Below are 183,780 nucleotides of genomic sequence, written 5' to 3'. Positions count from 1 at the left end.
CCTAGTTTACCCGGTCGATGGTGAGCAAAAATGACAGAGAAATAAAGGGTTACCCACCAGAAAAGGTGAAGAGCCTTTTTTATACAGTAGTAATGGTTGCGTGAAAGGCCGAAGTCAAGCGAATACGGATCAATCTGTGACGGAGGTAGCAATTCAATGATTTTTAAGGCTTTTCTTGGATGGTATGGCATCGTGCGAGCGGAGTTATATCGAGCACAATATTGTGTATTAGTACCGCGTGCGGTCTAATCACTGTTACATATGAGGTGTTAATTGAATTTTAAGTCATTTAATAGTGCATTCTTTATTGCAGCGGTTACCGCTTTTTTATATGCGTCAAGTACCGCGTACACTTATGGTTACTTTGGCGTGCTTGAGCTCGACGGAAATGTCTTAGATCGAAATTTTCATCAGATCATTTACCATGGGATGATTCTGAATATATTGTCTTTTATATTGGCTCCGTTAATAGTTGCGTTATTGGTTACTATACATGCTGCGTATAAAATAGAGATGAGTCAGTTTGTCTCAAAGAAATTTTCAAATGCGAGGCGACTGGTTAATTTAAAAAAGAAATTGCGCTTTGCAACGAAGAAGAAAAGCATCATGGCAAGAAAGTATGGCCGCAGAATGTGTATATGGTGGTCTGTCGCTTCTGGAGTTTTTCTAATATTTATGGCGCTAGTTATCTTCGAAAGGCAGGGTGTGAATGCCGCGAAGGAGCTACTGTCAGGTATTGAGGAGGGGCAGTTTAAGTCGGTGCGATTAAAAAATAACGTTGATGATAGCTCGCTGGCTTATCTTTTTTGTGGGGCCAGGAATTGTGCAGTTTATGATATTGAAATCGATCAGGTTTTTTATTTTATTCAAAATGAATTTTCTTATTTGCGGGAGAATAGGATGTAACAATCGGCTGTTGTCGCCCCTGTGGGGCTGGGACGGCCTTTTCGCCGCTGCGCGGCTACAAGTCCGCCCCAAAGCCGGGCGTTAAATTCTAGGAGAGCATATGGCACTTCCAAGCTACAAGGACATTACTGAACTAATAAAAAAAGGTGCCACGATAGAGGCACAAGAAAAAATCATGGAACTGCGCGAGTCTGCGCTGGAGCTTCAAGAAGAAAATATCAACCTGAAAAATCAGGTGCTCGAACTTCAGGAGAGAGTAAGAAGGCTGGAATCTTTCGAAGGCGAGCCTTGCCCGAAATGCCGCAAGCCAGCTTGGGTAGTTGAATCTAGCAAACCTGACCAGAAATTTGGCCGTTTGGGTGGTATTCGTAGAGAATATAAGTGCACCGAGTGCGGATTCTCGGAGTCTCAGTTGGTAACTCCTAAATGAAATTTAACAAAGCCATTAAATTCGCTCCCTTCGGTCGCCCGACGCTCGCAAGCTCGCGCGGTTTATGGCAGCGTTAGAGGATTATGTGCCATGGATCATTTGGATCAATTTTACGAAAGAATTGGCGGTGCTATTAGTGTTTTGGCTAAAGAACAATATATCGAAGCTGCATTAATGATTACTTTTGCAGGCATTGATCAAATGGCTTGGCTTTCGGTAAGCTCTCAAGAATCTTCAGGAGCTGACTTCAAAGTATGGGCTGAAAAATACATCAAGCCTTCCCAAAATCTTGGGTGCTCCGTAGATGATTTGTGGGCTGCTAGAAATGCTCTTCTTCACACTGCCACCGCCGAATCTAGAGACACAGCAAAAGGAAAAGCTAAAAAAGTCTATTACACTACTGGTTCCGCAGTATGTACAGAAAACAAATCTCCTGACGTTATTTTTATTAATGCTCATCACCTGATGGAGCATTTTTTTGCTTCATGGCTAACTTATAGACTTGATATAAAGGCTAATCCGGCGCTGTTGCAACAAGCAACGGAAAAAGCAAAGCAAATTCTAAACTATAAAAAAGGCCTCTAACAAAGCAATCAAACGGATGGTTTTTAAGTTGCACTTTTGCCATTCCGCTTCGCTTCATCTTATGGCAAAAGTGCAACTTAAAAACCACCGTTTATCGCGGCGTTATATTGAGTCTGGTTTCGCATGGAAAAATACACATTCATAGATCGTTACTTACATAGCCAGTACGAACTGCTGGATTTTAGATTTTCACAGAACAGAGATATCAACACGCTGTTCACATACCTGAATAACCTACACTCAACTGCCGACAAACTAAAAGAGCTCTTTGGCTGCAATATAAAAGATACGCCAGAGTTCAAAATATTAAGAACAGTAAGAAACTATTTTCATCACATTGGTGACGTGGATGAGATTCGTCTCTATGTATCAGCTGGTGAAAACACTATCGTTAGCCACTCGCAGCACCTGATAATTCCACTGGAAACCTTTGCTAAGAGCTTAAAGTCATTTATAGACAACAATACAGCTCCTGAGGGCCACAGGGATCATAAAAGAAAAAAAGCATTTATCGAGAGCGAGCTAGGCTCAATGTTTATCTGTTTTGACTACGGCCCTGAGCTTTTACAAAATCTAGAAAAATTCTGCAATAGACCAAGCCTAAAACTGGATGGCAAAATTTATGAGCTAGGGTTTGATATGTATAAATTTGTATATAACATCACCAACACCATAGCCGACAAGTGCCGAGAAATTGAAGAGCTCAAAGTCAAGCAGGCTGTAATTGATCTTGACTCATCATATACCTCCTCAAAAAATATCGAAAAACTCGACATCACGTGCAGTCCAGCTAATGCGCCGATTATGACAATTGAAGGGTTCATTTATCCAAATAAAATTGAGGCCGCAATATAACAACTGGTTCAAATCGCTCGCTTCGCTCACTGGGACGGGCTAAAGCCCGCCCCTTAACCAAACGTTAGGCAACACTAAGGAAGATCATGCCTTTAGAAGAAGAAACTAGAAATCTCATCCATGATTATTGTGTAAGAGATCTCCCTGGAGATATGACTTGGCACATAGATGAATTTTCATTTATTGACGATGCTGAGCTTAGGCTTCGCTTGGGTAGAGCTTTTTACTCTGCACGTTATGTCTACAAGCTAATGGAGGCTACATTCGTTCAAAATGATGAGCAGCATCCATTTGTGAAATTTCAAATTATGCAATACGCCTCAATATACGAGGCTGTGATAACCAACTTGTTGTGGGGGTTGCTTAAAGAGCATCCAGAAGTGATACAGCTTCAAACTCATAAGGCATATAAGCCAGTTAACGCCTTGGGCAGCTTAACCAAGGTTAAGTATGGAGACGAAGATATATTTACCTGCGTATATCGCGACGCAAAAACTCCAAAAAATTCAATACCATTTAAAGATAAAGTCGATTGTGCCGTACGCATTGGATTTCTCGAAGCGACTTACGCTGAGGATATTAAGCGTACCTATGAGCTGAGGAACCTAGCTCATATTGAAACAGAGGCATCGAAACAGCTTGATGTAGAAATAGCTCAATCAAAAACTGCATATTGGCGTCTCGGCCCGTTTCTTGATTATGCTGCATCGTTTGTAGGTAGCTACAATGCCTAACAAATCAATCAACTACGCGCCTGCGGCGCCGGACAGCCTACATTTCGCTTCGCTGCATTTCGGCTGCCGGTTATTGAGGCGTTAGATTCAAGAAAATAGGAGAGTAACTTGGCAGTTGAACCGTCTGATTTCGCCCACAATGAAGCCTGGCTGCTTTTCCAGTTGAACGAAGCACCGGTGATGACTGAGGCTGATGGTGATTTCAACGCTATGGCCATCATGGAGGTGGCAACGGGGATGATCTTTGGTATGGAGCTTGTTCAAGTAAGCATGCCTGGTTTGCCGGAATTTCTGTCAAGGAAATTGCTGGCCGACGCTGAAGGCCAATCTGGCTCAAGACCGCAAAAATTGTTCATAGCGTCTGAGTACGACGCGGATGATCTGGTCAAAGTTGCTAGGGCCATGGGGATTAAAGTTGAGCGAGTCCCGGCCAAAGATCTATCCGGCATTACACAGGAAGCAAGGGACGGTTTCGCAGCCCATGTTTCAGGCGGTAGGGTCCAATAAATCTAACCAAGTGTTCCAGTTCGTTCCGGGCCTGACGGCCCTCCACCGGATGCCCTTTTCGCTGCGCTACAAGGGCACCGCTGAACAACGGCGTTAGGCCACTGGAGAAATGGCATGAGTATACTTGAACTCAAAATTCCACCTTTGATGCTTGTCATATTATTCGCTCTTGCTATGTATGCGATTTCGCTTCTGGCTCCAGCCGTCACGCTTCACATTTCGGTGCGAGACATTGTTGCTGTAACTGTTGCGCTCTTTGGTGCTCTTATTGTTTTATCTGGTGTAGTGGCGTTCCGCAGCCATCACACAACAGTAAATCCGCTTGTGCCTGGCGATTCTTCGACCATTGTGCAAGATGGCATATATCGACTCTCTCGCAATCCAATGTATCTTGGATTCCTTCTTATCCTTATTGCTTGGGGGGTCTGGCTGTCTAACATGATTACCGTACTCTTGCTGCCGTGCTTTGTTATTTATATGAATACTTATCAAATCAAGCCGGAGGAGCGGGCCTTACAAGCCAAGTTCGGTAAGGAATTTGAGCAATACATGGCAACTGTTAGGCGCTGGCTTTAATGTGGTATAAATCGACATCTAAAGCGGCTCCGGATGAGCCTAACCAACGGCAGCAGGCGGACAGCCTACACTACGCAGTTTTGTGTTACTCACTGTCGCTCAAACATTAACACAAAACCACTCCGTTACGGCTGCCGCTGTGCCGGGCGTTATAAGCCTCAAGAGGCCGCGTACAAAATTAATTTAAGAAATTAGCCTCACTGTTAGTTAACAAGGATAATAATGATAATTGGAACATTTTTAAGATATTACAAAACTTATCAAGGAATTAACTATATTCCAATTACCGATGAAGATAAATTTTGTGGATTGGTCGGCAACAATGGGATAGGGAAAAGCTCAGTTTTGGAGTCGCTTGACACTTTTTTTAATGCCAAGCCTTGGAATTTAAATACTGTTACTAAAAAGAGCGGTAAATCTTCAACAAAACCGCAGATAGTTCCTGTTTTTCTCCTTAAACGGAGTTACTTTTCTGGCGATGAGCTTGAAAAAGCAGAATTATTAAATGCTGTCGCTATTAATATTAGTGAGAACGATGTATCACCTTCACTTAAAAGTCACGCTAAAGCTTTTGTCGAACATAGAGAGAGGTTAATTCAAAGAGTAGATTTGTCTGATTTACTAATTATCCCATTAGGGGTTGATTATAAAGGGGGGACGACAATATCGCTCTTTAACAACCGCATGGTAGTAGAGAGGCTCTTAGGTGAAGAAGTAGACCCAGGAAAGACTTCGCTATCTGATGATGAGCTTGAATCTTTTCTACCGTTGCTAAACAAAATAAAAGCAATCGTTGATTACATTTATATACCTAGAGAGATTGAGCCGGAGCTTTTTACAAAGCTAGAGACCGACGAAATTCAGGTTCTTATGGGAGAGACTTTAATACAAATATTGAGTGAGCGAGTACCACAGAAACAAATTAACGAAATCAACTCGAGCCTCAACTCTTTCATCGATAAACTTGCTCAAGAGCTGGAAATATACTCTTATAGAACGCCAACTGATAGACAGCAATATCTCAAGAAAAATGACGTATATAATCTAATAATTCAATCATTCTTTAGCACAAGAAAACTACACAAGAAGCAAGGTGAAAACTGGCTAGAAATTAGCTCATTAAGTTCAGGTGAGAAGCAAAAAGCCATAATTGATGTTGCACATAGCTTGCTTAACAAGCACCGAGATACAGGTGCAAATTTAATAATCGGAATCGATGAGCCAGAATCATCCTTGCATATGTCCGCATGCTTCGACCAATTTGATGCGCTATATGAGATTAGTCGGGATGCTATGCAAGTTATTTTTTCATCTCATTGGTATGGTTTTTTACCAACAATAGAAACAGGTAGTGCAACCGTAATATCCAAAAATGACTCGATGCATGTTTTCGACATGATTAACTTGGCTAATTACAGAGAGCAAATCAAGCAATTAACTGCCTCATCTAGAGGGCGCTTACCCTACGATATAAGGCTAAAGAGCATTAATGACTTCGTGCAGTCAGTGATTACTAGTGCAATCGGTGAAACTCCATTTAACTGGATTATATGTGAAGGGTCGTCTGAAAAAGTGTATTTGAGCTCTTACTTTAAAGATTTGATTGACTCAAAGAGATTAAGGATTGTCCCTGTTGGCGGGGCGAAAGAGATCAAGAGATTGTACAACCACTTGTCGACCTCGTATGAAGACTTTCAAGAAGAAATTTCGGGAAAAATTATTTTACTTTCAGATACTGACGCACAATTGGTTAATTATGATGTGAAGAATTACCCAAATCTTTTTTGTAAGAGAATGGTTAATTGTATGCAAACTCGGTCAACAAAGCTTGTCAATATTCAAGCTAACCCGGTTTCTCCATCAACAGAAATCGAAGATGCTTTGAATGGTAAGTTGTTCTTTGAAACTCTATGTACTTTTATCGAAAGTTATCCTGAACAACTTAGTTTCTTGAATGATATAACAGATGAAATTTCGCAAGAAAGTTCGAAAATAGCGTTAGATTTAAAGGCTAGCCAGTGGAACCAAATTGAGCAATTTTTTGATATGGGTAATAATAAATTCTGGTTCTCTCAAAGATATACTGAATCTATAGATGACAAGTATGATGTGCCTTCATGGATAGAGGAGATCCGAGGTTGGTTAAGCTAGCTTATAACAAGTTGCTGCAACGGATTCGTCAACCCGTCATTTGTTTTGCAAGGTCAGGCAAAACAAGTGCCAGCTTAACTCACCGCTGAGCAAGGCGTTATGAACAGCAGGTAGAACTGTGATCAACCCACTACTCTCAAGATCAGCCGAACTGGAGAGTGCGCTTTTACAATTTATCTCACTGCCGCCTTACGATAGATCTGAAAGAATCGTATCCAGCAGAGTGATGTGCAGCATCACTTTTGAACACGCAGAAAGTGCAAAATTGCTAATAGCAACTGGGAATTTTACATCCGCCACAGGGCTGGTTCGACTTCAATATGAAGCTCTCACAAGAGCAATGTGGCTGCTTTACTCCGCATCTGACCATGCAATCTCAAAGCTCATGTGCGAGCTCACCAGCGAGTCTGCAGATAAAGCCAATAAATTGCCCATGCTTAGCGAAATGCTCAAAAGCTTGGAAGGCAAGGCACCTCAAGAAGCATTAGAAATGCTTCTTGAATTCAAGGAGTATTCTTGGAAACCCTTGAGCTCTTTCATTCACAGCGGCATTCATGCAATCAATCGCCACAGTAAAGGCTATCCCGCACCACTTTTAGTTCAGATGCTGAAAATATCTAATGGCGTTTCGGTAATGGTAGGCATGCTGCTCGTAATACTCTCTGGCGACCCTCGGCAAAGAGGAAAAATCCCTGCAATTCAAAAACAATATGAAGATTGCTTGCCAGAATATAAGCGTGGCTGCTCATAACAAATGCTTCAAGCCGTTCGCTTCGCTCACTCGGGACCGGCTAAAGCCGGCCCCTTAACCAAACGTTAGAGAATAATGAACCTAGACCATAGGCAAGTAAAAATTATTGCATCTCTCGTTGCCTTTATTGTGTGTGCTATTCTCATTGCGCAGCAAGAGGTAGACCCGATTCGAATGTTTGAGGTCGAGAGCGAAGACATCCGAGAGTATATTGCCATTCCAAAATCACGCATGATTAATCTTGAACGAACGGGAGAGGCCGAATGGATAAAAGAGTAATCGCTAAACTTTCTATTGGTTCGGTTTTGGTGCTATTTGGTGTCCTTATGCTTCACAAAGGAGTCACGGTCATGGATTTGGATCTTGAGTTTTTTGCTGAAAGCTTGGGCACTTGGACAGAGTTTACTACATATTTACTGCTAGGCTTTGTTTCTGGGTTCTTTGGCTTTTCACTGTTCTTTTCATCATTGACGCGGCTGAACAGTGAAAATCTCTAACAAACGGCAGCAGGCGGACAGCCTACACTACGCGGTTTTGTGTTACTCGCTGTCGCTCAAACATTAACACAAAACCGCTCCGTTACGGCTGCCGCTGTGCCGGGCGTTATGTGGGCGCTTCGATGGAGAATCCGTATGGCATTCAGCGAGTTTGAAGCAAAGAAAATTGAGCGTGCTGCTTCGGAGTTTCTGGAAGTCCGGCGTCCACCGGTCGCGATCCGTCCCGAGCTTGATATAGAAGTTCGGGTTACTGGCCAGAGCATACAAATTGTGGAGGTTCGCCCGCATTTCCGTGAACCATCAAAGAGCATTGAGTCGCCGGTTGCAAAAGCTACCTACGTCCAGAAATCTCAACGCTGGAAAATCTACTGGATGCGCAGCGATTTAAAGTGGCATGCGTACACGCCAGAACCTGAATCACGCTCCATCGAGGAATTTTTTGCTATCGTGAATGCTGACGAGAATGGCTGTTTCTTCGGGTAGCACATAATATTGGCGTTACGTTTCAAGGAGTGTAAATGACCATTGTTGAATTATTTAAAGATTGGCTAGTGCCAATTTTGAGTATTGTTTTGTCATTTGTGAGTGTTGGTCTTGCAATTTGGTTTGCATCTTCTGCCAAAAATGATGCGCAAAAGGCACAATTGGTACTTGATAACGTCAATACTGCAATTGAAGGCTGGCAGAAACAAATCATGGCTTCGACAGTTGGAATCTTGGATTCAATGCCACAGGTAATTGAAGGTAAAGCGGCGCTCGCCAAAATCGAGGCTGCGCAGTCGTTGACTAAAGGGATTCAAGACGCGATTCATCAAATTGCAACCAATCCGCAGCCAGGCGCTGCTGGGCATACTCAAGAAGAAGCTCTTAAAACTTTAACAAATCAGCTCAATTCATTATTGGCATCAATGGTTGGTACAAGTGCAGGCAAAACGTAACAAGGCCAGTCAGCAACGCTCCCGTTGGTCGCTGGACCTCAAACCCGCTGCGCGGCTTTTCGGCCGCTGCTGGCAGCGTTAAATACCAAAAGGAGTCCAGATGTATACCGGGTTTTGGATTGATAATAACTACATCTGGGGTCCAGAAGAATCCGGAAGGTTCTGGATTGGTGGCGGGTATATTTGGGGGCCATATAACTCTGGCAAGTGGTGGATTGATGATGGCTGGATCTGGGGGCCTACCGACAGCGGGAAATTTTGGATTGATGATGGTCACATATATGGCCCATCAAAAACGTTGCCTTGGTTAAGGAAATAGGCAGACACATGACAGAGTGGATTAATGTTCGGTCAACGGCTATTCGGCGCATTGGCTACGATGCCAGCACCATGCGAATGTACATAGATTTTGAGGATAGCGACCCTGTGTACACTTTTTGTCGGGTCCCAGAGAGAGTCTTTTGTGATTTTGTTAGGGCCCGCTCTATTGGCCAGTACTACCATCAACACATAAAGGATCGGTACGACTGTTGAGAGCAAGGGCATTTAACAATCGGCTGTTGTCGCCCCTTCGGGGCTGGGACGGCCTTTCCGCCGCTGCGCGGCTACAAGTCCGCCCCAAAGCCGGGCGTTAGAAGGACATCACATGGATTCATTGGTGCTAGTGGTTGAGCTAGTAAAAGCGCTCGCATGGCCTGTCACGGCAGTGGTACTCGCGCTTTTGTTCCGTGACCAGGTCGCCATGCTCCTTCGGAACATCAAGCGAGGAAAGATTGGATCGGCTGAGTTCGAGTTCGAGCGTGAGATGCAGGCTATTGAAGCACGCGTTCCAGATCTACCTTCATTGCCGCCGCCAGCTTCTGCTGCGAAGGACGCCACCGCCAATCCTCGTGGCACTGTGCTTGAAGCGTGGCTCAAGCTAGAAGATAAAGTTATCGATCTTGCTATGGAGCGAGGGCTCACTAACGCAACGGCTAGACGGTATGCTCCCGCGTCTTTACAGGCGGTCCGAAAATCTGGATTGCTTCCAGAGGCTCATCTAAGCCTACTCTCCGAACTACAGGAACTCAGAAACCGCGCCGCTCACGATCCGGACTTTTCACCTGATCCCGATGCCGTACTTTCATATGTCAGGCTAGCGGCCGACCTAGAGCATCAGCTAAATCAGATTTCAGGCACTAAGGCATAGGTATGTTGCGGCTACCTTCTAACAATCGGCTGTTGTCGCCCCTTCGGGGCTGGGACGGTCTTTTCGCCGCTAAGCGGCTACAAGCCCGCCCCAAAGCCGGGCGTTAGCACCACAAAGTGAGAGATCTAGTATTGGGGAAAGAGCTGAGAGAAAAAGGGTATATGTCATTTTCAAGTGACACAGCAGTGTCGATGATTGAAGTGGCACAGAAGATCGGAAAGATATTCAGGGTTCCGACGATGCCGTTGGTGCAGACACTGACACCAAGGCAAAAAGAGAATGAACTGAAAAACACATATAGTGGCAACTTTGGGCTTGACGATTTTCCTTTTCATACTGACTTGGCTCATTGGTACGTTCCACCAAGGTACCTCTTTCTAAGATGCATTGTCCCTGGGCCTGATGTGGCGACGAAACTTATCGATAGCAGAGATATATGTGGCGATATTGACGCTGATATTTTCAGCAGGTCTCACTTTAAGCCTAGGAAAAGATTGGATAAGGCGGCGAACCTGTTGAAAGTCAAGCAGGGTGAGATATTTCGCTGGGATTCGATTTTTATAGAGCCCGCAAATAGTAATGCAGAAATGCTAAAGTTGAAAATTCAAGATGCTATAAGTAACGCAAAATATATAAGCCTGAATCTTGATAGGAGCGGTCAGTGCTTACTCATAGATAATTGGCGGATACTCCACGGCAGAAGCGCTGTCAGCAAAAAGTCAATGGGTAGAAGAATAGAAAGAGTTTATTTTGACGAGGTGATGATTTGAACGCTACAAGAACAGCGCACGAATGGTCTAAAGACGCATTGTTTTCAAAATCTCAGCGATACATCGAAACGATGATGGAAAAGGAGCATTCGGATTGGGAGTTTGGGTTTTGGTCTGCGCTAACACTCGAGATTTTGGTTCGGGCAGCTATATCCAATATATCGCCCGCCTTGATTGCTGATGGAAAAGATTGGAATAATATTCTATACGCAGTTGGCACCGACCCCAATCAGCAAAAATTTACTCCTAAATCAGCAGACATTTCTGATCTACTAAAACGAGCTGAGACCCTATTTCCGGATTTTACGAGAGAGATGTTGAATTTCAGCATCGCTCATATAAGCAAAAGAAATAGCGAATTGCATTCTGGGGCGTTACCTTTTGATGGTGTAGGCTCTTCCTCTTGGCTTCCGATGTTTTACTCTGTATGCAAAGTTCTGGTGACATCAATTGGGGAAACATTAGAGAATTTACTAGGCAAAGATGCAGCAGAGGAAGCCGAGCATCATATTTCTGCTTTGCAAGATGAAAGTGCCAAGTCGGTTAAGGGAACTATTAATGCGCATAGAACGATCTGGAATGATAAATCTGACGAAGAAAGGGCCAGACTTTCAGAGCAAGCTGAATTGCTCTCAACAAGGCATCATGGGCACAGAGTTCAATGCCCAGCATGTAATAGTGTCGCTTTGATACAGGGGCGCTCAGTTGGCGCACCGAAAACCACAGTTGATGAAGACGGAATTATTGAGAAACAAACAATGCTTCCTGCAAACTTTGCCTGTAGTGCTTGTGGTCTAAAAATATCTGGCTATTCAAAGCTCGTGGCATGCGACTTAGGAAATACATATGTATCAACTAATCATTATGATGCCGTTGAGTATTTTGAGATTGACCTCGAAGAAGAAATGCGCAACATCATGTATGAAGACAACAATGAGCCGTTCTAAAGTGCTAACAAACGCAAGCACTCGGACAAACTTACGCTGCGCTCCAGTTTGCCGGTGTTGCGGACGTTATGTTTAGCAAAGGACAGGTTCCACAGGACAACATGCAGACTACCGACGGTGAATTGATTCGCCGGGCGCGGGCGGGTGACCGCCAGGCGTTTGGGGAACTGGTGCAGCTGCACCAGGGTCGGGTGTTCTCCTTCGTCCGTCGTCTGTGCGGCAACCCTGACAACGCGCTGGATCTGACCCAGGAGACTTTTATCAAAGCCTGGCAAGCGTTGCCGGGCTGGCGCCCGGATGCGCGTTTCACCACTTGGCTGCTACGCATCGCGCGCAATACCGCTATTGACGCCCTGCGCCGCGCCAGGCATGAACCCGACCCGTTGCCCGAGGATTACCTGCTCACCGACCCGGGGCCGACGCCCTCACGCCAGCTGCAAAACAGCCGGGACATCGCACAACTGGAAGCATTGCTGGCCCGGCTGCCTTTGGCCCAGCGTGAAGTACTGCTGCTGCGTGAACTGGAGGGCTTTTCCTATCAGGAAATGGCCTCCGCGCTGGACATCAGTGAAGGTACAGTGAAATCGCGCCTGGCCCGCGCCCGCACAGCAGTGCTGCAGGCACGCCGTGACACCACAGGAGAATCAGATGACTGAACATCCAGACATCACTCAACTATCCGCCCATCTGGACAACGAGCTGAGCAGTGCAGATATGGCGCAGACCAGCAGCCATCTGCTCAGTTGCCCGATCTGTCAGCGACAGTACCGGGATCTGCGCGAGCTGAGCCAGGATATGCACCAGTTGCCAATGCTCGAGTCCGGGCTGGATTTACCCATGTTGTTGAGGCAGTTGCCAGAGCGCCAGCCGGTTGCCAGACGGCAGCGCGGGCGACGCGCCCTGTCGGGAACGGCCGCAGCGGCCTCGTTATTGCTGGGATTGTTTATTGGCACTGCTCTGCATTCGTCGGTCGACATCAGGGAGCCGAGCTTCGCTGCGCTGGCCATCCTCGACAATACACCGCCGGGCGCCCTCTGCCGGCAACCCGAACTCTGCTACCTCCAGAGGAGCCCACGATGAATACCTCCAGCTTACGCCTGGCGCTGCTTGTATCCGTACTGTTCAACCTTGGAGTACTGGGCGCTCTGGGCTGGCAGCAGCTCGCTGACCGGACTTCTGCATCTGATACGCCGCTACTGGTACGCGAGCTACAGCTCGATGACGAGCAGCAGCAGCAATGGCAGGATATCGAAACGCTTTTCCTCAAGGAGCTGGAGCACTCCACGCTGGCCATTCAACAACAGCGCAACCGGTTGATCGACAGCATCTTCGCCCAGCAGTTGGATGCTGAACGGATCAGCGCAGCACAGCGCGCTCTGGCCGAACAACAGAACCAACAACAACAACTGGTCATCGAGCAATTATTACGTGAGCGCGAGATCCTCAACACGGCCCAGCGCCAGCGTCTGGCACAGCTGCTGAGCCAGCAATCATTACTGCCAACCGACGTGGAAATGCTGCATAACGAATAAATTCAGCGATAAATGGAACAAAACATGGGCTGGTTCGTTAGTAGATATGAAGACGGTCATCATAGGTGACCCCCAACACTGAAAAGGGAGATTCATATGTCCATCAATATTCCCCGTATTGCGGTTCCTTTTGCTCTGGCGACTGCCCTGCTGTTCTCCGGCGCCAGCCTGGCTGCCGATAGCACTGTCATGCATGACCACGACCACGGCGAGGCGCCCTTCGAGATGCGACTGAACAATGGCGAGAAGTGGGCTGTTGACGCTCCGCTGCGCCAAGCCATGGGCGATATAAGCGAGGCCATGCGCCAATCACTGCCTGCCATCCATGAAGACCGGTTACCGGCAGAGGACTATATGCCTCTGGCCAATCAGGTCAATGACGGTGTCGCCCATATGATCGCCAACTGTGAACTGCCACCCGAGGCTGATGCTCAGTTGCATATGGTTATCGCCCAGCTCATGGCGGGTTCGGAAAAAATGGCGGCCGGCGCCACGCCACGGGAAGGTGCGGTGCAGGTGCTCGGCGCGCTGGATGCCTATGATCAGTATTTTGACGACCCGGACTTTGTGTCTGTCATCCACTAGTCACGCCAATTCCTATTGATTGCATCCGGCGCGCGAACACGCGCCGGATTTTTTGCCTGTTGCTGGAGAATCAGTCAATTCTGACTAACAACGAAGCATGCCATGACCCAATCAGCCCAGAGGAGCAATCATGACCACCAATGCTGCCACCGGCCAGACGCAGATCGACACGGCGACCGGTGCCACCGATCTGAGCGCGTTCGAGCGTCATAGTTACAGCGGCGATCAGGATGAACAAATGGCTTTTGAGCGTCTGGTCAGGCTGTGCAAGGGGGTAGCCAGCCACCTGCGTGCCGAAGGGCCGGGCGTTGTTGCAGTTATCGCGGATCATGTGTGCTGGGTCTCGCTGCTATTCACAGCAGCGGAACCACTGGTATCCGCGCTGGGCAAAGAACTGGCGCAGACCGAATTCACCTATGCGTTTTTCCCATCACATACTGATGTGAATCACACCGGGTTTCGAGGAGACCATTTCGTTTAAGTCAGGCTGCGATAGCCTGACCACTGTGCTGCTGGTAGAAGTTTGCCTCAGCTTCTGCCGGCGGTATATATCCAATCGATCCCGGCAAGCGGCGGTGGTTGTACCAGTGAACCCATTCCAGCGTGGCGATCTCAACGGCTTCGCGGTTCTTCCAGGATTGTCGGTGAATCAGCTCCGCCTTGTACAATCCGTTGATGGTTTCTGCTAAAGCATTATCGTAACTATCACCTTTGCTACCTACAGAGGGCTCTATTCCGGCGTCGGCGAGACGCTCCGTATACCGGATAGAGACGTATTGGCTGCCGCGGTCGCTATGGTGAATCAGACTCCCTTCACGCTCCGGCTGACGGGCATACAGAGCTTGCTCCAGCGCATCCAGAACAAACTCTGTTCTCATATTGTTGCTCACACGCCAGCCAACGATCCGGCGGGCGAAAACGTCAATGACAAACGCCACATACAGCCAGCCTTGCCATGTGGAAACGTAGGTGAAATCTGATACCCACAGCTGGTTTGGGCGGTCTGCATGGAATTGGCGATGGACTCTGTCCAGCGGGCATACCACTTTCCCATCAGGCACCGTTGTACGAATGACCTGGCCGCGTCGAACGCCCTGTAGCCCAAGTCGGCGCATCAACCGTTGTACAGTGCATCGTGCCGTATAAATGCCTTCCCGCCTGAGCTGCTTCCACACCTTCACGATACCGTAGCACTGCATGTTGTCATCCCAGACGCGCTGGATTTCATCACACAACAGCTCATCTCGCGTGGCACGGGCACTCCGGCGCTCTGGGTGTCGTGACTGGGCTGCACGATGGTAGTAACCAGACGGAGCAATCTGTATCACTCGACAGATCGACTCGACTCCGTAACGGTCACGGTACTCATCGACGAAGGCGTTCAGAACTTGTTGCGGCGGTCGAGCTCCGCCTGGGCAAAATACGCGCTGGCTAAACGAAGAATCTCATTCGCCTTGCGCAGCTCGTGATTCTCCCGTTCCAACGCTTTTATGCGCTCCCGCTCCTCCGTCGTATGGCCGGGACGGTGTCCGCTATCCGTCTGGTGCTTGCGTACCCAGCCGTGCAGCGTCTGTGGTACACAGCCGATCTTGGGCGCAATGGATTCGATCGCAGCCCATTCGGATGGGTAGTCTTTCAGGTTCTCCAGAACCATGCGTACGGCACGTTCACGGACTTCAGGGGAATAGCTGTTGGATTTTTTCATGCCTCATTCTCTCAAGAGTTGAGGTCTCCATGAAACCCGGTGTAATTCAGGGTCATTACATTGGCGCGTTGGACCAACCTTTCGGAAACCACCTTTCTCATGCGGCCGACGCACCCGGAGGCGGATTACTCGGTGCGTATCTTTACTCCGGGCGGCGAGTTGCCGTTTGCCGGGCATCCGACGTTGGGTTCTTGTCATGCCTGGGTTTCGGCAAGCGGGGTTCCCATCAACCCGGATCGTTTCGTGCAGCAATGTGGTGTGGGTCTGGTGAGTATCAGAAGAGACGAGGGGCGGCTTGAGTTTGCGGCGCCACCACTGATACGGTCAGGTCCCATCGATGATATTGCCCTTGCACAGATTGCCAGTGCGCTGGGTTTATCGGTGTCCGACATAGTGCATCATCAATGGGTCGACAATGGCCCGGGGTGGTGCGCTGTGATGCTCGATTCGGCTGAGAAAGTGCTTTCGATCAAGCCTAACTGGGTGGCGCTTTCCTCATTCAACCTTGGTGTTGTTGGCCCCTACCATGCCGGTTGCGAAACCGCGGTCGAGGTTCGGGCATTTGTAGGCAGTGAGGGCTGTGAGGACCCGGTAACCGGCAGTTTGAACGCGAGCCTGGCACAATGGCTCATAGCTGCTGGCCTGCTGCGCTCGCCCTATATTGCCTCCCAGGGCACGGCCCTGCAGCGTGCTGGGCGCGTGTATCTGCGCCAGTCAGCCGGCGACATCTGGGTAGGGGGCGAAGTTGTTGATGTTATCAAGGGCGAAATCAGTATCTGAATACTGCAGCCCGAACTTTCGTTATGCATCTGGGGAAAACAATGCTCGAACCCGTAGTACAGGAAGAAACCACTGGATGCGGGATCGCGGCGGTCGCCAATATTCTGGGCAAAACATACGCAGAGATGAAGGCCGTAGCCAACGCCATGGGTATCCATGCTGCGGACAAGTCGCTGTGGTCGGATACGCAATATGTCCGGCGCATGTTGTCGAGCGCGGGCGTCCAGACTTCCGCTGATGAGCTGCCTTTCGAGTCCTGGGATGCATTGCCTGATGTGGCGCTATTATCCATCAAGCACCATCAGGAAGAGGGCAGGAACTTCTGGCACTGGGTTGTCTTCAAGCGTATTGATGGTCGCCCCCTTGTTCTGGATTCGGCGAGCTATTTGCCTTCCAATATTCGTGAGGATTTTCACGCTATGCAGCCCAAGTGGTTCATTGAAGTCAAGAGTGCATAGCAAGGCGCGCGGCGTTAACACCACACTGCTTAATCGCACGGGAAACCCAGAATGAAGCTACTGTTGGTAGGGGCAAGCGGCCTGGTCGGTAGTCATGTGCTGCAACGGGCGCTGGCCGATGAGCGTATCAGTGAGGTAGTGGCACCTGTTCGTCGCGCGTTGGCGGAGCATCCGAAACTGTTCGCGCCCTTGGTTGATTTCGATCAGCTTCCGGCTGACGCCCCCTGGTGGCAGGCCGATGCGGTGATATGTACCCTCGGCACCACCATGAAGCTGGCCGGGTCCAGGGAGGCCTTCAGGCGGGTGGACCACGACTATCCGCTGGCGGTAGCAAAACCGGCCAGGCAGCATGGCACTCCGACCTATGTCCTCAACTCCGCAACAAGGGCCGATGCGGCATCGCGTTTTTTCTACAACCGGGTCAAAGGGGAGTTGGAGCGGGATCTGGCTGCTTGTGGGTTCTCCTCGCTCACCTTGGTGAGGCCGGGCTTGATCAGCGGCCCACGTCAGGCGTTTCGGCTGGGAGAGCGGGTGGCGGAAGGGATATTGAAAACCCTTGGTCCACTTCTGCCCCGGAGCTGGCGCATCAACCCGGCTGATAATATTGCCCAGGCCCTGTTGGAAGCAGCCATTGCCGCGCAGCCGGGTGTGCATGTCGTCAGATCAGATATGTTGGTTTGAGCTGGGCAGGGTAGATTGAAGACCTAGCATCATCACAGTGGAGCGCAGAAGTGACAGCACTCAGATACCTGAGCGGTTACAGCCAGGACCTGCGGAATCGGGTGCAGCAGTTGATCGACACGAACAAGCTTCGTCCCTGGCTTGAGCAGCGTTACCCGCCAAAAGCCCCGCACCTGATCCAGACCGACGCCGCACTGTACGACTACACCCAGCAGCTCAAGCAGCAGTACATGCGTAGCAGCGACCCGGTCAGCAAAGTGTATTTTGATACTCGCATGCACGTCATCGACAATGCCTTGGGCCAGCACCAGTTTGTCAGCCGCGTGCAGGGCAGCAAGCTCAAGCGCAAGAACGAAATCAAGGTCTCCGCCATCTTCAAAACCCTACCCGAACCTCTGTTGCGCATGGTCGTAGTGCATGAACTGGCACACCTGCGCGAGAAGGAGCACAACAAGGCTTTCTACCAGCTGTGCCAGCATATGGAGCCGGACTATCATCAGTTGGAGCTGGATTTGCGGTTGTTTCTGACCTTGGGAGGATAGATCGCCATGAATACCCAGGACCCCCGTAGTGCCAAACGGCCCGCACCTGACCGGGAACTGGTCGATATCGCCGAGTATGTCGTCAGGCATGCCATCGATAGCACAGAAGCGTATGAGACCGCGCGTTACTGTCTGTTGGACAGCCTGGCCTGTGGCATTCTGGCTTTGCGGTATCCGGCATGTACCAAGTTGCTCGGCCCGGTGGTCGAAGGCGCGGAGATGCCGAACGGGGTAAGGATTCCTGGTACCCATTACCAGCTCGAGCCGGTCCAGGCTGCCTGGAATATCGGCGCCATGATTCGCTGGTTGGATTTCAACGATACCTGGCTGGCCGCTGAGTGGGGGCATCCATCCGATAACCTGGGCGCAATCCTGGCGGTGGCGGATTACCTTTCCCGCAAGGCTGTGCTTCAGGGTAAAGCGCCGCTGAAGATGCGCGATGTTCTTACCGGCATGATCAAGGCCCATGAGATTCAGGGCGTTATTGCGCTGGAAAATGCCTTCAACCGGGTTGGCCTGGATCATGTGATGCTGGTGCGCATCGCTTCTGCCGCTGTATGCGCTGCTTTGCTCGGCGGGACTGAAGAAGAGGTTCTCGGCGCTGTTTCCCACGCCTGGATTGATGGCTCGGCGCTGCGAGTCTACCGTCATGCACCGCAGGCGGGACCTCGCAAGAGCTGGGCAGCCGGGGACGCATCCAGCCGGGGGCTGCGACTGGCCCTGATTTCCCTCAAGGGTGAGATCGGCTATCCGGCGGCGTTGTCGGCCCCGGTCTGGGGGTTCCAGGATGTGTTGTTCCAGGGCAACAAGCTGCGGTTCACGCAGGGCTACGGCAGTTACGTGATGGAGAACATCCTGTTCAAGATTGCCTTTCCAGCCGAATTTCATGCTCAAACCGCCGTTGAGTGTGCCTTGGCCTTGTATCCCGAGGTGCATGGCCGGCTCGATCTGGTTGACCGAATCAAGGTCGAAACCCAGGAAGCCGGCATGCGCATCATCAACAAGACCGGGCCGCTGGACAACCCGGCCGACCGGGATCACTGCCTGCAATACATGATTGCCATTCCGTTGATTTACGGAGACCTGACGGTGAAGCACTATGAGGACGCCGTGGCCGTCGATCCGCGCATCGATGCACTGCGCAGCAAGATGGAGGTGGTTGAGAACGTTGCCTTCAGCAGGGACTACCTTGATCCCGCCAAACGTTCCATCGGCAATGCCATCCAGGTCTTTTTCAAGGACGGCACCAGCACCGAGCGTGTCGCGGTGGAATATCCGATTGGCCACCGCCGCCGCCGGGCAGAGGGTATCCCGCTGTTACTGGAAAAGTTCGAGACGGCCGTGGCCGGCCATTTCGGGCCCAAGCAGGCGGCGGCGATCCTGGCCGCCTGTGATGGTCAGCAGGTGCTGGAAGATATGCCGGTGAACGAGTTCATGGATCTTTGGCATCTGTGACCAGGTTTGAGGGCGCTCAACTCCATACGCGTCAACCTGCAAAGCAACGAGTTCGGCAAACCCGCCATCGGCTACAGTGGTCGCGGGTTTTTGCTGTTCAGGGGAATGGATATGCAGGTGCCGTTTATCGGGTTGCGGGTGGTGGTTCCGCCGGAGTGGATTGATGTGAATGGGCATATGAATGCCACTCGCTATGGTCTGGCGGTGTATGACGCTCAGGTCAATCTGACCGAGGAAATCGGTATGGGTGAGTCCTATGTGCGCAAATATGCCTGCGGCAAGGCAGTATTGGAGAGCCACATGATCTATGAGCGGGAGGTGGCGCTGGGCGATGAGCTGGAGATTCGCTCGTGGCTGCTGGCAGTGGATGCCAAGCGCTTGCACTTCTGCCATGAGGTGTTCAATCTGTCGAGCAATGTGCGGGCGGCTATTTCCGAGCAGGTGGATATCCATATCGATCTGCAGAAACGCCGGTCGTCCGAACTTCCGCCTTGTCTGCTGGCGCAGTTGCAACAGCGGGTCAGGGCCAACCTGCAGTTGCCGTTGCCAGACAAGCTCGGCAGTACCCTCCGTCCGCCGAAAAATACCTGGTTGTAGTACCCGGGTACGTCGGGGCGGCTAAGCTGGCCCCTGGCCTGCAGCACTGGAGGAATGTCCATGAACACAGATCCGTTCCAGCTCTCGCGTTTCACCGAGGCGCAGGAAACCTCCTACGCCACCGCTCTGGCCGAACTCCGTGCTGGCAGGAAGAGAACGCACTGGATCTGGTTTGTATTTCCTCAGCTCAGGGGGCTTGGGAGCAGCGCTAATGCTGAACGGTATGGCCTGACCGGCTTGGCTGAGGCGCGTGCCTATCTTGGTCATCCGGTCCTGGGCCCCCGGCTTCGTGAAGTGACAGCAGCGATGCTGGTGCATCAGGCCGGGGATGCTGGCTCAGTGCTGGGCGAAATCGATGCCCTGAAGTTCCGCTCCTGCCTTACCCTGTTCTCGCTTGCAGATCCGTCCGAGCAGATTTTTCGTGCCGCACTTGACGCCTTCTTTGCTGGGGAGTGTGATAGGCGGACGCTCGCATTGCTGGAGAAACGAAGCAACCTGTGAGCCGTGACTCTGATGCCGTTGGATGACTACGGCTTCAGCCAGCGGTTCGGCTGGGTCAGCGACCGTTTTGGCGTATCGTGGCAGTTGAATCTGGCTGCGCCCCGCTAATGAACTTCCCCAGCTGCTGTTACACAGCGGGGGAAGCTCAGCACCTTTCTGAAGGCGTTCAGGGGGTGGAATAGTTCGCTGATTGGCCGAAGAAAGCCGGCAATGTGCCTACTTCCGTCGGCGTCAGACCCGCTGTGGTAAGTGCTGCGGCCCAGGCGGTATTGACCTGGACCAGGGTCAGCTCTTCGGCAGACAGACTGATATGCGCTTCCGTATTGCTGGCGTCAAAGATGATTATCTTGTTCTGCCCAGCAGTCGGTGTCCACTTGGCCCATTCGGGTTGCGCCTCGCTGTAGCTGCCGTTGGGGTCTCCGTCACGGGCGAAATCCGCCAGGTAGTTCATCATCGACTCCTGCAGGGCGACTCGGCCGGGTTCGTTCTGCTCGGTGAAGGGCAATTCGAACAGGCCCTCGCCTGCACCGAAGAAGAACGAGATATCCGCTGCGTGGCCCGCGCCATAGATGAAGTTGAAGGGCGATGGGCCGGACTGGGTGCCCCAACGGAAATCGTAGGCGTAGGTGGCTGGCTGATGTTCGCTGATCAGGCGGGCCAACTGATCCACGTATTTGGCTCGCCAGGCACGGCTGCCGTGGTAGCCGGTGAGTTCGTAGGTATCCTTGTCCTTCTCGGTGGGCAGGACATCGTCCAGGGTCTGGTTGCCTTCAAAGGCGACATCCAGCAGATCCAGCCAGGTCTTGTCCGGCGGTGAGGGTATGTCAGGCAGTGCGCCTTTCACCGCCGCACCGTATAGCGGCATGAATGACTTCTGTTCATACTCGTTGGCGCCCAGGATCAGTGGCACGTTGTTGAAATCACCACTGGTAAAGCTGGGAATCCAGCCACCGCTGGGAATTACCGTGCCATCCTCGATGGCGCCATAGGCGCTCAGCGAGCTGTAGTTGAAGACCGCCTGGTACAGGTCTCTGCCTTCGGCTGCACGCAGGTATTCGCCCAACGTGCCGGCCGCCTCCATGTCTTCACGCATCTGCGTGGCCTGGTCGGCTGTTATGGGGGAGTCTGGTGTTTTGCGGTCTTCCAGCAGACGGATCAGCCATTCGATATGGCTGTTGGTCGAGTTGCGTGCCGAGGCGGGGCTGCGGGTGTTCATCGAGCCACTCTGCGACATGGCGCGGTGGAAGAGCCCGCTCGCTTCCGGTGAGACCATCAGGTTGAGTACGTTGTGTGCGCCGGCGGATTCGCCGGTGATGGTGACGTTATTCGGATCACCACCGAAGTCGGCAATATTGGCCTGCACCCATTCCAGTGCACGAATGGTGTCCAGGGTGCCGAAGTTGCCGGAGTCGGAGAGCGGATCGGCGCCGCCGGTCTGCACATCCGGGTGGAAGAACCAGCCCAGCGGGCCCAGGCGGTACTGTACGACCACGACGATCACGTCCGAATGCGTGGCCAGGGCGCTGCCGTCATACTGTCTGGCAGTGCCGAAGTTGTTCGAACCACCGTGAATCCAGACGTACACGGGCAGGGCCTCATCCTGGAAACCGCTGCGGTTGGGGCGATAGATATCCACCGTCAGGCAGTCCTCGTCACCGACCATGTTCGAGGTGCGTTGCCATTGGGTAGTGGTTTCTGCCTGCACGCATTCGGGACCACGCTCGCGGGCATCCAGGGTGCCGCTCCAGTCCTGCGGCGGCAGCGGTGCGTGCCAGCGTAGTTCATCGACCGGCGGTTGGGCGTAGGGAATGCCATGCCAGACCAGCACATCCTCCGTGGCCAAGCCGACAATCTCGCCATTGCCGAGGGTCAATTGCGCGCGATCGCTGGGTTTGCTGGAGGAGCCTCCTCCACCGCCAAGACAGCCGGCCAGTAGCAATGAACCCGTTGCCAGGGCGACAGCGGTAACCAGAAGATGACGTTGCGGTGAAGTGGAGCGGGCCTTACTAGTTGCGCGACGATACATCGAGCTTCTCCTGAGTATTATTTTTATCAGAGGACAGAAGGCAAGACAGTCCTTTTGGCTTCGATAAGCCAAAAATCACCCTAGATGCGAATGATTGTTCATGTCGCAAAATAAGCCAGGGATATATAGCGACTGGTTGATCGGCTATTTTGACTTGCCGAACTCAGGAAGATGCCAGTGCAGTGCGACAGAAATCTGAGGGCTGCGAGCTATTACACGCCCCGCTCATTATTCCAGATCAGCACATGCAGCTGTGGCAGTATCCGGGGCCGATACCAGCGGTCGGTAGTTACCCGTTCCACCAGCCAGCGCAGTTGGCTATTGAGCGCCGCCAGGTCGGTTTCCCGTTCCGGCTGCTCGGGCGTGGCCGGGGCGGTATTGCAGGGCTGCAGGTACAGGGGCAGTTGCGGGTAGCCGTCCGCCAGGGCTTTTGCCCATTGATAATCCGTTTCGTCGGCTATCACCAGCTTGAGGCTGACCTGGGTAGCGACTCCGGCAGCGGCCAGGCAGGCGTCGAAACGCTCCCGGCGAAAAGGCATGCCCGAGGAGGGCGGCTTGGGACTGAGGGTAAGGTGGTCGAGCTGCCCGAACCAGGTCTGCGCCCGGCTGCCCTGGGTTTCCATGGCGAAGCTGTGGCCCTGCTGGTGGCCGAGCTGCAGCAACGGGTCGAGTGGCTGCAGCGCCGGATTGCCGCCGGAGAGTGTCACCAGTATCGGGGTGCCGCCGCTCAGCCGGTTTACCTCGGCCATGATCGCCGCGGCGGACATGCTCTGCCAGTCGGCCCGAAAGCGTGGTTCCACGGCGTACAGGGTGTCGCACCAGCTGCAGCGAAAGTCGCAGCCGCCGGTGCGTACGAACACCGTAGGCATGCCAATCAATGCACCCTCGCCCTGGATGGTGGGGCCGAAGATCTCGCTGATGGCGATCATGGGCGGTACTCTGCCCAGGTCTTAGGCGTCTCCGATACCGATACTGCGCTTACCTCGGGCCAGCGCTGCCGGGCCCATTCATACAGGTGCCTGGCCAGCCGTTCGGCGGTGGTGCATTCGTCGCCGAGTACCTCGTTGAGGTGGCGGTGATCCAGCTCGGCGTCGATGTATTCCTTGAATGCCTTGAGCTCCAGGTAGTCGCGGACGAAGCCGTACTGGTCCAGCTCCTCACTCTGCAATTCGATTTCCACCACGTAGTTGTGGCCGTGCAGGCGGGCGCAGGGGTGCCAGTCGGGCATCTGCTTGAGCTGGTGGGAGGCGGAAAAGTGAAACTCTTTCCTTATGGTGTACATGCGTTGACCCTCGCCACGGCTTCGCGCCAGTACTGTTGGTCCTGGTAGGGCGTGGGATCGGCCATGCCGGCCAGGGCCATGGCCTCGATGCGCTCGACGCAGGTGCCGCAACGACCGCAGTGGATCTCGCCGCCTTCGTAGCAGGACCAGGTGTCGGCCACCGGCACCGCGAAGCGCGCCGCATCGCGGGCGATCTCGGTCTTGTCGGCATCGACGTAGGGGGCCAGCAGGGCCACGTCAGCCACGCCCTCCAGCGCCCTGGCCTGCATCTGGCCGAACAGGCGGATGAAGTCGGGGCGGCAGTCGGGATAGATGAAGTGATCGCCACCATGTACCGCCAGCGCCACGCTGTCGAAACCACGGGCGGCGGCCACGCCGAAGGCAATGGTGAGCATGATGGCGTTGCGGTTGGGCACCACCGTCAGCTTCATGCTCTCTTCGCTGTAATGGCCGTGAGGCACGGCGATATCGTCGGTCAGGGCCGAGCCGGATAGCTGGCGACCGATGGTGCTGATGTCCATGACCAGGTGTGGCACGGCGAGCTGTTCGGCGCTGCGCTTGGCGGCGTCGATTTCCTTGCGGTGGCGCTGACCGTAGTCGAAGGTCAGCAGGGCGCCGAGGGAGTGCTCCGCCGCCAGCCGGTAGGCCAGGGTCACGGAGTCGAATCCGCCGGAGCAGATCAGTAAGGCATTCATGGGGTGTCCTTGTTTTGTCCGGGTAGGCTGCGACCGGGTGAAGCGGAGGCCATTGTAACGGGCGGATCGGTCCTGTCCAGCGCCATCCATCCATATTCTCATTCGCTGGATAGGGAGCTGTCCGCCTGGTGGGTATGCAGGGCCTTATCGGCCCTGCAGGTAGGCGGCTACCGCGCTGATGTCGCTGTCGCCCAGCATCCGCGCGACACCGATCATCGGCGAGTCGTTCTGTTGTGGGTCGGTTTGCTGGAATCGCTTCAGTGCCATCTCGATATACTGCGCGGGCTGGCCGGCCAGTCGCGGCATGTCCCTGACGCCCTGGGCCTCATTGCCGTGGCAGACGGAGCAGTGCCGTTCGTACAGGGGTTCGCCGGCGGCAGCCAGGGCAGGGGCGTGACCCTGGCGCGGGTTGGCGGTCTGCTGGCTGTAATAGACGGCGATATCGATGCGCTCGCTCAGTGACAGTGCCTTGGCCAGGGTCGACATGACGTGATCCTCACGCCGACCATCGCCAAACTTCTCGAATTGCTCGAACAGATACTGTGGATGCTGGGCGGCCAGATTGGGGATGTAGTCGCGCTTGCTGTTACCATCTTCACCATGGCAGTAACCGCAGAAGCGGATGCGTTCATGCCCGGCAGCATAGCTGGCCTGCCGCCTGCTCTCATCCGCCATGATGGCGTCGAGCTGCAGCATGGCGTCGTCCGTGGGACTGGCCTGTACGAGCGGGGCGGTGCCCAGGGCCAGGAGCAGCGCCAGGCTGTTGAAGAGGTTACTACGAGTCATGGGCTTCCTGCCGAGAGAAAAATGGCAAGTATAAGCGCAGCGCTCAGCCTAGACTTGAGCTGGATCAACAAAGCTACGGGTCGGGGTGTGACACTGGCGGCGCAGAGGCTATAGACACCAACGGGAGAGTCCGGTCATGCTCATCACCATCGCACGCTACAGCCTGCCCTACGAGGCGCATATCGCCAGATCCCGGCTGGATGCCGAAGGGATTCCGGCGTTCGTGGCCGATGAGCACACCATCAATATGCAATGGCTGTTGTCTGATGCGTTGGGGGGCGTGCGGTTACAGGTGCCGCAGGCGCATGTCGATAAGGCGCTGGCAGTCCTGGCCGAGGATCGCGAACAGGATCTGCTGGAGGAGCAGGGAGTGGACGCAGTGGTGTGTCCACATTGCGGCAGCGAGGATACGGAGTACCAGCAGATCGGGCGGCGCTGGGCATTTCTGGTATTCATCGGTCTGGACTTTCCGCTGTTCCCGGTGCGGGATGGGATCAGGTGCAGGCAGTGCGGGCAGGTTTCTGTGATGAAATGAAGGATTCTGATGTCGGTGGCAACTCTGCCGGGCTGATCAAGCAGCGCTTTGATCCGAAAACCATGGCCCGGCTGGAGTCGCTGGCAAGGTTACTCAAAACTTGAATCTGACACCGGTGGTTACAATGGTGATGTCATCGTATTTCAGATCATAGGAAGTACGACCGCTGTAGGTGGACCAGCTCTTGCGCTCGAAGCTGTGGATCTTCGCGCCGGCATAGACATCAAGCATTGGCTTCGGGCTCCAGACATAGCCTGCCCCCACCACAGTGCCCACATCGCCCACCTTGTTCCTGTCTTTGGTTACACCCCAGTGAATATCAAACGCATGTTGACGGCTGGGGCGATAGCCCAGTTTCACGTAACGGAACTTGGCCAGCTCCGAGCGGTTATGCGTAAGGTTGGCGGTCTTGGACGCTTCACTCTGCTTCTCTACGCGGTTTACCGCGGCGAAGGTGATGTTGATCCCGTTATCGGCAAGCCAGGAGATAGAACCACCATAGTTGCTTACATCGGGATCACGGGGCGCATTCGGACCTTCCATGTCTCTTTTCGCATGGGAATAGCCCACCCGAATCAGCGCCCTGCCACCCGGTGTGCGCAGGCCTGATCTGGCGCCGATTTCGTAGATGTCGTCGCTGCTCGCATCGTCAACACCTTTGCCGACGCTCGCTGACAGCGTGACTGGCCCAATACGAGGGCTGTCATACCGGATCCGGTCGTGACGGCCTTCGAAGTTGAAGTCGCGAATGCTGCCGATGATGGATACCTTGTTCGGATTGCTGTCCGGTTCCGGTGGCTCGATGCTGGTGATATCGCCGGCGCGGTTGGTGCTGGTGACCAGCGATTTTCTGGTTTCGTTGAAATACAGCCCGCCACCGATCAGCGCAGGATGGCGAAAGCTGATGACCCCGGTACCCGAGTAATCGGCCCTGCCGGCTCCGTAGGCGGCACCTTCTCCACGGCCGACGGTGATTTTGCCAAAGGGGGAGTCGACAAAGCCTTCGGTGACACGTTGCACCAGTTCACCGGAAATACTTTTGTCTCTGGGCGATACGTCTACCGAAGAGTCTTCGTAAAAGCCGCGTTCAACATTGGCGCCTGCGGTCCAGCCCTCAAGGAGTTTCTGCGTTGCTCTGAGGTGGATTTGGGTAGGACTGTTTCTGTTGTCGACGTGGTAATACTCTGAACGCGAACCGAGGCCACGGCTGTTTTCACTGTATCCGTCGTCAACATGCATGAACGCACGGTTTATTTGACCGCCGACCTTGATTTCGAGTGCCATCGCCGGCATGACCGACAATGCCGACAGGCAGGCGATGCTCGAGATGAGCCCCGTTTTCGACAGTTTCATATTCCCTCCGGTTTTTTATTTTTGGCGTTGCAGCTTCAGGCGAACGCATGGGGAAAGAGGCTTTCCTGGGGCAATTTATCGGCTAGTATAGGTGGTTATGTAAATTCGAAACATTGGATAGATATATGCGTTTTCTGCATGTATTTTGGAGAATTGTTTGAATATCAAGAAGTTGAAGTGCTTCAGGGCGGTGGTGGTGCATGGCTCGCTGGTCGCTGCGGCCTCGGTCATGAATCTGAGTCAGCCCGCCACCAGCCGATTGATCTCCACCCTGGAGGACGAGCTGAAACTGAAGCTGTTCAAGCGCGAGAAGCGGCGTTTGGTACTCACGCCCGAGGGTAAGGAGTTCTATCGAGAGACGGAAAAGATACTCTCCAACCTGGAGGACCTGCCACGCATTGTGCGTGAGATCAAGGAGGGCGGCACGCGCACCCTGCGCATCGTGGCGCTGGCCAGGTTGGCCAACAGTCTGGTGTCACCGGCGCTGGCGCGCTTTGTGAAGGAGCATCCCGACCAGCGCTTCAGTGTGGATGTCCGCGGGCACCGGGACATTGAACAATGGGTCGCCGGCCGGCACTACGATATCGCCGTGGCGCTGACCAAGCCCTGTAATCATCCCGCCGTCATCCAGCGGCCGTTTTTCGATACCGATGCGATGGCGATGATCCCCAGGGGCCATCCGCTGGAGGCGGCCGACGCAGTCTCTGCCCAACAGCTGGCAGAACACGACATCATCGCGCTGGCGTCGGGGTTGCGGCCCCGCCTGCAAATGGAGGAGATCTTTCAGGCGGCCGGTGTGGAGCTCAACTGCAAGATCGAAACGACCTCCAGCGTGCTGGCCTGCCAGATGGTCGCCGAAGGGTTGGGCGTGACCATCATCGACCGACTGACCGCACTGGCGGTCGACACGTCGCGGTTCTGCCTGCGGCCCCTGGCGCCGCGCTATCGCCTGCAGTTCGTCTTGCTGTTCCCGCCGGGGTTTGAAGAGACGCCAGCGACGACCAGTCTGGTGCGTTGCCTGCGGGATGAAGTGGTGGCTGCGCTGGGCGATCACGCGACGATGACCGGCGGCGCGTGAGGCGTCCTCATCAATTCATGCGTTAATTGCATATGACTATCGACTATATGCAATTTTAAAAATTATAACTCGTCCCTACACTTGGCTCATTGCTTGATCTTCCAATAATTACAACAGGAGGAGAAATGAGGATCATCCACCCACGCCGGGTTGGTATCGGCCTGACGAGTTTGCTCGCTGCCTGGGCGCTGTCGATGTCCGTTCATGCGGATGCCCGCAGCGATTCGCTGGTCGTGGCGCTGGCCATGCCGCTGACGACCGTCGACCGGCTCTATTCCGTACAGCGCGAAGGGCTGGTTCTGGCCCAGTTGACCGACGACGGTCTGTTTCATGTGGATCCCGATACCCTGGAATTCGTCCCGCTGGCTGCCGCCTCCTACGAGTGGGTTGGCGAAACACGTCTGGATGTCGTGCTGCGTGACGATGTGAAGTTTCACGACGGCAGCCCGCTGACCGCCGACGATGTGGTCTACACCTTTGATTGGGTGCTGGACCGCGACTCGGGTACCAGCCGCGGCCCGGTTATCCGTGGCTGGCTGGATCGGGTCGAGAAGATCGGCGAGCACCGCGTATCCTTCCATCTCAAGGTGCCTTACCCGATGGCGCTGCGCGACATGGCCGTGAGCGTGCCGTTGCGCAAGCAGGGTACCTATGCTCACACCGGCATCCGGGCAGTCGAGCAGCAGCTCAACGGCATCGGCCCTTACCGGGTCACCGGCTTTCGCGCTGGACGCGAGATCGAGCTGACCCGTTTCGAGGATTACTATCAGGCCAGCCCCAAGGCCAATCCGGCAATCAAGTACATGCGTTTCCGGGTCATTCCCGATCAGGGTACGCAGCAGGCGGAGCTGCTCAGCGGCGGTATCGATCTGATGCTGGACGTACCGCCGGATGTCGCGGATAACGTGCGTCATCTGCCGAACGTCGAGCGCCTGGAAGGGGATGATATTCGCATCGGCTACATCACCCTGGATGCTGCCGGCTACTCTGATCCCAATACGCCGTTCAAGGACGTGCGGGTGCGCCGCGCACTCAATCATGCGATCAACCGTCAGGCCATTACCCAGTATCTGGTGCGCGGCAGTGCCCAGGCTCTGGACTTCGCCTGCCATCCGCTGCAGTTCGGCTGCGAAGGTACTGGCCCGGTTTATGCCTACGACCCGGGCAAGGCCCGCGCGTTGTTGACGGAAGCCGGTTATCCGAATGGCTTCAGCTTCGATCTGTGGGCCTACCGTGACAAGGTCATGGGTGAGGCCATCGTCAACGATCTTCGGGTCGTGGGCATCAATGCGAACCTGCGCTACGTGAAGTTGAACGTGTTCTCCAAGGTCCGTAACGACCGCGACATGTCGGCCTTCTTCGCCTCCTATGGCGGCGGCGGCACCGCTGATGCGTCAGCGATCACCGGCGTGCACTTCGTGGCCAATACCCCACGTAACTATTCCGGCGACGAAGAGCTGGCCGCAACCGTGCTGGCCGCCGAGCGCACCATCGATCCCGAGCGACGTCTTGAACTCTACCGTCAGGCCCTGGATCGCATTGCTGATCAGGCCTACTGGGTACCGATGTTCTCCTACAGCCAGAATTTCCTGCTGGCGCCCGGCCTCGACCTGTCGGTCCCCAGAGACGGTGTTCCCCGTCTCTGGCAGGCCCGTTGGAGTAATTGATTATGGCGAGTTATATCCTTCGCAGGGGCCTGCTGGCTCTGCTGGTAGCGCTGGTGGTGTCCTTCGGTACCTTCGCGCTGTTCTATTTCGCTACCGATCCGGCACAGACGATCGCCGGTGAGGACGCCCCGCCGGAAATGGTGGAGGAAATCCGCCAGGAGTACGGCTTCGACCGTCCGGTGTCGGTGCAGTATGTGGCCTGGCTGGGTGGCGTGTTCCAGGGTGATTTCGGTGAAAGTTACTTCTGGAAGCAGCCGGTCGGCGAGCTGATCCGCGAGCATGCGGGGGTGACCATCATTCTGGCACTGTCCTCGCTGATGGTGACCATTCTGATCGCGCTGCCGCTGGGGATTGGTGCGGCGCTCAAGCCTAATAGCTGGGTGGACCGGTTCGCGCTCTCGACGGCGGTCTCGGCCCAGGCCATTCCCAATTTCTGGCTGGGCCTGATGGTCATCATCCTGCTCGCGGTGATGTTCCCCATCTTCCCAGTGTCGGGTGATGCGACCTGGCGCCATTACGTGTTGCCGGCCCTGGTGTTGGGCGCCAGCTCGGTGCCGGCGGTCATGCGCCTGACCCGTACCGGTCTGCTCGAAGTGCTGGGCGCAGACTACATCCGCACTGCCCGGGCCAAGGGCTTCATGGGCTATCAACTGATCTTCCGCCAGGCGCTGCGCAACGCGCTGTTGCCGGTGGTCAGCGTGCTCGCGGTACAGCTTGGCCATAAGCTGGGCGGGTCGGTGGTGACCGAGTCGGTGTTCAGTATGAATGGGCTCGGCCGCCTGGCCGTGGAATCGATTTTCAACTCGGATATTCCGACAGTGCAGTCGTTGATTCTGATCTTTGTACTGACTTTTGTACTGCTCACGCTGGCGGCTGATCTGATCAACGCCTGGCTTGACCCACGGATCCGGATGGGGTGAATGATGACGACTGACACAGTAAAGAATCCGCGTTTCGTGGCCGAGTCGCAGACCGACGGCGAACAGGTCGATACCGGTCTGGGCCTGAGCCCGGCAAAAGCGGCGTTAAAGCGCGCACGTGGCCACACCGGGCTGAAGATCGGTTTCGGCATCATTCTGTTGATGGTCTTCCTGGCGCTGTTCGCACCCTGGCTGGCGCCGCATGACCCCTATGTACAGAACCTGCCGATGCGCCTGCTGCCGCCGGCCTGGGTCGACGGCGGCGAGTGGCGTTACCTGCTCGGTACCGACCACCTGGGCCGCGACTACCTGAGCCGGATCATCTACGGCGCCCGTATTTCCCTGGCCATCGGCATCGGTGCGGCCACCGTGGGCGCCATCATCGGCGTGACACTCGGCCTGCTGGCCGGTTACTTCGGCGGCTGGCTGGATCAGGCGGTCAACTTTCTGGTGACCTGCCAGCTGGCTATTCCCAGCCTGCTGCTGATCATGGCGCTGGTATTTGTGATCGGCCAATCGATCACCGTGGTGATCTTCGTGATCGGCGCCACGCACTGGGTGTTCTATCTGGTGGTGACGCGCTCGGCGACGCTGCGGTTGCGCGAGATGGACTTCGTTGCTGCTGCGCGGTCGATGGGCTGCAGTCGCTTTCAGGTGGCGGTGCGCGAGGTGCTGCCGAATTTGTCCAACCAGATCATGGTGATCTTTACCCTGGAAGTGGCTATCGCGATTCTGAGCGAAGCGACCCTGTCCTTCCTCGGACTGGGCATTCCCTCGCCGATGCCGTCCTGGGGCCTGATGATCGCCGAGGGGAAGACCTCGATGTTCTTCCAGCCCTGGCTGGTGGTGCTGCCCGGCCTGGCGCTGTTCATGCTGGTGATTGCAGTCAATTTGCTCGGTGATGGCGTGCGCGACGTCACTGTCACGGACCGGAGAAGCTGATATGAACACGCAGCCACTGTTGGACATTCGCAATCTGTCGGTCGAGATTCCGACCGAATCGAGCACGCTCAAGGCGGTCCGGGGTGTCGATCTGGAGCTCAAGCGCGGCGAAACCCTTGGTATTGTCGGTGAGTCCGGTTCGGGAAAATCCATGACCGCGCTGGCCATGATGAGCCTGCTGCCACCGGCCGCCCGGCGCTCTGCGGCCTGCATTAATTTCGATGGTGCGGACCTGATGCAGGCCAGTGAGCATGACTTTGCCGTGCAGGTACGCGGGCAGCGCATCGGCATGATCTTCCAGGAGCCGATGACCAGCCTGAACCCGGTGTATACCATCGGCCGGCAACTGAAGGAAACCATGACGTTGCACCGCAAGGTCTCGGAGTCCGAGGCTGAGGTGCGGGCCATTCATCTGCTGGAAAAGGTCGGGCTGCCCGACCCGGCCAGCCGACTCAAACAGTATCCGCATGAACTTTCCGGTGGCCAGCGTCAGCGCGTGATGATCGCCATGGCGCTGATGAACGAGCCCGAACTGCTGATCGCCGACGAGCCGACCACAGCGCTGGACGTGACCATCCAGGCGCAGATCCTGCGCCTGCTCCGTGACCTGCAGCAGGAACTGGGCATGTCGATGATCCTCATCACCCATGATCTGGGTGTGGTGTCACGGGCAGCGGACAAGATCGCCGTGATGTACGCAGGTGATATCGTCGAGACCGGTACCACCGAAGAGGTGCTGCTGAACCCTCGCCACCCCTACACCCAAGGGCTGCTCGAGTGTGTGCCCGGCTACCGCAATGGTGCGTTGAAACGCCTCGGCTCCATCCCTGGTATCGTGCCCTCGATGACCGGCACCGTTCAGGGGTGCGCCTTTGCATCGCGCTGCCCACGTGCGGTGGACACCTGCAGGACGCAGACGCCGCCTAGCCAGGAAATCAGCCCACAGCGCATGTACGTCTGCCACGACCCGCAGGAAACCCGCGACTGGCAGCCCAGCCCGGCACCGGGCCTGAGCCAGGACATGCTGGTGTCGCCGAGCCAGGGTCAGACGCCGATCCTGTCGGTGAACTCGGTCAGTTGCACTTTCTCGGTACGCCGAGGGATGTTCGGCAAGCGCATACCGCTGCGCGCGATGAACGATATCAGCCTGCAGGTCAATAAGGGTGAGGTGCTGGCGCTGGTCGGTGAGTCCGGCTGCGGCAAGACCACCTTGACCCGTACCATCATGGGTTTGCAGCAGCCGGATACCGGGTCGGTTGTCCTTAATGGGCAGCGCATCGAGACACTGCCTGCGATGCAGCGGGCGCGGATGATCCAGCCGATTTTTCAGGACCCCTATTCGTCGCTGAATCCGCGCAAGACCATTGGCGAGATCATCGGCAAACCGTTGGCGGTGCACAAGCTTGGCAGCCGTCAGGAGCAATTGGCGAAGACCTACAGCATGATGGAGCTGGTCGGCCTGCCGCGTCGGGTGTTCAACAGCTATCCGAACCAGCTGTCCGGCGGCCAGCGGCAGCGTGCAGCAATTGGTCGGGCGCTGATCATGCGGCCTGAGGTGGTGATCTGCGATGAGCCGACTTCGGCGCTGGACGTGTCGGTGCAGGCGCAGATTCTCAATCTGCTCCTCGATCTGCGTGATGAGCTGGATCTGACCTATCTGTTCGTCACCCACAACCTCTCCGTGGTCCAGCACATGGCTGACCGGGTGGCGGTGATGTACCTGGGTGAAATCGTCGAGTGCGGCGATCGCGATGACGTGATGCTGAATCCGCGGCATCCCTACACCCGCGCCCTGATGGATTCGGCCCTGAGTATCGCACCGGGCGAGATAGTGCCCGACCTGGGCTTGTCCGGTGACTTTCCCAACCCGATGAATCGGCCTGCCGGCTGCGCCTTCAATCCGCGCTGCCCGATAGCCGAACAGGTGTGCCGCGAGCGTGCGCCGGCGCCGGAAATCATCGGTAGCAGCCTGGTCAGATGCTGGAAGGCGCAGCCCTCCAGCGACCGTCCCATAGCGTGATCAAACAATAATACAGAGGACCTTTTTCATGAAAATGCGTGTCTTGTTGTTCGTCGGTATCCTTTCTCTTCTTGCCGGTTGTTCGGCGGTCTCGGTAGATACACCTTATGTTCCGCTGAGTTTCGGCGATCGCGCCGGCTCCATCAACGTGGAGGCGGGTACACCGGACAAGCCGGTGACCATGCGTATCTTCTATTCACAGCCCCGGCAGATGCGCCCGGATACGCCGGTGGTGATCGTCATGCATGGCGGCCGTCGTGACGCAGAGGTATACCGCGATATCTGGGGCCGTTACGCGGCGCAATATGACGTGCTGGTGGTGGCGCCGGAAATATCGGAACAGAACTTCCCAACGGGCTGGGGCTACCAGGCCGGCAATTGGGTTACCCGCGACTCGTCATCGCTGGATGCCTCCAGGGGGCAGCGGATTCCACGCGAGCAGTCCTCCTTCGCTGCGCTGGAGCGCGCCTTCGATCAGGTGCGCCAGCAGTTCGGCCTGGAAGCTGAGCAGTACGATATCTATGGCCACGGTGGTGGTGCCCAGTTTGTTCACCGAATGGTGATGCTCTGGCCTGAGGCGCGTATCCGTACGGCGGTGGCCGCCAACGCCGGTAACTATACCTTCCCCGACGACAGCCTGCCGCTGCGCTATGGCCTGCAGAACACCGGTATCGACGATCAGAGTCTGGCGCGTTCCTACTCTCACCGTCTGGTGATCATGCTGGGCACAGCCGATGACGACCCCCATCACCGCATCCTCAATCGCACCGATGTCGCAATGGCCCAGGGACCGCATCGGTTGGCGCGTGGCAAGAACTTCTACGCCGCTTCCAGGGCCAAGGCCGAGGAACTTGGCGCCGCATTCAACTGGGAAGTCGAGACCGTCTACGACGTAGGTCACGATGCACGGCGCATGGCGCCGTCAGGGGCACGCCTGCTGTTGGCGGACAAACGGGAACGTGCCCTGTTCTCGGCCAACTAACGCAACGGTAAATCGGGGCGAAGTTGAATCGTTAACCGGCCTGGTGCCCAGGTCGGTAGCACACAGTCAGCAAGGAAGTCATACATGCATCAAGCGAACAAGATCGGCAGCCCGACGGCGCGCTCCAGCACCATGCTCAAGCATGGCCGCATCAGCTATCTCGAGCGTGGCGCAGGCGAACCCCTGGTGCTGTTGCACGGCATCAACGGCAATGCTAGCAGTTGGGAGCTGCAGCTGGACACTTTCTCGGCCACCAGGCGGGTGATCGCCTGGGACGCCCCCGGTTATGTCGATTCGGATGTCGCAGGCGACGACCTCACCGACCTGGCCCGCGTCGCTATTGCTTTCATCAGGCAGGTGACCGACGTGCCGGTCACCCTGGCCGGTCACTCCATGGGCGGGTTGGTGGCGATGAAGGTGGCGATTATGGAACCAGCGCTGGTTAAGCGTCTGGTGCTGTCCTGCACCCACCCAGGCCATGCCCTGGACCGTAACGGCGAGGCGGACGAGCGCTACAAGCGCCGTCTTGATGAGTTGCGTAACCAGCCGCCTGAAGTCTATGGCGAACGCAGGGCCAGGGGCATGTTGCCAGCCGGAACCGCGGCAGCGGTATTTCAGCGCATCGCCGACATTGCGGCCCAGTCACGACTGGAGGGTGTCGCTGCCGCGGCCTGGGCGATTCAGACTGCCGATCTAAAACCGGAGCTGGCGCGTATCCAGGCACCGACGCTGGTGATCACCTGTGACCAGGATACGGTGGCACCTTTGGCCAAGGCTCAGCCGCTGCTGGATCTGATTCCCGATGTGCGCCACGTTGCGTTGTCCGGGTTGGGGCACGCGCCCTATCTGGAGGATCCGCGCCGGTTCAACGCGGTCTTGGCGGACTTTCTGGCATCAGCCTGACGGGTAGGGGGCAGGAGATAGCAGCATGAGTTCAGGGCAACCGGCAAGCGAACTGTTCAGCATGGCCTCGAAGATCCAGGCCTGGCTGGATGTTGAGGTAGCGCTGGCCAACAGTCAGGCCGAGCTCGGCATGATCCCGGTAGAGGCGGCCAGGGAGATCGCCCGTAAGGGCAAGGTCGAATGTATCGATCAGGCAGCGCTGCAGCAGGACATACGACAGACAAGGGCGCCGATCGTTTCTTTGGTGCGCTTTCTGGCCCGCGCTTGCGAAGGTAACGCAGGTGATTATGTGCACTGGGGGGCGACCACACAGAACGTCATGCAGACCGCTGAAATCCTGCTCATTCGTCAAGCCCACCAGCAATTGCTGAACCGGCTGGCCGACTGCCTCGATGTCCTGGCAGTGTTGGCCGAAATCAGCGCGGACATGGTCATGGCCGGCAGAACCCAGCGCCGGCATGCATTGCCCATCACCTTCGGTTTCAAGGTGGCGGCCTGGATCGACGAACTGCTGCGCCATGAAGAACGCTTGCGCAGCGCCGAACCCCGCGTATTCACGCTCATCTTCGGAGGTGCCGTGGGTGCGATGCATTCCTTCGGCATGCAGGGTGAGGCTCTGAGTCAGCGTCTGGCGAGCCATCTTGCTCTGCACCGCTTTGAGGTGCCCAGCCGTTCGGCCAGCGACCATATTGTTGAATACGTTCTGCTGCTCGGTCTGCTCGCCGCAACCTGCAGCAAGATAGCGCAGGAGCTGTACGTGCTCATGTCCGAAGAAGTGGGCGAGGTCTATGAGGACCTGGGCGAGGCGGTGGTCGGCAGCAGCACCATGCCGCAGAAGGTCAATCCCAAGTTATCAGTCAATGTCATCGCGCTGGCGGCGCAGCTGCGTGCCCAGGTCGTTCTGGCTATGGATGCTTGCCAGAGTAGCCACGAGGGCGATGCAGTCTCAAGCAAGGTCCTCTATGCTGCAGTGGATACGGCCTGCCCGCTGGCCAACGACATGCTCTGTGAGCTGGAAGCCCTGCTGGGCAAATTGCGTTTGAATCCGGTGCGCATGCGCAGCAACCTGGAGCTGTCCGGCGGACTGATCAACTGCGAGAACGTGATGATGAAACTCGCCGGCGCCGGGCTGGGCCGACAGCTGGCGCATGACGTGGTGCACGAAGCGACCATCACCGCTGTCCGGACCCAGCGCCCGATAGGACAGGTGCTGACCGATAACCCGGTAGTCGACAGCATCATGCCCGCTGCCGAGATTCAGGCCGCACTCGACCCGGCAAGCCACTTGGGTGACAGCAGCCGGATAGCGTTGGCGCTCGCGCGGCGCGCTGGTGCTGAAGCGAAACGCATACGGCAGCATAGCCAAGGCTTGAGTGCTGGCCAGCCGATCTGAATAGCCTTAGCGGATTGAGCATGGAGCCTGAAAAGCGCGGGCAGGAGTAGTCTCGACTGGCTGTCATGGCGCCTACGTCGTTCAACGCGCCTCCTCCAGCACCTGCAGGATGGCGCGGATCAGCTCGGGGCTGGAGGCCACGTCGATCACGCCATTGACGATGAATTGCACGCCCACGCACAGGATCAGGAAGCCCATGATCTTGGTCATGGCGTGCAGGCCATTCACGCCCAGGATCTTCACCAGTCGGGTGGACAGGCGCAGGGTGAGGTAGACGATGGCCGCCACTGCCAGAATGCCGACGATGATGGAGACGAAGTCCAGCCAGCCGGTGGCCAGGGAGGTCAGGCCGATGGTCACCGAAATGGCTCCCGGGCCGGCCAGGCTGGGCATGGCCAGGGGCGTGAAGGAGACATCCCGCTTGCGTTTGGACTCCAGGTGCTCGGCCTTGGTCTGCAGGCCGTTGTCCTTGGGGTAGAGCATGCGCATGCCCACGCCTGCGACCAGGATGCCGCCGGCGATCCGCAGGCCCGGCAGCGACAGGCCGAAGAACTTCATGATGAAGGTACCGCCCACCAGAAACGCCACCAGGATGCACACCATGTAGATCACCGCCTTGCGGGCCTGCTCCTGGCGCTCGGCGTCGGTGTCGCCCTCGGTAATAGCGAGGAACATGGGGGCAGTGCTGAATGGATTGATGATCGGCAGCAGGGCGATGATGGCTGCTATGGCAAGTTGCATGGGTATTACCTTAACAAGTGAGTATCCGTTCGGGGACGGATTGTAGCCTCAGTTGCTGAAGGAAAGGGACACCTATGCAGGCATTGCCGATGCTCAGGGAATGAACAGCCGGTTGATGGTGACCGTCGGCGTGCCACATATGGCCGAACTGACGGAGCACTGCGCGATCTGGCTTCCAGTTGCGCTGTTGACCTCCACCGCTGCCACCAGGGCAATCAGCGAGCCCATGGCAAACACTGGCCAGAACGGCCATCTTTTCATTTTCATGGTTGGCCCCTTCTTGTCGGGTGTTATTTGGCACCATGCCGGATTTCTCCAATTGCTTCGAAGATTAGGCTCTCGATCCAGACCCGGCCTCGTCCATATGAGGTAGATGCGTTTATTACCGATGGGCGGTATCGACATGGCCCGTTGCCGCCCGCCTGGACGATGCCGGCACTGGCCCAGCCCCTAACGGGATAGCCAGCGTCGCTGCGCCAGCAACTGGGCGGGCCGGTGCCGGTGCACCCGGCGCGGGATGGCTGACATCAAGCCGACGGCTGGCTACAGCCCCTGCAATTGTCCCGTCGCCCAGCTGTGCGAGCGCAGGTAGATACGGTTGAGCTGCTCCAGCAGTTCGCTGGAGATATGTTCCAGCCGGCCCTGCTCATGGGCGATCACCAACCGCAGCAGGCGCCCCAGTTCGCCCTCGCCCTGAAGCACGGCCTGCTTGATCTGCTCGCTGAGGGGCAGGGTATCGAGCAGTTGTTCGCAGCTTTCCCCCAGCATCACGTGCATGAGTGAGAAGATGCCGACGGTGAAGGCTTCGTCCGGGGCGGCCTTGCTGAATTGCCGGGCCAGGGTTTCGCACATGGCGGCGCGGGTCAGCAGTTGCGGCAGCATCAACAGACTGGCCGGTCCGTTGCGGGCCAGCATCAGGGTGGTGACCAGTTGCTGCAGGCGCTGCATGCCGAGCATGACCAGTGCCTGGTGGATACTGGAGATCGCCCTGCTGCGCCGATAGGCGGCGGAGTTGGCCTGCCTGATCAGCGCTACGCACAGTTCCGGGTCCTGCACCAGCAGATAGGCCAGCCGCTGGAAGTCCGGGCTCTTGTTGTACAACGCATTGAGCAATTGCAACTGTGCGGCATGATTGCTGCCGCGCTGGCGTGCGGACAGTGCATGCACCTCCGGCCGGGCATAGAAGTAACCCTGGAACAGCGTGAAGCCGAGCGCCTGGCAGCGTTCGAAGGTGCCCATGTCCTCGACCTTCTCCGCCAGCAGCTGCAGGTCATGCTGGTGATACAGCTCGATACTGGCTTCATCCAGCGGCTGCAGCATGTCCACCTTGATGATGTCGGCCAGCTCCAGTAGCGGGCGGGTCTGCGGGGTCAGCACGAAATCGTCCAGCGCCAGCCGGTAGCCCTGTTCACGCAGCTGTCGCAGAGCCTGGATGATGGGTTGGTCGACGGTGACCGACTCCAGTACCTCGATAACGATCTGCTCGCTGCGGGGCGGGAGCAGCTCCGGGCTCATCAGCCAGTCACGGGGCGCGTTGAAGAACAGCGTACGCTGCCCGACCAGGGCTTCCAGGCCGATTTCATAGAAGGCGGTATTGCAGGCACGTACGGTGGCGGTCAGGCCACAGTGGATCTGTGCGTGGTCGCTCTGCTGGTTATTGCGGTAAAGCATCTCGTCGGCCACATGCTGCCATTGCGCATTGCAGATGGGCTGCAGGGCAATGCAGTAATTCTCAGCAGGGCTGGCTTTGCTGGACACACGGCGATCCTTTTGCAGTGGCTCTGGGGCTATGCTGTACCGTTGCTCATGCCCAAGTCTAATCTATTTTACTGCGCCGGGATGGGGGGAGAGGGAACACGCGTCTGATGGGCTGGTTGGAGAGGGGTAGGCGCCCGAAAGCGCCTATCGCTGTTTAAAACGACTTGGAGGCCGAGAAGGTGACATTGGAGTCACAGTAGCTACTCTTGCCATACCAGTCGGCACAGGTGCTGCCTTTCAGGTTGGTATCGGTGTAGGCCAGTGCCCAGTCGATATCCAGGAAGGTCTTGCCCAGGGTGACGGCCCAGTCGTTGTACTTTTCCTTGGTATCGGTGGGCTCATTCAGCGGGTCCTTGGTGTCGGTCCGGCCAAAGTGCAGGTCCAGGCTGAAATCGGCGGGCAGGGCGAAGCCGTAGCCGATATAGGTGTACAGGGCGCTGTCCGACTCGTAGGCATACTTGGCGCCCAGGGTCAGGCCGTACAGGTGGATGCTGGCCAGAATCTCATCGGTGGCGCGGACACCTTTGGGGTAGGTGTAGGTGGCCCATTGCAGGTCGTAGCTGATCTCGTCGGTGATATCCCCGGCAAAGCCGGCATAGTAATCGATCTCGATACTGCCCCCGTCGAAGGCATCCGAGTCCACGTTCGAGGCCCAGGCACCGATGTACAGCCCGCTCTCGTGGCCGATGTCCAGGCCGCCCTGGATGGCGCCGGCCCCGGCGGTCTGGGACTGGCCGCGCCAGATGTAGTCAGTGGCCAGCGTGACGTTCATGCTGGCATCCAGCGTGCCGATGGCGGTGTCGAACTCCTCGGTATGCGCCAGGTTGGCAAAACCCAGGGTACTGATGGTGGCGATTGTGCCTGCGAGTTTCTTCATCATCATTGCTACTCCATGTCTGTGTTGGCATGAAGTCCCATAGCATTTTGCTTGCCATATTTTGTTATTCCTTATTATTCAATGGCTTGTAAGTTTTCTGACATGCGGGAAGGGGGCCTGGGGCGCTATTGGCGAGGCGGCATGTACCGCAATGGTGCAGGGCACGAGATGGAATGGTGCAAGTCGCTGCTAGAGTGAGTGTCAGGTATAGCGAGAAATGCGGAGCAGCCGATGAGAGTCGTGATCAATATCGATGTCCCGGATCTGGCAAGCGCCATCGATTTCTACTGTCGGGCGCTCGGTCTGCGGCACAGCCGAACCCTGGACGGCGTTGTTGCCGAACTGCTCGGCGCCTCCAGCATCATCTATCTGCTGCAGAACGAGGCCGGTTCGCCCAGCTCGCCGGATGCAGTGGAGGGCCGGCGCTATACCCGGCACTGGACGCCGGTGCACATGGATTTCGTCGTGGAGGATCTGGCCACGGCGACAGAAAGGGTGCTGCGGGCCGGTGCCTTGCGCGAAAGTGGCTGTGTGCAATGGATGGGCTCGAAATGCATTACCTTTTCGGACCCGTTCGGCCATGGTTTCTGCCTGCTGGAGTTCGATGATGGCATCTACCGGGCTGAACCGTCGTTGCGATCTGGGGCATAAACTTCGCTGTGCGAAGAATAATCAGGCTATTTTTCAAGATTGATTCTCATTGACGTTTTCTTGGTAAAGATATATCTTACGATGCATCTTTAAATCATGAGGCCGTAATGGCGTGAAACAGGACGATGCGGGAGGCGCGGTGCAGCGCGGTAGTCAATTGACCCGCGGGCGCAAGTTCAATGCCGAGGAGCTGCAGCTCAAGCTGCTGTGGTGCCTGCGCGATGCGCCTGCCCATGGCTACCAGTTGATCAAGAGCCTGAGTGAATTGTCGCAGGGCTACTACAGCCCCAGTCCGGGCGTGTTGTACCCGGCATTGGCCCAGTTGCAGGCCCGGGGGCTGGCTGAGGTGGAGCAGAGCGGCAAGCGCAAGAGCTATCGCCTTACCGCGGCGGGGCGAGAATACCTGCAGGCGCACCACCAGCAGGCCGAACTGCTGATCGCGACCCTGCGCCACGCGGCGAAGAAGATGCAGTGGCTGAGCCTGGCCGGTGAAAGCGAGGCACAGGCGGCCGCCGCCACCGGCTGGCTGCCGGAGTTCATCCAGGCACGCAAGTCGCTGCGTGCCGCGCTGCTGGCCGGCAGCGATGCGGATCACGCCCAGCAGCGGCGCATCATCGAGATATTGCAACGCGCCGCTGCGGACATCCTGGCGGTATCGGACAACCCATAACCCTTTCGAGTCGAGGATAACCATGAGCAACGATCTTCTTGCGGTACAGAAAGTACGTCATCCGATCAAAGTGCGCCTGCTGGAGGTCAAGCGCGTCACCGAGCTGACGCCAGCCATGCGCCGCATCACCCTGACCGGCGAGGACCTGGCCGGTTTCCATTCCGGCTCCTTCGACGATCACCTGAAGCTGCTGGTACCGGAGCGGGCCGGGGCCCGGCCGAACATGCCGACCCTGGGTGAGCAGGGGCTGGTGTTCGCCGAGGACGGGCCCCGGCCGGCGATGCGTGACTACACACCGCGGCGCTACGATCCGTTGACCAACGAGCTGGATATCGACTTCGTTCTGCACCACGATGGCCCGGCGACCGACTGGGCCACGCATGCCGAACCGGGGCACCTGATCGGTATCGCCGGGCCGAGGGGTTCCTTCATCATTCCTACTGCGTTCGACTGGCACCTGCTGATCGGCGATGAGACCGCCATCCCGGCCATCGGCCGACGTCTGGAGGAGTTGCCCGCGGCGGCCCGGGCGATCGTCATCATCAAGACCGCAAACGAGCAGGCCAGGCTCGACTTTGCCAGCCAGTGCGCGCTGGATATACGTTGGGTCACCGAGGCTGCCACGCCCGCCGAGGGAGTCGGCGCGCTGGAGGCCGCGGTGCGTGAGCTGGTGCTGCCGGAAGGCGAGGGATATGTGTGGGCAGCGGGGGAGTACACCGATATCAAGGCGGTTCGTCAGTACCTGACCACCGGTCTGGGGGTGGACAAGGGGCGTATCCGCGCCGCCAGTTACTGGCGCCGGTCGCAGGCCAACTCCCATGAGCATTTCGACTGATCTGGCGGCATATTATTGAAGAACTTCACTGAAGGTCCTGTCGCCCGGCAACTGGGTGTGTTTGCGCTGCCCATCGTGTTGAGCAGTCTGCTGCAGGTAGGCATGCAACTGATCAACGGCCTGTGGGTGGGCAACCTGTTGGGCAGCGCGGCCTTTGCCGCGGTGACGGTCGGTATCATCCTGATGATGTTGGTGCTGGCCTTCATGATGGGCGTCAACCAGGCGACCCTGACGGTCTTCGCCCAGTTGCGCGGCAAGGGCGATAATGACGCGATCCGCTCCTACCTGAGCGCTTTCGTCATTCTCCTCGGGCTGCTGGCGCTGGGTATCAGCATTGCTGGCTATGTGTTCGCCGATGCCCTGCTGGCGTTGCTCAACACGCCGGCGTCGATCCTCGACGAGGCGCGGGTCTATCTGCGCATCAACTTCGTCGGCACCCTGCTGCTGGTCGGCTACAACTTCATCAGCACGGTGCTGCGAGCCTTCGGCGACAGCCGCACGCCGCTGTACTTCGGCCTGCTGGCGACCTTGCTGACCGCCGTGCTGTCGCCGCTGTTCATCGGAGTGCTGCAGTGGGGCATCGCCGGGGCGGCGCTGGCGCTGGTGCTGTCCCAGGCGGTGGTGTTTCTCTACAGCCTGTTCTATCTGGCCAGGAAGTTGCCGGGGCATGGTTTCCGCCTGCAACTGCCCAAGCGGGCGGAGGTGATGACCATCCTGCAGCTGGGGGTTCCCTCCGGCGTGCAGATGATCGTCATCCATGCGGGGACGACGGTCATCCTGTCGCTGGTCAACAGCCTGGGCGCTGACGCGGTGGCGGGTTTTGGCGCGGCCCAGCGGCTGGACAACATCATCCTGTTGCCGGCAGTGGCGCTGGGTACCGCGGTCACCGCGATGGCGGCGCAGAATATCGGCGTTCAGCAGTGGGCACGCGTGGGGCGGATTACCAGGGCGGGCATCTTCTACAACGTGACCATCATGCTATTGATGGCCAGCGTGCTGTATATCTGGGCCGAGCCGCTGGTCAGGCTGTTCATCGAGGACGCCGGCAGCGTGGCCTTCGGCACCTCATACCTGAAGACCATCGCCTTCTTCTATCCGTTCATCGGTCTGAACTTCATCTTCAATGGGGTGGTACGCGGCGCCGGGGCGATGTTCCAGGTGCTGGCGCTGAATATCATTTCCCTGTGGGTACTGCGTGTGCCGCTGGCCTACTGGGCCACTTCCGTTTACGGAGACAATGGCGTGGCGCTGGGGATTGGCATCAGCTTCCTGATCAGTTGCGGGTTTTCCTTCGCCTACTACCGCTGGGGTGGGTGGCGCGGTAAGCAGCTGTTCAAGTGATGCACTGGGGCGAAGTATTGCAGGCGTAGCGCCCGAACCGGGGCGCTACGCCTCTGGGCAGAGCGTCAGGCCTGCTTGGCCAGCTCCGCCTCGATCGCGGCAACCAGTCGTGGGTCATCTGCCGCCATATCCGGTGCGAAGCGGGCCACCACCTCGCCGTTGCGGCCGATCAGGAATTTCTCGAAGTTCCACAGCACATCCTTCGGCTCGCCGGGATTGATGCCGAAGCCCTGCAGGCGCTCGCGGAACGGACCGTCGCCGATGGCCTGGGGCTGTGCGGCGGTCAACTGGGCATACAGCGGGTGCTGGTCAGCGCCGACTACCGAGATCTTCGAAAACAGCGGGAACTGGACGTTGTACTCGGTGGAGCAGAAATCCTGGATCTGCGCATCGGTACCCGGTTCCTGGCCCTTGAAGTTGTTGGCCGGAAAACCGAGTACTTCCAGGCCCTGCGCGCGCTTGTCCTGGTACAAGGCTTCAAGCCCTGCGTACTGGGGTGTGAGCCCGCACTTGGAGGCGACGTTCACCACCAGCAATACCTTGCCTTTGTGGTTGGCGAGGGTATCCGGGGTGCCGTCGATACGGGTAAGCGGGATCTGCTGCAGGGCGGTCATGGCGTTTCCTTTGTTTTTCTGATGAATGAAGCTGCAGCTTAAACCAGATACAGGCACCGGTGGAGGGCTGGATATCTGCTGTTTTGTGTATAATCAGCGAGTCTGCTCCGGCAGGCACTACCAACGCCATGGAAGTGAGGACGACCTCACTTCGTCATTCGAGCGGGGACGGCCCCATTCAGAGGTAGATATGAATTGGGTCATTCTTGTTATCGCAGGTCTGTTCGAAATCGGTTGGGCCATCGGCCTGAAGTACACGGAGGGGTTCACCCGTCTGTGGCCGACGCTCGCCACCGCCTTGTCCATGCTGATCAGTGTCTGGCTGCTGGGTCTGGCCATGAAGACCCTGCCGGTGGGTACTGCTTATGCGGTCTGGGTCGGGATTGGCGCGGTGGGTACCGTGGTCCTGGGTATCCTGCTGTTCGATGATCCGGCCAGCCCGTTGCGCCTGATCAGCCTGGCGCTGATCGGTGCCGGGATCGTCGGCATCAAGTTGGCCAGCGTGTAGGCGTGTTATGCTCGGCGCCCACTGCAACGGGTGCCGAGCATGCCTGACAATCCCCTGGTCGAACTCTATCGCGATGACTGGCTGCTGGCCGTGCACAAGCCCGCCGGATTGCTGGTGCACCGCAGTCCGATAGATCGCCACGCCACCGAGTTCGCTCTGCAATATGCCCGCCAGCTCAATGGCGGCGAGCATGTCTATCCCTGCCACCGGCTGGATCGCCCGACCTCGGGCGTGCTGCTGTTTGCCAGGGATCCGGCTACCGCCAGTGCCTTCGGCAAGGCGCTGATGGCCGGTGAGGTAGGCAAGACCTACCTGGCGCTGGTGCGTGGCTGGCCGGCGGAGCAGGGTGTCATCGATCATCCGCTGCGCGAACACGCCACTGACCGGCGCCTGAAGGATGAGCCGCAACCGTTGCGCGATGCGCTGACGCATTTCCGGCGGCTGGCCAGTACCGAGATCCCGGTGCCGGTGGAAGGTTACCCGCAGACCCGCTACAGCCTGCTGGCGCTGAATCCGCAGACGGGGCGCAAGCACCAAATACGCCGGCACATGCAGCACATCAGCCATCCGATCGTTGGTGATACCAATTACGGACGCACCCGCCACAACCATTATTTTGCCGAACGCTTTGGTTACAGCCGGTTGATGCTGGCAGCCACCGAGCTGGCCTTCCGGCATCCGGTGACCGGGCAGCCGATGGTGGTGCAGGGTTTGCCGGAGCACAGCTTCATGCAGATGCTGTCGATTTTCGCTGAAGGCCTGCCGCCGCTCCTTTCGGCAGCGCCACCGGTCGGTTGAAAGCGGCAGGCCGGCAGTCAATCGAGAATCAGCACATGTCCATCATTGGGGTTGATGCGACCGTTGACCAGGGTGTCGACCAATGTCGGGGCGGCATCGAGTCCCTGATGATTCTGCAGTGTGATCCAAGGTGAACCGGGCTCACGCACACGCTCGATAAAGCTCAGTTGCGCGACATTGAAACGCCGCGTCACTTCCGCCGGGCCCCAGTCGGCATTGCGCTTGCGGATCTGGTTGGGCGCAAAGTAGGTCTGCGGCTTGGGGCCGGACAGTTTCAGTTGCTGTTCGCTGATATGGTCCTGGCTGTGCGCCGAACCGGCATAGCAGTCGTGCATCAGCGATGCACCGAAATGTGCGTGGATACGCTGGCGCAGCCCGGCGTTGCCGGAGAAGTCGACATACAGGGTGGGCACAGCGGCATCCAGCGACTCCAGTTCGTCATAGCTCAGGGTTTGCTGATAGCAGCCCAGGCCTTGCACATATTCGCGGTTGCCGGCAGAGGTGAGGCCCACCAGTTCCACTTCATCGTGACCTTGCAGGCAGAAGACCGTGCCGAACGCGGTCTTGCTTGATGCGCTGGAAACCACGATGCGCCTGGCATCGAAGAAGCGGTTGTCCTGCAGATAGTCGGCGAGCATGAACGAGGTGATGAACAGCGGCCGCAGCAGCATCTGGTAGTCCTCGTTCTCCGGGCGGTACGCCGCGTCGGTGCTGTTGCGCTGGTACTGGTTGTAGGCCGAGGTCAGCTCCAGACGATGTTCGCTGCCATCATAGAAACCCCGCTCGGTTACCCGCACCGGCTGCACCAGAAGATGGCTGGCTATCGGCCAATAACCATAGAAGCGCTCGCCGATGCTCAGGCCCTCCACCGTGCTGCTGACCACCTCGGCAAAGCCCCAGGCCGGCATGTGCCCCCAGCCTGCATCCGCAGTAGGGAAGAAGTCCCAGTAGCGCAGGTGCGGGGTATCGCCGAAGGCGGCATAGGTGATGTTGTTGGTGGTCAGTGCCAGGCGGCTGATCTTCAGTAGCGCCTGCCCGGCTTGCAGTGCGCCCAGGGTTTGGGTGACGATGCGGGTTCGCGCGAGATCGCGTTTGTCCGTTTGCAGGCTTTGGATCTGAGTCATGATGAGTTCCCATGGAAAGTATCTTGCGGTACCCAGACTGTACGGCAGCTCCCGCTTGAACGGGTTCGGATAAGCATGAGCGGAAAACTCACCCCTGCACCCCGCAGCAAACCGCTGAAGCGACCTACCCAGGCCCGCGCCCGCTTTACCGTGCAGGCGATATTCGACACCTATGTTCGGATTTGGCAGCGTGACGGCTGGGCCAGGCTCACCACCCGCGCGGTGGCACTGGAGGCGGGCGTGGCGGTGGGTACCCTGTACGACTATTTTCCCAGCAAGGAAGCGCTGCACTCGGCGTATGTGCGCCACTGTATTGAAACGCTGATCCAGGCGGTGCAAGAGCAGGTCGTCCAGCCAGCGGACCTGGCCTGGCCACAGCGAATCCATCTGCTTGTGCAATTGCTTGGCGGCATGCATGACCTATCATGGTTCCATCCGGACATGATGGAGCTGGAGCCGCTGGTTGCCGAGCACAAGCACCAGCAGCGCGCCTGCGCCGAGTTCCTGGCCATGTGGCGGCGCGTGTTCGATGCCTGCACCGATCTGCCGCAGCAGCCGGATGACAGCCTGATCGAAGCACTGCACCTGGCCGTATGGGGTGGCCGCCGCTATGCCATGCAACTGCACCTGGACGAGCGGCGCATGCAGCACTGGGCGCGGGAGATGGAGCTGCTCTGTGTGGCCCGTTTGCGAGGACTGGGAATATGATTGGTGCAGTGCCGCTGGTTCGGGTGCGCAATGTTCTTCAAGCAAAGGTCATCTTCATGCGACTCGTTCTTGTCTGTCTTGCGTTTCCCACGGTTCTGACGGCATGCGGGTCAGCAGAACCACCCTATGGGCTGTACGAGAAAAAGGTCCCGGTGTGTTTCCATACCCCCGAAGGGTTTGACTGTGAAGCAGAGGCGTCCAATACGCTGTTGATCACCCCTCTTGAGTCAGGGGAGGCCCGGGTCGACCTGGAGATGGTATTCACCAATGGCCACGCCTGTTCCGCAGCGGGTGCCGTGGGAACCTGGGCGGGTGAACGCCTGCTGGTCAGCGTAGGCACCGGTGCGGATGCCTGCCAGTTCACGGTTCGCTTCGCCGACCAGGAAGCGACCTTGTCAGACGATTCCGATGCACCCTGTCGCACCAGGATATGTGGAGCGAGAGGGGTGCTGGAGGGAATGGTGTTGCCGTTCAAGGAGCCTGCAAGATGAAGTCTCATATCACAGTGATTACCCTCGGCGTCGACGATCTGCAACGATCTCTGAGCTTCTACCGCGATGGCCTGGGTCTGGCGACCGAGGGCATCGTAGGCGAAGAGTTCGAATATGGGGCTGTGGTGTTCATCGATATGCAACCGGGTTTGCGTCTGGCATTGTGGCCGCGCCGGAGCATCGCGCATGACACCGGGTTGGTAATCGGTTCACCCAACCCCACGGACATGACCCTGGGGCATAACGTCAGCTCTGCCGCTGAAGTCGATGCTGTCATGGCTAGGGCGAGCAGCGCCGGTGCGGTGGTCGTCAAGCCGGCGCAGGATACCTTCTGGGGCGGTTATGCCGGCTACTTCCAGGACCCGGACGGGCATCTGTGGGAGGTTGTCTGGAATCCCCAGTGGCTTGAGTGACGGCGGGCTGGCGATATGGTCGGCATAGCCGCGGAACGAGGTATTGCGCCAGGCGATATTGGACGAGTCTGCTGCCGGTTGTCGGCGACCGCCCAGTTCGAATGCCCAACGGTCCAGATAGTGTCTGCCTGGGGCATGTTCAGTCTATCCTGGTCAGGGCCTCTTCCTTGTGCATGGCGATATGATCGGTCTTGTCGCTCTTGATCTCGTATTGTGGTGAGTCCTTGCTTGCCCGACGCGGGTGCCCCTTGTAGGTGGTATCTGCGGTATGCACCTTGATGATGGTGCCGCTGACGCGGCCCGCTTCGGAATTCCAGCTGACATGGTCGTGGACCTTGAACTTCATGGCTGTTGCCCTCGTTAGCTCGTTACTGTTGTGACCAGCGGCAGGCTGGAAGGTTTGCCCGCGGTTTGGCGCCGCTTGGCGCTACTGGCCGGGCAGGACTAGTCTGTCCGGGAGGCATACCCCTTCATACTACGAGGATACCGACATGGAGACGATGGAGTTGCACCGTGGGCGTTTGATCGATCATGTTCAACTGGTGGTGCGGGACCTGCCCGCTGCGAGGCAGTTCTATAGCGCGATCTTCGATGTATTGAAGATTCCTCTCGGTGGTGCTGGCGACGGGTTTTTCTGGGCGGATGAGCTGGTTGTCTCGACCGCGAACTCCGAGGCGGCCCGGGGCGAACTGACAGGTCGTCAGCACCTGGCATTCCAGGCGCGCGACCGGGCCATGGTTGAGGCCTTCCATCAGGCGGCCCTGGCCAATGGCGGCAAGGACAATGGTGCTCCGGGGTTGCGTCCATACCATCCCGATTACTACGCCGCCTTCGTTCTGGACCCGGAGGGCAACAATATCGAGGCGGTCTATCACGGCGAGGCATGGCGCAGCGCGCCGTCGGTGCATATCACCTTCGAGGCAGAAAATACTTGATTGTTATAATATAACGAATCATATTGCTTCCCTTGTCCGTGGCGTGGGGCTGCGGAACATCGATATTGCATCTGTGGGGAAGCATGAAAAGGTTACGTCATCCATTGGCTGCGGCAGTTGCCCTGGCCAGTCTTTCCGGGTTGCCTGCATTGGCGGCCGATTCCTTGAGCCTGCCGGATACCACTGTCAGCGCCTCGTCTCACGGCAGCAGCGCGGGGGAGCTGAGCTCCTCGGTCGAAGTGCTGCGTGGTGATGATCTGGTCACCGGCAGGTCGGCGACCCTGGGCGACACCCTGTCCGGTCTGCCGGGTGTGCATTCCAGCGGCTTTGGCCCCGGTGTCGGCCGGCCGGTCATCCGTGGCCTGGATGGTGCGCGGGTACGGGTATTGAGTGATGGGGTGGGCGTACTGGACGCCTCGACCAGCAGCCCGGATCACGCCGTTACCAGCGAGATGCAGTTGCTCGAGCAGGTGGAAGTCCTCAAGGGGCCGGCGACGTTGATGTATGGTGGCGGTGCCATCGGCGGGGTGGTCAACCTGATCGACCGGCGCGTGCCGACCTATGTTCCCGAGCGTGGCTTCGAGGCGGATGTGGAACTGCGTGGCAATACCGTGGCCGATGAGCGTGCCGGTGCCTTCGGGGTGACGGCTGGTAGCGGTCAGTTCGCGTTGCGGCTGGAAGGCAGCAAGCTGGAGGCTGATCCCTACGATATCCCGGGTAGCCCGTCACGCCAGGAAGGCGCGTTCAACGAGTCCGATTCGGCCGCCCTGGGCTTCAGCTGGATCGGTGAGCGCGGTTACCTCGGGCTGGCCTACAGCGAGCAGAACCGGGAGTACGGCCTGCTGGCGCACGAGCATGCCGATTGCCATACCCATGGCCCCACCTGGCATTGCGGTGGTCATGATCACGGACATGACGACGATGATGATCATCCCCACCACGATCATGACCACGCTGCGGCGTTCATCGATATGCGCCAGAAGCGCTGGGACCTGCGTGGCGAATACCGTGATCCTTTTGCCGGCTTCGAGAAGGTGCGGTTGCGCATGGCCCACACCGACTACCAGCACAAGGAAATCGAAGGCAGTCACGTCGGTACCCGTTTCGACAACCAGGGCAGTGAGGCGCGTGTGGAGCTGACCCACCGGCCGGTCGCCGGCTGGCGTGGAGTCATCGGCGGGCAGACTACGCGGCGGGACTTTTCCGCGCTGGGTGAGGAGGCCTACGTTCCGGCGACACTGACCAACAACCATGCAGTTTTTCTGGTCGAGGAGCTGCAAATGGGTGGCTGGCGCCACGAGATCGGCCTGCGTCATGAATGGCAGAACGTGGATGTGAAACGCACGGCGGCCGATGTGTCCCACCGCGGCACCTCGATTGCTGCCGGCACCACCTGGCGCTTCGTCGCGGACCACGCCCTGTTCGCTAACCTGTCCCGTTCCCAGCGCCTGCCGACTGCCGAGGAACTGTACGCCAATGGCCCGCATGCCGCGACCCGCACCGTGGAACTGGGCAATGCCAGTCTGAAGGAAGAAACCGGCTACAACCTGGAAGTCGGTCTGCGCAAGCTGGCCGGCACCCTGACCTACAGCCTCAGCGCCTTCCGTAACCAGGTGGATGATTTCATCTATGCCGCTGATGCCGGCTACGATCCGGGTGGTGGCTACCGTGTGGTGGAGTACCGCCAGGACGATGCGCTGCTGCGCGGCTTCGAGGCCAGTGTCGGGGTGCGTGCCACCGAGGCGTTGCAGATAACCCTGTTCGGCGACAGCGTGCGCGGCAAGTTGCGCAATGGCGGTGGCGACCTGCCACGGATCCCGGCGGACCGCTATGGTGTGCGTCTGGAGCAGCGCCTGACCAGCCAGTTGACCGGCGAACTGGAAAGCTATCGGGTGCGGCGCCAGGACAATACCGCGGCCCATGAAACCACGACCGGTGGCTACAGCATGCTCAATGCCGGGTTGAGCTACCGGGGCCACAGCGCCGGCGGTATGGACTACCTGCTATATGCTCGGGCCAACAACCTGCTGGATGACAAGGCGCGGCAGCACACCTCCTACATCAAGGACGAGGTGTTGTTGCCGGGGCGCAACCTGACGGTGGGTATGCGCCTGAGCTTCTGATCGGCATTTGAGCAAAGCGCTCCGGGCTGTAACACTGTGCGGCACGTGTTCAGCCTGGAGCCTATGCCATGTACAAACTCTGTTTCTATGTCCCCGAACCCCACCTGGAACCGGTCAAACAGGCAGTGTTCAGCGCCGGTGGCGGGCAGATCGGTGATTACGATAGCTGCTGCTGGCAGGTGCTGGGCCAGGGGCAGTTTCGCCCGCGTCAGGGCGCCAATCCGTTCATTGGCAAGACGGGTGAGCTGGAACGGGTGGCCGAGTACCGGGTGGAGCTGGTATGCCGGGACGAGCTGATCCGCGAGGTAGTGGCCGCGCTGAGGGCAGCCCATCCCTATGAGGAGCCGGCGTTTGATGTCTGGCAACTGGCGGATATCTGAATCCGGGCCGCAGCAAGGGGCATGGAATGAAAAAAGGCCACGCCCGCCAGGGCGTGGCCTTTGCTCGACAGCCGGAGCTGGTTACTTGGCGCCGAACGGCTGCGGCCGGGGTGTGTCGTTGGTCGACGGCGGCAGGATCGGCATGGTGAAGGTCGGCTGTTGACCGGTCAGGGTCTTGAGGAAGGCAACCACGTTGTTGATTTCCCCCTCTTCCAACTGGCGGCCCAGCTGCAGGCGAGCCATGACATCAGTGGCCTCTTCCAGGGTCCAGTAGGCGCCATCGTGGAAGTAGGGGTAGGTCAGTTCCACGTTACGCAGCGTCGGCACCTTGAAGGTGAAGCGGTCCGCATCCTTGCCGGTGACCGCGACACGACCCTCGGCCGGGTTGCTGGTCTGGTAGGCCTCGACCACACCCATGCGTTGGAACGAGGTGCCGCCTGCCGCCGGGCCATTATGGCAGGCCACGCAGCCGATGGACTTGAAGGTTTCGTAACCGGCCAGTTCCTGTGCGGTGATGGCGTCGTCGTCACCCTTGAGCCACAGGTCGAAGCGTGAGTTCGGCGTGACCAGGGTTTCCTCGAACTCGGCAATGGCGTCGGTGATGTTCTCGATGGTGATCTCGGGGCTGCCATAGACTTTGGCGAATTCTTCCCGGTATTGCGGGATCGAGTTGATCACATCAATTGCCAGCAGGTGACTGGAGGCCATTTCCATCGGGTTGGCGATCGGGCCGCCGGCCTGTTCCTGCAGGTTGGCGGCGCGGCCATCCCAGAACTGCGCCACGTTCAGGCTGGAGTTCAGCACGGTCGGCGAGTTGATCGGCCCTTCCTGCCAGTTGTGGCCGATCGAGGTCGGCAGGTTGTCACTGCCGCCTGTGCTCAGGTTGTGGCAGGAGTTGCAGGAAATGAACCCGGACATGGACAGGCGCGGATCGAACCACAGCTTCTTGCCCAGTTCGACCTTTTCCGGCTCGGCGCTGACATAGGGTTCAATCGGCTTGATCAGCTCGGTGGTCAGGCGGTCGGCATGCGCATGCATGCTCAGACCGAGCCCGGCTGCGATAGCGATAGTCAGTAGTTTTTTCACGGATAATGCTCCTTGACATGTAGCACGACAGACATGGTTCTGTGGCCATGTTCTTGATGGTGATAGTGTTCACCAGGCGCGCCGGGAGCGTGTTGATCTGGGTCAAGGTCTTATTTCAACGAGGGTTCCATCGGGTACCAGTTCCCAGAGTTCCTGCATGCTGCGGTTGTCCAGAGCGATGCAGCCGTTGGTCCAGTCGAGCCCGGTAAAGAACCACTCGGGATATTCCTCATCCACCGGCGTGCCGTGGATCATGATCATGCTGCCGGGATCGGTGCCGCGCTTCCAGGCTTCGGCCCGGTCCTTGAGGTTGGGATAGTCCAGGTGCAGGCTGAGGTTGTAGCTGGGGCTGTGGTGGCGCCAGTCGATACTGTAGATCCCCTCCGGCGTGCGATTGTCGCCCCGTTCCCGCTTGTGCCCGACCGGCTGCTTGCCCAGGGCGATACGGTAGTGACGGATCACCTGGCCCTGGCTGATCACCTCCAGGCGCCGCTCGTGCTTGTGTATCAACAACTGATCGATGGGCGGTGGCGCGGCCAGGCAGCCAGCAGCGAACAGACCGAGCAGCAGGGTGGCCAGCCAGCGGCTCATCGCGGACTGCCGGATTTGCCGGGGGGCCAGGTGATATCGCTCATGCGTACCGGGAAATGCCGGGTAGGGTAATCGAGGAAATACTGGCGCAGGGTCTTGCCGATGGTGGGGAAGGCCAACTGATCCCAGGGAATTTCCGCCTCGCTGAAGAGTCTGACCTCCAGGCTCTCGTCGCCGGCGGCGAAGTGTGGCTCGGCCAGCTGACCGCGGAAGAACATGTACACCTGGTTGATGTGCGGCAGGTTGAACAGCAGGTACAGTTGCTGCGCCGCCACCCTGGCCCGGGCCTCTTCCCAGGTCTCGCGCAGCGCTGCCTGCTCGGTGGTCTCGCCATTTTCCATGAAGCCCGCCGGCAGCGTCCAGAACCCCCGGCGCGGTTCTATGGCGCGGCGACACAGCAGCACATGCCGGTCCTGGGTGACCAGGCAGCCGGCGACGATGCGTGGATTCTGGTAATGGATGACCTGACAGTGATCGCACACATAACGGGGACGATTGTCACCTTGCGGGATACGCTCGGTGACGGCCTGTCCACAATGGCAACAGAATTTCATGTTGCGGATACTCCCGGCTCTGGCATGCCGCTATCTTGCGTTGCAACGGTCCGGCGGTAAAGGGGGACGCAGCCATGTTGGTCGCTATGACGGCCTATTTCGGTAGCATATGAGATGCTGGGAGATGCTGGCCCGGTGACGGTGATCATGCCATGATTGGGAAAAACGACGAGGTAGGTTGCATGCTGGACAAAGTACGCTCGCGGGTTCCCGGGTATCGACCGCGAGCCGTAGAGGCGGCCGGTTTGCCGGAAGCGGGGGTTCTGGTGCCGGTAACCTGTATAGACGACAAGCCGGAAATCATTCTCACCTTGCGTTCCAACAGCCTGTCGACCCATTCCGGGGAAGTGGCGCTGCCCGGTGGGCGGCGCGATCCGGGAGATGTCGACCTGGCGTATACCGCGCTGCGCGAGGCCCACGAGGAAATCGGCCTGCTGCCGGACCTGGTGGAGGTGGTGGGGCCGCTGGGCAGCCTGGTGTCGCGTTTCGGCATCAAGGTCACGCCCTACGTCGGCATAGTGCCGGATGTCTTCGACCTGCGCCCCAACGAGAGCGAGATCCAGGAAGTGTTCCGGGTACCGGTGAGCTACTTTCTCGGAGACAACCGGGAAATGACCCACCGCATCGACTACGAAGGGCGCAGCTGGTATGTGCCCAGCTATCGCTATGAGGGTTTCCGTATCTGGGGGCTGACCGCGCTGATCCTGGTCGACCTGATGAACGTCGCCTTCGATGCCAATATCCCGCTGCGCACTCCCCCGGACGAGTGGAGCGACCCAACCAAGGAGCAGTGATGAAGTACAGACTGGGCAATGACCGTGTGGAAATGGCCGATGACGCCTGGATTGCCGACAGTGCAGCGGTGATCGGCAAGGTGCGCCTGGAAAAAGGGGCCAGTGTCTGGTTCAACGCCGTGCTGCGTGGCGATTGCGAATTGATCCTGATCGGTGAGAACAGTAACGTCCAGGATGGCGCGATCATGCATACCGACTATGGTTTTCCGCTGACCCTGGGCAAGGGTGTCACCGTTGGCCACAAGGCCATGCTGCATGGCTGTACCGTGGGCGATGACAGCCTGATCGGTATCAATGCGGTGGTGCTCAATGGCGCGAAGATCGGACGCAACTGCATCATCGGCGCCAATGCGCTGGTCCCCGAAGGCAAGGAAATCCCCGACGGCTCGCTGGTCATGGGGTCGCCCGGCAAGGTGGTGCGCCAGTTGAGTGAACAGCAACAGCGGGCGGTCGCCGCCGGTGCCGTGCATTACGTGCACAACGCCGAGCGCTACCGCCGCGACCTGCAGCCGCAGGACGACTGATGCAACAGGAGCAACCGGTGCGGTCCCCCTGTGTGCATGTCTGCTGCCTGGATGACAACGACATCTGCACCGGCTGCCAGCGCAGCGGCGCGGAAATCACCGAATGGGGGCGTGCCAGCAATGAGCGGCGCCGGGACATCCTGCGTATGTGTGAGCAACGGGCCCGCGAGCAGGGCCTGTGGTTGAATATTGGAAGTGTAGAAGGATGATCGGCATGCCCTGTATCGGAACGCCATTGACCGGGAATGCTACCCGTGTACTGCTGCTCGGCTCAGGTGAGCTGGGCAAGGAAGTGACCATCGAGCTGCAGCGACTGGGCTGCGAGGTCATTGCCGTGGACCGCTATGCCAACGCCCCGGCGATGCAGGTGGCGCACCGCAGCCATGTGATCAACATGCTGGATGCCGTGGCGCTGCGTCAGGTGATCGAAACCGAGCGGCCAGCGTATATCGTGCCGGAGATCGAAGCCATCGCCACCGCCGTGCTGGTGGAGCTGGAAGCGGAGGGCTATACGGTCATCCCCACCGCCCGCGCCGCGCAGCTGACCATGGACCGCGAGGGCATCCGGCGCCTGGCCAGTGAAGAACTGCAGCTGCCCACCTCGCCCTATCGCTTTGCCGATGGTCATGCGGACTACCTGGCGGCGGTCAGGGAGATCGGCCTGCCCTGCGTGGTCAAGCCGGTGATGAGTTCCTCCGGCAAGGGCCAGAGCCTGCTGCGCAGCGAGGACGATATCGAGGCGGCCTGGGCCTATGCCCAGTCGGGCGGGCGTACCGGCAGCGGTCGGGTGATCGTCGAGGGCTTCGTCGATTTCGACTACGAGATCACCCTGCTCACCGTGCGGCATATCGGCGGCACCAGCTTCTGCGCGCCCATCGGTCACCGCCAGGAAAGCGGCGACTATCGCGAATCCTGGCAGCCGCAGCAGATGAGCGAGCAGGCCCTGGCGCGGGCGCAGGATGTGGCCCGGCGCATTACCGATGCGCTGGGTGGGCGTGGCGTGTTCGGCGTCGAACTGTTCGTCAAGGGCGATCAGGTGTGGTTCAACGAGGTATCGCCACGGCCGCATGACACCGGCCTGGTGACGCTGATCTCCCAGGAGCTGTCCGAGTTCGCCTTGCACGCCCGGGCTATCCTCGGGCTGCCGATTCCGCAGATACGCCAGTTCGGGCCGTCGGCATCAGCGGTGATCATGGCTGACGGACGTTCCGACAGCGTCGGCTACGGCAATCTGCAGCAGGCGCTGAGCGAGCCGGATACCCAGCTGCGCCTGTTCGGCAAGCCGGGAGTTGATGGTCTGCGGCGCATGGGCGTGACGCTGGCACGGGACGAGGATACCGAGCTGGCCAGGGCCCGAGCGCTGCGCGCGGCCCAGGCGGTGCGGGTGGAATTGTAGTGACCAGCTTGCGTGGCGGAGCGGCGTAACGCCTGAACGCGGCCCGGCGCGCTACATCCCAGGGTTGTCGCGCGCCTGCGCGACGACAGGGTTTGCCGCGCTGCCGGCGACGCAGTCAGTCCACGTCGGTCAACGGCCCGGTGTATTGCCGACAACCGGCTGGGCACCGAGCCGCCAGATACGCACGCTCTTGATCATGTTGTCCTTGGTCTGCAGGATTTCCAGCCGGTAATCTCCGATGCTCAGGCCGACGCTGTTATCCGGAATATGTTCCAGGCGCTCGGTAATCAGCCCGTTCAGGGTCTTCGGGCCATCTTCGGGTAGTTGCCAGTGCAATTGGCGATTGATGTCGCGCAGGTACACGCTGCCGTCGATCACATAGGTCCCATCCGGCTGCGGGTGGATGTCGTGGCTGGCCGGCAGCAGGTCGGTGGTGAACTCGCCGACGATCTCTTCGAGAATGTCTTCCAGGGTCACCAGCCCGATCACATCACCGTATTCATCCACCACGAAGCCGATGCGCCGCTTATGCACCTGGAAATTCAGCAACTGGGTGTGCAGCGGGGTATTTTCCGGGATGAAATAGGGGTCCTTGCAGGCGTCGATCAGGGCCTCCTTGGTCAGCTCGTCGCGGCTCAGCAGCCGGGCGATGTCGCGCATGTGCAGCAGCCCGGTGACATTGTTGATATCCCCGCGAAACACCGGTAGCCGGGTGTGATGGCTGGTCTGCAACTGGTCGCGGATGATCGACATGTCATCGTCCAGGTCGATGCCATAGGCCTCGTTGCGCGGCACCATGATGTCGTTGACGGTCATCTTTTCCAGGTCGAGGATGCTCAGCAGCATGTTCTGGCGTTTGCGGGTGATGCCCAGGCTTGCCTCGTTCACCACTGTGCGCAGCTCCTCGGTGCTGAGCTGGGCATCATTGCTGCCCGTCGGATTGATTCCCATGAGGCGGAGCAGGGCATTGCTTATCGAGCTGCATAGCCAGACCACCGGGTAGAGCACGCGCTGCAACAGGTTCAGCGGGGCGCAGACGCGGAAGGCGATCATCTCAGGATGCAGTGCCGCCAGCGTCTTTGGCGTGATTTCACCGAAGATGAGGATGACGATGGTCAGCACCACGGTGGCGATGGCGATACCCGCGTCACCCCACAATTGCACCGCGATCACGGTGGCGATCGAGGCGGCAAGGATATTGACGATATTGTTGCCCACCAGGATGGTGCCCAGCAGGCGGTCGGGACGACCGAGCATCTGTTCGGCGCGCTGGGCGGCGCGGTGGCCCTTCTTGCTCAGGTGCCTGAGACGGTAGCGGTTGAGGCTCATCATCCCTGTCTCGGAGCTGGAGAAGAAGGCCGAGCAGATGATGAGCAAGACCAATATCAGTAACAGTACGCCGGTGCTTGTGTCACTCAAGAGTTACCTCGGCACGGGTTGGTGGGGCTGGCCATCACATTGGCAGGATGAATTCGCTGACCAGCTTGCTGCCGAAGAACGCCAGCATCAGCAGAATGAAGCCGCCCAGCGTCCAGCGGATGGCATTGCTGCCACGCCAGCCGCGGAAATGCCGGCCCCACAGCAGGATGCCGAAGACCACCCAGGCCAGGCACGAGAGCAGCGTCTTGTGCGCAACGCTCTGATCGAACATGTTGTCGAGGAACACGAAGCCGGAAATCAGCGACAGGGTCAGCAATACCTCGCCACACAGCAGGAACTGGAACAGCAGCTCCTCCATGGTCTGCAGCGGTGGGAATGTACGGTTGAAGCGCACCGGGTTGCGGTGCTTGAGCTGGTGGTCCTGGAACGCCAGCAGGGTCGCCTGGAACGCAGCGATGGTCAGGATGCCGTAGGCCAGGATCGACAGCAGCACGTGGATCAGCAGGCTCGACTTGCCGGGAATGGTCGCCGCGCCATGGCCGGGGAACAGCCAGGCCAGCAGTTCGGTGATCAGCGCCAGGGGGAAGAGTACCAGCAGCAGGCTGGTCACCGGGGCGCGCAGGCTGAATACCAGGGTCACGGCGATGACCAGCCAGGCGATCAGCGAGGACACGTGGAAAAAGCCGAACGACAGTCCATGGCCGGTGAACAGCTGGACGTAGAGACTCACCGCATGGGCGACCAGCGCCATGGCCCCGATGCCACGCAACAGCCCGGGACTGGCGATCTGCCGCTGCCGCAGGCAGCGTACCTGGTAGAGCGTGCCGCCGAGATAGAACACAGCGGCAAGCAGGCTGGATATCAGAGCTGTCATACGTCCTTGCAAATGCTTATCAATTGAGAAGGGAGTGTCGCACAAGCTGTGCTGAGGATAAAGCGCTTGCTGCATCCACACAAACCCCAATGTATACTTGCCGGCCAGAACGCCTCAACCCGTAGCGGGGCACGCGGGGCAAAGGAGAATTCGTCGATGTTTGAAAATCTTACCGAACGCCTGTCCGGCACCCTTGCCGGGGTCACCGGTCGCGCCAAGCTGACCGAAGACAATATCAAGGATACGCTGCGCGAAGTGCGCATGGCGTTGCTCGAGGCGGACGTTGCCCTGCCGGTGGTCAAGACCTTCGTCGACCAGGTGCGTGATCGCGCCGTGGGTCAGGAGGTATCCCGCAGTCTGTCGCCGGGGCAGGTGTTCGTCAAGATCATTAAGGCCGAGCTGGAAGCGGTCATGGGCCAGGCCGAGGGCCTGAACCTGGCGGTCACACCGCCGGCGGTGATCCTGATGGCCGGCCTGCAGGGGGCGGGCAAGACCACCAGCGTGGCCAAGCTGGCCAAGACCCTGCGCGAGCGGCAGAAGAAAAAGGTCATGGTGGTCAGTGCCGACGTCTACCGTCCGGCGGCGATCAAGCAGCTGGAAACCCTGGCGGCGGAAGTGGACGTTACCTTCTTCCCCTCGGATCTGACGCAGAAGCCGGTGGCCATCGTCCAGGCCGCCATCAATGAAGCGAAAAGCCGCTTCATGGACGTGCTGATCGTCGATACCGCCGGTCGCCTGCACGTCGATGCCGACATGATGGACGAGATCAAGGCGGTGCATGCCGCCGCCAGGCCGGCCGAGACCCTGTTCGTGGTCGATGCCATGACCGGTCAGGATGCGGCCAATACCGCCCAGGCGTTCAACGAGGCACTGCCGCTGACCGGTGTGATCCTGACCAAGGTCGATGGTGATGCCCGTGGTGGTGCGGCGCTGTCGGTGCGCCATATCACCGGCAAGCCGATCAAGTTCCTCGGTGTCGGCGAGAAGACCGATGCCCTGGAGCCCTTCCATCCTGACCGGGTGGCCTCGCGCATCCTCGGCATGGGCGACGTGCTCAGTCTGATCGAGCAGGCCGAGCAGAAGCTGGACAAGGACAAGGCCGAAAAGCTCGCGAACAAGCTGAAGAAGGGCAAGGGCTTCGATCTGGAGGACTTCCGCGACCAGTTGCAGCAGATGCGCGGCATGGGCGGGCTGGGTTCGCTGATGGACAAGCTGCCGATGATGGGCAAGATCAACCCGGCACAGATGGAAACCGCCCAGACCCAGGCGGAAAAGCAGTTCAAGCAGATGGAAGCCATCATCAACTCGATGACCCCCGCCGAACGGCGCAACCCGGACATCATCAGTGGCTCGCGCAAGCGCCGTATCGCCGCCGGCTCGGGCACCCAGATCCAGGATATCGGCCGGGTGATCAAGCAGCACAAGCAGATGCAGAAGATGATGAAGAAGGTCAGCGGCAAGGGCGGCATGGCCAAGCTCATGCGGGGCATGGGTGGTATGGGCGGCGGCGGTGGTGGGATGCTGCCGCCGGGCGGCGGTATGCCCCGGTTCTGAGGCCTGCCGGGTGTGTCGGCAGGGCCCAATCCAGAAGCGCTGACGGCCTGCTGCCGGGGCGCTTCACAAAGGAGTTTCATTTGTCCGCGATATTCCGTAGAATACGCGACCTTTCGGGCTACTTGCCCGTAATGAATCCATGAGTGCTACTCAAATACAGGAAACGATGTTCACATGGTAACTATTCGTCTTGCTCGTGGCGGTTCCAAGAAGCGCCCCTTCTATCATCTGACTGTTGCCAACAGCCGCAATTCCCGCGACGGCCGCTTCGTTGAGCGCGTCGGTTTCTTCAACCCGGTTGCCGCCGGTGGTGAAACCCGTCTGTCCGTCAACCAGGAGCGTGTGAGCTACTGGCTGGGTCAGGGCGCACAGCCGTCCGAGCGCGTTGCTTCTCTGCTGAAGGAAGCTCAGGCCTCTGCCTGATATGATTCGCCAGCCCGAGCCGGCTGGGTCGCCGTTGGTGATCCTCGGCAAGATCGTATCGGTTCATGGCATACGCGGAGCGGTGAAGGTGTATTCGCACACCGATCCGCTGGACAACGTGCTGGACTATCCCGAGTGGACCATTCGCCGGGGTAATGAACAGCGTCAGGTGTCCGTTGTTGCGGGGCGCGTTCAGGGACGCATTCTGGTGGTACAGCTCAAGGGGCTGACCGATCGGAATCAGGCGCTGGAACTGGTGGATTGGGAAATCTGCGTGCCGCAATCCGAACTGCCGGAGCTGGACGATGGCGAGTTCTACTGGTATCAGCTGGAAGGTTTGCAGGTAGTGACCCTGGATGGGCAACTGCTTGGTCGTATCGACCACCTGCTGGAAACCGGCTCCAATGATGTCATGGTGGTAAAGCCCTGTGCGGGCAGTATCGACCAGCGTGAGCGGCTGCTGCCGTATCTGCCGGAGCGGTACGTAAAGCACATCGACCTGGCTGAGGGTATCATGCAGGTCGACTGGGATCCGGAGTTCTGACCGGTGTGGGCCGGTGTGGTAACCCTGTTTCCCGAGATGTTCACGGCCTTGACCGACCACGGAGTGACTGGGCGGGCCGTCAAGCGGGGCCAGTTGACTGTCGAGTACAGCAATCCCCGTGAGTATGCCCACGACCGGCACCGTACGGTCGATGATCGACCCTTCGGGGGTGGTCCGGGCATGTTGATGAAGGTCGAGCCCTTGCTGGAGGCGATTGAAGCCATCCGCGAGAAGGCTCCCTCAACCCCCAGGGTGATCTATCTGTCGCCCCAGGGGCAGCCGCTGACCCAGCAACGGGCAGAGCAGCTGGCGCAACTGGACAGCCTGGTGTTGCTGTGCGGCCGCTACGAGGGGATCGACGAACGCATCATCGAGATGTGCGTCGACGAGGAAGTTTCCATCGGCGACTACGTGTTGTCCGGTGGTGAGCTGGGAGCCATGGTGCTCCTGGATGCGGTAACCCGCCTGATCCCCGGCGTGCTCGGGCATGCGGACTCGGCGGTGGAGGATTCGTTTTCGGAAGGGTGGCTGGATTGTCCGCATTACACCCGCCCGGAAGAGTTTGCGGGGCAGCGCGTACCGGAGGTGCTGCTCAGTGGTAATCATGCACTGATCCGGCGCTGGCGTCTCAAGCAGTCCTTGGGCAGAACCTGGCAACGCCGCCCGGACCTGCTTGCGGAACTGACGTTGAGCAAAGAACAGCAGCAACTGCTGGCGGAATACATCCGCGAGCAGGAAACCGATAACCATTGAAGCAAGTCCGGCGGCTTGTAGGAGTTTTAGAAATGTCCAACATCATTGCCCAGCTCGAAGCAGAGCAAATGACCCGTGAAGTCCCCGCGTTCGCGCCGGGTGACACTGTCATCGTCCAGGTTAAAGTGAAGGAAGGCGACCGTCAGCGTCTGCAGGCCTTTGAAGGCGTGGTTATCGGTAAGCGTAATCGTGGTCTGAACTCCGCTTTCACCGTGCGCAAGATCTCCAGCGGTGTCGGCGTCGAGCGTACCTTCCAGACCTATTCCCCGATGGTTGACAGCATCACTGTCAAGCGTCGCGGTGACGTGCGCAAAGCCAAGCTGTACTACCTGCGCGCCCTGTCCGGCAAGGCCGCACGTATCAAGGAAAAGCTCGGCTGATCGAGTCTTTACCTGGTACTCAAAAAACCGCCTTCGGGCGGTTTTTTGTGGCCTGCCATCCCTGGCGGCAAGCACCATCTACTCCCTCTCCCCTTGGGAAACGCCGAATAGATCCCGATCTTGACCCAACACAATGTGGGACCTCGTCACCCTTCACACCCCACCCCCGTCATCCTTCGCGAAGGCGAAGGATCCACAGATCACTTCGAGTCAGCCGGAGCCCTGGATCCTTCGCCTTCGCGAAGGATGACGATTGGGGGCGAAGCGGAACGCTAGGGCAGGTAGAACGCCCAGGGAGAAGGATGATGGCGTGAAGAGCGGCAGCGTACCCTCCATCAGGCCTGGTGCTCGAACCGCTCGGCCAAAGCCTTTATCATCCTCGGCATGTTGATCCGAGACAGCCATGAACGCACCTGAACTTCCCCCGCCCAGCGATGCCGATCAGCAGGCCATCGGTCGTTTTGTCGATGCCCTGTGGCTGGAGCGTGGCCTGGCGGACAAGAGCCTGGAGGCCTATCGCACCGACCTGAGCCTGCTGGCCGGCTGGTTGCAGGGGCGTGGCGGGCTGTATGCGGCCTCGCGGCCCCTGCTGATGGAGCACCTGGCCTGGCGCATCAATGCCGGCTATCAGGCGCGTTCCACCGCGCGCCTGCTGTCCTGTCTGCGTGGTTTCTATCGGCATGCCCTGCGTGAGGGGCTGATTGGCGAAGACCCGACGCTGGATATCGCCATGCCCCGCCTGGGCCGGCCGTTGCCCGAGACGCTGAGCGAGGCGGATGTGGAGGCGCTGCTGGCGGCGCCGGATATCGATGACAGTCTCGGGCTGCGTGATCGCTGCATGCTGGAGGTGCTGTATGCCTGCGGCCTGCGGGTCAGCGAGCTGGTCGGGCTGCGGCTCGACCAGTTGAATCCGCGCCAGGGTGTGTTGCGCATCGTCGGCAAGGGTAGCAAGGAGCGGCTGGTGCCGCTGGGAGAGGAAGCGCTGGCGTGGATCGTGCGCTACTGTACCGAGGCGCGTCCGGCGCTGCTCAAGGGCAAGCCCAGTGATGTGCTGTTTCCCAGTCAGCAGGCCCGGGAGATGACCCGGCAGACCTTCTGGCACCGGATCAAGCTGCACGCCGCTCAGGCTGGCATTCGTCGCCCGTTGTCGCCTCATACGTTACGGCATGCCTTCGCCACCCATCTGCTCAATCACGGCGCCGATCTGCGCGTGGTGCAACTGCTGCTCGGCCACAGTGACCTGTCCACCACGCAGATCTATACCCACGTCGCCAGGCACCGCTTGCGCGAGCTGCATGCCAGTCATCATCCCCGTGGGTGAGAAGCGGGTTTCATGTTAAGCTTGCCAGTCTTTCAGGATCTGTTAGGGATCGATATATGCGACTGAAACACTTGGCAGTTGGCCTGCTGACCCTGTGCGCGGCCCAGTCCTGGGCGGATGCACAACAGAACATTCGCCAGAGTCTGGACAGTCTGAACTTTCCGATGTCGGTCTCGAGCATTTCCGAGACGCCGGTCAGCGGTCTGTATCAGATCCAGCTGCAGAACGGACGGGTGCTGTATGGCAGCGCCGATGGTAGTTATCTGTTTCAGGGCGCGATGATCGCGGTCAATGGTGGCCAGCCGCGCAACCTGACCGCCGAGGTCGAGGCCAAGGCCATTGGCGAGGTGATCAATGGTATCCCGACCGAGGAGCTGGTGGTCTTTGCTCCCGAACAGCCGAAAACGCACATCACCGTGTTCACCGATGTGGATTGCGGTTATTGCCGCAAGCTGCATGAGGAAATCGGCGATCTGAACGCGCTGGGCATCGAGGTGCGCTATGCGGCGTTCCCGCGTGCCGGGGCTGACAGCAAGACCGCCGAGGTCATGCGCTCGATCTGGTGTGCGGACGACCGCCAGAGCGCCATGACCCGCGCCAAGCAGGGCAAGTCGGTGACCCCGGCCACCTGCGACGACCCGGTGGCCGAGCAGTATCAACTGGGTGGCCAGGTGGGTGTGCAGGGCACGCCGGCGATCTTCATGGCCAATGGCACCCTGGTGCCCGGCTACAAGCCGGCCCAGGCGCTGGCGCAAGAGGCCATTGCCAACAACAAGTAGCGGCTCACCGCTGGTGGGCTGAGCAACGCAGTTACAACATACAGTTACTACAACATGGATAAACGTGGGGGCTTGGTTTGAAACCGGTCAAAGTGGGTATATGTGGTCTGGGCACCGTCGGCGGTGGCACCTTCAATGTTCTGCAGCGCAACGCCGAGGAGATTGCCCGCAGGGCAGGCCGGGCGATCGAGGTGACCCATATTGCCACCCGGCACCCGAACCCATCCTGCAACATCGGTGACAACGTCCAGGTCTGTGACGACGCCTTGGCACTGGTCAACAACCCCGACATCGATATCATCGTCGAGCTGATCGGTGGTTACGGCCTGGCCCTGGAGATCGTCATGCAGGCCATCGCCAACGGCAAGCATGTGGTCACCGCCAACAAGGCGCTGATCGCCGTACATGGCAACGAGATCTTCGCCGCCGCCCGGGACAAGGGTGTCATGGTTGCCTACGAGGCCTCGGTCGCCGGTGGCATCCCGATCATCAAGGCGCTGCGCGAAGGCCTGGCGGCCAACCGCGTGCAGTGGGTGGCGGGTATCATCAACGGTACCGGCAACTTCATCCTCACCGAGATGCGCGACAAGGGCCGTGCCTTCCCGGACGTACTGGCCGAAGCCCAGGCGCTGGGCTATGCCGAGGCTGATCCGACCTTCGACGTGGAAGGCATCGACGCGGCGCACAAGCTGACGATCCTGGCTTCCATCGCCTTCGGTATCCCGCTGCAGTTCGACAAGGCCTACACCGAAGGCATCACCCAGCTGACCACGGCGGACGTGCACTACGCCGAGGCCTTCGGTTATCGCATCAAGCACCTGGGTATCGCCCGGCGTACCGGGAAGGGCGTCGAGCTGCGCGTGCACCCGACGCTGATCCCGGCGGACCGCTTGCTGGCCAATGTACATGGCGTAATGAACGCGGTGATGGTCAACGGCGATGCGGTGGGTTCGACCCTGTACTACGGCGCCGGCGCCGGCGCTGAGCCGACCGCCTCGGCGGTGGTAGCCGACATCATCGATGTGGCACGGGCGGTGACCTGCGAGCCGGAAAGCCGCGTGCCGCACCTGGCGTTCCGCGCCGAGACCCTGTCGGACCTGCCGGTCCTGCCAGTAGGCGAGGTGGAAACCGCCTACTACCTGCGTCTGCATGCCCAGGATCGTCCCGGTGTGCTGGCGCGGGTGGCCAGCATCCTGTCCGAGCGCGGCATCAATATCGAATCGATCATGCAGAAGGATGTGGAAGAGCAGGACGGTCTGGTACCCATCATCATTCTCACCCACCGCGTACGCGAGAAGAGCATGAACGAGGCTATCGCTGCGCTGGAAGCGCTGGATGAAGTCAGCAGCCCGCTGATGCGGATCCGTGTGGAACACCTGGATTAACCCGAGCTTGAAGCTCAGACCGAAGGTTTGAACAGATGCGTTATATAAGTACCCGCGGCCAGGCACCGGCCCTCAATTTCGAAGAAGTGCTGCTCGCCGGACTGGCGTCCGACGGCGGCCTGTATGTGCCGGAGAACCTGCCGCGCTTTACCCAGGAAGAGATTGCCTCCTGGGCCGGCCTGCCGTACCACGAACTGGCCTTCAACGTGATGCGCCCGTTCGTTGCCGAGAGCATTTCCGATGCCGATTTCAAGGCCATCCTGCAGGATACCTACGGCGTCTTCGCGCACAACGCGGTGGCGCCGCTGCGCCAGCTGAACGCCAACGAGTGGGTGCTGGAGCTGTTCCACGGCCCGACCCTGGCGTTCAAGGACTTTGCCCTGCAACTGCTGGGTCGCCTGCTGGATCACTTCCTGACCAAGCGCGGCGAACGGGCGGTGATCCTCGGGGCCACCTCCGGTGATACTGGCTCAGCGGCCATCGAAGGCTGCCGCCGTTGCGACAGCGTGGATATCTTCATCCTGCACCCGCACAACCGGGTGTCGGAAGTGCAGCGCCGACAGATGACCACTATCGCCGGCGACAACATCCACAACATCGCCATCGAAGGCAACTTCGACGACTGCCAGGAGATGGTCAAGGCCAGCTTCGCCGACCAGGGCTTCCTCAAGGGCAACCGCCTGGTCGCGGTCAACTCGATCAACTGGGCGCGGATCATGGCGCAGATCGTCTACTACTTCCATGCTGCCCTGCAGCTGGGCGGCCCGCAGCGCTCCATGGCGTTCTCAGTGCCGACCGGTAACTTCGGCGATATCTTCGCCGGCTACCTGGCGCGCAACATGGGGCTGCCGATCAGCCAACTGGTGGTGGCCACCAACCGCAACGATATCCTGCACCGCTTCATGAGCGGCAACCAGTACGACAAGGACACCCTGCACCCGTCGCTGTCGCCGTCGATGGATATCATGGTGTCGTCCAACTTCGAGCGCCTGCTGTTCGACCTGCACGGTCGCAACGGTGCGCTGGTCAAGGAGCTGATGGACAACTTTCGCCAGAGCGGCAAGCTGTCGGTGGAGCCGGAGCGCTGGACCGAAGCCCGGCGTCTGTTCGACTCGCTGGCAGTGGATGACGAGGCCACCTGCGCGACCATCGCCGAGGTCTACCGCGAGTGCGGCGAGCTGCTCGACCCGCATACCGCGATTGGTGTACGGGCGGCCCGCGAGTGCCGGCGCAGCATGGTCACACCGATGATCACCCTGGGCACCGCGCATCCAGTCAAGTTCCCCGAGGCGGTGCGCAAGGCGCAGGTCCAGGAGCCGCAACTGCCGGCGCACCTGGCCGACCTGTTCGAGCGGGAGGAGCGCTGCACGGTGCTGCCCAACAGCCTCACCGATATCCAGCAGTTCGTTGCCGCCCACGGCAACCGCGGCAAGCCGTTGTAACCCTGCCGGGCCGCGAGGCCCACTACAGCACCACGCCAACGGCACTCGACCCACAGTCGGGTGCCGTTGTCATTTGTGATGCCGTCCTTGTGTGCAAGATCGGTTGTGCAAACCGCAGATTCCTGTTGTCCCACTGTTAGCTTCGCTCTGTCGCCAGGGCGATCACCTCGTGAGATGACAGGAGTTGACTCCGAATGCTCTGGTTTCTGGTATTGCACATCATGGCGCTGGTGTTCTGGATAGCGGCGTTGCTGTACCTGCCTGCCTTGATTGCCAGCCACAGTGGTCGTGGTTCCAGCATGATAGTGCGCAGCAATCCGCATAACTCGATCGAGCGTTTCGTCTTCACCCGGATTGCCACCCCCGCGGCGCTGCTGGCGATCATTGCCGGCACCCTGGTCTTCGTCGTGGACCGGACCGTCGATGGCTGGCTGATCCTCAAGCTGACGGCGGTGACCGCGCTGGTGTTATGCCATGTGCTGATCGGTTTGCTGGTGCTGCGGATGGAACGCGGCGGTGAGAAGCCCTTGCGGGGCTGGTGCCTCGCCGCCGGGGCGGTGCTTTGTTGCTTGCTGGTGCTGATTCTCTGGCTGGTGCTGGCCAAGCCTATGCTGGAGTTGCCGCTATGAGCCCGCCAGTGTCACGCTGGCGTCGCTCATTCGGGCTGAGGCGGTTCGGGGGCTTCCTCGAAGTCCACGCCAATTGCATGGTCGTACACCAATTGCCCACCGAGGAAACTGGTGGCGGCAATCGCCAGACCGCTGAGCAGCGACAGGTACAGCCCCCAGGGCAGGATGGCCTGCTCCGCTGCGCCGATGCGCAGCAACCAGTTCAGCGATGCCAGCGACAACAGCATGACGGCCAGTACCGCGTGGCACCAGGCGGTGATCAGCCGACGAATCTGCGGGACTATCAGCAGGTCGAGCAGGCCGACGCTGCCCGACAGCCAGCCACCGAGCGTACCCACGCCAGCCAGCCACAGGCCGGCACGGGCCCAGAAATAATCCGCGGTCAGGGCGTAGGCCAGATCGGTGCCGATCAGGCCGATCAGGGCGGCCACCGGGAAGTGGATCAGCATCGGATGGATCGGGTGGCCACCGATCGACATCTTGCTGGCGATGGATTCATTCATCATGCACGACTCTCTCCTGAACCAAGGTCCGCGTCACACGCACACAAGCGGTATGCCTCAAGCGTAGCAGCCACTGGCCTGACCGGCCTGGCAGCATTATTGGGCGGCTGCAGCGGACCCTATTCCGCACTCGACCCGGCCGGGCCTTCCGCTGCCGGCGCGGCCGGATTGTGGTGGGCGATGGTCGGCTTCGCCACGGTCACCCTGATTGCGGTGGTAAGCCTGTGGCTGTATGCCCTGCGTCGCCGTCCGCGCCAGTGGTCGCAGGAGCAGGCGCGGCGGGTGCACAACCGCTGGATCATCGGTGGTGGGCTGGTTCTGCCGGTGACCAGCATCACCCTGCTGCTGGCGTTCGGCATTCCCATCGGCCACCGCATGCTGCCCCTGCCGCTGGCTGATAGCGAGGTGGTGCGCATCGACGTCACCGCCCGCCAATGGTGGTGGGACGTCAGCTATCCTGACAGTGGCATCCGCCTGCGCGACGAGCTGCATATCCCGGCCGGCACGCCGGTGGACCTGCACCTGACCAGCGACGACGTCATTCACTCCTTCTGGGTGCCGCGCCTGGGCGGCAAGCTGGACATGCTGCCGGGGCGCACCAATGTGCTGCGTCTGCAGGCCGACGAGCCGGGGCTGTACCACGGCCAGTGCGCGGAGTTCTGCGGTATCGGGCATGCACACATGAAATTCACCGTCCGGGCCCATGCGCCGAGTGAGTACGCTGCCTGGCTGGAAGGAGCGACTGGCGATGAGTGAGCAGCAGGACAACGCACAATTGCACGCACAGTTCGACCGGGTGTGGGGCAACCTGCCGGGCATCGGCGCCCTGGCGGCGGTCAACCACACCTCGGTCGGCCTGCGTTTCATCGTTACCGGGCTGTTCTTCTTCCTGGTCGGTGGGCTGCTGGCCATGCTGCTGCGCACCCAGCTGGCCCTGCCGGAGCAGAGCATCATCGGCGCTGACCTGTACAGCCAGCTGTTCACCATGCACGGGACCTTGATGATGTTCCTGTTCGCCATCCCGATCCTGGAGGGCGTGGCGATGTATCTGGTGCCGAAGATGATCGGCGCGCGCGACCTGGCCTTTCCGCGGCTCGGCGCCATGGGCTATTTCTGCTACCTGTTCGGCGGGCTGATCATCCTTTCCAGCCTGCTGCTGAACATCGCCCCGGATTCGGGCTGGTTCATGTATACGCCGCTGAGCAGCAGCACCTTCTCGCCGGGCCCCGGGTCGGACTTCTGGCTGCTGGGCATCACCTTCGTCGAGATCAGCTCGATGACCGGCGCCATCGAGCTGATCGTGTCGATCCTGCGTACCCGTGCCAACGGCATGTCGCTACGGCAGATGCCGCTGTTCTGCTGGTATATCCTGGCCATGGCGCTGATGATCGTATTCGGCTTTCCGCCGCTGATCCTTGCCAGCATCCTGCTGGAACTGGAGCGGGCCGCCGGCATGGTGTTCTTCGAAGTCGCCGGTGGCGGCGATCCGCTGCTCTGGCAGCACCTGTTCTGGCTGTTCGGCCATCCCGAGGTGTACATCATCTTCCTGCCGGCGGCGGGCATCGTCTCGACGCTGATCCCGGTGTTCGCCCGGCGGCCGATCGTCGGCTATCGCTGGATAGTGCTGGCGGTCATCGTCATGGGCTTCATCAGTTTCGGCCTCTGGGTACACCACATGTTCACCGTCGGCATTCCACAGCTGGCACAGGCCTTCTTCTCCATGGCCAGCATGCTGGTGGCGATCCCCACCACCATCCAGGTCTTCGCCTGGCTGGCCACGCTGTGGACCGGGCGGGTGGTGTGGAACCTGCCGATGCTGTGGATACTGGGCTTTCTGATCATCTTCGTCGCTGGTGGCCTGACTGGGGTGATGCTGGCGCTGGTGCCGTTCAACTGGCAGGTGCACGACACCCACTTCGTGGTTGCCCACCTGCATTACGTGTTGGTCGGTGGCATGCTGTTCCCGCTGATTGCCGGTCTGTATTACTGGTTGCCTCACGTTTCCGGGCGCATGCCATCGAATGTGCTCGGTGCCTGGGCGTTCTGGCTGGTGTTCATCGGCTTCAACGTCACCTTCCTGCTGATGCACCTGACCGGGCTGCTGGGCATGCCGCGGCGGGTGTACACCTACGAGGCGGGGCTGGGTTGGGACTGGTTGAACCTGCTGTCGACCATCGGTGGCTTCATCATGGCCATCGGCATTGCCATGTTCCTGCTCGATATCGGCATGCACTTTCGCTTCGGTCGGCGCGCGCCGCGCAATCCCTGGGCGGCGGATACGCTGGAATGGGCGGTGGCCATGCCGGTGACCACCTACAATTTCATCAGCCTGCCGACCATTCGCAGCCGCCACCCGCTGTGGGACAACCCGCAGCTGCCCGACGAGATCGAGCGCGGCGAGCATTCGCTGGCGACCATCCACCATGGGCTGCGGGAAACCTGGGGCTCAGATGCGGTGAGCGGTCGGCTGCGCGAGCGGGTACATCTGCCGAGCAACTCATGGATTCCGCTGCAGGCCGGGCTGGCGCTGACGGTGGTATGCCTGGGGCTGCTGCTCAAGAGCTACTGGTTGGCGCTGGCTGCGGTGCTGGTCAGCACCGTCATCATGTTGCGCTGGAGCTGGCACAACGGTGGGCATCCACGCGCCGCACCGCTGCGGGCGGATGATCCCTGCGATCCGCCACTGCATTCGCGTACCCTGGATGGGCCGGGGCGCTGGGGCATGTTGCTGACGCTCATGGCCAACGGCTCGCTGTACGCCTCGCTGCTGTTCGGCTGGTTCTACCTGTGGACCGCCGCGCCGCAATGGCAGGCGCCGGAGCAGGGGCCGCTCGATGTGCCATTGCTGCTTGCCAGCGGTCTCGGCCTGAGCCTGGCGGTGGCGCTCTATCACTGGCTGAACCGGCAACTGCAGCGCGGCAGCACCAGCCAGCTGGCGGGTGGCCTGTGGCTGGTGGCATTACTCGGCGTGGTGCATGTGCTGTTGCTGGTCTGGGTGTTGTTGCTGGCTGAACTGAGTCCGACCGGTTCGGCTTATGACGCGGTGCTGACGGTGATGCTCTGCTATCTGCTGTTCCACGGGGCGTTGGCGGCATTGCTCAGTGCCATGCAGGCGGTGCGTGTGCAGCGTGGCTATGTCAGCGTACGGCTGCCCTATGAGCCGCAGGTACTGCAGCCGTTCTGGAGCTATACCCTGGGGGTGTTCTGGCTCGGCTTCGCTGCCTTCATCCTGTTGCCGATGGCCTGGTAGGAGCGCGACATGGGATTAACACGTACGCATCCGCTGCACCTGATTCTCGGCCTGAGCGTCTGGGCGGTCTGGTTCGTGGTGCTGTATGGCGGCCTGTCGGTGGCCTGCAAGCTGGCCCCACCGGACCCGGCCGCCGGCGCCCTGAGCTGGATCAACATGTTGTTGCTGCCGCTGACCCTGGTGGTGGTGGCGTTGCTCGCCTGGGCCGCGCGCTGGTGTTGGCAGGGGCACGCCGACAGTGATTCGCTCAAGCGCTTCATGGCGCGCAGCGCTGCCTGCCTGTATCTGCTGTCAGCGCTGGCCACCCTGGCGGTGGCGATGCCCATACTGTTTCTGCCGCCATGTATCTGAAGCAGATCGGTGGGCCGTTGGCAGGAGCCTTTGCACAGCAGGGGAGGGCGGCGCGGTGACGCAGGAACTGAGCAACCTGGAACAACTGCTGGACCGTATGGAGCAAGCTGCCGAGGGGGAGCAGGCGGTATCCATGGGCCAACTGGTGGAGGGCGTGGGTACCCGCTCCTTCGGCCCGTTGTTGCTGTTGATCGGCCTCATCCTGGTATCGCCGCTGAGCGGCATTCCCGGCCTGCCGTCCACCATGGGGGTGGCAGTGTTCCTGATCGCCATACAGATGCTGGTGTACAAACGGCATATCTGGCTGCCGGGCTGGATCCTGCGGCGCAAGATCAAGCAGCAGAAGCTGAGCAAGGCAGTGACCTGGATGCGCCGCCCGGCCCGCTTTATCGACAGGTTCGTGAAGCAGCGGCTGGTGCTGCTGGTGGATGGTCCCGGCAGCCTGCCGATCGCCCTGGTCTGCCTGGCGCTGGCAGTCACCCTGCCGCTGCTCGAACCCATACCCTTCGCCGCCAGCAGTGCCGGCGTGTCGCTGACCTGTTTCGGGTTGGCGCGTATTGCCCATGATGGTGTTCTGGTACTGATCGCCTACGCTGCCACGCTCGGGATTGGCGGGGTGATTGCCTACGGTCTCCTTTAGCGTGAAAGTCGCGCAGCGCCGGAAGAGGGAACGATCACGCCGCTGCGGACTGTCATGATTCGGGGTGCCGATGGCGGCATGATCGTTAGGTGGAACTGTCTTCACGCCTGGTGACACTAAATACTCAGTGCCGTTACGTAACGACCGCCACTGTTCACCGCCTGTGGAGATAGCAGAATGACGATGGATCTGAAGCGCCTGGTGTATCCCCTGCTGTGCCTGTTGCCGATGACGGCGTGGGCTGAGCCGTTCGACTTCCAGACGGTGGTCGACAAGGCCGAGAGGCTGGCGGGCAGCGACTGGCAGGCGCCGGAGCAGGTGCCCCGGTTCCTGCAGGAATTGAGCTATCACGACTACCAGGGTATCCGCTTCAAGCCCGAGAGCAGCCTGTGGCGTGAAGAGGGGGCGGCGTTCAACCTGATGCTGATCCCGCCGGGGCTGTTCTACCAGCATGCGGTGGATATCCATATCGTCGATGGTGATCAGGCCGAGCCACTGAGCTTCGACAAGAACCAGTTCAGCTATCCCAACAGCGAGATCGAGAAGCTGCTGCCGGTCGACCTGGGTTATGCCGGGTTCAAGCTGACCTTCCCGTTCAGCGCACCGGATGTGCAGAATCAGTTCCTGGTATTTGCCGGGGCCAGCTATTACCGCGCGGTCGGTCGGCACAACAATTTCGGCCTGTCCGGGCGCGGCGTGGCGGTCAATACCGGCCTGCCCAGTGGTGAGGAGTTTCCCGCCTTCGTAGAGTTCTGGCTGGAGAAGCCCAAGGCCGACGCCAAGAGTTTTACCTTCTACGGCCTGCTCGATGGCAAGAGTCTGGCCGGGGCCTACCAGTTCGAGGTCACTCCAGGTGACGAAACCGTGCTGGAGGTCAAGTCGGTGCTGTTCCCGCGCCAGCGCATCGAGCTGGCCGGCGTGGCGCCCTTGACCAGCATGTTCTACTACGGTGAGAACACCCTGCGCCCGGATGGCGAGTGGCGCCCGGAGGTGCATGATTCCGACGGCCTGCTGGTGCATGATGGCAGCAGCGACGAATGGCTGTGGCGCCCGCTGAACAACCCGGCGGCACTGAGCATGGACTACTTCGCCACCCAGCAGCTGAAGGGCTTCGGCCTGCTGCAGCGCGATACCGGCTTCGCCAGCTACATGGATCCGGAAGCCCACTATGGCACGCGGCCCAGTGCCTGGGTCGAGCCCAGCGGTGACTGGGGCAAGGGCCATGTGGTGCTGACCCAGCTGCCGACCCCGGACGAGACCAACGACAACATAGTCGCGTTCTGGACCCCGGAGGGCAAACTGCAGGACCAGCAGTCCTACAGCTATGCTTACCGTGTGCGCTTCGGCAATGCCGAGCTGGCGCGCAACCCCATGGCCCAGGCGGTGGACAGCTTTCTCGGCGACGGCACCCGCATCGGTGGCGGCAATGCCAAGGGAGCGGTGCGGGTGATCGTCGATTTTGCCGGTGGCCCGCTGGACAAGCTGGCCGCGGATGCGCCGGTGGCTGGGCAGGTGACGGCGCTGGAGGAGGGCGAACTGCTGGAGCATTTCGTCGAGTACATCCCCGCGCTCGAACGCTGGCGGCTATCCATGCTGGTGCGTCCGGCGGCCAACCGGCCGCTGTCGATCCGCGCCTTCCTGCACGAGGGTGAGCAGACCCTGAGCGAAACCTGGACCTACCAATTGATGCCGGACAGCGATGTGCTGAAGGTCATCCAATGATGAGCGAACACTATGCGCGCCACCCCCTCTGAGCAAGCCCTGCGGCGTATTCTGGCCTGGCTGCGCTGGGCCGGCTGGACACTGACGCCGCAGCTGCAGCAGGCGGCGCTGCAGGCGCTGGCCGACAGCATTGCCGCGCAGCAGGCGGACTTGTTCGGCGCCAGCCTGCAGCTGCTGCGCCAGCGCGGCATGTTGCCGGAACCCCCGCCCGCGCAGCTGCGTTGCCCGCCGCTGGCACCAGCGCTGCAGCGCGGCAGCATCGCCTACGGAGACTACTGATGCTGACCCGCACCGGGGTTGCCAAGACGGTCGATCTGGCCGCTTCCCGCCGCCGTTGGCGACTGGCCGCCCTGCTGCGCCGCAGTATCCTGTTGTTGCTGGTCGGTGGGCAGACGCTGCTGGCCAGTTGGTTCATGCTCTCGGTGCTGCCCTACCAGGGTGGCAATGGGGTGGAGATCGGCATGCTGGTGCTGTTCGCCATCCTGTTTGCCTGGATCTCCTTCGGCTTCTGGATCGCCGTGGCCGGATTCGTCCTGCGCCGCCTGGGTGGGGATCGGCATTCGCTGCTGCGCCAGCAGGATGCCGACACCCTGGCGGCAACGCCGCTGGCACGTACCGCCATCCTGATGCCGATCTACCATGAGCCGATCGAACGCAGCCTGGGCGGCCTGAGCGCGGTGTACCGCAGCCTGGAGCGCACTGGCCAGCTCGAGCACTTCGATTTCTTCATCCTGTCCGACAGCCGCGACCCGGACATATGGCTGCAGGAACAGGCCGCCTGGTCTCGTCTGGTGCGGCAGCTGGGCGCGGCGGGACGGCTGTTCTATCGTCGCCGCCAGGTCAACCTGAACTACAAGAGCGGCAATGTCGCCGATTTCCTGCGCCGCTGGGGGCGGGGCTATCAGTACATGGTGGTGCTCGACGCCGACAGCCTGATGGCCGGCGATACCCTGGTGCGCATGGTCCAGCTGATGCAGCGGCATCCGGCGGTGGGCATCCTGCAGAGTAGCCCGGAACTGCTCAACGGCCGCTCGCTGTTCGCCCGGGTGCAGCAATTCTCCAGCCAGCTGTACGGCCCCTTGTTCAGCACCGGCCTGGCGGCGGTGCAACTGGGCGAGGCGGCCTTCTGGGGCCACAACGCGATCCTGCGTATCCAGCCGTTCATGGCCCATTGCGGCCTGCGCAAGCTGCCAGGCTGGGGGTTGTTCCGCGGGCCGATCATGAGTCATGACTTCGTCGAGGCGGCCTACCTTGGGCGGGCCGGCTACGAGGTCTGGCTGGAGCCGGGGCTGCGCGACAGCTGGGAGGAGTCACCGCCCTCGCTGGTCGACGAGCTGACCCGCGACCGGCGCTGGGTCAAGGGCAACATGCAGCATCTGTGGCTGCTGCTGCGCAGCCGCAAGCTCAGGTTCGCCCACCGCCTGGCGCTGCTCAACGGCATTATGTCCTACCTGGCCTCGCCGCTGTGGCTGGCGTTCCTGGTGTTGACCACCATCGCCACCACCCGTCTGGTGCTGTGGCCGATCAACTATTTTCCCGACCCGCACCAATTGTATCCGCTGTGGCCGCAATGGCAGCCGTTCCGGGCGGGGAGCCTGGTCGCCTGTACCCTGGCACTGCTGTTCCTGCCCAAGTTCCTAGGCCTGGCCGATGCTGCCCTGAGCCGGCGGTTGCGGGCCTTCGGCGGATTCCTGCGGTTGTTTGGCAGCGTGTTGCTGGAGATACTGATTTCCGCGCTGTTGGCGCCGATCCGCATGCTCTCGCATTCGCGCTATGTCGCCGAGGCGCTGCTCAATATCAACCTGCGCTGGGCCGGCCAGAACCGCACCAGCGAGACCGGCTGGCTCAAGGCGTTCATCTACCAGGCACCGGGCTCGATCCTCGGGCTGGGTTGGGCGCTGTTCGCGCTGTGGCTGAAACCCATGTTCTTCTATTGGTCGTTGCCGGTGGCGTTGCCATTGATCTTCGCCGCGCCGATTTCCGTGGTGTTGAGCAGGGTACAACTGGGGCAGCGACTGAAACGCCATGGCTGGCTGATGACCGCAGAGGAAGTGCATGGCGCGACGCTGCTGGAAGAACTCGCGCACAATCCGCTGGCCGGTACACAGCAGCCCGGCTTCTGCGAGTCGGTGATCGACCCGCGACACAATGCCCTGCAGGTGGCGCTGGGCCGTCGCGGGCGCGGCGGGTTGCGCCGGCAACGGCTGGATACGCTCTGCCAGCATTGCCTGGAGCGCGGGCCGGATAGTCTCACGCATCAGGAACTGAGCCTGCTGGCGCAGGATGGCGAGGCCATGGCGCACCTGCATCGGCAGGTCTGGCGGGCGCAGCCGCAATCGGTATGGGGGCGCCTGCTGTTGCAGCAGATAGTGCGCCGCCCGGTGCGGGAAGTGCAAGGCGGCCCGGCTGGTCCGGTGTCGCCGGTCATGCTGCTCGATGGGCAGCGCAAACAGCGGATAACACGGGTACCGGCCGATGGATGTCTCACAAGTCATTCTGACCACCCTGGTCAGTGAGTTTTCCGATCTCACCGATGTGGAGCAGGCGACCCGTGTCAGCCTGCGCCTGCTGCTGGCGGCCCTGCTCGGTGGGCTGCTCGGCTATGAGCGCGAAACCCACGGCAAGGCGGCGGGGATACGCACGCACATGCTGGTATGCACCGGCTCGGCACTGTTCGTGATCGGCTTCGTGCTGATCGGTGCGGAGGACGACGCCCTGAGCCGGGTAGTGCAGGGTATAGTCGCTGGCATCGGCTTTCTCGGCGTCGGTACCATCATCAAGGGTGGCAGGATGAACGAGGTCAAGGGCCTGACCACCGCCGCCGGGGTGTGGATGACCGCCGCGGTCGGCGTCTGTGTCGGCCTGGGCCTGGAAGCCACGGCGGTACTGGCGACCCTGTTGATGCTGTTCATCCTCCAGGTACTGCCGCACATCATCGAGCCCAAGGAGCGTGACGACGGGTGAGTGCCGCAGTCGGACGGGCACGGTGGTTTTGCGTTACACTGCCGGCCCGTCTGAATCAGGAACATCCGCTGCCATGGCGCTCCAGTCCATTCCCTGCAAGGTCCAGCTGAACCTCACCGATACCGACCGCGGCGTATACGAGAACCTGCGCCTGACCGTGGCGCGGCATCCGTCGGAAACCGGGCAGCGCCTGGCGGCGCGGATTCTCGCCTATGCGCTGTGGTATCAGGAGCGCCTGGCGTTCGGTCGCGGTCTGTCGGAGGTGGATGAGCCGGCGCTGTGGCAGAAGAGCCTGGATGATCGCATCGAGCACTGGATCGATGTCGGCCAGCCCGATGCGGAGCGGCTGACCACCGGCTCGCGCCGCGCCGAGCGCTGCTCGTTGCTGGTGTATGGCAACAACCGCGTCTGGGCCGGCAAGGTGGTGCCGACGGTGGCGCAGCTGAGCAACCTGAGCATCGCCGTGCTGCCCCAGGCGCCCCTGGATGCGCTGGCCGGCGAGCTGGGGCGCAGCATCGACTGGAGCGTGATGATCAGCGATGGCGTGCTCTATGTCAGCGATGCCGATACCCAGCATGAATTGGCCCTCGAATGGCTGTTGGGGGAACGCTGAGTCCCATGCGCATCGAGTCCCGTGTCCTGCCTGATGAACTGCCCGACCTGGGTGACCTGCCACCGCTGCTGACCCGTCTGTATGCCGCGCGCGGCGTGCGCAGCGCGGCGGAACTGGATCGCAGCCTGCAGGCGCTGTTGCCGTGGCAACTGTTCAAGGGCATGGATCAGGCGGTGGCGGTATTGCGCGAAGCGCTGCAGCAGCGCCAGTCGATCCTGGTGGTCGGCGACTTCGATTGCGACGGAGCCACCGCCAGCACCGTCGCGGTGCTCGGCCTGCGCGCGCTGGGTGCGGCGCAGGTCGACTACCTGGTGCCCAACCGCTTCGAATACGGCTACGGCCTGACCCCGGAGATCGTCGAGGTGGCGCTGGCGCGGCGCCCCGATGTGCTGGTCACCGTGGATAACGGCATCTCCAGCATCGACGGCGTGGCGGCGGCGCGTGCCGCCGGACTCAAGGTAGTGGTGACCGACCATCACCTGCCGGCCGAGCAGTTGCCGGATGCCGATGCCATCGTCAATCCCAGCCAGCCCGGTTGCGACTTTCCCAGCAAGTCGATTGCCGGGGTCGGGGTGATCTTCTATGTGTTGATGGCCTTGCGTGTGGCGCTGCGCGACAGCGGCTGGTTCACCGCCCAGCGGCCGCAGCCGAATCTTGGCGAGCTGCTCGATCTGGTGGCGCTCGGCACCGTGGCCGACGTGGTGCCGCTGGATGCCAACAACCGCATCCTGGTGCACCAGGGGCTGGCGCGGATTCGCGCCGGGCGCTGCCGGCCGGGTATCCGCGCGCTGCTGGAAGTCGCCCGGCGTCCCGCTGAGCGCCTGGCTTCCAGCGACCTGGGTTTCATCATCGGGCCGCGTCTGAATGCGGCCGGGCGGCTGGATGACATGAGCCTGGGCATCGAATGCCTGTTGACCGGGGATGAGCAGCTGGCGCGGGACATGGCCATGGAGCTGGACAGCCTCAACCGTGACCGCAAGAGCATCGAGCGGGACATGCAGCAGCAGGCGCTGGCCATGCTCGACAGCACCGAGCTGCAGGAAGCCGACCTGCCCTTCGGCCTGTGCCTGTTCGATGCCGAGTGGCACCAGGGGGTGATCGGCATCCTCGCCTCGCGGCTTAAGGATCGCTACCACCGTCCGGTGATCGCCTTTGCCGATGCCGGGGACGGGCAGATCAAGGGCTCGGCCCGCTCGGTCAGCGGTCTGCATATCCGTGATGCGCTGGATGCGGTGGCGGCGGGCAATCCGGGGCTGATCAGCAAGTTCGGTGGGCATGCCATGGCTGCCGGGCTGTCACTGCCGGCGGAGCACTTCGAGGCGTTCCGCCAGGCCTTCGACCGTGAGGTACGCCGGCAACTGTGTGCCGAGGACCTGACCGGCCGGCTGGTCTGTGATGGTGAGCTGGCAGTGCAGGAGTTCAATCTGCAACTGGCAGCCGCGCTGCGTGAGGCCGGGCCCTGGGGCCAGCATTTTCCCGAGCCGGGCTTCCATGGAGAATTCACCCTGATCCAGCAGCGACTGGTCGGCGAGCGGCATCTGAAGATGGTGCTGCAACCGCCGGGCAGCAGTGAGGTGCTGGATGCCATTGCCTTCAATATCGACCCACAGGTCTGGCCCGATCCGAACGTGCGCCGGGCGCGCCTGGTCTACAGCCTGGACGTCAACGAGTATCGCGGGCGGCAGAGCCTGCAGCTGCTGGTCAGGCATCTGCAGGCCTGCTGAGCCGGGTTCAGCGCAGGATGGTCGGATTGTACTGGCCGCGTACCGCGCTCAGTTCGTCTTCGTGCAACCAGCTGAGCGGATCGACCGCGCAGACCTCGGCCGCCGCCGCCACGGCATGGGCCCAACTGCAACGGTTGGCGAACAGCATGCCGGCCTCGTCCAGGGTGCCGCCGCGGTTGCGGTAGCCGAGCACGCGGCTGCTGTTCAGCTCGGGGAAAAGGTTGGCCAGATGCCCGTGGGCCACTTCCGAGCGCATATGGGTGAGCATCACCCGGCGGCTGACGGCGCTGGGGAACAGTGCCTCTATCTCGGCCTGGCTGGCGCAGAGTGCCGCTTCATGCTCGTCCCGCGGCACGCGGAAGCGCCCCGGTTCCTGCAGATAGACCAGTTGCCAGCTCTGCCCGCGTTCGCGCAGCCGCTCGGCAGCACGCTGCATCTCTCCCAACTGGTAGGCGCCATTGGCGATCAGCAGCAGCGGTTCGCCGCTGCCCTGGTACTCCTCCAGCAGCAGGGCGCCCTGGTCGGCCAGTTGCCGGGCCTGCTCGGCGCTCAGCCGGCCGGGCTGGTCGCGCTTGGGGATGACCATGCAGCTGAGCCGGCCGCGCTCGCGGTAGACCGAGGGCAGTACCGCCAGGGTGCTGTTGTAGTCGGCGGGGAAGATCACCCGCATCACATCGTGCATCTCGCCGAGCAGTGCCTCGCAGAAGGTGGTGTCCTGGTGCGACTGCTCGTTCTTGCCGTTTTCCCAGGTGTGCGAGGTGGCGATCAGCGGGAAGCCCAGCCAGCCGGCGGGGCGGCCGACTTCCTTCTGGTGGCGGGCGAAGATGACCTCCTGGCGTATCGCACCGAGCATCTTCACGCAGAACGCCTCGTAGCTGGCCACCAGGTTGAGCCCGGCCTTGTTCGCCAGGCAGGCCGAGACCACGGCCTCCTCATTGAGCGCGGTGATGATCTGGCCGTCGATGGCCTCGAGTTCATTCTCCGGTTCCGATACGCGGTGCTTGAGGGCCTTGAGTACGCCGGTCAGGCGGTTGCTAGCCAGCTCGTCAGGGTTGCCGACCCGGGGTCGCAGCTCGGGGTTGGCCGCCACCAGCTCGACGAAGAACCGATCCACCGCCTGCATCGGCGAGACACGCTCGCTGTTCCACTCGACCTGCGGCAGCTGCGGCTCCTCGGGGTGGCGCAGCGCCAGTGGATGGTCGCGCTCCAGTGGGCGTTGCCCGGCATGATTGTTCAGGGTGCTGCAGGCCTGGCGCAGTTCCTCCGGCGCTACCCACAGGCGGGCGGCATGCTCGTTGAACAGCGAACGGGAGGCCTCATCATGCCGTGGGTTGCCCGGGAGCGGCAGGTTGTGCGCGGCGTTCTCGTCAGCTCCATAGAAACCGAAGCCCTTGGTGGTCTCGGCGATGGCGTAGGGCACCGGCAGCGGATACTGCAGCAGTCCGCGTTGATATTCGTAGACGCGTCGGGCCAGGCGCTGCTCCATCTCGTACAGGGTGCAGACGAAGGCCGCCGGGTCGCGGCCATCGAAGCGGATCGGGTCGAAGCCGCAGCGACTCAGGTGCTCGACGAAGCCATCCAGGCCGTGCTGGGTGCCCAGCTCGGTGCGCTGTTCGATGCGCCGGCCGTTGGCGATCATCACCGGCAGCGCGGCGCCGCAGTCCTCGGCCCGCCACCAGCGTGGAATCCAGTCGCTGCCGCGCTGCTCCTCGGCGGCGCCGTCGGAGAGAAAGGCCACCAGGGTCTCGCCGGGCAGCGGCATGTGCGCATACTGCAGTTCGGCAAAGCCCAGGTAGCCGCCTTCGATGATGCCGCCGGCGGTCCACGGATTGACATGGCTGCCCAGCGGTGCCGCCGGGCGACCGTCAGGCAACTGGGCGTAACCGTAGAAGTCCTGCAGCAATTGGTTCAGTCCGTTCTGGCTGGTATAGCGCTGGGCCTGTTCCGGATGCAGGTTGCCGGTGAGCACGTTGATCGCGTCGATCGCCGCCACACAATGGCCCTGGCCCATCAGCCAGCTGCGGGTGCTGCCGGTCAGGCTGTTCAGTGCCAGGTAGGCGGCATAGGCGGGGACCATGTTCAGCGCGCCGCCGGTATGGCCCTCGGGCTGGCGCTTGAAATCTTCCGCGTGCAATGGCGTACCGTCGGGCTGGCAGCGCTTGGCGTAGGTCATGTGTACCACCAGCCAGAGCCCGGCGCTGGTCAGCCGGTCCAGGGCGCTGAACATGTCATAGGTACTTTCCAGGCTGGGCTGCTGGTGGCTCTGTTGCAACTGGTGGGCCAGCCGGTAGACCGCGGCCTGGGTTGTCGGTGTATGTTGCAGTACGCCATGCCCGGCGCGCCAGCGGGCGAAGGCCGGGCACTGCTCGGCATGCTGGTCGAGGGTGGTCTGGGGAGGAAACAGTTGGCTCACAGGAAACCCCGCTGAGATTGTCTGGAAGATTTCCCCAGTGTAGCTCCGCTGGTCGAAGCGACAGCTGACGTGGGTCAATCGGCACCCTTGTCACTGCACCGGGGCGGGGTTTTCCGTTACAATAGCTCCTTTTTCCTGACGGGATTTGTCACCATGGAAATCAATCCGATTCTGAACACCATCAAAGACCTGCGTGGCCGCTCCGAGACCATCAGGGGGTATCTTTGACTACGATCACAAACGTGATCGGCTGACCGAAGTAGAGCGCGAGCTGGAAGACCCGAGCGTCTGGAACGAGCCCGAACGGGCGCAGAACCTGGGCCGTGAGCGTGCCTCCCTGGCCGAGATCGTCGGCACGCTGGATGAATTGCACACTGGCCTGGACGATGCCTCCGAGCTGCTGGAAATGGCCGTCGAGGAAGATGACGAAGGCGCCGTTGCCGATGTGACCAGCGAACTGGAGCGCCTGCAGACCCGTCTTGAAGCGCTGGAATTCCGCCGCATGTTCAGCGGCGAGATGGACCAGAACAACGCCTACCTGGATATCCAGGCCGGCTCCGGCGGCACCGAGGCCCAGGACTGGGCCAACATGTTGCTGCGCATGTACCTGCGCTGGGCCGATCATAACGGCTTTGAAGCGACCATCATGGAGTTGACCGCAGGCGAAGTGGCCGGGATCAAGGGTGCGACCGTGCATGTCAAGGGCGAGTACGCCTACGGCTGGCTGCGTACCGAGATCGGTGTGCACCGCCTGGTGCGCAAGAGCCCCTTCGATTCGGGCAACCGTCGCCATACCTCGTTCACCGCGGTATTCGTGTCGCCGGAGATCGATGACAACATCGAGATCGAGATCAATCCGTCCGACCTGCGCATCGACACCTACCGTTCCTCCGGCGCCGGTGGTCAGCACGTCAACACCACCGATTCGGCGGTGCGGATCACCCACGTGCCGACCAACACCGTGGTCAGTTGCCAGAACGAGCGCTCCCAGCACGCCAACAAGGACACCGCGATGAAGATGCTGCGGGCCAAGTTGTACGAGCAGGAGATGCAGAAGCGCACCGCCGCCTCCCAGGCCCAGGAAGACGCCAAGTCGGATATCGGCTGGGGCCACCAGATCCGTTCCTATGTACTCGACCAGTCGAGGATCAAGGACCTGCGCACCGGCATCGAGGACAGTGACTGCGATGGCGTGCTGGATGGCGATATCAATGAATTTCTCGAGGCCAGCCTGAAACAGGGCCTGTGACCAACCGCCGATCCGGCGCCAGACTACCGAAGCGATTTACCCAGGACACCGAAATGAGCGAACAACCGCTGAATGAGCATGCACTGCAAGAGGAAGAGAACAGCCTGATCGCGCTGCGCAAGGAAAAACTTGCCGCAGAGCGGGCCAAGGGCCAGGCTTTCCCCAACGATTTCCGCCGTGACAGTCTGGCTGGTGATCTGCAGAAACAGTATGCCGACAGCAGCAAGGAACAGCTGGCCGAGGCCGGTATTGCGGTCAAGGTGGCCGGGCGCATCATGCTCAACCGTGGCGCCTTCATGGTGCTGCAGGACATGAGCGGGCGGATCCAGGTCTACGTCGACCGCAAGGGCCTGCCGAGCGAGACACTGGAAGCGATCAAGAGCTGGGACCTGGGCGATATCATCGCCGCCGAGGGCACCCTGGCGCGCTCCGGCAAGGGTGACCTGTACGTGCACATGACCTCGGTCAAGCTGCTGACCAAGTCCCTGCGTCCGCTGCCGGACAAGCACCACGGCCTGACCGATACCGAGCAGCGCTATCGCCAGCGCTACGTCGACCTGATGGTCAACGAGGACACCCGGCATACCTTCCTGGTGCGCTCGCAGATCATTTCGCATATCCGCCGGTTTCTCTCCGATCGGGGCTTCCTGGAAGTGGAAACGCCGATGTTGCAGACTATCCCCGGCGGTGCCGCGGCCAAGCCGTTCGAGACCCATCACAATGCGCTGGACCTGCCCATGTTCCTGCGTATCGCTCCCGAGCTGTACCTCAAGCGGCTGGTGGTCGGCGGCTTCGAGAAGGTCTTCGAGATCAACCGCAACTTCCGTAACGAAGGCGTTTCGACCCGGCACAACCCCGAGTTCACCATGCTTGAGTTCTATCAGGCCTATGCCGACTACGAAGACAACATGGACCTGACCGAGGAACTGCTGCGCGAGCTGGCCCAGGCGGTGCTCGGCAGCACCGACGTACCCTACGGCGACAAGGTGTTCCACTTCGGCGAGCCGTTCGCCCGGCTGTCGGTGTTCGATTCGATCCTCAAGTTCAACCCGGACATCAGCGCCGATGACCTGAATGATATCGAGCGGGCGCGGGACATCGCGAAGAAGGCCGGGGCCAAGGTGCTGGGCCATGAAGGCCTGGGCAAGCTGCAGGTGATGATCTTCGAGGAGCTGGTCGAGCATCTGCTGGAGCAGCCGACCTTCATCACCCGCTATCCGTTCGAGGTGTCCCCGCTGGCGCGACGCAATGATGAAGACCCGAACGTCACCGATCGCTTCGAGTTGTTCATCGGTGGCCGCGAGATCGCCAACGCCTATTCCGAGTTGAACGATGCCGAGGACCAGGCCGAGCGCTTCCATGCCCAGGTGGCCGAGAAGGACGCCGGCGACGACGAGGCCATGCACTTCGATGCCGACTTCGTCCGCGCCCTGGAATACGGCATGCCGCCGACCGCCGGTGAAGGCATCGGCATCGACCGCCTGGTGATGCTGCTGACCAACTCGCCGTCGATCCGCGATGTGATCCTGTTCCCGCATATGCGGCCACAGGTCTGAGGCGGGAATCCGCGGGGGCTTGGGTAGGGTGTCGGGTTGTCGCGCGCCTGCGCGACGACAGGGTTGATTTGGCGGCAAGGCCGAAGGCGTAGCGCGGGTGCGCTACACCCCGAAAAACGAATTCGCCGGAAACATTGATCCACTCTGAGGCTCACGAGCCGGGTCAGGTACCGTCCAGTCCAGACCGTCGGTTGCCATGGATGGCAACCGCGAGCCTACAGGGATGTATTCACGGCGTGTCTGGACTGGACGGTACCTGACCTGGCCACTCCACAACCCAGCCAGATCAATGTTTCCTCGCACGGCAACGAGCAACGAGCAACGAGCAACGAGCAACGAGCAACGAGCAACGAGCAACGAGCAACGAAGCAAGCAGCGACAACACAGGGAGCAGCGCATGGCGGTAAAACAGAGCGAGCAGTACCAACTGGTCATCCGCAGCCTGTCCGACCGTATCGTCGAGGCCCAGGCGCCGATTCGGGTGCTGGATGCGATCAAGTGGGACGACGCTATCCGTGACCAGTTCTTCCGCGATGGCTGCAAGAAACTCCCGGATGTCGGCCCGGATTACTACAAGCGCCGGCCTATGGCCTTCGATCCGGCCGAGCGCCTGCAGCTGTTCCAGGACATAGAACGCGATATCACCCGCCAGCTCGGCACCTTCAACCCGGTTGGCCAGATCATGCGGCGCATGTGTCGCGAATACCGCATGGTCCTGCGCATGCTCGAAGCGCGCGGTACCCCGGAGATGGGCCGCATTTCCCAGGAGCTGTACGGCTCGGCCTCGGATGCCTTCCATGCCGGCGACCCGACCATCACCGACCTGGGCATCATGCTCAGCGAGTCGCTGAGCAATATCGGTGATGACCTGGGCCGCGACCCGAAAACCATCGCCGCCCCCGAGGCGGTGGCCATCCTGCAGGAGCAGATGGACAAGGTATTCCCCGATGACCAGGCGGTGCGGGTCTTCGAGTCCGATGGTATCGTCGCCGATGCGGCGGCCGGCGCCGACTATATCAAGATCCGCAGTGACGCCATGTTCAACCAGCGCGACCTGAAGATCCTCGCGGTGCACGAGGGTATGGTGCACGTAGCCACCAGCCTCAATGGCCAGCATCAGCCGATCTGCACCTTCCTGGCCAAGGGGCCGCCGTCCTCCACCGTGACCCAGGAAGGGTTGGCGATCCTCATGGAGGTGATCACCTTCGCCTCCTATCCGTCGCGCCTGCGCAAGCTGACCAACCGCACCCGGGCGATCCAGCTGGCCGAGTCCGGTGGTGATTTTCTCGATGTGTTCGGCTTCTACCAGGGCGAGGGTTACAGCGATGAGGAGAGCTACAACAATGCCAGCCGCGTGTTCCGCGGCTCCAGCAGCGATGGCCTGCCCTTCACCAAGGACCTGGCCTACCTCAAGGGCTTCATCCTGACCTACAACTATATCCAGCTGGCGGTGCGCCAGGGCAAGCTGCAGCAGATTCCGTTGCTGTTCTGCGGCAAGACCACCCTGGAAGACATGCGTACCCTCGGCCAACTGGTGGAGGAGGGGCTGGTGGTGCCGCCGCGCTACCTGCCGGAACCCTTCGCCGACCTCAATGCCCTGAGCGCCTGGATGTGCTTTTCCGGGTTCCTGACCAATCTCAGTCTCGACCGCATCGAGGCCGACTACGCCAATATTCTCTGATTCAAAGGAGTTCTTCGCATGAGCGAGAAGCAGGAAGTCAACAAGCTGCCATTCATCTTCACCGCCTTGGGTACGCTGTTCCTGACCATGGCCGTGCTGCATTTCTATGGCTACCTGAACTTCGCCCGGGAGGAAGAGGGCTTGCTGGTGGCCGAGTTCAGCCTGGTGACCATCGGCTCGGCCGAGGCCGGCCAGCTGCAGGCCAAGGCAGCCAACCATGTCGCCGAATGCGTGGATGGCGTGATGATCCTGCACGATACCCGGCACAATGGCCTGTCCGGCCTGCTGGTGGATAATCGCCAGCGCGTGGTGCGCTGCAGCGCCCAGTCCGTTCCGCTGGCGCGATGACCATGAGCAGCCGTCCCGTACAGTTGGCCGAGGACTGGAAGCAGGCGCTGGGTGACGAGTTCGAGCAGCCCTACATGCAGCAACTGCGTGAGTTCCTGCTGGCGGAGAAGGCCGCCGGCAAGCAGGTCTATCCGCCCGGCCCGTTGATCTTCAATGCGCTGAACAGCACGCCATTGCACCGGGTCAAGGTGGTGATCATCGGCCAGGACCCCTATCACGGGCCGGGCCAGGCACATGGCCTGAGCTTTTCCGTGCCACCGGGGGTGCGTACGCCGCCCTCGCTGCAGAATATCCTCAAGGAAATTCAGCGTGACCTGGGCCATCCGATACCCGCGCATGGTTACCTGCAGCACTGGGCCAATCAGGGTGTGCTGATGCTCAATGCGGTACTGACCGTGGTCCAGGGGCAGGCCGGCGCGCATGCCAACCAGGGCTGGGAGCGCTTTACCTCGCGCATCATCGATATCCTCAACACCCAGTGCGAGCACCTGGTGTTCATGCTCTGGGGCAGCTATGCGCAGAAGAAGGGCCAGCAGATCGACCGCTCCCGTCATTGTGTGCTCAAGAGCGTGCATCCCTCGCCGCTGTCGGCGCACCGCGGCTTTCTCGGCTGCGGGCATTTCTCGGCGGCCAATGCCTACCTGGTCGAGCAGGGTCGCGAGCCCATCGACTGGAGCCTGCCTGAACTCGAGGGGCATTGATACCCATGCTCCGTTCAAGCCCTGCTTTCATGTGCGCAAAGATGTCCGGCCCAATGTGCATAGGCCCGAACTTTGTGCGAAGCGGGCGGGTGTGACCCAAAATAAGTCACTACGTGGCATGAAAGAGCCTAGATCCAAGGATTAAGCCTGGCACGTATCCTGCTATGCAGCATGTATACATGATTGAACACATGAATACATACTCAACCAGGAAGATGCCCATGTCGGATTTAGATCGTCGTAAATTTCTCAAACTGGCCGGCTTGATCGGTATCACTGCAGCCATGCCATTCAGCTTTGCCCGCGCAGCGGACAAACCCCTTGTGGTGGGTTTCGTCTACGTGGGGGCGCGTGACGACTTCGGTTACAACCAGGCCCACGCCCAGGCGGCTCGCATCATTCGCAGCATGCCGAACGTCAAGGTCATCGAAGAAGAGAACGTGCCGGAAACCTCCGCCGTGCAGCAGGCCATGGAAGCCATGATCCGCCAGGATGGGGCCGAGCTGATCTTCGCCACGTCCTTCGGTTATTTCGATCCTCACGTGTTGCGCGTGGCTCAGCGTTACCCGGACGTGCGCTTCGCCCACTGTGGTGGCCTCTGGGACGAGAGCAAGCATCCGAAGAATGTCGGCAGCTTTTTCGGTTATATCGATGAGGGGCAGTATCTCAACGGCGTGGTCGCGGGTCACATGAGCAAGACCAAGCGCATCGGTTTTATCGCCGCCAAACCGGTGGCCCAGGTGTTGCGTAATATCAACGCCTTCACTCTGGGCGCTCGCTCGGTCGATCCGGAGATCACCACCACCGTGATCTTTACCGGTGACTGGTCCTTGCCGGTGCGCGAAGCGGAAGCTGCCAACGGCCTGATCGACCAGGGCTGCGATGTGCTGACCTGTCACGTTGATGGACCCAAGGTGATCGTGGAAACGGCCGAGCGCCGTGGCGTAATGAGTTGCGGTTACCACGCCAGTCAGGCAGCCCTGGCCCCCAATGGTTATCTGACCGGTGCCGAATGGAATTGGGAGACGCCTTACCGGGCACACGTTGAGGCAGCCCAGAAGGGCGAGACCATGAACAACTTCCTGCGCGGCGGTCTGGCCGAAGGCTTCGTCAAGGCGTCTGATTACGGCCCGAACGTCAGCGCCGAGGCGCGTGAGCAGGCGGATGCTGTCAAGGCATCCATGATTGCTGGCGAGTTCACCCTGTTCAAGGGCCCGCTGAAGGACAACAAGGGCAATGTGGTGCTGGCCGAGGGCGAGGCGCTGGGGCAGACCGACGTGGTGCTGGAGCAGATGAACTACCTCGTCGAAGGCGTTCGCGGCGATATCTGATCCATGAATCCACATTATCTTGCAAGCAGGTTGGCCAGGCTGGCATTGCCCGGCCTGCCTACCGTGCTGTCGATTATCAGCTCCTTCGCACTGTTCGTGCTGTTCCTGGCTTTTCAGGGTAAGCCGGCGTTCGAGGCCCTCGCCCTGGTGTTCGAGGGCGCATTCGGTTCGTCCTTTGCCTGGGAAAACACCTTGCAGCGGGCTGCTCCCCTGATGCTGACTGCGCTCTGTGTAGCGCTGCCTGCGCGTGCCGGTCTGATCATCATCGGTGGCGAAGGCGCGCTGGTGCTGGGTGGTCTGGCCGCAGCAACGCTACCACTATGGCTGACCGGTCTGCCGCCCCTGGCAACGTTGATTGCGATGGGCATGGTGGCGATGCTGGTTGGCGGGTTCTGGATCGGTCTCAACGGCTGGCTTCGGCAGAAGCGCGGTCTGAATGAGACCATCGGCAGTCTGCTGCTGTCCTATATCGCCATTGCCCTGTTCAACCATCTGGTAGAAGGGCCGCTGCGCGATCCCTCCAGCTTGAACAAACCCTCCACTGTCGGACTGGATTATTCGCTGATGATCGGGATGATCAGCGAGGACTCCTTTCGCGTTCACTGGGGGCTGGTGGCTGGCATTGTTGCCTGCGTGCTGGCCTATGTGCTGGTGCGCCATAGCGTCAAGGGCTTTGCGCTGGACGTTGTCGGCGGCAACGTGCGCACCGCGCGGATGCTGGGCCTGCCGGTCAATCGCCTGGTGATTCTGACTTGTGTGCTGGGTGGCGCGGCTGCCGGGCTGGCGGGCATGTACGAAGTCAGCGCGGTACAGGGCAGTGCCAACGCTTCGTTGATTGTCGGCTATGGCATCAGCGGGATTCTGGTGTCCTTCGCCGCTCGGCATAACCCGCTGGCAATCATCGTCTGCGCGACCCTGGTCGGGGGTATCGAGGCCAGCGGCAGCCTGCTGCAACGCCGGCTGGATCTGCCCGACGCCACCACGCTGATTCTGCAGGGCCTGCTGTTCACCAATCTGCTGGCCTGGGAGGCGCTGGTGGGTCGTATTACTCAATGGCGCATCAGACTGGAAGAGCACGCCAATAAATCAAAGGGTGCCGAGGTGCAACATGGGTGATCTGGACTTGGTGACCTTCCTGCTGGCTCTGCTGGCGGGTGCGGTGCGGGTCGGCACGCCGTTCCTGTTCGTCAGTCTGGGCGAGTGTCTGACGGAAAAAAGTGGCCGCATCAACCTGGGTCTGGAGGGCATTCTAGTGGCCGGGGCGATGACCGGCTACGCCGTGGCCTACCTGTCCGGTTCGGCCTGGACCGGAGTGCTGGCGGCGGGCGGCGCCGGGCTGTTACTGGGCCTGTTGCACGGCATCGTCTGTTCGCTGCCGAGGGTCAATGATATTGCCTTTGGTATCGCGTTGATGCTGCTCGGGACCGGACTGGCGTTCTTCCTTGGCAAGGCCTTTATTCAGCCCCAGGCTCCGATGCTGCCGTCGATATCCCTCGGCGCCTGGAGCGACGACGGGCGCGTTCGTTCAGCCTTGAACATCAACATGCTGTTCTTTATCGGTGTGGCGCTGGCGATCTTTCTGCACTGGGGGCTGCGCAGCACGCGCTGGGGGCTGGTTCTGCGACTGGTCGGTGACCACTCCGAGTCGGCCCAGGCGCTGGGTTACCGCCCACTGCGAGTACGCGTCATGGCGACGGCTGTCGGTGGCTTTCTGGCCGGCGTCGGCGGCTCCTACCTGTCGCTCTATTACCCCGGCAGCTGGAACGAGGGGCTGTCTAGCGGGCAGGGACTGATGGCCGTTGCACTGGTGATCTTTGCTCGCTGGCAACCGCTGAACTGCCTGTGGGCATCGATGGTATTCGGCGCGGCCGGCGCTATCGGTCCGGCGCTTCAGTCGGTCGGTATCAGCTCCGGCTACTACCTGTACAGCGCGGCGCCCTACATCCTGACGATGGCAGTGATGCTCGCCACCTGTCGTCCCAACCGCACACTGACGGGAGCTCCAGGTGAGCTCAGTCTCAATCGATAGAGGTAACTGACATGGCAAGTGGACTTGGTGGACTGAACAAATCACCTAATGGCGTCGTAATCGGGCTGGCACAGCTGACCCTGCCCGACCCGCATACCCGCGATGAACTCTGGGTGCAGACGCAGAAGGTCGTGGCGATGATCGGCAAGGCCCGACGCAGCATGCCGAGCATGGACCTGATCGTGTTTCCGGAGTACTCGCTGCACGGTCTGTCGATGGATACGTCGCCCGACATCATGTGTACCCTGGATGGGCCGGAAGTCGCGGCACTCAAGCAGGCCTGCATCGATCACAGCATCTGGGGCTGCTTTTCGATCATGGAAGCCAACCCGCACGGTAATCCCTACAACAGCGGCATCATCGTTGATGATACCGGTGAAGTGCGTCTGTACTACCGCAAGCTGCACCCCTGGGTCCCGGTCGAGCCCTGGGAACCGGGCAACCTCGGCATCCCGGTGTGCGATGGTCCGCGCGGTAGCAAGCTGGCGCTGATCATCTGCCACGACGGCATGTTCCCGGAAATGGCCCGCGAGTGCGCCTACAAGGGTGCAGAGATCATGATCCGTACCGCCGGTTATACCGCGCCGATTCGGCATTCGTGGAAGATCACCAACCAGGTCAACTCGTTCACCAACCTGATGCAGACCGCCAGCGTGTGCATGTGTGGCTCTGATGGCACCTTCGATTCGATGGGCGAAGCCATGTTTGTCGATTTCGACGGCACGCCAATGGCCGAAGGCGGTGGCCGCGCGGACGAGATCGTCTCCTGCGAACTGCGTCCGGACCTGGTGCGCGAGGCGCGCAAGCACTGGGGTGTGGAAAACAACATCTATCAGTTCGGCCACCGTGGTTATGTGGCAGTCAAGGGCGGAGCACAGGACTGCCCCTATACCTACATGCACGACCTGGCCGCTGGCCAGTACCGCCTGCCCTGGGAGGATGAGGTGGTCCACACCGATGGCAGCAGCTGCGGTTTTGCCGCGCCCGAGCGACTCTACAACCCGGACAGTCAGGAGTAATGACCTTGAGCGAGCGCTTTCTTGTTTCCGAACCCTATCCCTGGCCGTACAACGGCCAGTTGCAGCCGGCCAACACCGCGCTGATCATCATCGATATGCAGACCGACTTCTGCGGTGAGGGCGGCTACGTGGATACCATGGGCTACGATCTGGCGGCCGTACGGGCGCCCATCGAGCCGATCAGCCGCGTGTTGAAGGTCATGCGCGAGCAGGGCTTTCATATCATCCATACCCGGGAAGGGCACCGCCCGGACCTGTCTGATCTACCGGCGAACAAGCGCTGGCGATCCCAGCGCATCGGTGCCGGTATCGGCGATGCGGGTCCCTGCGGGCGTATTCTGGTGCGTGGCGAGCCGGGCTGGGAACTGATTCCGGAGCTGCAGCCGCTGGCCGGCGAAGTGATCATCGACAAGCCCGGAAAAGGTTCGTTCTGCGCCACCGACCTGGAGCTGATCCTGCGTACTCGCGGTATCGAGAATCTGATCCTGTGCGGCATCACCACCGACGTCTGTGTGCACACCACCATGCGTGAGGCGAATGATCGCGGCTTCGAGTGCCTGTTGCTGGAGGACTGTTGTGGTGCCACCGATCCCGGTAACCACCTGGCGGCGCTGCACATGGTCAAGATGCAGGGCGGCGTATTCGGTGCGGTGTCCGACTCGGCGTCGCTCGTCGAGCTGCTGAGCGAGCATTGATCATGCGTGCGCTCAGTCTGGAAATCATTGGCGCGAGCAAGTCCTTCGGCAGCTTTCAGGCGTTGGCGGAGGTATCGCTGACCGTACGGGCCGGTACTGTCCATGCGTTGCTGGGCGAGAACGGCGCGGGCAAGAGCACCCTGGTCAAGGGGATCGTGGGTTACGGTCCTTTGGACGACGGCGAACTGCTGGTCAACAACCGTCAACAGCAGATCCGTACCCCGCGAGACTCCCATGCGCTGGGCATCGGCATGGTGTATCAGCACTTTACCGTGGCGCCGGGCCTGAGCGTGGCAGAGAATCTGGTACTGTCACGCGGCGACCTGAACTGGCGCATCGACTGGCCGCTGGAGCGCAAACGCCTCAACGAGTTCATGCAGCGCATGCCGTTCCGGCTGGATATCGAACGCCCCGTCAGCTCGCTGGCGGCGGGCGAAAAGCAGAAGCTGGAAATTCTCAAGCAGCTGTACCTGGATCGTCACCTGATCATCCTCGACGAACCCACCTCGGTACTGACGCCGCAGGAGGCCGAGGAGGTGTTGGGCCTGATGCGCGACATGGCGCACAAGGGCGATATCTCGGTCCTGATGATCACCCACAAGTTCGGCGAGGTGTCACGCTTCGCTGACGATGTCAGCGTGCTGCGCAAGGGCCGGCTGGTCGGCAGTACTCAGGTCAGTGCTACCTCCCAGGAAGAACTGGCCACCTGGATGATGGGTGCCGCCGAATCGGCCGCCGATCCGGTCAGCCAGAAGCCGGTCGATCCATCGGCCGCGCCACGGTTGGATGTGCGTGAGCTGAGCGTGGCCAACGACAAGGGCACACTGGCGGTCAGCAAGCTGTCGCTGGCTGTGCGCCCTGGCGAGATCGTCGGTATTGCCGGCATCTCCGGCAACGGCCAGCGCGAGTTGACCGAGGCGTTGTTGGGACAGCGCCAGTCAGCCAGTGGCGAGATTCGCATCAACGGCGCGCGCTACCAGGCCAGCCGTCGGGAAATGCAACGCGAGAAGGTCTTCAGTCTGCCGGAAGAGCCCTTGCGCAATGCCTGCATCGCCGGCATGAGCGTGGCGGACAACCTGGCACTGCGCAACTTCGACCAGCCGCCGCTGTGCCGTCAGGGTTGGCTGATCAACCGGCGGGCTATTCAGACCCAGGCTACGGCGCTGATTCAGCAGTTCAACGTGCGTCCGGCGGACCCGCTGCGGCCGATCGGTACGTTGTCCGGCGGTAACGTGCAGCGTGCAGTACTGGCCCGTGAGCTGACCGACGACGTTCGCACACTGATCGTGTCCAACCCGGTTTTTGGTCTGGATTTCGCCTCGGTGGCGATCATCCACCAGCGGCTGCGCGATGCTCGCGCCCAGGGCGCGGCCGTATTGCTGCTGAGCGAGGATCTGGACGAACTGCTGGAAATGTCCGACCGCATCCTGGTCATTCACGAGGGCGAAATCAATTTCGAGGTGGCCGCCGACCAGGCGGATCGTGCCACGCTGGGCCACTATATGGCCGGCGGGGGGCATGAAGATCAGCGTGCGGCAGGTGCAGCATGATCAGACTGCCGGCCAGACCGGCCACTTTCAGCTTCGAGCCAACGCGCACGGCGCTGGTCGTTATCGATATGCAGCGGGACTTTCTCGAGCCCGGCGGCTTCGGTGCTGCCCTGGGTAACGACGTGACGCTGCTGCAGGCCATTGTTCCAGCGGTAGCCTCACTGCTGGCTCTGGCTCTGGCCCGGGAGCAGGGCATGCTGGTGCTTCATACCCGCGAATCGCATCTTGCGGATCTGTCGGACTGCCCTTCGGCCAAGCGCGAAGGGGGCGCGGTCGGATTGCACATCGGTGACCCTGGGCCGATGGGGCGCATTCTGGTGCGCGGCGAGCCGGGCAATCAGATCATCCCGGCACTGGCGCCGATTGCCGGTGAGTGGGTGATCGACAAACCGGGCAAGGGGATGTTCTACGCGACCGGCCTGGAGGACAGGCTGGTCGCGCAGGGCATCGAGTCTCTGATTTTCGCCGGCGTCACCACCGAAGTCTGCGTGCAGACCAGCATGCGCGAAGCCAATGACCGAGGCTACCGTTGCCTGCTGATAGAAGACGCAACCGAAAGCTATTTTCCGGCCTTCAAACAGGCAACACTGGAGATGGTCGTTGCCCAGGGCGGCATCGTCGGACACACCGCTAACCTGTCGGCGCTGAGCGCCGCCATGACCGAGGATCGAGCGTGAACAAGGAACCGCAGATCAATCTGCCCCATGTGGTCGAGGCCGTGCGCCTGGCCTTTGAAGACTACGAGCGTGCCTTGCTGGCCAACGAGCTGGAGGTGCTGGACGACTACTTCTGGAACACCGATCATACCGTGCGTTACGGCGTTGCCGAAAATCTCTACGGCGCCCGGGATATCGCCGCTTATCGGCGCGTCTGTACGCCGGTGGGCCAAGGCCGGCTACTGCGCAATACGGTGATATCCACTTTTGATGAAAACTATGCCACTGTCAGTACGGAATTCAGTGACGGTGAAACCCGTCGTACGGGCCGACAAATGCAGACCTGGGTACGTTTTCCAGCTGGCTGGAAAGTGGTTTCCGCGCATGTGAGTGTCGATCTCAGTACGCTTTGAACAGCAGGTGATGCCATTTTAAAGCCCCAGACCAATGCCCTGGCCGAGCAGATCTATCAGCGGTTGAAGCAGGAAATCTTCGACTACCAGCTGCTGCCCCATGATCGCTTCAGCGAGACCGAACTGGCCGCGCGTTACCAGGTATCACGCACGCCGGTGCGTGACGCGCTCTATCGCCTGGAGCGCGAGGGCTATATGGAAGTGGGTTTTCGCCGGGGCTGGACGGTCAAGCCACTGGACTTCGATCAGATCGACGAGCTCTACGATTTGCGCGTTGTGCTGGAGAGCGTTGCCATCGAGCGTTTGTGCGGCCTGCCGGACCTGGCCGGCGCGCTTGCCGACCTCAACCGAGTATGGATGGTGCCGCCGGAGCGGCGTGAGCACGGCATGAAACAGGTGGCCGATCTGGATGAGGCGTTCCACTGTGGTCTACTGGCCGCGGCTGGCAATCGCGAAATGATGCGTGTGCATGCCGAGGTCTGTGATCGCATTCGTATCGTCCGGCGCCTGGATTTCTACAAGAGCGCCCGCATCGAGGAAACCTACAACGAACACGCACGCATTCTGACTGCCCTGGCAGCGCGCAAACGCGATGAGGCACAGATGCTGCTGCGCTCCCATATCGAGCAGAGCAAGATCGAAGTCCGCAAGATCAGCTTGTCGATGCTGGCCGAGGCGCGCAATGGTATGTAGCAGGCTTGATCCAGAGCAATCCTGGTAACGGGGAGGCTGGCCACCCCTGAACGGCAACAGAAAAGAGGGGGATGACTGATAGCCGGTCGGGTTGAAGCCGGCGCCGGGATGTTCAATGATGAGGGCTCCATCATCCGAAGGAGTTCGCCATGGAACACGCCCTGCAGCCCTATACCGCGCTGGTTCCGCGTACCGACAAACTGGTGGTGCAGAAGGCCGGGCACACCGCCTTGCTGACCATCGACAATCCGCCCGCCAACACCTGGGATACCGATACCCTTCACGGCCTGTATGAGCTGATCGGTCATCTGAGCGCGGACCCGGATATCTATGCACTGGTCATTACCGGGCGTGGCGAACGGTTCTTTTCCGCCGGCGCCGATCTGAAGATGTTCGCCGAGGGCGACAAGGCCTACGCCCGCCTGGTGGCGCGCCTGTTCGGCCAGGCGTTCGAGGCGTTGCGGGATTTTTCCGGGGTGACCATAGCCGCGCTCAACGGCTACGCCCTGGGTGGTGGACTGGAATGCGCGCTGGCCTGCGATATCCGCATTGCCGAGCGTCAGGTGCAACTGGGCCTGCCGGAGGCCGGTGTCGGGCTGCTGCCCTGCGCCGGTGGTACCCAGGCGCTGGCCTGGCTGGTGGGTGAGGGCTGGGCCAAGCGCATGATTCTCTGTGGCGAGCGCATTGACGGGGTCAAGGCAGAGCGCATCGGGCTGGTCGAGGAGGTGGTCGAGCAGGACCAGGCGCTGGCTACCGCGTTGCGCCTGGCGGCCCAGGTCAGCCGCCAGAGCCCGCAGGCGGTCAGGGCCTGCAAGCAGTTGATCCAGGGGGCGCGCAGCCAGTCGTTGAACAGCCTGCTGGCGAGCGAGCGCGAACGCTTCGTCGACCTGTTCGACCTGGAGGATACCCGCGAGGGGGTCAGTGCCTTCCTGGAAAAACGCCCACCCCAGTGGACCAACCGCTGACCCGGGCAAGCAGTGGCGCGGCTCAGGCGCCGCGCCACTCCGCGACCAGCCGTTGCATCAGCTCGGCTGCCGGTAGTTCGCGGGCCAGCGGCGCGCCCTGACCGGCCCATTGCGCGGCGAACTCGTGATTGCCGCGCTGGCTGGCGGCGGCATTCAGCTGCTTGGCGGCGTCATAGGCGATCGGATAATCGGCCGGCGGCGGGCTGCCGGCGGCTGCGCCATGGCTGATCAGGCGGTTGAGCATGCCCCGCGCCGGACGGCCCGAGAGGCTGGCGCTCAGCCGTGTGGTGCCGGCCCGCTCACTCTGCAGGGCCTGACGGTAGGCGGCGTTGGCCGATGACTCCGGGCACAGGATGAAGGCGGTGCCGAGCTGGGCCGCGGCGGCGCCCAGTTCCAGCGCGCCGCGTATACCGGCGCCATCCATGATGCCACCGGCGGCGATAACCGGCAGGTTGGTGTGGCGCACCAGCAAGCGGACCAGTACCGAGGTGCTCAACTGCTCATCAGCGGCCATGGGGTCGAACATGCCGCGGTGGCCGCCGGCTTCGATGCCCTGGGCGACGATGGCGTCGATCCCGGCCTGCTCGACCTGCCTGGCTTCACGCAGATTGGTGGCCGTGGCCAGCAGGCAGATGCCGGCCTGGCGCAGCGCGTCTATGCGCTCGGCAGCGGGCAGGCCGAAGTGGAAGCTGACCACCGCCGGGCGCAATTCCAGCAGCATGTCGAATGCCTGTTCATCTTCGATGAAGCTCTTGTAACCGGCCTTGATGGTACTGGGTGGGGCCATCCCCGCCTCGGCGAACAGCGGTGCCAGGTGCTGCAGCCAGGCCGCTTCGCGGGCCGCATCCGGTTGCGCCGGAGCATGGCAGAACAGATTGACGTTGAACGGTCGGGAGGTCAGCGCGCGGGTCTGTTCGATCATCTGCCGTGCCTGCTCGACCGGGCTCGGCCCGATGCCCAGCGAGCCGAGCCCGCCGGCATTGGATACTGCCGCCGCCAGCTCTGGCGTGGACACACCGGCCATGGGAGCCTGGATGATGGGCAACTGGATGCCGAGACGGGTCAGGAAAGAGGGAGTGCCGTGCATGGAAGCTCCTTGTGCTGCTGAATGGTGGAGTGCCGGACAGCGCCGGCACCCGATTCTACACCTGTTCAGCCAAGCAGCAGCATGGCGGCTTCCATTTCCGCCGACAGGTCTTCCTGCTCCTGGTCCGCGGCCGGGTCGAGGCCGAGGCGGGCGAACGAGGAAATATCGCTCCAGTCCATCTGCGCATAAGGGTGTTCGCTGCCGGTCAGGCTCTGCAGCAGGGCGACCTGGACTATATCGGCGTAATCTACCGTTGCCGGGGCACGCTGGAAGTCCAGGTGCTGGCTGGGTACGTGGCGCAGAGGCTGGGGAAAATCCCAGGCGGCCAGGATGCGATCGCCAAGCAGCGGATGAATCCGCTCGATGATGAGGCCCAGGCTGACGGAGTCGTCGAGCAACTGGCTGTGCTCCTCGGCGTAACTGAGGATCGGCAGCACGCCGATCTGGTGTACCAGTCCGGCGAGGGTCGCCTGGTCGGGTTTGAGCCGGGTGTAGTGTTGGCATAGCACATGGCTGATGCCGGCTACCTCGGTGCTGCGCGCCCAGACCTCGCGCATCTTCTGGTCGATGACGTCGGTGGTGGCCTGGAACAGCTGCGCCATCGCCAGTCCGGTGGCCAGGTTGGCGGTATAGACGATGCCCAGGCGGTTGACCGCCATGCTCAGGTCGGTGATCTCCTGGCGCGAGCGCAGCAGCGGACTGTTCACCACCTTGATCAGGCGCGCGCTCAAGGCCGTGTCGGTACTGATCTGACGTACCAGTTCGGGGATGCTGATGTCCGGGTTCTCGGCGGCTTCGCGGATACGCAGCGCGACCTCGGGCAGCGTCGGCAGCACCAACTGGTCGCGCTCGATCGCCTGAATCAATTCTTCCTGCACGCGCAGGGCCAGATCAGTCATGACATTCTTCCTTGATTATTGCTTGGCAGCCTCGGCAGCCATCTGCTCTTCGTAGGGTAGTGTTGCCACACTCAATGATGGCTCGGTGATATTGGATAGGCTCAGTGTAGTCGATTGTGCCGCTTCGTTCTGCAGTACCGCAAGCAGTTCGACACCTTGCTCGCCACGCGCCGCCATCACCACCTCGCCCACGGCCTGGCCGCTGTTGCTGTCGAGGATCGGGGTCGCCGGTTCCGGCAGCTTGTCACCGGCCCAGCTCAGGCGATACATGCGCCGCTTGAGCTTGCCCAGGTACTGCATCCGCGCGACGATTTCCTGTCCGGTATAGCAACCTTTCCGGAAACTGACGCCGCCCAGTTGTTGCAGGTTGAGCATCTGCGGGATGAAGCTGTCACGGGTCTGGCTGCAGACCTGGCCGATGCCGGCGTGTATCTGCTGCAGTTGCCAGTCGTTCAACGCCGCCGGCTGGGCTTCCTGCAGCATTGCCTGGACGGCGGACCCGGCGCGGCTGGCCGGCAGCCAGACTTCCAGCATCGATGCGCCCACCGGCAGGGCCAGGCCCTGGGCAGCATCAAGCTTCTCGCGGTCGATGCCGGCTGCTACCAGGCTGGCGTCGAGCTGCTCGCCCCACAGCCCCAGGCGCAGCCACTGGTCGCTGACATCGGCCAGTTGCACCTTGAAGAACACCGCGTACTTGGCCAGGTCCGCCTGCTGGGGCTCCAGCAGCTCGGCGGCCATAGCCAGCAGGTAATGCTGCTCGTCGAGCTTGAGCAGGCGGAAGCTCGACTGCATGCGCCCCTTGGGGTTGCAGCGTGCACCCAGGGTGCTGTCGCCCGCTTGCAGCGCGGCGATATCGCAGGTCAGCTGCCCCTGCAGGAAACGGCTGGCATCCGCGCCGCTGACACTGAGGATGCGCTCATGACCGAGCAGGGCCAGTGCGGTGGCGGGGAGGGGGGAAGGCGACTGCTGCGGAAACAGCGCGGACAGATCGTTGGTCTCGTGCATGGTTCGGACAGACTCCCTATCGATGGATGTTGAACTGGATTCATTCTGCCACAGATGCGCCGGCAACAGACTCCGGTAACGGTTATACTGCAGCTTGTGCCCGAACAGGTTTCATTGAATGGAGAGAGTGATGTCGGCAGAGGTGGAAAAAAAGCGATTGTACTGGCATAGCCGGCGCGGCATGCTCGAGCTGGATGTTCTGCTACTGCCTTTTCTGGAAGAGGTCTATTCGTCACTGGATGAGGCGGATCAGGCTCGCTACCGTCGCCTGCTGGAATGCGAGGACCAGGACATGTTCGTCTGGTTCATGCAGCGCGGCGAGCCGGAAGACCCGGATCTGAAACGCATTGTGAGGATGATACTGGATCGTGTCCAACCCGACTGATGCCCTGCTGCTCAAGCGCCAGCCATCACGCTGGCTGGGCGGCCTGATCATATTGCTGACCATGCTCGGTTGCATGGCCCTGTACCGTAGTGCCTTGCCGCCGATTCCGGCGGCACTGTGCGCGGTGCTGCTGTGGGCCTATTGTCTGTGGGTGTGGCCGCGTCAGGTCAGCCTGCGGCATGCCGATTCGGTCACCGGGTTGCGCTTCGACAGCCAGGGTTGGCATATCTTGCGCCGTGATGGCACGGAAATGGGCGCCCGGCTGCTCGCCGATACCTATGTCAGCGCGCTGCTGACGGTGGTGCGCCTGCGTCAGCCGGGGCGCTGGCTGCCGATCTCGGTGATCCTGCCGGCGGATGCCGCCACCGAAGACTCGCTGCGTCGCCTGCGTCTACGCCTGCGTTTCAGTCGTCAGCGCTGGGCGGCTGCAGAATAGTGTCCTGCGCCTGCTCCAGCTGCTGCGGATAATCCAGGGTGTAGTGCAGGCCGCGGCTTTCCTGGCGCAGCATGGCCGAGCGAATGATCAGGTCGGCCACCAGCGCCAGGTTACGCAGCTCCAGCAGGTCGCGGGAGACGGTGTAGTTGCTGTAGAACTCATGGATCTCGGCCAGCAGCATATCGACCCGGTGCTTGGCCCGCTGCAACCGCTTGGTGGTGCGTACTATGCCCACATAGTCCCACATGAAGCGGCGCAGCTCCTCCCAGTTGTGCGAGATGATCACATCCTCATCCGAGTCGGTGACCAGGCTCTCGTCCCAGGTTGGCAGTTGGTCCGGTAGCGCCGACTCGGGCAGCTTGTCCAGGATGTCACGGCTGGCGGCGCGACCGTAGACGATGCATTCGAGCAGCGAGTTGCTGGCCATGCGGTTGGCGCCGTGCAGTCCGGTGAAGCTGGTTTCGCCGATGGCGTAGAGATGGTCAACATCGGTCAGGCCAGTGCTGTCCACCATCACCCCGCCGCAGGTGTAGTGCGCCGCCGGTACCACCGGGATGGGTTCGCGGGTGATATCGATGCCGAAGCTCAGGCAGCGCTCATGCACGGTGGGGAAGTGCTCACGGATGAAGTCGGCGGGCTTGTGGCTGATGTCCAGGTACACGCAATCCAGGCCCAGGCGTTTCATCTCATGGTCAATAGCCCGGGCGACGATGTCGCGGGGCGCCAGTTCGGCACGGTCATCGAAGCGCGGCATGAAACGGCTGCCGTCCGGCAGCTTGAGCAGGGCGCCCTCGCCGCGCAGGGCCTCGGTGATCAGGAAGCTCTTGGCCCGCGGGTGATACAGGCAGGTGGGGTGGAACTGGTTGAATTCCATGTTGGCCACCCGGCAGCCGGCGCGCCAGGCCATGGCGATGCCATCCCCCGAGGCGCTGTCGGGATTGCTGGTATATAGATAGACCTTGCTCGCCCCGCCGGTGGCCAGTACGGTGAAGCGGGCGCCGAAGGTGTCCACATGTCCGCTGTCGCGGTCGAGGATGTAGGCGCCCAGGCAGCGGTTGCCGGGCTGGCCCAGCTTGGCGCTGGTGATCAGGTCGACGGCGACCCGGTTTTCCAACAGTTCGATATTGCTGTGGGCCTGAGCCTGTTGCAGCAGGGTGTTGAAGATCGCCGCACCGGTGGCATCGGCGGCGTGGATGATGCGTCTGTGGCTGTGGCCGCCCTCGCGGGTCAGGTGGAAATCATCGCTCTCGCTGCCGTCTTCCCGGCGTTCGCGGGTAAAGGGCACGCCCTGTTCCACCAGCCAGCCGATGGCGTCGCGGCTATCGCCGACGATCTGACGTACGGCTTCTTCATGGCACAGCCCGGCGCCGGCAATCAGGGTATCCTGCACGTGGGCATCGACCGTGTCGGTATCATCCAGCACCGCCGCCACGCCACCCTGGGCCCAGAAGGTCGACCCCTCCGACAGCCGCCCCTTGCTGATCACGGCGACACGCAGATTGTCCGCCAGATGCAAGGCCAGCGTCAGACCCGCTGCACCACTGCCGATTACCAGTACATCGTATTGCTGTTGTCGGGCCATGGGAGTCTCTTTGTCCGGATTGGTCGGCACGAACTGGCCGCAAGCGGCGGTCCGGCACCGGGTAGTATATAGAAGGCAAGTGATTCACAATACTGCCATATCCAGGGTCTGTCGCCGTTCCACCGACTCTGGACCAGAACAATCGCTGGCTGGCATTGCCGCGCGACCGAGTGCCGAATATCATCATTGGGCCATCCTGCCGCGGAACTTTTTCTGCGGCCGCAGGCTCTTAGAGCTGAACCTGAGTGAGGGGAGAACTTTTGGTTACATCGCGGGTCTATCGCAATAGATTGAGTCCGGCAGGTCAGCGTGGCGGTACAGGCACATGACCGAACAAACCGACCAGCAGCTGGTCGAACGGGTGCAGCAGGGAGATAAGCGTGCCTTCGACCTGCTGGTACTCAAGTACCAGCACAAGATTCTGGCCCTGGTGACGCGTTTTGTTCACGACTCGCATGAGGCGCAGGATGTCGCCCAGGAAGCTTTCATCAAGGCCTATCGAGCCTTGGCAAATTTCAGAGGGGACAGCGCCTTTTATACCTGGCTGTATCGGATTGCGATCAATACCGCCAAGAACTATCTGGTAGCCAGGGGGCGGCGTCCACCCGACTCAGACATAGCGGCCGAAGATGCCGAGTACTACGATGGCGACAGCGCCCTCAAGGATATCCACTCTCCCGAGCGGGATCTGCTGCGAGACGAGATAGAACAGGTAGTCAACCGAACCCTGCAGCTGTTGCCGGGAGATTTGCGAATGGCGCTGACCCTGCGTGAGTTCGAGGGCCTGAGCTACGAAGACATAGCCAATGTGATGGAGTGCCCGGTGGGGACTGTGCGGTCAAGGATATTCAGAGCACGGGAAGCCATCGACAAAGCCCTGAAACCGCTGCTCGAAGCGTGATCTCGGGGGAACCGTGATGCCCTGTGGGGCCAAAATGATAGAGGTAGAGCAATGAGAAGCGAATCCTTGCGGGAGACTCTCTCCGCGCTCATGGATGACGAGGCAGAGCAACTGGAACTGCGCCGAGTCCTTCATGCCGGTGATCAGGATCCTGAGGTCCGTCGCACCTGGGAACGTTACCAGTTGGCACGGTCCGTCATGCACAAGGAACCGTGGCAAGCAGAGATCGATCTGTCTGCCGGCATTGCGGCGGCGCTGGCTGATGAACCGACTCCTTCCAGCGCCCCGGCCACTTCCTCGCCCCGCTGGAAAGCGCAGCTTGGTCGGCTTGCCGTGGCTGCCTCGGTTACCGTGGCGGTGCTGGTGGGTGTGCGCATGGTCAACCAGGATGTCAGTACCGACAACACCATGGCGGTGGCCCCCCAGAGCACTCCGGCGAGCGCTGGCGTACCGGCCATGGCAGCGGCACCGGCGCGTCCGGGTGCGGTGCTGGCCGGCTTCTCGTCACTGGCCGATCAGGACCAGCCGGCCCAGCCGAATGGACCTTCCGCCTGGCAGGAGCAGCGCATCGGCAACTATCTGCGCCAGCATGCTGAAAACAATGCGCAGGCAGCGCCGCAACTGGTTCCCTACGCCCGCGCAGCGAGCCTGGAAAATAATTAGTGTCGCGATTGAAACACGTGTTGAGGTGGTCCGGATTGGCCACCTTGCTGGTTGCGCCGGCCCTGTGGGCCGATGACAGCAGCCGCTGGCTGGAGCGTATGGCGCAGGCAGTGCAGGAGCAGAGTTATCACGGCTCCTATGTATATGAGCGCTCCGGCATCTTCACCACCCAGGATATCTGGCGCAAGGTCGACAGCGATGGCATTCATGAACGCCTGCTGCAGACCGCCGGCCGGCATCAGGAATGGGTCCGGCATGATGGTCAGCTGGTCTGCGCCTCCTCCCTGTCCCAGAACAGATCCTCGCAGAACATCTCGACTCGTCGGGCCGACCCCAGGCAATTGGGCGAATGGTACAGCCTGCGGGTATTGGGCGGTACGCGGATTGCCGCACGCCCGGTGACAGTCATTTCATTGCAGCCGCGCGATGCCTTCCGCTATGCCTACGAGCTGTACCTGGACAACCAGACCGGGTTGATGCTCAAGTCGTTACTGGTCGATGAAAGCCGGGAGTTGCTTGAGCGCTTCCAGTTCGCGGCGATCTCCTTCGATGCGCCTGACTACCAGACCGGGCTCAAGCCCAGCAGCTCCTGTCTCGAGCTGGAGGCGCCGGAGGATGTATCGGCTGGCGCGACCGAGTTCTGGGAGCCGGGCTGGTTGCCGCCGGGCTTCGTGCTGGGGGATCGGCAGGTGCGGTCGCTCAAGGGCGATGCCCATGTCACTTCACAGATCTACAGCGACGGCCTGGCCAGCTTCACCCTGTTCGTCGAGCCGCTGGGCAAGGACAGTCTGGCCGAGGACCTGCGGGCGCAACTGGGCCCGACGGTGGCGGTCAGTCGCCGCCTGATGACCGAGGATGATCTGTATCTGGCAACTGTGGTCGGCGAGATCCCGCCGCGGACCGCCGAGCGCATCGCCGAATCCCTGAGTCAGTCCATGGCTGGAGCGCAGCCGTGATCGAGGAACGTGGGCGGGTGCTGAGCGTGGAGCAGGGAGCGGTATGGGTCGAAACCGTACGCCACAGCGCCTGCAGCAGTTGCCAGGCCCGCGCCGGTTGCGGCCAGTCCTTGATGCAGCGGTTGGGTGTCGGCTCACGCCAGGGTTTTATCCGCGCGCTGGACGATGGTCATTGCCGGGTCGGCGACGAGGTGCTCATCGGCATTCCGGAAAGCGCGGTGCTGCATGGTTCGGCCCTGGTGTACATGTTGCCGTTGCTGGCATTGTTCGTCGGTGCGCTATTGGCGCACGGCGCCGGTGCCGGCGAGCCGGCGATCATTCTGGCGGGGTTTGCGGCCATGGCCGTCGGCTTTGCCGCGGTGCGCTGGCACAGCCGGCGCCTGGACAACGACCCGGCATTCATGCCCCGGGTGCAGGGGGTGGCATTGGCCGGTTCGGGTTCGGCCATTGTCAGCGATAGACGAGAAAGGAGTGGTATATGACAGCAGTACAGCGATGGTTGCTTGTGGTGGTCGGTGCCTGGCTGATGTCCTGGCAGATGTTGGCAGGCGCAGCGCAGTTGCCCGATTTCACTGAACTGGTCGAAGAAGCATCACCGGCGGTGGTCAATATCAGTACCCGTCAGACCGTGACCCGCCGTTCCTCGGCGATGGGGCCGATGATCCCCGACCTGGAGGGCCTGCCGCCGATCTTCCGCGAGTTCTTCGAGCGCAGCTTCCCCGATGGTTCGCAGTCCGCACCGCAGCGCCAGGCGCAATCGCTGGGCTCGGGCTTCATCATCTCCAAGGACGGCTACGTACTGACCAACAACCACGTGGTCAGCGGCGCCGACGAGATATTCGTACGGCTGTCGGACCGTCGGGAGCTGGAGGCCACCCTGGTCGGCGCCGACCCGCGTTCGGACCTGGCGCTGCTGAAGATCGACGCCGGCGGCGACCTGCCGGTGGTGCGGATGGGCAAGTCCGCCGATCTGAAGACCGGCGAGTGGGTGCTGGCGATCGGCTCGCCGTTCGGTTTCGAATACTCGGTGACCGCGGGCATCGTCAGTGCCAAGGGCCGCAGCCTGCCCAACGAGAGCTATGTCCCGTTCATCCAGACTGACGTGGCGATCAACCCGGGTAACTCCGGCGGTCCGCTGTTCAACCTCAAGGGCGAAGTGATCGGTATCAACTCGCAGATATTCACTCGCTCCGGCGGCTTTATGGGCCTGTCCTTCGCCATCCCGGTGGATGTGGCAATGGATGTGGTCGAGCAACTGAAAACCGATGGCTCGGTGCGCCGTGGCTGGCTGGGCGTGGTGATCCAGGAGGTCAACAAGGATCTCGCCGAATCCTTCGGTCTGGAGCGTCCGGCCGGCGCCCTGGTTGCCCAGATCATGCCGGAAGGGCCGGGTGATAAAGGTGGCCTGCAGGTTGGCGACGTGATTCTCAAGCTCGACAACCAGGACATCATCATGTCCTCCGATCTGCCCCATGCGGTGGGCCGCCTGCGCCCCGGCAGCAAGGCCACCATGCAGATCATGCGTGGCGGCAAGCGCCAGCAGCTGACCCTGGAGATCGGTGCACTGCCGGATGACAATGGCCTGGCCGCTGCCCCTGGTTCGTCCTCGTCGCAGGCACCGACTGTCTCGGACAACCGCCTCGGACTGGCGGTAGTGGAGCTGACCGACGAGCAGAAAAAGGCGCTGGACGTGTCCACCGGTGTGGCGGTGCGCGAGGTTCGTCCCGGCCCCGGGGCGATGATCGGCCTGCGTCCTGGTGATGTCATCACCAACCTGAACAACCGCGCGGTCGAATCGGCGGCGGACTTCGAGAAGATCGCCAGTGCGCTGCCGGTCAATCGCTCCATCTCCATGCGTGTGATTCGCCAGGGACGGGCCAGCTATATCACCTTCCGTCTGTCCGAGTAAGCCGGTCGAATGGTCGCGAGGGCAGGGGATTGCCGGCGTACAGTGCTGGCAATCCCCTGCGGGGACAGATAGCGCTGTGCAGTGGAATCGGGTAAACTCGCGGGCTGTTTTCGGGGGAGCCCCCGGTCACCGCCATGTCTGGCAAACCATCTCTGGAAGAACCCTGCAGTGAGCGACCTGAGCCTGATCCGTAACTTTTCCATTATTGCCCACATCGACCACGGCAAGTCGACGCTGGCCGACCGCTTCATCCAGATCTGCGGCGGGCTGACCGAGCGCGAAATGGCCGCCCAGGTGCTGGACTCGATGGACCTGGAGCGCGAGCGCGGCATCACCATCAAGGCTCACAGTGTCACCCTGTACTACCCTGCGAAGGACGGCAAGACCTACCAACTGAACTTCATCGATACGCCCGGCCACGTCGACTTTCACTACGAGGTCAGCCGTTCGTTGGCCGCCTGTGAAGGTGCTCTGCTGGTGGTCGATGCGGCGCAGGGGGTCGAGGCGCAATCGGTAGCCAACTGCTACACGGCCATCGAGCAGGGCCTGGAAGTCATGCCGGTGCTGAACAAGATCGATCTGCCCCAGGCCGAGCCCGAGCGGGTGCAGGCCGAGATCGAGAGCGTCATCGGCATCGATGCCACCGATGCGGTGACCTGCAGCGCCAAGAGCGGGCAGGGTGTCGAGGACGTGCTGGAGCGCCTGATCGAGGTGATTCCGCCGCCGCAGGGCGAGATCGAGGCACCCCTGCAGGCGTTGATCATTGATTCCTGGTTCGACAACTACCTGGGCGTGGTGTCGCTGGTACGGGTCAAGCAGGGCCGTATCAAGAAGGGCGACAAGGTGCTGGTCAAGTCCACCGGCCGGGTCCACCAGGTGGACAGCGTTGGTGTGTTCAACCCCAAGCACACGGAAACCGCGGATCTCAAGGCCGGTGAGGTGGGCTTCATCATCGCCGGTATCAAGGATATCCAGGGCGCGCCCGTGGGCGACACCCTGACCTTGTCCAACACCCCCGATGTGGACATGTTGCCGGGCTTCAAGAAGGTCCAGCCCCAGGTCTATGCCGGCCTGTTCCCGGTCAGCTCGGATGATTTCGAGGACTTCCGCGATGCACTGGAGAAACTCACGCTCAATGATGCCGCGCTGCAGTACGAGCCGGAAAGTTCGGACGCGCTGGGTTTCGGTTTCCGCATCGGCTTCCTCGGCATGCTGCACATGGAGATCATCCAGGAGCGGCTGGAACGCGAATACGATCTGGACCTGATCACCACCGCGCCCACCGTGGTGTTCGAGGTGGTGAAGAAGGGCGGCGAGGTGATCTATGTCGACAACCCGTCGCGCCTGCCCGACCCCTCGCTGATCGAGGAAATGCGCGAACCCATAGTCCGGGCCAACATTCTTGTACCCCAGGATCACCTGGGCAGCGTCATCACCCTGTGTATCGAAAAGCGCGGCGTGCAGCAGGACATGGTGTTTCTCGGTACCCAGGTGCAGGTGATCTATGACCTGCCGATGAACGAGGTGGTACTGGACTTTTTCGATCGTCTGAAGTCGGTCAGCCGCGGTTACGCCTCCCTCGATTACGCATTCGACCGCTTCCAGGCCGCCAAGCTGGTACGCCTGGATGTGTTGATCAACAACGACAAGGTCGATGCCCTGGCGCTGATCGTACACCGTGATAACGCGGCGTTCCGCGGGCGGCAACTGGTCGAGAAGATGAAGGAGCTTATTCCACGGCAGATGTTCGACGTGGCCATTCAGGCAGCCATGGGCGGGCAGATCGTCGCGCGCTCGACGGTCAAGGCGCTGCGCAAGAACGTCCTGGCCAAGTGCTACGGTGGTGATGCCAGCCGCAAGAAGAAGCTGCTGGAGAAACAGAAGGCCGGTAAGAAGCGGATGAAGCAGGTCGGTAACGTGGAGATCCCGCAGGAAGCCTTCCTGGCCGTGCTGAAAGTAGACAACTAGGGGCGTCGCAAGACTGATTATGCATATCAACTTTCCGCTGTTGCTGGTGATCGCCGTGGCCGTTACCGGCCTGTTGGCTCTGCTCGACTACATCTGGTTCGCACCCCAGCGCCGGCGCGCCGTGGCCAGCTACCAGTCCCAGGTACAGGTTGCCGACCCCGGTGCCCTGCAGCGGCTGAACAAGGAACCCTTGCTGGTCGAATACGGCAAGTCGTTCTTCCCGGTACTGGCGGTGGTACTGATCCTGCGCTCGTTCCTGGTCGAGCCGTTCCAGATTCCCTCCGGCTCGATGAAGCCGACCCTGGAAGTCGGTGACTTCATCCTGGTCAACAAGTTCGCCTATGGCATACGCCTGCCGGTGCTGGAGACCAAGGTGATTCCGGTGGGCGACCCGCAGCGCGGCGATGTGATGGTGTTCCGTTATCCGAATGATCCGCGCATCAACTACATCAAGCGCGTGGTCGGTCTGCCGGGTGATCGTATCGGTTATGCCGACAAGCAGCTCTCGGTCAACGGTGAGGTGGTACAGCGCGAGCTGCTGCGCACCATCAGCGATGACGAGGTGCCCGCGGGGCATCCGTTGCAGGCGCTGGCCCAGGTCGATATCTACCTGGAGCAGCTGGGCGAGGAAGCCCATGAAGCACGTTACAAGCGCCTGTCGCAGACGCCGCCGGCGCGCGAGTGGGTTGTCCCCGAGGGGCACTATTTCATGGTTGGCGACAACCGTGACAACTCCAATGACAGTCGTTACTGGTCCGCACCGGAAATGCCACAGGAGTTGTGGGGCATGGTCCCGGACAACTATATTGTCGGCAAGGCCTTCGCCGTATGGATGCATTGGCCGGAACCGAAACTGAGCAATCTGCCGAGCTTCTCCAGAGTTGGCCTGATCAATTAGGGGTACCCCTTCAGCCAGGGATGGTGGCAGGAACTGATATCAACAACGGACGTACGAGGTTATCCATGCGCCAATCTCAGAAAGGCATGTCTTTTTTCGGCTGGCTGGCGGTCATTGCGCTGGTGGTATTCGGTGTCGTCATCGCGATGAAGCTGATCCCCATCTACCTGGACCATTTCGCCCTGCGCAAGATCGTCACTTCGGTGAATGAGGACCCCAGCATCAAGATCGGCTCCCTGCGCGATATGCATTCGCACATCAACAAGGGGATGCAGATCAACAGCATCCGCGATATCAAGGCGGCGGATGCGGTGAGCGTGACCAGCAGCGGAACCAATACCTATACTGTCACCATCAAGTATGAGGTGCGTGCGCCCATGCTCAAGACCGTGGACCTGCTGGTCCATTTCGATGAAACCCATATTGTCAGACCCTTAATGTGAGCAACAAGCTAGACCGACTGGAAAGAAGAATAGGCTACAGTTTCAAGGACCAGGATCTGTTGGTCCTGGCGCTGACCCACCGCAGCCTGGGTGGGCGCAACAACGAGCGCCTGGAGTTTCTCGGCGACTCGATTCTCAACTTCGTCGCGGCCGAGGCGCTGTTCGAGCGCTTCCCGCAGGCGCGTGAGGGCCAGCTGTCGCGCCTGCGCGCGCGGCTGGTCAAGGGCGTGACCCTGGCCGAACTGGCCAAGGGCTTCGATCTGGGTGAATACCTACGCCTGGGCTCGGGGGAACTCAAGAGTGGCGGTTTTCGCCGCGAGTCGATCCTCGCCGACACCACCGAGGCCATCATCGGAGCCATCTACCTGGACAGCGGCATGCAGGCCGCCCGGGAACGCATCCTGCTGTGGCTGGCCAGCCATATCGAATCCCTGACCCTGGTGGACAACAACAAGGATCCGAAGACCCGACTGCAGGAATACCTGCAAGGCCAGCACAGCGAACTGCCGCAGTATGAAGTGATTGACGAAAGCGGTGAGGCCCATTGCCGGGTGTTCCGCGTTGAGTGTCGGGTCGCCTTGATGACCGGACAGACCTTTGGTGTCGGCAGCAGCCGCCGCCTGGCCGAGCAGGAAGCCGCCAGACAAGCCCTGATCGCCATGGGCGTGGAGAAAGTGAATGACTGATACAGCACCGCGCTGCGGCTATGTCGCCCTGGTTGGCCGTCCCAACGTCGGCAAGTCGACCCTGCTCAACCATATCCTCGGGCAGAAGCTGGCGATCACCTCGCGCAAGCCGCAGACCACCCGTCACACCCTGCTCGGCATCAAGACCGAGGACAATGTGCAGGCCATCTATGTGGATACCCCCGGCCTGCACAAGGACAATGACAAGGCACTGAACCGCTTCATGAACAAGAGCGCCTCGCAGGTACTGCGCGAGGTGGACGTGGTGCTGTTCGTGGTCGATCGCACGCGCTGGACCGATGAGGACGAGCTGGTCTGGAACAAGGTGCGCCACCTGCAGTGCCCGGTAGTGGTGGTGGTCAACAAGGTCGACCGCCTGGATGACAAGAAGGACATGCTTCCGCATCTGGAGTGGTTGACCAAACAGTTGCCCAACGCCGAGGTGGTGCCGGTGTCGGCGCTGCACGGGCGCAATATCGATAGGCTGCAACAGCTGATCGGCAGCCTGCTGCCCGAAGGCGAGCATTTCTATCCGGAAGACCAGTTGACCGATCGCAGCTCGCGCTTTCTGGCGGCCGAACTGGTACGCGAGAAGGTCATGCGCCAGCTGGGCGCGGAAATTCCCTACCAGGTCGCGGTTGAGATCGAGCAGTTCAAACAGGAAGGCAAGGTGTTGCACATCCACGCCCTGATCCTGGTCGAGCGCGAGGGGCAGAAGAAGATCATCATCGGTGATGGCGGGGCGCGGATGAAGAAGATTGGCCAGGAAGCGCGGATGGACATGCAGAAACTGTTCGGCAGCAAGATCATGCTCAACCTCTGGGTCAAGGTCCGGCGCGGCTGGTCCGATGACGAGCGTGCGTTGAATTCGCTGGGTTATCGTTTCGACTGATCCATGCAGCCTTCGCTGAGTCCGGCCTATGTACTGCACAGTCGGCCCTACCGCGACAGCAGCGCGCTGGTCGACCTGCTGACCCTGCACCAGGGGCTGCAGCGGGTGGTCTGGCGCGGTGCCCGTGGCCAGCGGCGCAAGCTGGCACCGCAACCTTTCGTACCCATGCTGGTAGGCCTGGCTGGGCGCGGCGAGCTGAAGACCCTGACCCAGGCCGAGGTCGCCGGCAGCTTTGCCCTGTTGCAGGGCCAGACGCTGTTCAGCGGCCTGTATCTCAACGAATTGCTGGTGCGCCTGTTGGCCAGCGGTGATCCCCAACCATTATTGTTCGCCGCTTACCAGCAGGCGCTGGAGCAACTGGCTGCAGGCGCGGCGGTGGAGCCGGTGCTGCGCCGTTTCGAATGGCAGCTACTGGACATCCTGGGCTATGGTTTCAGTCTGACCAGGGATGCCAGCGGCCAGCCGGTCAGTGCGCAGCAGCGTTATCTCTGGCATGCCGCCGATGGCCTGCAGGTGCTGCACGATCCGCTGCTGGTCGATGCCGGGCTGCCCGGCAGCGCCCTGCTGGCCATGGCCGCCGATGACTGGAGCGCGGCGGCTACGCTGCGCGCCGCCAAGAGCCTGATGCGCCAGGCGCTGGGTATCCATTTGGGCGACCGCCCGCTGGTCAGCCGGCAATTGTTCGCCCGGCAGGCCGATTTCAGAAAAGGAGAGTGACAGTGACTCAACCGCAGCGCGTACTGCTTGGTGTGAATATCGATCATGTGGCGACCCTGCGCCAGGCCCGTGGCACCCGTTATCCAGACCCGATCCAGGCGGCCATCGAGGCGGAGCAGGCCGGGGCCGACGGCATCACCGTGCATCTGCGCGAGGACCGCCGGCATATTCAGGATCGTGACGTGCGGCTGCTGGCCGAGGTGCTGCAGACCCGCATGAACCTGGAAATGGCGGTCACCGAGGAAATGCTGGCCTTCGCCGCGGAAATCCGCCCGGCGCATGTCTGCCTGGTACCGGAGCGGCGCGAGGAACTGACCACCGAGGGCGGCCTGGACGTGGCGGGCAACCTGGCGCGGGTCCAGCAGGCGGTCGAGCAACTGGCCGGCCATGGCTGCGAGGTGTCGCTGTTCATCGATGCCGATCCGCGACAGATCGAGGCCGCACGGGATGCCGGCGCGCCGGTGATCGAACTGCATACCGGACATTACGCCGAGACAAGCGGTGAGCAGCAGGAGAAGGAACTGCAGCGTATCCGTGAGGGCGTGGCCTATGCCCGCAAGCTGGGCCTGGTGGTCAACGCCGGGCATGGCCTGCATTACCACAACGTCGAGCCGATCGCAGCGATTGCCGGCATCAACGAGCTGAACATCGGCCATGCGATCATCGCCCGTGCGCTGTTCTCCGGGTTGGCGGGCGCGGTGAACGAGATGCGCGCGCTGATCATGGCGGCAGAAACGCCCCGATGATCATCGGTATCGGCACCGACATGGTACTGGTCAGCCGCATCCAGGCGGTGCTGGGGCGCCAGGGCGAGCGTTTCGCCCGGCGCATCCTCACCCCGGCCGAGCTGCAGCGCTTTCTCAGCCATTCCCAGCCGGCGCGCTATCTGGCCAAGCGCTACGCCGCCAAGGAAGCCATTCTCAAGGCGTTGGGCACCGGGCTGGCCAAGGGCATGTCCTGGCAGCACATGCAGATCGACAATGATGCCCAGGGTGCGCCACAGGTGATACTCAGCGGGGTGGCCCTGCAGCGGCTGCAGCAGGGTGGTGGCGGTCGCATGCTGCTGTCACTCAGCGACGAGCGCGAGCAGGCGCTGGCCTTCGCCGTCTGGTCAGGCGACTGAAGCACCGCGCAGGCGTTCGATAGCCTCCAGCACCGCTTCCACCGCCGCACGGCTGTCCTGGCCCTTCTTCAGCTGGGTTTCCGCCGTCTGGCAACGGGCGCGCAATTGCGGCACGCCGCAGTAGCGGCTGGCGCCATGCAGCTTGTGAATGATCTCCAGCAGCGTTTCCCGGTCGCCCCGCGCCAGGGCGGCGCTGATATGGCGGCTGTCTTCGGGCAGGCCGTCGAGCAGCATTTTCAGCATGTCGCTGGCCAGGTCCGCCTTGCCGGCGGCCAGACGCAATCCTTCTTCGAGATCGATTACCTGCAGGTCGGTGTCCTGTGCCAGCGCAGGTGGCTCGGTCGTGTTTGTCGGCGGGCAGGCAGGCGCAGTAGTTGCGGCCGCTGCCGGCAGCGGCATGCCGGCGCCCAGGCCGGTCCACTTGTTCAGGCTGTGGCGCAGCTGTTCGGCGGTGATCGGTTTGGTCAGGTAGTCGTTCATGCCGCACTGCAGCAACTGGCGTCGTTCGCTGGTCAGCGCATGGGCGGTCAAGGCGATGATCGGCACCGGATCGAAACCGGCAAGCTCCTCGCGCAGGCGCAGTTCGGCGGTGGTCTGGCGACCATCCAGGCCCGGCATCTGCACATCCATGAAGATCAGGTCGACGCTTTGCTCGGTGAGCAGCTCCAGGGCTTCCTCGCCGCTGCCGGCGAGCAGCGGGGTCGCGCCGATATCGCCGAGGAAGGCTTCCAGCAATTTGAGGTTGGCCGGTTGGTCATCGACGCAGAGTACCCGTGGCAGCCGCGGTTGGCGCGGAACAGGCGCCCGCGCCGTCAGCGGATCGTTGCCCAGCAGGTGCATTGCTGCCCGATACAGCTTGCGGGTGTAGACCGGTTTGGACAGCGCCTGGCACAGCGAGCGCGGTAGCTGATCGAGCAGCGGATAATGTTCGGTGGTGTCGGTCAGCACTATGCTCTTGCAGATGTTCAGTTCCGACCACTGGCGGACCATCTCCAGGGTCTCGCCCGGCGGCGTACCCGTATGCCGCATGCTGATCAGCGCCAGCTGCAGCGAGTCATCGCGGTTGGTGGGCGAGGTCAGCGCCTCATGCAGCTCCTGCGGGCTGTCGAACACCCGGACCGACAGGCCGATGTCCTCCAGGCTGTGCAGCAGCATCTGTCGGCTCAGCAGTTGTGGCTCGACCAGCGCGGCGCGCATGCCCAGCAGTGGCCGTTCCGGCAGGTCGTCTTCGCCATGCGGCGATAGCCCGAGGCGCAGGGTCAGCCAGAACTCCGATCCTTCCCCCGGCTGGCTGCGCAGGCCGATCTCGCCCTGCATCTGTTCGACCAGGCGCTTGGAAATGACCAGTCCCAGGCCGGTGCCACCGGTCTGCCGTGAGATCGAGTTGTCGGCCTGGCTGAATGCCTTGAACAGTGACTTCTGCTGGGTTGGCGACAGGCCGACACCGGTGTCGTTGACGCTGATGCGCAGCAGCACCTGGTTGGCGTCCTGCTGTTCGGCCATGACCCGCACGCTGACCGAGCCTTCGTGGGTGAACTTGATCGCGTTGCTGATCAGGTTGGCGAGGATCTGCTTGAGCCGCATCGGGTCGCCGCTCAGGCCCAGCGGGGTGTCCCGGTAGATGATGCTGACCAGCTCCAGGCCCTTGTCGTGGGCGCTGGGCGCGAGCATGGTCAGGGTCTCGTCGATCAGGTCGCGCAGGTTGAACGACAGGTTCTCCAGGATCAGCTTGCCGGCCTCGATCTTGGAGAAGTCGAGAATCTCGTTGATGATCGCCAGCAGGCTGTCGGCCGAGCGCTCGATGGTCGACAGGTACTCCTGCTGGCGGCCGCTCAGTTCGCTGCGCTGCAGCAGGCTGCCGAAGCCGAGGATACTGTTCAGCGGTGTGCGCAGCTCATGGCTCATGTTGGCCAGGAACTCGGACTTGATGCGGCTGGCCTCCTGGGCGGTCTTGCGCGCCAGGTCCAGCTCGATGTTCTGGATCTCGATGGTTTCCAGGGTCTGGCGCAGGTCCTCGGTGGCCTGGTCGATGTTCTGCTGCAGCTCGCCCTGGGCGCTCTGCATGGTCTGCGCCATGGTGTTGATGCCGCTTGCCAGGTCATCCAGCTCGCGGCTGCCCTGTTCGTTCAGGCGGACATCGAAATGGCCCTGGCTGATCCTGGCGATGGCGGCATTGATGCGCAGCACCGGCTCGGTGATACGGCGGCCCATGAGTCCGACCACCAGCGCGGTCAGGGCCAAGCCGAGGATGATGGTGACCAGGGTGGCGAGCAGGCTCTGATACTGGCGCAGCAACATGTTGCCGTGGCTCAGTTCGACTTCCAGCCAGCCGAGCAGGCTGTCGGCCTCGATCTGCGGGTGTGCCTCGCGCCGGGGCAGATCGGCGCTGGCCAGCAGCGGCATGAGGAATCGACTGCTATGCTCGCCACGCTGGATCTGCAGGCCGGTGCCGGCGGTCAGGTCGATACCGCTCAGCGGTGTGCCGCCCGGATACATCAGTGGGCCGTGGTGTGCGAGCTGCCGCATATCGGTGTCATACAGTGTCAGCGCGCGTACATCGGTATGGTTGAGTGCGGCGCCGAGCATGGGCCCGAAGCGCTCCACCTCGCCGTCCAGCAGGGCGCTGGCGGCGGGCCGCTGCAGGTATTCGACGGTCATCAGACCGCGTTGCAACAACTGCTGCTCGACCTCGCGCAATTGCTGCCAGCTGAAATAGCCGCCGATGGCCAGTGCCATCAGGCCGGTGGGCAGCAGGGTCATCAGCAGCAGACGGGCCTTGATACCTAACTTGTTCAATATGTGCATCCCTTTCCCTGTTGCCGTTATCATAGGCCGATTGATCAAAAAGCACAGCTGGCGCCATGGCTGATCTGTTCCACCCGAAGGATGAACGATGAATAGCGAGTTTCCCACCATTGCCGACTGCATAGGCAATACGCCCCTGGTTCGCCTGCAGCGCATGACCGGCGATACCGGCAACACCATCCTGCTGAAACTGGAAGGCAACAACCCGGCCGGTTCGGTCAAGGATCGCCCGGCGCTGTCGATGATCCAGCTGGCCGAGCAGCGCGGTGCGATCAAGCCCGGTGACACACTGATCGAGGCCACGTCCGGCAATACCGGCATCGCCCTGGCGATGGCGGCGGCGATCATGGGCTACCGCATGGTGCTGATCATGCCGGAGAACTCCAGTGACGAGCGCAAGTGGGCGATGTCGGCCTATGGCGCCGAACTGATCCTGGTGAGCAAGGAGCAGGGCATGGAGGGTGCCCGCGACCTGGCCGCGCAGATGCAGCGCGAAGGCAAGGGCAAGGTGCTGGACCAGTTCGGCAACATGGACAATCCCGAGGCCCATTACCGCGGCACCGGCCCGGAAATCTGGCGCGATACCGGTGGCCGGGTGACCCATTTCGTCAGCTCCATGGGCACCACCGGCACCATCATGGGAGTGTCACGTTACCTGAAGGAGCAGAACCCCGAGGTGCAGATCATCGGTCTGCAGCCGACCGAAGGCGCGGCGATCCCCGGGATACGCCGCTGGCCGCAGGAGTATCTGCCGAGCATCTATGATGATGCACGGGTCGACCAGGTGGTGGACATGAGTCAGCAGGAAGCGGAAATCACCATGCGTCGGCTGGCCCGTGAAGAAGGCATTTTCTGCGGTGTATCCTCCGGCGGTGCGGTGGCTGCGGCGCTGCGCCTGAATGCCCAGGTACGCGATGCGATCATCGTGGTGATCATCTGCGACCGGGGGGACCGTTACCTGTCCACCGGAGTGTTCGACGCCCAACCATGAACAGGGGGCGTGGAAAACCGCGGCGCACACCGGATGCGCCTGCCGCCGTGGGCCAACGTATCGAACTGGCGCTGGAACGACTGACCCACGATGGTCGGGGCATTGGTCGCTGGCAGGGGCGTACGGTGTTCGTCGAAGGCGGCCTGCCCGGCGAGCAGGTCACTGCGCGGGTGGTACGGGCGCGCAGCAAACTGATCGAGGCGCGCCTGGAGCGATTGCTGCAGGCCAGTGCCGAACGCCGCGAGCCAGCCTGCCGGCATACCGAGCTGTGCGGTGGTTGCAGCCTGCAGCACATGCCCCGGCAGACCCAGCTGCAGATCAAGCAGCAGGCGCTGGCGCAGCAGTTGCAGCACTTCGCCGGCCTGCAGCCGCAGCAGTGGATGCCGCCGCTGATCGGCCCCGAGTATGGTTATCGGCAACGTACCCGGCTGTCCATGCGCTGGGATGTCCAGGCCAGGCGGCTGGTGGTCGGCTACCGGCAGCGGGCCAGCAGTGAACTGGTGGAGGTCAGCCAGTGTCCGATACTGACGCCGGTGCTCGAAAGCCTGCTGCAGGAGCTGCCGGAGGTATTGCAGCAACTGGAGGCACGCGCCGGGCTGGGGCATGTCGAACTGATCGGCGGAGCCTGCCCGGGCATGCTGGTGCGCCACCTGCAGCCGTTGCCGCCGGCCGATACGCAGCGGCTGCTGGCGCTGGCGGCGCGTCACGACATGGCCTGCTATCTGCAGTCCGATGCGGAATCGGTGTCGCGTATCTCGGATGGCGGCGGGTCTCCGGCGTACCTTTTGCCCGACCAGCAGCTGGAGTTTCGTTTCGCTGCCGGCGACTTCACCCAGGTGAATGCCGGCATCAACCAGCAGATGGTCAACCAGGCGCTGGCCTGGCTGGCGGTACAGCCGGGTGAACGGGTACTGGATCTGTTTTGCGGAGTGGGCAATTTCGCCCTGCCGCTGGCCCAGGCCGGGGCGTTGGTGACCGGCGTCGAGGGCAGCGCCGAGATGGTCGAGAGGGCCACCGGCAACGCCTCGCTGAATGGGCTTGAGAATGTGCACTTTTTTCAGGCGGACTTGTCGAACAGCCTTGAAACAGACTGGCTGCAGGCCGGGTTTCAGGCTGCTCTACTGGATCCTCCGAGGGATGGGGCCGCGGAACTCGTTGCCACGTTGGCGCGTAACGGATTGCAGCGGATACTCTACGTATCCTGCAATCCCGCCACCTTGGCCCGCGATGCGGGCATTCTCGCGGCAGCGGGTTACCGGTTGGTGCAGCTGGGCATTATGGACATGTTCCCCCAGACTGCGCATGTGGAAGCCATGGCACTGTTCGTGTCGGGCAAGGACAAAAGGTAATGGTACAAGTCAGAGCAGAACATCCGGTCAATCAGGATGGCACTGTGGATATCGATGCCTGGATCGGGCGCATCCAGCAGCGCGTGCCGCTGTCTGAGCCACAGGTACTGAAGCAGGCCTGTGAATGGGCCAGCGAGCTGGACCAGGCGGCGAGCAAGACCGAACATCGCTGGGCCAATGGTGCCAGCAGCTATCTCACCGGCCTGGAAATGGCCGAGATTCTCGCCGACCTCAAGCTCGACCAGGAGTCACTGGTCGCGGCGGTGATCTATCGCGCGGTACGCGAGCGCAAGATCGACCTGGCCGAGGTGCAGCGTTGCCTGGGGCCGGATGTGGCGGCCCTGGTCGATGGCGTGCAGCGCATGGCGGCGATCAGCGTGTCGCAGAACCCGGTCAAGGCCAACGCCTTCAATACTCAGTCCCAGGTGGAAAACCTGCGCAAGATGCTGGTCACCATGGTCGACGACGTGCGTGTGGCGCTGATCAAGCTGGCCGAGCGTACCTGTGCCATCCGTGCGGTCAAGGATGCCCCAGAGGAGAAGCGCTACCGGGTCGCCCGCGAGGTGTTCGACATCTACGCGCCGCTGGCGCATCGCCTGGGTATCGGCCATATCAAGTGGGAGCTGGAGGACCTGTCCTTCCGCTATCTTGAACCGCACAAGTACAAGCAGATCGCCAAGCTGCTGGATGAGCGCCGGCTGGACCGCCAGGAGTACATCGAGGCGGTCATGGCGCAACTGCGCCACGAGCTGGAGCAGGCGGCGATCGACGGCGACGTCTCCGGGCGGGTCAAGCATATCTACTCGATCTGGCGCAAGATGCAGAACAAGGGCATCGACTTCAACCAGGTCTATGACGTGCGGGCGGTGCGGGTATTGGTGCCGCAGGTGCGTGATTGCTATACCGCGCTGGGCATAGTGCACAGCCTGTGGCGGCACATACCCAACGAGTTCGACGACTATATCGCCAATCCCAAGGAGAACGGCTACCGTTCCCTGCATACCGCGGTGATCGGCCCGGAAGGCAAGGCGCTGGAGGTGCAGATCCGCACCTACGCCATGCACGAGGAAGCCGAGCTGGGTGTGTGCGCGCACTGGCGCTACAAGGGCACCGACGTCGACAGCAACTCCACCGCCTACGAGGACAAGATCGCCTGGCTGCGGCAGGTTCTGGAGTGGCACGAGGAAATGGGCGATATCGGCGGCCTGGCCGACCAGTTGCGGGTGGACTTCGAGCCGGATCGCATCTACCTGTTCACCCCTGACGGCCACGTGCTGGATGTGCCCAAGGGCGCCACCCCGCTGGACTTCGCCTATCGCATCCATACCGAGGTTGGTCATCACTGCCGCGGGGCCAAGGTCAACGGTCGTATCGTGCCGCTGAACTATGTGCTGAAGACCGGCGAGCAGGTCGAGATCATCACCGGCAAGAGCGGTGGGCCAAGCCGTGACTGGCTGAACGCCAACCTCGGCTACCTGCATACCTCGCGGGCGCGGGCCAAGGTCCAGCACTGGTTCAAGCAGCAGGACCGCGAGCAGAACGTGCAGGCCGGCAAACTCATGCTCGAGCGCGAGCTGACGCGCATGGCACTGAATGGCGCCGACTATGCCAAGCTGATCGAGCGCCTGGGCATCCGCAGCCAGGAAGACCTGTTCGCCGCGGTCGGTTCCGGTGACATTCGCATGGCGCATGTGGTCAACGTGGCCCATCAGCTGGTCGAGCCGGACCGCCACAGCGAACAGCTGGAACTGATCCCGCGCCGGCCGAGCAAGCCCGGGCGCCGCGGCGACGTGCATATCCAGGGCGTCGGCAACCTGCTGACGCAACTGGCCGGCTGCTGCCAGCCGGTGCCGGGCGACCCGATCATCGGCTACATCACCGTCGGCCGCGGGGTTACCGTGCACCGTGCCGACTGCGCCACCGCCATGCAGTTGCAGGACCGCGAGTCCGAGCGGCTGATCGAGGTGAGCTGGGGCGGTGAGCCGGTGCAGACCTATCCGGTGGAGATCTATATCAAGGCCTACGACCGTGCCGGGCTGTTGCGCGATGTGTCGCAATTGCTGGCCAACGAGAAGATCAACGTGCTGGAGGCCAGCACCCGCACCAACCGCGATGACAACTACGCCAGCATGCTGCTGACCTTGGAGATTCCCAACCTGCACCTGCTCGGTCGGTTGCTGGCGCGTATCAGCCAGTTGCCCAATGTGGTCGAGGCGCGGCGCAACCGCCAGGAGCGCCGGGCGTGAGCTACCAGTTGGAGGATCTGCTGTACCTGATGGAGCGCCTGCGTGATCCCGAGCATGGCTGCCCCTGGGATCTGCAGCAGTCATTTGCCAGCATCGCGCCGCATACGCTGGAAGAAGCCTATGAAGTGGCCGATGCGATTGCCGAGCAGGACTTCGGCCAACTGGCCGGTGAGGTCGGTGACCTGTTGTTCCAGGTGGTGTACTACGCGCAGCTGGGACGCGAAGCCGGGTATTTCGACTGGTCGGACGTGGTCGACGGCATCACCCGCAAGCTGGTGCGCCGCCACCCCCATGTGTTTCCCGATGGCAATCTGCGTACGCCGCCCGGCACTCTCAAGCTGGAGGAGCGGCAGATCAAGGAGCGCTGGGAACAAATCAAGGCCGAGGAGCGGGCCGAGCGCGCATTGGTGCCGCAGCAGCTATCCTTGTTGGACGACGTGCCGCGGGCGCTGCCGGCCCTGAGCCGGGCGCAGAAGTTGCAGAAGCGCGCCTCCAGTGAGGGGTTCGACTGGTCCAGCGTGGCGCCGGTGATCGACAAGATCGCCGAAGAGCTGGATGAGGTGCGCGAAGCCATCGGTCATCGCCAGCAGCAGGCCATCGAGGAAGAGGTAGGTGACCTGCTGTTCGCCATGGTCAACCTGGCACGTCATCTGAAAGTGGATGCCGAGACCGCGCTGCGCGGCGGCAATGACAAGTTCGAACGGCGCTTGCGCTATATCGAGCGGACCCTGGCCGCTGCCGGTGAATCCTTTGCCGGGACCGAGCTGCAGCGGCTGGATGAATTGTGGGACGAGGCCAAGCGGCAGGGGTTGTGAGGTCGTGCCGGGCCTGCTCCCTGGATTGCCACGCCCTGCGGGCTCGCAATGACGAGGAGGGAACGGCTTGTTCATGCCGTTTCCATGTTCCCCATCCGTCATTGCGAACCGCAGAGCGGTGAAGCAATCCACGAGCACGGAGCTGATAAGGAGGCTGCATGACACAGATCGATGCACGGCTGCGCCGGGATGTTCACGACCTGGGTGAGTTGCTGGGCAATACCATCGAGGCGCATCTGGGCGCGGCATTCCTGCAGCGTATCGAGCGCATCCGGCTGGGCGCCAAGCGTGGCCGGAGCCAGGACGAGGACAGCCACGAGGCATTGCTGCAGGTGCTGCAGGAATTGCCCGATGACCAGTTGCTGCCGGTATGCCGGGCCTTCAACCAGTTCCTCAACCTGGCCAACATTGCCGAACAGCATCACCGTATCCGTCGCCGGCGTGCCGACGAGCCGTTGCCGTTCGAGGAACGCTGCATTGCCGAACTGCTCGAACGCCTGCGCGGCGCCGGGCATTCCGGTGCCGAAGTCGCCCAACAGGTGGCGCAGCTGGATATCGAACTGGTGCTCACCGCTCATCCCACCGAGGTGACCCGGCGCACCTTGATCCAGAAGTACGATGCCATCGCCGCCGCCCTGGCCCGCGCCGACCATGATGACCTGAGTGCTACCGAACAGCAGGCACTGCGCGAGGAACTGGCGCGGCTGATCAGTGAGGCCTGGTTCACCGACGAGATTCGCCGCCAGCGCCCGACGCCGATCGATGAGGCGAAATGGGGTTTTGCGGTCATCGAGCATTCGTTGTGGCAGGCATTGCCCGACTTCCTGCGCAGGCTCGATGGGGAACTGCAGCGCAGCTGCGATCAGCGCCTGCCACTGCATGCTGCGCCGGTACGCATGGCCAGCTGGATGGGCGGTGACCGCGACGGCAACCCCAATGTCACCGCCCGGGTGACCCGCGAGGTGCTGCTGCTGGGGCGCTGGATGGCCGCCGATCTGTACCTGAACGACATCAACCGGTTGATCAACCAACTGTCGATGCAGGCAGCCAGCCCGGCGCTGCGTGAGCGGGTGGGTGATGCCGACGAGCCCTACCGTATCCTGCTCAAGCAACTGCGTACGCGACTGCAGGCCACCCGCGCCTGGGCCGAAGCGGCATTGCGCGACGAGCCGGCGCCATCGCCGCTGGTGCTACGTACAGTCGAGGAGCTGCGTGAGCCACTTGAATGCTGTCACGCCTCGCTGTGCGAGCAGGGCATGCAACTGATCGCCGATGGCCCGCTGCTGGATACCCTGCGCCGGGTCAATGCCTTCGGCCTGGGGCTGGCGCGGCTGGATATCCGCCAGGACGCCACCCGCCACACCCAGGTGTTCAGCGAGCTGACCGAGTACCTGGGGCTGGGCAATTATGCCGAGTGGGATGAGGCCCGGCGCTGCGAGTTCCTGCTGGCCGAACTGCACAGCCGGCGACCGCTGCTGGCGCCGGACTGGCAACCCTCGGCCGACTGCCGCGAGGTGCTGGACAGTTGCCGGGTGCTGGCTGGCCAGCCACCGGAACTGTTGGGCTCCTACGTCATCTCCATGGCCGCCAGTGCCGCCGATGTGCTGGCGGTCAAGCTGTTGCTCAAGGAGGCCGGGGTCACATGGCCGATGCGCGTGGTACCGCTGTTCGAAACCCTGGAGGATCTGGACAATGCTGCCCCGGTCATCGACCGGCTGCTGGCGCTGGATGGCTACCGGCAACTGGTCGGTGACGAGCAGGAGGTGATGATCGGTTACTCGGATTCGGCCAAGGACGCCGGTGCCCTGACCGCCGGCTGGGCGCAGTACTGCGCCCAGGAACAGCTGGTCGAGGTGGCCCGCCGTCACGGCGTACGCCTGCGGCTGTTCCATGGTCGCGGTGGCACTGTCGGCCGCGGTGGGGCGCCGGCGCATATGGCCATCCTGTCGCAACCGCCGGGCTCGGTGAACGGCCAGCTGCGGGTCACCGAGCAGGGCGAGATGATCCGCTTCAAGTTTGGCCTGCCGGGGGTGGCGGTGCACAGCCTGCAGCTGTATGCCAGCGCGGTACTGGAGGCCAGCCTGCTGCCGCCACCGGTACCCGAGCCGGCCTGGCGCGCGCTGATGCAGCGGCTGGCCGAGCGCTCGGTGCAGCTGTATCGCGCGGTGGTACGTGACGATCCGCAGTTCGTCGAGTATTTCCGCCAGGCCACCCCGGAGCAGGAACTGGCACGCCTGCCGCTGGGCAGCCGGCCGGCAAGGCGGCGCAGCCAGGGCGGGGTGGAAAGCCTGCGTGCCATCCCCTGGATCTTCGCCTGGACCCAGACCCGGCTGATGCTGCCGGCCTGGCTCGGCGCCGGGCAGGCGTTGCGCGAGGCGATCGATGCCGGCGAAGCGGACATGCTCCGCGACATGATGTCGCGGTGGCCGTTCTTCCTGACCCGTATCGAGATGCTGGAAATGGTCCTGTCCAAGGCAGATGGCGGCATCGCCCGCTTCTATGAGCAGCGCCTCGCCGAGCCGGCCCTGTGGCCACTCGGCGAGCGCCTGCGCCAGGCCCTGGAGCAGGTCATCGAGACGGTGCTGGAGCTGCGCCAGAATACCACGCTGCTGGCACGGAACCCGGTACTTGACGAGTCGGTGGCAGTACGCAACCCCTATACCGACCCGCTGCATCTGCTGCAGGTGGAGTTGCTGCAGCGCACCCGCGCGCAGCCCGATGGCAGCCTCGATCCCGAGCTGGAGCGGGCCCTGCTGGTGACCGTGGCGGGGATCGCGGCGGGCATGCGCAACACTGGCTGAGCAGCGGCCCGCGGTGCTGGGCGGGTCGAATCCCTACTGCTAAAAGCGGCTTGTGCACAGCCAACTGTGAGTGTATGTTGAACGCCTTTTTCGCTTTGCGCACTGCAGGATTTTCTGCTTCAGCCATCCGCTGGGGCACGTCAGTCGGCGGCTCAAGTCGCCGGCGGCCCGATTTCCGTTAGATTGAGGAGTTCAATATGCGCGTCATCCTTTTGGGTGCCCCCGGCGCGGGCAAGGGCACGCAGGCCCAGTTCATCTGCCAGCGGTTCGGCATTCCACAGATCTCCACCGGCGACATGCTGCGTGCGGCCATCAAGGCCGGTACCGAGTTGGGCAAGCAGGTCAAGGAAGTCATGGACAGCGGCGGCCTGGTATCCGACGAGCTGATCATCGGCCTGATCCGTGAACGCATCGCCCAGGACGACTGCGCCAAGGGCTTCCTGCTGGATGGCTTCCCGCGCACCATTCCCCAGGCCGAAGCCCTGGTGGACGCCCAGGTCAGCATCGACCACGTACTGGAAATCGCCGTGGAGGACGAGGAAATCGTCGGCCGCATCTCCGGTCGCCGGGTGCATCCGGGTTCCGGCCGTACCTACCACCTGCAGCACAATCCGCCGAAGGTCGCCGGTCAGGACGACGTTACCGGTGAAGAGCTGATCCAGCGTGAAGACGACAAGGAAGAGACCGTGCGCAAGCGTCTGCAGGTGTATCACACCCAGACCAAGCCGCTGGTGGACTTCTACCAGAAACTGTCGGCCGCCAACGGTGTGCCGAAGTGCTCGCGCGTCGAGGGTGTCGGCAGCGTCGAGGAGATCACCGCCCGCGTGCTTGCCGCGCTGAGCTGATCTTTCGAGCTGTGCAGTCAAGGCCCGTGCGATACCGTCGCACGGGCCTTGTCGTTTGTTACAATCACGTTTTGCCACCTTCTGTGATGATTCATGACCGCTACCCTGCTCGCCCTGGATACCGCTACCGAAGCCTGTTCCGCCGCACTGCTGCATGAGGGACACCTCTACCACCGCGCCGAAGTGATTCCGCGCCTGCATGCCCAGCGCCTGCTGCCGATGATCGAGGAGCTGCTGGGCGAGGCCGGCATCAGCCTGGCGCAGGTCGATGCGCTGGTATTCGGTCGGGGGCCGGGGGCCTTTACCGGGGTGCGGATCGCCACCGGCATGGTGCAGGGGCTGGCCTTCGCCACCGATATCCCGGTGATCGCCGTGTCCAACCTCGCGGCCCTGGCCCAGCGTGCCTGGCGTGAACAGGGTGCCGAGCAGGTCTGCGCGGCGATCGACGCACGGATGGACGAGGTGTACTGGGGCTGCTATCACCTGCAGGACGGGGTCATGACGCTGGCCGGAGAGGAGTCGGTCAGCGCGCCGGAGCAAGTCAGCCTGGCAGCGCCGCTCACCGCACCGGCCGGCGCCGGTACCGGCTGGCAGTATGCCGAGCGCCTGGCGGTGTCGGTATCTGCCAGTTGGCCGCAGATGCTGCCCGATGCCACCGATCTGCTCAGCCTGGCGCTGCCGGCCTGGCGGGCAGGGCAGCTGCTGGATGCCGCCGATGCCCAGCCGGTGTATCTGCGTGACAAGGTGGCGACACCGAAGGTCGGCTGATTTTGCGTTTTATCCGGCGGGGAGCTAATCTTTTGTTCCCCTTGAATTGCGAGCGGAGTTGAACCTCGATGCGTGTGGACGGCTTCCATCCCGCCACGGCCCTGCCGGCGCGCCCAGCGCGACCGGCATCAGCGCCAGCGGAGATCAGCGTTGCCAATACCCCGTCACCCGCGGCAACGCCGGTGCCGTCCATCGCTGCGCGCGCAGTGGAGCAGCCCGGCGCCGCCGGCGAGTACATTCCGGCCCGCCAGGGGCCGACCCAGCCGGTGCACGGTTACACCAACCAGGCCCTGGCCAGTTATCAATCCATGGCCAGTCTGCCGGATGCGGACGCTGATGGCGTGTTCGGTGTCGACCTGTTTGTCTGAAGCGGCTTTTCGTGTCTGATAATGCCCCGCGTCTGATCCTTGGCTGCCCCTTGTGGGCTGAGCCAGCCTGGCGTGGCGCGCTGTATACCAGCGATGCCGATGCCGACCAGCGGCTGTACGAATATTCCCGGGTATTCGCTGCGGTCGAAGGCAATACCACCTTCTACGCTCTGCCATCGATCGATGGCGCACGGCGCTGGGCCAGCCTGCTGCCGGCGGATTTCCATTTCTGTGCCAAGTTGCCACGCGAGGTCAGCCATGCTGATCGCCTGGACGCCGAGCACCCCGAGCTGCAGCGGTTCTTCCAATGCATGGCGCCGCTGGAGCAGCGACTCGGGCCGGTGTGGCTGCAATTGCCGGCGCGTTTCGGACCGCTGCAACTGGAGCAGTTGAGCCTGTTTCTCGATGCCCTGCCGAGCGACTACCGGTATGCGGTCGAGGTGCGTCACCTGGACTTCTTTCGCAAGGATGACAACGAGCGCAGGCTCAATCGCCTGCTGCATGAGCGGGGTATCGAGCGAGTGATGTTCGACAGTCGCGGGTTGTTCGACAGTGCTGCCCGCGATCCGGCAACGCTGCACGCGCAAAGCCGCAAGCCGCGTCTGCCGGTGCATGCGGTAGCGCTGGAGCAGTACCCGACGGTACGCTTCATCGGCGGGCTGGATAACCAGCAGAGCCTGCGCTGGCTGGAACCCTGGGTAGGCAAGTGCGCGCAGTGGTTGGGCGAGGGGCGCAGTCCGATGCTGTTCATGCACACGCCGGATAATCGCCTGGCACCGGAGCTGGCGCGGCTGTTCCATGCCCGGCTGCAGCAATTGCTCCCGGATCTGCCGCCGATGCCGGTGTGGCCGGGGGAGCAACAGCAGCAGGAGGCGCCCGAGCAGGGCGGTTTGTTCTGAGCGGTTGGGGTAAACTGCCTGCTGCGCCATTGGGCTGTTTTCCATTCGTCACTTCAGGTTCTGATTTTCCATGAGCGACTTTTCTTCCTGCCCGGTGGCCGTCAGTTGGCTGCTGCCCGAACTGCAGCAGTTGGCGGCGGAGCTGGCAGCGCGCCTGCAGCTGCCGTTACAGGCGGCCGATGCACAGGATGCCGAGCTGCTGCTGCAGGTCGGCAGCGACGGCCTGAGCCTGCAGGCTACCGCCGCCGGGGCGCCGGGAGCGGTACGGGTGGACTTTGTCGAGGGGGCATTGGCGCACCGCCGGCAATTCGGTGGCGGCACCGGGCAGATGGTGGCCAAGGCCGTCGGTCTGCGTGGCGCGCTGCGTCCCAACGTGCTGGATGCCACCGCCGGGCTGGGCCGCGATGCCTTCGTGCTGGCGGCGCTGGGCTGCGAGGTGACGCTGGTCGAGCGTCAGCCGGTGATTGCCGCACTGCTCGCCGATGGCCTGCAACGGGCCCGGCAGGCTGGCGGCGAGGTGGCCGAGATTGCCGCGCGCATGCAGCTGCTGACCGGCGATGCGATCGAGCTGATGGCCGACTGGTCGGGCCCGGTGCCACAGGTGATTCACCTTGACCCGATGTTTCCGCATCGCGACAAATCGGCGCTGGTGAAAAAGGAAATGCGCCTATTCCGCCCGCTGGCCGGGGATGACCTGGATGCCCCGGCGCTGCTGGCTGCAGCCCTGCAACTGGCCAGCCACCGGGTGGCGGTCAAGCGCCCGCGCAAGGCCCCGGCGATCGACGGCCCACCACCCAGCGCCCAGCTCAGCGGGCAGTCCAGCCGCTACGATATCTACGGCAAGAAGAAGCTCTAGCAGCTACTGCGAGAGCGGCGCCTCACCGCGATAGCGCTCTCAGCAAGCCTGTCGGCCCGCATCGCCCCGAGGCGGGGCTCCTACAGCATGGGGTGTTGGCCGCCTCCTTTGTAGGAGCGGCGCCTCGCCGCGATCTGCCAGCCGACCCGGCTACCCCGCGCTGCGTGCCACCTGGCGGATCGACAGGCGGATCTCGGCGCTGAGTACCCGTTTGGCGGTGTTCTCGGCGATGTCTTCCAGCTCCGGCTGGTAGTGCAACCGACCCTGCTCGTCGCTGCTCAGGACCTCGGTGTCGCGCAGCCGCTGGATGAATTGGCGGAACAGCGTCTTGTCGAAAAATTCCGGGGCGTTGAGTCCGTGCAGGATCGACAGGCGCTGGGCCATGACCGTGCACAGCGCCTCCAGCTGCTCGGCGTCGAGGCTGCCGTTGGGGTTGTTCAGCAGCAGTGCGGCGACCATGTAGAAGCGTTCCAGCATCGGAATGATGCTGCGCGCCAGCAGTGTCAGCAGTACGAATTCACCGGAGGCGGTATCCGGGCGCTGGATCTGCTGGTCGTCCTCGTGCAGCAGGCCGCGGCCGATCAACCCGTCGACATAGGTGCTGATCACCTGTGGCAGTTGGGTCTCGTCCCAGTGCAGGAAGAGTTCGCCCTGCAGGTAGGGATACAAGGCGCTGACCAGCCGCTCGATCTGCTCGCGCTTGATCCGCGTGTTGTTCAGGAACAGGCTGGCGATCAGCGCCGGCAAGGCCACCAGGTGCAGGATATTGTTACGGTACCAGGTCATCAGCACCGCCTGCGATTCGTCCAGGTAGAGGATCTCGCCCAGGGCGTCGGACTGGCGGTCGATCATGCCCATGGCCTCCACATGGCGGATCTGCTCGGCGCCGCTGATGCCGGGGAGGGTGACGTTGGCGCTGTAGGGCACATCCGACAGCAGGCCGCTGAAGGTGTCCAGGGTCCGAGCCAGGGTGGCTTCGTCCAGCGCCAGGCGCCGGGTGGACAGCATCACCAGAGCCACCAGGTTGACCGGGTTGGCATCCGCCGCGGCGTTGATCGACGCGCCGAGGGTACGCGCCAGTTGCCGGGTGGTCTCGGGCAGCCAGTCCGGCTTGAACTCCGGTGCGCCGAGCTGGTTGCGCCAGTCGGGTTGCTGGCGGTCGAGAAAGTCATTCAGCGCCACCGGTTCGCCGAAGTTGACCGCCACCTCGCCGAACTGCAGCTTCAACGCCGACAATACGCGGAAGATATCGAAGAAGGACTCCTTCTTCTTGGTCTTGCCGCGCAACTCACCCAGGTAGGTGCGGCCCTCCAGCACACGCTCATAGCCGATATAGACGGGCATGAATACGATCGGTCGCCGCGCCGAGCGCAGGTAGCTGCGCAGGGTGATCGCCAGCATGCCGGTTTTCGGGTCGAGCAGCCGGCCGGTGCGTGAGCGCCCGCCCTCGATGAAATATTCCACCGGGAATCCACGACTGAACAGCAGGTGCAGGTACTCGTTGAATACCGCGGTGTACAACTGGTTGCCACGGAAGCTGCGGCGCATGAAGAAGGCTCCGCCACGGCGCAGGATGCTGCCGATGACCGGCATGTCCAGGTTGATGCCGGCGGCGATATGCGGCGGTGTCAGGCTGTTGCGGAACAGCAGGTAGGACAGCAGCAGGTAGTCGATATGGCTGCGGTGGCAGGGCACATAGATGATTTCCTTGCCACGGGCGATGTCCTGCACATTGTCCAGGTTGTTGACCTTGACCCCGTCATACAGCTTGTTCCAGAACCAGGACAGGATGATTTCCAGGAAGCGGATGATGCTGTAGGTGAAGTCCGAGGCGATCTCGTCGGCATAGCGTGCGGCTTGCCCGCGTGCACGCTCCAGGCTGATGTTCTGCTCGGCGGCTTCGCGTTCGATCGCCTCGCGCACCAGCGGACCGTGCATCAGCCCCTTGAGCAGGGTACGGCGATGGGACAGGTCGGGACCGACTACGGCGCCGCGCTGCTCGCGAAAATGCACCCGCAGCAGCCGGTTGACCTTGCGCAGGTTGCGGTCATGGCCGAGATTCTCGTCGGTGAGCTGGCGCAGCGACAGCGGCTGGCCGAAGCTGACGCGGATCTTGCGCCCATGCAGCATGATCGCCAGGCACTTGCGCAGCTTGCCGCCGACACCCCAGTTATGTGCGAACAGCAGCTTCAGCGGTGAGGATTCGACATCCGGTGACTGGCCCCAGAATACGCTGACCGGTACCAGCTTGACCTCCGGGGTGACCCGCAGCTCCACCGCAGTGAGCGCGCGCAGCAGGCGGGGTGAACGCTTGCGCGGATCGGGACGGCCACTCCAGGCCAGCTCGCTGGTCAGGTAGAAGAAGGAGGCATCCTCTTCCAGGGTGCCACCCGGTTCGAGAGTCGGCCGCGGCAGACCCAGGCGGGTACACTCACGATCCAGTACCAGCAGGTCGGAGAACGAGCGGCCGGGCAGGACATAGAGGATCGGCTGGTCACTGCTCGGGGCAATTTTCGCCAATGGATCGCCAATGCTCTCGGAGCGGGCCCACAGATACAGCAGGCGACGCATCAGGCCAAGGCGCAGGCGACTGAACAGGGAGGAATTGGCAGTGGACATGATGTTCTCTGGGCCTGGGCAAATTGGCGGATTGTAACAGCTTTTTACCGCGGCTTATGTCGGAACCCACCCGCCTGGGCAGCCTGCAGCGGGTTAAGCCGTTGATGGTCTGTTTGCGAATATTTCTCATTATTGCTATTGCCTGACAGATGGCCCTCTGCTTGAATAGCGGACGCTTTCATCCATGGGAAAGGAGAAAGCCATTCATTCAAAGGAAGATAGAGCCATGCAAACAGGGCATTACCGGGTCGTATTCAAGGGAAATCGGGCCGAAAATCTGTCGGTTGAACAACTGCGGGAGAACCTGGCCGGGCTGGGGTTCAGTGAGGCACAGGTCGAGCACATGCTGGCGGGTCGGTCAGCGACCATCAAGCGGGGGTTGAGCCAGGCCCAGGCAGAGAGCTACCAGCAGCGGCTGCAGCTCGCCGGGTTGGAAATCGAGATCGAAGCAGAGCAGTCAGAGCCGACGCCTGCAGGGGAGGGGGCGGCGCGTTTCGAGGCTCGTGAGCCGACCCGCAACCCTGGACAGGAGCTGCCGACCCCCAAGCGGGTCGAGCAGGTGCGCTTCACTGGGCAGGGTGCCGAGTATTTCGGTATCTGGATTGTCAATATCCTGCTGATCATCGTTACCCTGGGGTTCTATGCGCCCTGGGCCAAGGTACGCAACAACCAGTATTTCTACGGGCATACGCTGATCGATGGCACCAGTTTCCAGTATCTCGCTGATCCCTGGGTGATTTTTCGCGGCCGGCTGGTAGCGATTGTTGCAGTGATCGTCTGGATGGTGGTGGGCGAGTTGTTCCCCTTGCTGTCGCTGGCATTGATGGTGCCGTTGCTGCTGGCCTTGCCCTGGGTGGTGACCAGGTCGCTGAAGTTCCATGCGGTCAACAGCGCCTATCGCAACATTCGTTTCGACTTCAACGGTGGTTATGGCGAGGCGGCGATGGTGCTGCTGGTGTGGCCGCTGCTGTCACTGCTGTCGCTGTTGCTGCTGGCCCCCTTCAGTGCTTGGAAGTCCCAGTCGTTCATGGTCAACAATGCTCGTTTCGGCCAGTTGCCTTTCCGTTTCAAGGCCACCGCGGGTGATTACTACCTGTTCTTCCTGAAGATGCTCGGCCTGGTAGTGGGCTTCGTAGTGCTGTCGATGCTGGTGTCGAGCCTGGTCAGCCAATGGTTGTCGATATTGGTAGGGGTGATCGGTTACCTGACCCTGTTCGGCTTCTTCATGGCCAGCCTGACCAACCTGGCGATGAACGCCACAGTGCTGGGTATGCACGGCTTTCGCTCGCAACTGGGCAAGGGACGGATGGTCTGGATTTATTTCAGCAACACCCTGTTGATTGTCCTGACGCTGGGCTTGTTCACTCCCTGGGCCAAGGTGCGCATGGCGGCCTACCGTGCCGAGTGCACCCAGGTACTGGTGCATGGCGACCTGGATAACTTCATCGCTGGCGAGCAACAACAGGCCAGTGCCCTGGGGCAGGAGCTGGGTGATGCCTTCGATGTAGGCGTTTCCTTTGTCTGAGGGGTGGGTCCAGGGCCTGTTCTTCGATGGGCGGCGTAGCAGGGGCTATCCGGCCCGGCTGCGCCGACAGCAGCAGCGCTTGCGGATCGAGTATGGCGATGGCGCCTGCCTGGAGCCTGAGCTGCGGGACGTGCGGCTAGGCACCAGGGTAGGGCAGGCGGGCTGCTACCTGCATCTGCCCGAGGGTGCCGCCTTCGAGTCGCCGGAAAGCGATGCCCTGGCGGCCCTGCTCAAAGGGGCGAAGGGCGAGCGTGGCTCAGCCTGGCTGCGTCGCCTGGAAAGCAGCTACCGGCTGATTCTGGTCAGTGCACTGGCGATGTTGCTGATGGTCACCGCCGGCGTTCTCTACGGTGTGCCCTGGGTCTCACGGCATATTGCCCATGCGCTGCCCGTGGAGCTGGAGAATGTCATGGGGCAGAGTTCGCTGGCGACGCTGGAGCGCATGTGGCTCGAGCCGTCGGCCCTCGATGAGACTCGGCGCCAACATGTCCAGGATGCCTTTGCACCACATCTGGCGCGCTTTGCCGAGCGCTATCCGGAACAGCCGATCGAGGTGCGCTTCCATGCCAGTCCGGCCATCGGTGCCAATGCGCTGGCGTTGCCTGGGGGCATTGTCATTTTCACCGATGACATGCTGGCACTGGCAGAGCATGACGATGAGCTGGTTGCCATCCTGGCCCATGAGGTCGGCCATGTGGTGCATCGCCACGGTCTGCGCAGGGTGGTGCAGGGCTCGCTGGTGCTGTGGCTGGTGATGGCCATGACCGGTGACCTGTCGGCCGCGTCGGACCTGCTGGTGACCATGCCGGCGGTGCTGGCCAGCCTGAACTATTCCCGGGCGATGGAACGGGAAGCGGACGACTTTGCACTGCGCTACCTGACCGACAACGGCATTGCCCCGGCTCACTTCGCGCATATCCTGCAGCGGCTGGAGCGGGAAGCGCAGCGGCCTGCCGGCAAGCAGGAAGAGCAGGCGTGGCGGGTGCCGGATGTACTCTCCAGTCATCCACCGACGCCGGAACGGATCAGGCGTTTTCTGGAGTAGAGCGTCTGCAAGCAGTCGCCTTGCCGGCATCGGTTAACTCCCCCTCTCCCCCGGCCCCTCTCCCGCAAGGGGCGAGGGGTGACTCGTGACTGGAATACTGTGCTTAGCCTGTACCAACCAGCCATGAGTAAGCTCACAGTCGCAGGTGTGCGATATCGAAGGTCATATTCCATTGCAACAGCAGAGTTACCACGAACAATCTCGTTACGGATAGCACACTTTGCATTTGCAGATATTTCAGGATAACCACAACGATCCAAGCGCGAGTCACCCCTCTCCCCTTGCGGGAGAGGGGCCGGGGGAGAGGGGGAGGCAGGCGGCACCCTTAACAGTTTGTTACGCTTGGAATGCTCCCGATATCCGCTTCCATACCCCAGGCCGATTGAAATACGGAATATGGATTCATATAGTCGTTGCCTTGGGGAACCCATGCACCGGCAATCCATGTATCCTTGCGCTTTGCGGCGCGCCGGTGGGTGGTGTGCCAACATTCTGCGGGAAACGGAAGAGGCCATGATAAAGATAAACAGCCTGACCAAACGCTTTGGCGACCATGTCGCCGTGGACAATCTGTCCTTTGAGGTAAAACCGGGGGAAGTCCTGGGGTTTCTCGGCCCCAATGGCGCCGGCAAATCCACCACCATGAAGATGCTCACCGGCTTTCTGACGCCGGATGCCGGTAGTGCCTCCATCTGCGGCTTCGATATCCGCAGCCAGATTCTTCAGGCCCAGCGGCAGATGGGCTACCTGCCCGAAGGTGCGCCTTGCTACGGCGACATGCGGGTCAAGGGTTTTCTCGAATTCATCGCCGAGGTACGCGGTCTGCGCGGTGCCGACAAGCAGCGTCATGTGGCCCGGGCGGTCGAGCAGGTGGAACTGCAGGGCGTGCTCGGACAGAGCATCGATACCCTGTCCAAGGGCTTCAAGCGCCGGGTCGGACTGGCCCAGGCGATCCTGCATGACCCGCAGGTGCTGATCCTCGACGAGCCCACCGACGGCCTGGACCCCAACCAGAAGCATCAGGTGCGCCAGCTGATCCAGCAACTGGCCAGTGGCAGCAACAAGATCGTGGTCATCTCCACACATATTCTCGAGGAAGTCAGTGCCGTGTGCAGTCGCGCGGTGGTGATCGCCCATGGCCGGCTGCTGGCCGATGGCACGCCCGATGAGCTGGAGGCTCGCTCGAAATACCACCAGGCGGTGACCGTGCTGCTGCAACAGCCGGTGGACAGCCAGCCGCTATTGGCCCTGCCCGGTGTGCTGGGTGTGGAAACCGAGCGCGATGGCCACCAGTTGACCGTGCTTGCCGAGCCGGGCGCGGTGATCTTTCCCGCGGTCGGTGAATATGCCCGCCAGCAGCAATGGCAGGTCAAGGAACTGTCGGTCGAACGGGGGCGCCTGGATGAGGTCTTCCGCCGCCTGACTGCGGAGGAGGCCGCATGAAAAGTCTTGGTGTGATCTTCAAGCGCGAGCTGGGCAGCTATTTCGCCACCCCGCTGGCGTATATCTTCATCGTCATCTTCCTGGTGCTGTCGGCGGTCTTCACCTTCTACCTCGGCGGCTTCTATGAAGGCGGCCAGGCGGACCTGATCCCGTTCTTCAATTTCCATCCGTGGCTGTACCTGTTCCTGGTCCCGGCAGTGGCCATGCGCCTGTGGGCCGAGGAGCGCAAGTCCGGCACCATCGAGCTGCTGATGACCCTGCCGGTATCGCGTGCCGACATGGTGCTGGGCAAGTTTCTCGCCGCCTGGGTATTCGTCGGCATCGCGCTGGTGCTGACCTTCCCGATCATCATCACGGTCAATTACCTGGGCTCGCCGGACAACGGCGCGATCTTCACCGGCTACCTGGGCAGTTGGCTGCTGGCCGGCGGCTACCTGGCCATCGGCTCGTGCATGTCGGCGCTGACCAAGAACCAGGTGATTGCCTTCATTCTCAGTGTGGTGGCCTGTTTCGTGTTCATCGTCAGTGGTTTCCCGCTGGTGCTGGACCTGTTCAGCGGCTGGGCTCCCCAGTGGCTGCTGGACGCCATTGCCTCCCTCAGCTTCCTGATTCGCTTCGATGCCATCAGCAAGGGCGTGCTGGACCTGCGTGACCTGCTGTATTTCATATCGCTGATGGCGGTCTGGTTGCTGGCCACGGCGATTGTCATCGACCTGAAAAAGGCCGATTGAGGCAAAGGAGAACAACAATGAAACGATTGATGTATTCAGGTACCGGTCTGCTGGTACTGCTGCTGGCCTTCGTCGCCTTCAATATCACCACCGGGGTGCTGCTGCCCGGTGCACGGCTCGACCTGACCGAACAGAAACTGTTCACCATCTCCGATGGCACGCGCAAGATCCTGCGCGATCTGGATGAACCGGTAACCCTGTACTTCTTCTTCTCCGACCGCGCCAGCAAGGACATGGTGGTGCTGCGCAACTACGCCCGCCGGGTCGAGGAAATGCTCCGTGAATACGAGCGCGTGGCCGACGGCAAGCTGAAACTGCAGATCATCGACCCGCAACCCTTCTCCGAGGCCGAGGACCGCGCCGCCGAGTTCGGCCTGCAGGCGGTACCGCTGTCGCAGACCGGCGAGCAGCTGTATTTCGGTCTGGCTGGCACCAACCAACTGGCCCAGCGCGAGGTTATTCCGTTCTTCGCCCTGGAGCAGGAAGGCCTGCTCGAATACGAGCTGAGTCGTCTGATCAACAGCCTGGCGCAGCCGGAAAAAACCCAGATCGGCCTGATTTCCGGGTTGCCCATGGCTGGCGGCATGAATCCCATGACCGGCCAGCCCAGTGCACCCTGGGTGGCCTTCGAGCAGATGCAGCAGATGTTCAGCGTGCAGGAGCTGGACAGCGATATCGATACCGTGCCGGCAGACATCGAGGTGTTGCTGCTGGTGCATCCCAAGACCCTGAGCGAGGCGGCGTTGTTCGCCGTCGACCAGTTCGTGCTGCGCGGTGGCAAGCTGCTGGCCTTCATCGATCCGCTGGCCGAGGCGGACCAGAGCATGGAGGCGATGATGGAAGGTATGGCCGATGGCAAGTCCTCCGACCTCGGGCCGCTGCTGGCGGCCTGGGGCGTGGCCTATGATCCCGAGCAGGTGGTGCTGGATGCCCGGTTGGGCATGTCGGTCAGCCGCGGGCAGGGACAGTTGCCGGCACGGCATATCGGTTGGCTGGAAGTCGAGCCGCAGTTCATGAGCCGCGACGACACCGTGACCGCGCCGCTGCAGATGCTGACCCTGGCCACCGCCGGAGCGCTGCAGCCGGTGGACGGTGCCCGCACGCAGTTCCTGCCGCTGCTGTCGAGCAGTGCCAACAGCGCACTGACACCCAGCAGTCGTTTCAGCAACATGCAGGACCCGGAGTCGCTGCTTAATGGCTTCAAGGCCGATGAGCAGATCTACCATTTTGCCGCGCGCCTGCAGGGCCCGGCACGGACCGCCTACCCCGATGGTCTGGAAGGCCGCGAGGCAGAGCTGGCCGAGGCGGATAACATCAATGTGCTGCTGATCGCCGATACCGACATGCTCACCGACCGCATGTGGGTGCAGGTGCAGGACTTCTTCGGCCAGCGCATTCCCCAGCCATGGGCGGACAATGGCGGCCTGCTGATCAATGCGCTGGACAACCTGTCCGGCTCCGAGGCGCTGATCAGTGTTCGTTCGCGCGGTGATTTCAGCCGTCCGTTCACCGTGGTCGAGGAACTGCAACGCAAGGCCGAGCGCCGCTACCGCGCCAGCGAGCAGCGCCTGCAACAGCAACTGGAGCAGACCGAGCAGCGCCTGCGTGAACTGCAACAGGGCCAGGACCCGACGCAGTTGACCGAGCTGAGCGCCGAGCAGGAACAGGCGATCCAGGGCTTCCTCGATGAGAAGCTGGCGATCCGCAAGCAGCTGCGCGATGTGCGCTACGAGTTGAACGCCGATATCGAACGCCTGGGCAATCTGCTCAAGATGATCAATATCGCCCTGGTGCCGGCGCTGCTGACCCTCGGTGTGCTGCTGTGGTGGCTCATCGGTCGGCTGCGCCGCCGTAGCGCCTGAGGAGCAACGCCATGCGTAACAAACCCTTGATATTCACTGTGCTGCTGACCGTGGTGCTGGTGGCGCTGGCACTGCAGATGCGTGGCAAGGATCGGGTCGCGGACCTGTCCAGTCGCGACCTGCTGTCGCCGATGCAGGAGAAGCAATTGATGCGGTTGGAACGCATCAGCCTGACGCGGGGCGAAGGGCAGGTCGAATTGGTGCTGCAGGATGGCGAATGGGGTGTGGCCAGCCACGCCGGTTTCCCGGCCCAGCGCGAGCGCCTGGCCGCGCTGCTGCATGCGCTGCGTGGGGCGCGGGTGGTGGAGGAGAAGACCAGCAACCCCGCGCACCATGCGCGCCTGGGGTTGGATGTGGCGGTGGCGGATAGCCAGGCACTGCAGGTCGGTCTGCATACCCCTGAACTGGACTTCGGGCTGATCTACGGCGAACGGGTGGGCAATGGGCAACTGGTGCGCTTTGCCGACGACGACCAGGTGCTGTTGGTCAACCGGCCATTGAGCATCTCGGTCAGCCCGCACGACTGGCTGGCGCTGGATGTCATCCGCATTCCCATGCAGCAGGTGGCGACGGCGCGCTGGACCCATGCCGATGGCGACACTCTGGAACTCGACAAGCGCTCGGAGGGTGATTACAACCTGCGCCTGGCCGGTCTGGAAGATGAACAGCAGGGTGGCAACGAGCGCTGGATCAACAGCATGGTGCTGGCATTGGTCAACCTGACGGCGCAGAACGTGGTCCAGCGCGACGAATTGACGCTCGCCGAGCCGATGTTGCGGATGCAGGTAAGCACCTGGTCCGGCGCCGAACTGGCGGCTTCGCTGCATGAAATCGATGGTCGCTACTGGCTGTTGATCGATAGCTACAGTGCCCCAAAGGCCGCCGATGACGAGCTGCAGGTCCAGGCCGACCCGCGCTGGGCTTATCAGATCGGTATCGGTCAGATGGAGAATCTGGACAAGCGACGTGCCGATATCCTACGTTCGCCATAGCAGAATACCCTTGCAGCTGTCTGGTGTTTGGCTAGAATCGGGACACGGCCTCTATAAACACTATTCCAGGTGGGGCGCGTCCGGTTGTCCGGCAGAGCCCCCCTTACCGGGAGCAATGCCGCGTCAGGTTCGCACCAGGTACCGAATCAAGGTTGAACGGAGTGTCGCTATCGCCACTCCGGACTTCCCGGGTGGTGGGATCATTGGTGATGTGGAGATTGTGGGAATGTCTGATCGGCAAACCGGTACGGTTAAATGGTTCAACGACGCCAAGGGTTTTGGCTTCATTCAACGTGAATCGGGTCCGGATGTGTTCGTGCACTTCCGTGCCATCCGCGGCGATGGACACCGCACCCTGGTCGAAGGCCAGAAGGTGGAGTTCAATGTCACCCAGGGGCAGAAAGGCCTGCAGGCAGAGGACGTGAGCGCCCTTTGAGCAGCCAGTCGGGAGCGTCCTGGTATTGTCTGGCGCTGGGTGACGGGCTGCTGGCCAGTATCCCGCTGCACGATATCGAGGACGCTTTCAGGCAACTGCACCCGCACGGCGAAACGCCGCCGGATGCAGCTGTTTTCAGTCGCCACCGGCTCGATGGCCTGCAATGCCAGGTCAGCGTGTTCTTTTCCCCTGCGCTTGCCGATCTGGCGCGTCGTTTCAAGGCACGCCCCTGTCCCAGGCCTGGCACGCATGATCTGGAGTTGCTGGTGGGCTCGGCGCAGGCGCTGCAGCTCTGAGCTGGCGAAGCCGTTACAGTGTCGGCAGATTGGCGCTGAGCCAGCGCTGAAACTCCGCCGGTGGCAGCGCGCCATTGAGGCGGGTGATTTCCTTGCCGCGGTGTATGATCAGCAGTGTCGGAATGCTGCGGATGGCGAAGCGTGCGGCCAGTTCCGGGGCTGCTTCGGTATCGACCTTGGCCAGGCGTGCATGGGGTTCTGCGCTGCCCGCGGTTTGTGCGAATACCGGGGCGAACTGCCGGCAGGGCCCGCACCAACTGGCCCAGAAGTCGACTACCAGTGGCAGGTCGGCATTGGCGTGGGCATTGAAGCTGCGATTATCCAGGTCCACCGGGTTGCCGGTGAACAGGGTTTGCTTGCAGGCCCCGCAGCGCGGTGCCTGATCGAGACGCTCGGCCGCCAGCCGGTTGCGCCGATGGCAATGTGGGCAGGCCAGGGTGATCGGCTCGCTCATGGCAGCTTCCTCTTTCTCAGGGCTTGAGCGCCCAGGTGAACTCCTCTTCGCCTGCCGCGGTTACCTTGAACCAGCGATCGGCGTCCGCCTCGCCCTGGGCTTCTTCCCAGCCACCGATGGAACAGCGTACCTCGCGCTCGATGCCGGTCGCCACCGCGCGGGCGCAATCCAGGTCGGTGGCCCAGGGGGTGCGCTCGCTTTCAAACCAGATGCTCGCCCACTTGCCGGCTGCCTTGCGCACTATCATCAATGGAATGGCGCTGTCGCCATGCAGCGTGCCGCGGAGGGTGGTGCCGGACCAGGGGCCGAGGTCGACGCGGCCGACATGCTGTTCCAGCCAGCCAGTCAGCTCATCCAGAAAGTCTTCCTTCAGGTAAATCTCGATATCCGGTTGGCGCACGCAAGTTCCTCTCAGTGGCGTTGCAGCATCACCATGCGCATGGCGACCTCCAGTCCGGCGAGGCCGCTGTCGCGCAGGGCCTGCTGGCGTTCGGGGCGGCTACGAAAACCATGGGGCGTCATGCCGATCAGGTTGTCCAGCGCGGCTGGCTCCAGCTGCAGAGCATAGCGCAGGATCTGGTCATTGACGATCGTCATACCCTCCGGCAGGGCCTTGATCAGCTCGGGAGTGGGGTGGATGCTGTCATAGAGTTTTTCCCGCAGGGCCAGCAGGTGATCGGCATGCGGGCCGACCAGCAGCAGGTGGCCGCCCGGCCTGAGCACCCGCAGGCATTCCTCCCAGGACCAGGGACTGAAGACGCACAGTGCCGCATCCAGGCTGGCATCGGCCAGCGGCAGGCGGGCGCTGGAGCCGACCAGCCACTGGATGTCACGGTTGCGCCGGCAGGCCTTGATCACCGCATCCTTGCTGATATCCAGCGCGGCACAATCGAGTCCGGGCAGGACGCGGGCCAGCCGATCGGTGTAGTAGCCTTCGCCGCAGCCCATGTCCAGCAGCGCCGCTGGCGCCTGTTCGGCAAACAACCGGTTGATCCCGTCACTCACCGGCTGGTAATGACCGCCATCGAGAAAGGCCTGGCGGCAGGCGAGCATGGCCGGGGTGTCGCCGGGCTGGCGGCTGTTCTTGTGTTGCACCAACAGCAGGTTCAGATAGCCCTGGCGGGCCTGGTCATAGCTGTGGCCATTGGCGCAGGACCAGCTGCGACCCTCGGCGCTGAGCGGCGCATGGCAATGCGGGCAGAGGAGCTGCGGCATCAGGCGAGCAACCGTTGCAGGGTGGTGAAATAGATCTCGGTCAGGGTATCCAGGTCGCTGGCGCTGACATGTTCGTTGAGCTGATGGATGGTGGCGTTCACCGGCCCCAGTTCGACCACCTGGGTGCCCATGGTGGCGATGAAGCGGCCATCGGAGGTACCACCGGAGGTGGAGGGCTGGGTCTCGCGACCGGTGACCTGGCGGATCGCCGCGGCCACGCCGTCCAGCAGTTCGCCGGGTTCGGTGAGAAACGGCAGGCCGGACAGGGTCCACTGCAGCTCGTAATCCAGTCCATGCCGGTCGAGAATGTCGCATACCCGCTCTTGCAGGCCCTCGACGGTGGACTCGGTGGAAAAACGGAAATTGATCAGCGCTTCCAGTTCGCCCGGTACCACATTGGTAGCGCCGGTACCGGAGTGGATATTGGAAATCTGGAAGCTGGTCGGCGGGAAGAAGGCGTTGCCCTGGTCCCATACCTCGTCGGCCAGCTCGGCCAGCGCCGGTGCTGCCAGGTGGATGGGATTGCGTGCCAGGTGCGGATAGGCGACATGCCCCTGGCGCCCCTTGACCAGCAGCCGGGCATTCAGTGAGCCGCGCCGGCCGTTCTTGACCACATCACCGACCAGCTCGGTACTGGAGGGCTCGCCGACGATGCACCAGTCGACCTGTTCGTTGCGGGCGACCAGCGTCTCCACCACCTTGACCGTGCCCTCGGTGGCGGGGCCTTCCTCATCACTGGTGATCAGCAGGGCGATCGAGCCGCGGTGCGCCGGGTGCGCGGCGACGAAGCGCTCTATCGCCACCACCATGGCGGCCAGGCTGCCCTTCATGTCGGCCGCACCACGGCCATACAGCATGCCGTCACGGATGACCGGTTGAAACGGCGCGGTGTCCCAGCGCTCCAGCGGGCCGGTGGGTACCACATCGGTATGCCCGGCAAAGCACAGCACCGGCTGCGCGGAGCCGCGACGGGCCCACAGGTTATCCACCTCGCCGAAGCGCATGGGTTCTAGCTGGAAGCCACAGGCGGCCAGGCGTTGGCCGATCAACTGCTGGCAACCGGCATCATCCGGGGTGGTGGAGTCGCGGGCGATCAGCTCGCAGGCAAGGGTAAGTGTTGCGGATTGAGGTGTGCTCATAAGCGCCGGTCAGGTCTGGAATCGGCGGATATGATAGCAGATGTGCCGTGCTGGGGATCGGTGAAAGGTCCGCGCTGCGGGAGCGCGGACCACCTGTTCAGCGTGCGGGCACGCTGTTGGCGTTGTTGGAAATGGTCACCTCGACCCGACGGTTCATCGCGCGGGAGGCAGGTGTGTCGTTATCCGACACCGGGTGTGCCTTGCCAAGGCCTACGGCTTCGATACGGCCCGAGTCCACGCCCTCGCGGATCAGTGCACGGCGTACCGACTCGGCCCGGGCCTGGGACAGTTGCAGGTTGTAGGCATCAGACCCGGTACTGTCGGTAAAGCCTTCGACCAGTACCTTGCGCTGGGGGTTCTCCTGCAGGAATTCGGCGAGCTTGCGCACGTTGGAGTTGGCTGCCGGCTTCAGTTCGGCCTTGTCCAGATCGAACAGCACGTTGCCGAAGGTGACCACCGAACCGCGATCGGTCTGCTTGGCATTCAGTTCTTCCTGCAATTTGCGGATCTGCGCATCGCGTGCTTCCAGCCGGGTGCGAGCGCGCTCCTCGGAAACGCCTGCCAACTGCTGTTCGGTGGTACGCAGGGCGATGGTCTCGCGCGCCAGTGCGACACGGCGCTCGGTCAGGTAGGCCAGATGATCGATCTCATGGGGTTTGGCGCCTTCCTGCATGGCGAACTCGGCGCGGCCCAGGGCCTTTTTCGCATCTTCGGTTTCAACGGCGGCCAACTGGCTGGCCTTGGGATGGTTCTGCAGTTCGGTTACCTGCGCACGCGCCTGCTCCAGGTTGGGGTTGGTATCGTTGGAAGCACAGGCCGTCAGCAACAGGCCCATGGCCAGGCAGGCGGGTAGGGTAAGATGGGTACGCATGGGAACTACTCCTTGCTATTGAACGAGTTGCCTGGTGATCACTGGAGGCCGCGTAGGCTTTCTTCACGCAGCTCCTGGGTGCCGCGTTCGGCTGACTCCAGACCGCGTCGGGCTTTTTCCGCCTGGGCCTTGCGTTCGGCGACGCGGGCGTCCCATTCGGCTTGTTCGGCGAGATAGCGCGCCCGGTCGTATTCTTTCTCGACATTGGCCTGCTCGGCCTGCAGCAGTTTTTCCCGGGCGGTACGCAATTCGAGCGGCGCATATTCGGCGCTCTGTGCGGTGTCGGCGGAGTTCAACGCCTGCTGGGCAATTGCCAACTGGCTGGTCGGCGGGGGAGTGCTGGCACAGCCGGCAAGGGCTGCGGCAGCACCAAGGGTCGCTATGGCAAGCAGATGCTTGGGAACGTGCAAAACGTGTCTAGACATGGTTCCAGCTCCAGATTGAATCATTGCGTCAACATCTACAATGGCTGCGGAAGACTGCACTGTGCTTCTACTGGCGGGACCCTGTCCGGGGTCATTGGGGCGTGCGCTGCCGATGCGCTGTAATCGACCAGCTTGAAACTGTTGCAATCACAGTACGTACACAAGGTCTGACCGCGGGCGGTTGCGACTGTTCAACAAAATGTTTCCGCGCCCCGGTATTAGTTTCGCTCATGAGCGTGACTGGTCAGTCTGTGTACAAAGTGGGTCAATCGTGGGGTACGTTGCTCCAGCGTGCCCGGTGCCAGGCGCGGCGCTGTTTCTTGTCGAGGAAGGTCCAGGCCAGCAGGCGGCTGTGCTTATGCCCCTGGGCCATGGGAACGACGCGGATATCCCGGACCGGTAATGCGGCCAGTTGCCGCTGCAATACCGGCAGGTTGGCGGCCTTGGACACCAGGGTGGTGAACCAGAAGACCTGCCCGGCGAGCGCGGCGCTGTCCTCGATCATGCGTGTCAGGAAGCCGGCTTCGCCGCCATCGCAGACCAGCTCGTTGGCGCGGCCACCGAAGTTCAGCTGTGCGGTGCGTGCGGCTCCGGCCTTGCCCAGATTGCGCCATTTGCGCTGGCTGCCGCTGCTGGCCAGGGCATGGCTGGCATGGAACGGCGGATTGCACAGGGTGAAGTCGAAGCGCTCATCGGCGCCGACGATACCCTGCAACACCTTCGATGGTGCCGTTTGCTGTCGTAGCTCGATGCCCTCGGCCAAGTGCGGATTGGCAGCGAGAATGGCCGCGGCGTTATCCAGCGCCAGCGGGTCGATATCCACGCCGACGAAGTGCCAGCCATACTCCACGCGGCCCAGCAGCGGATAGATCAGATTGGCCCCGGTGCCGATATCCAGGCCGGTCAGACCCTCGCCTGTGGGTATGTCGCCGCCATGGCTTTCACCGAGCAGGTCGGCCAGGGCATGAATATAGTCGGCGCGACCGGGCACCGGTGGACACAGGTAGCCGTCGGGAATGTCCCAACCGGCGATCTGGTACTGCTGCTCGAGCAGGGCCCGGTTCAGCAGCCTGACCGTTTGCGGATCGGCGAAGTCCAGCGTCGTCGAGCCGTCTGCAGCCCTGATGATCCGGGCTTTAAGCGCTGGGCAGGCACGGCCCAGCGCGTGCAGGTCATAGCGGCCCTGATGGCGATTGCGCGGATGCAGGCCCGGCTTGGCGGGGCGTGGCTGGGGTGGTCGGCTGGGCATGGCATGATCCGTGGTGCTGGGCGACGGATTGTCCCACAGATGCGCTGCCGGGATCATCCGGGTTGTGCACAGATGGCGTGGACAGTTCTGTGGATAACCTCAGGGTAGAACGGAGCAGGGCACGCCGGGCCTGCCTTTGGCGTTGCTGGTCGTTTATTGAGCAGGTGGCACATGGGGTATACTGCGCGGCCTGATTGCTGCGAGGTTGACATGTCCGTTGATGATCCCCGATTCGGTGGCATAGCCCGGCTCTATGGCCGTGACGCCCTCGCGCGCCTGCAGGCCAGCCATGTGGCGGTGGTAGGTATCGGCGGGGTCGGCAGTTGGGCGGCCGAGGCGCTGGCACGTACCGGCATAGGTCGCATCACCCTGATCGACATGGATGACATCTGCGTGACCAATACCAATCGCCAGCTGCCGGCGATGAAGGGCAATATCGGACGGCTGAAGGTGGAGGTGATGGGCGAGCGCCTGCAGGCGATCAACCCGGGCTGCGAGGTGCGTCCGATCATGGGTTTCGTCACGCCCGACACCCTGGCTGAATACATCACCGCGGACATCGACTGCGTGGTGGACTGCATCGACAGCGTTGCCTCCAAGGTGGCGCTGATCGCCTGGTGTCGGCGGCGCAAGATTCCCATCATCACCACCGGCGGTGCCGGTGGGCAGATCGACCCGACCATGATCACCGTGGCCGATCTGTCGAAGACCGTCAACGACCCGCTGGCGGCCAAGGCGCGTTCACTGCTGCGGCGCGACCATAACTTCCCGCGTGCCGACAGCAAGCGCAGCTTCGGTGTGCCCTGTGTGTATTCCACCGAGCAGCTGCGCTATCCCAAGCCGGATGGCTCGGTGTGCCAGCAGAAGGCCTTCGTCGGTGAGGGGGTGAAGCTGGATTGCTCGGGTGGCTTCGGCTCGGTGACCATGGTCACTGCCACCTTTGGCATGGTGGCGGCAGCGCAGGCGGTCAAGCGGATTCTACGTTGAGTCTCAGCCATACCTGTTCACTGTGAGCCAGAAGCCCGGCGCACCGGGCTTCCTTAGCATCAGTTATGCGAGTGCAGCATGTCATTCAGTGCGATGGCGCTCTTGTTGGTCTTGCACTCGATCGAACCGGTCTGTGAGTTGCGGCGGAACAGCAGGTCCGGCTGGTTGGCCAGCTCCCGTGCCTTGACGATGCCCACCTGGTTGTCGGCGTCATCCAGCAGGGCGACCTTCAGTCCGGCGGTGATGTACAGGCCGGCTTCCACGGTGCAGCGGTCGCCCAGCGGGATGCCGATACCGGCGTTGGCCCCGATCAGGCAGCCTTCACCTACCGAGATGACGATATTGCCGCCACCGGACAGGGTGCCCATGGTCGAGCAGCCGCCGCCCAGGTCCGAGCCCTTGCCGATGAACACGCCAGCGGAGATGCGGCCTTCGACCATGCTGGTGCCGGCGGTACCGGCATTGAAGTTGATGAAGCCTTCATGCATCACCGTGGTGCCCTCGCCGATATAGGCGCCCAGGCGCACCCGGGCGGTATCGGCGATGCGTACCCCGTTGGGTACCACGTAGTTGGTCATGATCGGGAACTTGTCCACGCTGTGTACCTGCAGGTCCTCGCCGCGCAGGCGGGCTTCGAGCTGGCGTTGCGGGAGTTCCTGGATATCGATCGCGCCCTGGTTGGTCCAGGCCACATTCGGCAGCAGCGGGAACAGCCCGGCCAGCACCACCTCATGCGGTTTGACCAGGCGGTGCGACAGCAGGTGCAACTTGAGGTAGGCGCCAGGTGTGGTGGTGGGTGCATCGTCGGTTTCGAGGATGGTGACCACCAGCGGCCGGGTGCTGTGCTGCAACTGGCTGGTCAATGCGCCGAGCTCGGCAAAGCCTGCATCGACAAGGGCTTTGCCGAGTACGGCGCACTGATTGGGAGGCAGCTTGATGGCCTGGTTGCCACCCTGGTAGGCGAGGTGTGTGGCGAATATCGCCACCAGCTCGCGGTCAGGGTGAAGAATGGGCTGGGGGTAGAACACCTCCAGCCAGTCGCCGGCGCTGTTTTGGGTGCCGATACCCAGAGCAAGACTGAAATGGTCGCTCATCAGTGTGGATCCTTCGTGCGTGGTGTCAAAAGGCAGTGGCGTACAGTTCCGGCTTGAAGCCGACCAGACGCCGTGGGCCGATATCCAGTACCGGTCTTTTTATCATCGAGGGGTTGGCCTGCATCAAGGCGACGGCCTTGTCCAGGTCGATATCCTGCTTGTCCGCGTCGTCGAGCTTGCGGAAGGTGGTGCCCTGGCGATTGAGGACCTTCTCCCAGCCGTGCTCCTGACACCAGTTGCGCAGGTGTTCGGCGTCGATGCCTTCCTTCTTGTAGTCATGGAAGTGGTACTCGATACCGTGCTCGTCCAGCCAGGTGCGGGCTTTCTTCATGGTGTCGCAGGCCTTGATGCCATACAGGGTGATCATCTTCACAGGCTCCTGATAAAGGTGCGGATACGGTGGGCGGCTTCGATGCAGTCGGCCAGCGGTGCGACCAGGGCCATGCGTACCCGGCCGGCGCCGGGGTTGTGGCCATCGACTTCACGGGACAGATAGCGGCCCGGTACCACCGCGACGTTCTGCTCGGCGAGCAGGCGCCGGGTGAAGGTCTCGTCGTCCAGCGGCGTGGCTGGCCACAGGTAGAAGCCGGCGTTGGGGCGCTGGATGTCCATGACGTCGCCGAGAATGCTCAGCACCGCATCGAACTTGCTCTGGTACATCTCGCGGTTGGCCGCGACATGCTGCTCGTCCTGCCAGGCGGCGAGGCTGGCCAGTTGGGTGGGGATCGGCATGGCGCAACCGTGGTAGGTGCGGTAGGTCAGGTACGGGCCGAGCAGGCTGGCATCGCCGGCGACGAAGCCGGAGCGCAGGCCGGGCAGGTTGGAGCGCTTGGACAGGCTGTGGAACACCACGCAGCGGGCGAAGTCGCTACGGCCCATGGCGGCGCAGGCCTGCAGCAGGCCGGGCGGCGCGCTCTGGCCCGGGGGGTAGATCTCGCTGTAGCACTCGTCCGAGGCGATGACGAAGTCGTAACGATCAGCCAGCTCGATGAGTTTCTGCAGTTGCTCCAGCGCAATGACCGCGCCGGTGGGGTTGCCGGGGGAGCAGATGAACAGCAACTGGCAGCGTTGCCAGATATCCGCCGGCACCCGGTCGAAATCGGGAATGAAGCCCTGGCGGGCGTCGCAGGGCAGGTAGTGCGGCTGCACTCCGGCCAGCAGCGCGGCGCCTTCGTAGATCTGGTAGAAGGGGTTGGGGCTGACCACCAGGCCCTGGGGATCACGCTGCACCACGGCCTGGGTGAAGGAAAACAGCGCCTCGCGGGTGCCGGTGACCGGCAGTACATGGCGCTCGGCATCGAGCATGCCGGCCGGCAGCCCGAAGCGCTGGTTGAGCCAGCCGGCGATACCCTGGCGCAACGCCGGCAGGCCGGCGCTGGTCGGGTAGACCGCGGCCTGTGCCAGATTGGCGGCCAGGGTGTCCAGCACAAAGGCCGGGGCAGCATGCTTGGGCTCGCCGATGGACAGGGAAATCGGTGCCAGCTCGGGATTGGGCACGACGTCGGCGAGCAGCGCCCGCAGTTTCTCGAACGGGTAGGGCTGCAGCCGTTGCAGATCGGTGTTCATCCGGTCCTCAGATATCCATGGATTGCGGCATGCCGGTGTCCGGCTGGCCGGTGTTGTAACTGAGCGTTCGGATAATGGTGTTCTGCAGGCGCTGGCACAATTGCGGGTCGGACAACGGTTGGTTGTCGGCATCGGTCAGTACGAAAACATCATCCACGCGTTCGCCCAGCGTGACGATCTTGGCATTTTGCACGCTGATGTCGAAATCCAGAAATATTTTTCCCATCTTTGCCAGCAGACCGGGCCGGTCGGGGGCGCTGAGTTCGAGGATGGTGTGCTGGCCACCATGGTCGGTGAAGATGGTGACTTCCGGGGCGAAGGCGAAATGCTTGAGCTGACGCGGGACCCGGCGCTGGATGATCGCCGGGTAGGCATCCGGGTCGGACAGCGCGTCGACCAGCTCGCGCTTGATCTCGCGGGTACGCTCGGGATTGTCGCCGATCGAGCCGCCATCGGCGTCCAGCACGATATAGGTACCCAGGTTGATGTGGTTGGTGGTGATCACCCGGGCGTCCTGGATGCTCAGGTTGAGCTGGTCCATGGCCGCCACCGTCACCGCGAACAGGTCGTGCTGTTCGGGAGTGTAGAGAAAGATCTGGGTGGCGCCTTCGAACTCGCGCTGGGCAGTCTCCTTGATCAGCACCAGTGGCCCGCGGTGCAGGGGGTGCTGGACGATCGCCTCGGTGTGCCAGGCGATATCGCTGGCGGTATGGCGCAGAAAATAGTTGTCGCCCAGTTGGGCCCACAACGCCTCGGTATCGTCCTCGTCGATGCCGCTGCGCACCAGGATGTCCATGGCGGCGCGCTGGGTATCGGCGATCTGTTCGGCGCGGTTGGGCGGGTTGTCCAGGCCGCGGCGCAGGGCGCGTTTGGTTTCGGTGTACAGCTGGCGCAGCAGCGAGGCGCGCCAGGAGTTCCACAGGTTCGGGTTGGTGGCATTGATATCGGCGATGGTCAGCACGTACAGATAGTCCAGGCGTACCTGGTTGCCCATCTGCACGGCGAAGTCATGAATCACCTGCGGATCGGAAATGTCCTTGCGCTGGGCGGTGGTGGACATGATCAGGTGGTTCTCCACCAGCCAACTGACCAGGTGGGTGTCCCAGGCCGGCAACTGGTGGCGCTGGCAGAAGCGGGTAGCATCGAGCGCGCCGAGTTCGGAGTGGTCGCCGCCGCGGCCCTTGGCGATGTCGTGGTACAGCCCGGCCATGTACAGCAGGTCCGGCTTGGGCAGGCGGCAGAAGATCTTCCAGGCCAGCGGGTACTTTTCCTGGTAGTCGGGGCGGCCGAGCTTGCGCAGGTGCTTGATCAGATTCAGCGTGTGCGCATCCACCGTGTAGATGTGGAACAGGTCGTGCTGCATCTGCCCGACGATACGGCCGAACTCCGGCAGGTAGCGCCCGAGGATGCCATAGCGGTTCATCCGCCGCAGGTTGCGATGAATGCCTTCGCGGCAGCGCAGCAGCTCGACGAACAGGCTGGTGTTGCGGATATCACTGCGAAACTCGTCGTCGATCAGGTGCCGGTGATCACGCAGCAGGCGAATGGTGTCGGCGCGCACACCACGGATTTCCGGGTGCTGGGCCATCAGCAGGAAGATCTCCAGCAGGGCGAAGGGGGTACGCTTGAACACCTGCGGGTGGGTCACTTCGATATAGTGATTGCGCACCTGGAAGCGGGCATTGAGCGGCTGGATAGTCGCCGCCTCGGCATCGCGCAGCAGGATCTCCTCGAAATGCTGCATCAGCAGGTCGTTGAGTTCCGACAATGACATGACGATGCGGTAGTACTTCTGCATGAAGCGCTCGACCGCCAGCTTGGCGTCGTTGTCCTCGAAGCCGAACAGCCGGGCCAGGGCTCGCTGATGGTCGAACAGCAGACGGTCCTCGGCGCGCCCGGCCAGGGTGTGCAGGGCGAAGCGCACCTGCCAGAGAAAGGCCCGGCCGCCGGCCAGGATGTTGTATTCGGGCTCGTTGAGAAAACCCTGGTCCACCAGTTCGCGCAGGTTGCTGGTGCCGAAGTGGCGCAGCGCCACCCAGCCGATGGTCTGGATGTCACGCAGGCCGCCGGGGGAGCTCTTGACGTTGGGTTCGAGGTTGTACTCGGTATCGTTGAACTTGGCATGCCGGGCGTGCTGCTCGGCACGCTTGGCGCGGAAGAACTCGGCACTGGTCCACATCTGCTGCGGGCCGACCGCGTCGATCATGGCCTGGCGCAACGGCTGGTCGCCGACCAGGATGCGTGATTCCATCAGGTTGGTGATGACGGTGACGTCGGCGCGCGCCTCCTGCTGGCATTCGTCGATGCTGCGCACGCTCTGGCCGACCTCCAGACCGATATCCCAGAGCAGGGTGAGGAAGCGGCTGATGGCCTCGTGGTAACGCTCGCCGCTGTTGCCGTCGCGCAGCAGGATCAGCAGGTCGATGTCCGAATGCGGGTGCAGTTCGCCGCGGCCGTAGCCGCCGACCGCCAGCAGGGCGATGTCGTCGGCTTCGGGGCAGGCCAGGGTGGTCCAGGCCTGGCGCAGGATCTGGTCGGTGAGCCAGGCGCGATCATGGATCAGCTTGTGGATGTCGCGGCCACCCTCGAAGCGCGCCTGCAGGACATCCGCGGCGTGCTGGAGGGCTTTCTTGAAAGCGGGAATCGGGCTGCGTGCTAATGCCAGGTCGGCTTTGAACTGGCTCGGGTCAAATAATTCGTGATCCACAGTGCTTCCTCGATTCCGGTAGATCTCAGCGGAAGGTTTCTTCCTTGCGCAGGGTCAGGATTTCGTAACCATCGGCCGTCACCAGGATGGTGTGCTCCCACTGGGCCGACAGCTTGCGGTCCTTGGTGATGGCGGTCCAGCCATCGCCCAGCAGGCGGGTTTCCGCGCGGCCCTGGTTGAGCATCGGCTCGATGGTGAAGGTCATGCCTTCCTGCAGTTCCAGGCCGGTGCCGGCCTTGCCGTAGTGCAGCACCTGGGGTTCTTCATGAAACACCTTGCCGATGCCGTGCCCGCAATAATCGCGTACCACGCTGTAGCGGTTGGCGTGGGCGTGATCCTGGATGATCTGGCCGATATCACCCAGCCGGGCACCGGGCCGCACCACCGAGATACCTTTATACAGGCATTCCTGGGTGACCCGCGACAGCCGGGTGACCCAGTCGGGAGTATCGCCGACATGGAACATCTTGCTGGTGTCGCCGTGGTAGCCGTCCTTGATCACGGTGATGTCGATGTTCATCGCATCGCCATTCTTCAGTGGCTTGTCATTCGGGATGCCATGGCAGACCACATGATTGAGCGAGGTGCAGATGGACTTGGGGAACGGGATACGACCATGGCCACCGCCGTAGTTCAACGGGGCGGGAATGGCCTGCTGAACGTTGACGATATAATCATGGCAGCGCTGGTTCAGTTCCTCGGTGGTCACGCCCGGCTTGACGTATTCCCCGATCATCTCCAGCACCTCGGCGGCCAGTCGGCCGGCCACGCGCATGCCGGCGATGTCTTCGGGGGTCTTGATGGATACGCTCATGAGGGCAAATTCTCTCGTGTTGCCACGCCAGCCGGCGTGCGGGATGGATTGATCTGGCGAGAGTTTATCAGAACTGGTCAGGGGCTGTGTGCATCGGGGCAGGGTGTGCCGTCCGGCACGTCAGCCTTTATTCTGCCCGGCATTTTGTGATATAAAGCGCCGCGCCTGAATGAACGCGGGACTTTTCCGCCACAGGCATTACTGAAACCGCACACATATCGACACGTTGTCCTGGGTGCCCTGCGGGGTTGGACAGCGGGATATGTGGAGGCTCAACCCGATCTATATATGGAGTTATCATGACCCAAGTTTCCATGCGTGACATGCTGAAGGCCGGTGCGCACTTCGGCCACCAGACCCGTTACTGGAACCCGAAAATGGGCAAGTTCATTTTCGGTGCACGTAACAAGATCCACATCATCAACCTGGAAAAGACCATGCCCATGTTCCACGAAGCCCTGAGCTTTGTGGAGAAACTGGCCAGCGGCAAGAACAAGCTGCTGTTCGTCGGTACCAAGCGCGCTGCCAGCAAAATCATCGCTGAAGAAGCCACCCGCGCCGGCATGCCTTATGTGGATCACCGTTGGCTCGGCGGCATGCTGACCAACTACAAGACCATCCGTCAGTCGATCAAGCGCCTGCGCGACCTGGAAACCCAGGCCGAAGACGGCACTTTCACCAAGCTGACCAAGAAAGAAGCGCTGATGCGTTCGCGCGATCTGGAAAAGCTGGATCGCAGTCTGGGTGGTATCAAGGACATGGGCGGCCTGCCCGATGCGATCTTCGTGATCGACGTCGAGCATGAACGCATCGCCATCACCGAAGCCAACAAGCTGGGCATCCCGGTGATCGGCATCGTCGATACCAACAGCAGCCCGGAAGGCGTCGACTACGTGATCCCCGGCAACGATGACGCCATTCGCGCCATCAAGCTGTACGCTGGTGCCATGGCTGACGCGGTACTGCGCGGCAAGAACAGCGGCGGTGTCGATGAGTTCGTCGAGGAAGCCGCTACTGTCTCCGAGGCCTCCGAAGGCTGAGCGGGAATCGGCGTGGTCTGAAAGCCGTATTCAAAAAGGGGGCCATGCCCCCTTTTTGCACTATGTTGAAATATCTTGAAAGCAACATGTTGAGGCTGTCCTGAGCAGCGGACAGCTCCCAATCAAGCAAGTCAGAGGAATAATTCATGTCACAGATTACTGCCGCCATGGTCAAGGAACTGCGTGAGCGTACCGGCCAGGGCATGATGGATTGCAAGAAGGCACTGGCTGCTGCCGGTGGCGATATCGAGAAAGCCATCGATGACATGCGTGCCGCCGGCTCGATCAAGGCCGCCAAGAAGGCTGGCAACATTGCCGCCGAAGGTTCCATCGCGGTCAAGGTGGCTGACGACAACAAGTCCGCCATCATCATCGAAGTCAACTCCCAGACCGACTTCCTGGCGCTGCAGGATGACTTCAAGGCCTTCGTCAACGACAGCCTGGAGAAAGGCTTCGCCGCTGGCTACACTGACGCTGCGCCGCTGATCGCTGATCAGGAATCCGCCCGTGAGGCGCTGGTGGCCAAGTGTGGTGAGAACGTCAACATCCGTCGTCTGGCTCGCGTCGAGAGCGATGTGGTTGGTGCCTACCTGCACGGTCACCGCATCGGTGTTCTGGTTGCCCTGAAAGGTGGCGACGCTGACCTGGCCCGCGACATCGCCATGCACGTTGCCGCCAGCAACCCGCAACTGCTCGATCCGTCCCAGGTATCCCCTGAGGTGGTCGAGAAGGAAAAGGAAATCTTCCTGGCTCTGAACGCCGACAAGATCGCTGGTAAGCCGGAAAATATCGTCGAGAACATGGTCAAGGGCCGGATCAACAAGTTCCTCGCCGAAGCCAGCCTGGTCGAGCAGGCCTTCGTCAAGGATCCGGAAGTCAAGGTTGGCGAACTGGCCAAGAAAGCCGGTGCCGAGATCGTTTCCTTCACCCGCTTCGAAGTGGGCGAGGGCATCGAGCGTGCCGAGGTCGACTTCGCTGCCGAAGTGGCTGCCCAGGTGGCTGCGTCCAAGCAGTAAGTCATGGTGCGGTGTGACCGACGCTCCTGCAGACTCCCGCTGGGGAGTCTGCAACCAGGTTACCCAGGAAGGCTTCACGCGCAGGCGTGAAGCCTTCTTTTTAAGAAATACTGAACAAGTCAGCGCTCCGGTTGTCTGGGTGTGACTCGTTGAGTGTTTCACCCCACAGCAGGAGAGTGATGAATGGCCCAGGTACCTAGCAGCCGTCAGCCCAAGTACAAGCGAATTCTTCTAAAACTCAGCGGTGAGGCCCTGATGGGCACCGAGGACTTCGGTATCGACCCGAAGGTACTGGACCGCATGGCGCTGGAGATCGGCCAGTTGATCGGCATCGGGGTCCAGGTGGGGCTGGTCATTGGCGGTGGCAACCTGTTCCGCGGCGCAGCGCTCAGCGCCGCCGGCATGGACCGGGTCACCGGCGACCACATGGGTATGCTCGCCACGGTGATGAACGCGCTGGCCATGCGCGACTCCCTGGAGCGCTCCAATATCCAGACCCGGGTGATGTCGGCGATTGCCATGGAAGGGGTCACCGAGCATTATGATCGGCGCAAGGCAATGCGCTATCTGGCCGGTGGCGACGTGGTAATATTTTCCGCTGGTACCGGCAATCCGTTCTTCACCACTGACACCGCCGCCTGCCTGCGCGGTATCGAAGTGGATGCCGATGTGGTACTCAAGGCGACCAAGGTTGATGGCGTGTACGACCGGGATCCGATGAAGGATCCGAATGCCGAACGTTTTGACCGGCTCAGCTATGACCAGGTACTGGACCTCAAGCTGGGCGTAATGGATCTGACGGCCATCTGTCTGATTCGCGATCACCAGATGCCCCTGCGGGTATTCAACATGAACAAGCCCGGCGCGCTGCTCAATGCAGTGGTAGGAAGCGCCGAGGGAACATTGATCGAGGGCTGAGTAATGATCAACGAAATCAAGCAAGAAGCGCAGGAGCGCATGAAGAAGTCTACCGAGTCGCTGGATGGCGCCTTCGCCAAGATCCGCACCGGTCGCGCGCACCCGAGTATCCTGGACAGTGTCATGGTGTCCTACTACGGCGCCGATACGCCGCTGCGCCAGGTGGCCAACGTCACCGTCGAGGATTCGCGCACCCTGGCGCTGAGCGTGTTCGACAAGAGCATGATCCAGGCGGTGGAAAAGGCCATCATGACCTCCGACCTGGGCCTGAACCCGGCGACCGCGGGCACCACCATCCGCGTACCCATGCCGGCGCTGACCGAGGAAACCCGCAAGGGCTATACCAAGCAGGCACGCAGTGAAGCGGAGAATGCCCGGGTAGCCGTGCGCAACATCCGCCGTGATGCTCTGGGCCAGCTCAAGGATCTGCAGAAGGAAAAGGAGATCAGCGAGGACGAGGAGCGCCGTGCAGCCGACGAGGTGCAGAAGCTGACCGACAAGTACATTGCCGAGATCGACAAGGCGCTGGAAGCCAAGGAAGCGGATCTGATGGCGATCTGATGCTGTCTGTTTCCCGACCTGCCAGAGTCCGTCGCCATGATCAATAGCACCGATAACAAAGCTGTAACCGGAACCGTACCGCGGCATGTCGCCATCATCATGGATGGTAACAATCGCTGGGCGCGCAAGCGCTTCCTGCCTGGTGTGGCGGGGCACAAGGCGGGTGTCGATGCGGTCCGGGCGGTGATCGAGGTATGCGCCAAGGAAGGTGTCGAGGTGCTCACGCTGTTCGCCTTTTCCAGTGAGAACTGGGCGCGGCCGCAGGAGGAGGTGGGGGCGCTGATGGAGCTGTTCCTGTTCGCCCTGCACCGCGAGGTGCGCAAGCTGCGGGACAACGACATTCGCCTGAACATCATCGGCGATCGCAGCCGTTTCGATCCGGTATTGCAGCGGGCGATGGCGGATGCCGAGGCGCTGACCTCCGGCTGCCAGGGCATGCAACTGCTGATCGCCGCCAACTACGGCGGCCAGTGGGACATTACCCAGGCGGCCCGCTCCCTGGCGCGGGATGCCGCTGCCGGCATGCTCGATGCCGAGGCGATCAGTGTCGAGGATATGGAGGCGCGACTGTGCACCGGTGACTTCCCCCTGCCGGACCTGTGCATACGCACCGGCGGCGAGCGGCGCATCAGCAATTTCCTGTTGTGGCAGCTGGCCTACGCCGAGCTGTACTTCTCCGATCTCTTCTGGCCCGATTTCAAACACGACGCCATGCGCGCAGCGCTCGCCGATTTCGCCTGTCGTCAACGGCGCTTTGGCAAGACCAGCGAACAGGTGGCAGCGGAGTCCTGATGCTCAAGCAACGTATTATTACCGGCGTCATCCTGGCGCCCCTGGTCATTGCCGGTTTCGTGCTGCTCGATCACCTGTGGTTCGCGGTGATGATCGGCTTCATCGTCACCCTGGGAGCCTGGGAATGGGCACGCCTGGCTGGTGAGCAGACGCAGAAGGGCCGGGTGATCTATGCGCTGGCCGTGGCGTTGCTGCTGGTGGGACTGTACCGCGATGCCTGGCCGCCGCACTTCATGCTGGCGCCGGCACTGGGCTGGTGGTTGCTGGCGACCTCGATGATCATCCGCTATCCCAATGGCCGCGGGCTGTGGTCCGGCTCGTTGATCGCCCAGCTGTTCGGTCTGCTGGTGCTGCTGCCGGCCTGGTATGGCCTGGTCTGGCTGCATGCCCAGGAGGCCGGGCTGTGGCTGATCCTGGCGTTGGTGGTGATGGTCTGGGCGGCGGATATCGGTGCCTATTTCGCGGGCAAGACCTTCGGTCGCCACAAGCTGCTGCCCAGGGTCAGTCCCGGCAAGACCATCGAGGGGTTGCTCGGTGGTGTGCTGCTGAGTCAGTTGCTGGCAGTGGCGGCGATGCTCTATCTGGGCTGGTCGGCGCAGTCGGTGCTGATCGGCATGCTCGGTACCCTGGTGGTGGTGCTGTTCTCGGTGGTGGGTGATCTCACCGAGAGTCTGTTCAAGCGCGAGCAGGGGCTCAAGGACAGCAGCAACCTATTGCCCGGGCACGGCGGTATCATGGATCGTATCGACAGCCTGACGGCGGCGGTACCGGTATTCGCACTGGGTTGGTACCTGTTCGGGAGTCTGCTCGGGTGAGTCGCGCATGGATAACGGTGTTGGGCGCGACCGGGTCGATTGGTGTCAGCACACTGGATGTGGTGGCGCGACATGCTGATCGTTATGCCGTCTTCGCCCTGACCGGGCACAGCCAGATGGCCGTGCTGGAGGCGCAGTGCCGGCAGCATGATCCGCTGTTCGCGGTGGTCGCCGATGCTGCCCAGGCCGGGGAGTTGCAGCCGCGGCTGCAGGCCGCCGGCCTGCAGACCCGGGTACTGCACGGGGTCGAGGCGCTGGCGGAGGTGGCTGCCGACCAGCGTGTGGATGTGGTCATGGCTGCCATTGTCGGCGCCGCCGGGCTGTCGCCGACGCTGGCAGCGGTACGCGCCGGCAAGCGCGTGCTGCTGGCCAACAAGGAAGCGCTGGTGATGTCCGGCGCGCTGTTCATGCAGGCAGTGCGCAGCTCCGGCGCGCAGTTGTTGCCGATCGACAGCGAGCACAATGCCATTTTCCAGTGCATGCCGCGCGACTACGCCAACGGTCTGGGGCAGGTCGGCGTACGGCGCATCCTGCTGACCGCCTCCGGTGGTCCGTTCCGTGATTTCGCTCTGGAGGATCTGAAGGGGGTCACGCCGGCCCAGGCCTGCGCCCACCCGAACTGGTCGATGGGTCAGAAGATCTCCGTGGACTCGGCCAGCATGATGAACAAGGGCCTGGAGCTGATCGAGGCCTGCTGGCTGTTCGATGCGCGTCCCGAACAGGTCGAGGTGGTGGTGCATCCGCAGAGCGTGGTGCATTCGCTGGTGGACTACGTGGACGGCTCGGTATTGGCCCAGCTGGGCAACCCGGACATGCGCACACCGATCGCACATGCCCTGGCCTGGCCCGAACGTATCGACTCCGGGGTCAGCGCGCTGGACCTGCTGAGCACCGCGCGGCTGGACTTCCAGGCGCCCGACCCGCAGCGCTTTCCCTGTCTGTGGCTGGCCCGCCAGGCGTTCGATGCCGGCGGCACCGCCTGTGCCGTACTGAATGCGGCCAACGAGGTGGCGGTACAGGCGTTTCTCGATGGGCGCATTGGTTTCACCGATATCCCTGTTATCATCGAGCACACATTGAACTGCCTGCCGCCGGTGCAGGTCGAAGAGCTGGCTCAGGTCATGCTGGCTGATCGTCAGGCTCGCGAGCACGCGCACAGGTGGCTGGCAAACCGGGCCTGAAAGGCCGGCGCGGGCCGGTCTGCAGGGTTCCCCGAGTGAGGCGTTGAATGGATCTATTGTTTACTCTGCTGGCCACCATAGTGGCGTTGGGACTGCTGGTCACCATTCACGAATATGGCCATTTCTGGGTCGCACGTCGCTGCGGCGTCAAGGTTTTGCGTTTTTCCATCGGCTTCGGCCCCGCGCTTTACAGCTGGCATGACCGCCATGGCACCGAGTTCGTCATTGCCGGGATTCCCCTGGGCGGCTACGTCAAGATGCTCGACGAGCGGGAGGCCCCGGTGCCTGCTGCCGAGCTGGATCAGGCCTTCAATCGCAAGGATGTGAAGAAGCGCATTGCCATCGTGGCCGCCGGCCCCCTGGCCAACTTCCTGCTCGCCATCGTCGCCTTCTGGTTGATAGCGGTGCTCGGTATCACCACGGTTGCACCCATCATCGGTCCGGTCGAGCCCGACAGCGTCGCCGCGCGTGCCGGCCTGAGCGAAGGGTTGGAGATCATCGAGATCGACGGCAACAAGACGCCCAGCTGGCACGACATCAATCTGCAGTTGATCCGCCGCCTGGGTGAAACCGGGCAATTGCAGGTGCTGGCCCGGGACGGCGAGGGTACGCCGCAGAACTACACGCTGCAGCTGCATAACTGGTTGCGCGGGGTCGATCAGCCGGACCCGGTAACCGCGCTCGGTCTGACCAGCTGGAAGCCGGCGGTACCACCGCTGCTCGGCCAGATCAGCCCGGGCGGTGCCGCCGAACGTGCCGGCCTGCGGGCCGGCGATCTGGTCGTGAGCATCGATGGGCAGCCGGTCAGCGACTGGCTGGGCGAGGTGGTGCCGCGTATCCAGGGCAGCCCTGCCCAGTCGCTGGAAATGGGCGTGCAGCGTGATGGGCAGCTGCGCATGCTGAGCATCACTCCGGATGCGCGTGAGCAGGATGGCAGGACGGTCGGCTTCATCGGTGCCGGTATCGAAGCCTTCGAATGGCCCGAGCACATGATTCGCAGCATCGACTACAACCCATTGGCGGCGATCCCGGTGGCCCTGGTGAAAACCTGGGATATGACGGCGCTTACCCTCGATTCGCTGAAAAAGATGATCACCGGCCTGGTCTCGGCAAAAAACTTGAGCGGCCCGATAACCATTGCTAAAGTGGCGGGCGCCTCGGCCAAGTCCGGAGTCGAAAGCTTTCTCAGTTTCATTGCCTATCTGAGCATCAGCCTGGGAGTGCTGAACCTGCTGCCCATCCCGGTGCTCGATGGTGGTCACTTGGTCTACTACGTGACGGAATGGATCAGAGGCAAGCCCCTGTCCGAGCGTATCCAGGGCTGGGGATTGCAGATAGGATTGACCCTGATCGTCGGCGTGATGCTGTTTGCCATCTACAACGATATAAGTCGGTTGGGCAACTGAGCGGCAGAGAAATACGGGGAGCTGGGGAAACATGCGCGTATGCTGTTGTCCGACTCCTATTACCGAACTGCCGTGCGCGGCAGATAAGATATTAACCAGTCAGCCAGAACGGATTTCATGAAACGTTACCTATTGCCTGCGCTATTGCTGATACTCCTGGCGCCGGGAGTCTTTGCCGATGCCTTCCAGATCTCCGACATTCGCGTCAATGGTTTGCAACGTGTTTCTGCTGGCAGTGTCTTCAGTGCCTTGCCGCTGAACATCGGCGACCAGGCGGACGACCAGGCCCTGGTCGAGGCATCGCGTTCGCTGTTCCGCACCGGCTTCTTCCAGGATATCCAGCTGGGCCGTGAAGGTGATGTGCTGATCATCAACGTGGTCGAGCGTCCCTCCATCTCGTCCATCGAGCTGGAAGGCAACAAGGCGATCAAGAGCGAGGACCTGCTCAACGGTCTGCGCATGGCCGGGCTGGCCGAAGGTGAAATCTTCCAGCAGGCGACCCTGGAAGGGGTGCGCAACGAACTGCTGCGCCAGTACGTGGCCCAGGGCCGCTACTCCGCGGACATAGAAACCGAGGTGATTGCCGAGCCGCGTAACCGCGTGGCGCTGAAGATCGTCGTCGACGAGGGCTCGGTGGCCTCGATCAAGCATGTCAACGTGGTCGGCAACTCGGTGTTCTCCGATGACCAGCTGATCCCGCTGTTCGAACTGAAGACCACCGGCTGGCTGTCGTTCATCCGCAACGATGACAAGTATTCCCGGGAAAAGCTCTCCGGTGACCTGGAGCGCCTGCGTTCCTGGTACCTGGACCGCGGCTACATCAACATGGATATCGCCTCGACCCAGGTCTCCATCACCCCGGACAAGAAACACGTCTACGTTACCGTCAATATCGATGAGGGTGAGCTGTACACGGTCAACGAGGTCAAGCTGTCCGGTGACCTGGTGGTGCCGGAGCAGGATATCCGTCGCCTGCTGCTGGTCGAGCCGGGCCAGGTATTCTCCCGCCAGGTGATGACCGCCACTTCCGATCTGATCGGGCGCCGCCTGGGTAACGAGGGCTACACCTTCGCCAACGTCAACGGCATGCCGCAGGTCAACGAGCAGGACCGCACCGTGGATGTGACCTTCGTCGTCGATCCCGGCCAGCGCGCCTACGTCAACCGCATCAACTTCCGCGGCAACACCAAGACCGATGATGAGGTGCTGCGTCGGGAAATGCGTCAGATGGAGGGCGGCTGGGCCTCCACCTACCTGATAGATCAATCCAAGGTGCGCCTGGAGCGCCTGGGCTTCTTCAAGGAAGTCGACGTCGAGACGGTACCGGTGCCGGGTGCCGACGACCTGATCGACGTCAACTACACGGTCGAGGAACAGCCCTCGGGCTCGGTGACCGCCAGCCTCGGCTTCGCCCAGGGCACCGGTCTGATCCTCGGTGGCTCGATCAGCCAGAACAACTTCTTTGGTACCGGTAACCGCGTCAGCTTCAGCGCCAACCGTTCCGCCTACCAGACCGCGTTGTCGTTCGGTTTCCTCAACCCCTATTTCACCGCCGATGGCGTCAGCCTGGGCTACAACGCCTTCTACCGCACCACTGACTACGATGAGCTGGATGTGGATATCGCCAGCTACTCGGTCGACTCCTACGGTGCCGGGGTGAATATCGGCTATCCGATCAGCGATACCTCGCGCCTGTCGTTCGGCATGTCGCTGCAGCGTGATGAGATCAAAGAGGGCGTGTACACCATTCAGGAAATCCAGGAATTCCTGCGCAACGAGGGTGACAGCTTCTTCAACCTCAAGGCCAATGTCGGCTGGTCGCAGTCCACGCTCAACCGCGGTATGTTCCCGGACCGCGGACATTCCCAGAGCCTGAGTCTGGAGACTACCGTTCCGGGTAGTGACCTGTATTTCTACAAGCTCGCCTATCGTGGCCAGCGCTTCTTCCCGATCACCCAGGACTGGACCCTGCGCGTGCATACCGACACTGGTTTTGCCCGGCGCTTCGGCTCGACCAAGCAGATGCCGTTCTACGAGCACTACTTCGCCGGCGGGATCGGTTCGGTGCGGGGTTTCGAGGACAGCACCCTGGGTCCGAAAAGTACTCCCCACGTGAATGATCCGGATCAGGACCGGCTGCCCTTCGGTGGTAACGTCAAGATTACCGGTGGTCTGGAGCTGATCTTCCCGGCACCCTTCGTCCAGGACCAGCGCTCGCTGCGTACCGTGCTGTTCCTGGATGCCGGTAACGTGTTCAACACCTATTGCAGTGATTGCCCTGATGTGACCGCCAGTGAAATCCGTTACAGTGTCGGCGTCGGCTTGTCGTGGCTGACGGCACTGGGTCCGCTGGGCTTCAGTCTGGGCGTGCCGCTGAACGACGAGTCTGACGATGACAGGCAGGTCTTCCAGTTCACCCTGGGTCAGACGTTCTGAGGCCGGGAACCCACTTTTTCAGCAGGAGTGTCAAGAGTGCGCAAGTATGTTTGCATTGCAGTGATGTCAGTCATGGCGCTGGCCAGCCTCCCGGCTGCGGCCCAGACCAAGATAGCGGTACTGGATTACCAGATGGCGCTGCTCGAATCGGATGCCGCCAAGCGCTATTCGGTGGATGCGGAGAAGAAGTTCGGTAGCCAGTTGCAGCGTCTGAAGAACCTCGAGTCCGAGGCCAAGCGTCTGCAGGAGCGCATGCAGCGTGACGGCGACAAGCTGGGCCAGTCCGAGCTGGAGAAGATCGAGCTGGAGTTCCGCCAGAAGGCGCGTGAATTCCAGGTTCAGTCCAAGGAGCTGAACGATGCCAAGGCGCAGTCCGACCGGGAAATGCTCGAACAGCTCAAGCCGAAGCTGGACAAGGCAGTGGAAACCGTACTGCAGGCCGGCGACTATGATCTGGTCATCGACCGCAGCGCGGTCATCGATGTCAAACCGGCGTTGGATATCACCCGTCAGGTCATCGAGCGCCTGAACAGCGCGCGTTGATCGGTATGGCGGACTCCAACGGTGTGACCCTCGCGCAACTGGCCGAGCGCCTGGATGCGCGTCTGGTCGGTGATGGCGACAAGCTGATTCGCGGTCTGGCGGCCTTGCATGATGCCGGCCCCGACCAGCTGAGCTTCCTGGCCAACCGGCAATATCGCAAGCAGCTCGCCGGCAGTCGTGCCGGCGCGGTGCTGTTGACCGAAACCGACGCCGCCGACTATGCCGGCAATGCCCTGATCGTCGCCGATCCCTACCTGGCCTATGCTCGGCTGTCGCATCACTTCGATCCCAAGCCGCGTGCGGTGCCGGGGGTTCATCCCAGTGCGGTGATCGCCGATTCGGCCAGTGTGGATGCCTCGGCATCCATTGGCGCCGGTGTGGTGATCGAGGCCGATGCGGTGATCGGTGCCAACGTGACCCTGAGTGCCCAGTGTTTTGTCGGGGCGCGCTGCCGGATTGGCGCCGATAGCTGGCTGGCACCGCGGGTGACGCTGTACCACGATGTGCGCATGGGCGAGCGGGTGGTCATCCAGTCTGGTGCGGTGATCGGCGGCGAAGGCTTCGGCTTTGCCAAGGACCAGGGTAAGTGGCAGAAGATCGCCCAGATCGGCGGCGTGCTGATTGGCGACGATGTCGAGATCGGGGCCAACACCACCATCGACCGCGGCGCGCTCAGCGATACCCTGATCGGCAACGACGTCAAGCTGGATAACCAGATCCAGATCGCGCATAACGTGCAGATCGGTGATCACACGGCGATGGCTGCCTGTGTCGGTATTTCCGGCAGCACCCGGATCGGTCGCAACTGCACCATCGCCGGCGGCGTCGGCATGGTCGGGCATATCGATATCTGCGATAACGTATTCGTCAGCGGCATGACCATGGTCACGCGCTCTATTACCGAACCGGGCGCCTATTCCTCCGGTACGGCAATGCAGCCTGCCGCTGAATGGAAAAAAAGCGCTGCACGAATTCGTCAGCTCGATGCGCTGGCCAAACGCGTGCAGCAACTGGAGAAACAGTTGCCAGCGGTGACCCCAGCGCCGCAGGACTCATCTGAGTCCTGAGCTGCGCGCTTTGCGCATTCAACCTTTCACTGCAAGGCCTTGCGAAATAATGGATATCAACGAAATAAAAGAGTACCTGCCCCATCGTTACCCGTTCCTGCTGGTGGACCGGGTGGTCGAACTGGATCTCGAGGGCAAGCGTATTCGTGCCTACAAGAATGTCTCGGTCAACGAACCCTTCTTCAACGGGCACTTCCCCGGCCATCCGATCATGCCGGGCGTTCTCATCATCGAGGCCATGGCCCAGGCCGCCGGCCTGCTGGGCTTCAAGATGATGAATACCAAGGCCGAAGATGGCACGCTGTACTACTTCGTCGGCTCGGACAAGCTGCGCTTCCGTCAGCCGGTGGTGCCGGGTGACCAGCTGCAACTGGAAGCGACCTACCTGAGCAACAAGCGCGGTATCTGGAAGTTCGCCTGCCGGGCGCTGGTCGACGGCAAGGAAGCCTGTTCCGGTGAAATCATCTGCGCGGAACACAAAGTATGAGTCGGATTCATCCTCAGGCGATCGTTGACCCTGCCGCACGGCTGGCCGATGACGTCGAGGTCGGCCCCTGGTCGTTGATCGGCCCGGATGTCGAGATTGGTGCTGGTACGGTCATCGGTCCGCATGTGGTGGTCAGGGGACCGACCACCATCGGCAGGGGCAACCGGATATTCCAGTTCGCCTCGGTCGGTGAGGATTGCCAGGACAAGAAGTACCGCGGTGAGCCCACGCGGCTGGTGATCGGTGACAATAACGTGATCCGCGAAGGCTGCACGTTGCACCGGGGCACGGTGCAGGACCAGGGCGTCACCACCATCGGCAGCAACAACCTGCTGATGGCCTATGTGCACATCGCCCACGACTGCGTGGTCGGTGACAACATCATCATGGCCAACAACGCCACCATCGCCGGTCATGTGCATGTCGGCGACGGGGTCATTCTGGGTGGCTACACCACGGTGCACCAGTTCTGCCGTATCGGCGCCTGGTCGATGAGCGCCGCCAACAGTGCGGTGTTCAAGGATATTCCGGCGTTCGTCATGGTCGGCGGCAACCCGGCCAATGCCCATGGCATGAACTTCGAGGGCATGCGCCGGCGCGGCTACAGCCAGGAGCTGATCGCCGCGCTGCGCCGTGCCTACAAGGTGGTCTACCGCCAGGGCAGGACCCTGCAGGAAGCACTGCAGCTGCTGGATGACGAAGCCGCCCAGCATCCCGAAGTGGCGCTGTACCGCGACTCGATTCTGGCCTCGACCCGCGGCATCACCCGCTGATCATGAGCGCCTCGGCAGTTCCACCGAACAAACCCCTGTGTATTGCCCTGGTTGCCGGTGAGGCGTCTGGCGATACCCTGGGCGCGGGGCTGATCCGCGCGCTCAAGCAACTCCATCCGGACGCCGAGTTCATCGGTATCGGCGGACCAAGGATGCAGGCCGAGGGGCTGGTCAGCCAGGTGCCGATGGAGCGTCTGTCGGTGATGGGGCTGGTCGAGGTGCTGGGGCGGCTGCGTGAGCTGCTGCGTATCCGCCGCGAACTGGTGGACTTTCTCAAGCAGCGCCGACCGGACGTGTTCATCGGCATTGATGCCCCGGACTTCACCCTGGGTGTCGAGCAGCGCCTGCGCGATGCCGGTATTGCCACGGTGCACTATGTCAGCCCCTCGGTCTGGGCCTGGCGCGAGAAGCGCGTGCTGGGTATTCGCCAGTCCACCGACCTGATGCTGACCCTGTTTCCGTTCGAGGAAGAGGTCTACCGCAAGCATGGGGTAGCGGTACGCTGTGTGGGGCATACCCTGGCCGATCGCATTCCGCTGCAGCCGGATCGCCAGGCTGCCCGGCAGACCCTGGGGCTGCCCGAGGATGCGCCGGTGGTGGCACTGATGCCGGGCAGTCGCAACGGTGAGCTGCGCAAGCTCGGCCTGTTGTTCCTGCAGACCGCTGCCTGGTGTCTGGAGCGCAATCCGCAACTGCGCTTCATCCTGCCCTGTGCCAATCCCGAGCGCCGCCAGCAGATGGAAACGATCCTCGCCGATAGCGGCCTGCAGCTACCGCTGACCCTGCTCGATGGTCAGGGCCACGAGGCTCTGGCGGCTTGCGACGCAGTGCTGATCGCCTCGGGTACCGCGACCCTGGAGGCCATGCTGTTCAAGCGGCCCATGGTGGTCGCCTACCGTATGGCCTCACTGACTTTCAGGATTCTCAAGCGCCTGGTCAAGGTCGGACATGTAGCCCTGCCCAACCTGCTCGCCGGACATGAGGTGGCGCCGGAGTTCCTGCAGGATGCGGCGACCCCGCCGGCGCTGGGCCAGGCGCTGCTCGATCGTCTGGGCCCGACCCCCGAGCGTGAGCAGGCCGAGGCGGTGTTCCTGCAGCTGCACCAGTTGCTGCGCCGTGATGCGGATCACGCCGCTGCCGAGGCGGTACTGCAGCTGCTGCGCGACAAGGGGCGCCTGGCATGACCCAGATGCTGATGGACTGGAACCTGCCCGAGGGCGAGGAGCTGATCGCCGGGGTCGACGAGGTGGGTCGTGGCCCATTGTGTGGTGCGGTGGTCACTGCCGCGGTGATTCTCGATCCACTGCGCCCGATCGACGGGCTGAACGATTCCAAGAAACTCACCGAAGCCCATCGCGAGGCGCTGTTTCCGATCATCCAGGAACGCGCCCTGGCCTGGGCCATCGGCCGCGCCGAGGTGGCCGAGATTGACCAGTTGAACATCCTGCATGCCACCATGCTGGCGATGCAGCGCGCCGTCGCCGGCTTGACGCTGCGCCCGGACCGGGTGCTGATCGATGGCAACCGTTGCCCGGTATTGCCGATGCCCAGCGAGCCGGTGGTGGGAGGGGATGCACGGGTGCCGGCGATTGCCGCCGCCTCGATCCTGGCCAAGGTCACCCGCGACCGGGAGATGCAGGAAATGGAGCTGCTGTATCCGGGCTACGGCATCGGCAAGCACAAGGGCTACCCGACTCCCGCGCACCTGTCCGCGCTCAAGCTGCTAGGCGCCACACCGATTCATCGCCGTTCCTTTGCGCCGGTGCGCGAGGCGTTGGCGGTTGGGCCTGCGGTGGTCGTGGAGGAGAGTGTCACCGTTGTAAGTATGGTGTAGCACCCGAACGCGGACCGGGGCGCTACGCTTCTTCGGCCTTATCCTCCATACGGTTCTCCCCACACCGTCATCCTTCGCCTTCGCGAAGGATGACGAGGTAGAGAGCGGTCCCGCATTAAGGCAAAACATCATCACTGGCCCCAATCTCCCCCCGCCGTTACAATCACCCGTCAGTTTTCCAGCCTCCGAATCAGGAAAGATATGAGCGTTTCCTTCATCCATCTGCGTGTCCACAGCGAATACTCCCTGGTCGATGGCCTGGTCAGGATCAAGCCTTTGATCAAGGCCGTGGGTGCAGCGGGGATGCCGGCGGTGGCGGTGACCGACCAGAGCAACATGTGCAGCCTGGTCAAGTTCTACCGGGCCGCCATGGGTGCCGGGGTCAAGCCGATCTCCGGGGTGGATATCTGGATGACCAGCGAAGAGGACGAGAACCAGCTCAGCCGCATGACGCTGTTGGCAATGGACAACCAGGGCTACCGCAACCTGACCGAACTGGTCTCGCGCGGCTACACCCACGGTCAGCGCAATGGCCTGGCGACCATCCACCGGGAGTGGGTGGCGGAGGCCAGCGAAGGGGTGATCGCCCTGTCCGGGGCGAAGGAGGGCGAGATCGGCCAGGCCCTGCTGTCCAGCGACCCGGCGCAGGCCGACCGCCTGCTGCGGCACTGGATGGAGGTGTTTCCCGGGCGTTTCTACCTGGAGCTGCAGCGCACCAAACGACCCAACGATGAGGAATACCTGCATGCCGCTGTGGCCCTGGCCGGCCGGCATGCCTGCCCGGTGGTGGCCACTAACGATGTGCGCTTCATCCACCGGGAAGACTACGAGGCCCATGAGACCCGCGTCTGTATCGGTGAGGGCAGGGCGCTGGACGACCCGCGCCGGGTACGCCAGTACAGCGAAGAACAGTACCTGAAAAGCGCCGAGGAAATGGCCGAGCTGTTCTCGGATATCCCCGAGGCGCTGGAAAACAGCGTGGAGATCGCCAAGCGCTGCAATCTCGACGTGCAACTGGGCACCTACTACCTGCCGGACTTCCCGGTGCCCGATGGCATGACCATGGATGACTACTTCCGCCAGGTCTCCCTGGAAGGCCTGGAAGAGCGCCTCAAGGTGGTCTTGCCGCCGGATTCGGAAAACTACCAGGAGCGTCGCCAGGTATACCTGGACCGGCTCAAGTTCGAGCTGGATATCATCATCCAGATGGGCTTCCCCGGTTACTTCCTGGTGGTCATGGACTTCATCAAATGGGCCAAGAACAACGGTGTGCCGGTGGGCCCGGGCCGGGGTTCGGGTGCGGGCTCGCTGGTGGCCTATGCACTGCTGATCACTGACCTCGATCCGCTGGAGTACGACCTGCTGTTCGAGCGCTTCCTCAACCCCGAGCGGGTATCCATGCCCGACTTCGATATCGACTTCTGCATGGAAGGCCGCGACCGGGTGATCGAGTATGTGGCCGATACCTATGGCCGCAATGCGGTATCGCAGATCATCACCTTCGGTACCATGGCGGCCAAGGCGGTGGTGCGCGACGTGGCCCGGGTGCAGGGCAAGTCCTATGGCCTGGCCGACAAGCTGTCGAAGATGATTCCGTTCGAGGTCGGCATGACCCTGGCCAAGGCCTTCGACCAGGAAGAGATCCTGCGCGACTTCCTCGCTGTGGATGAGGAAGCCCAGGAGATCTGGGACATGGCCCTGAAGCTGGAGGGCATCACCCGCAACGTCGGCAAGCACGCCGGGGGCGTGGTGATCGCGCCGACCAAGCTGACCGACTTCGCCCCGCTGTATTGCGACGAAGCCGGTGACGGCCTGGTGACCCAGTTCGACAAGGACGATGTCGAGGCCGCCGGGCTGGTGAAGTTCGACTTCCTCGGCCTGCGCACGCTGACCATCATCGACTGGGCGATGGAGACCATCAACCGCGAGCAGGCCCGCAAGGGGCTGGAACCGGTGGATATCGATCGCATCCCGCTGGACGATCCGCCGACCTACGCCATGTTGCAGAAGGCCGAGACCACGGCGGTGTTCCAGCTTGAATCCCGCGGCATGAAGGAACTGATCAAGAAGCTCAAGCCTGACTGCCTGGAGGACATGATCGCACTGGTGGCCCTGTTCCGTCCGGGGCCGCTGCAGTCGGGCATGGTCGACGACTTTATCAACCGCAAGCACGGCCGCGAGCAGATTTCCTACCCGCACCCGTCCTACCAGTATCCCGGCCTGGAGCCGGTGCTCAAGCCTACCTACGGCATCATCCTGTATCAGGAACAGGTGATGCAGATCGCCCAGGTCATGGCCGGGTACACGCTGGGCGGCGCCGACATGCTGCGCCGGGCGATGGGCAAGAAGAAGCCCGAGGAAATGGCCAAACAGCGGGCGATCTTCCTTGAGGGTTGCCAGAACAACGATATCAGTGCCGATCTGGCGGGTAACATCTTCGACCTGGTGGAAAAGTTCGCCGGCTACGGCTTCAACAAGTCGCACTCCGCGGCCTATGGACTGGTCTCCTACCAGACCGCCTGGCTGAAGGCGCACTACCCGGCGCCCTTCATGGCGGCGGTGCTCTCGGCGGATATGCACAACACCGACAAGGTGGTGACGCTGATCGAGGAATGCCGCAGCATGAAGCTGCGGATGAAGGCGCCGGATGTGAATATCTCCGAGTACAAGTTCACCGTCGATGACAGCGGCAGCGTGGTCTACGGCTTGGGCGCGATCAAGGGGGTCGGTGAGGGGCCGGTGGAAACCATAGTGCAGACGCGCCAGGAGGGCGGGCCGTTCTCTGACCTGTTCGACTTCTGTGCCCGGGTCGATCTCAAGCGCATCAACAAGCGGGTCATGGAGGCGCTGATCCGCTCCGGTGCGCTGGATGCCCTGGGGCCGTTCTTCGATACCGAACAGCAGGCCTACCTGCAACAGGTCGACCGCAACCGCGCGGCCCTGGCCGCGGCCATGGAGGAAGCCATCGCTGCCGCCGAGCAGACCCATCGCAGCGCCGACAGCGGCCACGAGGACCTGTTCGGCGACCTGCTCGGCGTGGCGGCCGAGCGCGATCTGTTCGAGGCCTATCGCAATGTGCGCGAGTGGACCTTCAAGGAGCGCCTGCGTGGCGAGAAGGATACCCTGGGCCTGTACCTGACCGGCCACCCGATCGACGAATACGAGCAGGAAGTACGGCGTTTCGCCCGCCAGCGCATCATCGATCTCAAACCCTCGCGGGAAGCGCAGACCATTGCCGGCCTGGTGTTCGACCTGCGGGTGATGAAGAGCAAGCGCGGCGACAAGGTCGGCTTCGTCACCCTGGACGATCGCTCGGCCCGGGTCGAGGTCTCGTTGTTCGCCGAGGCTTACCAGACGGCGCAGGCGCTGTTGCAGAAGGATGCGCTGCTGGTGGTGGAAGGTGAGGTTGCCGTGGATGATTTTTCCGGCGGCATGCGCGTGCGTGCCAAGCGGGTGATGAGCCTGGAGGAGGCGCGTACCTCGCTGCTGGACAGCGTGCGCATCAATCTCGACACCCGTCGTCACGGGCCCGATTGCCTGGGCCGGTTGGCCGGCGTGCTGCGCCAGTACAAGGGCGACTGCGCGGTGACCATCGAACTGCAACGCCCGGATGCGCAGGCCTTGCTGCGCCTGGGTGAGGGCTGGCGGGTCGAGCCCGCCGATGACCTGGTGCAGACGCTGCGTGACCAGTTGGGCAAAGGCAGCGTCTCCCTGCACTATAGATAAAACGGATTCTCGGGGGATGGGCCGCTCGACGCAGCCAGGTCAATCCCGTAAGGTAACGCAAAAAACAGGACGCCCCGGTTGGGGCCGCGGATAATCGACGCTTATGATCAAGAGTCAGAAATACCTCGAATTTGAACAGCCGATTGCCGACTTGCAGGCCAAGATCGAAGAGCTGCGTCTGGTGGGCAGCGACAATTCGCTGAATATCACCGAAGAAATCACCCGTCTGCAGGACAAGAGCCGTTCGCTCACCGAGAGCATTTTCGCCAACCTGTCGAGCTGGCAGGTGACCCAGATGTCGCGGCACCCGCAGCGCCCCTACACGCTGGACTACATCAGCCACATCTTCACCGACTTCGAAGAGCTGCATGGCGACCGGCATTTCGCCGATGATGCGGCGATCGTCGGCGGTATCGCCCGCCTCGAAGGGCGCCCGGTTATGGTCATCGGTCACCAGAAGGGCCGTGACGTCAAGGAGAAGGTGCGTCGCAACTTCGGCATGCCCAAGCCCGAAGGCTACCGCAAGGCCTGCCGGCTGATGCAGATGGCCGAGCGTTTCAAGATGCCGATCATCACCTTTATCGACACCCCCGGTGCCTACCCGGGTATCGATGCCGAGGAACGCGGGCAGAGTGAGGCGATCGCCTGGAACCTGCAGGTGATGTCGCGGCTGAAGACCCCGATCATTTCCACTGTCATCGGCGAGGGTGGCTCCGGCGGCGCGCTGGCCATTGGCGTCTGCGACCGGCTGATGATGCTGCAGTATTCCATCTATTCGGTCATCTCCCCGGAAGGCTGTGCCTCGATCCTGTGGAAGAAGGCCGAGAAGGCCTCTGATGCGGCCGAGGCCATGGGCGTCACCGCCGCCCGTCTGCAGGAGCTGGGGCTGGTCGACAACCTGATTGCCGAACCGCTGGGCGGCGCGCACCGCGAGCCGGTGGAAATGGCCGCGCGGATCAAGCAGCAACTGCTGGCCGAGCTGGACAGGCTGGACGGCCAGTCCACCGACGAGCTGCTGGACAGCCGTTACCAGCGGCTGATGGCCTTCGGTATCCAGTAAGTGTTCAATCCGCAGGTGCTGCTGGGACAACTGGCACCCTGCATGGAGGCCCCGGTCTGCTGGCTGGGGCTGTCCGGTGGCCTGGATTCCATGGTGCTGCTGGACGCCATGGCGCAACTGCGCCGTACCTGTCCGCTTCCCCCCCTCAAAGCCATTCACGTGCACCATGGGTTGCATGCCAATGCGGATCTGTGGGTCGAGCATTGCCAGCGCGAGTGCGCGGCGCGCGATATCGAGTTGCATATCCAGCGGGTGCAGTTGCCCCCCGGTGGCAATATCGAAGAACTGGCGCGGGACGCCCGCTATGCCGTGTTCGAGGACAAGCTCGGAGCGGGGCATTGGCTGCTGCTGGCCCACCATGCCGATGACCAGTTGGAGACCCTGCTGTTTCGCCTGATGCGTGGCACCGGCATCCGTGGCCTGGCGGGCATGCCGCGCAGTCGGGCGCTGGGGCAGGGCAGCCTGCTGCGCCCGCTGCTGGGCTGGTCCCGGGAGCAACTGGTGAGCTGGGCGCAGAGCCAGCGCCTGAGCTGGATAGAGGATCCGGCCAACGCCGATCCACGTTACGCCCGCACCGCCCTGCGCCATGAACTGCTGCCGCAGTTGCGCCAGCGCTGGCCGGGCCTGCCGGACAATCTGCTGCGCCTGGCCGAACACGCCGAGGAGGCCAACCAGCTGCTGGATGAACGGGCCGCTGAAGACCTGCAACAGGCCAGCGTCCCGGCGCAGGATGCCTGGCTACTGGGCTGGCCGAGTCTGCTGGTGGAGTCGGTGACCGCCCTGAGCCCGGCGCGGCAGAGGAACCTGTTGCGCTACTGGTTGCATCAGCACAACCTGCGGCTGCCCGACCAGCGTCACCTGCATAGCCTGGTGGTGCAACTCGGTGCCGCCGGGGACAGCCAGCCGGCGCTGCGTGTCGGCGCGGCGCAGTTATACCGTTCGTCGGGTCGTCTCTGGCTGTTACCTTCGGCGGGGGTACCCGCCGGTATCGACCAGGTATTGACCGGCGTGGCCGATACCCCGTTGCTGGCCGGCAATGGCCGGCTGCGGTTGCGCCCCGGTGCTGATATCGCCTGGCGGGAGGGTGAATGGCGGGTCGCCTACCGGCGTGGCGGCGAGCAGATCAAGTTGCCGGGCCGGCCAAGCCAGAGCCTGAAAAGCCTGTTTCAGCAGGCCGCCATTCCAGTCTGGCTACGCCCCGCCGTGCCATTGCTATACTGCGACGATCGGCTGATTTCCGTGGCCGGTCGCTGGAATGCTGAAGGGGCCGGGCCAGGCTCCGGCGAGAGTGGATTCAGTATGGTCTGGGAGCCGGTTTTAGATTGAGCGAAATCAGGCTGTCTGGTATCCTGATTTCCCATCTTGACGAGACTTTGGTCTCCCTTCGAATTCCTGCGATCACGGTCGCTTAACTTCAATCTACGGGTTTTTCATGACGCGCTACATCTTCGTCACGGGTGGTGTTGTATCTTCTTTGGGCAAGGGCATCGCCTCGGCATCCCTGGCGGCGATTCTCGAAGCACGTGGCCTCAAGGTCACCATGCTCAAACTGGATCCCTACATCAACGTGGATCCGGGCACCATGAGTCCGTTCCAGCATGGTGAGGTGTTCGTCACCCATGATGGCGCCGAGACCGACCTGGACCTGGGGCACTACGAGCGTTTCATCCGTACCCGCATGACCCAGAACAACAACTTCACCACCGGTCGCGTCTACGAGGACGTGCTGCGCAAGGAGCGCCGTGGTGACTATCTGGGTGCGACCATCCAGGTGATCCCGCATATCACCGACGAAATCAAGACCCGTATCATCCGTGGCGCCGGCGATGCCGATGTGGCCATGGTCGAGATCGGCGGCACCGTGGGTGACATCGAGTCGCAACCCTTCCTCGAGGCTATCCGCCAGCTGCGTCTGGAGGTCGGTGCTCGCCGCGCCATGCTGATGCACCTGACCCTGGTGCCCTATATTGCCACCGCCGGTGAAACCAAGACCAAGCCGACCCAGCACTCGGTCAAGGAACTGCGCTCCATCGGCCTGCAGCCGGATGTGCTGGTATGCCGCTCCGATCATCCGATCGACCTGGCATCGCGGCGCAAGATCGCGTTGTTCACCAACGTCGAGGAGCGTGCGGTGATCAGCCTGCCGGACGCCGATACCATCTACCGCATCCCCGGCATCCTGCATGCCCAGGGACTGGACGACTACGTGGTCGAGCGCTTCGGTCTGGAATGTGGCAGCGCCGATCTCGCTGAGTGGGAGCGGGTGGTGGATGCCAAGCTGCATCCGGAAAAGGAAGTCACCATCGCCATGGTCGGCAAGTACATGGAGCTGCTGGACGCCTACAAGTCGCTGATCGAAGCGCTGAGCCATGCCGGTATCCAGTCCCGCACCAAGGTCAACGTGCGCTATATCGACTCGGAAACCATCGAGGAGAACGGCACCGGCCAACTCGAGGACGTGGACGCCATCCTGGTACCCGGCGGCTTCGGTCTGCGTGGGGTGGAAGGCAAGATCAGCGCGGTGCGCTATGCCCGCGAGAACAATATCCCGTACCTGGGCATCTGCCTGGGCATGCAGGTGGCCGTCATCGAGTTCGCCCGCAACGTACTGGGCTGGAACGATGCCAACTCCACTGAATTCGACAAGACCAGCGAGCATCCGGTGGTCGGCCTGATCACCGAATGGCAGACCGCCAGCGGCGAGAAGCAGACCCGTGACGAAAGCTCCGACCTGGGTGGCACTATGCGCCTGGGCGGCCAGGAGTGCGCGCTGGTGGAGGGCAGCAAGGCCCGCGAATGCTACCGCCAGGATGTGATCGTTGAGCGTCACCGTCACCGCTATGAGGTCAACAACAACCTGTTGCCCGAGCTGGAGAAGGCCGGTCTGCGTGTTTCCGGTCGCTCGCTGGACGGCGCACTGGTAGAAATGGTCGAAGTACCTGAGCACCCGTGGTTCGTGGCCTGCCAGTTCCACCCCGAGTTCACCTCCACCCCGCGTGACGGCCATCCGCTGTTCAGCGGCTTCGTCAACGCGGCGCTGCAGCAGCGCGCTGCCAGGAAAGGCTGAGGAAGGGTCATGGCACAGAAAATCGTTCGGGTCGCTGACATCGACATCGCCAACGACAGGCCCTTCGTCCTGTTCGGTGGCATGAATGTGCTGGAGTCCCGCGACCTGGCCATGCGTGTCTGTGAAGAGTACGTCGAAGTCACCGGCAAGCTGGGCATCCCCTATGTGTTCAAGGCCAGCTTCGACAAGGCCAACCGCTCGTCGATCAACTCCTTCCGCGGCCCCGGCCTGGAAGAAGGACTGAAGATCTTCGAGGAGATCAAGCGCACCTTCAAGGTGCCGCTGATCACCGATGTGCACGAGCCCCATCAGGCCGCGCCGGTGGCCGAGGTCTGCGACATCATCCAGTTGCCGGCATTCCTGTCACGACAGACCGACCTGGTCGTGGCCATGGCGCAGACCGATGCGGTGATCAACATCAAGAAGGCGCAGTTCCTGGCTCCCCAGGAAATGCGCCATATCCTCACCAAGTGCGAAGAAGCGGGCAATGAGCGACTGATCCTCTGCGAACGTGGCTCCAGCTTCGGCTACAACAACCTGGTGGTGGACATGCTCGGCTTCGGCATCATGAAGCAGTTCGAGTATCCGGTATTCTTCGATGTCACCCATTCGCTGCAAATGCCCGGCGGGCGCAGCGATTCGGCCGGCGGCCGCCGTGCCCAGGTCACCGACCTGGCCAAGGCCGGCATGAGCCAGGGGCTGGCCGGTCTGTTCCTGGAAGCCCACCCGGACCCGGACAACGCCAAGTGCGACGGCCCCTGCGCCCTGCGGCTGGACCGGCTGGAACCTTTCCTGGCCCAGCTCAAGGCGCTGGATGACCTGGTGAAAAGCTTCCCGCAACTCGACACTGCCTGATTGCCAGGCAAGATTTCCCTTTCAATTACAAAACATGTTTCAGATGGAGAAAGCAGCAGTCATGGCGAAGATCATTGAAATCAAGGGTCGCGAAGTACTGGACTCACGCGGCAACCCGACCGTTGAAGCGGATGTGATTCTGGAAGGCGGCATCCTCGGCAGTGCCTGTGCCCCGTCCGGCGCTTCCACCGGCTCGCGCGAAGCGCTGGAGCTGCGTGACGGCGACAAGAGCCGTTATCTGGGCAAGGGCGTGCTCAAGGCCGTGGCCAACATCAATGGTTCGATCCGTGAACTGTTGGTCGGTCGCGATGCGCTGGACCAGGCTGGCCTGGACCGTGCCATGATCGAACTGGATGGTACCGAGAACAAGGCCAAGCTGGGCGCCAACGCCATCCTCGCCGTGTCCCTGGCTGCCGCCAAGGCTGCCGCCCAGGCCAAGGGCGTGCCGCTGTACGCGCATATTGCCGACCTGAACGGCACCCCCGGCCAGTACAGCATGCCGGTGCCGATGATGAACATCATCAATGGCGGCGAGCATGCCGACAACAACGTCGATATCCAGGAATTCATGGTGCAGCCGGTCGGCGCCAAGAGCTTTGCCGATGCACTGCGCATGGGCGCCGAGATTTTCCATCACCTGAAAGCGGTACTGCAGGCCCGCGGTCTGAGCACCTCGGTCGGTGATGAGGGCGGTTTCGCGCCGAACCTGGCCTCCAACGAAGATGCCCTGGCGGCGATTGCCGAGGCTGTGGCCAACGCCGGCTACAAGCTGGGCGACGACGTGACCCTGGCGCTGGACTGCGCTTCCAGCGAATTCTACAAGAATGGCAAGTACGACCTGGCCGGCGAAGGCAAGGTGTTCGACGCCGCTGGTTTCGCCGACTACCTGGCTGGCCTGACCCAGCGCTACCCGATCATCTCGATCGAGGATGGCATGGACGAGTCCGACTGGGACGGCTGGAAAGTCCTGACCGACAAGCTCGGTGCCAAGGTCCAGCTGGTTGGTGACGACCTGTTCGTGACCAACACCCGCATCCTCAAGGAAGGCATCGAGAAGTCCATCGGCAACTCGATCCTGATCAAGTTCAACCAGATCGGTTCGCTGACCGAGACCCTGGAAGCGATCCAGATGGCCAAGGCCGCCGGCTACACCGCGGTGATCTCGCACCGCAGCGGTGAGACCGAGGACCACACCATCGCCGACCTGGCAGTGGGTACCGCCGCAGGGCAGATCAAGACTGGTTCGCTGTGCCGTTCCGATCGGGTGTCCAAGTACAACCAACTGCTGCGTATCGAAGAGCAACTGGCCGGCAAGGCGCCCTACAAGGGCCGTGCCGAGTTCCGTGGCTGATAGCCGCAACGCGGTGCGGTTCGCCGCACCCGGGTGGAGACTGTCCGCTTGAAATGGCTCTGGGTGATATCGCTGACACTGCTTGCCGCACTGCAGTATCGACTGTGGGTGGGCGAGGGCAGTCTGGCGCATGTCGCCCAGCTCAAGCAGGAAATTTCCAGCCAGCAGGGCGAGAATGAAAAACTGCAGGAGCGCAACCGTGTGCTCACTGCAGAGGTCATTGAGCTGAAACAGGGCCTGGAGACCATCGAGGAGCGTGCCCGGCATGAGTTGGGCATGGTCAAGGAAGGCGAAACCCTGTTCCAGTTGAGTGGCGATGACTGACAGTACACCGCCTTTCTGGGTGGTGATCCCTGCCGCTGGCGTCGGCTCACGCATGCGCGCCGACCGTCCCAAGCAGTACCTGCCCCTGGCTGGGCGCTGCCTGATCGAACATACCCTCGACTGTTTCCTCGGCCAGCCCGGCCTGCTCGGGCTGGTGGTCTGCCTGTCGGCGGATGACGGCTGGTGGCCGCAGCTGGCCTGCGCTACCGACCCGCGTGTTACCCGTGCTGACGGTGGCCGGGAGCGGGCCGACTCGGTCCTCAATGGCCTGCACGCCCTGGCGGCCCTCGGCGCGGCGGAGCAGGACTGGGTGCTGGTGCACGATGCGGCCCGGCCCAACCTGGCCGAGTCCGACCTGTACAAGCTGCTGCACAGGCTGCAGGACGATCCGGTCGGCGGCCTGCTGGCGGTGCCGGTGCGCGACACGCTGAAGCTGGCCGGGCCGGACGGCCGCGTCAGTGCCACCCCGGATCGTTCGCTGTTCTGGCAGGCCTACACCCCGCAGATGTTCCGCCTGGGCGCGCTGCGCAGCGCCCTGGGCGATGCTCTGGCCGCTGGCGCCACCATCACCGACGAGGCCTCGGCCATGGAATGGGCCGGCCAGGCACCGCGCCTGGTGGAAGGGCGGGCCGACAATATCAAGGTGACCCGGCCGGAAGATCTGGAGTTTTTGCGCCGGGGCTGACTACCAGTGCCTGCCAGCCAATCGTCAGCAGTCGATTGACCGCAAGTCGGCCACCCAATAAGCTGTATGTGTATACAGTGTTTCGAGTGGTGTCCATGATTGCTTTTCCTGTTCCCCCTGTTTGTCTGCCTGCCCCCTGTGCTGCAGCATGCCTGGAGCCGACGGTATGAGTGCGGTGGTGTCGATCGATGCCCTGTTGCGCCAGCAGCGGGTGTGGAAGGGGCGCGGCGAGAGTGTGCCGGTGGCCATTCATCCCACCGGTCATCTGGCGCTGGACCAGCTGCTGCCCGGCGGTGGCTGGCCGGAGTCGGCGTTGAGCGAGATCCTGCTGGCGGCGCCCGGGGCCGGGGAGCTGCAATTGTTGTGGCCGACCCTGGCGCGGCTGACTCGGGCCGGGGAAAGGGTGGTGCTGGTGGCGCCGCCGTGCATTCCCTATGCGCCGGCCTGGTTGGCGGCCGGGGTCGATCTGCGCTGGCTGCTGGTGATCGATACCGAAGAGCGGGAGGCGTTGTGGGCGGCCGAGCAGTGTCTGCGTTCCGGCAGTTGCGCGGCGGTGTTGTGCTGGCCACAGCGCATCGATGATCGTGGTCTGCGCCGGTTGCAGCTGGCGGCGGCTACCGGCCAGACCCTGGGTTTTGCCTGTCGTCCGCTGCGTGAAGCGGTCAACTCTTCGCCGGCGGCCCTGCGTCTGGCGCTGGATTGCCATCCGCGCCAGGTGCGGCTGCTCAAGTGCCGGGGTGCGCTGCAGCCGGGTCAGGCGGTAGCTCTCTAGCCATGCGCTGGGCCTGTATCCTGCTGACCCAGCTGGCGCTGGATGGGGAGTTGCGTGGTCGTGCCGACCACACGCAGCCACTGGTGCTGGCCGCCGGTCCGGCGCAGCGCCGGGTGATCAAGGCAGTGAACCCGGCAGCACGCCAGCTGGGGCTGAAACCGGGGCTGTCGTTGATCGCCGCGCAGGCGCTGGCCAGCGGTTTCGTGATGGCGGACTACGACGAGCAGCAGATAGAGCACTGGCAGCGCTTCCTGGCGGCCTGGGCCTATCGTTTCAGCTCGCATGTCAGTCTGGATTATCCCCGGGCGCTGCTGCTGGAGGTGGAGTCCAGCCTGGGGCTGTTCGGTCCCTGGCCGCGTTTCGAGCAGCGCCTGCGCAGCGAACTGACCGAGCTGGGTTTTGGTCATCGCATCGTGCTCGCGCCCAATGCCGCAGCGGCGCGGGCGCTGGCCAATGTGCATGATGGTCTGGTGGTGGATGAGCACGGCCTGCGGCGAGAGATCGAGCGGCTGCCGATCAGCCGTTGCGGCCTGGCCGCCGATAGCGCGGCGGCATTGGCGCGCATGGGGCTGCGCCAGGTCAGGCAGTTGCTGGCGCTGCCACGCGATACCCTGGCCCGGCGCTTTCCCGCCGCGGTGCTGCTGCACCTGGACCGCTTGCTGGGGGTGCAACCCCAGGCGCTGGATTGCTATGTGCCGGCCGATGAGTTCGAGGCGCGGATCGAATTCAATTTTGAGGTCGATTCGCACCAGGCGTTGCTGTTTCCGCTGCGGCGATTGCTCTCCGACCTGCGTGTGTTCCTGGCTGGCCGGGATTGCGGCGTGCAGCGCTTCACGCTGTCTTTGCAACACCGCAAGCTGGACGATACCCGGTTGCCGATCGGCCTGCTGGCGCCGGAGCGCGATGCCCAGCTGCTGTTCGAGGTGACGCGCAGCCGCCTGGAGCAGCTGCAGTTACCCGGGCCGGTGCTGGCGCTGCGGCTGCAAGCCAGTGATCTGCCAGCCTTTGTGCCGCAACCGAAGCAGCTGTTCGTCGAGCGACCGCAGCAATCCCAGCCCTGGGAACAGTTGCGTGAACGCCTGCGTGCCCGGCTGGGTGATCAGGCGGTATATGGTCTGGTCGCCGTGGCCGATCACCGCCCGGAATGCAGCTGGCGAGCCGACCGGCAGGGTGGCGGTGAACCCGTTCCCGGCGGCGGCCCACGTCCCGGCTGGTTACTGCCCGAGTCCCAGCCGCTGAATGATCTGCTGCCGGAGCTGCTGGCCGGGCCGGAGCGCATCGAGTCTGGCTGGTGGGACGCTGGCGACCTGCGCCGGGACTATTACCTGGTACGCACCCGGGATGGGCGGCTGGCCTGGGTCTGGCAGGCGGTGGATGGCAGCGGGCCGTTCATGCTGCAGGGTTGGTTCGCATGACAGTGGACACAGTGGACTACGCCGAGTTGCACTGCCTGAGCAATTTCAGCTTCCAGCGTGGCGCCTCCAGTGCCGACGAGCTGTTCGCCCGCGCCAGGGCACTGGGCTACCAGGCGCTGGCGATCACTGATGAATGCACCCTGGCCGGCATAGTACGGGCCTGGCAGGCAGCGCAGCAATACCATCTGCCCCTGATCATCGGCAGCGAGATGCAGGTGGAAAATGGGCCGAAGCTGGTGCTGCTGGTGGAGAACCTGACCGGCTACCAGCACCTGTGCCGGCTGATCACCCGGGCCCGGCGGCGTGCTGACAAGGGCCGTTATCGCTTGCTGCGCGAGGACCTGGCCGGCGACCTGTCCGGCCTGCTGGCGCTGTGGCTGGCCGAGGAGCAGGATGATGCTGCCACGGGGCACTGGCTACGGGACATCTTCGCGCAGCGCCTGTGGCTGTCCATCGGCCTGCACCGGGGGCCGGACGATGCTCGCAGGTTGGCCCGGCTGCAGGCGCTGGCGGCGACTGTCGGCATTGCTGCGGTGGCCACCGGCGATGTACACATGCATGCCCGCGGTCGCCGGGCGTTGCAGGATACCCTGACCGCGGTGCGCCATCACTGCCGGGTGGATGAGGCCGGGCATCGGCTGTTCGCCAATGGCGAGCGGCATCTGCGCAGCCGTGAACTGTTGTCTGACACCTATCCCGTGGAGCTGATGGCGGAAAGCCTGCGGATCGCCGAGCGCTGTCACTTCGAGCTCAAGCAACTGGACTATCACTATCCCCATGAGCTGGTACCGGCCGGGCAGACACCGAACACCTGGCTGCGTCAGTTGACCGAGCAGGGCATTCGCTGGCGCTGGCCTGGCGGTATTGGCGCCGAGCTGCGCGGGCAGATCGACAAGGAACTGGCGCTGATCGAGGATCTGGAATACGAAAGCTATTTCCTCACTGTGCACGACATCGTCCACTTCGCCCGCAGCCAGCATATTCTCTGCCAGGGCCGTGGCTCGGCGGCCAACTCGGCGGTGTGTTTCGCGCTGGGTATCACCGAGATCGACCCGGCGCACTCCAGCCTGTTGTTCGAGCGCTTCCTGTCCCGCGAGCGCAACGAGCCGCCGGATATCGATGTGGATTTCGAGCATGAGCGGCGCGAGGAGGTGGTCCAGTATGTGTTCCGCCGCTATGGTCGCCAGCGTGCCGCGCTGACCGCGGTGGTCAGCAGCTATCATGCCGCCGGCGCCATCCGCGATGTCGGCAAGGCGCTGGGCCTGCCGCCGGAACATGTCGACAGCCTGGCCCGTTGCTGCGGACGCTGGAGCGATCGCATTCCGACCCCGGAGCGGTTGCGCGAGGCGGGTTTCGATCCGGACAGCCCGTTGCTGCACCGGGTACTGACCCTGAGCGGGCAACTGATCGGCTTTCCCCGTCACCTGTCGCAGCATCCAGGTGGTTTCGTTATCTCCGAGCAGGCGCTGGACACACTGGTGCCGGTGGAGAATGCCGCGATGGAGGGGCGCACCGTCATCCAGTGGGACAAGGATGACCTGGATGCGGTCGGCCTGCTCAAGGTCGATATCCTTTCCCTGGGCATGCTCACCGCGCTGCGCCGCTGCTTCGACCTGCTGCGTCAGCACCGCAATCGCGACCTGACGCTGGCGACCATTCCCGCCGATGACGGCCCGACCTACGACATGATCTGCCGGGCCGACACCATAGGGGTGTTCCAGATCGAGTCGCGGGCGCAGATGAGCATGCTGCCGCGGCTCAAGCCACGCGAGTTCTATGACCTGGTGGTGGAAGTGGCGATTGTCCGGCCCGGACCGATCCAGGGCGATATGGTGCATCCTTATCTACGTCGGCGTAACAAGGAAGAGAAAGTGACCTATCCGTCTCCGGCGCTGGAAAAGGTACTGAAGCGCACTCTGGGGGTGCCGCTGTTCCAGGAACAGGTGATGGAACTGGCGATTGTCGCGGCCGGCTATACCGCCGGCGAGGCGGATCAACTGCGCCGCAGCATGGCCGCCTGGAAACGCCGTGGCGGCCTGGAACCGCACCGGGCAAAGCTCACCAGCGGTATGCTCGAGCGCGGCTATGATCTGGCGTTCGCCGAGCGCATCTTCGAGCAGATCAAGGGCTTTGGCGAATACGGCTTTCCCGAGTCCCATGCCGCCAGTTTCGCGCTGCTGACCTATGCCAGCAGCTGGCTGAAATGCCATGAACCGGCGGCTTTCGCCTGCGCCCTGATCAACAGCTGGCCGATGGGTTTCTACAGCCCCGATCAGCTGTTGCAGGATGCGCGTCGCCACGGGGTCGAGACTTTTCCGGTGGATGTGCGCTACAGCGACTGGGACTGCAGCCTGGAAGCGGGGCGTGGCCAGCAGTTGGCGATCCGGATCGGCCTGCGGATGCTGCGCGGCTTCCGCGAGGAGGATGCCCGACGGCTGATGGCTGCCCGCGAGCGGATGGCGTTCGTGCAGGTCGATGAGCTGAGCGTGCGCGCTGGCCTGAACCGGCGTGCCCTCGAGTTGCTGGCCGATGCCGGCGCCCTGCGCGGGCTGGCCGGCAACCGCCACCGTGCGCGCTGGGCGGTGGCCGGGGTGCAGGAGGCCTTGCCATTGTTCGCCGGCCAGCCGGCACCGGCCGAGCCGGCGGTGGCCTTGCCACTGCCCAGCGTGGCGCAGGACCTGCACGCCGACTACGCCCTGGTCGGCACCACCATGGGCCCGCACCCCCTGCGTCTGCTGCGCGGCGCCCTGGCGGCGCGGCGCTGCCGCAGTTCAAGGCAGCTGGCGCAGATGCCCCATGGCAGCCAGCTGTGGGTCGCCGGTGTGGTCACCGGCCGCCAGCGACCGGGCACCGCCAGTGGCGTGACCTTCGTCACCCTGGAGGATGAGTTCGGCATGGTCAATGTGGTGATCTGGCGCGCGCTGGCCGAGCGCCAGCGCCGGGAGGTGATGCAGGCCAGGTTGCTGCAGGTTTACGGACGGCTGGAGTCGGAACAGGGCGTGCGCCACCTGATCGCCCAGCGCCTGGTGGACCTGACGCCGATGCTGGATGGGCTGGATACCCGTAGCCGGGATTTCCATTGATTCTCTGCACCCTGGTAGATAGCTACGGGCGGGTTTCGGGGTGTAGCGCGCCTGAGACTGTGAAAGTATCTCAGTTGTTCGGTAGGCTGGAGGTTGTTTTCCCTCTCACCGGTA

188 protein-coding genes, 1 pseudogene and 1 other annotated feature are annotated in these 183,780 nt (G+C 61.8%); of the genes and pseudogenes, 150 read left to right on the top strand and 39 right to left on the bottom strand.

Annotated elements, in window-relative coordinates:
• Positions 1–273 precede the first annotated feature (273 nt).
• The 22 genes from H6X51_RS05375 (at position 274) to H6X51_RS05270 (ending at position 14,434) form a co-directional block, all read left to right on the top strand.
• A complete protein-coding gene (locus H6X51_RS05375; protein WP_185266484.1) occupies positions 274–906 on the top strand; it encodes a hypothetical protein in 633 nt (210 codons plus the stop codon).
• 100 nt (positions 907–1,006) lie between these two features.
• Entirely contained in the window at positions 1,007–1,336 is a 330-nt protein-coding gene (locus H6X51_RS05370) for a hypothetical protein (RefSeq protein ID WP_185266483.1), read from the top strand.
• A gap of 90 nt (positions 1,337–1,426) precedes the next feature.
• Positions 1,427–1,921 carry a hypothetical protein gene (locus H6X51_RS05365; protein ID WP_185266482.1) on the top strand — a complete coding sequence of 165 codons (495 nt, stop codon included), beginning with the start codon at positions 1,427–1,429 and terminating at the stop codon, positions 1,919–1,921.
• A 123-nt stretch (positions 1,922–2,044) separates the two neighbouring features.
• Positions 2,045–2,776, top strand: coding sequence for a hypothetical protein (locus H6X51_RS05360; RefSeq protein WP_185266481.1), 732 nt, complete (start codon positions 2,045–2,047; stop codon positions 2,774–2,776).
• Positions 2,777–2,862: 86 nt separating this feature from the next.
• Positions 2,863–3,510, top strand: a complete 648-nt coding sequence (locus H6X51_RS05355) for a hypothetical protein (RefSeq protein WP_185266480.1) — start codon at positions 2,863–2,865, stop codon at positions 3,508–3,510.
• 108 nt (positions 3,511–3,618) lie between these two features.
• Positions 3,619–4,017, top strand: coding sequence for a DUF6930 domain-containing protein (locus H6X51_RS05350; RefSeq protein ID WP_185266479.1), 399 nt, complete (start codon positions 3,619–3,621; stop codon positions 4,015–4,017).
• Positions 4,018–4,131: 114 nt separating this feature from the next.
• The gene (locus H6X51_RS05345; protein ID WP_185266478.1) at positions 4,132–4,593 is read left to right on the top strand and encodes a methyltransferase family protein; all 462 of its coding nucleotides are present in this window, start codon (positions 4,132–4,134) and stop codon (positions 4,591–4,593) included.
• A 222-nt stretch (positions 4,594–4,815) separates the two neighbouring features.
• A complete protein-coding gene (locus H6X51_RS05340) occupies positions 4,816–6,744 on the top strand; it encodes an ATP-dependent nuclease (protein ID WP_185266477.1) in 1,929 nt (642 codons plus the stop codon).
• Positions 6,745–6,862: 118 nt separating this feature from the next.
• Positions 6,863–7,495 carry a DUF6988 family protein gene (locus H6X51_RS05335; protein ID WP_221627227.1) on the top strand — a complete coding sequence of 211 codons (633 nt, stop codon included), beginning with the start codon at positions 6,863–6,865 and terminating at the stop codon, positions 7,493–7,495.
• Positions 7,496–7,758: 263 nt separating this feature from the next.
• Positions 7,759–7,992, top strand: a complete 234-nt coding sequence (locus H6X51_RS05330; RefSeq protein WP_185266476.1) for a hypothetical protein — start codon at positions 7,759–7,761, stop codon at positions 7,990–7,992.
• A gap of 135 nt (positions 7,993–8,127) precedes the next feature.
• Positions 8,128–8,475: a DUF3024 domain-containing protein gene (locus H6X51_RS05325; protein ID WP_185266475.1), complete on the top strand. Its 348-nt coding sequence runs from the start codon at positions 8,128–8,130 to the stop codon at positions 8,473–8,475.
• Between the two features lie 35 nt (positions 8,476–8,510).
• Positions 8,511–8,930, top strand: a complete 420-nt coding sequence (locus tag H6X51_RS05320; protein ID WP_185266474.1) for a hypothetical protein — start codon at positions 8,511–8,513, stop codon at positions 8,928–8,930.
• 100 nt (positions 8,931–9,030) lie between these two features.
• Positions 9,031–9,249 (top strand): hypothetical protein, encoded by a 219-nt coding sequence (locus H6X51_RS05315; protein ID WP_185266473.1) that lies wholly within the window; start codon positions 9,031–9,033, stop codon positions 9,247–9,249.
• An 8-nt stretch (positions 9,250–9,257) separates the two neighbouring features.
• Positions 9,258–9,464, top strand: coding sequence for a KTSC domain-containing protein (locus H6X51_RS20410; protein WP_185266472.1), 207 nt, complete (start codon positions 9,258–9,260; stop codon positions 9,462–9,464).
• A 112-nt stretch (positions 9,465–9,576) separates the two neighbouring features.
• Positions 9,577–10,119: a hypothetical protein gene (locus H6X51_RS05305; RefSeq protein WP_185266471.1), complete on the top strand. Its 543-nt coding sequence runs from the start codon at positions 9,577–9,579 to the stop codon at positions 10,117–10,119.
• Positions 10,120–10,235: 116 nt separating this feature from the next.
• Positions 10,236–10,889: a Fe(II)-2OG oxygenase family protein gene (locus tag H6X51_RS20305; protein ID WP_185266470.1), complete on the top strand. Its 654-nt coding sequence runs from the start codon at positions 10,236–10,238 to the stop codon at positions 10,887–10,889.
• Positions 10,886–11,836 carry a hypothetical protein gene (locus tag H6X51_RS05295; RefSeq protein ID WP_185266469.1) on the top strand — a complete coding sequence of 317 codons (951 nt, stop codon included), beginning with the start codon at positions 10,886–10,888 and terminating at the stop codon, positions 11,834–11,836. The genes H6X51_RS20305 and H6X51_RS05295 overlap by 4 nt, the downstream gene beginning before the upstream one ends.
• 101 nt (positions 11,837–11,937) lie before the next feature.
• Positions 11,938–12,492: an RNA polymerase sigma factor gene (locus tag H6X51_RS05290; protein ID WP_185266468.1), complete on the top strand. Its 555-nt coding sequence runs from the start codon at positions 11,938–11,940 to the stop codon at positions 12,490–12,492.
• Entirely contained in the window at positions 12,485–12,916 is a 432-nt protein-coding gene (locus H6X51_RS05285; RefSeq protein ID WP_185266467.1) for an anti-sigma factor family protein, read from the top strand. The genes H6X51_RS05290 and H6X51_RS05285 overlap by 8 nt, the downstream gene beginning before the upstream one ends.
• The gene (locus H6X51_RS05280) at positions 12,913–13,368 is read left to right on the top strand and encodes a periplasmic heavy metal sensor (protein ID WP_185266466.1); all 456 of its coding nucleotides are present in this window, start codon (positions 12,913–12,915) and stop codon (positions 13,366–13,368) included. Before H6X51_RS05285 ends, H6X51_RS05280 begins: the two co-directional genes overlap by 4 nt.
• A 96-nt stretch (positions 13,369–13,464) precedes the next feature.
• Entirely contained in the window at positions 13,465–13,953 is a 489-nt protein-coding gene (locus tag H6X51_RS05275) for a hypothetical protein (protein WP_185266465.1), read from the top strand.
• 130 nt (positions 13,954–14,083) lie between these two features.
• On the top strand, positions 14,084–14,434 hold the full coding sequence (locus H6X51_RS05270) for a hypothetical protein (protein ID WP_185266464.1): 351 nt from the start codon (positions 14,084–14,086) through the stop codon (positions 14,432–14,434).
• A gap of 1 nt (position 14,435) precedes the next feature.
• On the opposite strand, the gene H6X51_RS05265 is transcribed toward H6X51_RS05270, so the two are convergent.
• Positions 14,436–15,658, bottom strand: a protein-coding gene (locus tag H6X51_RS05265; RefSeq protein ID WP_185266463.1) for an IS3 family transposase whose coding sequence is annotated in 2 segments (ribosomal slippage) — positions 14,436–15,373 and positions 15,373–15,658 — 1,224 coding nt in all. Because the reading frame shifts where the segments join, the coding sequence is not laid out codon by codon here.
• Positions 15,264–15,380: a sequence feature (AL1L pseudoknot), on the bottom strand. It overlaps the preceding gene by 117 nt.
• A 60-nt stretch (positions 15,659–15,718) precedes the next feature.
• On the opposite strand from H6X51_RS05265, the gene H6X51_RS05260 reads away from it, so the two are divergent.
• The 8 genes and pseudogenes from H6X51_RS05260 to H6X51_RS05225 all read left to right on the top strand — a co-directional run.
• Positions 15,719–16,438, top strand: coding sequence for a PhzF family phenazine biosynthesis protein (locus tag H6X51_RS05260; protein ID WP_235991240.1), 720 nt, complete (start codon positions 15,719–15,721; stop codon positions 16,436–16,438).
• Positions 16,439–16,479: 41 nt separating this feature from the next.
• Positions 16,480–16,896 (top strand): hypothetical protein, encoded by a 417-nt coding sequence (locus H6X51_RS05255; RefSeq protein WP_185266462.1) that lies wholly within the window; start codon positions 16,480–16,482, stop codon positions 16,894–16,896.
• Between the two features lie 51 nt (positions 16,897–16,947).
• Positions 16,948–17,577, top strand: coding sequence for a Rossmann-fold NAD(P)-binding domain-containing protein (locus H6X51_RS05250; protein ID WP_185266461.1), 630 nt, complete (start codon positions 16,948–16,950; stop codon positions 17,575–17,577).
• 50 nt (positions 17,578–17,627) lie between these two features.
• Entirely contained in the window at positions 17,628–18,119 is a 492-nt protein-coding gene (locus H6X51_RS05245; protein WP_185266460.1) for a M48 metallopeptidase family protein, read from the top strand.
• Between the two features lie 6 nt (positions 18,120–18,125).
• Positions 18,126–19,574: a bifunctional 2-methylcitrate dehydratase/aconitate hydratase gene (locus tag H6X51_RS05240; protein ID WP_185266459.1), complete on the top strand. Its 1,449-nt coding sequence runs from the start codon at positions 18,126–18,128 to the stop codon at positions 19,572–19,574.
• A 111-nt stretch (positions 19,575–19,685) separates the two neighbouring features.
• Positions 19,686–20,171: a thioesterase family protein gene (locus H6X51_RS05235; protein WP_185266458.1), complete on the top strand. Its 486-nt coding sequence runs from the start codon at positions 19,686–19,688 to the stop codon at positions 20,169–20,171.
• A 60-nt stretch (positions 20,172–20,231) separates the two neighbouring features.
• Positions 20,232–20,672: a DUF1810 domain-containing protein gene (locus H6X51_RS05230; RefSeq protein ID WP_185266457.1), complete on the top strand. Its 441-nt coding sequence runs from the start codon at positions 20,232–20,234 to the stop codon at positions 20,670–20,672.
• A 9-nt stretch (positions 20,673–20,681) separates the two neighbouring features.
• A pseudogene (locus tag H6X51_RS05225) lies at positions 20,682–20,780 on the top strand (VOC family protein); the annotation flags it as partial.
• Between the two features lie 58 nt (positions 20,781–20,838).
• Here the strand turns inward: H6X51_RS05225 and H6X51_RS05220 are convergent.
• The 5 genes from H6X51_RS05220 to H6X51_RS05200 all read right to left on the bottom strand — a co-directional run bounded on the left by H6X51_RS05220 (position 20,839) and on the right by H6X51_RS05200 (position 25,461).
• On the bottom strand, positions 20,839–22,698 hold the full coding sequence (locus tag H6X51_RS05220; protein WP_185266456.1) for a carboxylesterase/lipase family protein: 1,860 nt from the start codon (positions 22,696–22,698) through the stop codon (positions 20,839–20,841).
• Positions 22,699–22,910: 212 nt separating this feature from the next.
• Positions 22,911–23,627, bottom strand: coding sequence for a 7-carboxy-7-deazaguanine synthase QueE (queE, locus tag H6X51_RS05215; protein WP_185266455.1), 717 nt, complete (start codon positions 23,625–23,627; stop codon positions 22,911–22,913).
• A complete protein-coding gene (queD, locus tag H6X51_RS05210) occupies positions 23,624–23,980 on the bottom strand; it encodes a 6-carboxytetrahydropterin synthase QueD (RefSeq protein ID WP_185266454.1) in 357 nt (118 codons plus the stop codon). Before queD ends, queE begins: the two co-directional genes overlap by 4 nt.
• Entirely contained in the window at positions 23,968–24,765 is a 798-nt protein-coding gene (gene queC, locus H6X51_RS05205; protein WP_185266453.1) for a 7-cyano-7-deazaguanine synthase QueC, read from the bottom strand. The genes queD and queC overlap by 13 nt, the downstream gene beginning before the upstream one ends.
• Positions 24,766–24,819: 54 nt before the next feature.
• On the bottom strand, positions 24,820–25,461 hold the full coding sequence (locus H6X51_RS05200) for a c-type cytochrome (protein WP_185266452.1): 642 nt from the start codon (positions 25,459–25,461) through the stop codon (positions 24,820–24,822).
• A 136-nt stretch (positions 25,462–25,597) separates the two neighbouring features.
• On the opposite strand from H6X51_RS05200, the gene H6X51_RS05195 reads away from it, so the two are divergent.
• Positions 25,598–25,996, top strand: a complete 399-nt coding sequence (locus H6X51_RS05195) for a putative signal transducing protein (protein WP_185266451.1) — start codon at positions 25,598–25,600, stop codon at positions 25,994–25,996.
• A gap of 93 nt (positions 25,997–26,089) precedes the next feature.
• Here H6X51_RS05195 and H6X51_RS05190 read toward each other — a convergent pair whose 3' ends face one another.
• Positions 26,090–27,349 (bottom strand): porin, encoded by a 1,260-nt coding sequence (locus H6X51_RS05190; protein WP_185266450.1) that lies wholly within the window; start codon positions 27,347–27,349, stop codon positions 26,090–26,092.
• Positions 27,350–27,506: 157 nt separating this feature from the next.
• Between H6X51_RS05190 and H6X51_RS05185 the strand changes: the two genes are divergently transcribed.
• The 8 genes from H6X51_RS05185 to H6X51_RS05150 all read left to right on the top strand — a co-directional run bounded on the left by H6X51_RS05185 (position 27,507) and on the right by H6X51_RS05150 (position 37,254).
• Positions 27,507–28,427, top strand: a complete 921-nt coding sequence (locus H6X51_RS05185; protein ID WP_185266449.1) for a LysR substrate-binding domain-containing protein — start codon at positions 27,507–27,509, stop codon at positions 28,425–28,427.
• Between the two features lie 125 nt (positions 28,428–28,552).
• On the top strand, positions 28,553–30,094 hold the full coding sequence (locus H6X51_RS05180) for an ABC transporter substrate-binding protein (protein ID WP_185266448.1): 1,542 nt from the start codon (positions 28,553–28,555) through the stop codon (positions 30,092–30,094).
• Positions 30,095–30,096: 2 nt separating this feature from the next.
• On the top strand, positions 30,097–31,014 hold the full coding sequence (locus H6X51_RS05175) for an ABC transporter permease (RefSeq protein ID WP_185266447.1): 918 nt from the start codon (positions 30,097–30,099) through the stop codon (positions 31,012–31,014).
• Positions 31,015–31,956 (top strand): ABC transporter permease, encoded by a 942-nt coding sequence (locus H6X51_RS05170; protein ID WP_221627225.1) that lies wholly within the window; start codon positions 31,015–31,017, stop codon positions 31,954–31,956.
• Between the two features lies 1 nt (position 31,957).
• Positions 31,958–33,976, top strand: a complete 2,019-nt coding sequence (locus H6X51_RS20460) for an ABC transporter ATP-binding protein (RefSeq protein ID WP_185266446.1) — start codon at positions 31,958–31,960, stop codon at positions 33,974–33,976.
• 28 nt (positions 33,977–34,004) lie between these two features.
• Entirely contained in the window at positions 34,005–34,958 is a 954-nt protein-coding gene (locus tag H6X51_RS05160; RefSeq protein ID WP_185266445.1) for a hypothetical protein, read from the top strand.
• 84 nt (positions 34,959–35,042) lie between these two features.
• Entirely contained in the window at positions 35,043–35,861 is an 819-nt protein-coding gene (locus H6X51_RS05155; protein WP_185266444.1) for an alpha/beta fold hydrolase, read from the top strand.
• Positions 35,862–35,886: 25 nt separating this feature from the next.
• A complete protein-coding gene (locus H6X51_RS05150) occupies positions 35,887–37,254 on the top strand; it encodes a class-II fumarase/aspartase family protein (RefSeq protein ID WP_185266443.1) in 1,368 nt (455 codons plus the stop codon).
• Positions 37,255–37,335: 81 nt separating this feature from the next.
• Here H6X51_RS05150 and H6X51_RS05145 read toward each other — a convergent pair whose 3' ends face one another.
• The 4 genes from H6X51_RS05145 to H6X51_RS05130 all read right to left on the bottom strand — a co-directional run bounded on the left by H6X51_RS05145 (position 37,336) and on the right by H6X51_RS05130 (position 40,633).
• Entirely contained in the window at positions 37,336–37,995 is a 660-nt protein-coding gene (locus H6X51_RS05145; protein WP_185266442.1) for a MarC family NAAT transporter, read from the bottom strand.
• 93 nt (positions 37,996–38,088) lie between these two features.
• Positions 38,089–38,262 (bottom strand): hypothetical protein, encoded by a 174-nt coding sequence (locus H6X51_RS05140; RefSeq protein WP_185266441.1) that lies wholly within the window; start codon positions 38,260–38,262, stop codon positions 38,089–38,091.
• Positions 38,263–38,538: 276 nt separating this feature from the next.
• Positions 38,539–39,753, bottom strand: a complete 1,215-nt coding sequence (locus H6X51_RS05135) for an EAL and HDOD domain-containing protein (protein ID WP_221627224.1) — start codon at positions 39,751–39,753, stop codon at positions 38,539–38,541.
• Positions 39,754–39,907: 154 nt separating this feature from the next.
• Positions 39,908–40,633, bottom strand: coding sequence for a TorF family putative porin (locus H6X51_RS05130; RefSeq protein WP_185266440.1), 726 nt, complete (start codon positions 40,631–40,633; stop codon positions 39,908–39,910).
• Positions 40,634–40,861: 228 nt separating this feature from the next.
• Between H6X51_RS05130 and H6X51_RS05125 the strand changes: the two genes are divergently transcribed.
• From H6X51_RS05125 to H6X51_RS05110, 4 genes are all read left to right on the top strand, one after another.
• Positions 40,862–41,281 carry a VOC family protein gene (locus tag H6X51_RS05125; protein WP_185266439.1) on the top strand — a complete coding sequence of 140 codons (420 nt, stop codon included), beginning with the start codon at positions 40,862–40,864 and terminating at the stop codon, positions 41,279–41,281.
• Between the two features lie 112 nt (positions 41,282–41,393).
• Positions 41,394–41,951, top strand: coding sequence for a PadR family transcriptional regulator (locus H6X51_RS05120; protein ID WP_221627223.1), 558 nt, complete (start codon positions 41,394–41,396; stop codon positions 41,949–41,951).
• Between the two features lie 22 nt (positions 41,952–41,973).
• The gene (locus tag H6X51_RS05115) at positions 41,974–42,786 is read left to right on the top strand and encodes a siderophore-interacting protein (protein WP_185266438.1); all 813 of its coding nucleotides are present in this window, start codon (positions 41,974–41,976) and stop codon (positions 42,784–42,786) included.
• A 15-nt stretch (positions 42,787–42,801) separates the two neighbouring features.
• Complete coding sequence (locus tag H6X51_RS05110) at positions 42,802–44,127, top strand: MATE family efflux transporter (RefSeq protein ID WP_221627222.1); 1,326 nt, start codon at positions 42,802–42,804, stop codon at positions 44,125–44,127.
• Between the two features lie 65 nt (positions 44,128–44,192).
• Here H6X51_RS05110 and H6X51_RS05105 read toward each other — a convergent pair whose 3' ends face one another.
• A complete protein-coding gene (locus tag H6X51_RS05105) occupies positions 44,193–44,741 on the bottom strand; it encodes a glutathione peroxidase (RefSeq protein ID WP_185266437.1) in 549 nt (182 codons plus the stop codon).
• A 190-nt stretch (positions 44,742–44,931) separates the two neighbouring features.
• Here H6X51_RS05105 and sugE point away from each other — a divergent pair, with 190 nt between their 5' ends.
• Positions 44,932–45,249, top strand: a complete 318-nt coding sequence (gene sugE / locus H6X51_RS05100; RefSeq protein ID WP_185266436.1) for a quaternary ammonium compound efflux SMR transporter SugE — start codon at positions 44,932–44,934, stop codon at positions 45,247–45,249.
• 39 nt (positions 45,250–45,288) lie between these two features.
• A complete protein-coding gene (locus H6X51_RS05095) occupies positions 45,289–46,047 on the top strand; it encodes a pseudouridine synthase (RefSeq protein WP_185266435.1) in 759 nt (252 codons plus the stop codon).
• Between the two features lie 17 nt (positions 46,048–46,064).
• Here H6X51_RS05095 and H6X51_RS05090 read toward each other — a convergent pair whose 3' ends face one another.
• A complete protein-coding gene (locus tag H6X51_RS05090; RefSeq protein ID WP_185266434.1) occupies positions 46,065–47,171 on the bottom strand; it encodes a DUF2855 family protein in 1,107 nt (368 codons plus the stop codon).
• 75 nt (positions 47,172–47,246) lie between these two features.
• On the opposite strand from H6X51_RS05090, the gene H6X51_RS05085 reads away from it, so the two are divergent.
• Genes H6X51_RS05085 through H6X51_RS05075 form a run of 3 tightly spaced genes read left to right on the top strand, consistent with a single transcriptional unit; the run spans position 47,247 to position 48,783 of the window.
• On the top strand, positions 47,247–47,879 hold the full coding sequence (locus tag H6X51_RS05085) for a TetR/AcrR family transcriptional regulator (RefSeq protein WP_185266433.1): 633 nt from the start codon (positions 47,247–47,249) through the stop codon (positions 47,877–47,879).
• Positions 47,876–48,370 carry a hypothetical protein gene (locus H6X51_RS05080; RefSeq protein ID WP_185266432.1) on the top strand — a complete coding sequence of 165 codons (495 nt, stop codon included), beginning with the start codon at positions 47,876–47,878 and terminating at the stop codon, positions 48,368–48,370. The genes H6X51_RS05085 and H6X51_RS05080 overlap by 4 nt, the downstream gene beginning before the upstream one ends.
• On the top strand, positions 48,367–48,783 hold the full coding sequence (locus tag H6X51_RS05075) for a VOC family protein (protein WP_185266431.1): 417 nt from the start codon (positions 48,367–48,369) through the stop codon (positions 48,781–48,783). Before H6X51_RS05080 ends, H6X51_RS05075 begins: the two co-directional genes overlap by 4 nt.
• Before the next feature lie 139 nt (positions 48,784–48,922).
• Here the strand turns inward: H6X51_RS05075 and H6X51_RS05070 are convergent, their stop codons facing one another.
• The gene (locus H6X51_RS05070; RefSeq protein ID WP_185266430.1) at positions 48,923–49,129 is read right to left on the bottom strand and encodes a hypervirulence associated TUDOR domain-containing protein; all 207 of its coding nucleotides are present in this window, start codon (positions 49,127–49,129) and stop codon (positions 48,923–48,925) included.
• Positions 49,130–49,274: 145 nt separating this feature from the next.
• Between H6X51_RS05070 and H6X51_RS05065 the strand changes: the two genes are divergently transcribed.
• From H6X51_RS05065 to H6X51_RS05055, 3 genes are all read left to right on the top strand, one after another.
• Complete coding sequence (locus H6X51_RS05065) at positions 49,275–49,718, top strand: VOC family protein (protein WP_185266429.1); 444 nt, start codon at positions 49,275–49,277, stop codon at positions 49,716–49,718.
• Between the two features lie 83 nt (positions 49,719–49,801).
• Positions 49,802–51,841 carry a TonB-dependent receptor gene (locus H6X51_RS05060; RefSeq protein ID WP_185266428.1) on the top strand — a complete coding sequence of 680 codons (2,040 nt, stop codon included), beginning with the start codon at positions 49,802–49,804 and terminating at the stop codon, positions 51,839–51,841.
• 68 nt (positions 51,842–51,909) lie between these two features.
• On the top strand, positions 51,910–52,221 hold the full coding sequence (locus tag H6X51_RS05055; RefSeq protein WP_185266427.1) for a Nif3-like dinuclear metal center hexameric protein: 312 nt from the start codon (positions 51,910–51,912) through the stop codon (positions 52,219–52,221).
• Between the two features lie 81 nt (positions 52,222–52,302).
• Here the strand turns inward: H6X51_RS05055 and H6X51_RS05050 are convergent, their stop codons facing one another.
• From H6X51_RS05050 to H6X51_RS05040, 3 genes are all read right to left on the bottom strand, one after another.
• Positions 52,303–53,259, bottom strand: coding sequence for a cytochrome-c peroxidase (locus H6X51_RS05050; RefSeq protein ID WP_185266491.1), 957 nt, complete (start codon positions 53,257–53,259; stop codon positions 52,303–52,305).
• Between the two features lie 150 nt (positions 53,260–53,409).
• Entirely contained in the window at positions 53,410–53,898 is a 489-nt protein-coding gene (locus H6X51_RS05045; RefSeq protein ID WP_185266426.1) for a L,D-transpeptidase family protein, read from the bottom strand.
• Complete coding sequence (locus tag H6X51_RS05040) at positions 53,895–54,452, bottom strand: NUDIX hydrolase (RefSeq protein ID WP_185266425.1); 558 nt, start codon at positions 54,450–54,452, stop codon at positions 53,895–53,897. The genes H6X51_RS05045 and H6X51_RS05040 overlap by 4 nt, the downstream gene beginning before the upstream one ends.
• Positions 54,453–54,634: 182 nt before the next feature.
• On the opposite strand from H6X51_RS05040, the gene H6X51_RS05035 reads away from it, so the two are divergent.
• Genes H6X51_RS05035 through purT form a run of 4 tightly spaced genes read left to right on the top strand, consistent with a single transcriptional unit; the run spans position 54,635 to position 57,166 of the window.
• Positions 54,635–55,246, top strand: a complete 612-nt coding sequence (locus H6X51_RS05035; RefSeq protein WP_185266424.1) for an NUDIX hydrolase — start codon at positions 54,635–54,637, stop codon at positions 55,244–55,246.
• Positions 55,246–55,770: a gamma carbonic anhydrase family protein gene (locus H6X51_RS05030; RefSeq protein ID WP_185266423.1), complete on the top strand. Its 525-nt coding sequence runs from the start codon at positions 55,246–55,248 to the stop codon at positions 55,768–55,770. The genes H6X51_RS05035 and H6X51_RS05030 overlap by 1 nt, the downstream gene beginning before the upstream one ends.
• Positions 55,770–55,979: a DUF1289 domain-containing protein gene (locus H6X51_RS05025; RefSeq protein ID WP_185266422.1), complete on the top strand. Its 210-nt coding sequence runs from the start codon at positions 55,770–55,772 to the stop codon at positions 55,977–55,979. The genes H6X51_RS05030 and H6X51_RS05025 overlap by 1 nt, the downstream gene beginning before the upstream one ends.
• Before the next feature lie 5 nt (positions 55,980–55,984).
• Positions 55,985–57,166, top strand: coding sequence for a formate-dependent phosphoribosylglycinamide formyltransferase (gene purT / locus H6X51_RS05020; protein ID WP_185266421.1), 1,182 nt, complete (start codon positions 55,985–55,987; stop codon positions 57,164–57,166).
• A gap of 129 nt (positions 57,167–57,295) precedes the next feature.
• On the opposite strand, the gene H6X51_RS05015 is transcribed toward purT, so the two are convergent.
• Positions 57,296–58,585: an HlyC/CorC family transporter gene (locus tag H6X51_RS05015; protein ID WP_185266420.1), complete on the bottom strand. Its 1,290-nt coding sequence runs from the start codon at positions 58,583–58,585 to the stop codon at positions 57,296–57,298.
• A gap of 34 nt (positions 58,586–58,619) precedes the next feature.
• Positions 58,620–59,420, bottom strand: a complete 801-nt coding sequence (locus tag H6X51_RS05010) for a cytochrome C assembly family protein (RefSeq protein WP_185266419.1) — start codon at positions 59,418–59,420, stop codon at positions 58,620–58,622.
• A gap of 156 nt (positions 59,421–59,576) precedes the next feature.
• Here H6X51_RS05010 and ffh point away from each other — a divergent pair, with 156 nt between their 5' ends.
• From ffh to H6X51_RS04960, 10 genes are all read left to right on the top strand, one after another.
• The gene (ffh, locus tag H6X51_RS05005) at positions 59,577–60,974 is read left to right on the top strand and encodes a signal recognition particle protein (RefSeq protein ID WP_185266418.1); all 1,398 of its coding nucleotides are present in this window, start codon (positions 59,577–59,579) and stop codon (positions 60,972–60,974) included.
• Positions 60,975–61,148: 174 nt separating this feature from the next.
• Complete coding sequence (rpsP, locus tag H6X51_RS05000; protein WP_105646896.1) at positions 61,149–61,397, top strand: 30S ribosomal protein S16; 249 nt, start codon at positions 61,149–61,151, stop codon at positions 61,395–61,397.
• A gap of 1 nt (position 61,398) precedes the next feature.
• The gene (gene rimM, locus H6X51_RS04995; RefSeq protein WP_185266417.1) at positions 61,399–61,941 is read left to right on the top strand and encodes a ribosome maturation factor RimM; all 543 of its coding nucleotides are present in this window, start codon (positions 61,399–61,401) and stop codon (positions 61,939–61,941) included.
• A 3-nt stretch (positions 61,942–61,944) separates the two neighbouring features.
• Positions 61,945–62,694 (top strand): tRNA (guanosine(37)-N1)-methyltransferase TrmD, encoded by a 750-nt coding sequence (gene trmD, locus H6X51_RS04990; protein ID WP_185266416.1) that lies wholly within the window; start codon positions 61,945–61,947, stop codon positions 62,692–62,694.
• A gap of 32 nt (positions 62,695–62,726) precedes the next feature.
• Entirely contained in the window at positions 62,727–63,074 is a 348-nt protein-coding gene (gene rplS / locus H6X51_RS04985) for a 50S ribosomal protein L19 (RefSeq protein WP_185266415.1), read from the top strand.
• Between the two features lie 403 nt (positions 63,075–63,477).
• Complete coding sequence (gene xerD, locus H6X51_RS04980) at positions 63,478–64,395, top strand: site-specific tyrosine recombinase XerD (RefSeq protein ID WP_185266414.1); 918 nt, start codon at positions 63,478–63,480, stop codon at positions 64,393–64,395.
• Positions 64,396–64,451: 56 nt separating this feature from the next.
• A complete protein-coding gene (gene dsbC / locus H6X51_RS04975; protein WP_185266413.1) occupies positions 64,452–65,174 on the top strand; it encodes a bifunctional protein-disulfide isomerase/oxidoreductase DsbC in 723 nt (240 codons plus the stop codon).
• A gap of 77 nt (positions 65,175–65,251) precedes the next feature.
• The gene (locus tag H6X51_RS04970) at positions 65,252–66,559 is read left to right on the top strand and encodes a homoserine dehydrogenase (RefSeq protein WP_185266412.1); all 1,308 of its coding nucleotides are present in this window, start codon (positions 65,252–65,254) and stop codon (positions 66,557–66,559) included.
• A 35-nt stretch (positions 66,560–66,594) separates the two neighbouring features.
• Positions 66,595–68,001 carry a threonine synthase gene (thrC, locus tag H6X51_RS04965; RefSeq protein ID WP_185266411.1) on the top strand — a complete coding sequence of 469 codons (1,407 nt, stop codon included), beginning with the start codon at positions 66,595–66,597 and terminating at the stop codon, positions 67,999–68,001.
• A gap of 194 nt (positions 68,002–68,195) precedes the next feature.
• Positions 68,196–68,630, top strand: a complete 435-nt coding sequence (locus H6X51_RS04960) for a CopD family protein (protein ID WP_185266410.1) — start codon at positions 68,196–68,198, stop codon at positions 68,628–68,630.
• Between the two features lie 26 nt (positions 68,631–68,656).
• Here the strand turns inward: H6X51_RS04960 and H6X51_RS04955 are convergent, their stop codons facing one another.
• Positions 68,657–69,136 carry a DUF2231 domain-containing protein gene (locus H6X51_RS04955; protein ID WP_185266409.1) on the bottom strand — a complete coding sequence of 160 codons (480 nt, stop codon included), beginning with the start codon at positions 69,134–69,136 and terminating at the stop codon, positions 68,657–68,659.
• Between the two features lie 96 nt (positions 69,137–69,232).
• Here H6X51_RS04955 and coxB point away from each other — a divergent pair, with 96 nt between their 5' ends.
• The 10 genes from coxB to recJ all read left to right on the top strand — a co-directional run bounded on the left by coxB (position 69,233) and on the right by recJ (position 80,397).
• Positions 69,233–69,889 carry a cytochrome c oxidase subunit II gene (gene coxB, locus H6X51_RS04950; RefSeq protein WP_235991239.1) on the top strand — a complete coding sequence of 219 codons (657 nt, stop codon included), beginning with the start codon at positions 69,233–69,235 and terminating at the stop codon, positions 69,887–69,889.
• The gene (gene ctaD, locus H6X51_RS04945) at positions 69,882–72,383 is read left to right on the top strand and encodes a cytochrome c oxidase subunit I (RefSeq protein ID WP_185266407.1); all 2,502 of its coding nucleotides are present in this window, start codon (positions 69,882–69,884) and stop codon (positions 72,381–72,383) included. The genes coxB and ctaD overlap by 8 nt, the downstream gene beginning before the upstream one ends.
• Before the next feature lie 9 nt (positions 72,384–72,392).
• Positions 72,393–72,734, top strand: coding sequence for a hypothetical protein (locus H6X51_RS04940; RefSeq protein ID WP_185266406.1), 342 nt, complete (start codon positions 72,393–72,395; stop codon positions 72,732–72,734).
• Between the two features lie 55 nt (positions 72,735–72,789).
• Entirely contained in the window at positions 72,790–73,374 is a 585-nt protein-coding gene (locus tag H6X51_RS04935) for an exopolysaccharide biosynthesis protein (RefSeq protein ID WP_185266405.1), read from the top strand.
• A gap of 177 nt (positions 73,375–73,551) precedes the next feature.
• Positions 73,552–75,096, top strand: a complete 1,545-nt coding sequence (locus H6X51_RS04930; protein WP_221627221.1) for a glucan biosynthesis protein G — start codon at positions 73,552–73,554, stop codon at positions 75,094–75,096.
• A gap of 12 nt (positions 75,097–75,108) precedes the next feature.
• Complete coding sequence (locus tag H6X51_RS04925; RefSeq protein ID WP_185266404.1) at positions 75,109–75,375, top strand: hypothetical protein; 267 nt, start codon at positions 75,109–75,111, stop codon at positions 75,373–75,375.
• A complete protein-coding gene (mdoH, locus tag H6X51_RS04920) occupies positions 75,375–77,612 on the top strand; it encodes a glucans biosynthesis glucosyltransferase MdoH (protein ID WP_185266403.1) in 2,238 nt (745 codons plus the stop codon). Before H6X51_RS04925 ends, mdoH begins: the two co-directional genes overlap by 1 nt.
• The gene (locus H6X51_RS04915; RefSeq protein WP_185266402.1) at positions 77,572–78,060 is read left to right on the top strand and encodes an MgtC/SapB family protein; all 489 of its coding nucleotides are present in this window, start codon (positions 77,572–77,574) and stop codon (positions 78,058–78,060) included. The genes mdoH and H6X51_RS04915 overlap by 41 nt, the downstream gene beginning before the upstream one ends.
• A gap of 73 nt (positions 78,061–78,133) precedes the next feature.
• Positions 78,134–78,673, top strand: coding sequence for a YaeQ family protein (locus H6X51_RS04910; RefSeq protein WP_185266401.1), 540 nt, complete (start codon positions 78,134–78,136; stop codon positions 78,671–78,673).
• Between the two features lie 5 nt (positions 78,674–78,678).
• Positions 78,679–80,397 (top strand): single-stranded-DNA-specific exonuclease RecJ, encoded by a 1,719-nt coding sequence (recJ, locus tag H6X51_RS04905; RefSeq protein WP_185266400.1) that lies wholly within the window; start codon positions 78,679–78,681, stop codon positions 80,395–80,397.
• A 7-nt stretch (positions 80,398–80,404) separates the two neighbouring features.
• Here the strand turns inward: recJ and H6X51_RS04900 are convergent, their stop codons facing one another.
• On the bottom strand, positions 80,405–82,810 hold the full coding sequence (locus tag H6X51_RS04900; RefSeq protein ID WP_185266399.1) for a phosphoketolase family protein: 2,406 nt from the start codon (positions 82,808–82,810) through the stop codon (positions 80,405–80,407).
• 153 nt (positions 82,811–82,963) lie between these two features.
• Between H6X51_RS04900 and prfB the strand changes: the two genes are divergently transcribed.
• The 15 genes from prfB (at position 82,964) to H6X51_RS04825 (ending at position 97,696) form a co-directional block, all read left to right on the top strand.
• A protein-coding gene (gene prfB / locus H6X51_RS04895; protein ID WP_185266398.1) for a peptide chain release factor 2 occupies positions 82,964–84,059 on the top strand; the annotation gives its coding sequence in 2 pieces (ribosomal slippage) (positions 82,964–83,035 and positions 83,037–84,059; 1,095 coding nt in all).
• A 53-nt stretch (positions 84,060–84,112) separates the two neighbouring features.
• The gene (gene lysS, locus H6X51_RS04890) at positions 84,113–85,615 is read left to right on the top strand and encodes a lysine--tRNA ligase (protein WP_185266397.1); all 1,503 of its coding nucleotides are present in this window, start codon (positions 84,113–84,115) and stop codon (positions 85,613–85,615) included.
• A gap of 397 nt (positions 85,616–86,012) precedes the next feature.
• Complete coding sequence (locus H6X51_RS04885) at positions 86,013–87,296, top strand: flavohemoglobin expression-modulating QEGLA motif protein (protein WP_185266396.1); 1,284 nt, start codon at positions 86,013–86,015, stop codon at positions 87,294–87,296.
• Between the two features lie 18 nt (positions 87,297–87,314).
• Positions 87,315–87,644, top strand: coding sequence for a hypothetical protein (locus H6X51_RS04880; RefSeq protein WP_185266395.1), 330 nt, complete (start codon positions 87,315–87,317; stop codon positions 87,642–87,644).
• Positions 87,641–88,345: a uracil-DNA glycosylase gene (ung, locus tag H6X51_RS04875; protein WP_185266394.1), complete on the top strand. Its 705-nt coding sequence runs from the start codon at positions 87,641–87,643 to the stop codon at positions 88,343–88,345. The genes H6X51_RS04880 and ung overlap by 4 nt, the downstream gene beginning before the upstream one ends.
• A gap of 221 nt (positions 88,346–88,566) precedes the next feature.
• The gene (locus tag H6X51_RS04870) at positions 88,567–89,676 is read left to right on the top strand and encodes a BMP family ABC transporter substrate-binding protein (protein WP_185266393.1); all 1,110 of its coding nucleotides are present in this window, start codon (positions 88,567–88,569) and stop codon (positions 89,674–89,676) included.
• A 3-nt stretch (positions 89,677–89,679) separates the two neighbouring features.
• Positions 89,680–90,792, top strand: coding sequence for an ABC transporter permease (locus H6X51_RS04865; RefSeq protein ID WP_185266392.1), 1,113 nt, complete (start codon positions 89,680–89,682; stop codon positions 90,790–90,792).
• Complete coding sequence (locus H6X51_RS04860; protein ID WP_185266391.1) at positions 90,785–91,705, top strand: ABC transporter permease; 921 nt, start codon at positions 90,785–90,787, stop codon at positions 91,703–91,705. The genes H6X51_RS04865 and H6X51_RS04860 overlap by 8 nt, the downstream gene beginning before the upstream one ends.
• A gap of 11 nt (positions 91,706–91,716) precedes the next feature.
• Positions 91,717–92,724 (top strand): formamidase, encoded by a 1,008-nt coding sequence (locus tag H6X51_RS04855; protein ID WP_185266390.1) that lies wholly within the window; start codon positions 91,717–91,719, stop codon positions 92,722–92,724.
• Between the two features lie 5 nt (positions 92,725–92,729).
• Positions 92,730–93,419 (top strand): biuret amidohydrolase, encoded by a 690-nt coding sequence (biuH, locus tag H6X51_RS04850; protein WP_185266389.1) that lies wholly within the window; start codon positions 92,730–92,732, stop codon positions 93,417–93,419.
• 2 nt (positions 93,420–93,421) lie between these two features.
• Positions 93,422–94,969, top strand: a complete 1,548-nt coding sequence (locus tag H6X51_RS04845) for an ABC transporter ATP-binding protein (RefSeq protein ID WP_185266388.1) — start codon at positions 93,422–93,424, stop codon at positions 94,967–94,969.
• The gene (locus H6X51_RS04840) at positions 94,966–95,646 is read left to right on the top strand and encodes a cysteine hydrolase family protein (RefSeq protein WP_185266387.1); all 681 of its coding nucleotides are present in this window, start codon (positions 94,966–94,968) and stop codon (positions 95,644–95,646) included. Before H6X51_RS04845 ends, H6X51_RS04840 begins: the two co-directional genes overlap by 4 nt.
• Positions 95,643–96,038: an oxalurate catabolism protein HpxZ gene (gene hpxZ / locus H6X51_RS04835; RefSeq protein ID WP_185266386.1), complete on the top strand. Its 396-nt coding sequence runs from the start codon at positions 95,643–95,645 to the stop codon at positions 96,036–96,038. The genes H6X51_RS04840 and hpxZ overlap by 4 nt, the downstream gene beginning before the upstream one ends.
• A 15-nt stretch (positions 96,039–96,053) precedes the next feature.
• Entirely contained in the window at positions 96,054–96,731 is a 678-nt protein-coding gene (locus H6X51_RS04830) for a GntR family transcriptional regulator (protein WP_185266489.1), read from the top strand.
• Positions 96,732–96,880: 149 nt separating this feature from the next.
• Positions 96,881–97,696 carry an enoyl-CoA hydratase gene (locus tag H6X51_RS04825; RefSeq protein ID WP_185266385.1) on the top strand — a complete coding sequence of 272 codons (816 nt, stop codon included), beginning with the start codon at positions 96,881–96,883 and terminating at the stop codon, positions 97,694–97,696.
• 22 nt (positions 97,697–97,718) lie between these two features.
• Here H6X51_RS04825 and H6X51_RS04820 read toward each other — a convergent pair whose 3' ends face one another.
• The 3 genes from H6X51_RS04820 to ygfZ form a co-directional block, all read right to left on the bottom strand.
• Positions 97,719–98,783: an NAD(P)H-dependent flavin oxidoreductase gene (locus H6X51_RS04820; protein ID WP_185266384.1), complete on the bottom strand. Its 1,065-nt coding sequence runs from the start codon at positions 98,781–98,783 to the stop codon at positions 97,719–97,721.
• A 65-nt stretch (positions 98,784–98,848) separates the two neighbouring features.
• On the bottom strand, positions 98,849–99,682 hold the full coding sequence (locus H6X51_RS04815; RefSeq protein ID WP_185266383.1) for an HDOD domain-containing protein: 834 nt from the start codon (positions 99,680–99,682) through the stop codon (positions 98,849–98,851).
• A 15-nt stretch (positions 99,683–99,697) separates the two neighbouring features.
• Entirely contained in the window at positions 99,698–100,687 is a 990-nt protein-coding gene (gene ygfZ / locus H6X51_RS04810; protein ID WP_185266382.1) for a CAF17-like 4Fe-4S cluster assembly/insertion protein YgfZ, read from the bottom strand.
• Between the two features lie 130 nt (positions 100,688–100,817).
• On the opposite strand from ygfZ, the gene H6X51_RS04805 reads away from it, so the two are divergent.
• Both H6X51_RS04805 and H6X51_RS04800 read left to right on the top strand, forming a co-directional pair.
• Positions 100,818–101,072, top strand: a complete 255-nt coding sequence (locus tag H6X51_RS04805; protein ID WP_105647187.1) for an FAD assembly factor SdhE — start codon at positions 100,818–100,820, stop codon at positions 101,070–101,072.
• Complete coding sequence (locus H6X51_RS04800; RefSeq protein WP_185266381.1) at positions 101,056–101,508, top strand: hypothetical protein; 453 nt, start codon at positions 101,056–101,058, stop codon at positions 101,506–101,508. Before H6X51_RS04805 ends, H6X51_RS04800 begins: the two co-directional genes overlap by 17 nt.
• Here H6X51_RS04800 and nadB read toward each other — a convergent pair.
• Complete coding sequence (nadB, locus tag H6X51_RS04795; RefSeq protein ID WP_185266380.1) at positions 101,477–103,090, bottom strand: L-aspartate oxidase; 1,614 nt, start codon at positions 103,088–103,090, stop codon at positions 101,477–101,479. The genes H6X51_RS04800 and nadB overlap by 32 nt on opposite strands.
• A 325-nt stretch (positions 103,091–103,415) precedes the next feature.
• Between nadB and rpoE the strand changes: the two genes are divergently transcribed.
• From rpoE to acpS, 13 genes are all read left to right on the top strand, one after another.
• On the top strand, positions 103,416–103,991 hold the full coding sequence (rpoE, locus tag H6X51_RS04790) for an RNA polymerase sigma factor RpoE (protein WP_105647184.1): 576 nt from the start codon (positions 103,416–103,418) through the stop codon (positions 103,989–103,991).
• Positions 103,992–104,042: 51 nt separating this feature from the next.
• Positions 104,043–104,654: a sigma-E factor negative regulatory protein gene (locus tag H6X51_RS04785; protein WP_185266379.1), complete on the top strand. Its 612-nt coding sequence runs from the start codon at positions 104,043–104,045 to the stop codon at positions 104,652–104,654.
• A 35-nt stretch (positions 104,655–104,689) separates the two neighbouring features.
• Entirely contained in the window at positions 104,690–105,610 is a 921-nt protein-coding gene (locus H6X51_RS04780; protein WP_185266378.1) for a MucB/RseB C-terminal domain-containing protein, read from the top strand.
• Entirely contained in the window at positions 105,607–106,092 is a 486-nt protein-coding gene (locus tag H6X51_RS04775; RefSeq protein ID WP_185266377.1) for a SoxR reducing system RseC family protein, read from the top strand. The genes H6X51_RS04780 and H6X51_RS04775 overlap by 4 nt, the downstream gene beginning before the upstream one ends.
• Positions 106,089–107,519 (top strand): DegQ family serine endoprotease, encoded by a 1,431-nt coding sequence (locus H6X51_RS04770; RefSeq protein ID WP_185266376.1) that lies wholly within the window; start codon positions 106,089–106,091, stop codon positions 107,517–107,519. Before H6X51_RS04775 ends, H6X51_RS04770 begins: the two co-directional genes overlap by 4 nt.
• Positions 107,520–107,687: 168 nt before the next feature.
• The gene (gene lepA, locus H6X51_RS04765; RefSeq protein WP_185266375.1) at positions 107,688–109,487 is read left to right on the top strand and encodes a translation elongation factor 4; all 1,800 of its coding nucleotides are present in this window, start codon (positions 107,688–107,690) and stop codon (positions 109,485–109,487) included.
• Positions 109,488–109,506: 19 nt separating this feature from the next.
• Positions 109,507–110,385 carry a signal peptidase I gene (gene lepB, locus H6X51_RS04760; protein WP_185266374.1) on the top strand — a complete coding sequence of 293 codons (879 nt, stop codon included), beginning with the start codon at positions 109,507–109,509 and terminating at the stop codon, positions 110,383–110,385.
• 65 nt (positions 110,386–110,450) lie between these two features.
• Entirely contained in the window at positions 110,451–110,828 is a 378-nt protein-coding gene (locus H6X51_RS04755; RefSeq protein ID WP_185266373.1) for a DUF4845 domain-containing protein, read from the top strand.
• Positions 110,825–111,514: a ribonuclease III gene (gene rnc / locus H6X51_RS04750; protein WP_185266372.1), complete on the top strand. Its 690-nt coding sequence runs from the start codon at positions 110,825–110,827 to the stop codon at positions 111,512–111,514. The genes H6X51_RS04755 and rnc overlap by 4 nt, the downstream gene beginning before the upstream one ends.
• Positions 111,507–112,406: a GTPase Era gene (gene era / locus H6X51_RS04745; RefSeq protein WP_185266371.1), complete on the top strand. Its 900-nt coding sequence runs from the start codon at positions 111,507–111,509 to the stop codon at positions 112,404–112,406. The genes rnc and era overlap by 8 nt, the downstream gene beginning before the upstream one ends.
• 3 nt (positions 112,407–112,409) lie before the next feature.
• A complete protein-coding gene (gene recO / locus H6X51_RS04740; RefSeq protein ID WP_185266370.1) occupies positions 112,410–113,123 on the top strand; it encodes a DNA repair protein RecO in 714 nt (237 codons plus the stop codon).
• A 2-nt stretch (positions 113,124–113,125) separates the two neighbouring features.
• Positions 113,126–113,869 (top strand): pyridoxine 5'-phosphate synthase, encoded by a 744-nt coding sequence (gene pdxJ, locus H6X51_RS04735; RefSeq protein ID WP_185266369.1) that lies wholly within the window; start codon positions 113,126–113,128, stop codon positions 113,867–113,869.
• Positions 113,866–114,246 (top strand): holo-ACP synthase, encoded by a 381-nt coding sequence (gene acpS, locus H6X51_RS04730; protein WP_185266368.1) that lies wholly within the window; start codon positions 113,866–113,868, stop codon positions 114,244–114,246. The genes pdxJ and acpS overlap by 4 nt, the downstream gene beginning before the upstream one ends.
• Here acpS and H6X51_RS04725 read toward each other — a convergent pair.
• Positions 114,235–117,045 carry an ATP-binding protein gene (locus tag H6X51_RS04725; RefSeq protein WP_185266488.1) on the bottom strand — a complete coding sequence of 937 codons (2,811 nt, stop codon included), beginning with the start codon at positions 117,043–117,045 and terminating at the stop codon, positions 114,235–114,237. The genes acpS and H6X51_RS04725 overlap by 12 nt on opposite strands.
• Positions 117,046–117,139: 94 nt before the next feature.
• Here H6X51_RS04725 and cysM point away from each other — a divergent pair, with 94 nt between their 5' ends.
• The 10 genes from cysM (at position 117,140) to H6X51_RS04675 (ending at position 128,989) form a co-directional block, all read left to right on the top strand.
• Positions 117,140–118,042, top strand: a complete 903-nt coding sequence (gene cysM / locus H6X51_RS04720) for a cysteine synthase CysM (RefSeq protein WP_185266367.1) — start codon at positions 117,140–117,142, stop codon at positions 118,040–118,042.
• On the top strand, positions 118,039–119,391 hold the full coding sequence (rlmD, locus tag H6X51_RS04715; protein WP_185266366.1) for a 23S rRNA (uracil(1939)-C(5))-methyltransferase RlmD: 1,353 nt from the start codon (positions 118,039–118,041) through the stop codon (positions 119,389–119,391). Before cysM ends, rlmD begins: the two co-directional genes overlap by 4 nt.
• Positions 119,391–121,637, top strand: coding sequence for a GTP diphosphokinase (relA, locus tag H6X51_RS04710; RefSeq protein WP_185266365.1), 2,247 nt, complete (start codon positions 119,391–119,393; stop codon positions 121,635–121,637). The genes rlmD and relA overlap by 1 nt, the downstream gene beginning before the upstream one ends.
• The gene (gene mazG / locus H6X51_RS04705) at positions 121,634–122,452 is read left to right on the top strand and encodes a nucleoside triphosphate pyrophosphohydrolase (RefSeq protein WP_328795620.1); all 819 of its coding nucleotides are present in this window, start codon (positions 121,634–121,636) and stop codon (positions 122,450–122,452) included. The genes relA and mazG overlap by 4 nt, the downstream gene beginning before the upstream one ends.
• Before the next feature lie 158 nt (positions 122,453–122,610).
• Positions 122,611–125,253 (top strand): phosphoenolpyruvate carboxylase, encoded by a 2,643-nt coding sequence (gene ppc / locus H6X51_RS04700; RefSeq protein WP_185266364.1) that lies wholly within the window; start codon positions 122,611–122,613, stop codon positions 125,251–125,253.
• Between the two features lie 197 nt (positions 125,254–125,450).
• Positions 125,451–126,098 carry an adenylate kinase gene (adk, locus tag H6X51_RS04695; protein ID WP_185266363.1) on the top strand — a complete coding sequence of 216 codons (648 nt, stop codon included), beginning with the start codon at positions 125,451–125,453 and terminating at the stop codon, positions 126,096–126,098.
• A gap of 93 nt (positions 126,099–126,191) precedes the next feature.
• Positions 126,192–126,866: a tRNA (adenosine(37)-N6)-threonylcarbamoyltransferase complex dimerization subunit type 1 TsaB gene (tsaB, locus tag H6X51_RS04690; RefSeq protein ID WP_185266362.1), complete on the top strand. Its 675-nt coding sequence runs from the start codon at positions 126,192–126,194 to the stop codon at positions 126,864–126,866.
• A gap of 68 nt (positions 126,867–126,934) precedes the next feature.
• Positions 126,935–127,234 carry a hypothetical protein gene (locus H6X51_RS04685; RefSeq protein ID WP_185266361.1) on the top strand — a complete coding sequence of 100 codons (300 nt, stop codon included), beginning with the start codon at positions 126,935–126,937 and terminating at the stop codon, positions 127,232–127,234.
• 11 nt (positions 127,235–127,245) lie between these two features.
• Positions 127,246–128,133, top strand: a complete 888-nt coding sequence (locus H6X51_RS04680) for a DUF72 domain-containing protein (RefSeq protein ID WP_328795619.1) — start codon at positions 127,246–127,248, stop codon at positions 128,131–128,133.
• Positions 128,134–128,203: 70 nt separating this feature from the next.
• Complete coding sequence (locus H6X51_RS04675; RefSeq protein ID WP_185266360.1) at positions 128,204–128,989, top strand: class I SAM-dependent methyltransferase; 786 nt, start codon at positions 128,204–128,206, stop codon at positions 128,987–128,989.
• Between the two features lie 150 nt (positions 128,990–129,139).
• Here H6X51_RS04675 and plsB read toward each other — a convergent pair whose 3' ends face one another.
• On the bottom strand, positions 129,140–131,608 hold the full coding sequence (gene plsB / locus H6X51_RS04670) for a glycerol-3-phosphate 1-O-acyltransferase PlsB (protein WP_185266359.1): 2,469 nt from the start codon (positions 131,606–131,608) through the stop codon (positions 129,140–129,142).
• 226 nt (positions 131,609–131,834) lie between these two features.
• Here plsB and H6X51_RS04665 point away from each other — a divergent pair, with 226 nt between their 5' ends.
• The 8 genes from H6X51_RS04665 to H6X51_RS04630 all read left to right on the top strand — a co-directional run bounded on the left by H6X51_RS04665 (position 131,835) and on the right by H6X51_RS04630 (position 139,938).
• Complete coding sequence (locus H6X51_RS04665) at positions 131,835–133,133, top strand: YjgN family protein (RefSeq protein ID WP_185266358.1); 1,299 nt, start codon at positions 131,835–131,837, stop codon at positions 133,131–133,133.
• Positions 133,126–134,178, top strand: coding sequence for a M48 family metallopeptidase (locus tag H6X51_RS04660; RefSeq protein ID WP_185266357.1), 1,053 nt, complete (start codon positions 133,126–133,128; stop codon positions 134,176–134,178). The genes H6X51_RS04665 and H6X51_RS04660 overlap by 8 nt, the downstream gene beginning before the upstream one ends.
• Positions 134,179–134,691: 513 nt before the next feature.
• Positions 134,692–135,621 (top strand): ABC transporter ATP-binding protein, encoded by a 930-nt coding sequence (locus H6X51_RS04655; protein WP_185266356.1) that lies wholly within the window; start codon positions 134,692–134,694, stop codon positions 135,619–135,621.
• Positions 135,618–136,352 (top strand): ABC transporter permease subunit, encoded by a 735-nt coding sequence (locus tag H6X51_RS04650; RefSeq protein ID WP_185266355.1) that lies wholly within the window; start codon positions 135,618–135,620, stop codon positions 136,350–136,352. Before H6X51_RS04655 ends, H6X51_RS04650 begins: the two co-directional genes overlap by 4 nt.
• Positions 136,353–136,369: 17 nt before the next feature.
• The gene (locus H6X51_RS04645; RefSeq protein ID WP_185266354.1) at positions 136,370–138,214 is read left to right on the top strand and encodes a GldG family protein; all 1,845 of its coding nucleotides are present in this window, start codon (positions 136,370–136,372) and stop codon (positions 138,212–138,214) included.
• Between the two features lie 11 nt (positions 138,215–138,225).
• Positions 138,226–139,206, top strand: coding sequence for a DUF4340 domain-containing protein (locus H6X51_RS04640; RefSeq protein WP_185266353.1), 981 nt, complete (start codon positions 138,226–138,228; stop codon positions 139,204–139,206).
• A gap of 226 nt (positions 139,207–139,432) precedes the next feature.
• Positions 139,433–139,642 (top strand): cold-shock protein, encoded by a 210-nt coding sequence (locus tag H6X51_RS04635; RefSeq protein WP_185266352.1) that lies wholly within the window; start codon positions 139,433–139,435, stop codon positions 139,640–139,642.
• Positions 139,639–139,938, top strand: coding sequence for a hypothetical protein (locus H6X51_RS04630; RefSeq protein WP_185266351.1), 300 nt, complete (start codon positions 139,639–139,641; stop codon positions 139,936–139,938). Before H6X51_RS04635 ends, H6X51_RS04630 begins: the two co-directional genes overlap by 4 nt.
• Before the next feature lie 13 nt (positions 139,939–139,951).
• On the opposite strand, the gene trxC is transcribed toward H6X51_RS04630, so the two are convergent.
• The 7 genes from trxC to rlmF form a co-directional block, all read right to left on the bottom strand.
• A complete protein-coding gene (gene trxC, locus H6X51_RS04625) occupies positions 139,952–140,392 on the bottom strand; it encodes a thioredoxin TrxC (RefSeq protein ID WP_185266350.1) in 441 nt (146 codons plus the stop codon).
• A gap of 16 nt (positions 140,393–140,408) precedes the next feature.
• Complete coding sequence (locus H6X51_RS04620; protein WP_185266349.1) at positions 140,409–140,792, bottom strand: hypothetical protein; 384 nt, start codon at positions 140,790–140,792, stop codon at positions 140,409–140,411.
• An 11-nt stretch (positions 140,793–140,803) separates the two neighbouring features.
• A complete protein-coding gene (locus H6X51_RS04615) occupies positions 140,804–141,607 on the bottom strand; it encodes a putative RNA methyltransferase (protein ID WP_185266348.1) in 804 nt (267 codons plus the stop codon).
• On the bottom strand, positions 141,607–142,746 hold the full coding sequence (gene dapE, locus H6X51_RS04610) for a succinyl-diaminopimelate desuccinylase (RefSeq protein ID WP_185266347.1): 1,140 nt from the start codon (positions 142,744–142,746) through the stop codon (positions 141,607–141,609). The genes H6X51_RS04615 and dapE overlap by 1 nt, the downstream gene beginning before the upstream one ends.
• A 97-nt stretch (positions 142,747–142,843) precedes the next feature.
• The gene (locus tag H6X51_RS04605) at positions 142,844–143,617 is read right to left on the bottom strand and encodes an OmpA family protein (RefSeq protein ID WP_185266346.1); all 774 of its coding nucleotides are present in this window, start codon (positions 143,615–143,617) and stop codon (positions 142,844–142,846) included.
• 38 nt (positions 143,618–143,655) lie between these two features.
• Positions 143,656–144,042, bottom strand: coding sequence for a DUF4398 domain-containing protein (locus tag H6X51_RS04600; RefSeq protein ID WP_185266345.1), 387 nt, complete (start codon positions 144,040–144,042; stop codon positions 143,656–143,658).
• A 265-nt stretch (positions 144,043–144,307) separates the two neighbouring features.
• Positions 144,308–145,291, bottom strand: coding sequence for a 23S rRNA (adenine(1618)-N(6))-methyltransferase RlmF (rlmF, locus tag H6X51_RS04595; protein WP_185266344.1), 984 nt, complete (start codon positions 145,289–145,291; stop codon positions 144,308–144,310).
• Between the two features lie 210 nt (positions 145,292–145,501).
• On the opposite strand from rlmF, the gene tcdA reads away from it, so the two are divergent.
• On the top strand, positions 145,502–146,278 hold the full coding sequence (gene tcdA / locus H6X51_RS04590) for a tRNA cyclic N6-threonylcarbamoyladenosine(37) synthase TcdA (RefSeq protein ID WP_185266343.1): 777 nt from the start codon (positions 145,502–145,504) through the stop codon (positions 146,276–146,278).
• A gap of 59 nt (positions 146,279–146,337) precedes the next feature.
• On the opposite strand, the gene dapD is transcribed toward tcdA, so the two are convergent.
• The 5 genes from dapD to map are packed head-to-tail and all read right to left on the bottom strand — an operon-like array spanning position 146,338 to position 152,459.
• The gene (dapD, locus tag H6X51_RS04585; protein WP_407925943.1) at positions 146,338–147,372 is read right to left on the bottom strand and encodes a 2,3,4,5-tetrahydropyridine-2,6-dicarboxylate N-succinyltransferase; all 1,035 of its coding nucleotides are present in this window, start codon (positions 147,370–147,372) and stop codon (positions 146,338–146,340) included.
• Between the two features lie 25 nt (positions 147,373–147,397).
• Positions 147,398–147,739, bottom strand: coding sequence for an ArsC family reductase (locus H6X51_RS04580; protein WP_185266342.1), 342 nt, complete (start codon positions 147,737–147,739; stop codon positions 147,398–147,400).
• Between the two features lie 2 nt (positions 147,740–147,741).
• Positions 147,742–148,938: a succinyldiaminopimelate transaminase gene (dapC, locus tag H6X51_RS04575; RefSeq protein ID WP_185266341.1), complete on the bottom strand. Its 1,197-nt coding sequence runs from the start codon at positions 148,936–148,938 to the stop codon at positions 147,742–147,744.
• Positions 148,939–148,945: 7 nt separating this feature from the next.
• The gene (locus H6X51_RS04570) at positions 148,946–151,645 is read right to left on the bottom strand and encodes a [protein-PII] uridylyltransferase (protein ID WP_185266340.1); all 2,700 of its coding nucleotides are present in this window, start codon (positions 151,643–151,645) and stop codon (positions 148,946–148,948) included.
• A 25-nt stretch (positions 151,646–151,670) separates the two neighbouring features.
• Positions 151,671–152,459: a type I methionyl aminopeptidase gene (map, locus tag H6X51_RS04565; protein ID WP_185266339.1), complete on the bottom strand. Its 789-nt coding sequence runs from the start codon at positions 152,457–152,459 to the stop codon at positions 151,671–151,673.
• 299 nt (positions 152,460–152,758) lie between these two features.
• Here map and rpsB point away from each other — a divergent pair, with 299 nt between their 5' ends.
• From rpsB to H6X51_RS04435, 26 genes are all read left to right on the top strand, one after another.
• Positions 152,759–153,499 carry a 30S ribosomal protein S2 gene (gene rpsB / locus H6X51_RS04560; protein WP_185266338.1) on the top strand — a complete coding sequence of 247 codons (741 nt, stop codon included), beginning with the start codon at positions 152,759–152,761 and terminating at the stop codon, positions 153,497–153,499.
• Between the two features lie 146 nt (positions 153,500–153,645).
• Positions 153,646–154,515 (top strand): translation elongation factor Ts, encoded by an 870-nt coding sequence (gene tsf / locus H6X51_RS04555; RefSeq protein ID WP_185266337.1) that lies wholly within the window; start codon positions 153,646–153,648, stop codon positions 154,513–154,515.
• Between the two features lie 183 nt (positions 154,516–154,698).
• The gene (gene pyrH, locus H6X51_RS04550) at positions 154,699–155,433 is read left to right on the top strand and encodes a UMP kinase (protein WP_185266336.1); all 735 of its coding nucleotides are present in this window, start codon (positions 154,699–154,701) and stop codon (positions 155,431–155,433) included.
• A gap of 3 nt (positions 155,434–155,436) precedes the next feature.
• Positions 155,437–155,994, top strand: a complete 558-nt coding sequence (frr, locus tag H6X51_RS04545; RefSeq protein WP_185266335.1) for a ribosome recycling factor — start codon at positions 155,437–155,439, stop codon at positions 155,992–155,994.
• Between the two features lie 36 nt (positions 155,995–156,030).
• On the top strand, positions 156,031–156,786 hold the full coding sequence (gene uppS / locus H6X51_RS04540) for a polyprenyl diphosphate synthase (RefSeq protein ID WP_185266334.1): 756 nt from the start codon (positions 156,031–156,033) through the stop codon (positions 156,784–156,786).
• Positions 156,786–157,601, top strand: coding sequence for a phosphatidate cytidylyltransferase (locus H6X51_RS04535; RefSeq protein ID WP_185266333.1), 816 nt, complete (start codon positions 156,786–156,788; stop codon positions 157,599–157,601). The genes uppS and H6X51_RS04535 overlap by 1 nt, the downstream gene beginning before the upstream one ends.
• Positions 157,598–158,782 carry a 1-deoxy-D-xylulose-5-phosphate reductoisomerase gene (ispC, locus tag H6X51_RS04530; RefSeq protein WP_185266332.1) on the top strand — a complete coding sequence of 395 codons (1,185 nt, stop codon included), beginning with the start codon at positions 157,598–157,600 and terminating at the stop codon, positions 158,780–158,782. The genes H6X51_RS04535 and ispC overlap by 4 nt, the downstream gene beginning before the upstream one ends.
• A gap of 47 nt (positions 158,783–158,829) precedes the next feature.
• Positions 158,830–160,188, top strand: a complete 1,359-nt coding sequence (rseP, locus tag H6X51_RS04525) for a sigma E protease regulator RseP (protein WP_185266331.1) — start codon at positions 158,830–158,832, stop codon at positions 160,186–160,188.
• A gap of 117 nt (positions 160,189–160,305) precedes the next feature.
• Complete coding sequence (gene bamA / locus H6X51_RS04520; protein ID WP_185266330.1) at positions 160,306–162,624, top strand: outer membrane protein assembly factor BamA; 2,319 nt, start codon at positions 160,306–160,308, stop codon at positions 162,622–162,624.
• Between the two features lie 36 nt (positions 162,625–162,660).
• Positions 162,661–163,167, top strand: a complete 507-nt coding sequence (locus H6X51_RS04515) for an OmpH family outer membrane protein (RefSeq protein WP_185266329.1) — start codon at positions 162,661–162,663, stop codon at positions 163,165–163,167.
• A gap of 5 nt (positions 163,168–163,172) precedes the next feature.
• Positions 163,173–164,234 (top strand): UDP-3-O-(3-hydroxymyristoyl)glucosamine N-acyltransferase, encoded by a 1,062-nt coding sequence (lpxD, locus tag H6X51_RS04510; RefSeq protein ID WP_185266328.1) that lies wholly within the window; start codon positions 163,173–163,175, stop codon positions 164,232–164,234.
• A gap of 46 nt (positions 164,235–164,280) precedes the next feature.
• A complete protein-coding gene (fabZ, locus tag H6X51_RS04505; RefSeq protein WP_044501608.1) occupies positions 164,281–164,721 on the top strand; it encodes a 3-hydroxyacyl-ACP dehydratase FabZ in 441 nt (146 codons plus the stop codon).
• Positions 164,718–165,494, top strand: coding sequence for an acyl-ACP--UDP-N-acetylglucosamine O-acyltransferase (lpxA, locus tag H6X51_RS04500; protein WP_185266327.1), 777 nt, complete (start codon positions 164,718–164,720; stop codon positions 165,492–165,494). The genes fabZ and lpxA overlap by 4 nt, the downstream gene beginning before the upstream one ends.
• Before the next feature lie 2 nt (positions 165,495–165,496).
• The gene (gene lpxB / locus H6X51_RS04495) at positions 165,497–166,678 is read left to right on the top strand and encodes a lipid-A-disaccharide synthase (protein WP_185266326.1); all 1,182 of its coding nucleotides are present in this window, start codon (positions 165,497–165,499) and stop codon (positions 166,676–166,678) included.
• A gap of 5 nt (positions 166,679–166,683) precedes the next feature.
• Entirely contained in the window at positions 166,684–167,328 is a 645-nt protein-coding gene (gene rnhB / locus H6X51_RS04490) for a ribonuclease HII (RefSeq protein ID WP_407925944.1), read from the top strand.
• Positions 167,329–167,529: 201 nt separating this feature from the next.
• Positions 167,530–171,054 carry a DNA polymerase III subunit alpha gene (dnaE, locus tag H6X51_RS04485; RefSeq protein ID WP_185266324.1) on the top strand — a complete coding sequence of 1,175 codons (3,525 nt, stop codon included), beginning with the start codon at positions 167,530–167,532 and terminating at the stop codon, positions 171,052–171,054.
• 103 nt (positions 171,055–171,157) lie between these two features.
• Positions 171,158–172,114 carry an acetyl-CoA carboxylase carboxyl transferase subunit alpha gene (gene accA / locus H6X51_RS04480; protein WP_185266323.1) on the top strand — a complete coding sequence of 319 codons (957 nt, stop codon included), beginning with the start codon at positions 171,158–171,160 and terminating at the stop codon, positions 172,112–172,114.
• Positions 172,115–173,440 carry a tRNA lysidine(34) synthetase TilS gene (gene tilS / locus H6X51_RS04475; protein WP_185266322.1) on the top strand — a complete coding sequence of 442 codons (1,326 nt, stop codon included), beginning with the start codon at positions 172,115–172,117 and terminating at the stop codon, positions 173,438–173,440.
• Between the two features lie 106 nt (positions 173,441–173,546).
• Positions 173,547–175,181 (top strand): CTP synthase, encoded by a 1,635-nt coding sequence (locus tag H6X51_RS04470; protein ID WP_185266321.1) that lies wholly within the window; start codon positions 173,547–173,549, stop codon positions 175,179–175,181.
• Positions 175,182–175,190: 9 nt separating this feature from the next.
• Positions 175,191–176,036 (top strand): 3-deoxy-8-phosphooctulonate synthase, encoded by an 846-nt coding sequence (kdsA, locus tag H6X51_RS04465; protein WP_185266320.1) that lies wholly within the window; start codon positions 175,191–175,193, stop codon positions 176,034–176,036.
• A gap of 61 nt (positions 176,037–176,097) precedes the next feature.
• A complete protein-coding gene (gene eno / locus H6X51_RS04460; RefSeq protein ID WP_185266319.1) occupies positions 176,098–177,387 on the top strand; it encodes a phosphopyruvate hydratase in 1,290 nt (429 codons plus the stop codon).
• 48 nt (positions 177,388–177,435) lie between these two features.
• Entirely contained in the window at positions 177,436–177,711 is a 276-nt protein-coding gene (ftsB, locus tag H6X51_RS04455; protein WP_185266318.1) for a cell division protein FtsB, read from the top strand.
• Positions 177,704–178,396 (top strand): 2-C-methyl-D-erythritol 4-phosphate cytidylyltransferase, encoded by a 693-nt coding sequence (ispD, locus tag H6X51_RS04450; protein ID WP_185266317.1) that lies wholly within the window; start codon positions 177,704–177,706, stop codon positions 178,394–178,396. The genes ftsB and ispD overlap by 8 nt, the downstream gene beginning before the upstream one ends.
• 166 nt (positions 178,397–178,562) lie before the next feature.
• The gene (gene imuA, locus H6X51_RS04445; protein ID WP_185266316.1) at positions 178,563–179,168 is read left to right on the top strand and encodes a translesion DNA synthesis-associated protein ImuA; all 606 of its coding nucleotides are present in this window, start codon (positions 178,563–178,565) and stop codon (positions 179,166–179,168) included.
• 2 nt (positions 179,169–179,170) lie between these two features.
• Positions 179,171–180,583, top strand: a complete 1,413-nt coding sequence (locus tag H6X51_RS04440; RefSeq protein WP_185266315.1) for a Y-family DNA polymerase — start codon at positions 179,171–179,173, stop codon at positions 180,581–180,583.
• Entirely contained in the window at positions 180,580–183,666 is a 3,087-nt protein-coding gene (locus H6X51_RS04435; RefSeq protein WP_185266314.1) for an error-prone DNA polymerase, read from the top strand. The genes H6X51_RS04440 and H6X51_RS04435 overlap by 4 nt, the downstream gene beginning before the upstream one ends.
• Positions 183,667–183,780: the final 114 nt, after the last annotated feature.

Source organism: Halopseudomonas xiamenensis, from assembly GCF_014219065.1.
Classification (GTDB): Bacteria; Pseudomonadota; Gammaproteobacteria; order Pseudomonadales; family Pseudomonadaceae; genus Halopseudomonas; species Halopseudomonas xiamenensis.
Note: the sequence above shows the minus strand (reverse complement) of the source record. Positions and strands in the feature narration are given on the sequence as shown.

Excerpts from the sequence above, each read along its gene's own strand:
- ygfZ (WP_185266382.1), bottom strand. The coding sequence starts at position 100,687 with ATGCACGAGACCAACGATCTGTCCGCGCTGTTTCCGCAGCAGTCGCCT.
- rplS (WP_185266415.1), top strand. The coding sequence starts at position 62,727 with ATGTCCAACATCATTGCCCAGCTCGAAGCAGAGCAAATGACCCGTGAA.
- H6X51_RS05250 (WP_185266461.1), top strand. The coding sequence starts at position 16,948 with ATGAAGCTACTGTTGGTAGGGGCAAGCGGCCTGGTCGGTAGTCATGTG.
- lpxD (WP_185266328.1), top strand. The coding sequence starts at position 163,173 with ATGGCGGACTCCAACGGTGTGACCCTCGCGCAACTGGCCGAGCGCCTG.
- H6X51_RS05200 (WP_185266452.1), bottom strand. The coding sequence starts at position 25,461 with ATGACTCGTAGTAACCTCTTCAACAGCCTGGCGCTGCTCCTGGCCCTG.
- H6X51_RS05275 (WP_185266465.1), top strand. The coding sequence starts at position 13,465 with ATGTCCATCAATATTCCCCGTATTGCGGTTCCTTTTGCTCTGGCGACT.
- tsaB (WP_185266362.1), top strand. The coding sequence starts at position 126,192 with ATGACCGCTACCCTGCTCGCCCTGGATACCGCTACCGAAGCCTGTTCC.
- H6X51_RS20460 (WP_185266446.1), top strand. The coding sequence starts at position 31,958 with ATGAACACGCAGCCACTGTTGGACATTCGCAATCTGTCGGTCGAGATT.
- uppS (WP_185266334.1), top strand. The coding sequence starts at position 156,031 with ATGATCAATAGCACCGATAACAAAGCTGTAACCGGAACCGTACCGCGG.
- H6X51_RS05085 (WP_185266433.1), top strand. The coding sequence starts at position 47,247 with ATGAGCGGAAAACTCACCCCTGCACCCCGCAGCAAACCGCTGAAGCGA.
- H6X51_RS05025 (WP_185266422.1), top strand. The coding sequence starts at position 55,770 with ATGCAACAGGAGCAACCGGTGCGGTCCCCCTGTGTGCATGTCTGCTGC.
- H6X51_RS04870 (WP_185266393.1), top strand. The coding sequence starts at position 88,567 with ATGTCGGATTTAGATCGTCGTAAATTTCTCAAACTGGCCGGCTTGATC.
- H6X51_RS05175 (WP_185266447.1), top strand. The coding sequence starts at position 30,097 with ATGGCGAGTTATATCCTTCGCAGGGGCCTGCTGGCTCTGCTGGTAGCG.
- rpsB (WP_185266338.1), top strand. The coding sequence starts at position 152,759 with ATGACCCAAGTTTCCATGCGTGACATGCTGAAGGCCGGTGCGCACTTC.
- ung (WP_185266394.1), top strand. The coding sequence starts at position 87,641 with ATGACCATGAGCAGCCGTCCCGTACAGTTGGCCGAGGACTGGAAGCAG.
- H6X51_RS05080 (WP_185266432.1), top strand. The coding sequence starts at position 47,876 with ATGATTGGTGCAGTGCCGCTGGTTCGGGTGCGCAATGTTCTTCAAGCA.
- rlmD (WP_185266366.1), top strand. The coding sequence starts at position 118,039 with ATGAACAGGGGGCGTGGAAAACCGCGGCGCACACCGGATGCGCCTGCC.
- sugE (WP_185266436.1), top strand. The coding sequence starts at position 44,932 with ATGAATTGGGTCATTCTTGTTATCGCAGGTCTGTTCGAAATCGGTTGG.
- H6X51_RS05140 (WP_185266441.1), bottom strand. The coding sequence starts at position 38,262 with ATGAAAATGAAAAGATGGCCGTTCTGGCCAGTGTTTGCCATGGGCTCG.
- H6X51_RS05030 (WP_185266423.1), top strand. The coding sequence starts at position 55,246 with ATGAAGTACAGACTGGGCAATGACCGTGTGGAAATGGCCGATGACGCC.
- H6X51_RS04605 (WP_185266346.1), bottom strand. The coding sequence starts at position 143,617 with ATGCGTACCCATCTTACCCTACCCGCCTGCCTGGCCATGGGCCTGTTG.
- H6X51_RS04770 (WP_185266376.1), top strand. The coding sequence starts at position 106,089 with ATGACAGCAGTACAGCGATGGTTGCTTGTGGTGGTCGGTGCCTGGCTG.
- lysS (WP_185266397.1), top strand. The coding sequence starts at position 84,113 with ATGAGCGAACAACCGCTGAATGAGCATGCACTGCAAGAGGAAGAGAAC.
- H6X51_RS05330 (WP_185266476.1), top strand. The coding sequence starts at position 7,759 with ATGGATAAAAGAGTAATCGCTAAACTTTCTATTGGTTCGGTTTTGGTG.
- H6X51_RS04815 (WP_185266383.1), bottom strand. The coding sequence starts at position 99,682 with ATGACTGATCTGGCCCTGCGCGTGCAGGAAGAATTGATTCAGGCGATC.
- era (WP_185266371.1), top strand. The coding sequence starts at position 111,507 with ATGACTGATACAGCACCGCGCTGCGGCTATGTCGCCCTGGTTGGCCGT.
- recO (WP_185266370.1), top strand. The coding sequence starts at position 112,410 with ATGCAGCCTTCGCTGAGTCCGGCCTATGTACTGCACAGTCGGCCCTAC.
- H6X51_RS04860 (WP_185266391.1), top strand. The coding sequence starts at position 90,785 with ATGGGTGATCTGGACTTGGTGACCTTCCTGCTGGCTCTGCTGGCGGGT.
- H6X51_RS05360 (WP_185266481.1), top strand. The coding sequence starts at position 2,045 with ATGGAAAAATACACATTCATAGATCGTTACTTACATAGCCAGTACGAA.
- dapE (WP_185266347.1), bottom strand. The coding sequence starts at position 142,746 with ATGAGCACACCTCAATCCGCAACACTTACCCTTGCCTGCGAGCTGATC.
- H6X51_RS05035 (WP_185266424.1), top strand. The coding sequence starts at position 54,635 with ATGCTGGACAAAGTACGCTCGCGGGTTCCCGGGTATCGACCGCGAGCC.
- map (WP_185266339.1), bottom strand. The coding sequence starts at position 152,459 with ATGAGCGTATCCATCAAGACCCCCGAAGACATCGCCGGCATGCGCGTG.
- ppc (WP_185266364.1), top strand. The coding sequence starts at position 122,611 with ATGACACAGATCGATGCACGGCTGCGCCGGGATGTTCACGACCTGGGT.
- H6X51_RS04665 (WP_185266358.1), top strand. The coding sequence starts at position 131,835 with ATGCAAACAGGGCATTACCGGGTCGTATTCAAGGGAAATCGGGCCGAA.
- H6X51_RS05235 (WP_185266458.1), top strand. The coding sequence starts at position 19,686 with ATGCAGGTGCCGTTTATCGGGTTGCGGGTGGTGGTTCCGCCGGAGTGG.
- H6X51_RS04535 (WP_185266333.1), top strand. The coding sequence starts at position 156,786 with ATGCTCAAGCAACGTATTATTACCGGCGTCATCCTGGCGCCCCTGGTC.
- H6X51_RS04805 (WP_105647187.1), top strand. The coding sequence starts at position 100,818 with ATGTCGGCAGAGGTGGAAAAAAAGCGATTGTACTGGCATAGCCGGCGC.
- H6X51_RS04955 (WP_185266409.1), bottom strand. The coding sequence starts at position 69,136 with ATGATGAATGAATCCATCGCCAGCAAGATGTCGATCGGTGGCCACCCG.
- purT (WP_185266421.1), top strand. The coding sequence starts at position 55,985 with ATGCCCTGTATCGGAACGCCATTGACCGGGAATGCTACCCGTGTACTG.
- plsB (WP_185266359.1), bottom strand. The coding sequence starts at position 131,608 with ATGTCCACTGCCAATTCCTCCCTGTTCAGTCGCCTGCGCCTTGGCCTG.
- H6X51_RS05155 (WP_185266444.1), top strand. The coding sequence starts at position 35,043 with ATGCATCAAGCGAACAAGATCGGCAGCCCGACGGCGCGCTCCAGCACC.
- H6X51_RS04825 (WP_185266385.1), top strand. The coding sequence starts at position 96,881 with ATGGAACACGCCCTGCAGCCCTATACCGCGCTGGTTCCGCGTACCGAC.
- H6X51_RS04650 (WP_185266355.1), top strand. The coding sequence starts at position 135,618 with ATGAAAAGTCTTGGTGTGATCTTCAAGCGCGAGCTGGGCAGCTATTTC.
- ispD (WP_185266317.1), top strand. The coding sequence starts at position 177,704 with ATGACTGACAGTACACCGCCTTTCTGGGTGGTGATCCCTGCCGCTGGC.
- H6X51_RS05105 (WP_185266437.1), bottom strand. The coding sequence starts at position 44,741 with ATGACCGCCCTGCAGCAGATCCCGCTTACCCGTATCGACGGCACCCCG.
- H6X51_RS05180 (WP_185266448.1), top strand. The coding sequence starts at position 28,553 with ATGAGGATCATCCACCCACGCCGGGTTGGTATCGGCCTGACGAGTTTG.
- queC (WP_185266453.1), bottom strand. The coding sequence starts at position 24,765 with ATGGATGGCGCTGGACAGGACCGATCCGCCCGTTACAATGGCCTCCGC.
- lepB (WP_185266374.1), top strand. The coding sequence starts at position 109,507 with ATGCATATCAACTTTCCGCTGTTGCTGGTGATCGCCGTGGCCGTTACC.
- H6X51_RS05340 (WP_185266477.1), top strand. The coding sequence starts at position 4,816 with ATGATAATTGGAACATTTTTAAGATATTACAAAACTTATCAAGGAATT.
- adk (WP_185266363.1), top strand. The coding sequence starts at position 125,451 with ATGCGCGTCATCCTTTTGGGTGCCCCCGGCGCGGGCAAGGGCACGCAG.
- H6X51_RS04600 (WP_185266345.1), bottom strand. The coding sequence starts at position 144,042 with ATGTCTAGACACGTTTTGCACGTTCCCAAGCATCTGCTTGCCATAGCG.
- H6X51_RS05090 (WP_185266434.1), bottom strand. The coding sequence starts at position 47,171 with ATGACTCAGATCCAAAGCCTGCAAACGGACAAACGCGATCTCGCGCGA.
- dsbC (WP_185266413.1), top strand. The coding sequence starts at position 64,452 with ATGCGACTGAAACACTTGGCAGTTGGCCTGCTGACCCTGTGCGCGGCC.
- H6X51_RS20410 (WP_185266472.1), top strand. The coding sequence starts at position 9,258 with ATGACAGAGTGGATTAATGTTCGGTCAACGGCTATTCGGCGCATTGGC.
- H6X51_RS05130 (WP_185266440.1), bottom strand. The coding sequence starts at position 40,633 with ATGATGAAGAAACTCGCAGGCACAATCGCCACCATCAGTACCCTGGGT.
- H6X51_RS05060 (WP_185266428.1), top strand. The coding sequence starts at position 49,802 with ATGAAAAGGTTACGTCATCCATTGGCTGCGGCAGTTGCCCTGGCCAGT.
- H6X51_RS04915 (WP_185266402.1), top strand. The coding sequence starts at position 77,572 with ATGGATGTCTCACAAGTCATTCTGACCACCCTGGTCAGTGAGTTTTCC.
- H6X51_RS05095 (WP_185266435.1), top strand. The coding sequence starts at position 45,289 with ATGCCTGACAATCCCCTGGTCGAACTCTATCGCGATGACTGGCTGCTG.
- H6X51_RS05285 (WP_185266467.1), top strand. The coding sequence starts at position 12,485 with ATGACTGAACATCCAGACATCACTCAACTATCCGCCCATCTGGACAAC.
- H6X51_RS04960 (WP_185266410.1), top strand. The coding sequence starts at position 68,196 with ATGCTCTGGTTTCTGGTATTGCACATCATGGCGCTGGTGTTCTGGATA.
- H6X51_RS05055 (WP_185266427.1), top strand. The coding sequence starts at position 51,910 with ATGTACAAACTCTGTTTCTATGTCCCCGAACCCCACCTGGAACCGGTC.
- acpS (WP_185266368.1), top strand. The coding sequence starts at position 113,866 with ATGATCATCGGTATCGGCACCGACATGGTACTGGTCAGCCGCATCCAG.
- H6X51_RS04755 (WP_185266373.1), top strand. The coding sequence starts at position 110,451 with ATGCGCCAATCTCAGAAAGGCATGTCTTTTTTCGGCTGGCTGGCGGTC.
- rseP (WP_185266331.1), top strand. The coding sequence starts at position 158,830 with ATGGATCTATTGTTTACTCTGCTGGCCACCATAGTGGCGTTGGGACTG.
- H6X51_RS04940 (WP_185266406.1), top strand. The coding sequence starts at position 72,393 with ATGGGATTAACACGTACGCATCCGCTGCACCTGATTCTCGGCCTGAGC.
- H6X51_RS05075 (WP_185266431.1), top strand. The coding sequence starts at position 48,367 with ATGAAGTCTCATATCACAGTGATTACCCTCGGCGTCGACGATCTGCAA.
- H6X51_RS04845 (WP_185266388.1), top strand. The coding sequence starts at position 93,422 with ATGCGTGCGCTCAGTCTGGAAATCATTGGCGCGAGCAAGTCCTTCGGC.
- H6X51_RS04885 (WP_185266396.1), top strand. The coding sequence starts at position 86,013 with ATGGCGGTAAAACAGAGCGAGCAGTACCAACTGGTCATCCGCAGCCTG.
- frr (WP_185266335.1), top strand. The coding sequence starts at position 155,437 with ATGATCAACGAAATCAAGCAAGAAGCGCAGGAGCGCATGAAGAAGTCT.
- H6X51_RS04440 (WP_185266315.1), top strand. The coding sequence starts at position 179,171 with ATGCGCTGGGCCTGTATCCTGCTGACCCAGCTGGCGCTGGATGGGGAG.
- H6X51_RS05115 (WP_185266438.1), top strand. The coding sequence starts at position 41,974 with ATGAGCAACGATCTTCTTGCGGTACAGAAAGTACGTCATCCGATCAAA.
- H6X51_RS04910 (WP_185266401.1), top strand. The coding sequence starts at position 78,134 with ATGGCGCTCCAGTCCATTCCCTGCAAGGTCCAGCTGAACCTCACCGAT.
- queD (WP_185266454.1), bottom strand. The coding sequence starts at position 23,980 with ATGTACACCATAAGGAAAGAGTTTCACTTTTCCGCCTCCCACCAGCTC.
- H6X51_RS05280 (WP_185266466.1), top strand. The coding sequence starts at position 12,913 with ATGAATACCTCCAGCTTACGCCTGGCGCTGCTTGTATCCGTACTGTTC.
- H6X51_RS04840 (WP_185266387.1), top strand. The coding sequence starts at position 94,966 with ATGATCAGACTGCCGGCCAGACCGGCCACTTTCAGCTTCGAGCCAACG.
- H6X51_RS05145 (WP_185266442.1), bottom strand. The coding sequence starts at position 37,995 with ATGCAACTTGCCATAGCAGCCATCATCGCCCTGCTGCCGATCATCAAT.
- H6X51_RS04470 (WP_185266321.1), top strand. The coding sequence starts at position 173,547 with ATGACGCGCTACATCTTCGTCACGGGTGGTGTTGTATCTTCTTTGGGC.
- H6X51_RS04615 (WP_185266348.1), bottom strand. The coding sequence starts at position 141,607 with ATGCCGCAGCTCCTCTGCCCGCATTGCCATGCGCCGCTCAGCGCCGAG.
- H6X51_RS05370 (WP_185266483.1), top strand. The coding sequence starts at position 1,007 with ATGGCACTTCCAAGCTACAAGGACATTACTGAACTAATAAAAAAAGGT.
- H6X51_RS04785 (WP_185266379.1), top strand. The coding sequence starts at position 104,043 with ATGAGAAGCGAATCCTTGCGGGAGACTCTCTCCGCGCTCATGGATGAC.
- H6X51_RS05305 (WP_185266471.1), top strand. The coding sequence starts at position 9,577 with ATGGATTCATTGGTGCTAGTGGTTGAGCTAGTAAAAGCGCTCGCATGG.
- H6X51_RS05065 (WP_185266429.1), top strand. The coding sequence starts at position 49,275 with ATGGAGACGATGGAGTTGCACCGTGGGCGTTTGATCGATCATGTTCAA.
- H6X51_RS04675 (WP_185266360.1), top strand. The coding sequence starts at position 128,204 with ATGAGCGACTTTTCTTCCTGCCCGGTGGCCGTCAGTTGGCTGCTGCCC.
- accA (WP_185266323.1), top strand. The coding sequence starts at position 171,158 with ATGATCAAGAGTCAGAAATACCTCGAATTTGAACAGCCGATTGCCGAC.
- H6X51_RS05010 (WP_185266419.1), bottom strand. The coding sequence starts at position 59,420 with ATGACAGCTCTGATATCCAGCCTGCTTGCCGCTGTGTTCTATCTCGGC.
- pyrH (WP_185266336.1), top strand. The coding sequence starts at position 154,699 with ATGGCCCAGGTACCTAGCAGCCGTCAGCCCAAGTACAAGCGAATTCTT.
- H6X51_RS05230 (WP_185266457.1), top strand. The coding sequence starts at position 20,232 with ATGAACACAGATCCGTTCCAGCTCTCGCGTTTCACCGAGGCGCAGGAA.
- tcdA (WP_185266343.1), top strand. The coding sequence starts at position 145,502 with ATGTCCGTTGATGATCCCCGATTCGGTGGCATAGCCCGGCTCTATGGC.
- dapD (WP_407925943.1), bottom strand. The coding sequence starts at position 147,372 with ATGAGCGACCATTTCAGTCTTGCTCTGGGTATCGGCACCCAAAACAGC.
- H6X51_RS04880 (WP_185266395.1), top strand. The coding sequence starts at position 87,315 with ATGAGCGAGAAGCAGGAAGTCAACAAGCTGCCATTCATCTTCACCGCC.
- rimM (WP_185266417.1), top strand. The coding sequence starts at position 61,399 with ATGATTCGCCAGCCCGAGCCGGCTGGGTCGCCGTTGGTGATCCTCGGC.
- H6X51_RS05345 (WP_185266478.1), top strand. The coding sequence starts at position 4,132 with ATGAGTATACTTGAACTCAAAATTCCACCTTTGATGCTTGTCATATTA.
- dnaE (WP_185266324.1), top strand. The coding sequence starts at position 167,530 with ATGAGCGTTTCCTTCATCCATCTGCGTGTCCACAGCGAATACTCCCTG.
- H6X51_RS05255 (WP_185266462.1), top strand. The coding sequence starts at position 16,480 with ATGCTCGAACCCGTAGTACAGGAAGAAACCACTGGATGCGGGATCGCG.
- queE (WP_185266455.1), bottom strand. The coding sequence starts at position 23,627 with ATGATCGCCATCAGCGAGATCTTCGGCCCCACCATCCAGGGCGAGGGT.
- H6X51_RS04820 (WP_185266384.1), bottom strand. The coding sequence starts at position 98,783 with ATGCACGGCACTCCCTCTTTCCTGACCCGTCTCGGCATCCAGTTGCCC.
- H6X51_RS04645 (WP_185266354.1), top strand. The coding sequence starts at position 136,370 with ATGAAACGATTGATGTATTCAGGTACCGGTCTGCTGGTACTGCTGCTG.
- H6X51_RS05290 (WP_185266468.1), top strand. The coding sequence starts at position 11,938 with ATGCAGACTACCGACGGTGAATTGATTCGCCGGGCGCGGGCGGGTGAC.
- cysM (WP_185266367.1), top strand. The coding sequence starts at position 117,140 with ATGAATAGCGAGTTTCCCACCATTGCCGACTGCATAGGCAATACGCCC.
- H6X51_RS05240 (WP_185266459.1), top strand. The coding sequence starts at position 18,126 with ATGAATACCCAGGACCCCCGTAGTGCCAAACGGCCCGCACCTGACCGG.
- H6X51_RS05325 (WP_185266475.1), top strand. The coding sequence starts at position 8,128 with ATGGCATTCAGCGAGTTTGAAGCAAAGAAAATTGAGCGTGCTGCTTCG.
- H6X51_RS05170 (WP_221627225.1), top strand. The coding sequence starts at position 31,015 with ATGATGACGACTGACACAGTAAAGAATCCGCGTTTCGTGGCCGAGTCG.
- H6X51_RS05190 (WP_185266450.1), bottom strand. The coding sequence starts at position 27,349 with ATGAAACTGTCGAAAACGGGGCTCATCTCGAGCATCGCCTGCCTGTCG.
- H6X51_RS05320 (WP_185266474.1), top strand. The coding sequence starts at position 8,511 with ATGACCATTGTTGAATTATTTAAAGATTGGCTAGTGCCAATTTTGAGT.
- kdsA (WP_185266320.1), top strand. The coding sequence starts at position 175,191 with ATGGCACAGAAAATCGTTCGGGTCGCTGACATCGACATCGCCAACGAC.
- H6X51_RS04930 (WP_221627221.1), top strand. The coding sequence starts at position 73,552 with ATGACGATGGATCTGAAGCGCCTGGTGTATCCCCTGCTGTGCCTGTTG.
- H6X51_RS05270 (WP_185266464.1), top strand. The coding sequence starts at position 14,084 with ATGACCACCAATGCTGCCACCGGCCAGACGCAGATCGACACGGCGACC.
- bamA (WP_185266330.1), top strand. The coding sequence starts at position 160,306 with ATGAAACGTTACCTATTGCCTGCGCTATTGCTGATACTCCTGGCGCCG.
- H6X51_RS04925 (WP_185266404.1), top strand. The coding sequence starts at position 75,109 with ATGCGCGCCACCCCCTCTGAGCAAGCCCTGCGGCGTATTCTGGCCTGG.
- ffh (WP_185266418.1), top strand. The coding sequence starts at position 59,577 with ATGTTTGAAAATCTTACCGAACGCCTGTCCGGCACCCTTGCCGGGGTC.
- H6X51_RS04855 (WP_185266390.1), top strand. The coding sequence starts at position 91,717 with ATGGCAAGTGGACTTGGTGGACTGAACAAATCACCTAATGGCGTCGTA.
- thrC (WP_185266411.1), top strand. The coding sequence starts at position 66,595 with ATGCGTTATATAAGTACCCGCGGCCAGGCACCGGCCCTCAATTTCGAA.
- nadB (WP_185266380.1), bottom strand. The coding sequence starts at position 103,090 with ATGGCCCGACAACAGCAATACGATGTACTGGTAATCGGCAGTGGTGCA.
- imuA (WP_185266316.1), top strand. The coding sequence starts at position 178,563 with ATGAGTGCGGTGGTGTCGATCGATGCCCTGTTGCGCCAGCAGCGGGTG.
- H6X51_RS05150 (WP_185266443.1), top strand. The coding sequence starts at position 35,887 with ATGAGTTCAGGGCAACCGGCAAGCGAACTGTTCAGCATGGCCTCGAAG.
- H6X51_RS05040 (WP_185266425.1), bottom strand. The coding sequence starts at position 54,452 with ATGAAATTCTGTTGCCATTGTGGACAGGCCGTCACCGAGCGTATCCCG.
- rnhB (WP_407925944.1), top strand. The coding sequence starts at position 166,684 with ATGCTGATGGACTGGAACCTGCCCGAGGGCGAGGAGCTGATCGCCGGG.
- rlmF (WP_185266344.1), bottom strand. The coding sequence starts at position 145,291 with ATGCCCAGCCGACCACCCCAGCCACGCCCCGCCAAGCCGGGCCTGCAT.
- rpsP (WP_105646896.1), top strand. The coding sequence starts at position 61,149 with ATGGTAACTATTCGTCTTGCTCGTGGCGGTTCCAAGAAGCGCCCCTTC.
- H6X51_RS04865 (WP_185266392.1), top strand. The coding sequence starts at position 89,680 with ATGAATCCACATTATCTTGCAAGCAGGTTGGCCAGGCTGGCATTGCCC.
- lpxB (WP_185266326.1), top strand. The coding sequence starts at position 165,497 with ATGAGCGCCTCGGCAGTTCCACCGAACAAACCCCTGTGTATTGCCCTG.
- relA (WP_185266365.1), top strand. The coding sequence starts at position 119,391 with ATGGTACAAGTCAGAGCAGAACATCCGGTCAATCAGGATGGCACTGTG.
- H6X51_RS04685 (WP_185266361.1), top strand. The coding sequence starts at position 126,935 with ATGCGTGTGGACGGCTTCCATCCCGCCACGGCCCTGCCGGCGCGCCCA.
- H6X51_RS05355 (WP_185266480.1), top strand. The coding sequence starts at position 2,863 with ATGCCTTTAGAAGAAGAAACTAGAAATCTCATCCATGATTATTGTGTA.
- tsf (WP_185266337.1), top strand. The coding sequence starts at position 153,646 with ATGTCACAGATTACTGCCGCCATGGTCAAGGAACTGCGTGAGCGTACC.
- H6X51_RS05365 (WP_185266482.1), top strand. The coding sequence starts at position 1,427 with ATGGATCATTTGGATCAATTTTACGAAAGAATTGGCGGTGCTATTAGT.
- mdoH (WP_185266403.1), top strand. The coding sequence starts at position 75,375 with ATGCTGACCCGCACCGGGGTTGCCAAGACGGTCGATCTGGCCGCTTCC.
- ctaD (WP_185266407.1), top strand. The coding sequence starts at position 69,882 with ATGAGTGAGCAGCAGGACAACGCACAATTGCACGCACAGTTCGACCGG.
- H6X51_RS05160 (WP_185266445.1), top strand. The coding sequence starts at position 34,005 with ATGAAAATGCGTGTCTTGTTGTTCGTCGGTATCCTTTCTCTTCTTGCC.
- H6X51_RS04635 (WP_185266352.1), top strand. The coding sequence starts at position 139,433 with ATGTCTGATCGGCAAACCGGTACGGTTAAATGGTTCAACGACGCCAAG.
- dapC (WP_185266341.1), bottom strand. The coding sequence starts at position 148,938 with ATGAACACCGATCTGCAACGGCTGCAGCCCTACCCGTTCGAGAAACTG.
- H6X51_RS05195 (WP_185266451.1), top strand. The coding sequence starts at position 25,598 with ATGCTCATCACCATCGCACGCTACAGCCTGCCCTACGAGGCGCATATC.
- H6X51_RS04580 (WP_185266342.1), bottom strand. The coding sequence starts at position 147,739 with ATGATCACCCTGTATGGCATCAAGGCCTGCGACACCATGAAGAAAGCC.
- H6X51_RS04655 (WP_185266356.1), top strand. The coding sequence starts at position 134,692 with ATGATAAAGATAAACAGCCTGACCAAACGCTTTGGCGACCATGTCGCC.
- trxC (WP_185266350.1), bottom strand. The coding sequence starts at position 140,392 with ATGAGCGAGCCGATCACCCTGGCCTGCCCACATTGCCATCGGCGCAAC.
- H6X51_RS05315 (WP_185266473.1), top strand. The coding sequence starts at position 9,031 with ATGTATACCGGGTTTTGGATTGATAATAACTACATCTGGGGTCCAGAA.
- H6X51_RS05050 (WP_185266491.1), bottom strand. The coding sequence starts at position 53,259 with ATGCATGCGCATGCCGACCGCCTGACCACCGAGCTGATCAAGCCGATT.
- rpoE (WP_105647184.1), top strand. The coding sequence starts at position 103,416 with ATGACCGAACAAACCGACCAGCAGCTGGTCGAACGGGTGCAGCAGGGA.
- eno (WP_185266319.1), top strand. The coding sequence starts at position 176,098 with ATGGCGAAGATCATTGAAATCAAGGGTCGCGAAGTACTGGACTCACGC.
- xerD (WP_185266414.1), top strand. The coding sequence starts at position 63,478 with ATGAACGCACCTGAACTTCCCCCGCCCAGCGATGCCGATCAGCAGGCC.
- H6X51_RS05070 (WP_185266430.1), bottom strand. The coding sequence starts at position 49,129 with ATGAAGTTCAAGGTCCACGACCATGTCAGCTGGAATTCCGAAGCGGGC.
- lpxA (WP_185266327.1), top strand. The coding sequence starts at position 164,718 with ATGAGTCGGATTCATCCTCAGGCGATCGTTGACCCTGCCGCACGGCTG.
- H6X51_RS05045 (WP_185266426.1), bottom strand. The coding sequence starts at position 53,898 with ATGAGCCGCTGGCTGGCCACCCTGCTGCTCGGTCTGTTCGCTGCTGGC.
- H6X51_RS05220 (WP_185266456.1), bottom strand. The coding sequence starts at position 22,698 with ATGTATCGTCGCGCAACTAGTAAGGCCCGCTCCACTTCACCGCAACGT.
- H6X51_RS04640 (WP_185266353.1), top strand. The coding sequence starts at position 138,226 with ATGCGTAACAAACCCTTGATATTCACTGTGCTGCTGACCGTGGTGCTG.
- recJ (WP_185266400.1), top strand. The coding sequence starts at position 78,679 with ATGCGCATCGAGTCCCGTGTCCTGCCTGATGAACTGCCCGACCTGGGT.
- H6X51_RS04435 (WP_185266314.1), top strand. The coding sequence starts at position 180,580 with ATGACAGTGGACACAGTGGACTACGCCGAGTTGCACTGCCTGAGCAAT.
- H6X51_RS05125 (WP_185266439.1), top strand. The coding sequence starts at position 40,862 with ATGAGAGTCGTGATCAATATCGATGTCCCGGATCTGGCAAGCGCCATC.